Genomic DNA, 225,256 nt, shown 5'->3' on the forward strand with positions numbered 1-225,256 from the left:
AGCAGGGCCGCGCACTCGGCCTCCAGCACACCGCCGACGACCTCCGCGCGGTGACTGAGCCGCCGGTCGCGGACGACGTCCCACAGCGACCCCACGGCGCCGGTCTTGGGCTCCCAGGCGCCGAAGACGAGCTTCGCGACCCTGGCCATCACCAGCGCCCCCGCGCACATCGTGCACGGCTCCAGCGTCACGGCGAGCGTGCAGCCTTCGAGCCGCCAGCCGTCGCCGTAGATCTTGGACGCGGCTCGCAGCGCGAGGATCTCCGCGTGCGCCGTCGGGTCCCCGAGTTCTTCGCGGGCGTTGCGCGCGGAAGCGAGCGGGGTCCCGTCCGGTGCCAGGACGACGGCGCCGATCGGCACGTCGTCGCCCGCGCCCCGCGCCGCGTCGATCGCCGCCTGGACGGCGGCGATGTCGGCGGCGGCGGCGGAGGGGCTCAGATCTCGTCCAGGATCTTGGCGAACTCGGCGGCGAATCCGCACCGCTGCGCGACCATCTGGAGTTGTTCGTCCGGATAGAGGTCGACCTCGCCGACGATCACCTCGAGTTCGGCCCCCGGGAGGCCGAGATCGGTGAGGATCTCCAGGTCGCCTTCGGGCCAGACGGCGTCGTCGTCCTCGTCCGGCGGGTCGACTCTCAGCACGTCGAGGACGTCGGCGGCGATGTCGTAGTCGAGCGCCGCCGCGGCGTCGGACAGCAGCAGCGAGGGGCCCCGGGGACTCGGCCGGACGATCACGAAGAACTCGTCGTCGATCGCCAGCAGCCCGAAAGCGGCACCCGTCGAACGCAGTTTGCCGAGCTCGGTGATCGCAGCGTCGAGTTCGGCGAGCGCCCCTGGATCAAGAGAGCTGCACCGCCACCGACCGTCCTCCCGCACCACGGCCACCGCGAACCCCGTGATCGGCTCTTGCACCGCCATGCGCACACCGTATTCCGCCCGCATTCGGAACGCACGCACGGTGCGCCCGAAGCGCCGCATGCGCCACTATCGAGACATGACCGGACCCACCGACCTGCCCACCCTCCCCGATGCGCGCTTCGCCGGTTTGCTGGCCGAAGCCCGCGCCCTCCAGACGAAAACCGTAGAACTCCGGCGAGAGATCCATCGGAATCCGGAGATCGGCCTCCACCTGCCGAAAACCCAGGCCTCGATCAAAGCGGCCCTCAAAGGCCTCCCACTGGAGATCACCGAGGGCAAATCGACCACATCGCTGACCGCCGTCCTCAGGGGCGGGAAGCAGGGCCCGGCGATCTTGCTCCGCGGCGACATGGACGCGCTGCCGCTCCACGAGGACACCGGCCTCGACTTCTCCTCCGACGACGACGGCGCGATGCACGCCTGCGGGCACGACACCCACGTCGCGATGCTGGCGTCGGCGGCGCGGCTGCTCAGCGGGCACGCCGACGAGCTGGCCGGGTCGATCGTGTTCATGTTCCAGCCCGGCGAGGAAGGCGAGCACGGCGCGCGCCACATGATCCACGAGGGCGTGCTCGACGCCGCGGGCGAACGCGTCGAAAAGGCGTTCGGCCTGCACATCTTCACCCAGGTGGCGTCCGGCATCGTGCAGACGCGGCCGGGGCCGATCATGGCGTCGGCGAACAGCTTCCACGTGAAGGTCACCGGCCGGGGCGGCCACGGCTCGGCACCGCATCAGGCCATCGACCCGGTGCCCGCCGCCGCGGCGATGGTCGGCGCGCTGCAGACGATGGTGACCCGCAAGGTGAGCGTGTTCGAGCCCGCGGTGGTCTCGGTCACCCGCATCGAGACGGGGACGACGACGAACATCATCCCGGAGACGGCGTTCCTGGAGGGCACGATCCGCACGCTGTCCGAGCGGACACTGGCGTTCGTGCGCGAGGAACTGCCGAAGGTGTGCGAGGCGATCGGCGCCGCGCACGGCGTCCGGGTGAGCGCCGAAGTCGTCTCCGGCTATCCGGTCACGGTCAACGATCCGCGGATCGCGGCCCGGGTGCTGGAGCTGGCGGCCGAGGTGCTCGGTGCCGGGAAAGCCGAGCCGATGGAGAACCCGGTGATGGGCGCGGAGGACTTCTCCTATGTCCTGCAACGCGTTCCGGGTGCTTTCGCGTTCCTCGGCGCCTGCCCGCCCGACGCCGACCTGGCCACGGTGGAGGCGAACCACTCGAACCGGGTGGTCTTCGACGAGGACGCGATGGCGAACGGCGTCGCGATGTACGCCGCCTTCGCCTTGGACGCACTGCGGTAGCCATTACACAACAGTGTTGATTTAATGGCGGCCATGAGCGATGACATCCTGGCCGTCCTGGCCGCGCAGGAGGAGCGCCTGATCTTCCGCCGGTTCGACAACGAGACCGCGCTGGAGCTGGGCGCCCACATGCTCGCGGCGGCACGGGACCGCGCCCTTCCGGTGACGGTCTCCGTGCGCCGCGGCGGACAGCGGCTGTTCCACGCGGCGCTGCCGGGCACTTCGGCCGACAACGACGCGTGGATCGACCGCAAGAGCCGCGTCGTCGACCGCTACGGGCACAGCTCGTTCCTCGTCGGCGAGCAGTTCCGCGCCAAGGGCACGACGTTCGAGGACGACTCCCGCCTCGACCCGGACCTGTACGCCGCACACGGCGGCGTGTTCCCGGTGATCGTCGACGGCGTGGGTCCCGTGGGCACGGTGGGCGTCTCGGGACTGCCCCAGGCCGATGACCACGCGTTCGTCGTGGAACAACTCGAAGTCTTCCTCGCCGCGCTGTCCTAAGTAGACGTCGCGCTTCGATTGAGGCGCAAGGTGAGGAAGGCGGCATTGGGCGAAAGGGTCACGTAGTCGACCTCGTACTCGCCGAGCGTCTTCGGCCGTGGGTCGACCGCGTCCATCGTGAACGACACCCTCGGGCCGGTCGACGGTTTGGCGTAGGAAACCGTCACGATCGCGCGCCCGGCGGACACGCACAGGGCATCCGGCGCACACCGTTCGTCCCGCACCGCGAGGTAGCCGAGGTAGAGGTCTTCGTCCGGGAGCACGGCCCAGGCGCCGAGGCGGACCGTGAACGAGTCACCCAGCGCCGGCGGGCCGCACGAAGCGTTCAGGAACACGACCACCAAGCCGAACAGGACCAGTTTTGCCGGGGTGCCCCAGAGCCATCGTCTTCGCATGCGGAGAAGACGTGCGGAACATGCCTGCCGGTTGCACCCGCGACCTACCCCAAGTACTGGGCACGCGTGTCGTCCCGGTCGCAAACAACCGGACCGGGGCGTCCCAACCTTCAGGACGCACGACCCATCAGCCGCATCATGTTACCGAGGGGACGTCACATCATATATCAGATCGGACATGCCAACCGACGTCGTGACACCGAACGGGAACACCGGCGAGTTCTACGCACTGGACGGGGCCGAGGCGCCACAGTGCTTCGAAGTGACGGTCGAGACCGTGGCCGGGCGGGCGAGGGTGATCGATCTCGCTGAAGCTGTTCCGTTCGTTGCGGGAAGGAGACTTCCGTGCGGCGATGGCCGTCTGGAAACACGTCCGGCCCTTCGAAGAGGCGCGGGCGGCAACGCCGACAACGTGAGCGTGGTGAAGGAAGCGTTGGCACGGCTGGGTTTGTGCCGTAAATGGGGCCTGCGCCAAGAATTTTCTGGCCGTATGCGCGCCCGCCGGGGGTGGGCGCGCATACGGCGACAGGTCAGAGGTCGTGGCCATCGACGATCGCGGCTTGGCCCTTATGGGCGCCTCGGGGCGCGCCGTGCGGCGCGGCGGGCGGCTGCTCACCGGTCAAAGCCGGCGGGACCATGAACGCGAGGGAAACGATGTCTGGCCGGTGCTCCTGTCCCCGGTCGAACCTCGCGACCGGACGGAACCGGGGGAAGTTTCCCTCGATGTCCTCGACTGTACGCCATCTCGTGCTGTTCAGGTGAATTGCTTCCGCCCGGCGGACGTGGGACGCTGGAAGAAGACCACGGAGCGTCCGTGGCGTGTTGTGGTACCAGTGCCCTCTCTTGGCCGAACCGGACCTCTTCGGTGTTTCGAACCCGTTGCTGGATTGCCCACTTTCACGAGACCAGAACGGTGTGATCTTTCATGACCTCCACACAGACGAGGCAGGGCAGCGACTTCGCTGAACTGTCCAAATTGGTCATTGACGCGGGGCTGCTCAAACGCAGGCGTGCGTACTACGCGGCGAAGATCTCTCTGAACCTGCTCGCCTTCGCGGGCGGCTGGGTGGCGTTCGCCCACCTCGGGGACTCCTGGTGGCAGCTGTTCCTCGCCGCCTTCTTCGCGATGATGTTCACCCAGCTCTCCTTCATCGGCCACGACGCCGGGCACAAGCAGATCTTCCGCGGCCGCAAGGCGAACGACGTCACCGGATTCGTCCACGGTGGACTGACCGGGCTCAGCTACGGCTGGTGGATCGGGACGCACACCCGCCATCACGCCAACCCCAACCACGAGGACGAAGACCCGGACGTCAACCTCGCCGCCCTGATCTTCACCAAGGCCCAGGGCACCGAACGGCGCGGCTTCCTGCGCTGGATGGCGAAGTACCAGGCGTTCCTGTTCTTCCCTCTGCTGTTGCTGGAAGGCCTGAATCTGCACGTGTCCAGCGTGACGGCGATCTTCCAGCGCGGCTTCAAGCGGCGGAAACTCGAATCCGTGCTGATGCTCGCCCACATCGCCGCGTACCTGACCGCGGTGTTCGTGGTGCTCTCGCCCGGTGTCGGCTTCGTCTTCATCGCCGTGCACCAGTGCCTTTGGGGCGTGTACATGGGTTGCTCGTTCGCCCCGAACCACAAGGGCATGCCCACGTTGTCGGCCGGGCACAAGCTCGACTTCCTGCGCAAGCAAGTCCTCACCTCGCGTAACGTGCGCGGCGGGCCGGTCGTGGACTTCGCCCTCGGCGGGCTCAACTACCAGATCGAGCATCACCTGTTCCCGAGCATGGCGCGGCCGAACCTCAAGCACGCGCAGGTGATCGTGCGGGAGTTCTGCGCGAAGCACGGCATCGACTACGCGCAGTGCGGCTGGGCGGCGTCCTACGGCTACGTCCTCAGACATCTGCACGAAGTCGGGGCCCCGCTGCGTGCTCAAGCGACGGTGGGTGCGCGATGACCGCCCCCCGCTCCCTCGGCGACGTCGCCGAACCAGCCGCCGACGACCGCTGCCCGAACTGCCCGCATCCGCTGTCGGCGCACGACGCGATCGCCCGGCGGTTCTGCACCGCGACCGCGGCCGGCGGGTTCAGCCGCGGTTGCACCTGCGCCACGAAACCCGAAACAACCGAATAGAGGATCGCCATGAACGCCGATACCGTCCCCGTCTCCCGCTACGAGATGCGGGTCGACACCGTGAAGAAGATCGTCAACGAACACACCGACCTCACCAACGAGGCGGCGTTCTCCCTCGCCGTGCACATGGTGCGGGCGCTCGACACCGTCCCGGAGCCCGTCCGCTAGGAGCGTGACCGCGGTTACCCGTGCGTTAACAACACGTCAGCGAGACCGCTGAAGGCGTCAGGGAGATGTTGGCGGGGCGGCCGGGCCGGGCCGATCGGAGTTGTGCTGGCGGAGCACTGACCGATCGACGCGGAGGTAACCGTGACGCTCAGCGAGCTCTTGCCCAGCCTCGGCTGCGAGGCCGCCGACCACCTCGAGCCGGGGGTTTGGCCGCGGAGCACCCGGCTCGGTCCTGGCGGAGAACTGCTGTTCGCCGGTGCGCCGGTGTCCCACCTCGCCGCGAGGTTCGGGACACCGGCGTATCTGCTCGACGAGGACGAAGTCCGGCAGAACGCCCGCGCCTACCGCCGGGCCATGCCCGACGCCGAAGTGGCGTACGCGAGCAAGGCGCTGTGCACCCGCGCGGTCCTGCGCTGGGTCGCCGAGGAAGGGCTTTCCCTCGACACCTGCTCGGCGGGCGAGATCGCCGTGGCACGGTCGGTCGGCTTCCCCGCCGAGCGGATCCTGCTGCACGGCAACGCGAAGACCCCCGAAGACCTCAAAGCCGCGTTGTCCTACGGCGTCCGCCGGATCGTGGTCGACTCGCTCGACGAGATCGAGCAGCTCGGCGCGCTCGCCACCGGCGCGCAGCAGGTGCTGATCCGGGTGACGCCGGATGTCGCCGCCGGAACGCACGCGGCCATCACCACCGGCACCGAAGGCCAGAAGTTCGGGTTCTCGCTGCGTGAAGAGGTCCGTGACAACCTCGACCGGGCAGTCTCCGCCGTGCTCGCGCAACCGGGGCTCCGCCTCGCCGGGCTGCATTGCCACATCGGCTCGCAAGTGTCCCGTGTGGACTTCTACGAACTGGCCGCCCGCAAGATGGTCGGCGTACTCGTCCGGCTCCGCGAGACCCACGGCATCACCCTGCGGGAACTGGACCTCGGCGGCGGGCACGCCGTCCGTTACCTGCCGGGTGACACCGGTTTCGACATCGACGGCTATGTGCGCCGCCTGCGGGTCGCCCTCGCCTACGAATGCACGTCGCACGGCTTCCCGTCGCCGAAACTGACGATCGAGCCGGGCCGCGCGATCGTCGGACCGGCCGGGATCACCGTGTACCGGGTCTGCGCGGTGAAACGCGGCTCGCGCACCTTCGTCGCCGTCGACGGCGGGATGAGCGACAACGCGCGGCCCGCGCTCTACGGGGCGGCGTACACCGCGCGCCTGATCGGCAGGCGCAGCCGCGCGGCCCGGCGGCCGATGACGGTGGTCGGACGGCACTGCGAATCGGGCGACGTCCTCGCCGACGGGCCGGCGCTCCCCGACGACGTCCACCCCGGCGATCTGCTCGCCGTCCCCTGCACCGGCGCCTATCACCACTCGCTCGCCTCGAATTACAACCTCGTCGGCAGGCCGCCGATCGTCGGCGTCTCAGGTGGTACCGCGACCTTGCTCGTCCGGCGGGAAACCGAGGAAGACCTGCTGAAACGCGACCTCGGCTGACCCGCTGTCCGAAAAACCCGGCAGTCCGCCTGTCGTACGACAGAATCCTGCGCACGTGGCCGCCGGGAAAGAGAATCGCGACAAACAACTTAACGGCGGTAGCATTCTGGACATTGATCGATACGCTGCGCGACAAGAATCGCATGCCGAAACAAAGGGAGGGACGGCATGGGTGACGAACCACGCGCGCAGATGGAGCAGCGCACACCTAGAGGTCTGGACAACACCGATCGCACTTTGATCGCCCTGCTACAAGTCGACGGGCGGGCTTCGTTCACGGCGCTGGCCAAGGCCGTCGGCCTGTCGGAAGGGGCCGTGCGGCAACGCGTCCAGCGGCTGCTGCGGGACGAGACGATGCAGATCGTCGCGGTCACGGATCCGACCAACGTCGGCCTCGGCCGTCAGGCGATGGTCGGAATCAAGGTCCAGGGCGATCCGCGTTCGGTCTCGGATCAGCTGTCAGGGCTGCCGGACGTCCATTACGTCGTACTCACCGCGGGCACCTACGACCTTCTGGCCGAGGTCGCCTGCCGGGACGACGAACACCTCTTGAGTGTGCTGAACGATGACATCCGGCCCATACCGGGGGTCATCAGCACAGAAACCTTGGTGTATCTGAAACTCGCAAAACAGACATACGCCTGGGGCAACCTGACGCGGTGAACCCGCGGCTTGAGTGCAATGAAGGGGCCTTTCATCGCGAATTTCGCGATGAAAGGCCCCTTCATTGCACCGGCGGAAGGCTAGACGCAGCGCAGATACGCGTCCGGAGTCCGCCGCCGGGTGTCGAGCCCGCGAAGGACCTTCGGCAGTGGCTCGCTGTACAAAACCCCGAGCCGCTGCGTCGCCCTTGTCAGCGCGACATACAGTTCCGCCTCACCACTCGGGCCCTCCGCCAGGATTCGCTGCGGTTCCACCACCAGGACGGCGTCGTACTCCAGCCCTTTGGCCGCGGACGGCGCGATCGCGCCCGGCACCCCCGGCGGCCCGATGACGACCGACGTCCCCTCACGTGACGATTCCTCGCGGACGAACTCCGCGACGGCGTCCTCCATGTCCACTTCGGACAGTCGGCGGGCCCACGGCCGTACACCGCAGGACCGCACCGACTCCGGCGCCACGACGTCCGGCGCGAAACTCGCCAGCAGCGAAGCCGCCACCGCCATGATCTCCGACGGCGTCCGGTAGTTGACGGTCAGTTTCCGGTACACCCACCGGTCGGCGACGTACCGGGAGAGCATCGCGTCCCACGACCGCGCACCGGACGGCGAACGGCGCTGCGCGAGATCCCCGACCACGGTGAAGGATCGGCTGGGGCACCGCCGCATCAGCACCCTCCAGTCCATTTCGGACAGTTCTTGCGCCTCGTCGACCACGACGTGGCCATAGGTCCATTCCCGGTCGGCGGCCGCGCGTTCGGCCAGGTCCCGGTCGTCGCGTTTCGCGAACCGCTCCGCCAGGTCCTCCGCCTTCAGCACGTCCGTCGGCCGGAGCGCGAACTCGTAGTCGTCGTGGTCTTCTTCGACCTCGATGAGTTCCAGCACGCGCTCGGCGTATTCCTGCTGTTCCAGCCGCCGCCGTTCCTCCGCCCGCCGCTCGGCGGTGTCGTCCCAGCCGAGCAGTTCGACGGCTTCGTCCAGCAACGGCACGTCGGACACCGTCCACGCGGCCGCGTCCTCGCGGTGCAGCGCCGGATCGGCCCCGGCCGCCCGCAGCCGCTCCGGCGAGGCGTAGAGGTCGGCGAGCAGCCGCTGCGGCGTCAAGACCGGCCACAGGCGGTCCAGCACCGCACCGAGCCCCACGCTGCCTTCCAGGTCACGCCGGATGTTCTTCAGCATCTCCGGACGGGTGTGCTTGTCGTCCTTCGGCAGCCAGCCGTCGCCGATCCGGTCGACCGCGCGCTCGGTGAGGGCGGTGATCACCTCACGTTCGAAGACGGCCTTCGCCTCGTTGTGCAGCAGGCCGCTGTCACGGGCCACCTCGCGCGCGGCCGCCGCGACCTCGGCGTCGAACGGCACGGTGACGTCGTCGAGTTCGATCGGCTCCGGCTCGGACGGCAGTTCCTGCCGGTCCGTCACCGCCGCCGCGAGCACGTCCAGGATCCCCAGCGAGCCCTTGAGCCGCTGGACCCGCGGCGGATCCTCGCGTTCGGCGCGCAGGCCCGCGACGAGGCTCCCCGGCGTCGCGAAGACGGCACTGGTCTCCCCGAGCGACGGCAGGACGCGGCCGATGTGGTCGAGGAAGCCGCTGCTCGGCCCGACCACGAGTACGCCACGGCGTTCCATCCGCTCCCGTTTCGTGTACAGCAGGTACGCCACCCGGTGCAGCGCCACCGCCGTCTTGCCGGTGCCGGGTCCGCCCTCCACGACCACGACACCGGCGTGGTCCAGCCGGATGATCTCGTCCTGCTCGGCCTGGATCGTCGCGACGATGTCCCGCATCCCCTCGCCGCGCGGCGCGTTGACCGCGGCCAGCAGCGCGACGTCGCCTCGTTCCCCCGCCGTTTTCGGACGGCCGAAGACCTCGTCGGTGAAGTCGAGGACCCGGCGGCCGAGAGTGCGGAACTGACGGCGCCGCGACATTCCCTCCGGCGACGCGCCCGTCGCGCAGTAAAACGCGCGTGACGCCGGCGCCCGCCAATCCAGCAGCAAGGGTTCGTAGTCGTTCTCGTCGTCGAAAAGGCCGACCCTGCCGACGTACACCCGCTCTCCCGAAAGGGCGTCCAAACGGCCGAAACAAAGGCCCTCGTCGGCGATCTTCAGCCGCGCCATCTCGCGGGCTTTCGTGCCGACGGAGACTTCGCGATCCGAAAGCACGAACCCTTCTCCCCGCAGCGCACCGGCGTACGCCTTGCCCACCCGCGTGCGTTCGTCGTCCAGCCGCCCGTAGAGCGACGCGATGTAGTCCCGTTCGGTTCGCAATTCCTCGTCGTACCCCTGATTTGACAAGTGTCCCTCACAGCGTTTAGACTACTGACAAGTTCGGCGTGCGAATCAGTGAATCTAATTCGAGCGCCGATTTTTTATTGTCCACCCGTTGTCAAGAGGAACCCCGGTTTTCGCCGGGAACGACGGTGCGCGATAATGGGGACGAACATCCACCATTACCGCGCACTGCCTGAAACTCAGCCGAGCATGAACTCGCGGGGTTCCAGCGCCCTTCCCACCACCCGGACGTCGCCGAGCCAGCCGTGGAACGCCTGCTCGACGATCGAGTCGTAGGCGTAGGCGCCGATCAGCCAAGACCCACCGGGATTCGCGATCCCCGCGGCCGCCGTCTTCGGATTACGCAATACCGGGCAGCCGTCGACGTAGAGCGTCGTCCGCCTGCCGTCGTTGACCGCGGCGACGTGGATCCACTCCCGCAACGCCAGTTCGTGCCCCCAGCAGGTGGAGATCCCGTTCTGGTTCACCGGGAACACCGCCCACTGGAACGCCGCACCGTCCGAAAGGGACAGTGTCGCGGCGGGCTCATCGGGATCGTCGCCGGTCTTGCCTGCCTTGCCGCCGGAGCCCTGCCTGCCGAAAAGCGCGGCCCAGGAATGCTTGCCGTCCTTGAAATCCTCGGGCAGCTTCACAAACGCCTCGACGGTGTAACCGCGTGAGAACGTCTCCGCGTTCATCGGCGCGGAGTCCGCCGTGCGCAGATACGCCCCGCGAGCCGGTTTCTTACCGCCGTCGAACCGGAGGCTCGACCTCGACGGCTGCCGCCCGGAGAACTCCCCGGAGTAGCGCAGCGCTTCGGCCGGGCTGCCGGGCAGGGTCACCCGGACCAGGTCGTTCCCCCGGCCGGACAGGTCTCGGACGCCGGAGACCGGTGCGCCGTCCCGCCCTTCGAACCGCCAATACGCGACGGTCCCGCGGATCAGCTGCCGTTCGGCCGGCCGCGCGGGCGGGACCGGGACCGGCGCGAAGCCGGCGAACCGGCGCTCGAAGTCGATCTCCATGCTGAAGTAGTCCACCGGGCCGGTGCGTTCGATCTCCTGGCGTTGCAACTCGTTCAGCCGCGGCGCCTGATCGGCCAGCCACGGCGAGACCGTGCGGACGTCGATCACGTTCCGCGCCAGGTCGAACCGGTAGAGCCGGATCATCGCGCTGCCGCCGTAGTAGCGGTCCTGGTAGTTGGTGATGTGCAGGTGGACGTCGTTGCCCGCCTTGTTCCGCTTCACCGCGCGGCCCGGCGGCCAGTAGTGCCCGTTGAGGGTCAGGAAGATCTGATCGTTCCCGGCGATCAGCTCGTCCCACACCTTCTGCCCGAACTCCGAGAGCTGCGCCTGCCCGGCCTCGTCGGACCAGACCAGTTCGTGGATGGTCAGGATCGCCGGGAGCCGCGGGTTCCGCGCGAGTATCGACCGCGCCCACTCCAGCCCGCCCGCCGACGGCCGCCAGTCGAGCGCCAGCAGCAGCCACTCGCGGCCGCCCGCGCGGAACACGTGGTGGCTGTTGTAGCCGTCCGCGCTCGCACCGCGGAAGGTCCGTGAACCCCGTTGCCGCCGCGGGCCGAACGCGTCGAGGTACGGCGTGCGGCCGCGCTGGTCGTCGGTCGAGGACTCGATGTCGTGGTTGCCTGCCAGCGTGCTGTACGGGAACCGGCGCCGGTCGAGGTGCTGGAACGACCGGCTGATCTGGTCGAACTCGCCCGGCTGCCCGTTCTCGGTGAGGTCGCCGAGATGGGCCAGGAAGACGATGTTCTCGTCGCCACCGGTGACGTACCGCAGCGTGGCGTCCAGTGGCGCCGGGTCGCCGCGGTCGGCGTCGAAGAGGTACTGGGTGTCGGGCAGGACCGCGAGGGTGAAGCGGCCGTCTTCGGCGTCCGGGCCGTGGTGGCCGAAGGTCGCCGACGCGGCCGGGGCGCCGAGCGTCGGCAATGCGGAGACCGCCGCACCGGCGCCGAGCAGCCCGGCACCGCGCAGGAAGGTCCGTCTGGAGGAGTCGTTCACGGCCGCAACCTACGGTCGCGGAGGCAACGCGTCCCGAACCGCGGATGAACACTTGCCCCGCTCGGTAGCTTCGTCAGGTCGCGAAAGAAGGCGGCGGGCTCGTCACCGGCAGCGGCTTCCGGCGGCAGCCGATGGTCTATCGCGTGGAACGCACGCCGGACGGATACCGCGTGCCCGACCGGGAACTCGCGAAGGACGGCTCCGGCTACTCGCCTTCGGTCAAGGCGATGTTCTCGTGGGCCGGCGCCCGCCGGGTGATCCACGGCGCGAGCCCGGACGGCCCGGAAACCGGGTCACCCGCCGCGTTCGGCCTGCCGCGAGGCACACCCGGCCGCACCTGGCGCTAGTCGCCGTCCTCGCGGCCGATCCGCCGCGGCACGACGAACCACATGACCACGAACAGCACCGCGGTCACCACGCCGAGTAATGCCATCGAAACCGGGCCGAAGACGACCTTGGCGATGAGCGCGACCGTCGTGGTGATCGCGGCCGCGAGGCAGCCGAGTCCGATGAGGACGGACCGGTTGCCGACGGTGAGGATCCGCTCACGGTTTCCGGTGCGGAACAACAACCTGTGCCACGCGGCGGGCGCCGTCAGCAGCACCGTCGAGCACACCGTGAGCAGAACCGCCGTCAGGTGCACGGCTTTCTCGAATCCGCTCGCCTCGTGGAACTCGTCGGTGAACACCACCGTCAGCAGGAATCCGAAGAGGATCTGGACACCGGCCTGCGCGACCCGCAGCTCCTGGAGGAGCTCACTGACGTTGCGGGTCAGGCGTTCGTTCTTCGTCTCTCCGGTGTGCTCGACCATGCGGCGGCTCCAAGACCATCGGTTGACGCCTGACCTTTTCATGCCAGCCGAGCGAGGTCACCGCGACGACCACGACGGCGAGGCCCAGCCACTGCGTTCCGGACAAATGCGCGTTCAGGAACGATACGCCGATAACGGCGGCGGTGACCGGAAAAGCCAGCTCCGCCAGCGTCGCCCTGGCGGCCGGGGTCGACCGGAGGCCAAGGTAGTACAGGCTCAACGCCAGCAAACCCGGTACCAGCGCGAGAAGTCCGAGTCCGAGCGCGTTGTCCCAGCCGACCGCGAATCCGCCGCCCTGTACCGCCACGATGCCCGCCGCGACCGGGAGCCCGACCGTGAAACGCAGTGTGGTGACCTCTTTCGGCGCCAGTTCGGTGGAGAGCAACCGGCCGAGCACGGTGCCCGCCGCCCACAACGCGGCCGCGCCGATCGCCAGCAGCGCCGCCTTCGCCGCGGCGAGCTGGATGTTCAGCGGATCCTTGAACGCCAGCAGCCAGGCACCCAGCAGGGCGGGGATCGCGAAGAACGCGTATCCCGGGCGGACTCGTTCCTTGAGAACGAAGTACGCCGCGAGGACGGCGAACACCGGCTGAAGCTTCTGGAGCACCAACGGTGTCACCGGATCGCCCAGTTTGAAGGCGGCGGTGAACATCGCCGTCGCCAGCGCGGACGAGCCACCGCCGATGGCGAGCACCGCCAGCCATTCCCGCGGACCGCACCGCCGCAGCGCGCGGAAGGCGCCGGGAACGAGAGGGCTCAGCACGAGCACCACGAGCAGGTGCTCCCAGAAGACGACGGTGGCCGCCGGGAGTGCCTCGGCGAGCGGGAGCCGCAGAAGGCCGTCGGTGCCCCAGAGCGCCGCGGCGACCGCGACGAGCCAGGTGCGATCCGGAGGGGTGGTGTTCACTTGACCTGCCATCCATGCCCCGCCAGCGCCCTCATGGACGTTATGGCCGGCGCTTATAGTTCCATTGGTTTGAAATTGCTACACCCGTTCGAGTGGTGGTGCTGGCGGGTCCGACTTGGATCAGGCTAGGCAGAGGACATGCGCCCCGTCCCCGTACTCGCCCTCGTCCTGTCCACCGCCGCCTTGGCCCTCACTTCCGGCGCCGGGCCGGCCACCGCCTCGCCCGAGTCCCGGGTCCACGTCATCACCGCCAAGAGCGGTCTCACGAGCTACAAACCCGAGCTGGCCCCGCCCGGTTCCCGCGCGCACGTCTTCGGGCTGACCTCGAAGGCCTTCGGCACCTCGACCGCGGTCCTCGTGACCGGCCTGTTGCCCAACCGTGGATACGGCGCCCACGCGCACACGAAACCGTGCGGTGCCACCGGAGATCTCGCCGGTCCGCACTACCAGAACATCGAAGACCCGGTGAAGCCGTCGGTGGATCCGGCCTACGCCAACCCCCGCAACGAGATCTGGCTGGACCTCACCACCGACGCCACCGGCCGCGGCGCCGCCGTGTCCAAAGTGGACTGGACGTTCACCACGCGGCGGGCGGGTTCGATCGTGATCCACGAACACCACACCCACACCGACCCCGGCCACGCCGGGACCGCGGGTGCCAGGATCGCCTGTGTGACCGTCGATTTCTAGAAGCCCCAGGTGCGTTCCGGCCGGATCCTGATCCGGACGTTGTACTCCTTGTCGAACTTCGGGACGTCGTAGTCGATCGCCGGGTAATGCTCTTCGTACTTGGCGAGGAAACCCGGCTGCTCCGAGGCGAGACCGTCCGGCAGGATCTCGGCCTTGCCGCCGATCACCAGGACCGAGCCGCCGTACTCGTCACTGTTGAAGTGAACGCTGACTTCGGGGTTCGCTTCGAGGTGCCGGGTCTTGGCGGTGTCCGGACGGCTGAAGACGATGAGGTCTTCACCGTCGAGCACGAACCACACCGGGCGGGGAGAAGGCCTGCCCTTCGGGCTGATCGTGGTCAGCCAGGCGACCTTGTCCTTCGCGCGTACGGCAAGCCGCGGGTCGGGTTGATAGCTCATGAACCGAGCAACCACGACCCGCGGCCTTTTCTTCCGGTCTTGGTCAGCGAGACGCGACGAGCTTGGCGTAGCGCGTCCCCGCGCCGAGCAGGACCAGCCCGGCGAGGAGGAAGGCGGCGACCCTGGCCAGGCCGTCGAGCGCGGCGAGGTCGAACAGGACCAGCTTCAGCACCGCCGCGCCGACCAGCACCAGGCCGATCACCCGCAGGCCGACCACCGAGATGCCGCGGATGAGCAGCACGAGGGCGGCGACCGTCCAGGACACCGTGATCACCACGTGGCCGACCAGGAAGCCCGAGCGGCCGGGGACGGCCAGCAGCGACGCGCACAGCACCAGCGCGCCCGCGCCGTAGAGCGCGCAGACGCCGGCGAAGAGCCACGGCACCACGTTCTCCGACGCCGCCTTGAACAGCCCGAGCCGGTGCGCGACCCACGGAAGCGTGATCGAGACGGCCAGGATCGCGACGGCCACCAGCAGGGCGGCGGCGAGGTCGGCGTCCGGGCGGTTCCTGATCAGGAAGAAGAGCGTCGGCGGAACGTCGAAGGCCAGCGCGATGATCCCGCCGATGACGGCGAAGCCCAGCCCGCCGAAGAGCGCCACGTGCTTCTTCGTCCACAACGCGACCAGCGCCAGCAGGACTCCTTCGCCGATCAGGATCGCCGAGCGAGCGGAGCCGTCGAAGAGGGTCATCGTCGTCTGAAGGGCCGCGAGAAGACCGGCGGCACCCGCGAGGTCACCCGTCCAGCCGTTGAGCCACTGACCGGCCGCCCACACCCCGAGCAGCACCAGCGCGACCGCCGCGGTGACGAGCACGGCCTGCGTCTTCGGCAGGAACAACGCGGCGAGCAACGACGGCGCCGGTGCGACGGCGAGCAAGGCGAGCGCGGCGGCGTCACCGGGCCGTTTGATGGTGACGATCAGGGCGAGCGTGACTCCGACGGCGCCCGCGGCCAGCGCGGCGGCGGTGTTGGCGGTGCTGCCGCCGAGGCCGGTGAACGCCGTGCTGAAGACCGACGCGACCAGCGGCGGAATCCCCGCGGCGACCGCGACCGACGGCCACGACTGGCGCAACTGCACCGGCGTCGACGCCACCTGGACCACCAGCAGGAACGCGACCAGCTCGGGGGTGAACCCCTGCGTGATCAGCGGCGCGCAGACCACACAGCCGAGCACGACGGCCGTCGCGAGCAGCGACGACTTCCATCGCACGGCCAGCAGCAACCCGCCGACCGCGATCAGGAGTCCGATCGCGAGGCCGGCGTAGGCCGGGAGGTACTCGTACATCGTCGTCGCGGCGATGGCGTCGAGGTACAGCGTCCCGATCCCCGTCGCGGCGAGCGCGAACGCGCCCGTGCGGCCGGCCGGGGTGCGGTGCAGGCGCAGGCCGAGCCCGGCCAGCGTCAGGCCGAGGACGGCGCCGCCGATCACCCGCGGCAACGGGCCGAACCAGCCGCGCTGGATGGCGAGCACGAGGAACAGCACGATGCCGAGGAGCGTGACCGCGCCGCCGACCCAGGCCAGCAGCCTGCTGCCCGCGCCTTCCTTGCTCAGCTTCTCGGCCAGCGTCACCTTCGGGACGGGCTGGTACGGGCGGTAGGGCTGCTGCGGCGGGTGGGGGTGCTGGTGCGGCTGCTGGTAGTGCTGGCGGTATTGCTGCTGGTACTGCTGCCATTGCTGCTGGGCCTGGGCCCGCGCTTGGGCTTGGGCGTACGTGGCTTGCTGGTAGTGGGCGTGCTGCGGGTACGGCTGCTGCGGAACCTGCGGCTGGGGCTGTTGCTGCTGGGGCTGCGGCTGCTCGGGCCGCGGCTGTTGCGGTGCGGCAGGTTGCTCTTGAGGTGCCTGCTCAGACGCCTCTTCGCGCGTCGGCTCCGCTCCGGACTGGACGGTCCGAAGCTCCGTACCGACCCGCGCGAGGCGGGCCCCAAGGTCGTCGATCTCCCCGGCGAGCCTGAGGAGCACATCCCCATCGGTGGTCATGGCGAACAGCATGGATCCTGGAGGCCGCTCCCGGATCCGTAGCACTACTCAATCGTGATGACGATGTGGTCGCGACCTGCGAAATCATCGGTCGCCGACGGCCGCGGTTTCTCACGGGCGTGGCCGTCGCCAGCCGTTTGACCTACATCGACGGGACCCGTCTCAAGGGGACGATGTCTCGGACCGTGATCGCTCCTCGTGGTGAATCGGTCTGACCATCCTGTAGATCGGCGTTACGAGGCCGGGCTCTTGGCCGCGTAGACGCGGAGCGCCCGCAGAAGATCCAGATACCGGAAGCCCGGCCAGTTGACGTCGCAGAAGTACAGCTGCGCCCCCTTCGCCTGCCAGAGGAGGAATCCGGAAAGGCGGACTTCGCCGCTGGTCCGGATGATCAGGTCCGGCTCCGGACTGCCCGCCGTGTAGAGATGGGCGGAAAGTGATTCCGCGGAAACGGTTTCCGCGATCTCCACAAGGGACTTGCCGTCCGCCGCTCCTTCGAGCACGAGGTCTCGGACGGCATCGACGATCTCCTCGCGGCTTCCATACCCGATGGCGAGGGTCAGCTCAGGCCCCGTCGCGCCGCGAGTGTCCTCTTCGGCCTGCTTCAACACTTCGGCTGTGGACGACGGCAGCATGTCCAAGCGCCCCACGGGAGCGATCCGCCAATTCGCGCCCGGAGCGGTCAGCCGCTCGCGGACGACGTCCTCGATCACCTGCATCAAGAAGGTCATCTCCGGCGACGCCCGCTTTGTCAGGTTGTCGACCGAGGCGAGGTACACCGTCACGTGTCCGATACCGAGGCCTTCGCACCACGTCATCAGCCGGGCGATGTGCTGGGCACCGTGCCGATGGCCTTCGCGGACGTCCTCGAAGCCCATCTGGCGAGCCCAGCGGCGGTTGCCGTCGATGATCACGCCGACATGCCGGGGCAGCGGGCCGCGGAGGAGGCGGGCGCGGAGTCTCCGCGTGTAGAGGTCGTTGATCCTGGCGCGGACGCTCATGGCACCGAAGCTACCGAAATCGCAGCCTTTCCGTTGCGCGCCAGCAAGAGTCGGGAGATCTTCACGGTCACCCAGTCCGCACCCGGAGCTGTCCCGGCAACCGTGAGCAAGTCGGTCCAGCCCTCGTCGGCGGGCAACGACGCCGGGGTCTATTTTCGTCCGAAGAATTCGAGTGGGGAAATTCAACCTCCACTTCGCGAGCAAGTACATCTACCCGCTCGGCCGGGCTCTGACGGTCGAAGGCCGGGCAGCCAAGCTCGCCGAATGGCAAACCGACTCGCTTCCAGCCATGTTCGCGGGCAAACAGCGGAAGGACGGGTCTTCCGGGTCGACGTGATCGACGCCGGTGCCACGATTCGCGGCAAGGTCATCGTCTGGAACAAGGAGGCGACCCACCGACGAGTGACAGACACCACAGGCGACAATGGAGGACGTGACAGCCACCCTGAGCAAGCCCAGCCTGAAGATCGGCCCCTACGAGGTCGATCCCCCGGTCGTGCTCGCTCCCATGGCGGGCATCACCAACGTCGCCTTCCGGCAGCTGTGCCAGGAGTACGGCGCGGGCATCTACGTCTGCGAAATGATCACGGCCCGCGCGGTGGTCGAACGCCATCCCGGCACCCTGCACATGATGACCTTCGGCGAGAACGAAAAGCCCAGGTCCATGCAGCTTTACGGCGTCGACCCCAAGACGATGGCCGAAGCCGTCCGCATCATCACCGGTGAGGGGCTCGCCGACCATATCGACAGCAACTTCGGCTGCCCCGTGGCGAAGGTGACGCGTAAGGGTGGCGGCGCGGCGTTGCCGTTCAAGCGCAAGTTGTTCGCCGACATCGTGCGTGAGTCGGCGAAGGCGGCGGCCGAGGCGGGGGTGCCGTTCACGGTCAAGTTCCGCGTGGGCATCGACGACGACCACCTGACCTACCTCGACGCCGGGCGCATCGCCGAGGCCGAGGGCGCGGCGGCGGTCAGCCTGCACGCGCGCACGGCCGCGCAGCGTTACTCCGGCCAGGCCGACTGGACGAAGATCGCGGCGCTCAAAGAAGCCGTCACCAGCATCCCGGTTCTCGGCAACGGCGACATCTTCTCCGCCGAGGACGCGCTCCGCATGGTCGACCAGACCGGCTGCGACGGCGTCGTGGTCGGACGCGGCTGCTTGGGCAGGCCGTGGCTGTTCGGCGAGCTGGAAGCCGCCTTCGCCGGGCGTCCCCAGCCCACTCCGCCGAATCTCGGCGAGGTCGCGAAGGTGTTGCGCCGTCACACGGAACTGCTTGTCGAACACGACGGTCACGACAAGGCCATGCGCGACATCCGCAAGCACATGGCCTGGTATTTCCTGGGTTTCCCGGTCGGCTCCGAGCTGCGGCGCGGCTTCGCGATGCTTTCCAGCATGGATCAGCTCGACGACCTCATCGCCCGGCTCGACCACGAAGCCCCGTTCCCCAGCGCGGCCACCGGTCCACGCGGGCGGCAAGGTTCGCCGGGCAAGGTCACGTTGCCGCACGGCTGGCTCGACGACCCGGACGACGACTGCGTCCCCGAGGGCGAGGACATGCACTCCGGGGGCTAGCGGCTCGCGACCGGTCGGCTGGGTGCGGTGGCGCCTGGCCTTCCGGTGTCACCGTGTGCTGCCCCGGGCGTGAGCGAACCCCGCTCACCTGCTCACGACACGAACTCCCGACTCCGAGGCTGAGCGCGCCCGGTCCCCGTAAAGTCTGCGGCGTGATCGAGCAGCTGACCATCCCCACCGACGCCGGTACCTTCGACGCCATCGCGGCCGGCCCCGAAGACGGCCGCCCCGTCCTGCTGCTGCACGGGTTTCCCGAGGCCGCGGTGGAATGGGAGCACCAGGTCGCGACACTCGGTGTGCTCGGCTATCGCGCGGTGGCACCGGATCAGCGTGGCTATTCGCCGGGCGTCCGGCCGGAACAGGCGTACGAGTACAGCGCCGACTATCTCGTCGGCGACGTCATCGCGATCGCGGATCGCCTGGGGTGGAACGAATTCGACCTCGTCGGGCATGACTGGGGCGGCGCGGTGGCGTGGTGGGCCGCCGACACGCATCCCGGCAGGCTCCGCAGCCTCGCCGTGGTTTCGACGCCGCATCCGGCGGCGCTCGCGGAGGCCATGAAGAACGACGAGGACCAGCATCTCCGGTCGGGGTACATGACCGAATGGCGGCAGACCCGCGTCACCGAACGGCGGATGCTCGAGAACAACGCCGACGCGCTGCGCCGCATCTTCGACTGGAAGGTGCCGCCGAGCAAGGTCGACGAATACGTCCGGCGGCTGTCCGAACCGGGCGCGCTGACGGCGGCGCTCAACTGGTACCGCGCCGGCCGCACCGGCGGGAAGATCGGGCCGATCGAGGTTCCGACGCTCTACATCTGGAGCACCGAGGACGCCGCCTTCGGGTCGACGGCCGCGCTCGACACCGCGAACCGGGTCACCGGCCCGTACCGCTTCGAGATGATCGAGGACGCCTCCCACTGGGTGGTGGAAGAGGCGCCCGAGGCCGTCACTTCTTTGCTAGTGGAGCACCTTTCGTCCCACTAACAGGGGTAACTCTGGTCGCGGTACCGGTTACCGTGAGCCTGCTGGTTCAGTGGGTCCGGTGAACAACACGACCGAGCTGGACACCGAACGCATCGTCTACGTGACCGAGGACGGCGTGCCGACCGGCGAAACCGCGCCCAAACTGGCCGCCCACCACGAGAACACCCGGCTGCACCTGGCGTTCTCCTGCTATCTGTTGCGCCGCGGCGATCAGGCCCTGCTGATCAGCAGCCGCGCCGCGACGAAGAAGGTGTGGCCCCGGGTCTGGACCAACAGTGTCTGCGGGCACCCCGCACCGGGTGAACCGATCGAGGAGGCCGTCCGGCGCCGCGCCGCCTTCGAGCTCGGACTGCCCCGGCTGGACGGACTCCGGTGCGTCCTGCCGGCGTACCGCTACCGGACGCCACCGTTCGAGGGCGTGGTCGAGAACGAGTTCTGCCCGGTCTTCGTCGCCTGGGTCGACGATGATCCGAAACCGCATCCGGACGAGGTCGGCGACTGGCGCTGGGTGAGCTGGAATGATTACGCACGGTTGCTGAACGACGATGTGGCCAACGTGAGTTACTGGGCTAAAGATCAGTTTTCGCAGCTCAAAGACTTAGAGCCGTTTTCGGCCTTACAAAACGGCACTTCGGTGCGTGACAATGGCGTCTAGCCGTCGTCCACTTGAGCGATATTCGCTTCGGACCGTACCGATACCTCAAGACCTGCCTCCTATCCGACGAAAACCAATTCGTGGCGGAGGTGAGCGTGGCAGCCGACGACGAGGCCGCGCTCCCACCGGGCGTGCCGGGTACCGATCTGCTCAGCCTGCACGAATCGATTGCCGGAGTGCTCGCCACCCAGGGTGACTGGCGACGTGCCTACCACCACCTCAAATCCGCCTTCGACCTCGCCCGCGCCGGCAGCCTGCGGGACACCCTGACGTCGAGCTACAACCGCCGCTACCTCGACCAGTGGCTGCACGGCCCCGCCGTCGAACACCGCGGCCCGCCCGGGATCGCGATCGCGCTGGTCGACCTCGACCTGTTCAAGAAGGTCAACGACACTTTCGGGCATCTGGTCGGCGATCGGGTGCTGCGCGAAGTCGCCGATCTGCTCCAGCAAGGACTTCCGCCCGAGGCGTTCTGCGCCCGCTACGGCGGCGAGGAGTTCGCGCTCGTCATCCCGGACGTCGACGCCGCCCGCGCGGTGCGCATCGCCGACACCGCCCGCATCCGGGTGGCCCGCCATCCGTGGCGGCGGATCCGGCAGGGACTCTCGGTGACGATCAGCGTGGGACTCGCGCACGAGAGCCGCGCGGAACCGGATCACGCGGCGGAACCGGAACGGCAGTTGCGCCGTGCCGACGCTTTGTTGTATATGGCGAAACGGGCGGGCCGGAACAAAGTGGCCTATCGGGATAAGGAATCGTCGCGGACGATTCCCCGTTCGATGAACTCCGCGGACGCCACGGACGCCTAGCCACTCACTCGGTTAAGGCTCGCACTCTGCGTAACAGATTCCCCCTGTTTTAACGCAGCTTTAACCAGAACCGCTCACCCGATCGCATGGACCGTTCGGCGCTGATCGGTACCTTGGGTGAAGAAAATTCGGGGATGGTTGTCGTCACGAACCCGAGGTGTCCGTACGATAACGAAAGAGCTTCGAGCCAGTCGTGAAAGGAGACCGAGTGCCCGACGAGCACCACAACCCGGGGACCGGTCGCCACAGCCACGCGGACAGGAGCGCCGGCGAGCGCGGCCGCGGGAGCCGACGCCGTTCGATGGACACCCACGGCGGGATCAGTGTTTCCGACGTCGTCGCACGTCACACAGGTGAACGCCCGATCTTCGACCCCGCCGACGAGGCACCCGCGCCGCGCCGCCTACGGCAGGAAGAGCCGACGCCGGAGCCTTCAAGACCCGAGCCTTCGAGACCCGAGCCTTCAAAGCCCGAGCCTCCGAGACCCGGGTCGCACGCGGCACGGGCGGAACCGCCCGCACCTCGTCGTCCCCGTCCGGCCGCCCCGGCCGGAAACCCGCCGCCCGCGTCTCGCGCGGCCCTACCTGCCACGCCGCAGGCGCCGACGCGGCAGCCGCAGCCCACCGAACCCCCGCGTCCGCCTCGTACGCGTCAGCCGCGCCGTGCCGCGCCGAGCCCTGAAGCGCCGACGCAGCGCCGCCCGCCGGTGGTGAACCCGGGCGCGCAGCAGCAGCCGGCGGTCCCGGCCCCGCCGCGGCGTCCTCGTCGCCCCGTGCAGCGACCGGCACCGCAGGCGCCGGCGCAGTCGGCCTCCCCGCAGCTGTCACCAGGTGTCCCGCCGAGGTCCGAGATGGACCGGCTCACGATGACCGACGAGCTCGAGGCGATCGACGACGCGACGATCATCAAGCGCAGGATCGACCACACGCTCGCCCGGTTCTCCGCCGCGCACGACGAACTCGAAGCCGAAGAGGCCAAGAAGCGCGAGCGCCGCGAACGGCTCGCCTCCCGTCCCGCCGCGCTGCTGGAGCAGACCCGCACGGCCCTGCAACGGGTGGTCACGACCAACGACGCCGAGCCTGCCGAAGCGGCGGCCGCCGAGCAGTCGTCGCCGCAGACCCGGCTGCAGGAGAAGAAGGAACGCAAGACCAGGCAGACGGCCAAGGCGGGCCGGATCACGGCCGCCGTGGTCGCCGCGCTCGTGTTCCTCTCCCTCGGCTCCGCGTGGGGCGCGCAGACCTGGTTCGACGCGAAGTTCAACAACGTCGCCTCGCTCGACGAAGACTCGGCCGACATCCAGGACGCCGCCGGCCAGACCGGCGACGAGAACTTCCTGATGGTCGGTTCCGACAGCCGTGACGGCGCTGCCGCCGAGGACGGCGTCGGCGACACGGAGGGCACTCCGGGTGCCCGCTCGGACACGGTCATGATCGCGCACGTCCCGGCCGACCGGCAGCGCGTCGTGATGGTGTCGTTCCCGCGCGACCTCGAGATCAACCGCCCCGAATGCAAGCGCTGGGACCCGGCCACGTCGTCGTACACGGAAGAGACCTCGCCCGCGAAGAAGATCACGAAACTGAACACCGCCTACGCGGTCGGTGGCCCGCAGTGCGTCACGAAGGTGATCCAGCAGATCACCGGCATGAAGATGAACCACTTCGTCGGCATCGACTTCAACGGCTTCAAGTCCATGGTCGACGCCGTGCAAGGCGTCACCGTGTACAACGAGAAGCCCGTCGACGACACCACGCTCGGCATGATCATCCCGCAGGCGGGCGAGGTCCGGATCTCCGGCGACCAGGCGCTCAACTACGTCCGGGCGCGGCACGTCAAGGGCGACCCGACGTCGGACTACGGCCGGATCAAACGACAGCAGGCGTTTCTCGGCGCGCTGCTGAAGACGGTGATGTCCAAGGAAGTCATCCTGGACACCGGCAAGCTGAGCGGCTTCATCGACGCGTTCGCCAAGGCCACTTTCGGCGAGAACCTCGGCATCAAGCAGATGATGACGCTGGCGAAATCGATGCGCGGGATGGACTCGAGCAAGGTCAAGTTCCTCACCGTGCCCACCACCGAAGAGGCGAACAACCGCGGCAACGAGGTGCTGTTGCAGAGCAAGTCGAAGGCCGTCTTCGACGCGCTGATCAACAACACTCCACTGGAGGAGAAGGCCCCGGTACCCCCTCCGAACAGCGAGGGGCCCGCTCCGACGAGTGCCGCCAAGTCCGGCGGCGCCAAGAAGAGCAGCAGCTCAGGCTGAAGATCCGCAGAAGGATCATTCGTTAGTCCGGGTTCACGTCAGGTTCACTCTGGGATGCGGCTTTTGGTCCCTCTTGCCCGTAGGGTTGGGCCATGCGTGAGGCTTACCATGTCGAACTCGAACAGCTCGCCGAGAACCTAGCGAGCATGTCGCTCCAGGTCGCCGACGCGATGGAGCGGGCGACCCGGGCGTTGCTCGAGGTCGATCTCGGACTCGCCGAGCAGGTGATCAGCGACGACGCGAAGGTCGACGACGCGCGCGCCGAATGCGAGGAGCAGGCGTACGCGCTGCTGGCTTTGCAGGCACCCGTCGCGACCGACCTTCGGACCGTCCTCGCCGCGATCCACGCGGCGGAGAGTCTGGAGCGGATGGGCGATCTGGCCCTGCACGTGGCGAAGGCCGCGCGGCGCCGTCACCCCGAACCGGTTCTCCCCGACGCCGTGCGGGGCGACTTCGCCAAGATGGGCGAGGTGGCCGTCAAGCTGGCCCGGCAGGCCGAGCAGGTCATCAAGTCCAAGGACGTCCAGGCCGCCCGCACGATCGAGTCGGACGACGACGAGGTCGACGAGATCCACAAGCACCTGTTCACGGTCATCATGGACCGGAACTGGGACCACGGCGTCGCCGCGGCCGTGGACGTCACCCTGCTGGGCCGCTTCTACGAGCGCTTCGCCGACCACGCCGTCTCGGTCGCGCGCCGGATGATCTTCGTGGTGACCGGCAAGATGCCCGGCTACGGCCCGGACGAACTTTCCTAGTCCGAAGGGGACATTCCCCGCACAAGACGCAGCGAAGGGGCCCTTCACCGCATGTCACGCGGTGAAGGGCCCCTTCCGCTCTCCGGACGCGGACGACCGCGAGCCCTGGGTCGCGCTGCCGACTACACCCCCCCTGACCTCGACCGCGTTTCGTCCTCTAGTTGCGGTAGTTCGCACCACGAACCACCGCAACTAGAGGACGAAACGCGGGCCGTAGCCAACCCCGTTCAGGACCACCCGCAAGTACGTGAAGGCCCCCTTCATTGCGCTAGACGCAATGAAGGGGGCCTTCACGTACTTTGCCGAAGACTCAGCCGAAGCGGCCCGAGATGTAGTCCTCGGTCGCCTTCTCGTCCGGGTTCGAGAAGATCTTCTCAGTGTCGTTCAGCTCCACCAGGCGACCCGGCTGGCCGACGCCCGCCAGGTTGAAGAACGCGGTCTGGTCCGAGACCCGCGCCGCCTGCTGCATGTTGTGCGTCACGATGACGATCGTGTACTCCTTCTTGAGCTCACCGATCAGGTCCTCGATGGCCAGCGTCGAGATCGGGTCGAGCGCGGAGCAGGGTTCGTCCATCAGCAGCACGTCCGGCCGCACGGCGATCGCCCGCGCGATGCAGAGCCGCTGCTGTTGACCACCGGAGAGGCCGCCGCCCGGCCTGTTCAGCCGGTCCTTGACCTCGTTCCACAGGTTGGCACCGCGCAGCGCGCGCTCGGCGATCTCGTCGAGCTGCTTCTTGCCCTTGGTGCCGCCCAGGCGCAGCCCTGCCACGACGTTGTCGCGGATGGACATCGTCGGGAACGGGTTCGGCCGCTGGAAGACCATGCCGATCGTGCGGCGGACCTGCACCGGGTCGACTCCGGTGCCGTAGATGTCCTCGCCGTCGAGCAGCACCTCACCCTCGACGCGGGCGCCGGGGATGACCTCGTGCATGCGGTTCAGCGTGCGCAGCACCGTCGACTTGCCGCAGCCCGACGGGCCGATGAACGCGGTGACGTTCCGCGGCGGCACCGAGAGGGTGACGCCGTCCACGGCGTGGAATTTGCCGTAGTAGATGTCCACGTCTTTGACGTCGATTCGTTTGGCCATCTCAAACAGCTCACTTCTTCTTCGGGGCGACAAGACGGGCAAAGAGCATGGCGAGGAGGTTCACGACCGCGATGATCAGCACCAGGGTGAGCGCGGCACCCCAGATCCGGTCGAACGCGACGGTGCCCTCGTCGAACGGGTTGCTGACCCGTTCGTTGTTCATCAGAAGCGGCAAGGCGGCCTGCTCGCCACCGAAGATGTCCCAGTTCACGTAAGCGGAGTACCCGACGAGGACCAGCAGCGGCGCGGTCTCGCCCATGACCCGGGCGAGCGCCATCATGATGCCGCCGATGATGCCGGACAGCGCGGTCGGCAGGACGATCTTCATGATCGTCTTCCACTTCGGCACGCCGAGCGCGTAGGAGGCCTCACGCAGGTCGTCCGGGACGATCCGCAGCATCTCCTCCGAAGACCGCACGACCACCGGGATCATCAGCAGCACCAGGGCGAGCGACACGGCGAAACCGCTGCGCGGCAGGCCGAACGTCGTGATCCACAGCGCGTAGATGAACAGCGCCGCGACGATCGAAGGGACACCGGAGAGGATGTCCACCATGAACGTCGTGATCTTCGCGAGTTTGCCGCGGCCGTACTCGACAAGGTAGATCGCGACGAGCATGCCGATCGGGACCGCGATGATCGCGCAGACCAGGCCCTGCAGCACCGAACCGATGACCGCGTGCAGCACGCCGCCGCCGACCTCGTCCGACAGCACCGAGCCGAAGTCCTCGGTCCACCAGTTGCTGTACGGGATTCGCTTGACGCCGTTGATGACGACCGTGGCGAGCAGCCACACCAGCGGCACGACGGCGATCAGGAACGACAGCCAGATCAGGACCGTCGCGAGGCCGTTCTTGGTCTTCCTCGCGAGACTGACCTGCTGGAAGGCGGGGGTGGTGGCGGGGGTCTTCTCGAGCGTGGTGGACATGCTCAGTCCCCCTTCTTGGCGATGATGGTCCGCGCGGCGAAGTTGACGATGAACGTCAGCAGGAACAGCACCAGGCCCGCCGCGATGTACGCGCCCGCCGAGATCTCGTTGTTGAGCTCCGCGTAGTCCGCCGCGATCTTCGAGGCGAACGTGGCGCCGCCGTCGAAGAGACTGAAGGTGAACTCGCGGCCCACAGCGCCGGTCAGGATGATCGCGAGCGCGATCGTCTCGCCGAGCGCGCGGCCGAGGCCGAGCATCGAAGCGCCGATGTAGCCCGCCTTGCCGAACGGCAGGACCGTGGTGCGAATGACCTCCCAGCGGGTGGCGCCCAGCGCCAGCGCGCCTTCGATATGCGGGGTCGGGGTCCGCTCGAAAACCTCACGCGACAGCGAGGTGATGATCGGCAGGATCATCACGGCGAGCACGATGCCCGCGGTGAAGATCGTGCCGCGCATGTCCGGCGAGACGTTGCCCGCCGCGAAGATCGGGATCCACGAGAAGGTGTCGTTGACCCACTGGGAGAAGGGCTCGATCGTCGGCGCGAAGACCATCAGGCCCCAGAGGCCATAGATGATCGACGGGACGGCGGCGAGCAGGTCGATCACGTAGGCGAAGGGCCGCGCGAGCCGCTTCGGCGCGTATTGCGTCAGGAAGAGGGCGATGCCGAGCGAGATCGGCATCGCGATGATCAGCGCCAGCAACGCGCTGTAGACCGTGACCAGCAGCAGGCCCATGATGCCGAACTTCATGTCGTTCGGTTCGGTCTGCCAGGTCTGGCTGGTCAGGAAGTTCACGTTGTCGGCCCGGAGCGCCGGAATGGCCTGCACCAGCAGGAACAGCCCGATCAGGCCGATCAGCGAGACGACGAAGACGCCGGCTCCGGTGGTCAGGAACTGGAAGATGCGGTCACCGGGTCGCACCGTCCTGGAATTGGGGCTCGCGAGTTGCACCGAGGACTTCTCGGGCGGTGACGCGGCAGGTTGCTCCGAAATCGGGTCCTCCGTGAAGGTCTCGCGGACGCCAGAACGCCCACCGGGGTCGCCGGTGGGCGTTCTGGGCGAAGATGAATCGCTCATCGACTACTTCTGTCCAGCCTGTCTTTACTGATCAACCTGAGGTTGGCAACAGGGTCAGGCGATGGCCTTGACAGCGGTCAGGACCTTGTCCTGGAGGCTCTGCGGGATCGGCACGTAGCCCTTGTCCGAAAGCGGCTTCTGACCGTCGGTGGCGGCGACGTTCAGGAAGGCCTTGACGGCCTTGGCGACCTCAGCGTCGGCGTACTTGGAGCAGACGATCTCGTAGGTGGCGAGGATGACCGGGTAGGCGCCCGCGACGTTGCTGGAGTAGATCGACTCCAGGTCCAGCGCGAGGTCGTTGGAGCCTTCCTTCTTGAACTTCGCCGCGTCGAGGGACTTGGCGACGTTCGCCGCGGTGAGTTCGACACCGCCGGAGCCGCTGTCGATCAGGGCGGCGTTGAGGCCGTCCTTCGCGAAGGAGGACTCGACGTAGGTGATGGCGCCGTCGGTGGCCTTGACCGCGCTGGCCACACCGTTGGACTTCTCGGCACCGTTACCGACGCCACCGTTGAACTTCTTGCCGTCGCCCTGGGTCCAAGCGCCCTTCGAGGCCGCCTTCAGGTACTTCTGGAAGTTGTCGGTGGTGCCCGACTCGTCGGTGCGGGAGATGACCTGGATCGGCTTGTCCGGCAGGTTGACGCTCTCGTTGCCCTTGAGCGCCTTGATGGCCGGGTCGTTCCACTTGGTGATGCCGCCGTTAAAGATCTTGGCGGTGACCTCGGGGGTCAGGGTCAGCTTGTCGACACCGGAGACCTTGTAGGCGATGGCGACCGGGCCGATGACGAGCGGCAGGTTCCACGCGTCGGAGGCGCAGCGGGCCTTGGCCTTGTCTGCCTCTTCGCCGCTCTTGAGGGGCGAGTCCGAACCGGCGAAGTCGACCTGGTTCGCGTTGAACTGCTTGATGCCGGCGCCGGAACCGCTGGGGTTGTAGTTCACCTTCTGACCGGCGCACTTGGCGGCGTACTGCTGCACGAAGATGTCGATCGCGGTCTTCTGCGCGGACGACCCCTCTGCCGAAAGCGGGTTCTTGCCGCCGCAAACGACGTCGGCCGCGCCACTGGGAGCGGCGGCGGCACCCGTGCTGGCGGGCTTGGACGCCGGGTCGGATCCACAGGCGCCGAGCACGAGGGCGGCGCTAGCCACGATGCCGATCGCGCCCGCGGGCCGCATGATCTTCACTGCATTTCCTCCACTGGGAGACATTCGCCGGATCGGCGGAACGGGAACGTTCCTACCGGACCCGGACACTAGGCACTGACAGTGGACAGGTGGCCGTCAAAGGGTGAACGAAAGGTGAACAAGGCGGCCGATGTGAGCAGTGCGACTACTCCAAAAGTGGTCCGTGTCTCGCCTGTGACCTGCGCGTTTGCTCTCCGTGACCGGTCAAGTGCCAGCCGTGGGAACACGATTACCGTGCGTATTGAACATCGACCTCGTATCGGGTGAAGCCGAGCTTCGCATAAACCGCGAGTGCCGGGGCGTTGTCGCCCTCGACGTACAAGATCACCTGGCCGAGTCCGCGGTCGCGGAGATACCGCAGCCCGGCGAGCGTGAGCGCCTTCCCGAGGCCGCCGCCCTGCGCGTCCGGATCGATGCCGATGACGTAGACCTCGCCCGCCGGCTCGCCGCCGAACCGGCCGGGAACCGCCTCGTGGACCTTCGTCCAGTGGAAGCCGACGACCTCGCCATCCTGTTCGGCGAGGAAGAAGCCTTCGGGGTCGAACCAGGCTTCCTTCTCGGTCGCGCGGACCTCGTCGGCGGTCAGGGCGCCCTGCTCTGGGTGCCAGTCGAAGGCACGCGCGTTGACGCGGACCATCGCTTCCTCGTCCTGGCCGGGAACGAAGGTGCGCAGCGTGATCCCTTCGCGCGTCACGGGTTCCGGCCAGTCCGCCGTCTCCACGTCGGCGTGGAGGATCAGCAGTTCGCGAGCGCGCTCGAAGCCTTCGGTCCCGGCGATGTGGACGGCGGCGGGGTGATCGCCGTGCGCCCAGACCCGCAGCGGTTTCCCGGCGACGTGGTCGACCAGCGCCTTGGTGAGCGCCCTGCCGTGACCGGCACGGCGGTGCGCGGGGTGGACGAACAGTTCGGCGACCTGGTTGCCGTGCGAGTCGCCCTCGGTGTCCAGGTGCGCGTACGCGACCAACTCGCCGTCGGCGTGCCCCAGGAGGTGTTGCCCACCGGGGAAACCGGTGTCCAGGGGATCGCCGTCGGCCTCGCGCACGGCGAGCAGGAAGTCGCGGATCTCTTCCGTTTCCGGTTCATCGGTCCACCGCAGATCGAGCATGAAACCGACAGTACTAGGGAACCCTGTTCCCGCCCGGACGTCTTGTCAGGCAGGAGAGGAAGGGATTCAGTGCGCGGAAAGCTCGCTCGGCTCGTAGACGCTCGCGTCCAGGGCGATGGCCTGCTGTTGTTTCGCCGCGGCACCCTTGGCAGGCCGCTCGAACTTGTAGCCGACGTTGCGCACGGTCCCGATCATCTGCTCGTGCTCCGGCCCCAGCTTCGCGCGCAGCCGCCGCACGTGGACGTCGACCGTGCGCGTGCCACCGAAGAAGTCGTAACCCCAGACCTCCTGCAGCAGCTGGGCGCGGGTGAACACCCGGCCGGCGTGCTGCGCGAGGTACTTGAGGAGTTCGAACTCCTTGTAGGTGAGTTCGAGAGTGCGCTTGCGGAGCTTCGCGGTGTACGTCGCTTCGTCGATCACCAGCTCGCCGACGCGGAGTTCGGCGTCCACCTGCGAGGTGGCGCCGTCGCGGGTGGTGACCAGCCGCAGCCGGGCGTCGACCTCGGCGGGACCGGCCGTCGGGAGCAGGATGTCGTCGGTGCGCCATTCCGCGCTGACCGCGACCAGCCCGCCTTCGCCGACGACGGCGATGATCGGCGTGGAGGCTTCGTCCTCACCGGCGCCCTTGAGCAGGCGGCAAAGGCTCTTCGCGGAGGCGAGATCGCTGCGGGCGTCGAGGACGATGACATCGCGGTGGCCGGCGTCGAGGAGCGCGGTCACTTCCGGAGCACGGACGCGTACGGTGTGGGGCAGCAGATCCAGGGCGGGCAACACCGTGGTGGCGTCTGCTTCCGCGGTCAGTACCAGAAGGTCCAGGCTCATCGCCGCACCGCCTTCACTCGTAGTGGCTACAGCCGGTGCTTAGTGAGAATAGCGGGTGAACAGCCGGACACCTACCCCGTGCTGGATCGATCACACCTGGCCAAAGAGGGATACGAAGGAGATTCGACGCGATGGTGAGCAGGCCCGTGGCGCACGACGGACGACCGTCCCCCGGCCGGTCCGTCAAGCGAGGAAAGCGGCGTGGCCGAGGCTGGCTCATCGCCCTCGCGGTACTGCTGGTGCTCCTGGTCGGAGCCGACTTCGGGGCGGCGGCGTACGCAGAGCACACGATCTCCCAGAAGGCCCGCGAACAGCTGGCGCTGAAGAACGATCCGGCGGTCACAGTGCACGGTTTCCCGTTCCTGACCCAGGCTCTGTCCGGTGACTACAGTCACATCACCGTCAACGCCCAGGGCGTCGCCGTCCCGCCGCGGTTGAGCGATGTGGACTTCAACGCGGACATGAGCGACGTCACGGCGCCGCTTTCGGACCTGATGAACGGCAACACGAAGGCGATCACCATCGCGACACTCAAGGGCGAGGTGACCATCAAGGCCTCCGACATCGCGAAGCAGGCGCCGCTGGACAAGATCGAGAACCTGAAGATCGAACCGGTCACCGAGGACTACGTCCGCAACGGCGAAAATGGCCAGGGCGAGACGACACCGCCGACCACCAACGCGCAGGGCGAGCCGATCGACAGCTCCAGCGCGGGAATCCGGCTGTCCGGCAACGTGCAGATCGCCGGTCAGAAGGTGGAGATCTTCTGTTTCGCGATGATCGAACTGAACGGCCAGAAGATCAGCATCGAGCCGAAGCGCCTCCAGTTCGGGAATGACAAGGAGACCACCATCGTTCCCCAGGCGGTGCAGGACGCGTTGCTGCCGAACTTCAACGCGACCATCGACACCGGCGCGATGCCGTTTTCGGTGACCCCGACGTCGGTGCGCGTGAGCAGTGGCTCGGTGACCATCAAGGGCGAAGGCAAGAACGTCGCCTTCAGCGGAGCGAAGCCGCAGGGCTGATTCGACGCGGGGTGATCTCGGATGACCGGGGTGTGGGTGCTGCTGGGCGTTCTGGCGCTCGGCGGGGTGGCGGGCGCGCTTTTGCGGGCGCGTGACGGCCGAGTGCGTGCGGCGAAGTCCGGCACATCCACCCTCCCCGGCCGCGTCTCGGACGCGCTCGCCCCCGACGGCGTCACCCTGGTCCAGATCTCCACCACGTTCTGCGCGCCGTGCCGCCACACGCGCGCCATCCTGTCTGCTCTCGCGGAGAAGACCGACGGGCTCACCCACGTCGACCTGGACGTCACCGAGACCCCGGAAGTCGCCCAGGCACTTTCCGTCTTGCGGACTCCGACGACGCTGGCCTTGACACCGGACGGCCGGGAGGTTTTCCGCGTCGGCGGCGTTCCCCGAGGTCAGGAGCTCCTCGACGCCCTGAAACCCCACCTGGCGAACGCCTGATCCCGAGTTTTGGGAAGCGTCCCAAGGTGTGAACACGGTTCCCAACCTGAGGGAGCTCTGCGTACCCTCGTGCCCGTGAACAGGCTGCCCCGAACCTTGCTGACCCAGCGCCGCGCAGTGGATCTGTGCCGCGTTCGCAGCAGCCTGTGTCCGGCTCGCTGATCGCGCCTCAGCCGCCCGCGCGCCCGTCGGGCACGCACCTCTTTCCCTCTCGTTCGCAGGAGGACCCATGTCCGCAGGACCGGCCGTCGACCCCCGCGGTCCGCGGTTCGCCGCCATCCTGACGACGATCGTGCTCGCGGTCGTGCTCATCACCCAGTGGTGGCCACTGCTCGCGGCGCAGGCGGTGGTGTTCGCGATCGGCGCCTTCATCGGCTTGAAGCCGGCGCCGTACTCCCTGGTCTACCGCTACCTGGTCGCGCCGCGCCTCGGCCCGACGACCGAACGGGAAGACGCCGCGCCACTGCGGTTCGCGCAGGCCGTCGGCTTCGTGTTCGCCGTCGCAGGCACCGTCGGCTTCGCCGCCGGTCTGACCGCGCTCGGCTTCGTCGCGACGGCGTTCGCGCTGTTCGCGGCCTTCCTCAACGCGGCGTTCAACTTCTGTCTCGGTTGCGAGATGTACCTGCTCATCAAGCGTTTCAGTCCCAGCCCGCGCGCGTCCTAACCACCAGAAAGAGAGTCAGCTCCATGAGCCGTGAAGACGTCCTGGTCACCACCCAGTGGGCCGAGGAGAACCTGGACACCCCGGGTGTCGTGTTCATCGAGGTCGACGAGGACACGACCGCGTACGACAACGGACACATCCGCGGTGCGGTGAAGTTCGACTGGCGCAAGGACCTCCAGGACGGGGTCCGCCGCGACTTCGTCGACAAGGCGGGCTTCGAGAAGCTCCTGTCGGAGAAGGGGATCTCGAACGACGACCGCGTCGTTCTCTACGGCGGCAACAACAACTGGTTCGCCGCGTACGCGTACTGGTACTTCAAGCTCTACGGCCACGAGAACGTGCAGCTGCTCGACGGCGGCCGCAAGAAGTGGGAACTCGACGGGCGCGAGCTGAACTCGGACGAGGTCAAGCGCGAGACCACCACGTACCAGGCCAAGGAGCAGGACCTCTCGATCCGCGCGTTCCGCGACGAGGTCGTGCAGGCCATCGGCGGCAGCAACTTCGTCGACGTGCGCTCGCCCGACGAGTTCTCCGGCAAGCTGCTCGCCCCGGCGCACCTTCCGCAGGAGCAGTCGCAGGTCCCCGGCCACATCCCCGGCGCGCTGAACGTCCCGTGGGCGAAGGTCGCCAACGAGGACGGCACTTTCAAGACCGAGGAAGAGATCAAGGAGCTGTACTCCGACGAGGGCCTCGACGAGTCGAAGTCCACGATCGCGTACTGCCGGATCGGTGAGCGCTCGTCCATCGCGTGGTTCGCGCTGCACGAGCTCCTCGGCTACGACGCGGTGAAGAACTACGACGGTTCATGGACGGAATACGGCTCGCTCGTCGGCGTGCCGGTCGAGTTGGGAGCCAAGTGATGGCGGTGGACGACAGCTGCGGCGCGCCGGTCCAGGAGGCCACGCCCGCCGATTACGACACTCGCGGCCAGGTCGTGCTGGCGGGCAAGGTGACCGGCGCGGACGGGCCCGTCGGCGGCGCCTTCGTGCGGTTGCTGGACGGCGGCGGCGACTTCACCGGCGAGGTCGTCTCGTCGGCCGACGGCGACTTCCGCTTCTACGCGGCTCCCGGCGACTGGACGGTGCGCGCGCTGCACAAGAGCGGTAACGGTGAAGCCTCCGTCACCGCTCAGGGTCCCGGCGTACACCAGCTCCAGGTCTCCGTCGCCTGACGTTTCGCGCGTGAAGGCCCCCTTCCCTCGGCTGAGCCGAGGGAAGGGGGCCTTCACGCGCATGGGGGCACCTGTGGGCACGGCCACGCACCCTGTGCGAGGCCGTCCGGGCAGGTAGCGACTAAAGTGCGTGGCGTGGAGATCCTGTTTACGACCCTGCTGGTGCTCGCCGGCGTCGCGATCACCTGGTTCGCCGTGTATGTCGTCTACCGGCTTTACGCGGACCAGCGCTGACCCATGACGGCGAGTGGCGACGAGGCCATCCAGGCCGCGGAGAAGCGCGCGGAAAGCACGCGCGAACGTAACCTCCCCCAGTTCGACGACATGCCCGTCCCGGGCGACACGGCGAACCTGCGCGAGGGCCCGAATCTCAATGACGCCTGCCTGGCGCTCTTGCCGCTGGTCGGGGTCTGGCGTGGCGAAGGCGAGGTCGATTACCCGACCATCGAGGGCCCGCGCCGGTTCGGCATGCAGCTGACCATTGCGCACGACGGCCGTCCCTTCCTCACGCACGAGGCCCGCGCCTGGCTGCTCGACGAGGACGGCAACGTCATCCGTCCGGCGGCACGCGAGTCCGGGTTCTGGCGCCCGCAGGCCGACGACACGATCGAACTGCTGCTGGCCCACAACACCGGCATCATCGAGCTTTTCTACGGCAAGCCGCGCGGGAAGGCCTCGGTCCCGGCCTGGGAACTGGGCACCGACGCCGTCGTCCGCTCTTCGACCGCGAAGGACGTCACGGCGTCCCAGCGGCTTTACGGCATCGTCAACGGCGAACTCGGTTACGTCGAGGAGCGCGCCATGATGGGCCAGGAACTCCAGCCGCACACGTCGGCGCTGCTGCGTCGCGTGGTGGGCTGACCTTTCCGGTGCGGTGGCGTGCCTACGGCGAGCACGCCGCCCTGCTCGACTGTGCTTCCCTGACCCAGGCGATCGCGGCGCATGCCGCGGTTTCGTCCGCGCGACCGTCCGGGATCGCCGAACTCGTCCCCGGCGCCAGGAGCCTGCTCGTGGTGGAAACCCCCGGCTCGGGCGCTCTCGCCGCCGTCCGTGACCTCCTGTCCGGCGCCGATCTCGAACATCCGCCCGACGGCGAACCCCGCGAGATCACCCTGGACGTCACCTACGACGGCGAAGATCTCGAACTCGTCGCCCAGGACGCCGGAGTGTCCCTTGAGGACGTCGTGCGGCTGCACACCGATGCCGTCTACACCGTGGCGTTCACCGGGTTCGCGCCCGGTTTCGGCTATCTGACAGGACTTCCCGGGCCACTCCGGCAGCCGCGGTTGCCGAGCCCGCGTACTCGCGTGCCGCCGGGTTCGGTCGGGATCGCGGGCGAGTTCACCGGGGTGTACCCGCGGGTCTCTCCCGGTGGCTGGCGGCTGATCGGCCACACCCGGGCCGTCCTGTTCGATCCGCGTGCCGACCCGCCCGCGTTGCTGGCGCCCGGCGACCGGGTGCGGTTCCGGAGCGCCGGATGAGGGCTCTCGAAGTGGTGGAGACCGGCCCGCTCGCACTGGTCCAGGACCTCGGCAGGCCGGGGTACGCGCATCTCGGCGTCCCGCCATCCGGCGCGCTGGACGTCCCGGCGCTGACACTGGCCAACCGGCTCGCCGGCAACGACGAAGCCGCCGCGGGCATCGAGTGCCTGTTCGGTGGACTGCGGTTGCGCGCGAAGACGTCCTGCACGATCGCGGTGACCGGCCCCGCGGTCGCCGTCGAGGTCGACGGGCACGCCGTCGGCTCGCACGCGCCGGTGTGGCTGGCTGAGGGCCAGGTCGTGGCGATCGGCGCGCCCATCAACGGATTGCGGTGCTACCTGGCGGTTTCCGGCGGAATCGCGGCCGACGCCGAACTCGGCAGCCGGTCGCGGGACGTCCTCTCGGAGATCGGGCCCGCGCCACTGCGCGCGGGCGACGTCCTCCCACTCGGCACGCCGCCCGGCGTGGCCCGCGGCGCCGATGTCGTGCTGCCCACCGTGGCGCCGTCGGAGCTGGTCGTGCCGGTCGGGCCCGGGCCGCGGGCGCACTGGTTCGAGGGCCTGGAAGCCGGGCTCGCGAAGACGTGGACGGTGACGGCGGAATCCAACCGCGTCGGCCTCCGGCTCGACGGAACTCCTTTGGCGCGCGAAGGCGACTACGCCGAAAAGGAACTCCCGAGCGAAGGCCTGCTGATCGGTGCCATCCAAGTCCCGCCGAACGGGCTGCCGGTCGTGTTCTTGGCGGATCATCCAACTACCGGTGGTTATCCGGTAGCGGCCGTGGTGAGACAGGCGTCACTCCCGGCGCTCGCACAGGCCCGTCCCGGAACCCTTCTCCGCTTTCACTCGTCCACGAGGGTGTGGAAAAGGTAACGGTCGACGGTGGCACAGGTGTCATCGACACGAATTCGGTCCCCACCCAGCCAGAACTGCCCCAGTCGCTGCGGATCGCGCTCGCCACGGGGCAGATGCGACGGCCGCTCGGCGACACGCTGCGCCCGCTCCTCGATCTCTTCGCCGACGGCAGATACCAGGTCACCGGCCCGGAACGGCTGACGGAAGACCGCTATCTGACCCCGAGCGCCGACTGGCCGCCCGCCGACGTATCCCGGGTCGGCTACTACCGGACGGCGATCAAGAGCGGGCACCGGCCGGTCGCGGTGGTGCTGGAAACCGCCGACGCGGCGGTGATCCTCGACGGGCACCACAAGATCGCGGCCTACCGCGAAGAGGCGATCCTGCCGCACCTGCTGATCATCAGCCCGCTCAGCTGATCGCGTATTCGCTCTCGTAGGCGGCGGCCAGTTCGGCGTGGATCGCGCTGGAGTCGCTCAGCGCGACGCCGTCGAGCGTGTGCACCCTGGTCAGCTTGCGGACCGACGACGCGAGGAACAGTCCCTCGCCCTCGCCGAGATCCTTGACCTGGAGCGGCTCGACCTTGATCGACCAGCCCGCCCGCTCGGCGCCGCGGAACAGCGCCGCCTGCGTCGTCCCCGGCAGGATGCCGATGCTCGCCGGCGGCGTGTAGAGCGTCTTGTCCTTCGCGAGGACGACGGTCGAAGTCGGCCCTTCGAAGACCGAACCGTTGGCGGCGGTGAAAATCACATCGCTCGCGCCGCGGCGGCCCGCTTCCCGCAGCGCGGCCATGTTGACGCCGTACGAAATCGACTTCGCGCCCAGCAGCAGCCACGGGGCGCGCTCGGCGAGTTCGGGCTCGATCCCCCGTTCGAGGGTGATCGCCGCGACGCCTTCGACACGGGCGCGGAGGACCTTCTCGTCGATCTCCACGCCGAGTGCGAACCCGAACGGTTTCGCTTCCGGATCGCCGTCGATTCCCCTGGTGTACACCAGTTTCAGGGCGATCTCGGAGCTGGCGGTCCAGTTGTCGATGACGGTCCGCGCGGCGCGCTCCCAAGCCGCGAGGTCCGGCGCCGGCAGGTCGAGCATGGCGGCGGAACGGGCCAGCCGCTCGAGGTGCGGGCGAAGCTCGCGAGGTCGCCCGTCGACGACGAGGATCGTCTCGAACACGCCGTCGCCGCGAAGCAGTCCCAGATCGTCTACTCGCAGGTGGGCGGCTTCGGGGTCGGCCAGGGTCCCGTCGAGGAAGGCAAGCACGCGCATACGGACACGGTACTCACTACCATGGGTTTCATGCCCTACCGCTCCCCCCTGCTCGACCTTCCCGGACCGATCGCGGCACCCGACGGGCATCCTGAAGAGGGTGTCCCGTGGCATTGGGGAGACCCCTTCGCCGAGCAACGGACGGCGACGCGCGGCGCGGTCGTGATCGACCGTTCGCACCGCGAGATCCTGGCCGTGACCGGGGAAGAACGGTTGTCCTGGCTGCATTTGGTGATCTCGCAGCACGTCACCGGGCTCGCCGAAGGCACCGGCACCGAGGCGCTCGTCCTGGACACCCACGGCCGCGTGGACACCCACATGGTCGTCGCGCACGCGGACGGAACGGTGTGGCTGGACAGCGACCGGGGCGCGGTGGCGACCAGCGCGTTTCCGTCCGGCGGCAAACAGACGCTGCGCGAGTACCTCGAAGCGATGAAGTTCTGGTCCAAAGTGGACATCCGAGATGTCTCCGGCGAACTGGCGCTGCTGACCGTCCTCGGCCCCGACGCGGATCGCGTACTGGCCGCTGTCGACGTCTCCTTGAGTTCGGACCCGTATTCGGTCGTGTCACTCCCCGGTGGCGGTTTCGCGCGGCGGATGCCGTGGCCGGGACGGAACAGCGTCGATCTCGCCGTGCCCCGCGCCGAACTCGCCGACTGGTGGCGCCGCCTGACCGACGCCGGTGCCCGGCCGGCGGGCAGCTGGGCGTTCGACGCGCTGCGCGTCGAGTCGCTGCGGCCGCGGCTGGGCCTCGACACCGACGAGCGCACGATCCCGCACGAGGTGAACTGGGTCGACTCCGCCGCTCACGTGGCGAAGGGCTGCTACCGCGGGCAAGAGACCGTCGCGAAGGTCCACAACGTCGGGCGGCCGCCGCGGTACATGGCGCTGCTGCACCTGGACGGTTCGCCGGAGATCACGCCGGAAACCGGCGATCCGGTGGTCCTCGGGGAGCGGACCGTCGGACGCGTCGGCAGTGTCGTGCAGCACCACGAACTGGGACCGATCGCACTGGCGCTGGTCAAACGCTCGACGCAACCGGGTGCCGAACTGCTGGTGGGGGCGGAGGATCGCGTCGTGCAGGCGGCCATCGACCCGGACTCCGTTCCGGCTGAGGCTCCGGCTCCCGGCCGGGAGGCCGCTCAGCGACTGCGGGGCTGACAGCTTCTGGGCTTTCGTGCTTCTGGGCTTGGTGGTGCGTGCCGTGAAGGCCTTGTTGCGGGACTCTGGGTCCCCAAAGTTCCCCTCCTCCGGCCCTGGACCACCACTTTCGTCCCAGCAGCACCACCGGCCCCAACGAGAGCGCGTGAAGGCCCCCTTACCTCGGCTCAGCGAAGGAAACTCGACCTTCGCGCACGTTCCAGGTACATGAAGGTCCCCTTCACTGCGCCTAGCGCAGTGAAGGGGGCCTTCATGTACCTGAGACCTTCAGCCCCAGGGGCTGAAGGGGGAGCGCCCTTCGCCTCACCCCAGTTATCCACAACTCTGCCCACCTGTGGACAACTCCGCCGACCAGCACTTTTCCACCCCCACCCCCGGTAAACTGGACCAGGGGCCGCCCCCGGGACGGGTGGGGGGCGCTCTGGAGGTGACCGAAAGAGCAAGGGAGGTAGTCGCGAGGGGCGAGGATCCTTGTGGTATCGCGCCCCGCGGAACATTTCGCCCGGCGCGCGTTAAGCTAGCCCGGTGATCGAAGTCCGGCCCGGTGGTCGCCGTCGTATCGACCGCGTGCTCGGCCCTGGGTATCTCAGCGACCTCGGCGAGCTGCCCCTTTCCGTGCTGCGCGAGCGCCGTGACGAGGCGGCGCAGGAGGAGACCGACCTGTCGTATCTGCGGCGGTTGCTGCACGCGCGGATCGACATCGTCCGGGCCGAGCAGGAGCGCCGGAGTTCGGGCGGCGAGAGCAGTGTGGTCGAGCGGCTGGCCGCGATACTGGCGGACAACGCGATCGGCCCGGCCACGGGTTCGGGCAGGCATCAGCGGCTGGAGCCGTCCCGTGCGGGCGAGCACCGGCGGTTCGCCGAAGCGCTCATCGGCGACACGGACCTTTCCGACGTCAGCACCCTCTCGGACGAGAAGCTCGTCAACGCCCTCGACAGGTACGCCGACGAAGAGGTCTCCGTCTCCTCATACCGCCGTGAGGTGCAGGGCGTGATGGACACGATCAACGCCGAGATCGCGACCCGCTACCGCAAGGGCACAGCCTCGGTCGACGATCTTCTCGACACCGAACGTGGCGGCTCCGAGTGACGAATCCCGTCTTGGTCGAGGTCGTCCGGTCCGGTTTCGTGGAGAGCACGCACCGGGGCGCGCTGGTGATCACCGCCCCGGACGGTTCGGTGCGGTTCTCCGCGGGGGACGTCGAGCGGCCGGTCTATCCGCGCTCGTCCAACAAGCCACTCCAGGCCGTCGGGATGCTGCGCGCCGGCCTGACGATCGGCGACGAGGACCTCGCGCTGGGCTGCGGGTCGCACAACGGCGAGGCCGGTCACGTCGAGGGCGCTTTGGCGCTGCTCTCCCGCGTGGGGCTGACCGAGGACGCGCTGGCCTGCCCGCCCGCGTTCCCGCTGCACGAGCCGAGCATGCTCGCCGTGGCCGCGGCGGGGAAACGCCGCGCCGCCATGAACTGCTCCGGCAAGCACGCCGCGATGCTCACGACCTGCGTCCAGCTCGGCTGGCCGACCGAGGACTACGCGGCCGTGACCCATCCGCTGCAGAAGATCGTCCAGGCGACCGTCGCCGACCTCACCAGCGAGCCGATCGAAACGGTCGGCGTCGACGGCTGCGGTGCCCCGCTGTTCGCGTTCTCCCTCACCGGGCTCGCCCGGTCCTTCGGCAGGCTGGTCACCGCGATGGGCGGGCCGGAACGCCGGGTCGCGGACGCCGTCCGCGCGCATCCGTGGCAGGTCGCGGGCACCGGCCGTGAGGACACCGTCCTGATGAAGGGCGTCGAGGGCCTGCTCTCGAAGGGCGGCGCCGAGGGAGTGCACGCGTTCGCCCTCCCCGACGGCACCGCGCTGGCACTGAAGATCGACGACGGCGCCGCGCGGGCACGGCTCCCACTGCTGCTCGCGACCCTGCGCCACCTCGGCATCGACCCGGACGGCGAGGCGGAGCGGCTGACCGAATCGGCCGTTCTGGGTGGTGGGAAACCGGTCGGCGAACTGCGTGTCGCCGCCGGTCTCTTCGGCTAGAGGCCTCGGATTTGCGGAGGCGGGCCGCTGACCTGGCTGGGTGAGTGAACAGCGGATGCCGCGGCCCGGCTGCGGAAATCCGAAAGCGCGCTTCGAGAGACATCGGCTAGTTCGCGCGTTCCCGAGCGGCCAGGTCGCCCCAGAAGTCCCGCAGGTCGGCGAACAGTTCGGCCAGTTCGTCGACGTTGCCGGTGCGGAGCGCGTCAAGGATGTCGTGCACCTCTTCGGCGGTCGTGTCGGCTTGAAGGATCGAGTCGGCGAAGAGCTGCACGAGGCCGCCGTAGTCGAGCTCGACCGCCGAGCCGGGGTGGAAGCTGTCGAGCCAGCGTCGCGTCTCGAGCAGGACTCGGCCGGGCGCTGAGTCACCGAAGGTCGCTTCGAGCAGGTCGCCGACCTCGCGGGCGCGATGCCGCGCATCGGCGATGGAGACCCGCCACGACACTTCACGCTCGGGGTCGTCGCGGCCCTTGCCCAGTTTGACCCGGCGCATCCCGGGATCGAACAGCACGAACCACGGGAGCGGGACGGTCCACGTCGTCGAGAGCGTGTGCGACGCCGACGCGGTCAGATCGCCGATGGCGGACTTCGCCCGCGCGCGGATCATGTCGAGTGAAGCGCCGCCCGCGCCGAGCACCGCGTTCTTCAGCGCCGGATGCGCGTCGCCGAGGAAGGTCACCAGCGCCGCGGCCGAGCGGGCGCGGATCTCCATCGGGCAGAGCAGCGGCCCCGGACCGGCGTCACCGTGCTCACCCTCCGGCACGTCTTCGGGGTCGAGGACGAGGACATCGGTGACGAGGCTGGGCGCGGCCCGGCCGTCCGCGAGTTCGGCGGGCAACAGCCGCCCGGCATGCTGTGACTTGAGCCACAGTGACTGCTCGCGCTCGCCCGCGGCCGAACGATCGAGCCGGGCGGCTTCGACGGCCTCCAGCAGGCGTTCGTCCGGTGGATCGCCCAGCGCGAGCAAGGGCTCATAGACGCGGAGATAGGCCGCGAACGGACGGGGCACACGAGCATCGTGACACGCCGACCTGCGACTATCGCCACCGACCGGCCGGTAACCGGCGTCCGGTGAACACTGTCGCCACCGGCACACCGTGCCACGTCGCATCCAACCCCCCGGACACGGTACGGTGTCAGCAGGAAATAATTGTCGAGACGATGCGGGGCCGCCGATTCCCCCGGCCGCCCCGCCCCTGTGCGAGGGGGTCGAGCCATGGGGCGCGGCCGGGCTAAGGCCAAGCAGACGAAGGTGGCGCGCGAGCTCAAGTACAGCTCGCACGAAACCGACTTCGATGCTTTGCAGCGCGAGCTGTCCAGTAGTTCTTCGGATTACGGGCACGAGGACGACAAGCGGGAAGACGACGACCCGTACGACGGGTACGACGAATACCGCCGCTGAGCGACGCGTGACACGCGAGGGTGGCTCGGGGCTTTGCCCCGGGTACCACCCTCGCGTGTCGCGTGCTGCCCAAAATAGGGAAGAGGTGCCATGTCCGACATAACGCGGGTCGGTGTCATCGGAGCCGGGCTCATGGGCTCCGGCATCGCCGAGGTGCACGCACGTGCCGGACTCGACGTGATCATCACCGAGGTGAACCAGCCCGCGCTGGACTCGGGGCGGGCACGGATCGAGAAGTCGCTGCAACGCGGCGTCAAGAGCGGGAAGCTCTCGCAGGAAGACGCCGACGCGGCACTCGGACGGCTCCGCTTCACCACCGAGATCGGCGAGTTCGCCGACCGCGACCTCGTCATCGAGGCCATTTTGGAACAGGAGCAGGCCAAGATCGAGGTGTTCCGGTCGCTGGACAAGATCGTCGAGCGCGAGGACGCGGTGTTCGCGTCCAACACCTCGTCCATCCCGATCATGAAGCTCGGGATGGCGACCGACCGCCCGCAGCAGGTGGTCGGCATCCACTTCTTCAACCCGGTCCCGGTGCTGCCGCTCGTCGAGCTGGTGCCTTCGCTGCTGACCAGCGACGACACCGCCCGCCGCGCGGAGGAGCACGCGACGACCGCGTTGCACAAGACGGTGATCCGGTCGCAGGACCGCGCCGGGTTCATCGTGAACTCGCTGCTCGTGCCGTATCTGCTTTCGGCGATCCGGATGATCGAGTCGGGCTTCGCGTCGGCGGAGGACATCGACCGCGGCATGGAGCTGGGCACCGCGCATCCGATGGGCCCGCTGCGGCTGTCGGACCTGATCGGCCTGGACACCATCAAGGCTATCGCGGACTCGATGTACGCCGAGTTCAAGGAACCGTTGTACTCCTCGCCGCCGCTGCTGCTGCGCATGGTCGACGCCGGCCTGCTCGGCAAGAAGACCGGCCGCGGGTTCTACAGCTACTCCTGAGCCGCAACTTTCGCAGCGGCGGGCGACCACTTCTTCGGCTGTCCGTGCAACCGGTGTCCCCGGTTGCATGGACGGCATGACCAAGCACACGCGTCGCAAGGCAATCACTGTCGCCGGGTTGACCGGCCTCACCGGAATCGCCGCCGCGGGTCCGGCGGCCGCGGGTGAACGCCGCGGCGTGCCGACGTTCGTGTTCGCCGCGGGCGCGAACGGCGTCTCCGGCGTCCCGAACGAACTGGTCCTGCGCGGATACCGCTGCGTCGGCGTCGACCTGCCGGGCCAGCGGCCGGCAGACGCCCAGTTCAGGCGTTCGTATCAGGCGCCGCAGGACCTCGCGGCTTTCGCGACCGAACCGTCGCCGCTGGCGGGGGTGACCGTGGCCGACCACATCGCCGCGACCGTGGAAACCGTCCGCCGGGCGGCCGCGCTCGGCCCGGTCGTGCTCGTCGGTGCCAGCATCGGCGGCGCGGCGATCAGCCTGGTCGCGAACCAGGTGCCGCGGTTGATCGACCTGCTGGTCTACGACACCGCGTTCTGCTGCGGCACACTGCCCACTCCTGGTCACTACTTGCGGACCGACGAGGGTAAGACGACGCAGGTCATGGCGTTGCTGGAGTTCATGGTGGCCGACCCGGCGGTGGTCGGGGCGTTCCGCTCGAACTGGCGTATCGCCGACCCGGTGCGCCTGGCGAAGGCGAAAGAGGCCTTCATGAGCGACAGCACCGATGCCGAGTTCCACGCCTTCCTGAACTCGATGATGCCGGACGAGCTACCCGGGAAGAGCGACGTCGATTCCCGCGGTGACCTGCGCACTTGGGGGTGCGTCCCGCGTGTGTACGTGCGGCACCTGCGGGACAACATCATCCCGCCCGCGTTGCAGGACCGGATGATCCGGGAGGCCGACGAGCGCACCCCGCGCAACCGGTTCCGGGTCTTCGACCTCGACACCGCGCACGTGCCGACCTCAGCCAAGCTGGGCGAACTTCTGGACATCTACGACCGGGTCGCCCGGTCGCTGTGAACGCAACTCCGCGACGGACTTGCACACCTTGAACGCAACTCGATGGTGCGTACAGCTTGCGTGGTGGCACACCTAGACTCGGGGCCGTGGGACAAGGACAACTGCGTGCGGGTCTGGTCGGTGCCGGTCCGTGGGCGAAGACGGTGCACGCGCCGGGCCTCGCCGATCACCCGGGTACGACGTTGAGCGCGGTCTGGGCCAGGCGTCCCGAAGCCGCCGCGGAGCTGGCCGAAGCGCATGGCGCCGAGGCTGTCGGCAGCTTCGAAGAGTTGCTCGACCAGGTGGACGCGGTCGCGTTCGCCGTGCCGCCCGCCGTGCAGGCGGAGCTGGCGGTCAAGGCGGCGGAGGCGGGCAAGCACGTCATCCTGGAGAAGCCGATCGCCGCGGATCTCGACGGCGCGCGAAGGCTCGCGGACGCGGTCGGCGCCGCCGGCGTGGTCAGCCTCGTGGTCCTGATCCTGCGGTACTCGCCGATGACCCGGGACTGGCTCGACGGAATCAAGGAAGCGGGTGGCTGGCGCGGCGGCGGCGCGCGCTGGCTTTCCGGCGCGCTGCTCGGCGGGCAGTACCAGGATTCGGCGTGGCGGCACGACTCCGGCGCGCTCGCCGACATCGGCCCGCACGCCTTCGATCTGCTGGACGCGGCGCTCGGTGAGATCACCGACGTGCTCGCCGCGCACCGGAGCGATGACGATCTGTGGCAGTGCCTGTTCGCCCACGCGGGTGGCGCGACCAGTACGGCGACCCTGTCGCTGCGGCTGCCGATCCAGCCGACGGTCGTCGAAGTGGCCGTTTACGGCGAGCACGGCTATCGCACGTTAGGGCGGAAACCGGGTTCCGCCGGTGAGTCGTACACCGCGCTTCTGGACGATTTCGCCGCGATGGCCGCGAGCGGGACGACCTCGCACCCGTGTGACGTGGGTCGCGGACTGCACCTGCAGAAACTGATCGAACGCGCACGGGAGCTCGCCGGACACGGCAAGTAGTACACAGGTCAATCATCAGGCTTTTCCTTGTGGGATAACGCCTTCTTCCTGCGACTTCGCAACCATCCACAGGTTTGTCCACAGGCTCCACTGTGGACGGCCGCTCCTCCAAGCCAAGCACGGGGAAGCCCTTTCCGCTACCGGAAAGATCACCTCTTGGCGCTACTCGAGCATCGCGCACTCGCCGGTAAATCGCTTGACCGCCGTGCGAAGGTGATCGCGAAAGCACCACTTTGCCTGGAAAGAGGGATGCCTCATGCCTGACGCCTTCAGCGCCGTCGGCACGAGCTAGCCGGCGCACACGCCAACTCCACCACGCACGCGGGTCCTCCCGTGCGTCTCTCTTTCCTGCCCGAAAGGCATGACAACCAGTGCTTTCCGACACGATCAGGGCGCTACAGTCCTACATCCGCGTCACCGCGGCGAAATTCCGTGAAACCGAGCGGATCGGGCCCTTCCTGGCCACGTACTACCTCGAGGCCGACAGCCCCTTTCTCAACTACGCGATCCCCGACGACGGCGCCGTCCCCACTTCGGACGACGTCACCCGGCTCACCGAGGCGTTCCGCATGCGCGGACTCGTGCCGCGCCTGGAGTTCCTGACGGAAGCGGTTCCGGCCGCCGAGGCCGTGCTCGTCAAGGGCGGGTACACGCTGGAGCGGCGGGTCCCGCTGATGATCTGCACTCCGGAGCAGCTCGTCAAGCAGCCGAAACCGGCCGGGATCACGCTGGTGGATCCGAAAACGGCCGATGAGCTGCGGAAGATGATCCGGGCGCAGAACCTCGCCTTCGGGGAGGCCGATCCCGATCAGCACCTCGAACCGTCGCCGGATCAGTTGAGCGGCGAGACCCTGTCGGTGATGGCCGTCGCCGAAACCGGTGAGGTCGTCGGCGGCGGGGTCGCGACCGCGATCCTGGACGGCGCGACCGAGATCGCGGGCATCGGGGTGATCGAGGGGTACCGGAGCCGCGGGATCGCGGCGGCGATGACGGCGCACTTGACCCGAGTTGCCCATTCACGGGGCGGGTATTCGGTGTTCCTGACGCCGGGCGCCGGACAGGCGGAGCGCGTCTACGGCCGGGTCGGTTTCAGGACCTCGGCCGAGTGCGTGCACCTGTCAGTCCCGGTCAGCGGAGCAGGGATCCACATCGACGGATGACCACTCGCGTGAACCCGTCCGTCCGGCGTTGATCGCGGGAACTCAGTCGTCCGAGTAGCCGCCGCGGCGGGTTCGTTTGACCTCGCCGCGGCGTTTCTTCGAGGCCAGGCGGCGTTCCTTCGAACCCCGTGAGGGTTTGGTGGGACGCCGCTTGGCGGCCGGGGGCGCCGACGCGTCCACCAGCAGCATGACCAGCCGCGCCCGCGCGGCTTCCCGGTTCATCAGCTGGGAGCGGTGTTCGGACGCGGTGATCGTGACGACGCCGTCGACGAGGCGCGACGAAAGCCGGTCCAGCATGCGGGCCCGGAGGTGTTCCGGGATCGCAGCCGAACCGGCCACGTCGAAGGAGAGTTCGACTCGCGAGTCCGTGGTGTTCACGCCCTGCCCACCCGGACCCGACGACCGGGAGAACCGTTCGCTCAATTCGGCACCCGGGATCACGAACCGGGTGCCGACCACCACGTCATCAGCCACGAGCCCAGTGTTCCACCTGAGCCAAGAGATTTATCAGAAGCGCGGGTGGTCACCGGAAAGCACGGCGCGCGGGCCGTCCGGGTCTTCCGCGGGCTGCACGTCGCCGAGGATCCACGCCGGCACGTGCCGCGCGGTCAGCATCGCCAGCGCCCGGTCGACGTCGTCGGCGCCGACGATCGCGACCATGCCGACGCCCATGTTGAACGTCTTCTCCAGTTCGGCGCGCTCGACCTTGCCGCGGTGCCCGATCAGGGCGAACACCGGCGCGGGCGTCCAGGTGCCGCGTTCGAGCTTCGCGACCAGGCCGCGCGGCATGACCCGGGCGAGGTTCTGCTCCAGCCCGCCACCCGTGACGTGCGCGAACGTGCGGACATCGGCTTCGGCCACCAGCGCGAGGCAGTCCTTCGCGTAGATCCTGGTCGGCTCCAGCATCTCCTCGCCCAGCGAGCGGCCGAACTCCTCGACGTGCCCGTCGAGCGGCATGCGCGCGATCTCCAGCAGTACGTGCCTGGCGAGCGAGTAACCGTTGGAGTGCAGGCCGGACGAGCCGAGCGCGAGGACGACGTCACCGGGGCGGACCCGCTCCGGGCCGAGCACCTTCGAAGCTTCGACGACGCCGATACCGGTACCCGAAAGGTCGTAGTCGTGCTCGCCCATCAGACCGGGGTGCTCCGCGGTCTCGCCGCCGAGCAGCGCGCAGCCCGCCTGGACACATCCCTCGGCGATGCCGCCGACCAGCGCCGCGATCTTCTCCGGCACGACCTTGCCGACGGCGATGTAGTCCTGCATGAACAGCGGCTCGGCACCGGTGACGACCAGGTCGTCGACGACCATCGCGACCAGGTCGATGCCGACGGTGTCGTGCTTGTCGAGTGCCTGGGCGACGGCGATCTTGGTGCCGACCCCGTCGGTCGACGAGGCCAGTACCGGCTCTTTCCACTTGTCCAGCTTCAGGGAGAACAGCCCGGCGAAACCGCCGACCCCGCCCATCACCTCGGGCCTGGTGGCCCTCTCGGCGTGCGGTTTGAGCAGCTCAACGGCTTTGTCACCGGCGTCGATACTGACCCCGGCGGCGGCGTACGTGGCGCTCGTGGACTCGCTCACGGAAGCGGACTCCAACTCTGGAAGAAAGGACTAGGGACGCCGGATGGCGTCTTCAGCACCGTACCCGGCAGGGCTGACGGGCTTCGCCGCGCCATTGACCGAGTCCAGGCTCTCCAGCAGGTGCTTCCCGATCAGCGCGTCCTCGGGCAACGCGATCGGGTACTCGCCGGAGAAGCACGCGGTGCACAGTCGCGACTTCGGCTGCTCCGAGGCCGCGACCAGCCCGTCGAGGGAGATGTAGCCCAAAGTGTCCGCGCCGATGGAGCGGCGGATGCCGTCGAGGTCGACGCCGTTGGCCACCAGTTCGGCGCGGGAAGCGAAGTCGATCCCGTAGAAACACGGCCAGCGGACGGGCGGTGAGGCGATCCGGACGTGCACCTCGAGCGCGCCGGCTTCCCGCAGCATGCGGACCAGCGCGCGCTGGGTGTTGCCGCGGACGATGGAGTCGTCGACCACGACGAGCCGCTTGCCGCGGATGACGTCGCGCAGCGGGTTCAGCTTCAGCCGGATGCCCAGCTGGCGGATGGTCTGCGACGGCTGGATGAAGGTGCGGCCGACGTAGGCGTTCTTCACCAGGCCGGTGCCGTAGGGAATGCCGGAGCCCTGCGCGTAGCCGATGGCGGCCGGGGTGCCGGATTCGGGCACCGGCATGACCAGGTCGGCGTCGGCCGGATGCTCGCCTGCAAGCTTGCGGCCGATCTCGACGCGGGTGGCGTGCACGCTGCGGCCGGCGATCGAGGTGTCGGGGCGCGCGAGGTACACGTACTCGAAGACACAGCCCTTGGGCTCGGGTGTCGCGAACCGCGAGGAGCGCAGGCCTTCGGCGTCGATGGCGATCAGCTCACCGGGCTCGACCTCGCGGACGAACGACGCGCCGCAGATGTCCAGCGCGGCCGTCTCGCTCGCGACCACCCAGCCGCGTTCGAGCCTGCCCAGCACCAGCGGGCGCACGCCGTGCGCGTCGCGGGCGGCGTACAGGGTGGACTCGTCGGCGAAGACCAGGCAGAAAGCGCCCTTGAGGGTGGGCAGCAGTTCCATCGCGGCGGCTTCGATGCCCTTGTCGGCGGCGTTGGCCGCGAGCAGCCCGCACACCAGGTCGGAGTCGCTGGACGAACCGGTCAGGCCCGCGTGCGGTTTGAGCCCGGCTTCGACCGTGCGATCCCGCAGTTCCGCGGTGTTGACCAGGTTTCCGTTGTGCGCGAAGGACAGGCCACTGCCGGTGGCGGTGGTGCGGAAGATCGGCTGCGCGTTCTCCCAGATGGTCGCGCCGGTGGTCGAGTAGCGGCAGTGCCCGACGGCGATATGTCCCTGCAGCGACTGCAGGACCTGCTCGTCGAAAACCTGACTGACCAGGCCGAGATCCTTGAAGACGACGATCTGCGAACCGTCGGAGACCGAGATGCCGGCCGCTTCCTGGCCGCGGTGCTGAAGTGCGTAGAGCCCGTAGTAGGTCAGCTTCGCGACCTCTTCTCCGGGCGCCCAGACACCGAAGACGCCGCATTCTTCGCGGGGTTCCGGATCGGGCTGGTCGGTCACGGGCTGTCCGGCGACGGACGGGTCGGAAACCACCGAGGTGCTCCCAGGGGAGAAGAGGGCAGGCCACCACCAGTGTAAACGGTGAGCCAGAGATCAACGCGCCGCGCGACGTGGTACTGGACACGCTTTGTGCGGTGACGGTGAGTGAACCCGCGTCCACGATCGACGTCGGCGAGTCCACACAAGACGGAGAGGGCGGCCGGGGTGGCTTCACGCCTGCGCAGAACGGTCGTTCAATGACCGTGAGTGACGGGCGGGTGTCAAGGCCCATCACTCACGACCCCCGACCAGCCGACCGCTCCCCCTCGACAGAGGCGGTCGACTGTGCATGGGATGTCGGACTCAGCCGGCCGCTGTCAACCGGCGGCCAGCCACTTGGACGTGCCGCCGCGGCCAGGGACCCAGCAGCCGTTGGCCGCGGTCTCCGGAAGGAACAGTGTGCCGGGCGTTCGTTCGTCCGGGAGCGCGAGCAAGTCCGTCAGTACTGTCGCGGCGTCGCCGGTGGTCCGCCACAGCCACACCTCGGGCTCGAGGATGTCTTCCTCGGTACCGGGCATGCGGGTCGCCACGACGTCGTCCTCGGCGTTGAGCCGGACCACGTCGACCACGTTGTCGTGGACTCGCACGCCGACCACGGCTGTGACCTCGCCGTTCGCGTCGCACGGGTGCACGAACTGGTACCCGCGGTGGATCAGCTCTTGCAGGCCGCTTTCGATGCCGGTGATTTCCGCGGTGATGGTGTCACCCGAGAACGTCATCGAATTCGCCGTCCTTGGCACCCGCGAGGAACGCGGCCATTTCGGCCTGGGTGTAGATCAGGGCGGGACCGGTCGGGAAGCGCGAGTTGCGCATCGCGATCTCGCCGGACGCGAGCGGCGCCACTTCAACGCAGTTGCCGATCGCGTTGCTGTAGCTCGCTTTGCGCCAGTGCGCCCCGGTAAGACGATCGGCCGGGATGCCGTTGTCGAACTGTTCAGCCATGGTCCCCACCTTCCCCGACTCAAGACTTCGGGCGATGCATCTGCATGTGCATTTGCCTGTGATCCCAAAGTTAGCACGTGTGACTGCAACGGTAAATGCACGTGCAGAAGTTTTTGCAGAATTCGCGTGCGGTGAGGACTTAAGTCCCCAACCATCCCGCCAACGTGTGAGGACCGGCTCCCCCAAAAGGAGGGCCAGCTACCGGTCGTGAACGGGTTTTCGCGCGCACGCAAGAAAACCCAGGCCGTCACCGGGACGGCGGAGAACACCACAACGGTGAGTGGCTCAGATTTCCGCGCGGCGCTTCAGGAGCATCTGACGGCTGCGGTCCGGCGTCTCCGCGTCGACCGCGAGCATGTCCAGCGCCCGGCTGTACCGCTCGATCTCGTCGCGCTTGTCGATGTAGTGCGCGCCGGTCAAGTATTCGGTGTAGGCGATGTTCGGCAATTCCTCTTCCGCGAACCTGAGCAGCGAGAACGCGCTGTCGGCCGAGTACCCGCTCCGGTCGAACGGGAGGATCTGGACCGAGATGTTCGGCTGCAGGATCATCTCCAGCAGGTAGTCGATCTGGCCTTTCAGGATCTCGCGGTCGCCGATCGGACGGTGGAGCACCGACTCGTCGAGCACCAGCCACAACCGCGGCGCGTCCGGCCTGGACAGCATCTTCTGCCGCCGCATCCGCAGCGCGACCCGGCGATCGACCTGCTCATTGACCATGTCCTTGCGGCCGTGGCTCATGATGGCCCGCGCGTAGGCCTCGGTCTGCAACAGGCCCGTGACGTACAGCGGCTCCCAGACCTGGATCCGGGCCGCGGCCTCTTCGAGTCCGACGAGGTCGTTGAACCAGCTCGGCATCAGGTCGCCGTAGCGGCGCCACCAACCCGGCTCGTTCGACTCCTTGACCATGTCGAGGAACTGCTGCCGCTCGCCCGGGTCGGTCATCCCGTACATGGTCAGCAGATCGGCGACGTCACGTTCCTTGAAGCCGACGCGGCCGAGTTCGAGACGGCTGATCTTCGACTCGGAACCGCGGATGCTGTAGCCGGCCTCCTGGCGCGTGATCCCCGCGTCTTCGCGCATCCGCCGGAGCTGTGAGCCGAGGATCATCCGTCGCGCGGTGGGACCCAGGGACTGCTCACCGCCAGGCGGGGTGACCGCGTTCATCGACCGGGGACCTTTCGTACGACGACACTCACAGGGGAACAAGCCGATTACTGAAAGTACACGTTTGGGCCTCGACACGACAGGGACGGCTCGGTTTACCGGTCGCGTACGTGGTTCTACTCTACGTAGAGCCCGAGACTTCCGACACAGTTTTGTGAGGTTCAAGATGCCCGATGCCCCGCCCCGGACGGAACGAGTGCCCGTGGGTGTCGACCCGACGCGGGCCAGCATCGCCCGGGTGTACGACGCCTTCCTTCTCGGCAAGGACAACTACGAGATCGACAGGGAGGTGCTGCGCAAGGTCCAGCAGGCGGCCCCCGAGGCGCAGGACCTGGCGACCGAGAACCGCGGCTTCCTGATCCGCGCGTGCCGGTTCCTCGCCAGTCAGACGGGCATCACCCAGTTCCTCGACCTCGGCTCCGGCCTCCCGACGGCCGAGAACACGCACCAGGTCGTGCAGCGGATCAACCCGGAGATCAAGGTCGTCTACGTCGACAACGACCCGGTCGTGCTCGCGCACGGGCGGGCCCTGCTCGAAGAGAACGAGAACACGCACTTCGTCTCGGACGACATCTTCGAGCCGGAGCGGATCATCGGGAACCCGGACATCCGGCGGCACATCGACTTCACCCAGCCGATCGCGTTGCTGCAGCTCGGGACGCTGCACCACTACAACGGGCCGCACGAAGCGCCGGCCCAGATCATGAAGAAGTACATCGACGCGCTGCCTCCGGGTTCGTACGTGGCGATCTCGCACTTCTCCGACCCGCAGGACGAGCTGTCCGAGATCGCCCGCAAGATGGAGGACTTCTTCATCCACAGCCCGATGGGCTCGGGCACCTTCCGCACGAAGGCCGAGATCGAGGAGCTGTTCCACGACCTCGAACTGGTCGAGCCCGGCGTCCGGCTGTGCGCCGACTGGTGGCCGGACGGCCCGCGCATCAAGGAGCTGAACACGGCTCAGCGGACGATCTCCGGCGGGATCGGCCGAAAGAAGTAAGCCTCAGCGCCGCCATGAAAGGCCCCTTCATCGCAAAATCCGCGATGAAGGGGCCTTTCATGGCACCCGCGGGCCCAGGGTTCAGAGGCGCACCAGTGGCAGCCAGCGGGCCAGATCGGCCCTGCTCCCGGAGGCGGTGACCCGCCCCGACTCGACGGCGTCGGCCCAGCCGAGCTGCCCGGTCGCCAGTTCCAGCCACGTGCGCGGATCCGTTTCGACGACGTTCGGCGGCGTCCCGCGCGTGTGCCGCAATCCTTCGACGCACTGCACCGCCGCGAACGGCGGCACCCGCACTTCCACACTCTTCCCCGGGGCGTCCGCGGCCAGTGTCCGCAGGCTCAGCCGCACCGCCGCGGCCAGCTCCGGGCGGGCCGGATCCGGTCCGGATCCGCTCAACCAGGGGGAGATCGCCGTGATCGCGGCACGTAACTCAGCGGGGTCGACCGAACGCGAAGAGGCCATGGGAGAACAGTAGAGTGAGCGCGAACAAACCTTCAGGCACCCGGAACGTGGGGATGGCGATGGCGCAGCGGGACGAGGCGGATCGGTTGGCGTCGAGCCCGGCGGGCAAGCTGAAACCGGGGAAGCCGAAGATCACCGAAGAGATGCGCGCCAACGCCAGGGCCAACCCGAACAGCTGGTTGTACGTCATCGACGAGGCCTTCGATCCCGACGGCCCGGTGCCGTCCTGGGCGGTCGTCGGCGCGTACCCGGTGAACGGCGCGGGTGAGATCGTCGAGGACTTCCACCCCAACGACCGGTATCGCCCCTCGCCCAAGGCGCTCGGCTTCCCGGAACCGCGCAACGAACTCGAGCAGCTGCTCCAGCTGGTGCGGACGAACCACCGCCCGGCCGCCGACCTGCCGCGGGTCTTCCTCGACTCGACACTGTTCATCTACGCCCTTTCGCCCTTTCAGCGCACGGTCATCGGTTTCCACAACACCGACGGCCGGGTGCTCGTGCCCGCCTACACGGCCAAGGCGCTGGTCCCGCGCGAATGGCCGCACGCCCGTGCGGTGGCAGGCCGGGACATGGTCCCGTTGCTCGCGGGGCATCCGGTGACCATCAATCCGCACGACCGGCTCACCGCCATCGTCGGATCGGAGCACCTCGACAAAGCCCTTTCGGACGAGCGTCGTTAGGGCGCGGTTAACCCACTCGGTCCATTTTATTCAGGAAAAAAGCAACTCTTTCGGGTGATGTTCGAGTCGCTGATTCCCTTTTTCCAGGGGATCGTGGCGATGTGATGAGTCGCAGAGTGTGTTCGAAAGGCTGGGGGGCCGTCCTCGCGGCGGGGGTCTTGCTGCTCACGCAGACCCCCGCCGTGACACAAGAAGCCAGACCCCGATACGACGGGGCCGAGGAGCATTACGCGGGCTCGCAGATCGCGTTGCACGAAGGTGTCGTGGAGGCCCTCGGGCCGCTGTACGGCGGCGAGGCGCAGACCCTTGGCCACGATGTCAGCGGACATCAGGGCGATGTCGACTGGCCGGGCGCGGCCAGGACCGGTGCGAAGTTCGTCTACGTGAAGGCGACCGAGGGCACCGGTTTCGTCAATCCGCGGTTTCCCCAGCAGTACAACGGTTCCCACGGCGTCGGCCTGATCCGCGGTGCGTACCACTTCGCGCGCCCCGACATCTCGGACGGCGCCGCCCAGGCCCACTACTTCGTCGACCACGGGGGCGGCTGGTCCGGTGACGGCAAGACGCTGCCGGGCGCGCTCGACGTCGAGTACAACCCGTACGGGGAAACCTGTTACGGCAAGACGACCGGGCAGATGATCGCATGGATGGCGTCGTTCGCCGAGACCTATCTGCGGCGGACCGGGCGGCATCCGGCGATTTACACGTCGACGAGCTGGTGGAAGCGCTGCACCGGTAACAGCGACGCGTTCTGGCAGAACCCGTTGTGGGTCGCGCGCTACAACACGGAGATCGGCGAGCTGCCCGCGAGCTGGAAGGCCCAGACCATCTGGCAGTTCTCGAACAAGGGCAGCCTGCCCGGCGACCAGAACTGGTTCGACGGCACGTTCGATCGGGTGCGCGCGCTGGCCGCCGGCTGAGCGCCACCCGAGTGGACGTTACAAGATCACATAACCACGCCTATTTGGAAATGAAAATCACCCACGAGTAGTACCAATTTCACGGAAGTTAGTGACAAACCCGGCACCCGTCGTCAACAATCGTGCCCGGACGGCTACCACCTGCAAGGTTCCCGTCCTCAGCGAGGGTTATCCGTGAAGGGATTGTCGTGATGCGCACTTCCCGAAGAATCGCCATCGCCGTCGGCTCCGCGCTGCTCCTGCTCGGCAGCGCGGTCCAGGCGTCGGCCGCCCCGTCCCCCGAGATCATGTCCATCGAACAGGATCTCCAGCAGAACGACCACACGATCGGATCGCAGATCCGGCGCGTGGAAGGCGACACCTCCACGCATGAGTCGAAGGCCAAGGCCGCGCGGCCGCAGCCCGAGGCCGGGGTGCTCGCGACCGTCGCGGGCATGGACGTGGCCAGCTACCAGAAGAACGTCGACTGGGCCTACTGGTGGGGTCAGGGCAAGCGCTTCGTGTGGGCGAAGGCCACCGAAGGCACGAGCTACAAGAACCCGTACTTCGCCCAGCAGTACAACGGTTCCTACAGCCAGGGCTTCATCCGCGGCGCGTACCACTTCGCCCTGCCGAACGTTTCCGGCGGCGCGGCGCAGGCGGACTTCTTCATCAACAACGGCGGCGGCTGGTCCAAGGACGGCAAGACCCTGCCGGGCGCGCTGGACATGGAGTACAACCCGTACGGCGCCACCTGCTACGGCCTGAGTCAGTCGGCGATGGGTGCCTGGATCCGGGCGTTCCACGACCGCTACCAAGCACGCACCGGCCGCTGGCCCGTCATCTACACCTCGACGAGCTGGTGGAGCACCTGCGTCGGCACGTCGCAGAACTTCGGTGGCACCGTCCCGCTGTGGATCGCGCGCTACGCGTCGACGGTGGGGGCGCTTCCGTACGGCTGGGGCTTCTACACCGTGTGGCAGTACACCTCCAGCCCGCTCGACCAGAACACCTTCAACGGCGCATACGACCGCTTGCAGGCACTGGCCAACGGCTGAGCTGCGCATTTCGTGAACAAGCGGCTCCCGGCCTCGCCGGGAGCCGCTTTCACGCGCCGCCTTCAACGCACGGTACCTTCCCCCTGAAACCCCTGGCACGGGCGGATCCGGAACCAGCGCCGACCGTCGGCCGTCTGATCTCCAGCCTCAGGCCCCAGCACGGAAGGCGAGACCGATGACCTACCCACCCCAGCCAGGCCAGCCCTATGGCCAAGATCCCCAGGGGCAGCAGCCCGGCGGCTATCCGCAGCAGGGTGGCTGGGACCAGACCCAGCAGTACGGTCAGCCTCAGCAGCCGCAGGGCTGGGACCAGACCCAGCAGTATCAGCAGCAGCCCCAGCAGGGCTGGGACCAGACGCAGCAGTACCCGCAGCAGCAAGGGGCCTGGGATCCGAACGCGCAACAGCAGGGCTGGGACCCGAACAACCCGGGCTACCCGCAGGGGTACGGCGGCCCGCCCGCGCCGCCGCCGAAGAGCAAGACCGGCCTGATCATCGGGATCGTGATCGGCGTGGTCGTGCTGATCGCGTTCGGTGTCACCGGTTTCGTCGCGCCGGGCTTCCTGCTCAGCAAGGACGAAGGCGGCAACACGGCCGCGCCGCCGGCGTCGTCGTCCAGCGAGGCCCCGACTTCCGCGCCGAAGAGCAGCCCGAAGTCGAGCGCGCCCAAGAGCAGCCCCAAGAGCACCGAAAGCGGTGGCACGGGCTCCGAAGGCAACCCGAAGGGCGTTCAAAACCTCAAGGACTTCCTGGCCAAGGTGAGCGCCGGTGACAAGGCGGGCGCGCTATCGCTGGTCTGCGCGGACATGAAGGCGACCATGGGCGACTCGATCGACATCATGGCCCCGGCGCCTTCGCAGCTGCAGGTCACCTCGACCGCCGGTATCGGTGACGGGTTCATCACCGGTGACATCGAGGGCACGGTCAAGGGCAAGAAGGTGAGCGGATCGGGGATCTCCTCGGACGACAACCCGGACAAGTCCTTCTGCGTCCGCAACTTCTTCGTATTCTGAGCAGATGAAGCGGTTGCTCCGCTCTCCACTGCTCTGGACGTTCATCGTCTCGCTCCTGCTGCTGGTCGCCGTCGGCGGCTGGTTGCTGACCGATCCGGCGACCAGCCGCAGCGAGGCACTGAAGACCGGCGGCATCGCCGGTGGCGCCATCGTCGCGCTCTACGCGTTGTGGCTCAACGACCGGCGGCGCCAGGTCGAGGAGCGGCGGCAGGAAACCGAACGGCAGCGGCAGGAACTCGAACTGCGGCGGGCCGACCAGGACCGGGACCGGATCTCGGACGAGCGGTTCGCGAAGGCCGTCGAGCTGCTCGGGCACGACGCCGACCAGGTGCGGGTCGGCGCCCTGCACGCGCTGGCCGGGCTGGCCCGCGGCCGGGCGGTCTACACGCAGACCGTGCTGGACATCCTGTGCTCGTACCTGCGGCGGCCGTTCGACCATCCGCGGTACGAAGGCGAGGCGAAACGTCCGGAGAACAAGCTGCCCAAACCCGGTGACGCGGAGCAGGAGCGGGAACTCCAGGTGCGGCAGACCGCACAGCGGCTCATCGGGGAACTGCTCCCGGCCGCGGATTCCGAGGGCACGCCGGGCTACGACCTCGACCTGACCGGGGCGGTGCTCGAGTACTTCGACCTTTCGGAACGGAAGATCGGCAAGCTCCTGCTGCGCTACGGGGGTTTGTACAGCAGCACCAACCTGTCGGGCTGCGTGTTCCTCGGGCCGGTGTACCTGACCGGCGCGGGAACGGCGGACAAGAAGAAGATCGGCTTCTTCCGGTGCGATGAAGCCAAGTTCGAGCACCGGGCGTGGTTCAGCGGGGTGCAGTTCAGTGAAGACGCCGAGTTCCGCGGCACGGTGTTCGCGGGAGAGACGTCCTTCAAGGACAGCGTCTTCGCGAAGACAGCGGAATTCGGCGATGCCGAGTTCCGGAAGACGCTGGATCTGCGCCGTGCCCGGTTCGAGGGCTTCAGTGACCTGAGGTTCCGCACGACACCGGACTCGGTGTCGCTCTACAACACGACGGTGGAACCGGCCAAGGATCACGAACTCCCGGCGGGCTGGGTCGTCGAGACCTTGTCCGACGGCCGTGCCCGGCTCACGGTGACGGACGGATGAGGCGCCTGCTCAGGTCGCCGCTGCTGTGGACGTTGCTGTCCTCGATCGCGGTGCTGGTCGGGGTCACCGCCTGGCTGCTCACGGATCGCGCGACGAGCCGCGGTGACGCGCTCAAGACCGGTGCCCTCGCCGGCGGGGCGATCGCCGCGCTCTACGGGCTCTGGCTCAACGACCGGCGGAGACGGACCGAGGAGGACCGGCACGAGATCGAGCGCAGCCGGATCTCGGACGAGCGCTTCGCCAAGTCGATCGAACTGCTGGGCAACGAGGCCGACCAGGTGCGGGTCGGGGCGATGCATTCGCTCGCGGGGCTGGCCAGGACGCGGCCGGAGTACCGGCAGACGGTGCTCGACGTGCTGTGCGCCTACCTGCGGCGGCCGTTCGCCCATCCCGCGTTCACCCCGGGCAACCCTTGGAACGACACCGAACGCGAGGCCGAGGCCGAACGGGAACGGCTGGTCCGGCGCGCGGCCGAACGGCTGATCCGCGACATCCTTCCCCACGCCGGGACCACCGGTCCGACCTTCGGGCTCAACCTCAGCGACGCGCGGATCGACAAGCTGGAACTGACGGCGAGGCGGGTCGGCTGGTTCGGCGCGGATCGCAGTGAGGTGCTGCATCACCTCGTCTTCGAGAACGCCGAACTCTCCGGGAAGTTCTCGCTCAACCATGCGACGATCCACGGCGAGCTCAGGCTCACCGGAGCGGCCTTCAAACGACGGGTGCAGATGGACGGCCTGACCGTCGAGAAGCCGGTCGACTTCAGCGTGGCCACCTTCGCGGAGCCACCGTTGCTGGAGGGCGCCAAGCTCGCGCCCGGTACGACTCTGCCGAGCTGAAGGACGGTTGAACCGCCCTGAGGGCGACTGGCCGGTGGCCGTGTCGCGAAAGCCACTTTCAGGACATCAGACGTCCCGAAAGTGGCTTTCGCGACACCCGGGATGGCTCTGGCCCTCGTGCGCTCGCTCATGTCTGCCTGCCCCACCGCAAGTAGAGGACTACTTGCGGTGGGGCACGACATCTTCAGTCGAACAGCGCCGGAAGCGTGCGCTCCCAAGGCTCCCGAAGCTCGTCCAAGGTGAACTCGGTGATGTCCTGGAGTTCGAGCGAGCCCGATTCCGGGTCCACCACACCGGTCTTGCGCCACGGCAGGCCGCGCGCGGTGAGCATCTCGGTGAACCGCAGTTCCTCGGTACGCGGCACGGCGACCAGCACCCGGCCCGCGGATTCGGAGAACAACTGCACGAACGGGTCCTGCTCCGCGTCGAGGAAGACACGGGCACCGCACTGTCCGATGAGGACAGTCTCGACGAGGGTCTGGATCAGGCCGCCGTCGGAGATGTCGTGCGCGGCGGAGATCATGCCGTCGCGGGAACCGGCGATGAGGATGTCGGCGAGCAGCTTCTCGCGCGCCAGATCCACACGCGGCGGACGGCCGCCGAGGTGGCCGTGCAGTTCGCGCGCCCACGCGGAACCGTCCAGCTCGTCGTGGGTCTCGCCCAGCAGCAGCAGGGTTTCCCCGGCCTCCGCGCCGATGCCTGTCGGGATGCGGCGGGTGACGTCGTCGATCACGCCGAGCACGCCGACCACCGGGGTCGGCAGGATGGCGACGTCACCGGTCTGGTTGAAGAAGCTGACGTTGCCGCCGGTGACCGGGATGCCTAGTTCGACACAGCCATCGGCGAGACCGTGCACGGCCTGCTCGAACTGCCACATCACGCCGGGGTCGGTCGGCGCGCCGAAGTTCAGGCAGTCCGAAACCGCGACCGGCTTCGCGCCACTGGTGGCGACGTTGCGGTACGCCTCGGCCAGCGCGAGCTTCGCGCCCTCGTACGGGTCGAGGAAGACGAACTTGCTGTTGCAGTCGGTGGAAACGGCGACGCCGCGGCCGGTCGACTCGTCGATCCGGATGACACCGGAGTCCGACGGCTGCGCGAGCACGGTGTTGCCGCGCACGTAGCGGTCGTACTGGGAGGTCACCCATTCCTTCGACGCCTGGTTCGGCGACGAGATCAGCTTGAGGATGTCGGCACGCAGTTCGTCCGAAGTGGACGGTCGCGGCAGCTTCGCCGAGGTGTCGGCCTGCAAAGCGTCCTGTGGGGACGGACGCTGAATGGGACGGTCGTACACCGGGCCCTGGTGCGCCACGGTGTGCGCCGGGACGTCGACGACGACCTCGTCGTTCCAGGTGATGACCAGGTGCTCGCCGTCGGTGACCTCGCCGATGTCGGTGGCGATGACGTCCCACTTCTCGCAGACCTTCATGAACGCCTCGACGTTCTCCGGCGAGACGACCGCGCACATGCGCTCCTGCGACTCGCTGGACAGCACCTCCGCCGGGGTCATCCCGGTGGCGCGCAAGGGAACCCGGTCGAGGTAGATGTGCATACCGCCGTCACCGGCCGCCGCCAGCTCCGACGTCGCGCAGGAAAGCCCGGCGCCGCCGAGGTCCTGGATGCCGACGACGAGCTTCTGGGCGAACAGTTCGAGACAGCACTCGATGAGCACTTTCTCGGTGAAGGGGTCGCCGACCTGGACACTGGGCAACTTCTTGCGGCCGCCCGAGGATTCGTCGCCGGAGAAGGTGTCACTCGCGAGCACGGACACGCCACCGATGCCGTCGAGGCCGGTGCGCGCGCCGAACAGGATGATCTTGTTGCCCTTGCCGGAGGCGAAGGCAAGGTGGAGGTCCTCGACGCGCATCGCGCCGACACACAGCGCGTTGACCAGCGGGTTGCCCGAGTAGCTCGGGTCGAACACCAGCTCGCCGCCGATGTTCGGCAGGCCGAGGCAGTTGCCGTAGCCGCCGACGCCGGCGACCACACCGGGCAGTACGCGGCGGGTGTCGGGGGCGTCGGCCGGGCCGAACCGCAGCGCGTCGGCCACGGCCAGCGGGCGCGCGCCCATCGCCATGATGTCGCGCACGATGCCGCCGACGCCGGTCGCGGCGCCCTGGTACGGCTCCACGTAGGACGGGTGGTTGTGGCTCTCGACCTTGAAAGTGACCGCCCAGCCCTCGCCGATGTCGACGACGCCGGCGTTCTCGCCGATGCCGGCGAGCATCTTCTCCTTCATCTCGGGAGTGGCGGTCTCACCGAAGTAGCGCAGGTGCTTCTTCGAGGACTTGTACGAGCAGTGCTCGCTCCACATCACCGAGTACATCGCCAGTTCGGCGTCGGTCGGACGGCGGCCGAGGATCTCCCGGATCCGGGCGTACTCGTCGTCGGCGAGGCCGAGTTCGACGTACGGCTGGGTCTGTCCGGGGGTCGCTTCGGCAAGTGCGGTGGTGTCGACTGGGATGTCAACGGTGCTGGTCACGGTGTCCACATCAGGGTTCGCCACGGCCCTAAGAGTAGGTGAGCGCCGAGGGCGGCTCGCGGTCGCCCACGGATAAATCGGTCGCGCCGAGGGCGGTGATCCGCTTACCGTCGGCAATCGTGCTTTCCGCCACATATCCCCTTCCGCGACTGAGGCTGCCCGCCAAGCCGACCGCCTGGCGCTACCTGGTCGCGATGATGCTCGCGCGGCCGGGACTGCTCGCCGTCTCGGCGATCAGCGGTGCGCTCTGGTCGCTGCCGATCGCCTTGCTGCCGGTCGCGATCGGCCGGGGCATCGACGCGATCGGCAGCGGTGACGGCGACTCGGTCTGGCTGTGGGGTCTCGCGGCGGCCGGGCTCGGCATCGCGCAGACGCTGGCGGGCACGGTGCAGCACTTCGCGTCCTACGGCTGCTGGATCCACGGCGCCGGGGTGACGCAGCGCCTGACCACCGAGCACGCCGCGAAGCTGGGCGCGAACCTGCGGGACACGACCACCACCGGTGACGTGGTCTCGATCACCACCAGCGACATCAACCCGATCGGTGACTCCTTCGAGGTACTCGGCCGGGCCTTCGGTTCACTGATCGCGTTCATCGTGTGCGCGACGGCGCTGCTGACGACGTCCCCACTGCTCGGCGTGGTCGCGCTGGTGGGCGTGCCGTTGGCGGTGGTGGGCATCGGCCCGCTGCTGAAGCCGCTGGAGAAGCGCCAGACGAAGCAGCGCGAGGAGAAGACCGACGTCAACGCGCTGGCCGCGGACATCGTGTCCGGCCTGCGGATCCTTCGCGGTGTCGGCGGCGAGAAGCAGTTCCTCGACCGTTTCCGCCGATCCAGCCAGCGAGTGCGGGCGGCCGGTGTGCAGGTCGGGCGCAGCGAGGCGTGGCTTGCCGCGGCGGAGGTCGCGCTGCCGGGCCTGGTCACGGTGGTCATCACCTGGCTGGGGGCGCAACTGGCGCTCAACGGCGCCATCGGCGTCGGCGAGCTGATCACGTTCTACGGCGTCTCGGTGTTCCTGGTGATCCCGGTGACGACGGCGACCGAGTTCGCGGGCGTGCTGAGCGCCGCGCTGGTTTCGGCGCGGAAGGTGTGCAAACTGCTGTCCACCGAACGCACGCTCGCCGAACCGGAGACCCCGCTGCCGCTGCCGGAAGGCCCGCTGGACCTGTACGACGAGACGTCCGGGATCAGGGCCGAGGCCGGGAAGCTGACCGTGATCGACGTCGGAGCCGATGCCGAGGCGGTGGCTTCACGGATGGCGCGGTTCACCGATCCGAGTGAACCTGCCCTCGTCGGCGGGGTCCCGGTGGACCAGGTCGCCCTCGGCGAACTGCGGCGACGGGTGGTTTTCGCGCACAACCAGGACATCTGGTTCTCCGGGGTGCTGCGCGAGCAGGTCGCCCCCGCGGAGCCTGGCGACGTCGAGATCACCGAAGCGCTGTACGCGGCGGACGCCGAAGACATCGTGGACGCGCTGCCCAACGGCGTCGACGAAGTGATCGGCGAACGCGGACGTGAGGTTTCCGGCGGTCAGCGGCAGCGGCTGAACCTGGCCCGCGCGCTGGCGACCGACGCCGACGTCCTGCTGCTCGACGAGCCGACCTCGGCCGTCGACGCGCACACCGAAGCTCGCATAACCGAACGCGTCGCGAAGCTGCGGCGCGGCAAGACCACCGTCGTGTTCAGCCAGAGTCCACTGTGGACTCACGTGGCCGACGAGGTCGTGAGTACGAAAGTGCCCGCATGAAGAAGCTGCCGCTGGCAGACAAACGAGACGTCCGACGATGGATCAAGGAGACCGCGCGGGACAACAAACGCGAGTTCTCCGTGATGCTCGGCCTGTTCTGCGTCGCGACCGCGATCGGGCTGGCCGGGCCGCAACTGCTGGGCGCGCTGGTGGACGAGGTGTCCGGAGGCACGACCACCACCACGATCACCTGGCTCGCGATCGCGTTCGTGGTCGTGCTGGGCGCGCAGGCGTGGTTCAAGGGACTGGCGCGGCTGCGCGCGCGGGTGTTCGGCGAGCGGATCCTGGCGCATAACCGCGAGGAGTTCGTCAGCAACGCGCTGGACCTGCCGCTCGGCACGGTCGAGGCGGCGGGCACCGGTGACCTGCTCAGCCGCGCGACCACCGACGTCAGCCGGATCGACCACGCGGTGCGGCACGGCGCGCCGGAGATCCTGATCGCCGCGGTCACCGTGGTGTTCACCGTGGTGGCGATGGTGATCACGTCGCCGTTCCTGGCGCTCGGCCTGCTGGTCGCGCTGCCGCTGCTGGTGCCGGTGAACATCTGGTACCAGCGGCGGGTGCCGGACGTGATGCGGCGGATGCTGGACCGGTGGTCCGAACTCCAGTCGGCCACGCACGAGACCGCGGAGGGCGCGCGGACCGCCGAGGCGCTGAACCTGACCGGCCGCCGCGTGCGTGCCGGGCACGACGGCCTCGACGAGGCGATGCTGGGCGAACGCAAGATCCGGGCGTTGCAGATGTGGTGGATCCCGTCGCTGGAGATCAGCTACGTGCTGCCGGTGCCGGTGATGCTCGGGCTGGGCCTGCTCGCCTACTCGAACGGCTGGGAAGGGCTCGGCACGATCACCGCGATGCTGCTGTACTCGCAGGTCATGACCGGTCCGCTGAACGAGGCACTGTTCTGGCTCGCGGACATGCAGGTCGCCGGGGCTTCGCTGCGGCGGCTGCTGGGTGTCCGGCCCTCCGACTCCGAGGCTTCGGTTTCGGATGCTCCGCGCGGTCAGGACATCGAGGTCCGCGACGTGCGCTTCGGCTACAACGCGGACCGCGAGGTACTGCACGGGATCGACCTGCTCGTGCCGCGCGGCGAGCGGCTGGCGATCGTCGGGCCGTCGGGCGCCGGCAAGTCGACCCTGGGCAGGCTGCTGGCCGGGATGTCGGCGCCGACCTCGGGTTCGGTGCGGATCGGCGGGGCCGAGGTGTCGTCGCTGCCGGACGACGTCCTGCGCGGTGAGGTCCTGCTGCTGACCCAGGAGCACCACGTGTTCGCGGGAACGCTGCGGGACAACCTGACGCTGCCCGCCGGGGACTGGTCCGACGACCGGCTGCTGGCCGCGCTGGCCTCGGTCGGCGCTTCGGAGTGGGTGGCCGCGCTGCCGGACGGGCTCGACACCAAGGTCGGCGCGGGCGCGACGGCGGTCCCGGCGGCGATGGCGCAGCAGCTGGCGCTGGCCCGAGTGGTGCTGGCCGACCCGCACACGCTGGTGCTGGACGAAGCGACGTCACTGCTGGACACGGGTTCGGCGCGGGAACTGGAGCGGTCTTTGAGCGCGGTGCTCGAAGGGCGCACGGTGATCGCGATCGCCCACCGGCTGCACACCGCGGCCGCGGCGGACCGGGTCGCCGTCATCGAGGGCGGCCGGGTGACCGAACTGGGCTCGCACTCGGAGCTTCTTGCGGCGGGTGGGCCTTATGCGGCTCTGGTGGCGGCGGCGTCCTGAAGTGTTATGAACGGTCCGTTCATAACAGGATTTGTTATGAACGGACCGTTTATAACACGCGCTCAAGCGGAAACGAGGGCGTCCACGGCGCTGTAGAACATGCCGAGACCGTCATCGGAAGGCCCGGTGAGGGCGTCGATGGCGTGCTCCGGATGCGGCATGAGCCCGACCACGCGGCCGTTCTCGCTGCGGATTCCGGCGATGTCGTTGCGCGAGCCGTTCGGGTTGCCGCCGACATAGCGGAACACCACGCGACCCTCACCCTCCAGCTCGTCGAGGGTGGCCTGTTCGGCGACGAAGCAGCCGTCGATGTTCTTCATCGGGATGAGGATCTCGGCGTCTTTCTCGTACCGGGTGGTCCACGCGGTGTCGTTGTTCTCGACGCGCAGCCACTGGTCACGGCAGATGAAGTGCAGGCCCGCGTTGCGGATCATCGCGCCCGGCAGCAGCCCGGCCTCGCACAGGATCTGGAAGCCGTTGCAGATGCCCAGCACCGGCATGCCCTTGTGGGCGGCCTCGATCACCGACGACATCACCGGCGCGAAGCGGGCGATGACGCCGGCGCGCAGGTAGTCGCCGTAGGAGAAGCCACCGGGGACGACGACGGCGTCGACGCCCTTGAGGTCCTCGTCGGCGTGCCACAGCGGCACGGCTTCGGCGTCGGCGTAGCGGGCCGCGCGGGCCGCGTCGCCGTCGTCCAGTGTGCCGGGGAAGGTGATGACCCCGATCCGGGCGCTCACGCGTCGACCCGCTTGATGGTCCACTGCTCGATCACCGGGTTCGCGAGGAAGCCCTCGGCGATCTTCTCGAGCGTCGCATCGTCGACGGAGTCGTCGACCTCGATCTCGAAGTGCTTGCCCTGGCGGATCTCACCGATCCCGGTGAAGCCGAGACGACCGGCCGCGCCGAGCGCGGCCTGCCCCTGCGGGTCGAGGATTTCGGGCTTGGGCATGACGTCGACAACGACTCGGGCCACGGCAGGCTGCTCCTTATTCACGCAGGTCGTGGGTACCGCCCGAGCCTACTTCACTACGGTTGACGCATGACCTACGGGCAGTACGCGCCGCCGAGGAAGCCGAAGACCTGGCTCTGGATCATGCTGACGCTGGTCTTCGTCCTGATCGCGGGCGGTGTCGCGTTCACCGGCTTCGTGACGCCGGGGTTCTTCAAGACGGAACCCGACACGACCTCCCGTGCGACACCGGAGCAGCTGAGCCAGTCGTTCGTGAACGGCGTCGTTGAAAACCGCGTGAGTCAGCTCTGGTGCGACATCCGGTCGAAGCGGTCGTACAGCTTCGAGCAGACCATGGGCGTCTCCGCGGGCGCACAGCTCAGCACGCCCGCGCACCAGCGTGCGGAACAGGAGTACTCGGCCGCGTTCACCGCCGCGGGAGTGACCGTCGGGATCGCGATGATCCCCGGCGAGGGCGGCTGGTGCGTGCGCGACGCCAAGGTCGGCGGCGAGCCCGAGCCACTGCCGGGCATCGACACGAAGCCCGCGCCCCGGCCCGCCGTGAAGACCGGCGAGGAGGCGGGGACCAGGTTCGTCGACGCGATCAACGCGCGCGACATCCCGGCCGCGTTGTCCGTGCTGTGCGGGGAAGTGCCCGCCACGACCCGCGACGGCGTGCAACAGATCATCCACGACGAGGCGAGGTACACCGTCGAGAAGACCGACGTGCTGACCACCGCCGAGCAGACGATCCTGCATCTCTCCGGTCTCGTGGACGGCGTGCGGAACCCAGGGCGGGTCGAGACCGAGGACGGCGCCGAAGGCGGCCCCTGCGTGGCCTCTTTTTCACCCGACTCCGACTGAGCTCGCCCCGGTCCTTCGACTGGGGGATGCTCGGAGCGCCGCGCTGGGCCAAGATGGGCCCATTGGCGGAGCGTCAACACCGGGTGAGCAGCAGCAGGAGGCACCGTGGCCGATCAGGACTCCTTCGACTACGTCATCGTCGGCGCGGGCAGCGCGGGATGCGTGCTGGCGAACCGGCTGAGCGAGGATCCGTCAGCACGGGTCCTCCTGCTCGAAGCGGGCGGCGAGGACGACGCCGACGAGATCCACATCCCGGCCGCGTTCCCCGGGCTGTTCAAGACGAAGTTCGACTGGAACTACGAGACGGTCGAGCAGAAGCACACCGGCCAGTCCCTGTACTGGCCGCGCGGGAAGACGCTCGGCGGGTGTTCGTCGATCAACGCGATGATCTACATCCGCGGCAACCGCGCGGACTACGACGGCTGGCGTGACGGGCACGGTGCCGAGGGCTGGGGTTTCGACGACGTCCTGCCGTATTTCAAACGGGCGGAAGGAAACCAGCGGCTCGGCGGGCCACTGCACGGCATCGACGGGCCGCTGAACGTCGAGGACCGCCGTTTCACCCACGAGCTTTCCGAGGCCTGGGTGGATTCCGCGGTCGCATGGGGCCTCAAGCGCACCGACGACTTCAACGGCGAGTCACAGGACGGCGCCGGCGTCTACCAGGTGACGTGCAAGAAGGGGCGCCGCTGGTCGACCGCCGACGCGTACCTGCGGCCCGCGCTGACGCGCCCGAACCTCACCGTGCGGACGAACGCCCAGGCGAAACGCGTCGTCTTCGAAGGCACCCGCGCGGTCGGCGTGTCCTATTTGGACAAAGGCGCCGAGACGACGGTTCGTGCGTCCACCGAGGTCCTGCTCAGCGGTGGCGCGGTGAACTCACCGCAGCTGTTGATGCTTTCCGGTGTCGGCCCGGCGGAACACCTGCGAGAGCACGGGATCGACGTCGTGGCCGGTCTTCCCGGCGTCGGCGACAACCTGCACGACCACCCGGCCTGCGGGATCATCTGGTCGACCCGCGGCACCACCGACCTGGTGGACGCCGCGACGCCGGGCGGCCTGGTGCGCTACCAGCTCACCAAACGCGGCCCGCTGGCCTCGAACATCGGCGAGGCGGGCGCGTTCTTCCCCGCCGCGGACGGTGTTTCCCCGCCGGACATGCAGATCCACGTCGCACCGACGTTGTTCTACGACAACGGGATGCGCGAGCCGACGGTGCCTGGCTTCACGTCGGCGGCGACGCTCGTGGATGTCGCGAGCCGGGGCCGTCTGCGGCTGAAGTCGGGGAATCCCTTGTGGAAGCCCGAGATCGACCCGGCCTACTACGCCGAGCCCGTGGACATGGAGAAGATGCTTGCGGGCCTGCGTGCCCTGGTCGAGATCGGGAAGTCCGGGCCGCTGGCACGCTATCTGGACAAGCCGTTCCTGCCGGAGCGCCACGACCTGACCGACACCGAACTGGCCGATTACGTGCGCGAGAAGACGCAGACGCTGTACCACCCCGTGGGGACCTGTTCGATGGGGACGGGCGAGAACGCCGTCGTCGACCCGTCGCTGAAGGTGCGCGGAGTGGAGGGGCTGCGGGTGGTGGACGCGTCGGTGATGCCGGTGGTGCCGCGCGGGAACACGAACGCGCCGACGATCATGGTCGCGGAGAAGGCCGCGGACCTCATCCGGGGCGCGTGACGTTCCCTTTCACGCCCTCGCGCGTGTTATGAACGGACCGTTCATAACAGATTTTGTTATAAACGGTCCGTTCATAACACGCCGGGTTGACCGATCAGCGTTTTCCGTGCAGGACGGTGATCAGCTTCGCCACCAGGGCGTCGGTCTTTTCCTTGCGAGAGAACGAGGTCAGCACGATCGGCGCGGTGAAACGCTGGCGCGCGACGGCCTTCGGCCTGGCGAACTCGCGCAGGCCCTCCGGGCCGTGGATCCGGCCGAAGCCCGAGTCGCCGACGCCGCCGAAGGGCAGCGAAGCGATACCGGCGAAGGAGAGCGGCGCGTTGATCGACGTCATGCCGGTGCGCAGGCGGGCGGCGAGTTCGAGGCCACGCGACTTCGAGAACACCGTCGAGCCGAGGCCGTACTTGGTGTCGTTGGCCTTGTCGACGGCCTCGTCCATGTCGCGGACCTTGGCGATCGTGACGGTCGGGCCGAACGTCTCCTCCTTGACCGCCGAGGAGTCCTCCGGCACGTCGACGAGCACCGTCGGCTGCACGTAGCGGTCGCCGACCGCGTCGACACCGCCGACCAGCGCCTTGCCGCCGCGTTCGAGGGCGTCCGCGATGTGCCGCTTGATCACCGCGAGCTGTGAAGGCATGGTCACCGGGCCGTACTGGGCCTCAGCGTCCGAGCCGGCCCGCACGTCCTTCGCCTTTGCGACGACCTTCGCGACGAACTCGTCGTGCACGCGCTCGTGGACGTACACGCGCTCGACGCCGATGCAGGTCTGGCCCGAGTTGGAGAACGCTCCCCACACGGTCGCGTCGGCGGCGGCCTCGAGGTCGGCGTCCGCGTCGACCAGGACCGCGTCCTTGCCGCCCGCCTCGATGATCACCGGCGTCAGCGTTTCGGCGGCCGCGGCCATGATCTTCTTGCCCGTTCCGGTCGACCCGGTGAAGGCGATCTTGTCCACGTTGGCGCCGACGAGCGACGCGCCGGTCTCACCGAAACCGGTGATCAACTGGAGCACGGGCCACTCCGGGACGACCTCGTCGAAGGCGTCGACCAGCCATTTCCCCACGCCCGGCGTGTACTCGCTCGGCTTGAAGACGACGGTGTTGCCCGCGGCGAGCGCGTAGGCGATGGAGCCGAGCGGGGTGAACACGGGGTAGTTCCACGGGCCGATCACGCCGACGACGCCGAGCGGCTGGTACTCGACCGTGGCCGCCTGGTTCGACATCATCAGCCCGGCCGCGCGACGCTGCTTGCCGAGGATCTTGCGCGCGTTCTTGCCTGCCCACGCGATGTGCTCGATGGCGAGAACGCTCTCCAGCTGCGCGTCGGCGATCGGCTTGCCGGTCTCGTCGCGCACCACCTGGCACAGCTGCGGCAGCCGCCGGGTGATGACGCCCTTCCAGCGGCGCAGGCGCTCCGCGCGACCGTCGAAGCCGAGCGCGGCCCACCATTCGGCGGCGTCCCTCGCGCGGGCGACAGCGGCGCGGACGTCGTCGGTGGTGTGCACCGGGTAGGTACCGACGACCTCGTCGGTCGCCGGGCTGAGGGAATCGAAGGTCTCCCCCACGCTGTGGGCGGTCGGCTTCGGCTGGACTGCGGTCATCGACTTCTCCCGTGTCTCGGCTCAAAGCCCAGGCTACGACGTTACTGACGGCGTGCCAATAGCTCGCCTGGGGTGTCGTACCAGCATTACACAGGAGACAAGGGCGGCAAGGACACCGAGGAGCGGGCACAGCCACACCGGCAGCGCCCCGATCGCCAGCGAGCCCAGTCCGAACCCCGACGCCTGCACGGTGAAAGCCAGCGAGAACCCCTCGGCCCGGCGGCGTTCCGGGAGCAGTTTCTGCAGGTTGACCGACGAAACGGCCATCAGCGGACCGGTGCAGAGCCCGATCAGCGCGACCCCGCCGAGCAGCCCGGCCCAGCCGAGACCCAGCGACACCACGATCCCGCCGAGCACGAAACCGGCCAGGAACAGCCGCGGATCACCGACCTTCCCCCGCGCCGCGTACAGGGCGCTCCCGGTGATGCTGGCGGCGCACAGCGCGACGATGACGATCGCCGTCGCCGAATCGGGGGCCCCGAGGCGCTGCACGAGCGGCAGCAGTCCGACCTCGATGGTCGACAGCAGCAGACCGACGGTGAACAACCCCATCAGCCAGGGGACGCAAGCGGCGACCGGGATGGACTGGCGCTCGCCAGTCCTTTGTGGACCGGGAGCGGCGGCACGCTTCGGAACCAGCAGGGCCGCGAGCAGGGCGACGGTGGCCATCGCGAGGACGGGGACGGCCGGGCCGGACGTCGCCAGGAGCGCCACCAGCAGCGGTCCGCCGACGATGACGCCTTCGAGGATCATCGCGTCGACCGAAACGGCACGGGGCAGTTCCTCCTCGGTCACCGTTCCGGCGAGCAGCGTCCGGAAGCCGCCGTTCAGGCCGCCCGCGACCAGGCCGGGCGGGATCGCCAGCGCGAGCAGGACCAGGTCCGGAGCACCGGCGGAAGCGACCGCGGCCAGCACGAACAAGCCGAGAGCGACCAGCAGGAGCATCCCGACGAGGCCGCGTGCTGGGCCGACGCGGTCGAGCAGCCGTCCGGTCGGCACGGCGCCGACCATTTCGGCGCCGACGAACACGGCCATCATGACGCCGCCGAGCCGGTACGAACCGGTCGTCGCGGTGGTCAGCACGGTGAAGGCCAGCGGCGCCATCGTGGCGGGCAGCCGGTTCAGCTGTACCCCCACCGACCAGCGCCAATACCCGGAATTGCGGAGCAAGGTCATGCCAGGAGACCCTGCCGAACACATCCTCGCGAGGACCATTGATTAGCGTATAGCCTAATCTGATGATCGAGCTGGTCCTGACCGCCGAGAGCGCCAACCGCGTTCGCTTCGGCATCTCCCCGCTCGACGAGACCATGGGCGCGATGCAGACCCTGCTCGGCCGCCGTGGGCATCCGAGCCATCTGCCGTGGCTGCGCGAGGCCGCCGCGAAGCTGCCGCACCTGCCCATCACGGACTTCGCCAAGGTGATGAGCGCGCGGCACTACATCACCGACTTCCTCAGCCCGCCGCCGAGCGGACCGGAGACCACCGCGGCCGCCCAGCTCGCCGAAATCCGCCGGACACCACCGGGCCAGGTCGCTCATGAACTGTCCAAAGTAGACGCTGACCTGAGCGGACTTCCCGAAGACCCCGCCGAGGCAAGGGATCTGCTCGCCGACCAGATGGGCATCGCCTGGACCGAACTGGTCGAGCCGCATTGGCCGCGGATGCGCCGCTTCCTCGTCGCCGACATCGAGGAGCGCTCGCGACGCCTTGCCGACGGCGGCATCGCGTTGGTACTGGAGGACATTCACCCACGAGTGCGGCTCGTCGGCGACGTCCTGGTGATCGAGATGAAGGAACGCGGCCGGGTCCACCTCGATCGCCGCGGTCTGCTGCTGATCCCCGGCGTCTTCGCGTGGCCTTCGGTCGGGGTGATCACGATGGAACCTTGGCAACCGTCGCTGCTCTACCCGGCCCGCGGTGTCGCCGAGCTCTGGTCGGATCCCGCACGCCCGTCCGGCGCGCTCGCCGGGGTGCTCGGACGCACGAAGGCGACCCTGCTCACGACGCTCAACGAACCCGCGAGCACCACCGAACTGGCGCGCAGGCTGGGCTTCTCGGCGCCGACGATCTCCGCGCATTTGACCGCGATGCGCGCGGCGGGCCTGCTCGAAACCCGGCGACGCGGCCGCGAAGTGCGCTATCTGCGCACCGAACTTGGCGACGCTCTGCTCCGGGCATAGGCTGGAAATGACCTACCGCGAAGGAGAACCCCGATGCGTATCGTCCACTTTGGACACGCTTGCACCCTTCTGGAGACCGAGGGCGCGCGAATCCTGATCGACCCCGGCGCCTTCTCGGTGGGTTTCGAAGGTGAGCGGGAGCTGGACGCCATCTTGATCACCCACCAGCATTTCGACCACCTCGACGCGGACAGGCTGCCCGCGCTGCTGGAGGCGAACCCCGGCGCGCGGCTGATCGTCGACCCGGGCTCCGCCGAGGCCGTGCGGAACATCGGCGCCGAGTTCCGGATCGCGAATCCCGGCGACGCCTTCGACGTCGGCTCCAGCGGCGTCAACGTCGTCGGCGGCGAGCACGCGATCATCCACGAGGAGATCCCCGCGATCCCCAACGTCGGCTACATCGTCGACCACGGCGCGTTCTACCACCCTGGCGACTCGTTCTTCGTGCCGGAGCAGAAGATCGACGTCCTCGGCCTGCCCACCGGCGCTCCGTGGCTCAAGGCCGGCGAAGCCGTCGACTACCTGCGTGCGGTCTCGCCGCGCCTCGCCGTCCCGATCCACGAAGCCGTCCTCGCGCGGCCGCAGATGCACTACGGCCTGTTCGCCAACCTCGCCCCGGAAGGCACCGAGGTCAAGGTCTTGAACGTCGGCGAACCCGTTGAATTGTGATCAGCCAGGCGAAGCCTGTCAGTTGAGGGCGGCGGTGGGGCGGGGTCCGGGTTTGATGGGAGTCCGCAGCGAGCCGTAGGTGGTCCCGAAGGCGCGGTTCTCCAGCGAGACGTCGACAGCGTCGAGGAACGCCTGCCGCAGCCCCGGCCGGGCGAGGTCCGCGGCGTCGATGCCGAGCCGCACGAGCCCGCCGCGGCGCGCGGCCCTGGCGGCGGCCAGCACCAGCGCGAAGCACCGGACGGTCTCCGTCCGCTGCGACGGCCCGCTGAACTCCTGGACCCGCGCACGCCGGACCTGGCCGGTCACCAGGTCCCGCACCGAGACCAGGTCCGCGCACAGGGTGAACCCGTGCTCGCGCAGGGCCTGCACGGTGCCCTCCGACGCGATCCAGCGCGGTGGCGCGAAGCCGTCGACGGCCATGCCGGTGGTGTCGAGCGCCGCCTTCGCCGCGATCAGCCGCAGCCGCGCCTCGTGCGCGGGCAGCGTCGCGAATTCGGCGCGTTTGCCCAGGTAGACGGCGCGGTGGGTGGGGGTGATCCGATGGTCGTATCCGTGGAGGAGGACGGAATCGCCGCGAGCGCGGCGTGTCCGTACCCACTCGGTCACCGGGCCCTCGCCGGTGCGAGCGGCGTAGAGCACGGACAACGGGACCTTGCGCCGGTCCAGCTCGGCCGCGAGGTCGGCACAGCGGTGCAACGTCCGGGTGGTCACGCCGGACAGGGAAACCAGCAAACGTGCGTCCACACCGCCCAGTGGGCCAGACCGGCCTTGCGCCGGACTGACGACGGAGTGAACGCCGCTGGTCAGGCGGGCCAATCCTCCAGCGAACAGCCGGTGATGCGTTCGTACGCGTCGATGTACCTCGCCCTGGTGGCGGCGACGATCTCGTCGGGCAGCGGTGGCGGCTCCGGTCTCTCGAGCCGGTGCCAGCCCGACAACGGACCGGTGAGCCAGTCTCGCAGCGGCTGCTTGTCGAACGACGGCCGCGGGCTGCCTGCCGGGTAACCGCTCGCCGGCCAGTAGCGGGACGAATCCGGGGTGAGGACCTCGTCGGCGAGGACGAGGTTCCCGCCGGAGTCGACGCCGAATTCGAGTTTGGTGTCCGCGAGCAGCAGACCGCGTTCGGCGGCGAGCTCCGCGCCGCGGCGATACACCGCCAGCGTCGCCTCGCGGACCTCCTCGGCCCGCTTCCGCCCGAGCTGCCCGACGACGTCGGAGAAGTCGATGTTCTCGTCGTGCGAACCGCGATCGGCCTTGGTGGCGGGGGTGAAGATGGGTTCGGGGAGCCGGGAGGACTCGGTCAGGCCGGGAGGAAGTTCGACCCCGCAGACCGTGCCGCGAGCGCGATAATCGGCTAGGCCGGTGCCGGTGAGATAACCGCGGGCGACGGCTTCGAGCGGCAGCATCGCCAGCCGCCGCACCAGCAGCGCCCGGCCGCGGACCTCGGCGGGGATGCGTTCGTCGTCGTAGGAGACCAGATGGTTGGGGAGGACATCGGAGAGCCGGGAGAACCAGAACACGCTCATCGCGGTGAGCACCCGCCCCTTGTCGGGGATGGGCGTGGTGAAGATGACGTCGTAGGCGGAGATCCGGTCCGAAGTGACGAGCAGCAGATGCTCGTCATCGACGGCGTAAAGCTCACGGACCTTGCCGGCGGCGATCTTCGGGTATTCGAGCGTCGTCACGGCTGCACCCTAGCGATCAAGGATGATGGCTGATCATGCCGATCCACTGCGTCTCGTTCACGACCGACTACGGACTGTGCGACGGTTTCGTGGCCGCTTGCCACGGGGTGATCGCCCGGATCGCGCCGTCCGTCCGGCTGATCGACGTGAGCCACGGGATCCCTCCGCAGCAGGTCAGGACCGGCGCCGAGGTCTTGGCGCAGACCGTGCCGTACCTGCCGGAGGGCGTCCATCTCGCCGTCGTGGACCCTGGCGTCGGCACGTCGCGGCGGGGCGTCGTGGTGGTCACCGAACGCGGAATCCTCGTCGGCCCGGACAACGGACTCCTCATTCCAGCCGCCGAAACACTCAGCGGGGTGATAGCCGCGTACGAACTCGTGGCCCCGGAATACCGCCTTCCGGTGACGTCTTCGACGTTCCACGGTCGCGACGTGTTCGCCCCGGCGGCGGCGCATCTCGCGCTCGGCGTCCCACCGGAGAGTTTCGGACCGCGCGTCGAAAACCTCGTGCGGCTGCCGGAGCCGTTCGTCGCGGTGTTCCCCGGCAAGCTGGTGGCCGAGGTGCTCACGGTCGACCATTTCGGCAACGTCCAGCTCGCCGCGAGCCCGGCCGACCTCGAACTGGCCGGACTGTCCGGCACGGTCTCGGTCAGCAGTGAGCACGTGCTGGTGAAGGCTTTGGTCGGCGACACCTTCGGCACCGTGCCGCCGGGGAAGAACGTGCTCTACACCGATTCCGCGGGGCGGCTCGCCGTCGCGGTGAACGGCGGCTCCGCCGCGTCGGTGCTCGGGCTCGGACCCGCCATGGAGTGCACGATCACCTCGTCGCCGACGGCCAGCTGACCCGGCCCGGTCACCGCCATCTTGATCCCGAACGAGACACCGCCCTCGGGCTCGCGGCGGTAGTCCGCGAGCGACCGGATCGGCTCCGGACCGGCCTTCTCGCCGGTCTCCTGATCGACCATCGGCACCGTGCAGCGGACGCAGACCTTGGCGTAACCCAGCCCCACGCCGCCGACGGTGAGCGAACGGACGTCGTCCTCCCGGTGCGCCTGGAGCCAGCCCGCGACGACGACGTTGGGCCGGAACCGGTCCATCGGCACGGCCTCGGCGCCCCGCGACGCGATGCGCTCGTTCAGACCATCCAAAGAGGACTCGGACGTCAGCAGGATCGCGTGCGCGTCGGCGAAGGCGGCGGTGCCGGGGATCTCGCCGTCGGTGACGCGCTCGTGCTCCGGCGCGAGCCCGATAAACACCGAGGGCAGTCCGAGGACATCGGAGAACCACTCGGCGGCCTCGGCACCCTGGTGGACGCCCTTGCCCTGCCAGGTGAACGTCGACGCCGGATGCCGCGGCCCGTCCGGGACCGTCTCGACCAGCAGGTCTTCGACGCCGGGAGCGGAGAGCCGCAGGCGGGCGCCCTCGTCGAGCACCTCGGACCGGATCGAGGCCATCACCGGATGCTTCCGCTGGCTGCGGAACCCGCCGTCGGCCGACACGACCATCCAGGCACGGTCGAACCTGAGGCCGGCCGGGGTGACGTCGGCCGTTTCGACCGACGTCCCCGCGCAGCCCTTGACCGGGTAATAGACCAGCTTCGCGACTCTCGCCATAGCCGCAGATTAGCGAGTTGAGGAGCAAGTAGAGGTGGCGTGTCGCGAAAGCCACTTTCGCGACGCCTGGTGTCCCGAAAGTGGCTTTCGCGACACGTTTGCCCCATCCCTCTCTAACCCGAATCGCCACTCACGACCCCAACGCACACCGCCCGGCTCAGAGCACTTGGGAGAGGAACCGCTGCAACCGCTCGCTCTGCGGAGCGTCGAAGATCGCCTCCGGAGCGTCATGTTCGACGATCTTCCCGTCGTCCATGAACGCGACCTCGTCCGCGACGCCGCGCGCGAAGCCCATCTCGTGCGTGACCACGAGCAGCGTCAGCCCGCGTTCGGCGAGGCCCGCCATCAGGGTGAGGACCCCCTTGACCAGTTCCGGGTCGAGCGCGCTGGTGGCCTCGTCGAACAGCATGACCTCGGGTTCCATCGCGAGTGCCCGCGCGATCGCCACCCGCTGCTGCTGCCCGCCCGAGAGCGCGCTCGGCCGGTACGGCGCCTTGTCGGCGAGGCCGACCTCGGCGAGGCGGGCGTGCGCGATTTCGGCCGCCTCCTCCTTGCGGAGCTTCCGCACGCTGCGCAGCGGCAGCGTGATGTTGTCCAGCACACTGCGGTGGCCGAACAGGTTGAAGTGCTGGAACACCATCCCGACCCGCTGGCGCAGCGCGTCCGGGTCGGCGGAGATGACGCTCTCGCCACCCAGCAGCAGGTCGCCCGAGTCGGGCTCCTGCAAGCGGTTCACACAACGCAGCAGCGTCGACTTGCCGGAGCCGGACGGCCCGATGATGCAGGTCGTACGGCCCTTCTCGACCTTGAGGTCGACGCCCTTGAGCACTTCGAGGGTGCCGAAGGAGACATGGATGTCGCGGAGTTCGACACTCGACGAACGCACGGCTGCGGTCATGACATCGGCACCTTTCCGGCGTTCAGGAGTTCCAGGTCGCCACCGTCCTCGTCAGCGCGGACCTTCCTGCCGGTGCGCAGCTTCTTGTCGATGTAGTTGACCAGGTGGGTCAGCGGCACGGTGATCACGAGATAGACGAACCCGGCCGCGACCAGCGGTGACAGGTTCCCGGTGTTGGCCGCGAGGTCCTGCCCGATGCGGAACAGGTCGCGCTGCTCGGCGAGGAAACCGAGGAAGTACACCAGGCTGGAGTCCTTGATCAGCGCGATGAACTGGTTCACCAGCGCGGGCAGTACGCGCCGCACGCCCTGCGGGATGACGACGAGCGCCATCGCCTTGGGGTAGCTCATGCCCAGCGCGCGGCTGGCCTCCATCTGTCCTTTTTCGACACTCTGGATGCCGGCGCGGAAGATCTCGCCGATATAGGCGGCCGCGATCAGGCTGAGCGCCAGAATGCCCAGCGGGTAGGTGTTCCTCGCCATCGACGGGATGAGGATCCCGCCGCCCTGCCCGATCACCAGGATGGTCAGGATCGCGGGCAGCCCGCGGAAGATGTCGGTGTACACCCTGGCGGGCCAGCGCAGCCACGCCTTGGTGGACAGGCCCATCGTGGCCAGCAGCATGCCGAGCACGGTGCCGATCAGCGCCGAGAACACCGACATGATCAGCGTGTTCAGCAGCCCGGTCTCGAGCAGGTCCGGGAATACTTCCCAGATGTAGTCCCAGTTCAGGAAGGTGGTGAAGAAGTCGTTCACGTTATCGCTGCCCGGCCTTGAAGTCGGCGGGCACCGGCGCGTTCGGTTCGAACCGCTGGTGCACCTTTTCCCAGGTCCCGTCGGCGATGACCGCCTTGAGCCCCTCGTTGATCTTACCCGCGAGTTCGGTGTTGCCCTTCTTCACCGCGAACCCGTGCGGGATGGTCGTGGCGATCGCCTTGACCACCTTCAGTTTCGCGTCCGGGTTCTTCGCCGCGTAGTCCTCGGCGGTCGCCTGGTCGAAGATCGCGCCGTCGATGGCGCCGGACTTCAGCGCGGCCAGGGTGGCGGCGTCCTGCGGGAACTTCACGGCCTGCGCGGCAGGCGCGTTCGACGCCAGCCAGCTGTCCGACACGGTCCCCTGGACGACGCCGATCCGCTTGCCCGCCAGGGAGTTCTCGTCGGTGATGCCGACGCCTTCGCGGGTCTCGATGCCGAGCGACTGGTAGTTGTACGGCGCCGAGAAGTCGACGGTCTTCCGGCGTTCGTCGGTCTGGGAGATCCCCGAGCTGCCGATGTCGAACTTGCCGGTGGCGACCTGGCCGAGCAGTGCCGAGAACTCCGTGGAGACGAACTCGAGTTTCAGGTTCTGGTGTGCGGCGATGGCCTTCAGCAACTCGTTGTCGAACCCGGTGAACACGCCGTTTTCCTGATAGGCGTTGGGTTTCGAGTCGCTGAGGGTACCGACGCGCAAGGTGCGCGCCCCGGCGTCCTCACCGCCGCCGCACGCCGCCAGCACCGCCAGGAGAGCAGCGCTGACGGCGGCGGCGAATGACTTCTTCATCGTGATCCTCACGCCTTGAACTGGTCCGGCACCGGAGCCGTCGGCAGGAACTTCTCGTGCAGCTTGACCCAGGTGCCGTCGGCGATGACCTGCTTCAGGCCGTCGTTGATCTTGGTGAGCAGCTCGGCGTTGCCCTTCTTCACCGCGAAACCGTGGGGCACGTCGGTGGTGAAGGACTTCACGACCTTGAGCTTCGTGTCGGTGCTGTCCTTGACGTTCGTCTCCGCGATCGCCTGGTCGAGGACGTAGGCGTCGACGGCGCCACTCTTGAGCGCGGCCAGCGCCGGGGCGTAACCCGGGAACCGCACGGCCTGCGCGTCGGGAACGGTCGAGGTGAGCCACTTGTCGCCGACGGTCGCCTGGATGACCGCGACCCGCTTGCCCGACAACGCCTTCTCCTCGGTGATCGGCGAGCCGTCCTTGGTCTGGATGCTCATCACTTCGAAGTTGTACGGGCTGGAGAAGTCGACGTTCTTCTTGCGCTCGTCGGTCTGCGCGATGGCCGACGAGCCGATGTCGAACTGGTTGTTCGCGACCTGGCCCAGCAGCGACGAGAAGTCGGTCGAGGCGAACTCGAGCTTCAGATTCTGGTGCGCGGCGATGGCCTTCAGCAGTTCGTTGTCGAAGCCGGTGTAGTTGCCGTTCTCGACGTAGATGTTCGGCGGCGCGTCGCTCAGGGTGCCGACGCGGAGGGTCTTGTCGGCGGCGGCGTCCCCGCCACCGCAGGCGGCGAGGACGGCGACGAGACCCGCGGCGATCGTCGCGATCAGGGTTTTCTTCATGGTTTTCAGACCCCCGGGTTCTGGACGGGCAGGCCGGGGCCGCCCTGCTCGAGTTCCTTCGGCAGCGGCTCGTTCTTGAAGAACTGAGCGTGCAGGCGGGCGACGGTGCCGTCCGCCACGGCCTTCGCGAGGCCGTCGTTGAGCTTCTTCAGCAGGTCCTTGTTGTCCTTGCGGACGGCGAACGCGGACGGCGTGTCCTTGGTCTCGACGGTGTAGCCGAAATCCAGCGGCACGTCCGGGTTCTGATCGAGGTACTTGTGCCCGATGTCCTTCGGCACGACCCAGCCGTCGAGACCGCCGGCCTTCAGCTGGGCGAAACCGGCGTTGTAGTCGGGGAAGCGGACGACGTTGGCGCCGGGGACCTTGCCGGTGGCGAAATCGTCCTGCACCGACGCCTGCACGACACCGAGCCGCTTGCCGCTGAAGGAGGCGACGTCCTTGAGGCTCGCGCCCTTCTTGGTGACGATCGTGGTGAACCCGGTGGAGTAGCCGTTGCTGAACGCGACGGTCTTCTTGCGGGCCTCGGTGGTGGAGATCGTGGAGCTGCCGATGTCGAACTTGGTGGTGGCGACGGCGGCCAGCAGACCGGCGAACTCGGTGCCGACGAACTCGACCTCGAAGCCCTCGCGCTTCGCGATGTCGCGGAGCAGCTCGTTGTCGTAACCGGTGAAGTTGCCGTTCTCCAGGTAGATGGACGGCGGCGCGTCGGTCAGGGTGCCGACGCGCAGCTTCTGGCCGGTCGCGGCGGTGTCACCGGACCCGCAGGCCGCGAGGGCGAGGGTGGCCGCTCCCGCCGTGACGAGGGCGACGATTTTAGACAGCGTGGATCTCATCGCTTCTTCCGTGGGTTTCGGCGCCAAGGCGCGATACAAGCACGCCAGGCCGCCTCATGGGCGGCCTGGCGCTCCGGGTTCAGCGATCGAGATTAGGCATTTCACCCGATCGAGTAACTTCGTCTCAGTATTTGATATCGCGCGACCGGGAGCACCCTGCCAGGGCGCCCCTCGTGGACCTGCAGGTCACGGAGGCTTAAGGGCGCCCTGCCATCGTGATCCCGGGGCCTGGCGGCCCAAACGCGCGACTTCAAGGGATCGAGAGACCTTGGTCACCGGAGACCGTGGTCACCGAGGCTCTGGTCACCACGGGGCGGACCCGCTGGTCAGAGAATCGGAGCGGGCGAATACGCCGCGGCCTCCGGGAAGCGCTCCAGAACCGCCTCGACGCGCGACGCGATCGCGGCCACCTGACGCGGTGCCACACCGGTGAACGAGATCCGGTCGGCGAGGAGTTTGTCCAGCTCACCGCGGTCGAGCGGGATGCGCTCGTCGGCGGCGAGCCGGTCGAGGAGGTCGTTCTCCGCCAGCCCCTGCTCCCGCATCGCGAGCGCGACGCCGACGGCGTTCTCCTTGATCGCCTCGTGAGCGGTTTCACGCCCGACCCCCGCGCGGACCGAGGCCATGAGCACCTTGGTGGTCGCGAGGAACGGCAAATAGCGATCGAGCTCACGCGAAATGACCGCCGGGAAGGCCCCGAACTCGGCCAGCACCGTGAGGAAGGTCTCCAGCAGGCCGTCGAGTGCGAAGAACGCGTCGGGCAGCGCGACACGGCGGACGACCGAGTCGGAGACGTCGCCTTCGTTCCACTGGTCGCCGGCGAGTTCGCCGATCATCGACAGGTAGCCGCGCAGCACAACGGCGAGCCCGTTGACCCGCTCGCACGAACGCGTGTTCATCTTGTGCGGCATGGCCGACGAGCCGACCTGGCCGGGTTTGAAGCCCTCGGTGACCAGCTCGTGGCCCGCCATCAGGCGGATCGTCTTCGCCAGACTCGACGGCGCCGCGGCCAGCTGGACCACGGCGGACAGCACGTCGAAGTCGAGCGACCGCGGGTACACCTGGCCGACGCTGGTGAACACCCGCTCGAAGCCGAGGTGGGCCGCGACCCGCGACTCCAGTTCGTCCAAAGTGGACTCGTCGCCGAGCAGGTCGAGCATGTCCTGCGCGGTGCCGACCGGGCCCTTGATGCCGCGCAGCGGATAGCGGCCGATCAGCTCATCGAGCCGTTCGAAGGCGACGAGCAGTTCGTCGGCGGCGGTGGCGAACCGCTTGCCCAGCGTCGTCGCCTGCGCGGCGACGTTGTGCGAGCGGCCCGCCATCACCGTGTCGGAGTGTTCGACCGCGATCGCGGCGAGCCGGGCCAGCACCGCGCCGACGCGGCCGCGGACCAGTTCCAGCGAGCGCCGCACCTGCAGCTGCTCGACGTTCTCGGTGAGGTCGCGGGACGTCATGCCCTTGTGCACGTGCTCGTGCCCGGCGAGCGCGTTGAACTCCTCGATTCGGGCCTTCACGTCATGACGGGTGACCCGCTCGCGGGCGGCGATCGAGTCGAGATCGACCTGCTCCAGCACCCGCTCGTAGTCCGCGACGACCCCTTCGGGAACCGCGACGCCGAGGTCGGCCTGCGCCCGGAGCACGGCGAGCCAGAGCTCGCGCTCCAGCACTACCTTGCGTTCCGGGGACCACAGTTCGACCAGCTCAGGCGAGGCGTAGCGGCCGGCGAGCACGTTGGGGATGCGGGGCTTGTCCGTCACGCGGCCAGCCTAACCGGCCGGGATCGCCCTCCCCGCAAGTCGTCCTCTAGTTGCGGTAGTTGGCGACACGAACTACCGCAACTAGAGGACGAATTGCGGGAGGGGCCTCAGGTGAGGGCGGCCTGAAGCATCCGGGCGGCGGCGGCCCGGGGCTCCGGGTCGACCTCGATCAGCGCGTTGACCACCGCGCCGTCGACCAGGGCGACCAGTCGCTCCAGTTCGGTGGCGTCCACCGGGGTGCCGGAGCGCGCGAAGATCTCGTGGAGCAGTTCGTACAGCTGCGCGGACAGCGTCCGCATCAGGGGCCGAAGATACGGACGGCGGCCTGTCCCCACGAGACGTTCGTAGCGCAGGAGGACCGCTTCGGCGTCAGCCTCGCGATCGGGGCGAAGCGAGCCGAGGAGCATGTCCAGCACCAGGTCGACGGTGGCCTCGACACCACGGTTACGGGTCGCCAGCTCGTCGAGACGGCGCCGCCCGGTCTCCAGCTCCAGTTTCGCGTGATGTTCCACGGCGGCGGTGACGAGCTCTTCGAGCGAGTCGAAGTAATACGTCGTCGAGGCCAGCGGCAATCCCGCGCGTTCGGCCACCGCACGATGACGCACGGCGTCGAAACCGCCCTCGGCCAGCAGCGACGCGGCGGCCTCGATGAGCTCGGCGCGCCGTCGCTCACCCTTCGGCGTTGTCGCTGCGGCTGTCATGACGGGTCATTTTGCCAGGCGCGCTCAGTAGCGGGCCGCGAGCACACCGGCGAACCGGTCGACGTCGGAATCGGGGAACGCGGGCCTGCCCGAGCCGTCACCGAGACTGACCACGACCACCAGCGATCCCTTGGCCGTGGTCCGCCGCGCGCTGGCCGCGCCGGTGGGCGTCACCGGGACGGACGAACCCACCGGGAAGACCGCGGCGGAAACCGTGCCGCCCGGCACCTGGAACCCCGCGGACCTGGCTCCCGTCGTACAGATGTCGCCGGGCGTCGACTTGGCGACATCCACGGGGACCGGGAGCTCGCCAGCGAGGGCGGTGGCGAGCTCCCGATCCACCTGGTCGCACCCGAAGGTGCCTTCGGCCGTCATCTGGCCGGTCTTCTCTGGACCGCCGCCCCCCTGCTGAGGCGGCGGGTTCGAGAAGTTCGAGGACTCCCCGCTGTCCAGAGGACGTGCGGAGGCCGCCCCGGGTTGCCCCGCGGAAGCGGCCTCGTTGTCGGATTTGGCCGAGCCGCCCATGTCGGTTCCGCCGAGCACGCCGAACATGCCCACTCCGGCGAGGACCAAAACCAGTGCACTACAGGCCACGGCGATACCGTTGCGACGCCGTGCGGTGGCGCGGTGGGAGGCGCGGACGACGTCGGCGGTGTCGAAGCTCGGCGACGGCGTGTCACCGGGGGCGTCACGGAACAACGCCTTCAGGTCATTCTCGTCCATCCCGTGCCACCTCCTCCTTCTCCATGACCTGCCTGAGGTTCGTCAGCCCGCGCGCTGTCTGGCTTTTCACGTTTCCTTCGCTACAGCCGAGCGCCTTCGCCGCCGCGCCGACGTCCAGCCCCTCGAAGAACCGCAGCACCAGCACAGCCCGCTGTTTCGGGGGCACTTCGCGCAACGCGGTCAGCAGGTCTTCCCTGGTGACGACCTGTTCGCCGAGGTCGAAGCCGTCCTGCGGCGGTTCGGGCAGCTCTTCGGTCTGCCACTCCCGCCGCCACGGCCGCCTCGACTCGTCGATGGCCGCCCTGACCAGCGTCTTCCGCAGGTAGGCGTCGGTCGCCGCCCGTTCCCTGATCTTCTTCCACCTCCGGTGCAGCGCGACGAACGCCGTCTGCGCGAGGTCGTCCGCGCGATGCCAGTCACCGCAAAGCATGTACGCGGTCCTGCGCACGGAGTCCCGCTTCGCGGCGAAGTACTCCGCGAACTCTTGTTCGTCGCGCTGGTTCACGCGGTTGTTGTCTCCGCTCTTGCCTCGTCGGTGGGTAGGACGGAACCGGGGGCGTCCACGGTTGCATGAGCGGGCGCGGCGGACCAGCCGGGGAGGAGGTTCGTGGCGGGCCGGACGATGTGATGTGATCGTACCGTGACCTCGACGATCGATTTCCGCTCCGACACCGTGACCCGGCCGGACGACGTCATGCGCCAGGCCATGGCGAAAGCCGAGGTCGGCGACAACGTCCTCGACGGCGATCCCACCGTCGGCGCACTGGAACAGCGCGCCGCGAAACTTCTCGGCATGCCCGCCGCGCTCTGGACGCCGACCGGGACCATGGCGAACCTGATCGCGCTGAGCCTCCACCTCCAGCGCGGCGACCGGTTCCTCGCGCCGCGCGGCGCGCACGTGATCACCGACGAACTCGGTTCCGCCGCCTGGCTCGCCGGCGGCATGCCGGAACCGCTGGAGCACGACGCCGGACCCGGACGCCCGAAACCGGAAACCCTTTCGGCCGCGATCGGCCTCCCGCGCGGGCCGTACTACGCGCTGCGCACCCCGCTGCTGTGCCTGGAGAACACGCACAACACGGCAGGCGGCGCGATCACCCCGCCCGAAGAACACGCCCAGCTGGTCGCGGTGGCGAAAGAGGCGGGACTGACCGTGCACCTCGACGGCGCCCGGATCTGGCACGCGGCGGTCGCGCTGGGCATCCCGCCCGCGGCCCTCACCGTCGGCGTCGACACCGTTTCGGCCTGCTTCTCCAAGGGCCTCGGCGCGCCCGTCGGCTCGGTCGTGGCGGGCAGCCCGGAGTTCGTCGAGGAGGCACGGCGGATGCGCCAGATGCTCGGCGGCGGTGTCCGCCAGGCAGGCGTGCTGGCCGCGGCCTGCCTGGTCGCGCTGGACCGCGTCGGCGATCTGGCCGAGACCCACGAGAACGCGACCCGGCTCGCGGCCGGGTTCGCCGAGCACGGCTGGGAGGTCAACACCCCCGAGACCAACATCGTGCAGGTCACCGCGCCCGACCTCGTCGGCAGGCTGGCGTGGCTGGCGCGGCTGGGGATCCGGACGCTGCCCAGCTCGGGCCGGATCCGGTTCGTGGTGCACCGCGACCTGTCGGCGGCCGACATCGAAGAAACCCTTCACCGCGTCAAGACCGGGGGCTGAACATGAACTGGATCGTCTTCGACTACGGCGACGTCATCAGCGAGCACACCGACGCGCTGCCGGCCCTCGCCAAGGCCTTCGACCTCGAACTCGCCGACTTCGAGCCGCACTACTGGGCCGAGCGGGTCCGCTACGACTCGGGCGGCTCGGACCTCGAGTACTGGCAGAGCATCGGCCGCGCGCTGGACGTTCCCGTCGACAAGGCGTTCGCCGAGGAACTGACCCGCGTCGACGTCACCGGCTGGACGCATCTGGAACCGGCGGTGATCGAGCTGCTGGAGGGCCTGCACGAGGCGGGCGCCGCGCTCGCGCTGCTTTCCAACGCGTCGTCGACCTTCGGACGCTGGGTCCGCGAGCAGGAATGGGCGCGCCTGTTCCGCGTGAAGCTCTTTTCCGGCGATCTCGGCTGCCTGAAACCCGACGCGAAGATCTACCGGATCCTGCTCGGCGAACTCGGCGCCGAACCGGCCGACTGCCTGTTCTTCGATGACCGTCAGTCCAATGTGGACGGTGCACGGGCGGTGGGGATGAAGGCGGAACGCTGGCTCGGCGTGGAAACCGCGACAGCGGCACTCGGCTGAACGGGCGGAGAAAGTCACCCTTGTCGTTCGTCCGCTTACGCGCGGTGAATCGGATGTCCTAAGCTGGATTCGTCCCGAAGCGAGTTGTCCACGGTAGGTGCCCATGCCAGGTCAAGACGACCGGCGTCCGTTCGTGCCCGTCGATTTCGACCGGCCGAGTATGGCGCGGGTCTTCGACGCGCTCATGGGCGGCCAGGACAACTACGCGGCCGACAGGGTGGTGCTGCGCCAGATCCTGGACCTCGCGCCGGAAGCACAGGTCATGGCCAAGGAAGTCCGGCACTGGCTGGTCCGGACGGTGCGTTACCTGACCGACCGGGAGCGCATCGACCAGTTCCTCGACCTCGGCTCCGGCTTCCCGACCGTGGACAACACCCACCAGGTCGCGCAGCGGTACAACCCCGAGGCTCGGGTCGTCTACGTCGACCATGATCCGGTGGTGCAGGCGCACGGCCGCGCACTGCTCGCGGCGAACGACTTCGCGCATATGGCGGGTGCCGACCTGACCGAACCGGCCGAGGTCGTCGAGGAACTCGCGCGCACCCACCGGCTGGACTTCGACCGGCCCGTCGGGCTGATCCTGTGCGCGATCATCCACCACGTCCAGGACCTCGACGAGGCGCGGGAAATCGTCCGCACCTATGTCGACGCGCTGGCCCCCGGCTCGTTCGTCGCGCTGCTGCACCAGCACAATCCGGCCGACGGGTCCGAAGCGGCCGACGTCGCGACGTCACTCGAGAAACGTTTCAACGGCACTGGGCTCGACACCCTGTACCGCACACGCGAGGAGATCGAGTCACTCATCAAGGGACTCGACCTCCTCGAACCCGGCCTGACCTATCCGCATCTTTGGTGGCCGGACGGCCCGCGCTTCGCCCCGCTTTCGCCCGTGAACTTCACGTCACTCGGTGGGGTGGCGCGTAAGCCTTAGCCCTCAGCGAAGCTGCTTCGGGGCGCGCTTGCCCTTGATGGCGCCATACGCGGCCGTGCCGAGGAAGACGGCACCGCCGATGACGGCGATCCAAAAGACGGCCTTCACGAGGAAGCCGAGCACGGACCCGAGCACCATGAAGGCCACCCAAGCCAGGATCAGCCCGCCGACGATCTTCCAGAACATGGCATCCTCCGATTGCCTCACCGGGCCCGAGCGGGCCTGGTGAGTCCAGGTTGTCAGGCTGAGCTCGTAATTGCCTTCGTTCTGCCTAACGTTCAGGGTGAATTCCGGGTTCCCCCTGAGCTGTCAGCCAGTCGCCCAGCCGCCGGACCCCCTCGTCGATGTCCTCACGCGAACCGGCGAAGGAGAACCGCACGAACTTGCCGCCGTCGACCGGGTCGAAGTCGATACCGGGCGCGATCGCGACACCGGTGTCGGCCAGGAGGCGCTGGCACCAGCTAAGGCTGTCGTTCGTGTACGCGGAGACGTCGGCGTAGGCATAGAAGGCGCCTTCGGCCGGCGCGAGCTTGTCGATGCCGATGCCGTTGAGACCGGCGAAGAGCGCGTCGCGGTTGGCGCGGTAGCGCTCGACGTGGCTGTCGGCCTCCGCGTACGACTCCTGGGTGAACGCGGCGATCGCGGCGTACTGGGAGACCGCGGGCGGGCAGATGGTGAAGTTACCGGTCAGGACGTCGATCGCGCGGTGCAGCCGCTGGGGCGCGAGCATCCAGCCGAGCCGCCAGCCGGTCATGGCGAAGTACTTGGAGAACGAGCCGAGCACGAGTGCCTCGCTCCCGTACTGCCAGGCGCAGTCGAGTCCGGCGCCGTAGGAGATCCCGTGGTAGATCTCGTCGCTGATCAACTGCACGCCGCGTGACGCGCACCAGCCGCTGATCGCGGCGAGTTCACCCGGTGGCAGGACGGTGCCGGTGGGATTGCCAGGGCTCGCCACGATGAGTCCCTTGACCGGCCCCAGTTCGTCGAGCAGTGCGACGGTCGGCTGAAAGTTCGTCTCGGGTCCGGTGGCGAACTCGACGACCTCGCAGCCGAGCACCTTCAACAGGTTGCGGTAGGCCGGATAGCCCGGTCGTGCCATCGCGACGCGGTCGCCGGCTTCGAAGGCGCTGAGGAAGGACAGCAGGAAGCCTCCGGATGAACCGGTCGTCATGATGACGTCCTGCGGGCTCACGTCGACGGAGTACGTACGTTCGTAGTGGGCCGCCACGGCTTCGCGCAGTTCGGGGATGCCGAGTTGCACGGTGTAGCCGAGGTACTGCTCCTTCAGCGCCCGTTGCGCCGCTTCGAGCACCGGCTGGGGCGCCGGCGCGGACGGCTGACCGGCGACCAGCGCGATCAGGTCGCCGTGGCTGCGCTGCCGTGCCTGCGCGGCCGAAAGGACGTCCATGACGTGGAACGGCGGGACGTCGGAACGTGCGGCGGGGCCAGGGAAGGACATGGGGTGAGGCTAACTCGCCTTCGCCAGCAGAACCGCGTAGCCGTCGAGGAGACGTTGAAGGCCGAATTCGAAGAGCGTGTCGAGGTCGTAGTCGAACGGGGCACGCGAGACGACGCCGGCGAAGTTCGGAAAACGGCCTTCGGAGACCAGGTCCCAGAGGATCGGCTCGTTCTCGGCGAGCCAGGCGTCGGCCGTGACCGCCGTGCCGGATTCGTTCTCCGCCTCGGCCTCGAAGTTGAGGGCGATACCGCGGACGTGGTTGAAGATCGTGATGTGCGCGTACATGATCGTCGACGCCGGGAGGCCGTGGCCGTCAAGGGCGCGGGTGGCCCAGTCGGCATGGCGCAGCAGGTTCGGCAGCGGCTGCGGGCGAGTGATCGAGAGCGCCTGCGCGAGCCAGGGGTGCCGCCGGAACAAGGCCCACTGGGCTCTGGCCATCAGCTCCAGCTGTGCCCGCCAGCCGGATGGCGGTTCGGGCGGGAAGCGGATTTCGCCGAGCGCGACGTCCGCCATCTCGAGAATGAGCTCTTCTTTCGCGGTGACATGGCGATAAAGCGCCATCGTCGCCACGCCGAGACCGGACGCGACGCGGCGCATGGACAGCGCGCGGATGCCCTCGGCGTCGGCGATCCGGATCGCGGCCTTCACCACCCGCTCGCGTGACAGCTCCGCCTCGGTCCTCGGCGCGACTTTCCGGGCGCGGCCCGCGACGACCGTTCCGGCGCCGGGTTTGGCGACGACCAGGCCCTCCCGTTTGAGGGTGGCGAGCACCTTCGTCGCGGTCGCCATCGCGACCCCCCATTCCGCGATGATCCGGCGCGTCGACGGGACCTTGTCCCCTTCGCGCAGCTCACCGGCGACGATCCGGCGGCGGATCTCGGCGGCGATCCGCAGATAGGGCGGATCGGTCATGGTCGACTCCCTGCCCTAGTGCGCTTTGCCGTCGTTTCCGGCCTGATACGGCTGACCGCACTAGTACGCCTCGAATTTTCTGCCGCTTTTCCTGGGGTTCCCGTGGATCGGTCATACGTTGTACGCAGTGCTTCAAAACAGCGTACACAGGGGAGTTCACATGCAGAAGGTGCTGGTCTCGGGCGCGGGGATCGCCGGGACGACGCTGGCCTACTGGCTGCGGCGGCACGGGTTCGCGCCGACCGTCGTCGAGCGGGCGACGACACCACGCGTCGGCGGGCACGCCGTCGACATCCGCGGCACGGCGCTCGGCGTCGTCGAGCGGATGGGGGTACTCGGGCGCCTTCGGGATCTCCGGACGGACATGCGAGGGATGTCGTTCGTGAACGGGGCCGGGAAGACCCTGGTGAAGGTCACCGACCACACGCTGACCGGAGGGCTCACCGAGAGCGAAGACGTCGAAATCCTGCGGGACGACCTCACGGACACGCTGGCGTCGGTGGCTCAGGAGGGCGTCGAGTACGTCTACGGCGACTGGATCACCGGGATCACGCAGCGGGCCGACGGTGTCCGGGTCACCTTCGCCAACGGCGAAGCACGGGACTTCGCCCTCGTGATCGGCGCGGACGGGCAGCACTCGGCCGTGCGCTCGCTGGTTTTCGGGGCCGAGAAACAGTTTTCGCATCACCTGGACACCTACCTGGCGGTGTTCACCGTGCCGAACTTCCTCGGCCTGGACCGCTGGCAGACCTTCCACCTGACGCCGGGGAAACTGGCCGGTCTCTACAGCGCGCGGCAGAACACGGAGGCCAGGGCGATGCTCGGCTTCCAGTCACCGGAACTCGATTTCGACCGCCATGACCTCGAGCAGCAACGGAAAGTCATCGCCGACCGATTCCTCGGCCAGGGCTGGGAAGTGCCGCGGCTAATCCGGGAAATGGAGACGAGCGAGCTGTACTTCGACTCGATGACCCAGATTCGGATGGACCGGTTCACCGATGGCCGGGTCGCGCTCGTCGGAGACGCCGGATACGGCCCTTCACCACTTTCGGGACAGGGCACCAGCTTGGCGCTCGTCGGGGCTTACGTGCTGGCCGGTTCGCTCGCCGTCCATCAGGATCACCGCGCGGCTTTTTCCTCTTACGAAGGGGAAATCCGGTCTTTCGTGCTTCAGAACCAGAAGCTGGCTTCGCTGAATCAGCGGAAGCAGACCCGGTTCGCGCAGTGGAAGCAGATCCAGTCGATGCGGGTGCTGCCTTGTCTGCCGTTCCGCTCGCGGGTGATGAAGGCGGCGATGCGGCCGTTGACCGACGCTTCGAACGCGTTGGTGCTGAAGGATTACTGACGGACGCCGCGAGGCTACTTCTTCGGCCGAGCATGTTCCAGGTTCGTGAAGACATCCTTGAGGGACCAGGTCCCTCAAGGAGGCCTTCACGAACTTCGGCGCTAGTAGCCCTGGTACCCGCCACCACCGGCCATGGACTTCAGGCCAGGGTGCCCCTCGAACCCGCCGTACCGCGAGAACGTGTACCGCACGCCCGCGATGATGTTGTCGATCGGGTTGTAGATGTCGTCGTGCCCAGGAAGCTTGTGCGCGTTGAAGGTCGGGTCGATGCACTGCATCAGCCCCTTGGACGGGGTGCCCTTCGCCGCGTTGGAATCCCAGTTGTTGATGGCGTTGGGATTCCCGCCGGACTCCTTCTCGATGATCGTCCAGATCTTGTTGATGTCCGCCTCGGTCACCGGGATACCGGCCGCTTGCAGGATCTTGATGGCTTCCTGGATCCACTGCTGGACGTTGCCCGGCGGCGTCGTCGACGGCGGACCACCACTCGGCCCGAGGCCGCCGCCCCCACCGCCACCGCCGCCTCCTCCACCGCCGCCACCACCGCCGGTGTGGAGACCGCCGGTGCGCTTGGGGACGGAGCCGTCCTTGCCGGGCATCGGGACCTTGGAGTAACCGCCGCCCTCCACGTCCTTCTTCATCAAGTCTTGGGACTTTTTGATCAGTCCATCCGCCTGGGTCAGCAGTCCGCCGATGGATTCGACGGCTCCGCTCGCCGTCTTCAGGTTGGCGGCGTTGGCCGCCGTGATGATCTGGTCGGCGCTCGGATTCGGCGGCTGCACCTTTTTGTCCGGATTCGCGGCGTCAGCGGCCTGCTGACGAGCGGCCGCGACCTTCGGGGTCTCCGTGTCGATGCACTTCTGGATCGTGTCGTGCGCCGTCTTGTTGGCGTCCTCGATCTTGCCCTTGATATCGCTCAGCTGGACCTGGAGTTCGCCCAGGTCCTTGCTGATCTCTTCCAGATGTCCTTTGACGCGATCCCCGGCAGAGGTGATCTGCTTCACGTAGTCGAAAAAGGCGTCAGCCGCGGGCCCTTTCCAGACGCCACCGTTCAACGCGTCGGTCGATGATTTCAGCGAAGCGCTGTGGTCACCGGCCTGTGTCGCGGCCGCGTGGAATTGATCCGCGGCCTTCTGAATGGCTTCCGGCTTGATGCCTTCGACCTGCTTCGCTTTCTCGGTGACCTGCGGCCAGTTCGGCGGGAAATCAATATCGCCCATAACGCCCCCAAGGAATCAGGCCCCCCAGGGCCGTCTTACGCGTGCTCACTGCTTGCCGTGCTCGTGCAGCTTGAGATTGTCGACGTGCACGGCTTCGGTCTCCTGGATCAGCCCGGCGGCCTTGCGCAGCACGAAGGCGGTCGCCTCCATCAGCTTCCCCGCGGAATCGAACTCGTTGTGCACGCCGTCCTTGAACGAGCCGACGGCGCCGTGGACGTCACCCGAACCGCCCATCGTGCCGAACGGGCTTTCCTTCTCGTCGTCGACGCCGGTGACCTGCTTCTTGGACTTCTCGAACTCGTCCTTGAGCTTCTCCACCTGACCGGCGGCGATCCCCATCGACTCCGGGTCGTACACAGGCACGGTTCGTCATCCCCTTCAGCGCAACACGGAAAACTTGTGTCCGTCCGATCAGACGCTCCGACGATCAGGACGGTTCCCGCGCATACTGTAAGACCTCGACAGCGGGCCGTGTGCGCTTCCACGCCGACTTCCACCCCGCCGATGTCGACTTCGCGAAAAGGCCGAATCGGGGCGAACCTCATCAAGCCGGGCGTGCCTCAGAAGTCGGAGACTTCCCGGATCCGCGTCGCCAGCAGCTGGTTGTCCGCCGGGGTGATGGTCGCCCAGTCCCGCCCGTCCCGGTTCCGCGCCACCTGGAACAGGTACCGCCCCGCGTCCGTGTCGTAGAAGGCGACCACGCTGTCCGCGCGGCGAGGGCGGCCGTCGCGGCCCGCGCGTTCGACGCCGAACTGGCCGCGGGCCTCCTGGCCGAGCAGCATGCCCGCCACTTCCTGGGCCTGCCAAAGGGGAACGTCCAGGTCTTCCAGCGCGGTGACCATCGCTTTCGCGTCGCCGCGGGCGGCGGCGTCGGCGTCGCGGAGGAGGTCGTGCGGGATGCTGATCGACTGGCCGACGCCGGGGCCGAGATCGCCCGCGACCGAGACGGCGGCCTCGGCGAGGGAGCTTTCGCGGGCGGGGATCAGCCACAGCTGGCCTGAGTCGATGACGCCGAGCAACGCCTGGTTGCCGACGCTGACGGCCTGGCCCTTGATCTCGCGGTCGGTCCACACCCAGACGTCGATCGCGACCCGGGGATGCGCGAACAGGTTCAGCATGTCGACCAGCTCGCCCGACGCCTGATGCCCCCGCGCGAGGCCTCGCTCGCGCAGGGACTCCCAGGCCTCTTCGATCAGTGCCGCCCGCTCCGTATGGGTCGTTCCGGGGCTCGGCACATCGAGTGCGGCATGGCGGCGGGGCAGCCGTTCGGCTTCCCACAGCATTTCGAACTCGAGTGCGGACAGCACCAGGCTGCCGTTGTCGTTCGGCACAGGTTCAGCGCGTTTCGGAATTGCCGTGGTCACCGATGACGTCGGGCGACACCATGCGCTCGTCGGTGAACAAATCCTTGTCGTCGACGCCGTAGCGGCGGATGTGCTCCGCGTCCTCTTCGACGTCCTGGGTGGCCGCGCGCTCCATGAACTTCGACTCGGCCTTCGGCTGCTTCGCGCCGATCTTCTCCGAGCGCCGCATGACCTCCTCTTCGGGAAGTTCGCCGATCGGCAGCTGACGGGTCGGCTTCACGCCACCGCCTTCCTGACGGGGACGGCGGTCACGTTCCTTGTCACCGCTCAGCGCACCGCCCGCGACACCGGCGCCGAGTGCGGCGGCACCGGCTCCAAGATCGCCGGCGGCCGGGCCGGTGATCTTCGGGACGGCCGGGAAGCCGCGGCCGGACTCGTTTCCGGCGGCCAGCGGCGCCTGCGGCCCGGTGCCGACCGTGCGCCCCTTGCCGAGAGCTTGGTCGCCTCCAGCCTGTCCACCGCCGACGCCACTGAAGACGCCGGGGCCCGAGCTGGAGCCGGGGCCCTTGCCCAGAGCGCCGTCGACACCCGGGCCGGTGCCGAACGACTTGCCGACCGGCTGCGCCGACGTGGTGCTGTTGCTCGGCGGCAGGCTCCCGGTGGACTGGCCGGGCGGGACGTTCGCGGAGCCCGGCGGCAGGTTCGGCGCACCCGGCGGGACGAACGGCGGGGAGCCGGGCGAGCCGGTGATCGGGTACGACGGCCTGCCCTGTTCGGGCCGCGGAGCGGGCCGGTTCGGCGTCACCCAGCCGCTGCCTGGTGCGGGCACCGGCCGCGAGGTGCCGGACGGCGTGGTCTGGGCGGAAGCCGCGGGAACCGTGGCACCGCCGTGAGGCGCCGAGGAGCTGGTCTTCCGGGCCGGAGCGCCACCGCCGAGGGCGACACCGTAAGCGGGAGTGGGCGCGTCGTAGGACGGCGACTTCGGGTTGCTGACGGGCTGCACGACCGGCGGCACGTACTTCGACTCGACGGCGGCCGACGCGGGGCGCACGCTGCCGTCCGGGGTCAGGTCGGTGGCCGTGCCCGCGAGGTCGAGCGTGCCGGAACCGCCGCCTGTACCGGCCGCGGTCGTGTTCTGGGTCAGGTTCATCGCCTGCGGGTCGGCGAGCGTGTCGGTCGTCAGCAGGTTCTCGCCGCTCGTCTTGGCGTAGTCGTTCAACGCCTCCTGCGCCTGCGCCCGCGCGTTGTTCGCGGCGCCGACGCTCTTGGCGTGGTCGGTCTCGAACCCGATGAGGCTCAGCACGACGTCGCCGAGGGTCAACCCGCCCGCGCCTTTCCTGACCACTTCCGGGTCGGGGAGCTTGTGCAGCGTCCGGTTGAAGGCCTCACCCTGCGCGAAGATCATCTCCGCGGAGTGCGAGACCTTCGAGTTCGCGTCCTGGGAGAAGCCCGCCTGCTCGGTGAACACCTCGCCGGCGGCGCCACCCGCCTCGCTCTGCCATTCCACGCCGAGCCTGCCCAGCTCGTCACGCAGCGTCTTGTCGGTGTCGGCGAGCGCGGACGCGACGGACTTCAGCGCGTCGACGGCGGTGCCGATGCTGCCGGTGCCGTCGCCGCTGCGGAAGCGTTCGATTTCGGTCGCGATCCCGGTGTCGGTGTAGCCCTCGAACCGAAGATCGCGGAGCCTGCCCGCGAGGTCGGAAACGTTCACGGCGCCCTCCCTAATTGCGTGCTTTCAAGGTCTGCAAAGCCAGATCGGCCGTCTGCGCGGACATCTCGCACAGCTGCGGCCTGGTGAACGCGCCGGCGGTGACGGTGATGGCCCGCACCGCCAGTGTCTGCCCTCGTGCGACACCGACGAGCGTTTCGCAATCACTCGGCGTCCCGGCGTCGCGGTAGTTGGTGACGGCGGGAAACCCGCCGACCGCTTTCGGTTCGGTCGTCATGCTGTTCTTGCGGCGCTTACCGGTGAGCCACTCGTCCACGTCCGCGGTGATCGTGCGGACGTGGAAGGTGTGGAAGGGCTCCACGGCGTCCGCGTCCAGGACACAGGTCGGGCCGTCGATCGGTTCCGCGGCCGCGCGCGGTTTGCTGTTGATCTTGAGCTGGTCGAGCTGCGGAGTGGTGACCAGGGCACACGGATCGACACCCTGAAGACTCAGTTCGGCGGGCCTGGCAGGCAGCGCGGACGCCTTGGCGCCCTGCGTGGCCGAAGCCAGCGCCGGTTCGTCGGGAAACGCCTGTCCGCCCGTGTCCGTGGCACATCCGGCCAGCGCGAGGGTGAGCACTCCGCCGGATACCAGCACACGCGGCCTACGCCCGGTGTACACCACGGTCCCCGAACGCGGCCGCCTTGTCGGCGTCGCTGGTCTTGTACTCCTTGGCCGCCGTGCGGAGTTGCCCGACCAGTCCCCGCAGCCCGGCGATGTACGCCTTGACCTGCGCGGCATACGACGTGTCGCCGTCGGCCACCAGCTCGTTCCAGACGCTGGTCGCGTGCACGCTCACGGTGTCGTTGGCCGGAGTGTCGATCCGCAGCTGGTCGAGCCGCGTCAGGAGCTTGTCCTGCAGCGCGTCGACCTGCTGCTCGACGATCTTCGCCACTTCGAGCAGCTTCGACGGATCGACCCGGATATCGGCCACCGACGGCGGAAACGGGACCGCCGACGCGAGGTCCCCGACCTTGCTCGATGCTGACATTCCCCACCCCTTAGAAGTACGCACGGTGACCGTTCGCCCTGCCGAGGCTACCAACGCCGATGTATCGGTTGCCTGAGTTTGCAGGAAATACCGGGTTTGACGCACTGGGCACCGGGACGGTTCCGTCCGGATTCACGGGACAGGGGTGGCGATCTCTCCCTTGGCGGCGAGCAGGGCGATGTCGGTGCGGTGGTGCGAGCCGGCCAGATGGACCTTCTCGACCGTCGCGTAGGCGTCCTTGCGGGCGGCCTTCAGGTTCTTGCCGGTGCCGACGACCGACAGCACGCGGCCGCCGGAGGAGACCACGGCGCCGTCGTCACGGCGGCGGGTCCCGGCGTGGAGCACGCCTTCGATCTCGCCACCGGTGATGACGTCACCGGTCCTCGGCTTGCCGGGGTAGCCGTCCGCGGCGAGCACGACGGTGACCGCCGCGCCCGAATCCCAGTCCAGCGGCGGCAGGTCGGCGAGCTTGCCGGTCGCCGTCGCGTGCAGGACCTGGCCCAGCGGGCTGCGCAGCAGCGCCAGGACGACCTGGGTCTCCGGGTCACCGAAGCGGCAGTTGAACTCGATGACCTGCGGGCCTTCGGAGGTCAGCGCGAGACCTGCGTAGAGCAGGCCGGAGAAGGTGGCGCCGCGGTTGTCGAGTTCGTCGACAACGGGCTGGACGATGCGGGCGACGACGTCGTCGACCAGGTTTTTCGGTGCCCACGGCAGCGGCGCGTACGCACCCATGCCGCCGGTGTTCGGGCCCGCGTCGCCGTCGCCGACCCGCTTGAAGTCCTGCGCGGGCAGCATCGGGACGACCGTGCGGCCGTCGACGAAGCAGAAGAGAGAGGCCTCCGGTCCGTCCAAAAAGGACTCCAGGAGCACCGGGTGGCCGCCGTCGAGCAGCATCAGGGCGTGCTTGCGCGCGACGTCGACGTCCGTGGTGACCACGACGCCCTTGCCCGCGGCGAGGCCGTCGTCCTTGACCACCCAGGTGGGGCCGAAGCGGCCGAGCGCGGCGTCGAGGCGGGCCGGGTTGTCGACCACCTCGCAGTGCGCCGTCGGCACCTTCGCGGCCGCCATGACGTCCTTCGCGAACGCCTTCGAACCCTCGATCCGGGCCGCGGACGCGGATGGGCCGAAGCAGGCGATGCCCACCTTGCGGACCGCGTCGGCGACACCTGCCACCAGCGGGACCTCGGGACCGACCACCACCAGGTCCGCCTGCCACTGCTTGGCCAGGGCGGAGACCGATTCGGGGTCGGCCGCGTCGACGCCGAGCTGCTCGGCCACCGAGGAGGTGCCGGCGTTGCCCGGGGCACAGGCCAGCGCGGTGACGGAAGGGTCTTCCGCGACCGCGAGGACAAGTGCATGCTCACGGGCGCCGGACCCGATTACCAGTACGCGCACGACGCACAGGGTAACCGGGCCGGAGACGCCCTGTCGGCGGAGCCACGTGAAACCCGCCCCGGCCGGAGGCCCCGCTATCGTGGCGATGCGGCACCATAGCTTCTGACCTGCGAAAACACAACTTGTCCCCGCGACGCGATCGCGGTCGCGGGGCACGATCACCACAGCCACGAAGACGTCGCCGTCCTCGTGCGGGTGGTTCCATCCGGCGTTCACCCGGCGGTCAGCACCCAGCCGGTCCGTCTTCGCCGGCCGGACGCCTCCTGCGTCAAGGGTGGCGCGGTACCCGCGTTCGAGTCGAAAGAGGTTACCCACCATGCGAAAGCGCCTGGGCGTGCTCGCCCTGTCCGGTCTCGCCGTCCTCAGTGTCACAGGACTGGCCGGCGCCGCCGAGACGGGTGCCCAAGAGGTGTCGGCACAGGCCAGGGGTCACGATGGGCCGGTGATCGTCGGACACCGCGGTGCCCCCGGCTACCGCCCGGAGCACACGCTCGCGTCGTATGAGCTCGCCTACCGTCAGGGCGTCGACTGGGTCGACGTCGACCTGGTGCCCACGAAGGACGGCCAGCTGGTCGCCCGGCACGAGAACGAGATCGGCGGGACCACCGACGTCGCGAAGCACCCCGAGTTCGCGAACCGGAAGACGACCAAGGTCATCGACGGCGCGTCGTTCACCGGGTGGTTCACCGAGGACTTCACGCTCGCCGAGCTGAAGACCCTGCGCGCGACCGAGCGGATCCCGCAGCTGCGGCCGAACAACAGGCTCTACGACGGCCGCTACCCGATCGCCACCTACCAGGAGGTGCTCGACCTGACGCGCCGGCTGGGCCGCGAACTGCGCCGTGAGCTGGGGACCTACCCGGAGATCAAGCACTCGACCTACTTCTCCTCGATCAAGAACCCGACCGAGCCGAAGCTGGTCGAGGTGCTCAAGCGCAACGGGCTCAACCACCCAAAGGCGCCGGTGATCATCCAGTCGTTCGAGGTGTCGAACCTGATCGCGCTTTCGCGGCAGGTGCGGGTGCCGCTGTTGCAGCTGACCTCGGCGACCGGCGCTCCGGCCGACTTCGTCGCGAAGGGCGACCCGCGGACGTACGCCGACCTCGTCACGCCGGTGGGCCTGAAGGAGATCTCGAAGTACGCGGACTACCTGGGTCCGGAGAAGGCACAGGTCATCCCGGTGGTGAACGGTGCGCTGGGGCAGCCGACGAAGCTGGTCGCCGACGCGCACAAGGCCGGGCTGAAGGTCGGGCCGTACACGTTCCGCAACGAGAACAACTTCCTCCCGCAGAACCTGCGCTCGTCGGCGAACCTCGCCGAGTGGGGCAACGCGTTCGCCGAGCAGGAGGCGTTCCTCAAAGCGGGTGTCGACGGGTACTTCGCCGACCACCCGGACACCGCGCTGGAGGCCGTGAAGGCGTTCCGGGGGCGCTGAGTCTCGCTTCGCGCGTGTTATGAACGGACCTTTCATAACAGATTTTGTTATGAAAGGTCCGTTCATAACATCGGGTAGTTCTTGACGGAACCTTGACATGCGCAGGTCGGCGGGCCTAATTTCGGCGGATCTCAATGGTCTGTCCGCATACCTTTTAAGTGGGTGCCCGATGGATGTCTCGGCCAAGCAGGCCGCCGAACCCGCCGACGAAGACAGTGCCCGGCTCCACCAACTCGGTTACGCGCAGGAACTCCGGCGCACGATGTCGACCTTCTCCAACTTCGCCGTCTCCTTCACGATCATCTCGATCCTCTCCGGCTGCCTGACCCTCTACGGGTTCGGCATGAAGACCGGCGGTCCCGCCGCGATGATCTGGGGCTGGCCGCTGGTGGGCCTGTTCGTCATCCTCGTCGGGCTGGGCATGGCCGAGGTCTGCTCCAGTTATCCGACCGCGGGCGGGCTCTACTACTGGGCGGCGAAGCTCGCCCCGCGCAACGGCGCGGCCTGGGCGTGGTTCACCGGCTGGTTCAACCTCATCGGGCAGATCGCGGTCACCGCGGGCATCGACTTCGGCGCGGCCCTGTTCCTCAACGCCTTCCTCGACCTGCAATTCGGCTTCGAGGCGACGCCGGGCCACACGATCCTGCTGCTGGCGATCATCCTGGTGGTCCACGGCTTGCTGAACACCTTCGGCGTGAAGATCGTGGCGCTGCTGAACACCGTCAGCGTGTGGTGGCATCTCGCGGGTGTGCTGGTCATCGTCGGGGTGCTGATCATCGTGCCCGAGAAGCATCAGGACGCGTCCTTCGTCTTCAGCGAGTTCGTGAACAACACCGGCTGGGCTTCACCGGTCTACGTCTTCTTACTGGGCCTGCTGCTCGCGCAGTACACACTCACCGGATACGACGCCTCGGCCCATATGACCGAGGAGACCAAGAACGCGGCGAAGGCCGGGCCGCGCGGGATCATCAACTCCATCCTGGTGTCCCTGGTCGCCGGGTGGGTCCTGCTGATCGGCCTCACCTTCGCCATCCAGGACTACGAGGGTGCCGCCGGCTCCGAGACCGGGGTGCCGCCCGCGCAGATCTTCATCGACGCGACCGGCGCGACGACCGGCAAGTTCCTGCTGCTGATCTGCATCGGCGCGCAGCTGTTCTGCGGCATGGCTTCGGTGACGGCGAACTCGCGGATGATCTACGCGTTCGCCCGTGACGGCGCGATCCCGGGGTCGAAGTTCTGGCACCGCATCAACAAGCGCACCCAGACGCCGACCAACGCGGTGTGGCTGGCCGCGGGTGGCGCGCTCCTGCTCGCTCTGCCGTACCTGTGGAGCGTGACCGCCTACGCGGCGGTGACCTCGATCGCCACCGTCGGGCTCTATGTCGCTTACGTGATCCCGGTGTTCCTGCGGGTACGCAAGGGCGACGACTTCGAGCCCGGACCGTGGACCCTCGGCAAGTGGGCCAAGCCGATCGGCATCGTCGCGACGGTGTGGGTGTGCTTCATCTTCGTGCTGTTCATGCTCCCGCAGGGCTCGCCGATCACCATCGACAGTTTCAACTACACGCCGATCGCCTTCCTCGTCGTACTCGGTGGTGCGGCGGTGTGGTGGTTCGTATCGGCCCGCAAGTGGTTCACCGGCCCGAAGGTGCAGGGTTCGGAAGAGGAACTCGCCGCCGTGGAAAAGGAACTCAAGGAGCTGGGGTAGCGGCGGCCTCCCGGGCGCGGCCGACACGGACTCCGGTCACGGCGGCCGCGCCCAGCGCACCGACCGCGGCGAAGGCGTAGAAGCCCCACGGGTACGCGATCCCGGCGGTCAGCAGCGCGCCGCCGAGGATCGGGCCGCAGATCGCGCCGACCCGGCCGATCCCCGCCGCCCAACCGATTCCGGTGGCGCGTTGCCAATCCGGGTACGTCTTGCCGATGTAGGCGTACACGAGGACCTGCGCGCTGAAGACGAATCCGCCGGTGAGGAACACGGCCACGTACAGCCCGGCCGCGGGCAGTTTCACGCTCAGCAGGGCCAGGAACACCGCCGCCCCGAGGAACCAGAAGATCACCGCCGGCCGCACGCCGACCTTGTCCGCCACCCGGCCCGCGACGAGCAGGCCGACGACACCGCCGAGGTTCAGCGTGAGCAGCAGTCCGAGCGCCGCGCCGAGCGGATACCCGGCCTGGCGCATGATCTCCGGCAGCCAGGTGTTGAGCCCGTAGACCAGCAGCAGTCCCATGAACGACGTCACCCAGAACGCGATGGTGGCACGCAGGAGGCCGCCGCGGAACAGCCCGCCGACGACGTCCGCCGCCGACTTGTCCTGTGTCTCCCGCACCCGCTCGAAGGACTCGGATTCGGGCAGGTACTTGATCATCAACGGGATCAGGACGAGCGCGGGCAGCGCGCCCGCGACGAACATCGCGCGCCAGCCGAGCGGCTGGATCAGCCAGATGCCCAACAGCGCCGTGAGCACCGCGCCGACGTGGTAGCCGGTCATCACCGTGGTGGTCGCGCTGCCACCCTTTCCCTTGCGGGCGTACTCGGTGACCAGCGCGATCGCGGTCGGGAGACAGCCGCCAAGGCCGAGCCCGGCGAGGAAACGGAACAACCCGAAGAAGAACGCCGAGGGCGCGATCGCGCACAACGCGGTGCACACCGAGAAGGCGGCGACCGCGATGATCAGCGCCTTCCGGCGGCCGATGACGTCGGTGATCGTGCCGATCGCCATCGCGCCGATCATCATGCCGATCAGGCCGAACGTCGAGATCACCGACGCGGTGCCGGGTGTCAGCCCCCAGACGTGGTCACGGAGCAGCGCGGGCAGCACCGTGCCCAGGACGACCAGGTCGAATCCGTCGAGCAGCACCGCCGCCCAGGCGAGCGGTACCACCCACGAACGGGCCGTGGCAGGGGACATGGGAACCTCCAGCTATGTTCGCTATGCGCACGAGTATGCACAATCCGAACGCTGTGAGCAAGGCCACGGGTCCCCGGACTGGCTAGCGCTTCACGAGATCTCCCAAGACGCGCCAGGTGCGGAGCCGCTCTTCGGAGTTCCGGATGCCGCTCTGGGTCGCCACGACCTCGGTCGCCCCCGCGTCGAAGTACCGGCGGATTTCGGCGGCGACGGTCTCTTCGTCCCCGGCGATCACCAGCTCCCCGGCGGAATCCACGCCCTGGGCGTCGAAGATCGCGCGGTAGGAGGGGATGTCGCGGAAGAACGCGTACTGCCGGTCGACGAGGGCGCGGACGGCGTCCGGCTCGTCGGTCACGACCACCGGCACCATCGCGATGATCCGCAGCGCCGGGCGACCGGTGGCGGCCTTGGAGATCTCCGGGACGATCAGGTTCGACAGCGCCGTCGGCCCGGCGAGGAACGGGATCGTGCCGTCGGCGAGTTCACCGGTGACGCGCAGTGCCTGCCGTCCCATCGCGGCGACGATCAGCGGGATGTCCGAGGATCCGGCGACCTTCACCGAGGCCGCGAAACCCTTGGCGTGCGCGCTGACCGTCTCGCCATCGAAGTCGATTTCGCCGCCGTCGAACACCTGCCGGAGGATCGTCAGGTGCTCGCGCAGGTGCTTGACCGGCGGCGGGTATTCGATGCCGTACGCCGGTTCGAGCCAGTTCTTCGCGCCGGTTCCGAGGCCGAGGACGAACCGGCCCCCGGTGGCGGCCTGCGCCGTCTGCGCGAGACCGGTGATCAGCAGCGGATGCCGCGGGTAGATCGGGACGACGCCGGTCCCGACGGTGATCCCCGGTACGGCGCGGCCCGCGAGGGCGGCGACGGTGATGGCGTCGTGCTCCATCTGCTGGGAGAACCAGGCCGACGTCAGTCCCGCTTCGGCGGCCTGACCGGTCTGCGTGATGAGTTCGTCGACGATGTTGACGGTGTTCGCGGTGTCCCCGGACGGGAGTGCCACTCCGATGGTCATGTCCAACGCCAACCACGGTGCCGAAAGGATATTTCACCGTTCACGGACTGGGATCACGCGCGCGGTTTCCCGCGGGTGCCGCGTCGCGAAAGCCACTTTCGGGACATCTGATGTCCTGAAAGTGGCTTTCGCGACACCCGGGACCCGTCAGACGAACTCGTGTCGCACGATCGTCTGTTCCCGTCCCGGGCCGACACCGATCGCCGAGATCCGGGCGCCCGAAAGCTCCTCGAGCCGCTCGACGTACGCCCGCGCGTTCGCCGGAAGCTCCTGGAAGGTGCGGCAGCCGGAGATGTCCTCGAACCAGCCCGGCAGCTCTTCGTAGATCGGCAGCGCGTGGTGCACGTCGGTCTGCGTCATCGGCATGTCGTAGGTGCGGAAGCCGTCGACCTCGTAGCCGACGCACACCGGCACCTTCTCCAGCCCGGACAGCACGTCCAGTTTGGTGAGGAAGTAGTCGGTGATGCCGTTGACCCGCACCGCGTAGCGCGCGATGACCGCGTCGAACCAGCCGGTGCGCCGCGAGCGGCCGGTGGTGACGCCGAACTCGCCGCCCTGTTTGCGCAGGTACTCGCCGGACTCGTCGTCCAGCTCGGTCGGGAACGGACCGGAGCCGACGCGGGTCGTGTAGGCCTTGAGGATGCCCAGCACGGTGGTGATCTTGCCGGGGCCGATACCCGAACCCGCGCTCGCGCCGCCGGACGTCGGGTTCGACGACGTCACGAACGGATAGGTGCCGTGGTCGACGTCGAGCAGGGTGCCCTGCGAGCCTTCAAGCAGCACGGTCTCGCCGCGTTCGAGGGCCTGGTTGAGCTGGAGGCGGGTGTCGGCGATGCGGTGCGCGAACTTCTCGCCCGCGGCCAGCACCTCGTCGGCGACCTGGTCGGCGTCGAGGGCCTTGCGGTTGTAGACCTTGACCAGCACCTGGTTCTTGAACTCCAGTGCCGACTCGACCTTCTGCCGGAAGATCTTCTCGTCGAGCAGGTCCTGCACGCGGACGCCGACGCGGGCGATCTTGTCCTGGTAGCAGGGGCCGATGCCGCGGCCGGTGGTGCCGATCTTGCGGCTGCCGAGGTAACGCTCGGTGACCTTATCGATCTCCACGTGGTACGGCATGATCAAATGCGCGTCGGCGGAGATCAGCAATTTGCTGGTGTCGACGTCGCGTTCCTCCAGCCCGGCGAGCTCTTCGAGCAGCACGCCCGGGTCGATCACGACGCCGTTGCCGATGACGTTGGTGACGCCCGGCGTGAGGATCCCGGACGGGATCAGGTGGAGGGCGAAGTTCTGCCCGTCGGGAAGGACTACGGTGTGGCCCGCGTTGTTACCGCCTTGGTAACGCACGATCCACTGGACGCGGTCGCCGAGCAGGTCGGTGGCCTTGCCCTTGCCCTCGTCCCCCCATTGGGCCCCGATCAGCACGATGGCCGGCATGTGACACTCCAGGTGTTCGGCGACTGGTGGTTTGGCGCTGGTAAATGCCGGTGCATGAGCGTAACGGAGGGCCTTCGGGTGCGCGGAATAGTGGTGGTCTGTCCGGAGGGCGAGCCCACTCTCCCGGAGATCGACGACGTCGAAATGGTGCGCGTCCCGAGCCGTCCCGGCAAGGCGGATATCGACCCCTTGCTGGGGGAACACGATCATCTGGTGGTCGCGGGCACCGACGCGGATCTGGCGGCCGTCGCGCTTCGACTGTTGCGAAAAGAACAGCTCACCGGCGTGTCGCTCGGGTTCGTGCCGTCTTCGCCGGACTCCGACGTCGCCCGTATCTGGAGCCTGCCGACCCAGCCGCTGCGTGCGCTCGCGCTCGCGCTGCGTGGCGAGGTGGACCCGGTGCCGCTGATCCGCGACGACACCGGCGGCGTGCTCGTCGGCCGCGGCGTGGTCGGCATGGTGCGCGGGGTGGCCTACTGCGACGAGCACACCGTCCTGCGCGGGCCCGCGCGCTCGATCGAGGTCGAACCGGACGCGAGCGGGCCGGGACTGATGGTCCGGGTGACCAAGGGGACGCTGTTCAAGCGGCCTTCGACGCAGTACGCGCGGGCGTTCCAGCTCGGCTGCATCCCGACCCGGCCGAGCAGCGACGGCGTCGTTCATCCGCGCGCGATGAGCCGGTGGACCTGGTACCGGCACACCGAGGACCTCCGACTGGTCCGGGGGCTGGTGTAACCCGTTCGGCCCAGAACCATCCGCTGGACTTTCCGGATCTTTTCGGCGGACGTACCCCCGGATCCCGCCTGCTCGTGACACCCTCTGTTCACGAATGGCCTCCCACGGCGTCACCCGATGGTGTTGCCTGACTCATATCCGTGTCGCAAGGTGACTTGGTCCCCACACCTGACACGGAGGCAGCAATATGCCAACTGCGCTTGCCGTTCGTCGCTCATTCACTGTTCTCGCCGTCTCGGCGATCGTCTCGGCGGGCGTCGTCGGCGTCGCCGAAGCGACACCCCCGGGCATTCCGTCGACCGCGACCGCCAAGTCGCAGCTCGCCTCGCTGACCGTCCAGCCGGACGGTTCGTCGACCGGGTACAGCCGCGACAAGTTCCCGCACTGGTCCGACCAGGGCAACAGCTGCAACACACGCGAGGTCGTGCTGAAGCGGGACGGCACGAACGTGCGGCAGGACAGCAGTTGCGCCGCCGTCTCCGGCAGCTGGTTCAGCCCGTACGACGGCGCCACCTGGACCGCGGCGTCCGATGTGGACATCGACCACGTCGTCCCGCTGGCCGCCGCGTGGCGCACCGGGGCGTCTTCGTGGACCACCTCGCAGCGGCAGGCTTTCGCGAACGACCTCAGCGTGCCGCAGCTGATCGCCGTCACCGACAACGTCAACCAGGAGAAGGGTGACAAGTCGCCGGACGCCTGGAAGCCGCCGACCGTCGGCTACTGGTGCACCTACGCGAAGATGTGGACCACGGTGAAGGCCAAGTACAAGCTCACCGTCAAGTCGGCCGAGAAGACCGCGCTGTCGGACATGCTCAACCGCTGCTGACCTGATCCCGCGTGAAGGCCCCCTTCCCTCGGCCATGGTTTTGAGTGACCAGCCGAGGGAAGGGGGCCTTCACGCGCATCCAGGGCTGTCAAGCGGAATCGTGCGGGGTTTCGTTGGGTGGGAGCCGGGCTCAGTATGTGGGCGGGCCTCAAGGTCGTGATTAGCGTGAATCGGGTCAGCGTAAGCAAAAGCGCGTCCGTTCCCCGCTGGAGGCCACCCGGTGCCCCGTACCGCCGCCACATCCCTTCTGGCCTTGTCCGTCCTCGTGCTCACCGCCTGTTCCTCCGCGGGCGGCACGACGGACGCCGACGCCGGACCGCCCAAACCCGGGGGCACCCTGCGCCTCGGGATCTCGTCGGGCCCCGACTGCGTCGACCCGCAACAGGTCGGCACCAACGCCTCGCTCAACGTCGGCCGTCAACTGGTCGACTCGCTGACCGATCAGGACCCGTTCACCGGTGAGATCAAGCCGTGGCTGGCCGAGAAATGGGAGAGCAACGCGGATTCGACCGCGTTCACCTTTCACTTGCGCGGCGGCGCGACCTTCTCCGACGGCAGCCCCGTCGACGCCGCCGCGGTCAAGACGAGCTTCGACGGGATCAAGGCGCTCGGCGCGAAAGCCCAGCTCGGTTCCGGCTATCTGGCCGTCTACAAAGCGACGACGGTCATCGATCCGAAGACGGTGAAGGTCGAGTTCTCCGTTCCCAGCGCCCAGTTCCTGCAAGCCAGCTCGACGATGTCGCTCGGTGTCCTCGCGCCTGCCGCGTACCGGAAGACGGCGGACCAGCGGTGCCAGGGTGACGGCCTGATCGGTTCGGGCCCGTTCGTCTTCGAAAGCCTGAAGCAGAACCAGGAAATCGTCCTCGCCAAGCGCAAGGGCTACAATTGGGGCTCGTCGCTGTTCAAGCACCAGGGCGAGGCGTACCTCGACAAGATCGCGTACAAGATCGTGCCGGAGCCCGGCGTCCGCACCGGCAGTCTCGCTTCCGGGCAGCTCGACGCCATCACCGATGTCCAGCCCGTCGACGAGCCGCAGTTCACCGGCAACGGTTTCACCGAACCCGTCCGCCCGAACCCCGGCATCGTGTTCAACCTGCACGCCAACGTCACCAAGGGCGTGCTCACCGACGAGAAGGTCCGCCAGGCGGTGGTCAAAGGCATCGACCGGCCCGAGGTCACGAACACCGTGCTGACCCCGAACTACAAGCCCGCCACCAGCGTCCTCGGCTCGGCGACGCCGTTCTACACCGACCTTTCCCCGCTCCTCGCCTACGATCCGGCCGGGGCGACGGCGCTGCTGCAAAGCGCGGGCTGGACGCCCGGTCCCGATGGGATCCGCGTCAAGAACGGCCAGCGACTGACCGCGAAGGTCGTCTTCTCCCTGGTGTTCAACCAGAACAAGAGCGTCCTCGAACTCGTACAGCAGCAGCTGCGCAAGATCGGTTTCGATCTCCGGATCGAGCAGCGCACCATCGCCGACACCGTGCAGGTCACCCAGAGCGGCGACTACGAGTACCTCTGGTACAACACCACGCGCGCGGATCCCGACATCCTGCGGAACCTGTTCTCCACCAAGGCGAACAACCGCAGCAAGCTCTCCGCCGTAAACCCGGTGGACGGACCGCTGGACGCGCAGTCGTCCACTGTGGACCCGGCGAAGCGGAGGCCCGCGGCCGAGCAGGCACAGCGCGCGATCATCGAAAACGGGTACTCGGCACCGGTGTTCGAGCTGACCCAGGTGCTGGCGCACGGGCCGAACGCGCACGGCGTCGGCTTCGAGGCGTCGTCCCGGTTGCAGCTGTTCGACGCCTGGGTCTCCGGCTCGTGACGCGGTATCTGCTCCGGCGGGTCCTCCAGGCCGTCTTCGTCCTGTGGGCCGCGTTCACCCTGTCCTTCGTGATCCTCTACCTCCTGCCGGGTGACGCGGTCAGCGCGAAGCTCGGCGGGGGTGAGGCCGGGATTTCGTTGACGCCGGAGCAGCTGGCCGCGGCGAAGGCGGAGTACGGCCTCGACGATTCGTTGCCGGTGCAGTACGGGAAACGGCTGGTCGCCGCGCTTCAAGGCGACTTCGGCCGCTCGGTCGCCACCGGGGACGACGCGACGAACATGGTGGTCTCGGCGCTGCCACCGACGCTCGCGGTCACCGGATTCGCGCTGGTGCTCGCGATCCTGTTCGGCGGCGGCGTCGCGATCGCCGGGACCTGCACCCGGCATCGCTGGCTGGGCAACGCCTTGCTCGCGCTGCCGCCGCTGGGGATCTCACTGCCGCCGTTCTGGGTTGGGCTGCTGCTCATCCAATTCTTCTCGTTCCAGTTCAGGTTGCTGCCCGCGCTGGGGTCGAACGGCTTCGAGTCGCTGATCCTGCCCGCGATCACCCTCGCCATCCCGACCGGCGCGATCATCGGGCAGGTGCTGGCGAAGAGCCTCCGCACCCAACTGGCCGAGCCGTACGCCGAGATCGCGTTGGCGAAGGGAGCGAGCCGGTCGAGAGTCCACTTCGGACATCTCCTGCGCAACGCGGCGGTCCCCACGCTGACCATCGCCGGGGTGGTCGCGGGAAACCTGATCGCGGGTTCGGTGATCACCGAGACGGTGTTCTCCCGCGACGGCCTCGGGCGCGTGACGTCTTCGGCGGTCACCGCGCAGGACATCCCGGTGGTACAGGCGGTGATCGTGCTGGCGGCGCTGGTGTTCGTCGTCATCAACCTCGCCGTCGACCTCGTCTATCCGCTGCTGGACCCGCGGATCCGACACCGGGAGACGGCCGATGCCTGACGTTCTCACCCGCACCCGGCGGCGGCCAGGGCTGGTGGTCGCGGTCGCGATCCTCGCCTTCGCCCTGCTCGCCGCGCTCGTCCCGGACCTGTTCACCGGACAGGACCCGCTCGCCGGCGTCCCCGCCGAGAAGATGCGGGGCCCGTCGCTCGCGCACCTCTTCGGCACCGACGAGACCGGACGCGACATCTTCGCGCGGGTGGTGCACGGCGCCGCGCTTTCGTTGCAGGCGACCGTGCTCGCCGTCCTCGTCGCGCTCGTGACCGGTTCCGCGCTCGGCCTGCTCGCCGGCTTCCGGGGCGGTGCCCTCGATTCGGCGATCATGCGCTGCGTCGACGTCCTGCTGGCCATCCCGTCCATCCTGCTTTCCCTCGCGCTGGTCACCGCGCTCGGCTTCGGCACGACCAACATCGCGATCGCGGTCGGCGTCGCGAATCTCGCGCAGTTCGCCAGGCTGATGCGCGCCGAAGTGCTGCGTGTCCGCAGCGGCGTGTTCGTCGAGGCGGCCCGCGCGGGCGGTGTGCGGTGGACCGGGGTGCTCGGACGGCACGTGCTGCCCAACGCGCTGGGGCCGGTCCTCGCGCTGGCGACGCTCACTCTCGGCACGGCGGTGCTGGAGGTGTCCGCGCTGAGCTTCCTCGGCTACGGCGCCACTCCGCCGACACCGGAGTGGGGCTCGCTCGTGGCGGGCGGGCGCGGCTTCCTGGCCACCGCGTGGTGGATGACGACCTTCCCCGGGCTGACCGTGGCGGCCGTGGTGCTGTCCGCGAACCGGCTGTCCAGAGCGATCGAAGGAGACGTGCGGTGAGCGAACTGCTGACCATCCGTGATCTCGCGGTTTCCTATCGGGACATACCCGCTGTCGACGGCGTGCACCTGAAAGTCCACAAAGGACAGATTGTCGCGGTGGTCGGCGAGTCCGGTTCCGGCAAGAGCACGACGGCGCACGCGGCGATCGGCCTGCTGCCGCGGGGCGGCCGGATCGAACGCGGCGAGATCACCTTCGACGGCCGGGACCTCACGAAGCTCTCCGACCGCGCTTGGCGATCCGTGCGCGGCCGCGAGATCGCCCTGGTCCCCCAGGATCCGACGGTCTCGCTCAACCCGGTGCACCGGATCGGTGATCAGGTCGCCGAAGTCCTGCTCATCCACGGTCTGGCGGACAGGCGCGGCGCGGGCGCCGAGGCGGTGAAACTGTTGCGCAAGGCCGGGATCAGCGATCCGGAGGCACGTGCGCGGCAGTATCCGCACGAGCTTTCCGGTGGACTCCGCCAGCGAGCGCTGATCGCCGCCGCGCTGGCCGGACGGCCGAAACTCATCATCGCCGACGAGCCGACCAGCGCGCTCGACGTCACCGTGCAGCGGCAGATCCTCGACCACCTCGAAGAACTCGCCGCGGAAGCGGGCACCGCCATCCTGCTGATCACCCACGATCTCGGGGTCGCCTCCGATCGGGCGTCAAGGATCATCGTGCTGTCGCGGGGAAAGGTGGTCGAGGAAGGCACGACCGGGGAGATCCTTTCGGCCCCGGCGCAGAAGTACACCCGTGACCTGCTCGCCGCCGCGCCCAGCCTGTCCGGCGCTCCCTCGCGGGAGCCGAAGCAGCCGTCGTCCGACGTCCTGGTTTCGGTCCGCGACCTTGGCAAGACCTTCGGCGCGGTCCGGGCCGTCGACGGTGTTTCGTTCGACATCGCCCGCGGGCGGACGCTCGCGCTGGTCGGCGAATCCGGCTCGGGCAAATCGACGACGGCACGGATGATCCTGCGCCTGGAAACCCCGACCGACGGTGCCGTCGAGTTCGACGGGCAGGACATAACATCCCTACGCGGTGAGGAACTGCGTCTGCTGCGGCGCCGGTTCCAGCTGGTGTACCAGAACCCGTACGCGTCGCTGAACCCGAAGTTCAGCATCGAGGACGTCATCTCCGAGCCACTGCGGGCTTTCGGTGTCGGCACCAAGGCGGAACGTCGGGCGCGGGCGGCGGAACTGGTCGATCAGGTCGCGCTGCCGTCCTCGGTGCTGAAACGCAAACCCGCCGAACTGTCGGGCGGGCAGCGGCAACGGGCGGCCATCGCGCGGGCGTTGGCCCTGCGCCCGGAGCTGATCGTCGCCGACGAACCCGTGTCCGCGCTGGACGTTTCGGTGCAGGCGCAGATCCTGCGGCTGCTCGCCGACCTCCAGGACGAACTCGGGCTGACCTACCTGTTCATCTCGCACGACCTCGCCGTGGTCCGCCAGATCGCGGACAACGTCGGCGTGCTGCGGGGCGGCGAACTGGTCGAACTCGGCCCCGCCCAAGACGTCCTGGAACGGCCGAGCGCGGAATACACCAGGGAACTGCTCGCCGCCATCCCCGGCCGGAAACCCTTGGAGACACGGTGAAATTCGGACTCTTCTCACTCATCGCGAACCATCCCGACCCGGTGACCGGGGTGTCGCCGAGCCAGTACGAACGTCTCCGCCGAGTGGTCGACGAGGCGATTTTCGCCGAAGAACTCGGATTCGACGCGTACGGTGTCGGCGAACGGCACGGCGAGCCGTTTCTCTCTTCGGCGCCGCCGGTGATCCTGGCCGCGATCGCCGAACGCACCGAACGCGTCCGGCTGCTGACCACGCTGACCGTGATCAGCGTGCTGGACCCGGTCCGGGTCGCCGAGGACTACGCGACGCTGGACCAGCTTTCCGGCGGGCGGCTGGAACTCATGATCGGGAAGGGCAACGATCCCCGGCATTTCCCGCTGTTCGGGCTCGAAGAGGAACGGCAATGGGAGTACCAGGCCGAGAAGTTCGCCCTGCTGCGTCGCCTCTTCCTGGAGGAGGGCGTGACCTGGGAGGGTGAATTCCGCGCGCCGCTGACGGACGTCACGACGCAGCCTCGGCCGTTCCACCCGCGGCCGAGGATCTGGCACGGGAGCGCGTCGAGCACCGAATCGACCGAGCTGGCGGCGAAGTTCGGTGATCCGCTGTTCACCGCGAACGGCTTCCATCCCCAGCAGAAGTACGCCGACCTGATCGACCACTACCGGCGGCGATGGGTGGACCACGGCCACGACCCGGCGGACGCGCTCGTCGGCTCGGGCGCGGGCGGACTGTATGTCGCCAAGACGTCGCAGGCGGCGCTGGACGGCTACCGGCCGTACTTCGAGGCGCTGATGAAGACACCCGCGTACCAGCACAACAAGTCGGAGTTCACCACACTGGAGGACAAGGTCGCCAACGGTTCCGCGCTGGTCGGGAGCCCGGAACAGGTGATCGACAAGATCGGCGACTACCACGCGTCCTTCGGGCACGAGGTCCAGGCTGTCTCGGTCGACGGGCTGACCTCCGGGGAGGCGCGGGATGTCCTGGAACTCTTCGCCGCCGACGTCATCCCGATCGTGCGGAAAGAGCTGCCCTCCCGGGTGTGGGATTTCAGGTGACACTGGGACGGAGGTGACCGCCCCCGCCGGCTCGTGAAGCCGGGCACCGGGTGACGTGTCGAACCACCGCTCAAGAGGCTTGACCTCTCACCTCGTCAGCCTCAAGATCTCACGCGCGACGATGTCGTTCTGCCGGAAGGAAATCGCGTTGGTCCGCGGCCGGGTGAACGCTCCGGCGGATCGCGCGGAGGTGTGCGGGCCGAGCGCGAACCGGCGCGGATGCGGGCGGCCGTCGCCGTCGAGCATCCGGCCGTCGGAGACGCGGGTGTGGATACGGCCGGCGAGCAGTCTGTCACCGGTGACCGTGTCGAGTACCGCTTCCTCACCGAGCGCGCCGCTGTCGCGCAACTGTCGCAAAAGGACATCGGAAGCGCGGGCGATACTCGGCTCGGGCAACCGCGCCTCGACGAGCGTTCGCGCCTCGGTCTCACCGGGGAAGCTGGCGCCGGACGCGACGAACACCCGGCGTTCCTCGTCTGCCGAAACGCGCATTTCGGCGCCGAGGAAGGAAACGAGTCCGGCTTCCTGGAGCGCGAGGAGTTCTTCGAGCCGTCGCGGAGGCGGCCCACTGGCGAAGTACGAGAAGAAGCCGAGGAACCATCCGTCCAAATCAGACAGTTGAGACGCCGCGTCGAGCCGCCCCGTCTGCACCAGCGCGGGAAGCTGGCCCATCACGGACAGCAGCGCCATGAACGCGCCCAGATCCGCGCTGTACTCGGCGTCCGCACGGCGGCCCAAGTCCGCTTCGACGTACTCGCGCAGTTCCTTGCCGTACTCCTCGGCGGTGCCGAACACCGCGCCCGCCATCGGCCGGTCGAGCCGGTCCAGGTCGAGCCGATCGTCCGGGGCCGGTACCGCCCGCGCCACCAGTGCGCCGAGTTCACCGGGCGCGGCGTCCGCGAAGGCATCGGCGAAGACGGCGAAGTCCATGCGCACGCGTTCGGGATGGGCGGTGAACAGTTCGCTGTAGTAGGCCCAGGCGAGTTCCTTCGAGATCAGCGGCCAGACGTCGCGACGGAAGTCGATCCGGCCCGGCACGGCACAGAGCTTTTCGATGGCGTACGCGTCGAAGAACCTGGGCAGTCGCAATGGCTTCCCGCGCAACCGGTAGCCGATCTTCGCGTGATACGGCACTCCGCGACGCGAACCGATGTGCAACACGGGCTCGGCGCCGCTGGGGTGGTATTTCAGCCCGCCGCACGCTTGTTCTTCGAAGCGGCCGCCGCGGCCTTCGGTCAGCAGCAGCATCAGATCGACGAACGCGAGGCCGAATCCCCGCACCAGCACGGTTTCCCCGGGCTCGATCGCCGAATAGTCGACGTCGGCGGTGTACCCGGCCGGGTAGTAGGCGAGGTCGTGGCGGGCGGCGAAGTCCGCGAGGCTAGCTTCCCGCTCGTCCGGTTCCGCGTCGAGATGGCCGACGGTGAACAGGACCGCGTCCACTTTCAGCGGTTCCGCGCGGTCCTCCAGCCAGAGTGACTGCGGCTCGCCGTCTTCGAGCCGGACCGCGCGGGTCCGGTGTTCGACGACCTCGATCCCGGCCGGGAGCCCGGCCAGCACTTCGCGGTGGAACCACGCGAGGTACGCGCTCTGCAACCGTCGCGTGGGGAAGTGATCGCTTTGCAGTGCCTCGAGTTCGGCACGCAGACTGTCATCGATCTCGGCGTCGAGCGTGCCCGCGCGGACCTGCCGCGCCCACTCGATCAGCGAAGGCCCTTGGCGGATCGGACCGTCGATCTTCACCGTGTCGTCGGTGAAAACCGTGACGTCCTCCGGCATGGAATTCATCCGCAGAAGCGGTGATTGCCCGTATCGCCAGACGCGTCCCGCCCCGGCGGGAAAGGGATCGACGAGGTGCACGACGAGCCGCCGCTCGCCGAGCAGTTCGGCGGCGTTCGCACCGAGTCGTTCGAGCACGCCCACCCCACGCGGGCCGGCGCCCACCACCGCCAGCACGTAGGGAAGGTCCGCGGTACTCACGAAACCGAAGCTACGCCGCGATTCCGGGCCGCGTGCGGGTTCTCACGGAGCGGAACTCGTTGCCACGCCGGGGAACCGCGCGTAGTCGTCGGGTGGGGGAACACGGACGAGAGGGACGGACGATGCCGGTCGAATTCCTGGGTATCGGAGGCACCAACGACGGCTCGGAGACGCGAACGAGGTCCAGCGGCGTCTTCGACAAGGACTACACGCTGCGTCTCGCGCGGGCACACGAGGAGTTCGGCTGGGATCGGGTGCTGTTCGCGTACGGTTCCAGCGGGCCGGACCCGGCGCAAGCGGCGGCCTACGTCGCGGCGAAGCTCGACAGGCTCCAAATCCTGCTGGCGCACCGGCCGAACGTTTCGTATCCGACCTTCGCGGCGAAGACGTTCGCCACACTGGACCAGCTTTCGGACGGGAAGCTCACCGTTCACTTCATCACCGGCGGCAGCGACCACGAGCAACAGCGCGAAGGCGACTATCTCACCAAGGACGAGCGCTACTCACGCACCCGCGAGTACATCCAGATCGTGAAGCAGGCATGGACGTCCGAGGAGCCCTTCGACCACGAAGGCGAGCACTACCGCTTCGCTGACTTCGTCCTCGACGTCCGTCCTGTGCAGCAGCCACGTCCTGGCGTCTCCTTCGGTGGCTCGTCTCCGGCGGCATACGCGGCGGGTGGGGCCGAAGCGGACATCTTCTGCCTGTGGGGTGAGCCTCTCGCGCAGACCGCCGAGCAGATCGAGTCCGTCAAGGCCGCGGCGAAGGCCGCCGGGCGGACCGACGTCCCGAGGATCCAGGTCGCGTTCCGCCCGATCATCGCGCCGACCGAGGAACTCGCCTGGGAGAAGGCGTATCGCACGGTCGACGCGATCAAGACGCGCACCACCGGAGGCCGGCGGCTGACCCGGCGGCATTCGCTCACGAACCCGGAGAACACCGGCTCGCAGCGGCTCCTCGCGGTCGCCGCCGAGGGCGAGCGGTTCGACCGGGCACTGTGGACGCCCACCGCGACCGCGACCGGCGGCGCCGGGAACTCCACCGCGCTGGTCGGCACGCCCGAAACCGTCGCGCAGGCTCTCCTCGACTACTACGACCTCGGCGTGGACATCCTCTCGGCGCGCGGGTACGACATGCTCGGCGACACGATCGACTTCGGCCGTCACGTCATCCCGATCGTGCGCGAAGAGGTCGCCAAGCGCGACGCGGCGAAGGCGACTTCGGCCCGGGAGGTACTCGCGGTCGACGGCTGATCATCCATTCGGCCTAGGGCGTCAGCGCGCTACGGCGGTCGCTCAGCGGAGTCGAAACGCGTTCGGCCACGCCTCCGCACACCGGCAGCGCGGGGCCCTCGCGGCTCGTCGTCGCGCGGCCGGAATCCGAAGCCGAGCACGGCGGCCACAGTGAATTCTCCCGGGAACGAGGCCGAGAAAGCCTGTAATCGCTGGTCTGGACCTTGATACCGGTCACTGGGATATCGACGGCTTCCGGCTGCTCTTCCGGGAAAAAGATCTCTGCCCCAGAAACCCGGCGAAAGAACCTAGCCAATCACCAACAGTCAGGAGACACTTACGTGAACGAATGACGCTTCGTGACGAGCTCGTGACCGCGTTACTCTCGGTCACGAGTTTGTCGCGTAATAAGGACCCTATTGGGGGCAACATGGCTTCGGCCGGACGGGTCACCTACCGCGAGGTGTTCGGCGTAGCCGAGTTCCGTTCTCTCTGGTTCGCCGAGCTGTTCTCGATCTTCGGTGACCAGCTCGCCAGAGTCGCTCTCTCGGTCCTCGTCTTCTCCGAAACCCGCTCCGCGACCCTGACCGGTCTCACGTACGCGCTGACCTTCGCTCCTTCGCTGCTCGGCGGCATCTTCCTCACCGGCTTCGCGGATCGCTTCCCCCGCCGGGCCGTGATGGTGACCGTGGACCTGCTGCGGGCCGCGCTGATCGCGCTGGTCGCCGTCCCGGTACTGCCGTTTTGGGTCCTGTGTGTCCTCGTCGGCGCCGTCTCGCTGCTGAACCCGCCGTTCAAGGCCGCCCAGCTGGCCCTGCTGCCGCAGATCCTCGAAGGCGACCGGTTCGTCGTCGGCATGGCGATCCGCAGCATGACCGTCCAATCGGCGCAGCTGGCCGGATTCGCCGGTGGCGGGCTCCTGCTGACCGCGCTCGAACCCCATATCGCCCTCGCGCTGGACGCGGTCACCTTCCTGATCTCGGCGCTGTTCGTCCGCTTGGGACTGGCCGCCCGCCCGGCCGCGGCGACGGGCGAGAAGCGCAAATCGTTCTTCGAGTCGATCGGCTCGGGCGGGAAGATCGTCTTCGCCAGCTCGGGGCTGCGCGCGTTGCTGCTGTTCACCTGGCTGATGGGCCTGCTGCCGGTGTACGAGGGCATCGCGGCGCCCTACGTCGCCTCGTCGGGCGGCGGCCCCGAAGTCATCGGCCTGTTGCTGGCCGCCGACCCGATCGGCAGTGTGATCGGCGCGTTCATCTACTCGCGCTGGGTGCCTGCGCACGCCAGACCGAAACTGATCGGACCGCTTTCGGCCCTGACGGCGGTTCCGCTGCTGTTCTGCTTCCTGCAACCCGGTCCGCTGTCGTCGATCGTGTTGTTCGTCTTCTGCGGCGCCTTCGGCACGGCGGCGCTCATGCAGGCGACGGCGTCACTGACGCTGGCCGTGCCGGACGAGAGCCGGGCGCAGGTGATGGGACTGTCGAACACCGGCCTGACCACGACGATGGGCGTGAGCCCGCTGATCGGCGGCATCCTGGCGGATCAGGTGGGTCCTCAGTCGACGGTCGGCATCTTCGGGCTCGCGGGCTTGGTGCTGACGATCCCGCTCGCGCTGAGCTGGTGGCGGAACCTCAACGATGATCCGGAACGGTGGCAGGAAAAAGATGCCGCACGCGTAGAACATTGAGGTGTTCCACGCGTCGGCCCGATCGCGCTGTATGGCACGCGCCCCAGTTCACTGATCCCTACTGGCCATCGCCGGCACCTTTCCCTCGACCTCTCAGAGAAAAATACACACCTAGGGAGCTTGTCGACAGCCCGCAACTCGGTGGAAGCTGTCGGTAAGTAGGGGGTTTCGGAGAATCACGCAATAGTCAGGGGGAAAGATGATCACATCGGAGGAACGCGCTGGACATCGTTCGGCTCTCACGGTAAAGACATGGGAGCTGTGGAAGAGGCCGAAACACTGGATCGTTTACACCGGACTGTCCGTGGTGACGATGCTGGCACTGACGGGGGTCTTCGCCGCATCCATCGCCATCACGTCTTCGCAGGTCCTGCTCTGTTCTCTGCTCGCCGGACTCGCCATCACGCACTCCGAGGCGACCCGCCGGATCGAGCGGCAGCGGCGCAGTATGAGCGTCACCCCGCACATCAACATGACTTCCGTCTGGGTCCTCCCAGGAGCGATCCTCCTGCCGCCACAACTGACCACGCTTCTCGTTGTCGTGATCTATTTCCACCTTGGATACCGCAGTTGGGCAGGCCTTCGCATGGTCAACCCTCACCGGACTGTGGCGAACGCCACATCGTTGGTGTTGACCGCGTTCGCCGCCTGGGGCGCCGTCCAGCTGGTCGGGGCCGACCCGCTGTCGGTGACTTCCCTCTGCGTGGCGAGCGTGGTCCTTTTCCTGATGGACGCCGTATTCACCGGGACCGGCCTCTATTTCGCGGCCCCGAAGAAGGCCTCGATCCGGACGCTGCTCGGCTCGTGGGACGACAACATCCTCGAAGCGTCGACGGTCTGCATCGGCGCGCTGGTGCTCGCCGTGCTGCCCCACCAGCCGGTGCTCGTGCTGCTCGTCTTCCTGCCGCTGTACCTGTTGCAGCGTTCGGTGCTGATCAAGCAGCTCGAAGAACTCGCCACCACCGACCAGAAGACCCAGTTGCTCAACGCCACCACCTGGCAGCTGGGCGCCGTCCGTGAGGTCGCCCGCGCCGAACGCGACAACGGCCAGTTCGGCGCGCTGATGATCGACCTCGACCACTTCAAGACCATCAACGACACCTACGGCCACCTGGCGGGCGACGACGTGCTCAAGGGTGTCGCGGCGCTGGTCAAGGCCGAAACCCGGGCGCAGGACCTCGCGGGCCGCTTCGGCGGTGAGGAGTTCGTCGTACTCCTGACCTCGTCTTCGAAGCAGGAATCCGTCGCGGTCGCCGAGCGCATCCGGCAGCGGATCAGCGAGATGGTCATCAAGACCCAGGACAACGCGGGCAACCACGTCGTCATCGAGCAGCGGACGGCGTCGGTCGGCGTCGCGACGTTCCCGCTCGACGGCCGGACGATCGACGAGGTCATGGCCTCGGCCGACGCGTCCGTCTACGCGGCGAAACGCAACGGGCGCAACCGCGTCGTGTCCTCACCGGACCTGGCGGCGGTCGCCGAAGAGGCCGGAAAGTCGCTGGAGGCCGTCGCGGCTTAACGCAACCGTTCCATCACGTCGGCGGCCACGGTCCGAAGCCGGACCACGCCGCCGACGGTGAATTCGGTGAGCAGGTCGATGAGCGCGTCCGCGTCGGGCGGCTCGCCGTCCCAGCTCGCCTGGACGAGTGCTTCGGTCATCGCGAAGAACAACGTGACCAGCGCCTTGTCCGCCCGACCCGAGTCGACACCGTGGCGTGCCCAGCGCTGACGGCTCGCCTCGGTGTAGACCTCCGCGAGCCGCTCCCGCAGCCGCGTGAGGGCCGGATCTCCCCTGCGCTCCGCCTCCCGCAGCACCGGGAACGCGTCCGGGTTCGCCGCGACAAAGGCGAACATGTTGGCGTAGTTGCCGCGGGCCCAAGACCGGAGTTCGGGCTGCGAAAGGTCCAGGGCGGGCGCGCCGATCGCCTCGAAGGCCCGTTCCTCGATATCCGCCACGACCTGCGCGAACAGTATCGTGCGGTCGCCGAATTGTTCATAGACGGCTTGGCGGGACACCCCCGCGCGCCGGGCGATCTGCTCGATCGTCGCGGCCTGCGCGCCATGCGCGGCGAAGACACCGGCCGCCGAAGCCAGCACCCGGGCGCGTTGCTCATCGAGCGGGAGCTTGCGCGGTCTCCCTCTCGGCGCCGGACTTGACATTGTGCGCCACCTCACCGACTCTTTTCCGACATCCCTGTCGGAAAATGTTTGTGCTCAACGAGGAGCAAGCATGCGTCCAGGATCCCGGCGCGGTGTGTCCGCTGCCGTCTCAGCGGCCATCATCGCGGCCCTGCTGACCTTCGGGGCACAGCAGGCCATCGCCGCCCCGTCCTTCTACGACCCACCGTCGCCACTGCCCGCGGGTGCTCCCGGCGACATCATCCGGCACGAACCGTCCACGTTCTACGTCGATCCCGTGAAACTCATCAAGGCCGACGCGGACGTCCAGCGGATCATGTACCGCAGCACCGACACCCACGGCAGGCCCAACGCCGTGACCGGCACCGTCCTCACGCCGAAGAAGGCGTGGAACGGGCCCGGCGAGCGGCCGGTCATCGGCTACGCGGCCGGGACGCAGGGCGTCGGCGACCAGTGCGCGCCGTCGAAGGCGCTCTCCGCGGGCATGGAGTACGAAGGGCCCTTCATCGCCGGGTTACTGCTTCGCGGCTACGGCATCGTCGTCACCGACTACGAAGGCCTCGGCACTCCCGGCGTCCACACGTACGTCAACCGCGTCGCCGAGGGCAACGCCGTCCTCGACTCGATCCGCGCGGCGCAGCGCCTGCCCGAAGCGAACCTGCCGGACAGCGGCCCGGTCGCGACCGCGGGCTACTCGCAGGGCGGTGGGGCGTCGGCGTCGGCCGCCGAACTCCAGCCGTCGTACGCGCCCGAACTCGAACTGAAGGGCTCGTACGCGGGCGCGGTCCCGGCGAACCTGGCCGAGGTCGGCAAGAACATCGACGGGCACTACGCCTTCGGTTTCCTCGGCTTCACGCTGGTCAGCATGGACGCGGCGTATCCGGAACTGAAGATCCCGGCCCTGCTCAACGCGAAGGGCGTCGAGGCGTTCGAGAAGGTCAAGCAGGAGTGCACAGTGGACGCGATCTTCGCGCACGCGTTCACCCAGTCGAAGAACCTGACCAAGGACGGCAGGCCACTGACCGCGTACCTCGGCGAGGAGCCGTTCAAGACGCGGGTCGACCAACAGCTCATCGGGGCGCGGAAACCGGGCGCGCCGACGCTGGTCGTCCACAGTGCACTCGACGACATCGTGCCCTACGCGCAAGGCCGGACCATGGCGCGCTCGTGGTGCGCGAAGGGCGCGAAGGTGCAGTTCTCGACTTCGGTGGTCCCGACGCACGTCGGCGGGGCGATCCGGGCTTTCCCGGAGGCTTTCGCGTGGCTTGAAGGTCGCTTCGCGGGGCTGCCCGCCTTCGGCAACTGCGGCCTGTTCTAGGGCGCAGTTGTTATAAACGGTCCGTTCATAACAGATCTTGTTATGAACGGACCGTTCATAACACCTGGCTCACTTGAGACCGGTCGCCTCCGCGGCGGCGGGGTCCGAGTCGCTGAGGAAGGTCCGGCAGCGGTCGTACTCCTCGGTCTCGCCGATCTTGCCGGCGGCCTTGCCGAGGACGGCGAGGGAACGCAGGAAGCCCTGGTTGGGACGGTGTGCCCACGGCACCGGCCCGTGTCCCTTCCAGCCCGCGCGGCGGAGCTGGTCGAGGCCGCGGTGGTAACCGGTGCGGGCGTACGCGTAGGCGGCGACGGTCTCGCCCGCGTCGAACGCCTTCTCGGCGAGCGAAGCCCAGGCCTCGCTGTAGTCGGGGTGCTCGGCGGCGACGGCGGCCGGGTCGCTCCCGGCGTCCAGCGCCGCCTGCGCGGCGGTGTGCTCGGGAAGGTGCGTCGGCTGGGGGCCGAGGAGGTTCGTCATGCGCCCATTGTGCCGACACGTCTCCCCAAGGGCGCTCTGCGCCCGACTTCACATCACACGACCAGCGACACTGTGACTAGAAGAACAGGCTCCCGAGAACGCCCGCCCCGGCCAGCACCAGAGCGGTGACGAGGATCGCCGCGACAAGTCGTTTCGGCATCATGGCGGCACACTTTGCCCTGTTTCGCACGCCGTCCGCAAATCCGCCACCCCTACGGGTGAACCCCGATTTTCGACCCCAAATGCCCGTCCCGTGATCTGGAGCAGGGAAGATGTCGGGCATGACAAAGGCGACAGAAGTGACCGGGGACCTCTCGCCGGGTGTCATTCCCCGCAGTCCGATCGCGAAGACGAAGCTGTTCTTCAAGCTGCACTGGCATCGCGGCGCGCCAGGACAGGCGACGCCGGACTGGGTACTGAACTTCTGCTACGGCATGTGGCTCGCCGCGTTCGCCTTCAAACTGGTGGGCTCGTCCTGGGACATGTCGTGGCATTTCATGTGGCTCCGGGACGATCTGGCCCCGCCGCACCTGATCAACACCGTCGGCACGGTGATCATCATGGTGCTCGTCGCGATCCACAGCTACACCGGGATGGGCGCCGATCGACGCTCGCTGCGGCTGATGCAGATCGGGCTCGTGGTGTTCCTGATCGCGGCGCCGCTGGACGTCATCAACCACCGCGTCAACGGTCTCGACCTGACCGCGTGGAGCCCGTCGCACATGATGCTCTACATCGGCACGGGCATCATGCAGGCAGGCGTGATCATGGGCTGGCTGAAGTACGCCAAGCCCGGCCGGACGCGCACCGGTGTCCTGATCGGACTGTGGACGTTCTTCCTGGAGAACACCTTCTTCCCGAACGGTCAGCAGGAGTACGGCATCCTCGGCCTGCGCGCCTGGGAGCGCGGCACGCCCGAGGCGGAGCCCGAACTGCTGAACTTCGCCGCGAACCAGATCGGGCATCCGGTCGACCGGGTGGCGGTCGAGTACTTCACGATGCCGATCGACGACTGGGTCTACCCGCTTTGGGGCATCGGCGTGATGGCGCTGATCTTCGCGCTGGCGCGGCACACGACCGGCTTCCGCTGGGCGGGCACCACGGTCGCGGCCGCCTATCTCGGCTACCGACTGGTGATGTGGCCGCTGCTGCTGGGGATGGGCTTCCCGATCTCGGTCGTGCCGTTCTACCTGCTCGCCGTCGGGCTCGCGGTCGACCTGGCGTTCCGCATCGGCCGGGGGCATCCGCTGCTGACCGCGGGTGTCGGCGCGCTGCTGGTGACGGCGTTCGGCTACGGGATGCTGTGGGTGCAGTCGCAGTTCCGACCGTGGATCCTCGGCGACGCGCATACGGAGTCGGCGCCGCCGGTGGCCTACTGGACGGCCGCGGTCTGCCTGGTCGGGGTCGGCGTGCTGTGGACCGCCGCCGGGCCGGGGACGCGGGCGGTGAACTCGTGGCTGGAGAAGCGCCGCGAGAAGACGGCGCTCCCGGCCGCCTGAGGCTCCAAGTACGTGAAGGCCCCCTTCACTGCGTCTAGCGCAGTGAAGGGGGCCTTCACGTACTTCCGCATTCAGAGGACTAAACGCGTACGGTCAGGAGAGCTTGTTGCCCGCCGAACCCAGCGACTGGGCGGCCTCGACGATGCGAGCGGCCATGCCCGCCTCGGCGGCCTTGAGGTAGCTACGCGGGTCGTAGACCTTCTTGTTGCCGACCTCGCCGTCGATCTTCAGGACGCCGTCGTAGTTCTTGAAGAAGTGCTCCGCGATCGGACGGGTGAAGGCGTACTGCGTGTCCGTGTCGACGTTCATCTTCACGACGCCGTAGGACACCGCCTCGCGGATCTCCTCCGGCAGCGAGCCGGAACCGCCGTGGAAGACCAGCTCGAACGGCTTCGAACCGGCGGGGAGGCCGAGCTTCTTCGACGCCGCCTCCTGGCCGCCCTTGAGCACGTCCGGGCGCAGCTTCACGTTGCCGGGCTTGTAGACGCCGTGCACGTTGCCGAAGGTCGCGGCCAGCAGGTAGCGGCCGTTCTCGCCGGAGCCGAGCGCGTCGATCGTCTTCAGGAAGTCGCCCTCGGCGGTGTACAGCTTCTCGTTGATCTCGGCTTCGACGCCGTCTTCCTCGCCACCGACGACGCCGATCTCGACCTCGAGGATGATGTTCGCGGCCGCGGCCTTGGCGAGCAGTTCCTGCGCGATCTCGAGGTTCTCGTCGAGATCGATCGCGGAGCCGTCCCACATGTGGCTCTGGAACAGCGGGTTCTGGCCGTTCTTGACCCGCTCGGCCGAGATCTCGATCAGCGGGCGGACGAAGCCGTCGAGCTTGTCCTTCGGGCAGTGGTCGGTGTGCAGCGCGACGTTGACGTCGTACTTGGCGGCGACGACCTGGGCGAACTCGGCCAGCGCGACCGAACCGGTCACCATGTCCTTGACCTTCTGGCCGGACGCGAACTCCGCGCCGCCGGTGGAGAACTGGATGATCCCGTCGCTCTCCGCCTCGGCGAACCCGCGGATCGCGGCGTTCAGGGTCTCCGACGAGGTCACGTTGATGGCCGGGTAGGCGAATTCGTTCGCCTTCGCCCGGTCGAGCATCTCCGCGTAGACCTCGGGGGTGGCGATGGGCATCGTTTACTCCTCCTCGAAGCAGGCTGGTGCACCTCTCGGCCGCATCGTACGAGGTCGGCCGGGAGGTGCCTACAGCCGTCGTATCAGAGAAGGACGCCGGCGAGCGCCCGGTAGACCGGAAGCGGGTCGGAGTTCAGTACCTGGATGTTCACGTGGTCCGCCCCGGCTTCGAGATGCGCGGTGACGCCGCGAGCGACGGTCTCGGCGTCCCCGTGGACGGCCAGCGCGTCGACCAGCTTGTCGCTTCCCTCACCTGCCAGGTCCTCGTCGGTGAAACCGAGGTTGCGCAGGGAGTTCGTGTAGTTGACCAGGCCGAGGTAGAACGACACGGACTTCCGCCCGATCTCACGGGCCTTCGCCGGATCGGTCTCGAGGACGACCTTCTGCTCGGGCGCGAGCAGCGGCCCCTCGCCGAGGATCTCGCGCGCCTGACGTGTGTGCTCGGGCGTCATCAGGTACGGGTGGGCGCCCGCGGTGCGGTCTCCTGCGAGTTTGATCACCTTCGGGCCGAGAGCGGCCAGCACGCGGTCATCGACGGGCACTCCGGCGGCATCGAGGGCGTCGAGGTACTCGACCAGCGCGGCATACGGCTTCTTGAACTCCGCGGTGTGCTCGCGGTGCCCGGCGCCGACGCCGAGCAGGAAGCGATCCGGGTGCTTCGCGGCGATGCGCTGGTAGGACTGGGCGACCGTGGCCGCGTCGTCCTTCCAGATGTTGACGATGCCGGTGGCCACCTTGATCGACTTCGTCGCGTCGAGCAGTTCCTCCGCCTTCGCGAGGTCACCCGACGGTGAACCGCCGATCCAGATGGTGCCGTAGCCGAGTTCTTCCACTTCGCGTGCGAGCTCAGGGGTGAGCACGCCTTCGAGCTGCCAGATGCCGATCCTGCCGAGTTCGAGTCCCATGATCCGAGCTAACACCAACCTCCGCCGATGTCTTCCCTTAAGTTCGAGGCATGGCGAAACTCGGCGACACCGACCTCGACGTCCGGGGGATCAACCTCGGGGGGAACGTCTTCGGCTGGACCGCGGACGAGCAGCAGTCCTTCGCCGTCCTCGACGCCTACACGGCGGCGGGCGGCAACTTCATCGACAGCGCCGACCTGTACTCCAAGGGCGGTTCCGAGACGATCATCGGCAACTGGCTGACCAAGCGGGGCAGCCGCGACGATGTCGTCATCGCGACCAAGACCGGTATGTGGGACGAGCGGAAAGGCCTGTCGGCGGCCAACATCGCGGCGGCCGCCGAAGACTCGCTGCGTCGGCTCCAGACCGACCACATCGACCTCTACTACGCGCACATCGACGATCCGGAGACGCCGATCGAAGAGACGCTGCGGGCCTTCGACGCACTCGTGCGCGCGGGCAAGGTCCGCTACATCGCGGCATCGAACTACACCGCGGACCGGCTCTCCGAGGCACTGTCCATTTCGGACCGCGAGGGGTTGGCTAAGTACGCCGTCCTGCAACCGCACTACAACCTCGTCGAGCGCGACTACGAAACCGAACTGGCGCCGACGGTCGAGCGCGAAGGACTGACCATCCTGCCGTATTTCGCGCTGGCCAAGGGTTTCCTTGCCGGGAAGTACCGCTCGAAGGACACCATCGGCGACAGTCCGCGCGCCGCCCGCGCTTTGTCCTATTTGGACGAACGTGGCCGGCGTGTCCTCGCCGCGCTGGACGCGATCGCGGCCGACCGTGGCGTCGCGGTCGCGGCGGTCTCACTGGCGTGGCTGTTCGCGCAGCCGACCGTCACCGCGCCCATCGCGAGTGCCCGCTCGGTCGAGCAGCTGAACGACCTCCTGCCCGCGGCCGACCTCGCTCTCACCGCCGAGGAGATCGACACCCTCACCTCCGCGTCGCGCTGAACACCCCCGCGTTTCGTCCTCTAGTTGCGGTAGTTCGCACCGCCAACTACCGCAACTAGAGGACGAAACGCGGACTTACTTGCGGGTAGCTTACTTCGGGTAGGTTGGGGTACCGTCCGAAAAGCCGAAGGGCTCGGACGAGGAGGCAACGTGGCCAAGAACAGCGTGAACGGCAAGGTCGTCCTGATCACCGGCGCCGCGAGGGGCATCGGCGCGGGACTCGCCGAACGCCTGGCCGCGCAGGGCGCGAAGGTCGCCTTGGTCGGCATCGAAGCCAAGGAACAGCAGGCGGTCGCCGACAAGATCGGCGCGACCGCCCACGCCTGGGAAGCCGACGTCACCAGCTGGGACGACCTGGAGCGGGCCACCGCGGGCGTCGTCGAGCACTTCGGCGGGATCGACATCGTCATCGCGAACGCCGGCATCGCGACCTCCGGTTTCGTCCGGTCGGTGGATCCGGCCGCCTTCGAAAAGGTCATCGAGGTCGACCTCCTCGGCGTCTGGCGCACCTTCCGCGTCACGATCCCGCACGTCATCGAGCGCAAGGGCTACCTGCTCGCGATCTCCTCGCTGGCCGCGATCACCCACGCGCCCGGCATGGCCAACTACGCCGCCGCGAAGGCAGGCGTCGAGGCGTTCTCCAACAGCCTTCGCGCCGAAGTCGGCCACCTCGGCGTGAAGGTCGGCGTCGCGCACCCCACCTGGATCCGCACCGACCTCGTCGAGAGCGCCGACAAGCATCCGGTCTTCGGCAAGCTCCGCACCGGGATGCCCGGCCTGCTCGGCAAGACCTACCCGCTGTCCGTCGCCCTCGACCTCCTCCAGGCCGGGGTCAACAAACGAGCCCGCACCATCCATGTCCCGCGCTGGGTCGGCGGACTCAAGCTGATCCGCGCGTTCCTGCCGCCGATCATCGAGATCGGCGCGAAGAGCCGGATCAAGAAGGCGGACGCGGCCGCCCTCGTGGACATCGAGCAGCGTGGCGCGTACGAATCTTCGATAACCGGTCAGGCAGGCCGGGCCGCCACACGGAAGGGCTGACCGTATGTCCCGTCGCGACCAGATCCGCATGTCACCTGACGAACTCGCCGCGTACCTCGACGAGCAGAAGGTCATCAACGTCGCGACGATCGGCCCGAACGGCCGCCCGCATCTGGCGCCCCTCTGGTACTACCCGCACGAGTCCGGCGTCGCGACTTGGACGTATGGCACGTCCCAGAAGGCGAAGAACCTGGAGCGCGACCCGCGCGCCACCGTGCTCATCGAGGACGGCGAAAGCTACGACAAGCTCCGTGGGGTCTCGCTCGAAGCCGACGTCGAGGTCATCACCGACACGGCCGTGGTCACCCAAATGGGTATCCAGCTCATGCAGCGCTACGCGGGCGCGAAGCCCGGAGACCCGGTGCCCGACGAGCTCTCCGGGTTCATCGGCAAGCAGGCCCCGAAGCGGATCGGGCTGATCTTCCGGCCGACCAAGATCGTGAGCTGGGATCACTCGAAGCTCGGCGGGACATACTGACGGGTAAGTCGTACTAGAAAGTAACTGTTACTTCCGGTAACGTCATCTGCGCAAGAAAGCCTCGACGTGGAGGGCACAGATGACCGAGCGATTCAAGGTCGTGATCGTCGGCACCGGATTCGCCGGGCTCGGCCAGGCCATCCAGCTCGAAAAAGCCGGGATCCGGGACTACGTGATCCTGGAGAAAGCGGACGAAGTCGGCGGTACGTGGCGTGACAACTCGTACCCCGGCTGCGCCTGCGACGTGCAGTCTCACATGTACTCGTTCTCCTACGAGCAGAACCCGGACTGGTCGCGGTCGTTCTCGCCCGCCCCGGAGATCTTCCAGTACCTCAAGGACGTCACCGACAAGTACCGGCTGCGGGACAAGATCCGGTTCGGCGTCGAACTCACCGGCGCCGACTGGGACGAGACCACGCGCCGCTGGCACGTCCACACCAAGGCGGGCCGGACGATCGAGACCCAGTTCGTCGTCTCCGGCGTCGGCGGCCTGCACATCCCGCAGGTCCCCAAGCTCCCCGGGATCGAGAACTTCAAGGGCCAGACCTGGCATTCCGCGCAGTGGAACCACGAATACGAGCTGCGTGGCAAGAAGGTCGCCGTGGTCGGCACCGGCGCCAGCGCGATCCAGTTCGTGCCGGAGATCGCCCCCGAGGTCGCCGGACTGACGCTGTTCCAGCGCACGCCGCCGTGGATCATGCCGAAGCCGGACCACGCCATGCCCGGCTGGGCCAAGACCGCGTTCCGCCGGATCCCCGGCGTGCAACGGCTCTACCGCAACGCGCTCTACTGGTTCCTCGAAGCGCGGGCGATCGGCTTCAACGGCCACCCCGCGATGATGAAGGCCGGCCAGGTGATCGCGAAGCGCCACATCGGCAAGGGCGTCAAAGATCCCGCGCTGCGCGAGAAGGTCACCCCGGACTACACCATGGGCTGCAAACGGGTGCTGATCTCCAACGACTATTACCCGGCGATCGCCCGGTCCAATGTGGACGTCAACACCGACGGCGTGCGCGAGGTCAAGGCGCACAGCGTCGTCGACGGGAACGGCGTCGAGCACGAGGTCGACGCGATCATCTACGGCACCGGTTTCAAGGTCACGGATGCCTTGGAATACCTGGACATCACCGGGATCGACGGCCGCGACCTCGCCAAGGAATGGGCCACCGAGGGGATGCGCACGCACAAGGGGATCAGCGTCTCCGGTTTCCCCAACCTGTTCTTCCTCCTCGGCCCGAACACCGCGCTGGGCCACAACTCCGTGGTCTTCATGATCGAATCGCAGTCGCGCTACGTCGTCGACGCGATCAAGCTCGCCGACTCCCGCGGCGCCGCGGCGCTCGACGTCCGCGCCGGTGTGCAGGAGAAGTTCCAGCGCGAGATCCAGGACAAACTCGTCAAGGGTGTGTGGACCCAGGGCGGCTGCAAGAGCTGGTATCTCGACGCGAAGGGCGTCAACCGGACGATCTGGCCGGGCTTCACCTGGCGTTATTGGCTCGAAACCCGCAAAGTCGACCCGAGCGACTACGAACTCAGCGGAAGGTCGTCGTGACGGACCACGAGCAGATCGTCCTGCACGCTCGCGACGTCGAGTTCGACTGGGCGTCGCTGCCGACGCACTGGATCCCCGGCGAACCGCAGGCGACGCACACGATCAACGTGCTGCATCTGGCCTTGCCGGAGGGTGAGCGCTGGTTCGTCGAGGTGTTCAAGCAGGCCGTGCCGCTGATCCGTGACGAACGGCTCAAGGAGGACGTCCTCGGCTTCATCGGCCAGGAGGCCATGCACGCCGAGGCGCACGACGGCGCGGCCGAACACCTCGAAGCGGCGGGCGTCCACGTGCGGCCGTACATCGCGCAGATGGAGTGGATGTTCCGCCGCTTGCTCGGCGATCGTCCGCTGTCCGCCGAACGGCGGGAAGAATGGCTGATCGAACGGCTCGCCGTCATCGCCGCGATCGAGCACTACACCGCGTTCCTCGGGCAGTGGATCCTCGACGCCAAGGAACTCGACGCCGCGAACGCGGACCCGACGATGCTGGATCTCCTGCGCTGGCACGGCGCCGAAGAGGTCGAGCACCGCTCTGTCGCTTTCGACCTGTTCATGCATCTCGACGGCCGATACGGGCGTCGCGTGCGCAGCATGCTCGTGGTGACGCCGGTGCTCGCGTGGGTCTTCTTGCGCGGCACCAGGTTCCTCATGAAGAACGATCCGACCCGGCCGGGCAGGACAAGTTTCAAGACATATCTGCGAGTGGCGAAGCTCGGGCTTCTGCCGTCCGGCCAGCAGTTGCTGCGCGAGATCCGGCCGTACTTCCGGAAGTCCTATCACCCCACCGAAACCGGGAATACCGACCAAGCCGTCGCCTACCTCGCGAGTTCCCCGGCCGCGCTGGCGGCCGACGAACCACGATGACGCGTCCGCTGCGGCTCGACGGCAGCGGGCGGACCGACCGCGTGATGGCGTCGCTGACCGGTGTCGTCGCGGTGTATCGCAGGCTCAGCGGGGTGAGCGGACGCCGCCGTCCCCCGGTGCGCGCCGTCGACCGTGATCTCCCGCTGATCGTCGACGACGTCCGCGTCGAGGCCGAAGGCGTGGTCAGCCTGCGCCTGGTACGCGAAAACGGTGAACCGTTGCCACGATGGCGGCCCGGCGCGCACGTCGACCTCTCACCGCGGCCGGGGCTGGTCCGGCAGTACTCCCTGTGCGGCGACCCGGACGACCGCTCGGCCTATCGCGTCGGCGTCCGGCTGCTCGGCGAGGGATCGACGGCGGTGCACGCCTTGAAGAAGAACGCGCGGATCACGGTGCGCGGCCCGCGCAACGCGTTCCCGTTCGTCGCGAGCCAGGCTTACCTGTTCGTCGCGGGCGGTATCGGAATCACGCCGATCCTGCCGATGGTGCGGCAAGCGGCCGCGTCCGGCGCGGACTGGCGGCTGGTCTACACCGGTCGCGACCGGGCTTCGATGCCGTTCCTGGAGGAATTGTCCGAATTCGAGGACCGCGTCTGGGTGCGCCCGGACACTGAGTACGGCATCCCCGCATCGGGCGCGGAACTGCTCGAAGGGGCAGAAAAGAGTGCCCCGATTTACTGCTGCGGCCCGATTCCGATGATCGTCGGGGTCCGGACGGACGCGGCGCTGCGGACTTCCGGGCCGGTGTTCTTCGAGCGGTTCTCGACGCCGCCGATCGTCGGCGAACAGCCGTTCCGGGTCACTTTGGCCCGCAGCGGCCGGACGTTGGACGTGCCCGCCGACCGGACGGCGCTCGACGTCCTGCGCGAAACCGTGCCCGGTATCGCCTATTCGTGCCGCCAAGGGTTCTGCGGAACCTGCGAACTGCCGACGGTGACCGGCGACCGCGTCCGGATCTGCGTCGAACGCGAGCCGGTCACCCTCGATCTCTGAGCTGTCAGGATTCCTTCGGCAGCCAGGCGCCGATCACCGGCTTGAACTCGCGGACGGTGCGCTCCGCGACGACGCCTTCCAGGTGGTACGGGTCCTGGTCGATGATCTCGGTCAGCGCCGTCTCGTCGGCCGCCTGGTAGAGCGAGATGCCGCCGGAACCGTCGCCCAGCGGACCGCCGAGCGCGACAACGCCCTGGTCGGCGAGGTCGGAGAGGAATTTCCGGTGCCGCGGCCGCACCTCCTCCAGCTTCTCCCGCACGTACGTGATCTCCACCAGGAACCAGGCCATCGACATCTCCAAGGTCGGTACAACAGGGCTGCGGCAGACGCTACCCAGCTTCTCAGGAACCGATCAGGCAGAGGTCTCGCCCAACCCGATACGCTGATCGCGCCACGCACAGGTTGTGCTTCAAAGGGGTAAATGAACAGGTAGGGGTACATGCTCGAGGGCAACGCGGAACGCAGTGTCGAGGTGACCCTCGGCCGGCTGCGCACCATGGACGGACCGGTCACGCCACCGCCGCCTGCGGCGCCGCTGACCCTTGAGGATCTCTATCGCCAGCATCGGATGCGGCTGGTCCGGTTGGCCATCCTGCTCGTGGACGAACCGGCGACGGCCGAGGACGTCGTCCAGGAGGCGTTCACCGGGCTCCACCGCAACTGGGGGAAACTGCGGGACGCCGCCGCGGCCGTCGGCTACCTGCGCACCGCGGTGGTCAACGGATCACGCAGTGTGCTGCGCCGCCGCAAGACCGCTCGTGAGTACGTCGCGCCGCACGCCGTCAACGCGCGTTCGGCCGAAAGTCTCGCCATGCTGTCGAGTGAACATCAGGCCGTGGTGAGCGCTTTGTCCAAACTGCCGCCCCGTCAGCGCGAAGTTCTGGTCCTCCGTTACTACGGTGGGCTGAGTGAGGCCGAGATTTCCGAGGCCGCCGGTATTTCGAAAGGTACCGTGAAGTCAACCGCCAGCCGGGCGCTGGAGGCACTGCAGAAAGCGATGCAGTCGCCGAACTGACACCCGGCTTTAATCTCGACCGCTGGGTTGTGCCGCCATGCTTGGTCCAGACCAATATATGCTGGGGGGCGTGAGAGGCGCCGGAGATTTCGTGATCGTGGGCGGCCGGGTCGTCGCCCCGGACCGTGTACTAGACGACGGCTGGCTGGCTATCGCCGGCGGCAAGATCGTCCAAGTCGGTTCCGGGACACCCCCGGACATCGACCGCGTCCCTGTGGACGGGTGCCTGGTGGTGCCCGGCTTCATCGACACCCACTGCCATGGCGGTGGGGGCGGGTCGTTCTCCAGCGGGAATCCCGAGGAGCTGCTTCGCGCGGTGCGCGCGCATCGGCGACACGGGACCACGACCATGCTCGGCAGCCTCGTCTCGGACCCCATTCCGGTGCTCAGGGACCAGATCGCGGCCCTGCGAGAGCTGGTCCAAGAGGGTGAACTTGCCGGAATTCACCTTGAAGGACCCTTCATCTCGAAGGCGCGCTGCGGGGCGCACGACCCGGCGACCCTGATCGAGCCGGACACGGCGACCGTCAACGCGTTGCTCGGCGCGGGTCGCGGCGACATCCGGATGGTCACTCTCGCCCCCGAACTGCACGGCGGGATCAAAGCGGTGCGGCAACTGGCCGAATCGGGCGCCATCGCCGCGATCGGGCACACCGACGGCGTCGAGGACCAGATCATCCCCGCCATCGACGCGGGCGCCTCCGTCGCGACGCACCTCTTCAACGCCATGCGGCCCCTTCACCACCGCGAGCCGGGCCCGATCGGCGCCCTCCTCGACGACGAGCGCGTCACCGTCGAACTGATCTGCGACCTCGTCCACGTGCACCCGACGGTGCTGCGGCTGGCCGCGCACCACGCCGGCAAGGGCCGGACGGTGCTCATCACCGACGCCATGTCGGCCACCGACGCCGCCGACGGCAGCTACATCCTCGGCCGCCTCGAGGTCGACGTCCGCGACGGTGTCGCCACGCTGGCCGGGAACGGCTCGCTGGCCGGCAGCACGCTGACCATGGACGCGGCCTTCCGCAACCTGGTGCGTGGCGCGGGTATCGACCTGCTCGACGCCGTCCGCGCGACCTCCGGCCGACCGGCCGAACTGCTCGGCATCGCCGACCGGACCGGGTCGCTGCGCGCCGGGCTCGCGGCCGACGTCGTCGTGCTCGACCGCGACCTGCGACCGGCCAAGGTGCTGCGCCAGGGCGAGTGGGTCAAGGACGAGGCTGCGGCTACATTGAGCGCCACGGCCCCACTGAGCGGTGCGGTCGAAGGCGGTGTGTCGGTCAGCGACGGGTAAACGGCGAAGGGAGTCGGATGAGCGAGCCCAAGGACCCGGAGAAGCTCTTAGCCGACGCCTTGCGCGCTCAAGCCGTCTTCGCCCCTTCGACGGAACGGATCACCGAGGCTTCCGCCGAGAACCCGGTCAAACCGGACACCGAGAGTGATCCTGAGCCGTCCACGGGAGAACACGAGCTGCCGCTGCAGTACGGGCTGCTTTCCGGTGCCGGGGCCGACTCGCTCGAACGGGAACGCGTCGCACTGGAGGACGCGGAAACGGCCAGGCTGGCGGAGCGTCCGACGCCCCCTCCGCTGCCTTCGCCCGCCAGCGCGCCGCTACCCGCGTATTGGGTGTTGCTGCTGGCTGCGCTGCTGGGGCTGGCCGCCGGTTCGGTGGTCGGGCTGCTCACCCTGATCTGAGCCGCGCCTCTCCGCCGGAACAGGACAGCGCCCAAGGCACTCAGCGTCACCCTGTACCGTTTTGGTGTGATCCTGGCGCAGAACAACGTGACGACGATGAGCCTCCTGCCGGAGTGGCTGGACCCGATGCACCTGCTGAGCGGGCTGACCGTCCCGGTCATCACCGTGCTCTGCCTGATCATCTTCATCGAAAGCAGCGTCTTCCCGGTGCTGCCCGGTGACTCGCTGCTGTTCACCGCGGGCCTGCTCATCGCGAGCGGCTCGATCGAAGCGCCGCTGTGGCTGGTGTGCGTCCTGGTCACCGTCGCGGCGCTGCTCGGCAACCTGCTCGGCTACGGCCTCGGCTGGAAGATCGGGCCCTGGCTGTTCCGCAAACCCGACTCGAAGTTCTTCAACAAGAAGTACGTCGACCAGACACACGCCTTCCTGGAGAAGCACGGGCCGAAGGCGGTCGTGCTGGCGCGGTTCGTGCCGTTCGTGCGGACGTTCATCACCTGGATCGCGGGCATCGGCAAGATGGACCCGAAGAAGTACTTCACCTACACCGTCATCGGCGGCATCCTGTGGGCCGCCGGGATCACCGCGCTCGGCCACCTGCTCGGCGACATCCCGTTCATCCGCGACAACATCGACGCGATCTTCATCCTGATCGTGCTGATCTCCGTGGTGCCGATCGTGCTCGAGTACCTGAAGTCCCGCCGCGAGAAGAAGCACGCGGCCGTGGACATGGACGCGACGCAGCAGATCCCGCGCGTGCGCGACTGATCCTCTTCCCGTGAGATGAACGGGGCTTTCCTGGCGAATTTCGCCAGGAAAGCCCCGTTATCCCATTCAGAGGGAGAACATCGAGCCCGGGTTGAACAGGTTCCCCGGGTCGAGGGCCTGTTTGATCTGGCGGTGGACGCGAAGGCCGACATCACCGATCTCCCTGGCGAGCCACTCGCGCTTGATCCGGCCGATACCGTGCTCGCCGGTGACCGTCCCGCCCAGCGACAGGCTGACCTCCAGAATCGCGTCGAAAGCCTTCTTCGCGCGGGCGAACTCCTCTTCGGAGTCCGGCGAGTAGACGATCGTCGGGTGCATGTTGCCGTCACCGGCGTGGCCGACCACGGCGATCCGCAGCCCCACCTCTTCACTGATCCGCTCGCAGCCCGCGATCAGTTCGGCGATGCGGGTGCGCGGCACGCAGACGTCGTCGGTCAACCAGACGCCGTACAGTTCGAGCGCGGTGAGCACGACCCGCCGCGCCTGCAGCAACATCTTGCCCTCTTCGAGATCCTCGGTGGCGTAGGCCAGATCCGCGCCACAGTCGACGCAGATCTGTTCCAGTGCCGCGAGTTCCCGCCGCGCGACCTCGCCTCCGGCGTCGGATTGCCCGAGCAGCAAGGCTTTGCAGTCCGCGCTGGTGCCGAGGTCGGTCTTGAGATAGGCCTCGGCGGCCTTGATGGACGTCGCGTCCATGATCTCCAGCAGCGACGGCACCAGTCCTTCGCGCACGACTCGCGCGACGGCCTCGCCGGCGGCCTCCGTGCTGTTGAAGGCGGCGACGAGGGTGGAAGGCAGCTGGGGCAACGGTTTCAGCGCGACGGTCGCTTGGGTGATCACGCCGAGCGTGCCCTCACTGCCGACGAAGAGCCGCGCGAGGTCGTAGCCCGCGACGCCCTTCACCGTGCGGCGCCCGGTCTTCAGGAGTGATCCGTCGGCGAGCACGACTTCCAGCCCCAGCACGGAATCCGTGGTGACGCCGTACTTCACGCAGCACAGTCCACCGGCGTTGGTGGACAGGTTGCCGCCGAGGGTGCACCAGTCGTAGCTGGAGGGGTCCGGCGGATAGAACAGGCCGTGTTTCTCCACCTCGTCGCGGAAATCGAGGTTCACCACGCCAGGCTGCACGACGGCGAGGCGGTTGCCCTCGTCGATCTCGACGATCTGGTCGAGTTTGGTCAGCACCAGCACGACACAACCGTCGATCGCGTTCGCGGCGCCGGACAGACCACTGCCGGCGCCGCGGGGCACGATCGGCACTTCGAACTCCGCGCAGGCCTTGACCACGGCCTGCACACCCTCCACGTCGGACGGAAGCACCACCGCGAGGGGTTTGCCCGCCGCGGCGAGCGGCATCATGTCGCGCGAGTAGGCGTCCGTGACATCGGCGTCGGTGAGCACCGCGGCCTTGCCGAGATGCTCGCGGAGACGGGTGACCAAGGCGTCGTTGCTCATGCCTTCATCGTAGGCTCGATTAGATCCGCACTGCGGAACTTTTCTTCCGATTAAGCAGAATGTAGGCCTGAACACCTGTATAGACGAGCACGACCACGCCCGCCCATGCGGTGACATGCACACCCTGCGTGAAAGCCTCGCGAGCCGACTCCAGCAGCGCCTGCCCCTCGGCGGGGGCGAGCTGCTGCGCGGTGGCGACGGCGCCGCCGAGCGTGTCCCGCGCGGCCTCGGCCGTGCCCTCCGGCAGGCCGGACCGGTAGACCGCGGTCGCGACACTGCCCAGGATGGCGGTGCCTAGGGCGCCGCCCAGCTCGAACCCGGTCTCGGAGATCGCCGACGCGGCCCCCGCCCGCTCGGCCGGAGCGGCCGAGACGACCAGGTCGTTCGTGAGCGTCTCCGACAGGGCGACACCGCCCCCGAGCAGAGTGAACGACACCACGACGAAGGCGAGCCCGCCGCCGGACGAGACCTGCGTCAACGCCAGGAACCCGACAGCCGCGACCAGGAGACCGGCACTGACCAGCACGGAAACCCGGATCCGCTTCGCGAGCCATGCCGCGAGCAGCGCGCCGGCGATACCGGCGGCCGTCGCCGGGAGCATCCACAGCGCGGCGACGACCGGGGTCAGCCCGAGCACCAGCTGCAGGTACTGCGGCACCAGGAACAGCAGGCCGACCATGGCGAACACGCCGAGCATGTTCGTCACGACGGAGCCGCTGAAGGCGCGGTTCGAAAACAGCTTCAGGTCGAGCATCGGCTCGTCGAGGCGGTTCTGCCTGCGGACGAACAACACCCCGAGCGCGAGACCGATCAGGATGCTGATCGCGGCCTCCCACGTGAACCCGTGTTCGGCGATCAGCTTGATGCCGTAGACCACCGGCAGCATCGCGGCCAGTGACAGCAGCGCCGACAACGGGTCGAAGCGGCCCGGCTTCGGGTCACGCGCCTCCGGCAGCAGGAACGGCCCGACGACGAGCAGGATCAGCATCACCGGGACGTTGATGAGGAACACCGAACCCCACCAGAAGTGCTCCAGCAGCCAGCCGCCGAGCACCGGCCCGAGTGCCATCCCGCCGGAGAACCCGGCGCTCCACATCGCGATCGCGGTCCGGCGCTGCTTGGGGTCGAGGAAGATGCTGCGGATCAGCGACAGCGTCGACGGCATGAGTGTCGCGCCGCCGACGCCGAGCAGGGCCCTGGCGATGATCAGCATGAACGCGCTGGTCGAGAAGGCCGCGAGCACCGACGCCGCACCGAACGCCGCGGCACCCATGAGCAGCAGCTTGCGGCGTCCGATGCGGTCGCCGAGCGTGCCCATCAGGACCAGCAGGCCCGCCAGCATGAACGAGTAGATGTCGACGATCCACAACTGCTCCGCACCGGTCGGCGCCAGGTCCTCGGACAGGAACGGCAGCGCGAACCCGAGCACCGTCATGTCCACGCTGATCAGCAGCACCGGAAGCACCAGTACCGCCAACGCCCACCACTGCTTGCGCCCCGCCATGGCGCACTCTCCTCACTTAGGTAAACCGTCTGGACGGTACAGTTACCGCCCTGGTCGAAGGTAAACCGTCCAGACGGTATAGTCAACTGATATGGCGAAGCCCTCAGCGAAGGAACGGATCCTCGACTCGTACGAGGAGATCCTCATCGAACAGGGGCCCGGCGGCATCACGCTGGAAGCCGTCGCCGCGCACGCAGGAGTGTCGAAGGGCGGGCTGCTCTACCACTTCGGCTCGAAGGAAGCCCTGGTCGACGGCCTGGTGGAGCGTCTCGCCACCTTGTCGGACGAGGACATCGAGCACGCCCGAAAGGCACCCGAAGGTGTCGTTTCCTGGTACCTGCGCACCGCGATCACCGACGTCACCCAGCGCAAGCCACTGCATCGCACGACCATGGCGACGATCCGGATCATGCTCAGTGAGCCGCGGGTCTCCGAGGCCGTGCGGAGCTACAACCAGCGGGTCCACGACCTGATCAGCGAGCACGTCGGCGACCCGCTGACCGCCGAACTGGTCATCCTGGTGGGCGACGGCCTCTACCTGCGGGCGGCACTCGGCCGGGACGATCCGAGCCCCCTCCTCGACCGGATCGACGAAATCAAGGCCCGCATCCAGCGCTGACCCCCGCCGCGTTTCGTCCTCTAGTTGCGGTCCTTGCGCGCGCAAGGACCGCAACTAGAGGACGAAACGCGGCGGTCTACATCTGGATGCCGTACACGCGCTCGATCGGGATGGTCAGCAGCACGCGCTGGTCGGCGACCATGGCGTCCCGGAACTCGTCCCAGTCCGGATGCTCGCCCCGCGCCCGGCGGTAGTGGTCCACCAGCGCGTCGACCGTGGCGTCGTCCCGCGAGACCGCCGTCGGGGTCAGGACGGCCAGGCCTTCGACGACGACATAGCCGTTGCCGCTTTCGGTCGACACGTGGAAGGTCGCCCGCGGGTCGCGCCGGAGGTTCTTCGTCTTGGCGCGCGGCGCGGTGATCGAGATCAGGATCGCGCCGGCGTCGGCGTCGTAGAGGTAGTTGACGGTCGACATCTGGGGCCTGCCGTCACGCTTGATGGTGGCGAGGGTGCCGAAGTTGCGGTCGGCGAGGATCGCGTAGAGCGCGGAGTCGGTCATGACCCCATCAAAGCGCGAGCGGCCCAGGCGCGCTAAAAGCGCAGCTCAGCGCCCCAAGACGGGCGAACCGGACAAACATGCACGAATAAATGTGCTTGCATGCGGCAACTAAAGTGTTGTCCGACACACCAGATCACTTTCTCCTTGCGAGACTCCTCGGAGAGGAACATCCTTGCTCTAGGCAACTAGTTGCAGTGACCAAGCAACCGGCGAGAGAGACCCTCATGACACCCACGACACCCGGCACCAGGTCGAAGTCCGACCTCGATCTGGCCGACACCCTCGGGCACGAGCTCGTGCGGCTCGTCCGCCTGGTCAACCGGGCGAAGTCCCAGGTGTCCAAGCAGGGGCCGGACGGCATCGAGCGGGCCGCGTACGCGATCCTCTTCTGCCTCATCCACGTCGGGCCCCAGCGGACCAGCAAACTCGCCGAGTTCCTGCACTCCGAGATCTCGACCATCAGCAGGCAGTCGAGTTCTCTCGTCCAGCACGGGCTGGTCGAGCGCCTGGCCGACCCCGAAGACGGCCGCGCCTGCCTGCTCGCACCGACCGCCGAAGGACATCGGGTGTTCGAGGAGAACCGGAAGCAGCGGAATCAGTGGCTCGCCGAGGTTCTCGGCGATTGGTCCGACGAGGACCGGGAAACCCTCAACTCGCTGTTCCACCGGCTGAACGACGACATCGAAAAAACATCTCCACAGTTCGCCGACCCCGCGTCGGCGTCGAAGGCCAAGGGGGCCTGAAGTGAGTACCACCGTAGAAAGTCCACCAGCCGTCCATGAAGACGGTCCCCGGCTCAGTCACCGTCAGATCGTCACGATCCTGATCGGCCTGATGTCGGGCATGTTCCTGGCGGCGCTCGACCAGACGATCGTGGGTACCTCGATCGTCCGGATCGCGAACGACCTCAACGGGTTCGACCTCCAGGCCTGGATCACCACGGCCTACCTGATCACCTCGACGATCGTCACGCCGATCTACGGCAAGCTGTCCGACATCTACGGGCGCAAACCGTTCTACATCGCGGCGATTTCGATCTTCCTGATCGGTTCGATCGCCTCGGCGTTCGCGACCTCGATGTACGAGCTGGCCGCGTTCCGCGCGATCCAGGGCCTCGGCGCCGGCGGTCTGATGTCGCTGGCGATGACGATCATGGGCGACATCGTGCCGCCGCGGGAACGTGCCCGCTACCAGGGCTACTTCCTCGCCGTGTTCGGTATCTCCACCGTGCTCGGCCCGGTGCTCGGCGGGTTCTTCGCCGACTTCGACAAGCTCGGCAGCGTCTTCGGCTACGACATCGCGGGCTGGCGCTGGGTGTTCCTGATCAACGTGCCGATCGCGATCGTCGCGCTGTTCGTCGTCGCCCGCGTGCTCAACGTGCCGCACCAGCGCCACGACCACAAGATCGACTGGTGGGGCGGGCTCGCGCTCGTCGTCGCCGTGGTGCCGTTCCTGATCGTCGCCGAGCAGGGCAACAAGTGGGGCTGGGGCTCGCAGAACGCGATCATCTGCTACGTCATCGGCACCATCGGCGTGGTGGCCTTCATCTTCATCGAGAAGCTGATGAAGGACGCGGCACTGATCCCGCTGCGGCTCTTCAAGAACTCGACCTTCACGGTCGCGATCGTCGGCGGCGTCATCGTCGGCGTGGCGATGTTCGGCGCGATCATGATGATCCCGCAGTACATGCAGGTGGTGCTGGAGTTCTCGCCGACGGAGTCGGGTCTGCTGATGATCCCGCTGATGGCGGGCATCATGAGCGGTTCGATCATCTCGGGCCAGATCACCAGCAAGACCGGTCGCTACAAGGTGTTCCCGGTGGTCGGCACGCTGCTGATCGCGGCGGGCTCGTTCTTCTTCGCGCAGGTCGAGTACAACAGCGCGCTGTGGCATCCGCTGGTCGCGGCCGCGATCATCGGTCTCGGCCTCGGTGCCTGCATGCAGACGCTGATCATCGCGGTGCAGAACGCGGGCCCGCGCAGCGACATGGGCGTCTCGACCGCTTCGGCGACGTTCTTCCGGCAGATCGGTGGTACCGCGGGGGTCGCGGTGTTCCTGACGATCCTGTTCAACGTTCTGCCGGGCAACATCACCAAGGCGTTCGGCGGCAACGCGCCCACCGGAGAAGGTGCGGCGGCGCTGGGCGACATCCAGTCGAACACGAGCGGTATCGCGAGCCTGCCCGAGGCCATCAAGACCCCGGTGCTGATCGGCTTCACCGAGTCGATCACGACGGTGTTCTACGTGGCGGGCGCGGTCGCGCTGCTGGCGACGCTGGTGCTGATGTTCATGAAGGAGATCCCGCTGCTCGGCGGCTCCGCTCCTTCGGCCGCTTCGGCTCTCGAAGGCGGCGAGGCTCTCCTCGAAGAAGAGGAGCCCGCGCCTGTCGAAACGGCCTCCGAGAAGACGGTCGTGACAGCGCCCGTCGAGCCCGGCAAGCACGCGCTGACCAACGGCAACGGGGTCTACCGGGCGGGATCCGCGCAGATCAGCGGGCACGTCCGCCGGGACGACGCGACGAACGTCGCGGGTGCGGCGCTGACCCTGATCGACCACAACGGCAATCAGGTGGCCAGGACGCACACGAGCGAGAACGGCGTCTACTCGTTCGCCGGCATCGTGGGCGGCCGCTACACGATCGTCGCCAGCGGTCGCTGGTTCCGGCCGGTCGCGGCGACGCTGACCGCCACCGGCGCCGGGGTGCTGCGCCACGACGTCGAACTGGTCAGCACGATCCTGCTGAGCGGGGTCGCCCGCACCGACGGCGACCGGGTGGTGCCGGACGCGCGGATCACCGTGCTCGACTCTTCGGGCGGCGTCGCCGCCGTGGCGAGGACCGACGCGGAGGGCAACTACACGGTCAGCGACCTGCCCGCCGGGACGTACACGGTGATCGCCAGCGGCTACCCGCCCGCCACCAGCCGGGTGGAGCTCCTGGGCGGTGACCAGGCCGAACACGACGTCCGGCTGAGCTACGACCAGGCACTCGACGAACTCGTCGAACACTAGGGGTGAGTGTTATGAACGGACCTTTCATAACAAATCCTGTTATGAAAGGTCCGTTCATAACAGCTGTGGGGGGCGTGACCGGGACTTTCGGACACCCCGATCCCCTGGTTCGGCCGCGTGCGGTTCTCCGAGGACACGTAGGCTCGCGTCGTGAGTGAGGTGTACACCGAGGCCGCGGGCATCGGCGTGAGCTGGCTCGACACCGCCGGACCGGTGCTCGTCTGGGTGATCGTGCTCAGCTTCATCTTCGTGGAGTGCGCGCTGATCATCGGGCTGTTCCTGCCCGGCGACTCCCTGCTGTTCGCGGCCGGAGTCGTCCTCGCGCAGCACGGTTCCGACCTGAACGCCTGGCTGCTCTCGGCCGCCGCACTGCTCGTCGCGATCCTCGGCAACCAGGTGGGCTATTACATCGGCCGGTCGACGGGCACGAAACTGATCGCCCGGCGCGGCGGCAAGGTTCTGAACAAGCACAATCTCGAACGCGCCAGGGCGTTCCTGGACCGGCGGGGTTTCTTCGCCATCGTCGCCGCGCGCTGGATCCCGTGGATCCGCACGCTGGCGCCGCTCATCGCGGGAACCGCGCGGATGGATCCGCGCCGGTTCGCCCTCGCGACCGCGCTCGGCGGGCTGCTCTGGGTGCCGACGCTGGTGCTGCTCGGCTACTACGGCGCCGGTCTGCTGGACCAGCTTCCGTGGGTGAAGACGGCGGCCCTGTGGATCAGCATCGCGTTCTTCGTGGTGGGCACGGCCTACGGCGTGATCCGCTACCGCCAGGAGATGCGGCGCCCCGCCGACGAGGTCGAAGACCGCGCGACCACTTAGGCCGCGTCCGCCTGTGCCGTCAGGGGCCGCCCGGGCGCGAAGACCGCGAACATGACTTGCCGGACACGGCCTACGCGTCCGCCCAGATCTCCAGCTGGATGCCGTCCGGGTCACGGAACACGATGACCGAGGAGCCCGCCAGCGTGCGCGATCCCGTCGAAGGCGTGTAAACGACGCCGTACTCCGAGAGCCGCGCTTCCCATTCGGCCAGCTCAGACCGCGAAGAGACCTTGAACGCCACGTGGTCCAGACCGGTCCGCCGTTCGTCGAACCGCGGTCGTTCGGTGTCCTGATGTTCGACGAGCACCACCGCGAAACCCTCGCTCGGCGAGCGCAACACGACCTTCCGCAGCCCCGTTTCGGGGTCTTCGCGACGCGTGAACTCCTCGAGTTCGAGCACTCGGGCGTACCAGGGCACGCTCCGGTCCACGTCGGTCACGGTGAGTGCCAGGTGGTGCACAGACATGAGCTTGGACATCGGGGATGACCGTCCTGATCAAGAGCTTGGGGGCGCCCCCAGGGTGACACAGGGGTCTCCGGCGGCGAGGTGATCCGCCGACTTCCCACATGAATTGTGATATCCGCCGGGAAACAGTGTTAAAAAGTGGCTGAACCGCACGCGGACCCGATATCCGCTCGTGACCGGTCCGTGGCCCCGGCTGTCAACGCCCTCCGCCGACGGTCAGCACCGTCCCGGTGATGTACGACGCGGCCGGGGAAAGCAGCCACAGCACGGCTTCCGCGACTTCGCCGGGTTCTCCCGCCCGTCCCATCGGGATGGCCGGGGCGATCCGGTCGAGGCGATCGGGCATTCCCGCCGCCGCGTGCAGTCCGGTGTGGATCATGCCGGGCGCGACCGCGTTGACCCGGATGGATTCTTTCGCTACTTCTTGCGCGACACCGTAAGTCATCGTTTCGACCGCGGCCTTGGTTCCCGCGTAATGCACCCATTCGCCGGGTGATCCGGTGCGCGCGGCAGTGGAGGAAACCGTCACGATCGCGCCGCCCGCGCCGCCGTACCGGGTGGACATCCGGCGGATGCCCTCGCGGACGCACAGGAAGACACCCGTGATGTTGACGTCCACCACGCGCCGGACGACGTCCACCTCGTACTCGTCCAAGCGGCCGGGGGTGTTGCCGGTGATGGCCGCGTTCGCGACCACCCCGGCGAGCGGGCCGAGTTCGACGGCCGCGTCGAACAGCGCCACCACGTCGTCTTCGGACGCGACATCCCCGCGATGGGTGATCGCCTGGACGCCGTGTTTCCGGACGCGCGAAGCGACGGCTTCGGCCGCTTCGGCGTCGCCCGCGAAGTTGACGACGACGTCGTGACCGCGCGCGGCGGCGAGTTCGCAGACCGCCGCGCCGATGCCCTTGCTGCCGCCCGTGACGATGAGAACACCTGTCATATGGCGAAGTTAACCAGCGGGAGGTTCTCCAGGACCAGATCCGCCCGGCCGCTGGTGGACGCGATCAGATCGGCGTTGCGCTGGTCGGAGCCGAGCGCGCGACGGCGGGCGTCGACCAGCGAACGGCCGTAGCGGCGGTGCCTCGACACGAGCCGCTCGATGCGCTCGGGTTCGTCCGGCGCGAGGAACCACGACTCGGCGAGGATCGGCTTCACGCCGCTCCACGGGTCGTCCTGCATGAGCAGGTAGTTGCCTTCGGTGATGACCAGCGGGACGTCCGGGGTGACCGCGACGGCACCGGCGATCGGCTCCTCGATCTCCCGGCGAAACTCGGGCGCGTAGACCGTCTCGCGGCCTTCGGCGAGCCTTCGCAGCAGGTGCACGTACCCGGCGGCGTCGAAGGTGTCCGGCGCGCCCTTGCGCTCCGCGCGGCCGAGGCGCTGCAACTCCACTTGCGCGAGGTGGAAGCCGTCCATCCCGACCACGGCCGCCCTCGTGCCCAGCGCCTTCGCCAACCCCCAGGCCAGCGTCGTCTTGCCGGACGCGGGGGCGCCGACGATGCCGAGCACGCTGCGCTGTCCCGGCTTCGCCAGCGTCTGAGCCCTGCTCAACAGGTCCTCGAACACCGGAGGCATGGCTGTCATGACAGTCCTTTCTTCGCGACCGCGGCCGTCCACGACCTCGGTCCTTCATGCCGCACCCGTTCGGCGGCCACCTCGTTGGCGAACTCGATCCAGCCGGGGACGTCCCCCGCGCCCCTGGCGACCGCGTACGCGAAGGCTCCGTGCCAGACGTCGCCCGCCCCTAGCGTGTCACGCGCCCGGGTGACGGGAACGGGGATCTCACCGGAGCCGTCCGCCGCCGACCAGCGGACCGGCTCGGGGCCCGCCGTCGTGATCACGACCGGGACGCCGTATTCGCGCGGGTCGTCCCCGCGGTACAGCGACGAGCACGCGGCGATGTCGACCAGCGGCAGGAGTTCTTCGAAGACCGGCTTCCAGCTCCCCGCGTCCAGCACCACCGGCACCTTCCGCTCCCTTGCCCAGCGCGCGACCTCCAGTGCGACCTCCGGATGGTGCCCGTCGAGGAGCACACACCCCGGCAATTCGTCCTCTAGTTGCGGTAGTTGCGTGTGCAAGGACCGCAACGAGAGGACGAATCGCGGAGAGGCGTGAGCGTTGCGCGAGACGACGGTGCGCTCGCCGTCGGACTCGCGCACGACGATGGCGCTGATCGCGGGCGGATCGGGCAGTTCGGGATCGAGATCGACGAGGTCGACGCCGTGCGCCTCCAGGTCGGCGCGGGCGAGTGCCGCCAGCGGATGCGCACCGGCGACCGTCAGGAGCGTCGCCCCGGCACCGAGCGAGGCCACGGTCACCGCCGCGTTCGTCGCCGGCCCACCGGCGGCGACGTCCATCGACAGCGAACGCACCTTCTCACCCGGCGCCGGGAACTCGGCGACGCGCTGGACCTGGTCGACGGTGCACAGTCCCGCCAGCAGCACCCTCACTACAAGCCCGTGTGGACGGCTGAAGCGACCTCTTCGACTTCGCCGTTCTCGCCGAGCTTCAGCGCACCCGTGAGCAGGCCGACGACCTGGTTCATCGTGTGTGTCTTCGGCGAGACGACCGCGACGCGTTTGCCGAGGCGGTGCACGTGGATGCGGTCGGCGATGTCGAACACATGCGGCATGTTGTGGCTGATCAGCACCACCGGCAGGCCGCGTTCGCGGATCCGGTTGATCAGGTCGAGGACCTTGCCGGATTCGGCGACGCCGAGCGCGGCGGTGGGCTCGTCCATGATCACCGCCTTGGTGCCGAACGCGGCCGCCCGCGCGACCGCGACCCCTTGGCGCTGCCCGCCGGAGAGTGTCTCCACCGGCTGGGTGATGGACTTGATGTTGATGCCGAGTTCGTCCAGGATCCGCTGCGCGTCGGCTCGCATGGTCGCGGTGTCCAGCTTCCTGAACAGCTGTCCGAAGAGGTCCTTCCGCCGCTTTTCCCGGCCGAGGAACATGTTCGACGCGATGTCGAGCGCGGGCGCGACGGCGAGATCCTGATACACCGTCTCGATTCCGTAGTGGCGAGCGTCCAAAGGGGACTTGAAGTGGACAGTCTCACCGTCCACTTTGATCTCCCCGGCGTCCGGGATCACCGCTCCGGAAAGGGCTTTGATGAGGCTCGACTTACCGGCGCCGTTGTCGCCGACCACGGCGAGGACCTCACCGGGGAACAGTTCGAAGTCGGCGCCGTCGATGGCGGTCACCCGGCCGTAGCGTTTGACGAGTCCCTGAGCGGACAACGTCGGCGTCTTCATGACTGCTGCCTCCTCGCGAAACGGTCGACGCAGACGGCGCCGATCAGCAGGGCACCGGTGGCGACGTCCTGGTAGAGCGCGTCCACCCCGAGCTGGGTCAATCCGGACCGCAGGACCGCGACGACCAGCGCGCCCATCATCGTGCCGAGCACCGAACCCCGGCCGCCGAACAGGCTCGCGCCGCCGAGCACCACCGCGGTGATGGAGTCGAGGTTGCCGAGCTGGAAGGCGTTCGGATCGGCGTTCGGCACGCGGCCGAGCGCCTGCCAGGCCGCGATCCCGACGATCACCCCGGCGACGATGTACACCGAAAGGATCGTGCGGTTGACCTTGATCCCCGACAGCCGGGCGGATTCCGGTGCGTTGCCGACCGCGTAGACGTGCTTGCCCCACGGAGTTCGCGTGAGCGCGTACCAAAGTCCCAGGTACATCAGCAAAGCCAGCGTCATGCCGTAGGTGATCGGGATGCCGCCGAACAGGTAGCGGCGAGTGCCGAGCCATTTGAGGAGTGCGTCGGCGACCGGGACGGCCTGGCCGCTCGCGAACAGTTTCGCGGCCGCGGTGAGCACCGTCAGCAGGCCGAGCGTGACGATGAACGGCGGCAGTTTGATCCGGGTGACCAGTGAACCGGTGACCATCCCGATCACCACCGTCGCCACGATTCCCAGCAGCAGCGCCCAGATCCCGGACACGCCGCCGACCACGAGCTTCGCCATGATCAGCGTCGCGAGCACCATCGCGGCCGCGTTGGCCAGGTCGATCCCCGCGGTCAGGATGATCAGCGTCTGCCCGAGGGCGAGCGTGCCGACCACCAGTGACTGTTGCACCACGAGGGAAAGGTTGTCGAGATCGAGGAAGGTGTCCGTCGAGAGGGAGAACACCACGATCGCGACGAGCAGGGCCAGCGTCGGCCCGACGGCCGGTGCGCGCAGGAAGAACTCACCGATCGTCGGCCGCTCGTTGCCCTTGAGGGTCGAGGTGGTCATTTCGTCCCCCAGCAGTTCTCGAGGCCCCACTTGGTGTCCTGGCTTTCCACGCCGGGGATCGGCTTGTCCGTGATCACCGCGGAACCGGTGTTGACGAACCCGCTCGGTTTCTCGCCGGTCTTGGCGTACTCGACGGCGGCGAGGACGCCCTGCTCGGCCATCTTCTTGGGGAACTGCATGACCGTGGCGGCGTACTGGCCGTCGCGCACGTTCTTGACGCCTTCGCAGCCGCCGTCGATCGAGCCCATCACGATCTGGTTCACCAGGCCGCGGGCCTGGAGCGCGGCGTAGGTGCCGCGGCCCATCGGCTCGTTCATCGTGTAGACGGCGTTGATGTCAGTGGTGCGCTGCAACAGGTTCTCCACGCCCTGCTGAGCCAGGCTCTGGTCGCCGTTGGCAGGCGTCTTGCCCTTGATCTCCGGCGAGGCGTCGGTCAGCCCGATGCCCTTCAGGAAACCGGTGTGCCGCTGAGTGTCCACAGTGGATCCGGCGGTGCCGTCCACCATGAACAGCTTCGGCTGCTTGCCGGCGAGCACGGCCTTGACGTACGCGCCCTGCTGACGTCCGGCCTCGAAGTTGTCCGTGGCGAAGGTGGCGTCGACGGCGGTGTCGGGCTCGGTCGCGGTGTCGAGCGCGATGACCAGCACCCCGGCCTTGCGGGCGCGGTCGATGGCGTCGAGCACGCCGGTCGAGGAACTCGGCGTGATCAGGATGGTGTTCGCACCCTGCTGCATGAGGTTCTCGATGGCCCGGACCTGGCCGTCGTTGTCCCCGTCGAACTGGCCGGCGAGCGCGCTGAACTCGGCGCCGTTCGCTTCGGCGGCGGCCTTGGCCGCCGCTCTCAGTTCGACGAAGTAGGGATTGGTGTCGGTCTTGGTGACCAGGCCGACCTTGGCCTTGCCACCGCCGCCCGCGTCCGAACCGCCACCCCAGTGGCGTTCGACGGTGCACCCGGCCGAGGTCACCGCGAGCGCGGCGGCCATGGCGAGCGCTGAGAGACTGCGCTGTCTCATGGGGGATGCCCTCCGATTCAAGGCTGTCCGTGATGGACCGGAAGGTAGACAGGGTTATGCTCACTCGCAAGCGTTTGCGCAAACGCTTGCCCCAGACTCTCTCGACAGAGCACTCACGAGGATTGGTAATGCCGCCGTCTCGCTCGTCCCGGCCCACCCAACGCGACATCGCCGAGCTGGCGGGAGTCTCGATCACCACGGTTTCCCACGTGGTCAACGGGACGCGAGCGGTGGCGGAGGAGACCAAACTGGCCGTCCTCCGCGCGATCGAGCAGACCGGCTACACCGGCGACGCCATCGCCCGCTCGCTGGTCACCGGCGGGACGAGGTCGATCGGCGTCGCGATCTCCCTGATCGCGAACCCGTACTTCGCCGTCTTGATCCAGGCGATCGAACGCGAGGCCGCGCTGGCGGGATACACGGTCTTGCTCGCGGACACGCACGACACCGTCGACACCGAACGTGAGACCGTGCGGACCCTGCGCTCCCGCCGGGTCGACGGACTGCTGATCACGCCGTCGCCGGGCGACGGTTCGGTGATCGGCGAACTCGTCTCCCTGGACGTCCCGACCGTGCTCATCGACCGGCTCTCCACCCGCATCGACGTCGATCAGGTCGGCGCCGAGAACATCCAGTCGACGTCCGCGCTGACGGCGCATCTGGCGTCGCTCGGGCATCAGCGGATCGGCATGATCAGCGGCACGGCCGGGCTGAGCACCAGCGAAGAGCGGATCCTCGGTTATCGCTTGGGACTCGGCCGTTCGGGTTTGACCTGGTCAGAGGACCTGGTCGCCTGCGGGCAGTCCTCACAGGCGGGCGGGGCCCTCGCGTTGAGCACGCTGCTCGCGCTGCCCCAGCCGCCGACGGCGCTGGTGGTCGCCAACGACACCATGATGGTCGGAGTGCTGCACGAGCTGCGGCGCCGGGGCCTGCGCGCCGGGATCGACCTGCCGGTGGTGGTCTACGACGACGTCGAGTGGGCCGATCTGGTCGAGCCGCCGCTGACCACGATGGCGCAGCCGATCGAGGAGATAGGCACACAGGCGGTACGCCTCCTGCTGGCCAGGATCAACGATCCCGCGCGCAAGGCCCAGACGATGCGGATTCCGCCTACGCTCCGCCATCGGGCGTCCTGCGGATGCGCGCTCGTTCACTCACATTGATGATTGTTGGCAGACTTTCCGCTCTCGCGGCCGAGCCAAGCGCCGTCAGCCGTTACCTTCATTCAAGCTCGGATGAAGGCGTGGACCGATGACCGCATTGTCCCCGGCGTTGCCCCTGTGGGAGGACACCCCTGTCACCCACCGGTTCGGGGTGGCCATGGCGATGCACGCGAACCCGTATTCGGGTGAACTCATCCGCGCCATCCGCCGCGCCGGGCGCCGTCACGGTTGCGAAATCACCCTCGCCGACACCGGGGACAGCGTCGCCGAAGAGGCCGCGGTCATCCGCGCGCTGCGGGCGGACCGCGTCGATGGCGTCCTGCTCGTGCCGGCGGCGGGCGACGACGCGGTGATCAACGGACTGGTCCGGATGGGCGTGCCGACCGTGCTCGTCGACCGGATGGCCGGCCGCAACGACGTCGACCAGGTCGGCTCCGAGAACATCCAGGCCGTGTGCGCGCTCGTGCGGCACCTCGCCGGGCTGCGGCACCGCAAGATCGGCTTCATCGCCGGCGAAGAGGACATGACCATCTACGAGGAGCGGGCGCTGGGTTACCGGCTCGGCCTCGGGCGGAGCGGCATCCGGTGGACGTCGCAGCTGGTCGCGGGCGGGCAGTCGACCCCGGGTGGAGCGGCCGCCGCGACGGCGAAGCTGCTCGACAGCTGGCCTTCGCCGACCGCGCTCGTGGTGGCGAGCGAGGCGATGATGATCGGCGTCCAGTACGAGGCGCACCGTCTCGGCATCCGGGTCGGGCGCGACCTCGCGATCGTCGGTTACGGCGACATGGAGTGGGCGGGGCGGGTGAACCCGGCGGTGACCACGATGGCGCAGCCGATCGAGGAGATCGGGCGCAAGGCCGTCGAACTCCTGCTGGCCCGGATCACCGACCCGGAGCGACGACCCGAATCCGTACGGCTCGCGCCGCGCTTCATACACCGTCAGTCGTGCGGCTGCTGAGTCACAACTCGCTGGTCAGAACGCCGCCGCCGGGTGAAGATGGCGGAATGACCGAGCTGTGGACCGTGCACACCGCCGACCTCGACGCCGCCGTGCTGGAAGCGGCACGCGCCCTGCTCGACGACGCCTTCGACGGCGACTTCAGCGAAGACGACTGGGAAAACGCCCTCGGCGGGATGCATACGCTGATCTGGGAGGGCGGCGAACTGATCGGGCACGCGTCACTGGTCCAGCGGCGGCTCGTGCACGACGGGCGGGCCCTGCGGACGGGTTACGTCGAAGCGGTCGCCGTCCGGTCGGACCACCGGCGGCGTGGTCACGGCGCCGCGATGATGGACGCGCTGGAGCGGGTCCTGCGGAAGGCGTACGCCCTCGGGGCCCTTTCGGCGTCCGACGAGGCCCTGGAGTTCTACGCCTCGCGCGGCTGGCTGCTGTGGCGTGGGTCTTCGTCGGCCATGACACCTTCGGGTATCGAGGCGACGAAGGAGGACGACGGGTCGATCCACGTGCTGCCGGTTGGGGTGACCCTCGACCTGGACGGGGAGATCACCGCCGATTGGCGCTCCGGCGACGTCTGGTGACCCGCAAGTAGTCCTCTACTTGCGGCTTGCCCCCACTTGCGCTCGGTCACCCCACACGAGCGCACGCAACTAGAGGACTACTTGCGTGCGGTCAGGTCAGGGTGGCGGCGGCCTCCAGGAGCATCCACGCGCTGATCTGTACGGACAGGTCACGCTCAGGCGCGTCGGGAGCCAGGGGCAGCGAAGGCGCCGGAGTCGCCCAGTCGGCGCTGAAGAGCGGCCCGTGTGGCGTCTCGGTGGCGCCTGCCCAGCAGGCGTCAGCCGACCGGATGACCAGATCGCGCGCCACCCCGCTCGGCAACAGCGGCGCCGCGAGCGCCAGATACCGCGCCAGGATCCCGGCGAACAGGCCGCCGTCACCGTCGCCTTGCCCCCGGATCACGCCGTCCGGCGCGACGTGTTCCGCGACCGCGTGGATCGTGTGCTCCACTCTGTCCACTTCGGACAGTTCGAGGCAGGCGCCGAGATAGACCCCTTGGCAGTACGTGAAAACATGCTTGACCAGCTCGCCTGAGTCGACGCGCAGGCCGTCCCACACCAGTCCGGTCTCCGGATCGACGAGCCGTTCGGTCATCCACTCGGCCAGGCCTTCCGCGTGCTGCGTCGAGCCTTCGCGGGCGTGGAAGATCGCGGCCGGGCCGTTCGCGGGCGCGTTCTTGAACTTGTCGCCGACGCGCCACCAGATCCCGCCGCCCGCGTCGTCGGTCCAGCCTTCGCGCAGCCGTGAACTGATCGCTTCGAGGCCGCCGCGCACGTCCAGCCCGAGGTGCCCCACGCGTTGCAGCGCGAGGCCGAGCCAGGCGATGTCGTCGTAGTAGTCGTTGATCCACTTGCCGAAGTTGCGCAACCGCACGGACAGCACGAACCTGTCGATCAGCTTCAGCCGATCCGGTGAGGGATCCCGCAGTTGCGCGTCGACGAGGGTGTCCAGCAGATGCGCCTGCCACCAGTAGTTCCAGTGCCAGTGGACCCGCTGCCCCGCCGAGGGCGGCCAGCCGCTGCGGCCGAGCACGGTCCCGGGCAGTCCCCATACCCGGCGCAGATGCCGGTCGCGGACCGCGTGCTCGGCGGCCGCGGCCCGGTCGGCGAGAGCGGTCATCGCGTCATCATCCCTTGCCCGGTGACATACCGCTCAGTATGTTGAGGAGGTCCCCGAACCCGCGAGGTGCTTCATGACCACGGCGCACGTGACCTGCCCGCTCTGCGAAGCGACCTGCGGCCTGGAGGTGACGATCGACGAGAAGAACCTGATCACCCGGGTGCGGGGTGACCGCGAGGACGTCTTCTCGCAGGGGTACATCTGCCCGAAGGGCGCCTCGCTCGGCGCACTGCACCACGACCCGGACAGGCTCACCGCACCGCTGGTGAAACGCGACGGCGAGTTCGTCGAGGTCACCTGGGACGAGGCGTTCACGGAGATCGACAACCGGCTGCGGCCGATCATCGACGAGTACGGCAAGGACGCCGTCGCGGTGTACTCGGGCAACCCGACGGTGCACAACGCGGCGCTGGTGCTCTACGGCCGCGTGTTCTTCAAAGCCTTGGGCACCAAGAACTTCTACACCGCGACCACGGTCGACCAGATGCCGAAACACTTCTCGTCCGGCTACCTGTTCGGCGACCCGCAGACCATCCCCGTCGCCGATCTCGACCGTACTGAGCACCTGCTCATCCTTGGCGCCAATCCGTTGGTGTCCAACGGAAGCCTGATGACCGCGGCCGACGTCCGCGGCAGGCTGCGCGGGATCCAGAAGCGCGGCGGCAGGATCGTCGTCCTCGATCCGCGCCGCACGCGGACCGCGCAGCTCGCCGATGAGCACCACGCGATCCGGCCCGGCACCGACGCGTTGTTCCTGTTCGCGCTGGTCAACGTCCTGTTCGCGGAGCACCGCGTCAATCCCGGTGAGCACGTGAACGGTGTCGAGGAGGTCCGTGCGCTCGCGGAGCCGTTCACTCCGGAGGCGGTCGCGCCCGCGACCGGGATCGACGCGGCCGAGATCCGCCGCATCGCGCTCGACCTGGCGGACGCCGGACGCGCCGCGGTGTACGGCCGGATGGGGACCACGACCCAGTCATACGGCACCATCGCCAGCTGGCTGGTCGACGTCGCCAACACGCTCACCGGCAACCTCGACCGCGAGGGCGGCGTGATGTTCCCGCTGCCCGCCGCGTGGAAGCCGCGACGGTCGTCACCGTTCACCAGCGGCCGCTGGACGAGCCGGGTGCGCGGGTATCCCGAGGTGCTCGGCGAACTGCCGGTGGCCACGCTCGCGGACGAGATCGAGACGCCCGGCAAGGGCCAGATCCGGGCACTGGTGACCATCAGCGGCAACCCGGCGCTGAGCACGCCCAACTCCGCGCGGCTCACGGAAGCGTTGCGGCAGCTGGACTTCATGGTCTCGCTCGACGTCTATCTCAACGAGACCACCCGGCACGCCGACGTCATCCTGCCCGGACCGTCACCGCTGGAGCGGCCGCACTACGACGTCGCGCTGTACACGCTCGCCGTGCGCAACGTCGCGAACTGGACGCCTGCGACCCTCGACACGGACCTGCCGCAGGAGTGGGTGACCCTGCTGCGGATGGCCGGGATCGCCGCAGGCCAGGGCCCGGACGTCGACGTCGCCGCCTTCGACACGATGGTCGCGGGCGAGACCGCGCGGCGCACCGGCGTCGAACTGTCACTCGCCGAAGGCCGCACGGGACCGGCGCGGATGATCGACCTGATGCTGCGCGGCGGACCGTACGGGCTGAAACTCGCCGACCTCGAAGCCGCGCCGCACGGCATCGACCTCGGCGCGCTGAAGCCACGGCTGCCGGAGGTGCTCACCACCGCGAGCGGGAAGGTCGAACTGGCGCCGGACGCGATCACGAAGGACGTCCCGCGGCTGCGCGCGGAACTGGACAAGGCGCCAGACGGCGGTCTGCTGCTGATCGGACGGCGGCATCTGAGCTCGAACAACTCCTGGATGCACAACCTGACGCCGCTGGTCCGCGGCGGGAACCGGTGCACCGTCCAGGTTCACCCGGACGACGCGTCCCGGCTCGGGCTGACCGACGGCGGGCTCGCGTCGGTGACGTCGCGGGCGGGGAAGCTCGAAGCGCCGGTCGAGGTCACGGACGACGTCCGGCCCGGCGTGGTGAGCATGCCGCACGGCTGGGGGCACGACGTCGACGGCATGCGCACGAAGGTCGCGACGGCGCACGCCGGGGTCAACTCGAATCTGGTCGCCGACGAGACCCTGCTCGACGTCCCCTCCGGGAACGCCGTCCTGAACGGGATCCCGGTGGAGGTCGCCCCGGTCTAGCCCGCGTTTCGTCCTCTAGTTGCGGTAGTTGCGCGTGCAAGGACCGCAACTGGAGGACGAAACGCGGGGGTCACCAGGCGGTGGTGAGGTCGGCGTGTTGCCGGACCCAGGCGTGCATGACGATCCCGGCGGCGACGCCGGCGTTGATCGAGCGCGTGGTGCCGAACTGGGCGATCGAGACGACCAGCGACGCGGTCTTCTGCGCCTCGGACGAAAGACCGGGGCCTTCCTGCCCGAACAGCAGGACGCACTCGCGGGGCAGTTCCGCGGTCTCGACGGGCTGTGAACCGGGGGTGTTGTCGACGGCGACCACGGCGAGCCCCTCCGCGGCGGCGAAGGTCAGCAACCCGTCGACGTCCTCGTGGTGGAGAAGGTGCTGGTAGCGGTCGGTCACCATGGCGCCGCGCCGGTTCCAGCGCCGCCGCCCGACGATGTGCACGGCGGCCGCGGCGAACGCGTTCGCCGTCCGGACGACGGTGCCGATGTTGTGATCGTGCTGGAAGTTCTCGATCGCCACGTGGAACGGGTGCCGACGGGCGTCCACATCGGACACGATGGCCTCGCGCCGCCAGTAGCGGTACGGGTCCACGACGTTGCGGCGGTCACCTCCCGCCAGCAGCTCGGGGTCGTACCGCTCGTCCGCGGGCCACTCGCCCTCCCACGGACCGACGCCGACCTCTTCCCGCGCCACCCATTCGGTGGGGCCGGCTTCTTCCTCAGTCACTCGGTGATTGTCACTCAGCCCATGCTGACGCGGTGCGCCGGTGCGTCCCCGTCGTGGTGGCGGTGCCGCCAGCGCTGGACCGTGCCGACGTAGGAGACGATCACCGTCGCCATCGCGATCACGACGACGAGCGGCAGCATCGAGCGCGGGAACACCGTGTCGTAGAGGTAGTAGGCGTTGAAGCCGCCGGGCAGGTCGCCGAGGCCCTGCTGATGGCGGAAGTAGTTCTCGGCCGCTGTCAGCGGGCAGGGCCAGGGAAAGACGTTGACGAGAACACCCCATGCGGCGAAGAACACATGCGCGAAGATCACCTTCGGCCACCGCCACGCGAGAAAACCACCGAATCCGATGAACAGCAGCGCCAAAATATGTACCGCGACCGTCATGTTCGCCAGGAAACCCGCCACGTCAAGCCCCCTTCCACACCCCTACCAGCGACGCTACCCCTTTCGCCTTGAGAAACACTCACGAAAAAACGGGGCATCCTCCGTTCGTACGGAGGATGCCCCGTTCGGGACGCTTTACTCAGGACAGACCGAGATCGTCCTTGTTCAGAATGTAACGGTATTCGAGGCCTTCCTTCTCGATGGCCTCGCGCGCTCCGGTGTCCCTGTCGACGACGGTCGCGACGCCGACCACGTTCGCCCCCGCGTCGCGCAGCGCCTTGACGGCGGTGAGCACGCTGCCCCCGGTGGTCGAGGTGTCCTCCACGGCGAGCACCCGCTGCCCCAGCACCTCGACGCCTTCGATCTGGCGCTGCATGCCGTGCGCCTTGGCGCCCTTGCGGACGACGAACGCGTCGAGCACGACACCGTCGGTGGCCGCGGAGTGCAGCATGGACAGCGCCACCGGGTCCGCGCCGAGGGTCAGGCCGCCCGCGGCGACGTAGTCCCAGTCGTGCGTGAGCTGCCGGAGCAGCTTCCCGATGAGCGGTGCGGCCGCGTGATGCAGCGTCGCCCGCCGGAGATCGATGTAGTAGTCGGCTTCCTTGCCCGAAGACAAGGTCACCTTGCCGTGCACGACGGCCAGTTCGCCGACCAACCTGGCCAGTTCGAGTTTTGCCGCTTGATCAACCCCGGGGTACGCCACGGCCGAGAGTCTTACACACGGCTCGTGGCGCACGACCGGGGTGTTTCCCGCACCGCGCTCAGTCACTGCCCGACGTCACGGCGTCCACGGCCTGGCCGCGGGTCGCCGCCCAGGCCGGGACCAGGGTCGCCGCCAGCGCGAGCGCCGCGGCGATCCCGACGATGGTGAGGTAGATCAGCGGAGAGCCCATCGGCAGCAGCGAATCGGTCGCCACCAGGCAGAACGGGACGATCGCGCCCGCCGAGACGACGGTGCCGAGCACGATCCCGATCAGCGCGACGAGCCCGCCTTCGAAACCCGCCATCCGCAGCACCTGCGCCCGGGTGGAGCCGGTGAGCCGCTGGAGACCGAACTCACGGCGCCGCCGCACGGTGGCCATCACCAGCGTGTTGGCCACCGAGATCACCGTGTAGGCGATGATCATCCCGACCAGCAGGTAGTTCACCCAAGCGCCGACGGCCTGGTCCGCGGCGTGCGCCGCCACGAGCGCGTCCCGGTCGCCGACGGACACCGGTTGCCCGGCCGTCGCCTCGCGGAGCCGTTCGGTCAGCGCGGCTGGATCGACGTCCGGAGTGGCGCGGACGAGGATCTGCCCGGCGAGCCCGGCGGTGGTGTGCGGCGCCAGGAGGTCGGCCGGGAGCAGCAGGCTTTCGAAACCGGGGCGCTGGCTGGTCACCGCGACGACCTTGACGTCGACAGCGGCGCCGTCGCCGAGCCTCAGGCTCAGCGTGTCGCCGATGCCGCGAGAGAAGTCCTTCGCGAAGACGTCGGGCAGTGCGACACTCCGGCCGGTCAGTGCCTTGAGGTCGCCCTGGGTCACCGCGGTGTCAGTGGTCGCTCCGGCACCCGACGCGGTGAGGCCGATCGCCGGCCGTCCCTCGTCGGAGTCGTCGTACGGCGTCTCGAGGAACACGGTGCTGGTGACGTACTCGGACGCTCCCGCGACCCCGGGCACGTTCTGGATCCGCTGGACCAGCTCCGGGGACAGCCCACCGGCGGCCGAGCCGATCACGGCGTCGGCGCGGACGTCCTCGGTGAACGCCTGGTTCGCCAGTTCCTGCTGGGTGGTCTGGAGGTAGATGTTCGCGGTCGCGATCCCGACGGCGAGCATGATCGGGGTGACCGCACCGGCGGCCCGGACGATCCCGGCGCGGGTGTTGAGCACCGCGAGGCGGCCGTCGATCCCGCCGAGCAGGCGCATCGGCCACTGCAGGACCGCCGTCATCACCTTCGCGACACCGGGTGTGATCATCGCGACGCCGAGCGCCCAGAGGATCACCGCGGGCCCGGCGGTGCTGGCCGCGATCGGGCCGGTCATCACCGCGACGGTCACGATGGCGAGCGCGGTGCCACCACCGAAGCAGAGCACGGCGAACACGACCCTCGTCGGCGTCAGCCAGCGGCGGGTGACCGCGGCCTCGGCGAGTGCCTCGGTCGGCCGGATCTTCCCGGCACGACGCCCGGCGAAGAAGGCGGCGATGAACACCGCGAGCATCGCGGCGCCCGCGCCGACCACGGCGGGCAGCCAGCCCTGGTAGAACCGCAGAACCCCGGGCACCACACCGTTTTCGACCAGTTGCCCGAAGAGCCATTCACCGAGGAACGGGCCGAGGACGGCGGCGAGCGCGGTGGCGAGCAGGCCGACGGCCAGCGCTTCGCCGAGCACCATGCGCCGGAGCTGGCGCGGGGTCGTGCCGATCGCCCGCATCAACGCGAGTTCCCGCGACCGCTGCTGGGTGGACAGGCTCAGCGTGCTGGCGACGACGAACATCGCGACCATCACCGAAAGCCCGCCGGACACCGCGGCGATGACGATCAGGTTGGCCCCGCTCGAATCGGCCTCGGGAAACTCCGCGACACCGCGATCGATGCCACTCAGGACGGTCGTCCCGGCCGCGGCTTCGGCGACGCTCGCCCGCACCGCTTCGACGTCGGCGCCAGGTTCGGTGAAGACGCCGATGACGTCGGCTTTGCCCGGATAGCCGGAGAGCCTGGCGGCGTCGGCGGCGAAGAAGAACACGGCGGCCCGCGTGATCGAACGCGGAGCACCGGCCACCCCCGAAACACGGAAGCTTTCGGTCTTGCCGCGCGCGGCGATCTCGACGCTGTCGCCGGGCTTCATCCCCGACGTCGACTCGACGACGATCTCGCCCGCGGCGGGCGCGGCACCCGCGGCCAGCGTGTACGGGGTCAGCGCGGCGGAATCCCAAGCGTGGCCCAGTGCGGGTTTCCCACTCGACGCGAGCGGGAAGCTCACTTCACCGACGACGTCCGAGACACCGGGCACGGAACGGATCCGGGAGATCAGGCCGTCGTCGAGCCGGACCCGCTCGGGGAGCCGTGCGCTCTCGGACTTTTGCTTGTCGTCGGGGTCGAGGGAGGCCGGGTCCGTTTTGGGCATCTCGAAGATCTGCGCACCGGTGACGAGGATCGGCGCGGCCGCGAGGCGCTGGGGTTCGGCGTTGCCGCGGATACCGGTCTCCATGAGGCCACCGCAGGAGGCGACGATCAGCGCGCCGAAGAAGACGGCGATGAAGGTGCCGATGAAGCCGCCCTTGCGCAGGCGCAGGGTTCGGAAGGCGAGTCGCAGCATCACGCACCCGCCCGCGCCGGGCTGCCCCAGGCACCCAGGTGGATCATGCGCTCGGCGACGACGTCCGCGGTCGGCGCGTGCAGTTCGTCCGCGATGCGGCCGTCGGCGAGAAAGATGACGCGGTCGGCGTACGAGGCGGCCATCGGGTCGTGGGTCACCATGATCACCGTCTGGCCGGTGCTGCGGACCGAATCACGCAGCAGCCCCAGGACTTCGGCGGCGGTGCGGGTGTCGAGCGCGCCGGTCGGCTCATCGGCGAAGACCACCGCCGGCCGGGTGACCAGTGCCCGCGCGATCGCGACGCGCTGCGCCTGCCCGCCGGAGAGTTCGCCGGGAAGATGCTTACGGCGCCCCGAAAGCCCGACGCGGGTGAGCATCTCCTCGACGACGCGGCGGTCCGGTTTGGCACCGGCGAGCTGCTGCGGCAGCGTGACGTTCTGCTCGACGGTCAGCGCCGGAAGCAGGTTGAAGGCCTGGAAGATGAAGCCGACCCGGTCGCGGCGCAGCTTCGTCAGCTTCGTCTCGCTCATCCCGGCCAGCTCCTGCCCGTCGAGCACGACGGACCCCGACGTCGGCCGGTCCAGCCCGGCCGCGCAGTGCAGGAAAGTACTCTTGCCCGAGCCCGAAGGGCCCATCACGGCGGTGAAGCCGCCGCGCGGGAACGCCAGCGTCACCCCGTCCAGGGCGATGACGCCCTTGCCGTACTCCTTGCGGACGCCGTCGAGCCGGACCGCGTCACCGTTCCACCCAGTGTTCATGGGGAAAACCCTAGGAATCCCAGGTCGGAAGCACCCTGGGGCGAACGTGCGTTTCCGGGGTAGGGCGCGCCCTACCTCACCTGCTCAGCGAGCCGCCCCGGTCTTGGCGTCCACGTTGACTTCGTGCTCGATCCCCTTGCCGTCACGCAGCGCGACCTCCCAGACGAGGGCGCCGTCGGTGGCGCGGTCGATCTCCATCTCGTCGAGTTCACCCGGCTGACGCTGCTGCGCGGTTTGCAAGGCCTTGACCGCGTTGACACCGGCCTGTTCGACCTTCGCCAAGTCGTCACTCGGTTTGGCCGCCGGCTGGTCGCCGAGGATCTGCCCGCCGTCCCGGCTCACGCGTACTTTGTGTTCCTGCCCGCGTGACGCGACCTTGATCTCCCACCCGTCGTTCGAGGGCTCCACGTCGAAGACCCGCCCGTCGGGCACGGCGCGCGCGGCCGCTTCGATCGCCTTCACCGGCTGCGCGCTTTCCGTGCCCGGGACCGGTGCCGTCGGGCCCGCCGGCTGCTCGGTGGAACACGCGGCCAAGGCCAGCGACAGCACCCCGGCCGCGACAAGACGTGATGACCTCATGATCGACGGATACCCGCCCGGCACGGGCCCGAATCGTCAACCGGCCGGACGGCACCGTGGGGTGATGGTCTCGCCCGGTATCCGCCCCCGATGCCTGACCGCGTCCCCACTGTGGACTTCGGTGCGTTGGACGATCCGAAATCCACCCGGTCCCTCAGGTGCGGCCCTTGCCGCCGAACCCGCCGCCGAGCTTGCGCAGCACCGCCCTCGGCAGCAGGCCGCCGACCGCCACGATCGCCTTGTACCGCAGGCTCGGCACCGAGATCACCTTGCCACGGCGCAGATCCGCGAGCGCCTCGTCCACCACCTGCTCGACGCGGAGCCAGAACGCCTTGGGGCCGGGCTTGTCCAGGCCCGCCCGTTCGTGGAACTCCGTGAGGGTGAAACCGGGGCACAGCGCCATCATGCGGACGTTCTCCGGGAGCGAGGCCGCGATGCCCTCGGTGAACGACGTGACCCAGTTCTTGCCGGCCGTGTACGTGGAACCGCGTCCGCTGAAGAAACCGGCGACCGAGCTGACGTTGATGATCGCGCCTTCGCCGCGTTCGATCATGCCCGGCAGCGCGGCGCGGGTCAGCCGGAGGACCGCGGTGACGTTGACGTCGAGCTGACGCTGCAACGCGTCCGGCGGAATGGTCCAGAAGTCGCCGTTGAGCCCGAAACCCGCGTTGTTCACCAGGAGATCCACCGGTTCGTCGGCCAGCCGGGCCTCGACCGGCCCTCGTCCGTCCACTTCGGACAGATCGGCCGGCAGGACGACGACGTCGACGCCGTGCGCCTCGACCAGCTCCGCGGCGAAGCCCTCCAGCCTGTCGACGTCACGGGCGACGAGCACGAGGTCGTACGCCTCGGCGGCGAGCCTGCGCGCGAACTGCGCGCCGATGCCGGCGGTGGCGCCGGTGATCAGGGCGGTTTGAGTCATATCGGAAACCTACTCGCCGGTCGGGCCCGGAGAGGCTCCTTCCGCGGCATCGACCTCGAACTCACGTCTCCGAAGGAAGAACCGGAGCCGGACAAACGGGCGTAAATGTCACCCACCGCGGGGACTTGACGTGCATTCGGCAAAGCCGGGAAGTATCGTCCCGGCCCATGGGGAAGCACAGCAGGCGCAAGCCGAGCTATCTGCCCAAGGTCGCGGCCGGTGCCGCGCCACTGGCGTTGCTGTTCGCCGGCCCGGCCACCTCACTCGCCGCGCCGACCGACCCGGCGATCCCGCTGCCGCTCGACCACAAGCGCGAAGGCACCCTTGACCGCGGAGTCGGTGCCACCAGCGAAGGAGACAACACCGTCCTTAGCGGCTTCCTGAACAGCACCGGACAAAACGTCTACAGCAAGGACCTCGGCGGCCCGAAGGTCGTCGCGGACGTCCGCCGGTCGGCGAGCGAGACCGTCGAGACGCGCGACGGCGTCACGGTCCGCGGGGACAAGGTCGGTGCGCTCGCCGCGTCGAAGACCACCGAGGCTCTCACGCAGGGCCAGCGGAACACGGTGCGGCTCGACCCCTACGGCGCTGCCGTCGCCGGGAACGAGACCGAACTCGAGCGGAGCGGAACGCGGCTGACCGAGGCCGCCCTCGACCCGCGCACCGGCACACCCATCCTCGTCACCGAGGACGGACGTGGGATCGGCGCGTCCGAGGGGACCTATCACGCCATCCGCCCGCTACCCGGGGTAGGCGTGATCAACGAGACCGATCAGCACGCCGGCGGTGAACTCGGCCGGGCCCTGCGGCTCGACGGTGACTTTTCCGGTGATCTCGGCGGAGCACTGGAGGCAGGCCGGTCTTCCGGGCACGCTCTCGATCTCGGCGACTTCGCCGCCGTCGGGACGACGTCCGCGCAGCACGGTGACGGCCGCTTCAGAGGTGTTTTGCCCTCGGACGTCGATTCCGGTACCGGCTTCGGCCAGGAACACGTCCTCGGCGGCACTGCCGGTCCGGCGACCGGGTTGGCCGCCACCGAGCAGGACGCGAGTCTGGCGCAGCACGGCCCCGCGCTCACCGGGTCCGGTGCGAACAAGATCAGCGGCGACCTCGGCGTCGGTCACGTGGCGTCCGCGCACGGCACCACGACGACGTCACCGCGTGGGGTCCTGCCCACCGGCGATCCCGCACAGGCCGGGCAGCTCACGCAATCCGGCACGCTCGATCTGACGGTGCTCGGTCAGCCGGCGCACACCGGCGTCATCGCCGGCGCGCTCCCACTGGAACTCAAGCAGTTCTGACCACTAAGCCTGCGGCTCGACGTCATCGGCGGCTTCGGCCTCCCAGTGCCGACCGGGGGTCGGCGCGTTGTTGTACTCCTCGTCGAACGGGTCCACGATGTCGGCGATCTCGCCGAGGTCGCGCAGCAGCCGCTCTAGCCGCGACGGCCCGGCGTTCGGGGCGACACTCGCGAGCACCCACTCGTTCTCCAGCCACGCCACGCCGACGTCGCCGCCGAGCGAGTCGGCCGCGTCGACGAGTTCCTGCGTGATCACCTTGCGGGCGCCCTCGGAGTCGTCCGCGAAGGCGTAGCGCTGGCCGATCGGGCCGAGCATCTCGGGCATGCCCTGGCGCTGGAACGGCACGCTGGACAGCCACATCTCCAGCGGTGTCTCGTGCACGCGGTTGCAGCGCACGGCGACGACGACCGCCGGGATCTGGCCCTCGGTCTCGATGTCGAAGATGAAGACGGGACGCCGCCCGTCGGAGGTGAAGGTGGATCCGGCCACGACGTTGACCGCCACCTGCGCGCCGAAGTACCCGATGGCGCCGCCGGACCATTGCCGCGGCAACCGCTCGTCCTCCTCGGCGAACTGCCAGCCGCGCAGCTCGGCCCAGCGCATTCGCTCGCGATTGCGCGAGCCTTCCTTCGCCCGGTCGGCCGCGAGCAGCCCCAGCCCCGCCACCAAGGCGACGGCGGCGATGACGAACCAGATCCACGCCGGAATACCCACGACGGTCAGGGTATCCCCCCGCGCTCACCGGACGTGATCGCCGGGCGCCGTGTCGCGCCACCCCTTTCGGTGCCGTACCCCTGAATACGTGCCGAAACGTCGACAAATCGCTGTATCGCCAACGGTTCGCGCAAGTCCGTGAAGGCCTCCTTGAGGGACTTGAATCCACACAGTGGCGCGCAGCGTCTCCGTTGAGGGTGGCGGCGGGGGCATGGATGGACCCTCAAGGAGGCCTTCACGGACCGCTGGGCTCAGTCCACCCGGGTGACCGTCAGGGCGTCCGACGCCTCCTGGGCGGGGATGTCCACCCGCACCGTGTCACCGTCCCGGATCTCACCGGCCAGCAACTGTTTCGCCAGCTTGTCGCCGATCGCCGACTGCACCAGCCGCCGCAGCGGCCGCGCGCCGTAGATCGGGTCGAAGCCGTTCAGCGCGAGCCACTCGCGCGCCCCGGCGGTGACCTCCAGCGTCAGGCGACGCCGAGAGAGCCGCGAGGCGAGCCGCTCGATCTGGATGTCCACAATGGACGTCAGCTCGTCGGTGCCGAGCGCGTGGAAGACCACGATGTCGTCCAGCCGGTTCAGGAACTCCGGTTTGAACTGCCGCTGCACCACCGCCATCACCGCGTCGTTGCGCTGGCGCTCGTCGAGCGCCGGGTCGGCGATGGCCTGCGAGCCGAGGTTCGAGGTCAGCACCAGGATCGTGTTGCGGAAGTCCACCGTGCGGCCCTGGCCGTCGGTGAGCCGTCCGTCGTCGAGCACCTGCAAGAGCACGTCGAACACGTCCGGGTGCGCCTTCTCGACCTCGTCCAGCAGCACCACCGAATACGGCCGCCTGCGCACGGACTCGGTCAGCTGCCCGCCCTGGTCGTAGCCGACGTATCCCGGCGGCGCCCCGACCAGGCGCGCCACCGAATGCTTCTCGGCGTACTCGCTCATGTCGATCCGCAGCATCGCGCGCTCGTCGTCGAACAGGAACTCGGCCAGCGCCTTCGCCAGCTCGGTCTTGCCGACGCCGGTCGGGCCGAGGAAAAGGAACGAACCGGTCGGCCGGTCGGGGTCCGCGACGCCCGCCCTGGTGCGGCGCACCGCGTCCGCGACGACCTGCACGGCCTCCTTCTGCCCGACGACCCGCTTGCCGAGCTCGTCCTCCATCCGGAGGAGCTTGCCCGTCTCGCCCTCCAGCAGCCGTCCAGCCGGGATGCCGGTCCACGCGCTGACCACGTCGGCGACGTCGTCCGCGCCGACCTCTTCCTTGAGCATGACGTTCTGCTGGCTGACCTCGCTCTCCGCGGTCGCGGCCTCGAACTCCTTCTCCAGCGCGGGAATCCGGCCGTAGCGGAGTTCGGCGGCCTTGCCGAGGTCGCCGTCGCGTTCGGCGCGTTCGGACTCGCCGCGCAGCTGCTCCAGCCGCCCCTTGAGGTCGCGGACGCGTTCGATCGAGCCCTTCTCGTTCTGCCAGCGCGCGGTCAGCGCCGTCAGCGTCTCCCGCTTCTCGGCCAGCTCGGAGCGCAGCACGGCGAGCCGGTCCTTCGAGGCAGCGTCGTCCTCTTTGGACAGCGCCATCTCTTCGATCTCCATCCGCCGCACGGCGCGCTCGACCTCGTCGATCTCGACCGGCCGCGAGTCGATCTCCATGCGGAGCTTCGAAGCGGCCTCGTCGACCAGGTCGATCGCCTTGTCCGGCAGGAACCGGGCGGTGATGTAGCGGTCGGACAGCGTCGCGGCGGCGACCAGGGCGGCGTCGGTGATGCGCACCCCGTGGTGCACCTCGTACCGCTCCTTGAGCCCGCGCAGGATACCGATCGTGTCCTCTGTGGACGGTTCGCCGACCAGCACCTGCTGGAAGCGCCGTTCCAGCGCGGCGTCCTTCTCGATGTGCTGGCGGTACTCGTCGAGCGTGGTCGCGCCGACCATCCGCAGCTCGCCGCGGGCGAGCATCGGCTTGATCATGTTGCCCGCGTCCATCGCGCCCTCGCCGGTCGCGCCGGCGCCGACGATGGTGTGCAGCTCGTCGATGAAGGTGACGACCTCGCCCGCGGAGTCGGTGATCTCCTTGAGCACGGCCTTGAGCCGCTCCTCGAACTCGCCGCGGAACTTGGCGCCCGCGACCATCGAACCGAGGTCCAGCGCCACGACGCGCTTGCCGCGCAGCGACTCCGGCACGTCACCGGCGATGATGCGCTGGGCGAGCCCCTCGACGATGGCGGTCTTGCCGACGCCGGGTTCACCGATCAGCACGGGATTGTTCTTGGTGCGGCGCGAGAGCACCTGCACCACGCGGCGGATCTCGGTGTCCCGGCCGATCACCGGGTCCAGCTCGCCGGCGCGGGCCCGTTCGGTCAGGTCGACGCCGTATTTCTCCAGCGCCTTGAACGTGCTCTCGGGGTCGGCGCTGGTGATCCGCGCGGAGCCGCGCACCTTGGCGAACGCTTCGCGCAGCGCGTCCGGGGTGGCGCCGTGCCGCTTGAGCAGGTCGGCCACCGGGCCGCCTTCGGTGGCGAGGCCGACGAGAAGGTGCTCCGTCGAGACGTACTCGTCGCCGAGTTCGGTCGCGAGCTTCTGGGCGTGCGTCAGCGCCTTGACCGCGTTCGCGTCGAACTGGGGGCTCGACACGGTGGCGCCGGTCGCCGACGGCAGCGCCGCGATCAGCGGCTCCAGCTCCTTGTGCACCTGCGCTGGGTCGGCCCCGACCGCGGTCAGCAGCGGTGCGGTGAGCCCCTCACCCTGCGCCAGCAGGGCGCCAAGCAGATGCGCGGCCGCGACGTGCGGATTGCCCGCCATCGTGGCCGCCTGTGCCGCCGACGAAATCGCCTGCTGGGTCTTCGTGGTCGGGTTGAAAGCGTCCATCCCTCACCTCGTACTAGGTCCTGCGGTGCTCTTGTCGACAGGTACAACGTCAGGAAAGTTGAGTCTGTTCCGCTCAACTCTGAATTCCTCCGCCACCACCCGGCGAGACCGCCTCCGCGGGCAGGCGAGGGCCCACCCGGCCGAGGCCGACGACGGCGGCGCAGGCGCACGCGGCCACGAGCACCCACGGGATCCAGACTGCCACGGAGAACAGTCCGACGACGGCCGGAGCGATCATCGCGGCGAGGGTGAACGCGTATTGGAAGGCCGCCAGATAGCGGCCGCGTGCCTCCGGCGGCGCCGCCGCTTCGGCGAGCGCCCCGGATCGCGGGCCGAACGCGAGATCGCCCGCGGCCAGCACGAGGGTCGCTCCGAGCAGGTAGATCGGCTGAAGGACCTTCGGTATGAACACCACCGCGAGGCACGCCAGGCACCACACGACGAACAACGCCGAGCCCGCCCGCATCGCGGCGATCCGGGTCAGCTTCCGGGTGAGCCGCAGCCCGACGACACCACCCAGACTGGTGACGACGGTGAGCAGCGCGATGATCGCGCCAGGAAGCCAGCCAGGGCCCTGCAGCGCGTTGAAGACGTACACCGGCATCCCGATGAGGAAGAAGTCCATCGTGAGCGCGAAAAGCCCGCTGAACACGATCAGCGCGAGGTACGGGCGGTTTCGCCAGACCCGCGCGGGCCCCGAGAGCCGTCGCGCGTGCCGCGGGAGCGGCGGCATCAGCGTCGCGAGGACGGCCGCGGCGACGACGAACGTGAAGACGTCGACGATGACGGCGACGTAGAGGCCCTCGCGTCCGATCCACACCAGCAGACCGGCCGCCGCCAGCGCGCCGAGACCGAAGCCCGCGGAGCGGACCATCGCGGCCTCGGCGAAAGGCCGGTCCTTCGGGCCTTTGCCCGCGACGTCGGCGATAAGCGAGAACTGCGAACTGTAGAACAGCTGCTGTCCGGCCGCGAGCATCACCGACGCGCCGACGACGCCGGCGAAACCGCCTGCCAGCAGGAACGCGCCCGCCCCGGTGGCCTGGAGGAGGTGGGAGCAGATCATCACCGTCCGCGGGCCGAACAGATCGACGAGACGCCCGGCGAACGCGGGAACGAGCAGACCGGCGAACGCACCGAGAGTGACCGCCAGCCCCGCCTGGGCGAGGGGGAGACCCACCACACGGATGACGAAGACCAGGCCCAACGGGAGGAAGAGTCCCGAGCCGAAGTTGTCGACACCCAAGGCGACCAGCAACGCGACCCGGCTCCGCACCACTTCGACGCTACCGGCGTGACAGCGCCGCGAAAGGTCCGTTCAGTCAAGACCGGCGGGTAGGAACGGCCAACGTCAAACGTCGCACGTGCGCACGGACAGGACCGCGCGGACGTCGTCGTTCATCTCGGCGAGGCGCTTGGTCAACTCGAGGACCTTCTCTTCGTCCCAGTCACCGAGCGCACGCTCCATGAACGCCAGATAGCCCGCCCGGCGGCGGCTCAGTTCCCCGTGTCCTTGCTCGGAGATGCTGATGATCGACGCGCGGCCGTCCTCGGGCGCGGGGCGGCGGTCGACCATCCCCGCCGCGGACAGCTGGGAGATTTGACGGCTCACGACCGAAAGGTCCACAAAGCGTCGCTTGGCCAGTTCGGAGGGACGCGCTTCGCCGTGCTTCGCCAGGTCGGACAACAGCATCGCGGCGGCCGGATGCAGACCGCGGTCGTCCTGCCAGGCCTGCATGATCCACGCGTGCTGCAACTGGGAAGCGGCCTTCAACTCACGCATCAATTCGACCCTGGCGTCGTCGGCGGAGCTCATCGTTGCCTCCCAGCTACTTGTACAATACAACTTTATTCGGCGACACTTGCGTAAGGCAACTATTTACCTCGTGAGATCGCCCACTGCCACCCGGCGTCGAGTACACCCGTCCGGAGCAACGATGCGGGCAAAAGGGCTCTCGGCCGCTAGTCTCGCGGGCGAGCCGGAACCAGCCGACCGGCCGACAGCCACTGACCGGAGAGGTGAATGATCCGTGAATTCTTCTCCAGTGGTCCCCCGTACGTGAACCGCCGGAATCCCCTTCCGGCATGCACTTCCCGATCAGTGAATCCGCGCCCGTGACAGCCGACGCGGTCAGCCCCCTCCCGCGGTCCTCCGCGCCACGGGAAGCCCCGCCCGCGGTCACCGCGATGGTGCGGCTCATCCGCGGCACCTGGGCGAAGTCGGAACCCTTCATCCCGGAGATCTCCCAGTTCTTCTACGGGATGCTGTTCACCCTCGCGCCTGCCACCCGGGACTTCTTCCCGATCAACATGGAGGTCCAGCGCGGCAGGCTGGTGCGCGCGCTGGTCCACATCGTGCAGATGGTCGACCGGCCGGACGACCTCGTGCCGTTCCTGACCCAGCTCGGCCGCGACCACCGCAAGTTCGGCGTCATCCCCCGGCACTACGAGGCCGTCGGCACCGCACTGCTCGCCTCGCTCAAGAACCACCTCGGTCCCGACTGGACACCGGAGGTCGAACGGGCGTGGGCGGAGGCGTTCACCATCGTCGCCCGCGCGATGCAGGAGGCCGCCGCGGCCGACGTCAACCCGGCGTCGTGGTCGGCGACCGTGCTCGAACACCGGCGGCTCACCTGGGATCTCGCCCTTGTCCGCGTCCAGCCCGAATTCCCGGTGCCGTACCAGCCAGGTCAGTACATGAGCGTCGAGGTTCCGCAGCGGCCGAGGCTCTGGCGCTACCTGTCCCCGGCGAACGCCCCGCGCGAGGACGGCGGCATCGAGTTCCACGTGCGCGCCGTCGACGGCGGCTGGGTGTCCCGGGCCATCGTGAGCCACACGCAGGCGGGCGACGTCTGGCGGCTGGGGCCGCCGCTCGGCAGGCTTTCGGTCGACCGGGCCGACGCCCGGCCGGTCCTGATGATCGCCGGCGGAACCGGCATCGCGCCGCTGCGCGCCATTCTGGACGACCTCGCGCAGTGGGGCGAGAACCCCGAGGTCCAGCTGTTCTACGGTGGACCGTCGCGTGAGGACCTGTACGACCTCGACGAGTTGCGCGCACTCGCCGCCACGAACCCCTGGCTCATCGTGACCCCGGTGGTCGAGCGCGGCGAAGAGGCCCCCGGCTGCGTACAGGGCACGCTCGCGGAAGCCGTTACCCAGTACGGATCCTGGCCGGGACACCGCGTCCTCGTATCCGGCTCGCCCACGATGATCCGGGCGACGGTGTCCAGGATGCTGGTCGCGGGCAGCGCCCTCGACCAGATCGCGTACGACCCCTTCACCATCGACTAGACCGCGCGAACGCGACTCCACAATGGAGATCAGCAAAAGGGCGCATACCGTTACGTAACCGGCTGATCGCGGAAAGAACGCCACCCGATCGGCGGATCATGTTTCGCCGCGGACTGGCGAAAAACCTCTGTTGGGCAACGGAAAACGTCCACGCATGATCACCTTCACTTAGTGCCAGGCGGGGTTGACGGCGTGTATATCGTTTGGTCCGTTCGAGCGGGAAACATCCATTCACGGATCCTTTTCCGGCGTTCGGGCATACAGTCGAGAATCCTCAGGGGAACAGGAGCACCATCACGACGTCGGGTCTGGAGAATATGCCCGATCAAACAGGAGAACATCATTCACCCATGACTGCCGAAACAGTGAAATACGAACCTCGACCGAGTTCGTCTAGATCTTCACCGGTTCTCATCCCACCGCTGGTCGAAGCACCCGAGGCGGACAAGACAGTCCAGATGGCGAAACTCATCCGGGAGAGTTTCGCCGCCGTCGAAACGAAGGCCGAGGAGCTGTCCCGGTACTTCTACGGGGTGCTCTTCTCCATTTCACCGGACGCCAGGGAATTGTTCCCGATCACCATGGCCACCCAGCGAAATCGTTTGCTGCGCGCACTCGTCTATGTCGTGCAGATGGTGGACAGGTCCGATGAACTGACCACCTTCCTCGGCCAACTCGGCCGGGACCACCGGAAGTTCGACGTCCTCGGCCGTCATTACGACGCGGTCGGCGTCGCGTTGATCGCCGCGCTGAAACGTTTCTTGAAGGATGACTGGACACCCGAGGCGGAAGACGCCTGGATCACCGCGTACGGCGTCATTTCGAAGTGCATGCGCGAGGCCGCGGGCAAGGAGATCGGTCCCGCGTGGTGGAAGGCGACCGTGGTCGAACACCGTCGCGCGTCCCGGGACGTCGCCGTCATCAGGGTGCGCACCGAACAGCCGCTCCCGTACCGGGCAGGTGGCTACGTCAGCGTCGAAGTCCCGCAACGGCCCCGGATGTGGCGGTACTTCTCCCCGGCGACCGCGCCGCACGACGACGGGACGATGGAGTTCCACGTGCGCGCCGTGCGCGGCGGCTGGGTCTCGCGTGCGATCGTGCACCACACCCGGGTCGGCGACGTCTGGCGCCTCGGCCCCTCACTCGGCGCGCTTTCGGTGCACCACACGGAAAGCCGTCCGCTGCTGATGGTCGGCGGGGGCACCGGGATCGCGCCGCTGCTCGCCCTGCTCGACGACATGTCGCGCTGGAAGCGCAACCCGCCGGTGCACCTGTTCTTCGGCGGCCGCGAACCGGAAGACCTCTACGCACTCGACGATCTTCGCGGGCTGACCGTCACCTGCCCTTGGCTGACGGTGACCCCGGTGACCGAGGAAGGCACCATCACCGGCGGCGACCGCGGCACGCTGGCCATGGCGGTCACGCAGCGCGGCGGCTGGAAGGATCGCGACGTGTACGTCGCCGGGTCTCCGGCGATGATCCGCGCGACGATCGCGAAACTGCTCGCCGCGGGCACGGACCTGGCGAGGATCAAGTACGACCCCTTCACCCTGGATTGACCGGGTGATGCGTTCGTATTAGGCCATTCGGCTGTTCTACCTGGGCTCTCCGCAGCAGTAGGTCGGTGAATCATTGACCGCGGTCACCGTCGGATTTATGGTCTAGACCACATTGCTCCCCCTCGCGGGAACACCGTCGTTCCACCCCAGGAGCCGGCATGACCGTCAAACGCAAACTCGTGGCAGCCGCCGCCGGTGCGATCCTCGCCCCGATCGCCATCGTGGCCATCCCGCAGGTGGCCAGCGCGCACGGCTACGTGCTGACCCCGCCCAGCCGCCAGGCGAACTGCGCCCAGGGCAAGGTTTCCGGCTGCGGCAGCATCGTTTACGAACCGCAGAGTGTCGAGGGCTCCAAGGGGCTCCGCAGCTGCAACGGCGGCCTCCCCGGGTTCGCGCAGCTCAACGACGAATCGAAGCCGTGGCCCGCCGCCTCGGTCGGCAACAGCGTGACCTTCAACTGGAAGTTCACCGCCTACCACCGGACCACGAACTACGAGTACTACATCGGCGGCACCAAGATCGCCGACATCAGCGGGAACAACTCCGCGCCGAAGGACCCGACGTCCCACACGGTGAGCTTGAACGGCTTCAGCGGCCGCCAGAAGGTGCTCGCCATCTGGAACATCGCGGACACGCCGATGGCCTTCTACAGCTGCGTCGACCTGCAGATCGGTGGCGGCAATCCGCCCACCACCAGCAACCCGCCGACCACGAGCAACCCGCCGACGACGTCGAACCCCCCGACCAGCACCAGCAACCCGCCCGCGGGTGGCACCTGGGCGGCCGGGACGGCGTACACGGTCGGCAGCACGGTCACCTACGGCGGTGCGAGCTACCGGTGCCAGCTGGCGCATACGGCGACCCAGGGCTGGGAGCCGCCGAACACACCGGCTCTGTGGTCCCGGCAGTGAAAGGGACTCGCCAGTGAAGCTCGGCCTGATACTCGTCGCCGGTCTCGTGGCCCTCGCGGGCTGCGGGGCCGGTGATGGCTCACCCACCACCGCCGGCGCCCCGATCTCCCCGGTCCCCCAGTCTGCGACGGGCGCCCCGGCGTCCGCGGAGTACAACGACGCCGACGTGATGTTCCTGCAGATGATGATCGCCCACAACAGTCAGGGCCTGGAGATCGTCAAGCTGGTGCACGCCAAGCAGGCACAGAAACAGGAGCTCAAGGACCTCGCGGCCGCCATCGAGGCCACCCAGCAGACCGAGAGTGCCGACATGCGGAACTGGCTGAAGTCCTGGGGCAAACCCGAGACGGGCTCGATGGATCCGCACGCGCACCATCACCACGGTGGCGACGGGCTCACGGACAAGGGCCTGCTCGAAGCGCTGTCCAAAAAGGACGGCAAGGACTTCACCCTCGACTTCGCCGACATCTTCGTCGCGCACCAGCACAACGGGGTCGCGCTGGCGAGGACCGAACTAAAGGACGGCAAGAACCCGGAGTCGAAGGCGCTGGCCCAGCGGGTCATGGACTCGCGCACCGGCGAGGTCCATCAGATCCGGACCCTGGTCCCCGCCTGACGACCGCGTTTAGTCCTCTGGTTGCGATCTTCGCATCTAGAGGACTAAACGCGTCCCGCCCGCCCGCCTGACGTTGTGGGTTCGCTGTCACCGGCGATGACGCGTTCCCAGAGCCGGAACTCGCGTGCTTGAACGGCGATCACGCATGACTGGGCGGCGATCACGCGTGACTGAAGCCGGAACACGTGTGTTCCGGGGTCGAGCACGCGAGTTACGAACGCAACTAGAGGACTACTTGCGTTTTTTGGGTTTCCAGACGACCAGCGCGGTCTGCTGCCGCAGGGGCACGAGGTCCTTGCGGTAGGAGGCGTGCACGGCCGCGGCAGTCTGTTCGGCGGAGACGTACGCGGCCGTGAGCTCCTCGGTCAGTTCGGCGATCCGCGCGCGGAGGGCGTCGACCTGGTTCTCCAGCTCGATGATCCGCTTGATGCCGGCGAGGTTGACACCGTCCTCTTGGGACAGTCGCTGCACTTCGCGCAGCAACGCGATGTCCCGCATGGAGTAACGGCGTCCACCACCGGAGGTCCGGCCCGGCGACACGAGACCCTGGCGGTCGTAGGATCGCAGGGTCTGCGCGTGCAGGCCGGAGAGCTGCGCCGCCACCGAAATGACGAACACCGGGGTGTCCTCGTCCGCACCGTCGTGCGGCAGCCCGCCGAACATGGTGCTCACCTGCCTTCGAGAAGTTCGGTGATCTCCGGTCGCGGGTCGTGCTCGGACATGGCCTCCGCGTAGGCCTCCAAGGCCTCGCGGGCCTTGTCGTCCAATTTGGACGGAATGGCGGCCTGCAGGGTGACCAGCAGATCACCCTGAGCGCCATCCCTCTTCGCGATTCCCTTGCCGCGCACGCGAAGCACGCGACCACCGGCCGTGCCCTGCGGCACCTTCAGCGAGACCTTGCCCTCCAGCGTCGGCACGGTGATCGTGCCGCCGAGGGCCAGTTCCGCGAAGGACACCGGCACGGTGATCGTCAGGTCGAGGTTCTGGCGCCCGAACACCGGATGCGGCGCGACGTGCACGCGGACGAACAGATCGCCCGGTTGCGCGCCGCCGCGGCCCGGTTCGCCCTGGCCCGCCAACCGGATCCGCTGGTCGTCGGCCACGCCCGGCGGGATCCGCACGGTCAGCGTGCGGGTGCGGGTGCTGACGCCCTCGCCCGCGCATTCCGGGCAGGGGTCGTCGATGATCGTGCCGCGGCCGCGGCAATCGCGGCACGGCTCGGAGAACGCGAACGCGCCCTGGCTCCGGCTGACCAGCCCGCTGCCCTGACAGGTGGAACACGTCCTCGGGGAAGTCCCCGGCTTCGCGCCGTTCCCGCCGCAGGTGGAACAGGTCGCCGGGCTCGACAGCCGCAGCGGCAGCGTCGCGCCCTTGACCGCCTCGGTGAAGTCGATCCGGACGTCGGTCTCCACGTCCGCGCCGCGCTGCGGCCGGTTCGCGGTGGCACCGGCGGCGCCGCCACGACGGCCGAAGAGGCCGCCGAGGATGTCACCGAGCCCGCCGAAACCGGCCTGCTGCTGACCACCCGCCTGACCGAAGATGTCGCCGACGTCGAACCCGCCGCCACCGGCGCCGCCGCCCGGGAAGCCGAAGCCACCAGGGCCGCCGGAGCCGAAGAGGCGCCGGGCCTCGTCGTACTCCTTGCGCTTGGACGAGTCGGAGAGGACGCCATACGCCTCCGAGACCGCCTTGAACTTCTTCTCCGCCTCCGCGTTGCCCGCGTTGGCGTCGGGGTGGTTCTCCTTGGCCAGCTTGCGATAGGCCTTCTTGATCTCGTCCGCGGTGGCGTCGGAGGAGACGCCCAGCTCACGGTAGAAGTCCTTACCGATCCATTCCCGTGCACTCACCGAACGTCTCCTCCTTTCACGCCGAATCGCCGATCAGCGGTCGTTCTCATCGAAGAGCTCGCCCTCGATGGGCAGCTCGCCGCCCACGGGCGGGTCCACCGGGGCGTTCCGCGGCTCCGGTGCGGGAGCCGCGCCCGGCTCGTGGTCGGTGACCCCGACCAGCGCCGCGCGCAGCACACGGTCACCGAAGCGGTAACCGCGGCGCATGACCGTGGTGACCGTCGGGCCCGCGACGTCCGGCGAGGTGCTGTGCTGGACGGCCTCGTGCACGCTGGGGTCGAAGGCTTCGCCCTCGGCGCCGAACGGCTCGAGACCCGACCGCTGCAAACTCCCGACCAGCTTCTCACCGACCGCCTTGAAGGCACCGGTCAGATCGCCGTGCTGCTCCGCTCGCTCGAGGTCGTCGAGCAGCGGGAGCAGGTCACCGACGACCGCCGCTTTCGCGCCGGAGACGACCTGTTCGCGGTCGCGGTCCACACGCTTGCGGTAGTTGGCGTACTCCGCCTGGAGACGCTGGAGGTCCGCCGTGCGTTCCGCCAGCTCCTTCTCCAGACCGGTGGCCACCGACACCGAATCGCCCACAATGGTCTCCCCGAGGCCGGGGCCCGCGTGTGCCGCGGGCTCCGGCGCTTCGGTTACTACGGGCTCTTCGACAGGCGCGGCGTGCTTCGGGCCGTCCTGGGGTTCGGCTGCCGGGCCGGCAGGCCGGACCTCACCGGTCAGCGGGTCGATCCGCCGCCGATCCCGCACGACCACCGGTTCCTCCGGGCCCCGGCCCTCGGTTTCGTCGTAGCGTCCCGTCACTTCTTGTCCTTCTCGTCCTCTTCGACGATCTCGGCGTCGACGACGTCGTCGGCCTTGGCCTGCGAGCCGGTACCGCCGGCGGCACCCGTCGCGCCTTCACCGGCGGCGGCGTCATCGGCGGCGTTGCCCGCGGCGTTGGCGTAAAGCGCGGTGCCCAGCTCCTGCGAAGCGGTGTTCAGCTTCTCGATGGACTCGCGGATCTTCGCCGAGTCGGTGCCCTTGAGCGCCTCGTTGGCCTCGTCGATCGCGGACTTCACCTTGCCCTTGAGTTCCTCGGGCAGCTTGTCCTCGTTGTCCTTGACGAACTTCTCCGTCTGGTAGACGAGGGTCTCCGCCTGGTTGCGGGTCTCCGCCTCCTCGCGGCGCTGCTTGTCCTCTTCGGCGTGCGCCTCGGCGTCCTTGACCATGCGCTCGATGTCGTCCTTCGGCAGCGCGGAGCCACCGGTGATCGTCATCGACTGCTCCTTGTTCGTGCCGAGGTCCTTCGCGAGGACGTGCACGATGCCGTTGGCGTCGATGTCGAAGGTGACCTCGATCTGCGGCACGCCACGCGGCGCGGGCGGGAGACCGGTCAGCTCGAACATGCCGAGCTTCTTGTTGTGCGCGGCGATCTCGCGCTCACCCTGGAACACCTGGATCTGCACCGACGGCTGGTTGTCGTCCGCGGTGGAGAAGATCTCCGAACGCTTGGTCGGGATCGTGGTGTTGCGCTCGATGAGCTTGGTGAACACGCCGCCCTTGGTCTCGATGCCCAGCGAAAGCGGGGTCACGTCGAGCAGCAGGACGTCCTTGACCTCGCCCTTGAGCACACCGGCCTGGAGCGCGGCGCCGACGGCGACGACCTCGTCCGGGTTCACGCCCTTGTTGGGCTCGCGGCCGCCGGTCAGCTCCTTGACCAGGTCCGACACGGCGGGCATGCGGGTGGAACCACCCACGAGCACGACGTGGTCGATGTCGCCGACGGCGACACCCGCGTCACGGATGACGTTGTTGAACGGCTTGCGGGTGCGCTCCAGCAGATCCGAAGTGATCTTCTGGAACTCGGCGCGGGAAAGCTGCTCGTCGAGGAACAGCGGGTTCTTGTCCGAGTCCACGGTGATGTACGGCAGGTTGATGCCCGCGGAGTTCGAGCTGGACAGCTCGATCTTCGCCTTCTCGGCCGCCTCACGGATGCGCTGGAGCGCCATCTTGTCCTTGGTGAGGTCGATGCCGTTGGAGGCCTTGAACTTGTCGACCAGCCAGGTGACGATGCGCTCGTCCCAGTCGTCACCGCCGAGGTGGTTGTCACCGGAGGTCGCGCGGACCTCGACGACGCCCTCGCCGATCTCCAGGAGCGAGACGTCGAACGTGCCGCCACCGAGGTCGAAGACCAGGATGGTCTGTTCCTTCTCGCCCTTGTCGAGGCCGTACGCCAGCGCCGCCGCGGTGGGCTCGTTGACGATGCGGAGCACGTTCAGGCCGGCGATCTGGCCCGCTTCCTTGGTGGCCTGCCGCTGCGCGTCCTCGAAGTAGGCGGGGACGGTGATGACCGCGTCGGTGATGGTCTCGCCCAGGTACGCCTCGGCGTCGCGCTTGAGCTTCATCAGCACCCGGGCGCTGATCTCCTGCGAGGTGTAGGCCTTGCCGTCGATCTCGGTCTTCCAGTCGGTGCCGACGTGCCGCTTGACCGACCGGATGGTCCGGTCGACGTTCGTCACGGCCTGGTTCTTGGCAGGCTGACCGGTCAGCACTTCGCCGTTCTTGGCGAAGGCGACGATGGACGGGGTGGTGCGTGAACCTTCCGAGTTGGCGATGACCGTCGGCTCGCCGCCCTCAAGGACAGCGACGACCGAGTTGGTCGTGCCGAGGTCGATGCCGACCGCTCGCGCCATGGTGTGTTCCTCCTGCTAGTTCGTGACCTGCGGGTTCACTCCCACCTTGAGTGGGTGTCACGCAAGTTCTATCGGGATGATGCGGCTTCCGTCAAGCCGGACTTGAGTCGCCTGCACTCAACCTTGTATCCGGGTCAACGAGCGACCCCGGCGTCTTGTTCCCGGCCTACCGGCAGATCTTGCCCGGAGCGGGTGTGACCCCGCTCACCAGGTATTTCACCTCTTCGGTACGCACGCAGGCCGAGTTGAGCAGCCCGGTGTGCCCGTAACCGGCGTCGACCAGCAACGTCGAGTCCTCGATGTTCCGCGCGAGCCCCTTCGCCCACACCAGCGGTGTCGCCGGATCGTGTTCGCCGCCGACCACGAGGATCGGCGCCGCGCCCCGCACCTTCTGCGGCCGCGGCGGGTACGCCGGAGTGACGGGCCAGCCCGCGCAGCCGCTCGTGATGTCCCAGAACTCCGAATACCGCCAGCTGTGCGGCGCGAGGGTCTTCACCAGTCCCTGCATCACCCTCGCCTCGGCGTAGGAAGTGAAGGCCGGTCCGAAGTCGTGGCAACCGATCGCGCGGTAGGCACCGTACGTCGGGTCCAGCTGGGCGTACGGCGCCAGCGCGGACGCGTCCGGCTTCTCCGCCGTCGCGGCGGCGATCCCCTGTGCCACGCCCGGCCAGAACTCCGGCAGGATCAGCCCGCCGTAGACGCCCGCCGCCATTTCCTCGGCGGTCACGTTACGCCCGAGTTCCTTCGCCGGGACGCCGCCTGGCGTCGCCATGAGCGCGTCGTAGGCGGCGAGAGCGTCTTTGCCGCGAAGCGCGCACTCGTCCGACGTCGTGCACCACTGGGCGAAGTCCTTGAGCGCGCTTTCGGTCGCGACGGCCTCGTCGAGGATCGCCTTCCGCGTCGGCAGCGAGTGGTCGATGGCACCGTCGAGCACCATGGTGCGGACGCGCTTCGGGTACTTCTCCGCGTACACGGCGCCGAGTTCGGAGCCGTAGGAGACGCCGAGCCAGTTGACCTTCGGCTCGCCGAGGGCGGCCCGGATCGCCTCGACGTCGTCCGCGGCGTTCCACGTGTCCACTTTGGACAGCGCCGGTCCGGTCCTGTCGAGACAGTCCTGACCCGAAGCGCGGTTGTGCTCAATGAACCGGTCGTACTCCGCGCGATTCCGCGGGAAGCGGCCGATCGACGGGTCGTGCAGTGTGGGCCCGCAGGTCACCGCCGGGGTACTGGCCCCGACGCCGCGCGGGTCGAAGCCGATGACGTCGAACCGTTGTCGCACTTCGGCCATTTCCGGCTTGTCCAGCGCGAAACCGCGGCCGCCGTACTCGAGCACGGTGACACCGGAGCCACCCGGCCCGCCGGGGTTCGTCAGCAGCGAGCCGACGCGGCGCGCGGAATCGGTCGCGGGCAGTTTCGCCAGCGCGATCGTGAAGGGACCGCCCACCCGGAGGCTCGCGCATTCCAGGGTCGGCGCGTACTCGGTCGCGCACGGTTTCCAGTCGATCCGGGGCGCGGCGGAGGCAGGTGGTGTGGAAAGCGGGAGGAGCGCCAGCGCGGTGACGGCGGCGAGTGCCTTCGTCTTCATGCGGCCTTCACCGTGACCGAACCGGTGCCGGACTTGAGGTCCAGGACGTTCGCCGACGCCTGATCCTGCCGGACCCCGGTGGTCTCGACCTTGCCGGTCTCCGACTTCGCGCGGACCTGGTAGGCACCATCCGGGACGACGATCGTGACCTGTCCGACCTGGGCGTCCGCGGTGACCGCGCCGGGTTTGGCGAGCCCGACTTCGATGTCGCCGGTACCGGTGCTCAGCCGCACCGGGCCCGACGAACTCCGGACCTTGATGTCGCCGACTTCCCCGCGCAGGTCGACCGAGGCCGCGCGGGCGAGGGTGATCTCGCCGGTGCCGATCGCGCCGGAGATCGCCAGCTCACGCGGGACCACGACCTCGTAGTCCACGCCACACTGGCTACAACCACCGAGGACCAGCGTGCCGTTCTCGACGCTGTGCGTCTTGCCGGGATTCCGGCCGGTGTAAGTCACTTCGCGGCGCAGCGAGACCGGTGCGCCGTCCTCGACCCGGAGCGTGACGCCGCCGACCGGGACGTCGACCCGGATCGCGGTGATCTGTTCGGTGACGGGCGTGCCGTCGCTCAGCGTCTGGCGGCTTTTAGTGGTGCAGCCGACGATCCCGAAGGCGGTCAGCGCGCCGAGTGCGAGCGCGCCGAGGACGCGCTTCTCCTTGTTCCCCATGAGAAAGTGTTTCCCCCGATGAATTCCGTCAGGCCGCGTTGACCTTGACGCTTCCGCTGTCGGTGTTGAGATCGAGCTTGTGCTGGGCCGAACCGGACTGGTTAACGTCGATGTCGCGGCTGCCGCTGCCGGTGGTGCCGGTGACGTTGTACTCGCCGGAGGGCACGGTGACCTCGATCGAACCGCTGTCGCTCCTGGCCGTGATGTTCGCGGCCTTGACCAGTTCCAGTTCGATGCGGCCGCTGTCGGCCTGCGCCTTCACGTTCCCGCCGAGCCGCTCGCCCTTGATCGCGCCGGAACTCGCGTGGATGTCGACGTCCTGCCCGATGTTCTTCAGTTCGACGCGACCGGAGTCGGCCCTGACCTTCACGGTGCCGGGGACGTCGCGCACCTCGACCTGGCCGGAGTCGACCGAGATGTCCACAGTGGACACACCGGCGAGTTCCACCGCGCCGGAGTCGACCCGTCCGGTGACCGGGACCCCCGTCGGGACGGTGACGTCGTAGTCGACCTCGCAGTTGTCGCCGCATCCGGCGAGGACGAGGGTGTCGCCGTCCACCCGGTAGGCGTCGCCCGGCTTGTTCCAGCGGTAAGAGAACTCCTGGTGGACCTTCGCCGGGCCGCTGCCCGTGCGGATCTTGACGGCGCCCTCGTCGTTTTCGATCCGGACGCTCTTGATCGACTGGGTCAGCTCGGAGGTCGCCGCCGCGTCGGACGGCCACCACCAGCCGAGGCCGGTGAGGACACCGACGCCGATCAAGGCGATGCCTCCGATAGCGAGGAGTGGGCGCGCCATGGTGTTGAGTCCCTCCAGAGCAGGTTTTCGTGTGTCTCGACGCTAAGGGCACCGCGCCGGGATGGACATAGGGGTAACCCCCGGATTCGTCCCTGATCCCGCGCCGGGGTTCTCGGGGTCCTAACCTGGCTTCGTCATCGGTTCCACGATCAGGAGGACGCATGCCGCAGGCACCCGATCCGTACGACTTCCTGCCCGATCTGCCTGCCTTCACCTTGAGCAGCACCGACATCGAGGAAGGCGGCTTCCTGCCGACACCCCAGCTTTCCGGGATCTTCGGCGCGGGCGGCGAGGATCGTTCCCCGCAGCTGTCCTGGGAGGGCTTCCCCGCCGAGACCAAGAGCTTCGCCGTGACCTGCTACGACCCGGACGCCCCCACCGCGAGCGGGTTCTGGCACTGGGCGGTGTTCGACATCCCCGCTTCGGTGAACGCGCTGGCGGCGAACGCGGGCGACGAGGCGGGCTCCGGCCTGCCGGAGGGCGCTGTCACCCTGAAGGGGGACGGCGGCGTGAAGCAGTTCCTCGGGGCCGCCCCGCCTCCCGGGCACGGGCCGCATCGGTACATCTTCGCGGTGCACGCTGTCGACGTCGAAAAGCTGGACGTCGGCGAAGACGCTACGCCGGCTCTGCTCGGCTTCAACCTCTTCAGCCACGCGATCGCGCGGGCTTCTCTTACCGCCCTGCACGAAAACAAGAGCTGAGGCGGCTTTCTCCCAAGTACGTGATGGCTCCCTTCCTCGCGTCTAGCGCAAGGAAGGGGGCCATCACGTACTCGGCTAGCTCTGCCCGCTGGGCCGGGACCGCTCCATGTACTGCCCCTCCGGCGGATCCCCGAAGCCGAACGGCCGGTACAGCTCGTGCGCGTCGGCGGTGTGCAGCATCCACCGGAACTCCGCGCCCGGCCCGTTGTCGATCATCTCCCGGACCAGCTCCTTGCCGAGTCCCGCGCCGCGCGCCTCCTCGAGGACGAAGACGTCCGCCAGGTAGGCGCTGCCGATGGTGTCCGAAAACGCCCGCGCGAAGCCGACCAAGCGGCCTGTCGTGGCCTCGTACGCACCGACGACGCGCCATGCGTTCTCGAAGACCTTCTCGATCATCTCGCGGTCCCGCCACTTGCCCCAGTAGACGCTGGTGGACAGGCATTTCCACACCACGTCGAGGTCCACCCGAGCCGGGTCGTCATCCAGTTCGTAAGCGCCGACAGTCCTCATGATCCGAAGCTACCCGGCAGGTCAACGAGGTTTCAGCAGGTAATCCACCACCGGCCGCAACTCGTCCGCGGAGGGCGGCTCGTCGTCGATGAGGCCCTGGATCAGCAGGCCGTCGATACCGGCGAGGAACACCCGGAAGGCGACCTCGTCATCGTGCCGGACCATCGAGGTCAGCACGTCCAGCCAGCGCCGCGCGGCCGGCCGCAGTTCGGGCTTCCGCGCGGCCAGCAGGTACAGCTCGTATTCCGCCATCGTCCGCCCGCGTCGCGGCCCCAGCGCCTCGGCGAGCAGTCCGGCGACCTCTTCCGCGCCGCGGCTGCCGCGCGAGCGGGCCCTGTCGATCATCCAGTAGACCTCGGTCGCCATATCCCTCGCGCACGAGATGAGGGTCGCGATCAGCAGGTCGTCGAGGCTGGAGAAGTGATACGTCGTCGACGCGGTGGGCACGCCCGCCTCGGTGGCGACCGTCCGATGGGTGACACCGGCGACGCCGTCCCGTTCGATCACCCGCAGTGCGGCCGCGATGATCTCCTCGCGCCGCTTCTCGCCCCTGGCCTTCCGGCCGTCGACCTGGATCTTCACTTAGTGCGCGCCCCCTGCCTCGATCAACACGACACCGCCGACCACCAGCACCAGCCCGGCGATCACGGCGAAGTTGACCGGCTCCTTGAAGAACACGATGCCGACGGCCGCCACCAGCGCGACACCCGCCGCGGCCCAGATGGCGTAGGCGACGCTCACCGGCACGCCCGCCTTGAGAACGTACGCGAGCGCGACGAACGCGAAGGCGTATCCGGCCACCACGAGGATCGACGGGCCCAGCTTGCTGAAGCCCTCGGAAAGCTTCAACGAGACCGTGGCGGTCACCTCGGCGGCGATGGCGAAAGCGAGGAGAAAGTACGCACCCATGTCACAAAAACTACCTGGACGATCGTCTTAAAACAAAGAGAGGCGTACACCACATCGGTGGGACTTGGGCGCGGTCAGTGGGTTACCCATCAGTAAGAAGCATTAGTCTGCCACCACCACCACAGCTTCACTCGGACGAAAGGCACCCGACGATGGGCGCTGTACAGCTGACGCTCGGCGGGATCTCAGTCTTGCTCGGCGTCGTCGCCTGGGGAATGTTCTTCGCGACCATCGCCCGCTTCGTGCGGGTGATCCGCCTCGGCCAGCCCGACGCGACCCGCAACGGCCCGTTCGTGCCGCGAATGAAGACCCTGATCAAGGAATTCGCCGCGCACACCCGGATGAACAAGATCCGCAGCGTCGGGGCCGCCCACTGGCTGGTCATGTGGGGCTTCCTGCTCGGGTCGCTCGCCCTGTTCGAGGCGTACGGCGAAGTCTTCGTCCCCACGTGGGGCTGGCCCATCCTGGACGACTGGTCGCTGTTCCAGCTGCTCATGGAGATCCTCGGGGTCGGCACCATCGTCGGTGCCCTGGTGCTGATCGGGATCCGGCAGAAGAACCACCCGCGTCGCGCCGACCGGCAGTCCCGCTTCCAGGGCTCCAACTTCAAGTGGGCGTACTTCATCGAAGCCGTCGTGCTCATCGAGGGCATCGGCATCATCGGCGTCCGCGCCGCGAAGTCCGCGATGAACGTCCACGAGACCCCGGTCTGGGCCGCGTTCGTCTCGCACCCGATCGGTGAGCTGCTGCCCGCCAGCCCGAACCTGGTCTCGGTATTCGCCTTCGTCAAGCTGATGAGCGCCACGATCTGGCTGATCGTCATCGCGCGCACGATGACCATGGGCATCGCCTGGCACCGGTTCAGCGCCTTCTTCAACATCTACTTCAAGCGCGAGGCCGACGGCGGCGTCGCGCTCGGCGCGCTCAAGCCGATGATGAGCAACGGCAAGGTGCTCGACCTCGAAGAGGCGGACCCGGACGAGGACACGTTCGGCGTCGGCAAGGTCGAGGACTTCAGCTGGAAGGGCTGGCTGGACTTCTCCACCTGTACCGAATGCGGCCGCTGTCAGTCGCAGTGTCCCGCGTGGAACACCGGCAAGCCGCTTTCGCCGAAGCTGCTCATCACGCAGCTTCGCGACCACGCCTACGCGAAGGCGCCGTACCTGCTCGCGGGCGGCAAGCGCGACATGGCGGGCGACGAGGTCGGGCTGTCCGGGGACAACATGTACGCCGGTATCGACGTCCTCGCGATCGCTGAATCGCAGAAGGCGCTCATCGGCGACGACGGCGGCATCATCGACCCCGAGGTGCTGTGGTCCTGCACCTCCTGCGGCGCTTGCGTCGAGCAGTGCCCGGTGGACATCGAGCACGTCGACCACATCATCGACATGCGCCGCTACCAGGTGATGATCGAGTCCGCGTTCCCCAGCGAGCTCAACGGGATGTTCAAGAACCTGGAGAACAAGGGCAACCCGTGGGGCCAGAACGCCAAGGACCGGCTCGCCTGGACCGAGGACCTGGACTTCGAGGTGCCGGTGTTCGACGGCGACCTCGGCGACACCGAGTACCTCTTCTGGGTCGGCTGTGCCGGGGCGTTCGAGGACCGCGCGAAGAAGACCACGCGGGCCGTCGCGGAACTGCTGCACATCGCGGGCGTGAAGTACACCGTGCTCGGCTCGGAGGAATCCTGCACCGGTGACCCGGCCCGCCGCGCGGGCAACGAGTTCCTGTTCCAGATGCTGGCGCAGCAGAACGTCGAGATCCTGAACTCGGTGTTCGAGGGCCGCGAACGCAAGGCGCGCAAGGTGGTCGTCACCTGTGCCCACTGTTTCAACACCCTCGCGAACGAGTATCCGGAACTGGGCGGCCAGTTCGACGTCGTGCACCACACGCAGTTGCTCAACCGCCTGGTACGGGAGAAGCACCTGACGCCGGTGGCCCCGGTCGCCGAGGACGTCACCTATCACGACCCGTGCTACCTGGGCCGCCACAACAAGGTCTACGACGCTCCTCGTGAGCTCGTCAGCGCTTCGGGCGCGCAGTTGCGGGAGATGCCGCGGCACGGCGACCGGTCGATGTGCTGTGGCGCCGGTGGCGCGCGCATGTGGATGGAAGAGAAGATCGGCAAGCGGATCAACGTCGAACGCGTGGACGAGGCGCTCGGCACCGCGCCGTCCAAGATCGCGACCGGCTGCCCGTTCTGCCGCGTGATGCTGACCGACGGTGTCACCGCGCGCCAGAGCGACGGACAGGCGAGCGAGAAGGTCGAAGTCGTCGACGTCGCGCAGTTGCTCTTGACCGCGGTCAAGCGGAAGCCGGAACCGCACCTGGTCCCGGCGGGCGCACCGTCGCTGGACGCCGTCTCAGATGCCGAACTCGACGGCGAGGCGGATGTGCCTACCAGCGAAACGGCCACCGGGACACCGCTTCCCGAGGAAGACAAGTAGAACATCGAGGCCGGAGGGGACATTCTCTCGCACATAATGCGAGAGAATGTTCTCTCGTGTTTTATCCGGTCCAGACCATTCCGTTCCCTTACCCGTTCGGCGGTACACGGCGGCGATAAGCTGGCGTTTCCTCGTTGCCGTTGTCGTTCACGAGGTTGCTTTAGGCGGCACAGGCAGAAGGTCCAAAAAAGGGGCGAGGAAATCAATGGGCAACCGTCACGAACTCCGTCCGGGCAAGGAACACCGCCTCGCGATGCCGGGGTCGTCGACGGGTCGCCCGATGACTCGCCTGCCGTCGGCCGCGGCACTCGCCCGGATGGCTCAGGAAGCGACCATCCCCAGCATCCCGGCCGCCCGGCGACCGCCGCGGCAGGAACGGCAGCGCACGCGCGTCCGCCCGTACGTCCGCACGGGCGGACGCACGCAGGCCAAGCGGAACTTCGCGATCGAAGCGATGATTTCCGTCCGGAACGACGCGCCGTGGAGCGCGCCGGGATTCAGCGTGGAATTCCATTCGGTCCGATCACTGTGCCGCCGTCCGACTTCCGTCGCCGAAGTCGCCGCGTCATTAAGCGTTCCACTCGGCGTTGCAAAGGTCCTTTTGGGTGACATGGCCGAACTCGGTTTGGTTACCGTTCATGAAACGCAGGCTGAATTCGACGGTCATCCGGCACTCGCCTTGATGGAGCGTGTCCTCCAGGGTTTGCGTCGCCTGTGAGATCGGCGCACTCGCACTACGCTCCGCAAGGTGAGTGAAGAACCCAGCGGTGAAAGCACCCTGACCGTAGTGCTGGCGGGCGGGGTCAACCTCGCCATCGCGGTACTGAAGCTGATCGCCGGGATCATCACCGGCTCCGGCGCGATGCTCTCGGAAGCCGCGCACTCGATGGCCGACACGATCACCGAGGTCCTCCTGCTGACCGCGCTGAAACGCTCGGACCGGCCGGCCGACCGCGTTCATCCCTTCGGCTACGGCAAGGAGCGGTACTTCTGGTCGCTGCTCGCGGCGGTGTCGATCTTCGCCTCCGGCGCGATGTTCGCGCTGTACGAGGGCTTCTCGACGGTGTTCGGCGAGGCGACCGACCAGACCGATCCGATCGTCGGCTACGTCGTCCTCGCGATCGCCTTCGTCCTCGAGTCCGTGTCGTGGCTTCAGGCCGTACGGCAAGTGCGGCGCGACGCCGCCGAAGCGGGCAAGAAAGTGTCGGTCTACCTGCGGACGATCGACGACCCGGCGCCGAAGACCGTCCTGTTCGAGGACTCGGCGGCGCTGATCGGCCTGCTGCTCGCGTTCGCCGGGATCGGGCTGCACCAGCTCACCGGCTCGCACGTCTGGGACGGCGCGGCGTCGATCGCTATCGGGGTGCTGCTGGCGCTCGTCGCCTACGTGCTCGGTCGCACCAACCGCGGCCTGCTGATCGGCAGGCAGGCTGATCCGAAGCTGGTGCGCGGGATCCGGGACCACCTGGCCGGCACGCCCGAGATCGAGGCCGTCGTCGATCTCCAGACCATGCTGATGGGCACCGACCAGGTGCTCGTCTGCGCGCGGGTCGACTTCGACGACACACTGGGCGCGGCGGACGTCGAACGCGCCTGTGTCCGGCTGGCGACCGAACTGACCCGGTCGTTCGGGGATGTCACCGAGGTGTTCATCGAACCGGTCCCGCGGACGGATGCCGAGCTGCGCGCGGCGGTTCTGGCCCGCTACGGCGACATCGCCGAACGCTGGAACAAGGGTCAGTAGCCGAAGTTCTGCGTCCAGTACATGCCCTTGGTGTTGACGCCGACGCCGATCTTCTTCAGCTTGCAGTTGAGGATGTTCGCGCGGTGGCCCTCGGAGTTCATCCAGGCATCCATCACCTTGGCGGCGTTCGACTGCCCCTTGGCGATGTTCTCCGCGCCGGGCTTGTCGTAGCCGGCGGCCCGGATGCGCTGGTCGAACGTGGTGCCTTCCGGCGTGGTGTGCGAGAAGTAGTTCCTGGCGGACATGTCGTTGCTGTGGCCCTGCGCGGCGGCGGCGAGACGCGACTCGTCGCTCACCGGCGAGCAGCCCGCGTCGGCCCGCTCGGAGTTGACGAGGTCGATGACCTGATCGGCGAGTGAGCTGTCCTGCGAGCGAGGCGGGTCCGCAGCCTTGCTGGGGGTGGGCTTCGGGGCCTCGGAAGGCTGGGCGGGCGGCTCGGCCGCGGCGGAGGACGAGCTGGGCGGGGCGGAGGACGACGTGGGGGCCGCCGAAGACGACGTCGGAGCGGGCGAGCCGGACGCGGGCTCGCCCGCCGCGGGAACGGACGTCTGACCGAAGTGGGCGGGCGGCTTCGCGAGTGCGTCGCCGGGCCTGCCCTTGGTGTCGGGGACGCTCAACGACAGGTTGCTCAGCGCCGTTCCCTGGAAACGGTCGGTCACCATCAGGTAGCTCGCGCTGGCGATCACCCCACCCAGCAGAAAGCTGAGCGTGACAAGAAGTAGCCGGTTTCTGGCTCTTTTGGGGGGCACGAGGCCGAAAACTATCACGAACCGGTTACGGCAATACCCCCGAAAGTAGTAATACCGGTCAGCGGTTGCGCTCAGTGATCATTTCGGTCGACTCGTGCGTGATGATCGCGGCATGGGAGGAAGCGGATTCACAGGCCCCGCGAACCGACTTCAGCAGGTGATCCCACAGCGGCGCGGCACCGGTCATCGTCGCCGCGTCGATCTCGATGAGCACCTTCCACCGGTCTTCGGGATGCGACTTCCGTGCGAAGATCCCTTGCCCTGGAGTTCGAGATCGTGCGCGCGACGCGGGAGGTCTACCGGCCGTGGGCGACCCACGCGACCTCAACGGCGGCGCCCCGCCGAAGGAGGATCCGAACGCCTTCATGTGGCAGCACCGGATCGACTGGGAAGCCCCCGTGGGCCAACGCGCTACCTCCAGGTGTCGACGCGGTGGAAGTTCTTGTACGCGCGGCTGGGGGTCGGCCCGCGCTGCCCCTGGTAGCGCGACCCTGCTTCGTTCGAGCCGTACGGGAACTCCGCGGCGCTGGACAGGCGGAAGATGCAGAGCTGGCCGATCTTCATCCCCGGCCAGAGCGTGATCGGCAGGTTCGCCACGTTCGACAGTTCGAGGGTGATGTGGCCGGAGAAGCCGGGGTCGATGAAGCCCGCGGTGGAGTGGGTGAGCAGGCCGAGGCGGCCGAGGGAAGACTTACCCTCCAGACGGCCCGCGAGGTCGTCAGCGAGTGTGACGGTCTCGTAAGTGGAGCCGAGCACGAACTCACCGGGGTGGAGGACGAAGGGGTCTTCGCCCTCCTTCTCGACCAGCGACGTCAGCTCGTCCTGCTGGAGCTGCGGGTCGATATGCGTGTACTTGCTGTTGTCGAACACGCGGAAGAAGCGGTCGAGGCGCACGTCGATGCTCGACGGCTGGACCATCGTCGGGTCGAACGGGTCGACGCCGAGACGGCGGGCGTCGAGCTCTTTACGGAGGTCACGGTCGCTGAGGAGCACGCGATCAGCGTAGTCAAGCGGCCTTCATGTGCCTGCCGTAGGTGGGGTCGAGCCGGAAGACCTTGGTGACCTGCCGGAGATAATGGCGTCGCCCGGCGGCCCCGATCCGCTCCTGGAGCGCCGTCGCCCCCGGCACCAGCCGCCGGACCGTCTCGGCGGCGAAGTTGACGCCCGCCACCGCGACCACGGCGGCCTGCGCGATCGGATCGTCGGGCAGGTCCAGGAAGTCGGCGTTGGTCTTGCCGAGCAGGAGCCGGCTGATCGACCCGTGCGCCGCGACCGACACGTGCGACAGGACCTTGCCGACCGCGCCCCGGCCCTCGCCGATCCCGGCGTGGGACTTCATGAGCGCCGCGGCGAGCCGCTTGGAATCGTCGTCGGGGATGAATTCGGTGGTGGCGAGCAGCCACAGCAGCCGCCAGGCGTCGTCCTCGCCGGCGGGCAGGAGTTCCTCATCGACGCCCATCAGCCAGCCGACGTACCGCCACAGGTGCAGGATGTCGGCGCGCTCGCGGGCGCTGTAGCGGAGCCCGAGCAGCTGCGTGCCGAAGACGTAGACGAGGGAGAAGAGCAGGAGCGTGCCCGCGGTCTGGACCTGGTTGACCGGCCGGTCCCAAGCGGCGTAATCCCAGTCCTCGCGGCGATTCATGGCCGCGCGGACATGCGCGTGCACCACCCGCACCCGCAACGCGGACTGGTACCCGCGCCCACCGAGCACCAGCGCGCCCGGCGTCGTCACGTGGATCCACCACGTCGCCGTCTCGACGAGGCGCCGCGCCGCCTTGTACTCGATCTCACCGGTGCCGACGAGCGACTTCGTGGCGCGCGACGCGAGATAACCGCCCATCAGGGAGACGTCACCCAGCGGAAAGAGACCGAGCAACCCGGCACGCGTGATCGCCCGCGCTCCGCGGTCCAGGCGATCCTGGTCGACCCAGTACGGCGTCGCCTCGACGTCACGGAAGAAGGCTTCGAGATCCTCCGGCGGACCCTCGACACTGTCGATACCTTGCCGCAGCGCCTGTTCGAACGTCTTGTGACCGCCGCTTCGGAGGTACGGCACCAACACGTCCGCGGCCGGATCCTCCCGCTGCGCGAACTTCCGCAGCCGGGCCACCTGACGCTCGTCGCCCCTGATGTCGCCCTCGATGAACAGCCTCGACGCGACCCGGAACCCGCCTTGGCGGAACAGTTCGGGGTCGGGCAGCCTCTCGTCCATCCGGCTCACCTCCGATGTAGACAACAAGTGTTGTCACTTTCGGCGGCGACGTCAAGGGAGGGTGGGGCTTGGCAGGGAGAGATCCGGACCATGTATGCTGGCCGAGCACTGCGGATGTAGTTCAATGGTAGAACATCAGCTTCCCAAGCTGAATACGCGGGTTCGATTCCCGTCATCCGCTCTCATGTGAAAGCCCCAGGTCAGTGGATGTCCACTTTGGATCTGGGGCTTTCGCTTTGTCCGGCCGATCTTCCGGCTGGGCCATTAACGGGCCATTATCCGACGGGTACCGGCTGGCCACTCAGGCCGTCGTCATCGTCATCCGCGTTGCCCGTCCGGTGCTGGTCGACGAGCTTCGACAGCCGATCAGCGATCCGTTCGTCAGCGTCGCTGGTCGCCCGCTGATAGATGAGCGCCGCCCGCATGTCGTCATGCCCCATCCGCGCCATGAGGTCTTTGGTCGACGTGCCCGCCTTCGACGCCCAGATGTTCCCCGCGTGCCGGAGATCATGGAAGTGCAGGCCCTTGAGACCCATCTTCGCCACGACGTCCGTCCACTTCGTCCGCTGACTGAAGTTCGGCCGACGCACCGGGTTACCGGCACGCTCACCGGTGAAGAGAAGCGCGTCTTGCTCGGGCTTGACCCACGTCTCCAGGTGACGCAGAAGGTCAGGCCGGACCGCCGCCGGAATGATCAGCGTCCGGACACCCGCCCTCGACTTGGGCGGCCCGACGATGAGCCCGCGACCGGGAACCTCGACCATCGCGCGCGACACCCGGACCCAGCCCGCGTCTTCGGCGACGTCGCACCGGCGCAGTGCGGTCACCTCACCCCATCGCAGCGAGCCGAACGCGGCGAGGAGCACCAGGGCACGGAAACGCTCCGGCATCCGGCTGGCCAGGTCGAACACTTGGGCCACGGTGATCACCGGCCGTTCGTCCGGATTCTCGCGATCGGCCCCACGGACTCGGCACGGATTGCGCGGCAAGATCTTGTCCTCATCCACCGCCGTGTTCAGGATCGCCCGCAGCAGCCGGTACGCCTTGGCCGTCACCGACTCCGAGACACCAGCCGCCAGCCGATCCGCGCGCCACTGACGAATGACCGCCGTCGACAGCTTTCCCAACTCGACTCCGCCGAGGTCCGGCGCAATGTGCTTACGCAGCAACCATTTGTACAGCTCGACCGTTCGCGGACGAAGCCCAGGCCGTTGGGTGATCCACTGGTCCGCGTAGTCGCCGAGCTTGCGCTTTGCCCGCTCTGGGTCGATCCACTCGCCTTGTGTGACCTGCGTTTCCGTCAACGACAGCCAGCGTTCAGCAGCCCGCTTCGTGTCGAAGGTGTCAGGCGCTGGCCGCATGATTCCGTCAGGTCCGGGATAGCGAGCCTGCCACCGCTTGGACGGAAGTTGCCGAACAGTCCCGAAACCACGATGCCCACGCTTGTTCGCCATCTCAGGCCGCCCTTCCCAGGTCACGGCGGACCGAGGCGCGCGTGATCGGCTCCACCCGCCCGGCCTGCATGAAGCTCTCCAGATCCGTGAGAGCGAGACGGACATGAACCCCCGCCTTGTGAAAGGCGATGCGCCGTTCGGCGATCAGTCGACGTACGAACCGGACGCCGGTATTGAGGTAGGCAGCCGCTTCTTCGACCGTCAGATACCTGGCTTCCATGTGTTCCCTCCCCAGTTCCTAAGCAGCCACACCCTGAGTTGCCGAAAGATCCGGCGGACCCTGCGCGGCGAGTAGCGCCCTGTCGTACTCGGCTTTCCAGGCGATCCGTTCAGAGATCGCGTGCATCACCAGGTGATCCCGAGGTGGCACATTCGCGTCGCTGGAGTCAACGGCCGGACACAAACCTCGTGCTTCTCAGCGGTCGCCTTGACCACGTCGGAGGCGAGAGGTTCCCGCATCCGAGCGGCCCGGGTTTTGGCCGGCGTGGTCACCGCGGCTTCCTTGGTGCACGTCACGCGGCCACCTCCCCAGCCGTGCTCCACTGCCGCAGCACAAACACCGGCATCTCCTGCCGCATGCCCGCAGGCAGATCCGGGAACGTGGCTTCGTCGAACTGGACACCGCCGTAGACCGTGACCGGGATGCCACAGGGAGCCCGACCCTGGATTTCCAGGTGCACGCTTCCGCCGTGGGGCACCCGCCAGATCGCGGCGGTCACGTTCTCCAGGGAATCCGCCCAGGCGACAAGGCTCCGTGCCACGTCCGTCAGACCATCGGTATCGAGCTGGACAGACACCGGGTCCGGGCCGAACCCGACCCGCACGGACGCGACCGGCGGAAAGGCGTAGGAGTCGAGGTGATCGCTGATCGCATCGAAGTACACCAGAACGCGGTTCACGCCGCCACCTCCTCTCCACCTCGACGGACAGGAAGGTCGATCACGTGGGCACCGCCGTTGGTCACGTAGTTCTCCAAGGCTTTGACCGTCTCGTCCGGGACCCAGCCCGCGCGGACCCGCAGCGGTTCGCAAATGCCCTCACCCCAGATGTAGCCGACGCCCGCAGCCGACTCTTCGATGCGGTTCGCCCACGCACCCCGTTCGTAAGCGCCGTCGCCGAGAACCATCCCGACGTGAGTCTTCGAGGTGACGCGCAGGCACACCCGACGTGGGAACAGCTCCCGAACCGGAACCGTGTCCTTCGTCGGCTCCTGCACATATCCGCGCACCGTGTAGCCCAACGCCCGGCCCTGCGTGGTCAGGATCGCTACTCGTTCGACGATGGCTTCGCGGGTCTTGCGATCGGTGTACTTGGTCAGGGCCCCATCTCATCGAACTCCAGCACCTCCAACGGGTTTTCCTTGGAGATCGGAACCTCACGAGTCAATCCGGCAAACTCGCGCTTGCGGGTCTCAAGGCCGTCGAGCAGGTCGTCCAGGACCTCGATCGCGTCCTTCCCCGCAACCCCGTAGCGGGCGAAGATCCCGCGTCCGTAGGCGAGTTCCATCCCCTTCGGGTCGATCCCCGAGACACGCACCGTCCCGGCCCGGATCGCCGACGCCGCCGACACGAGCGGGCACCACATGACCGAGTTCTTTCCGGCTCCGGTGGCCCCGGCGACGAGCATGTGCGCGCCCGGACCGGTCAGCGGCAGCCGCCAGTCCTTCCCGTACTCGGTCCGTCCGGCGAACACCCGCCGCAGATCCACGCCGTCGACGGCCGCCAGGTCGGGCAGCTCCGCACAGTCCACCGAAGCCTTAAGGAGGTCACGACGCTGGAAATCCAGCAAGACGACGTTGGGTTCCAGCTCTCGCACCTGGCACCGCGTGACCTTACGAGCGACCGCCAACGCTCGGGCGGCATCGTCGAAGTCTTCCGGCTTCTGTCCCGGTACGAGCCGGACGCGGACCTCATCCCAGGATGGCCCCGACTTCACCCCCAGCACCTTCGGCACCTGCATCGCAGCACTACCCGCCGCAGCATGAGAAACCGCCTTGCGACGGCGGCCGACGAGGTTGACCGTGACTTCGACGGGCACGGTGCCGTCGGAGATAGAGAGGCCGCAGGCGTGCAGCCAGCCGGGCAGTTTCGGGCGTAGGTGAACCAGCGCAGCCACCACGCCCGCAGGAACCGGCCACAGCACCGGTCGAACGACACCACGTCGAGCAGCCGCCACCCCACCAGCACCACGCCGACCGAACCCGTCGTGATGGCCAGCGACGGCCAGCCGAGCCACTGCCACCAGGCCACCGCAGCGAGCACGCCGCGGCTGGTCCGCCAGTGTTGGAATACCTGCTTTCCCAGCCACCCCAACAATTTCACGGCCGACCACAGGGCGATGAAGACGACCATAGCGGCGGCGAGGACTTCCGCGATCGTGGCCAGGGCGCGGCCGAGCTTGTGCAGCAGCCACACCACCACACCCAGCATCCCGCCGCCGACGAGGAAAAGACCGATCCCGTTCGCGTTCATCGGCGACCACCGCCGGTCAGGTCCAGCGGCAGCATTCCCCGGCAGGGAGCACATTCTGTCTCGCCGGGCAGCAGCTTCGCGAACCGCTTACAGACCGTGCAGCGCGTTCGGGTGACCCCGTCTAGCGGACGCTTGTTGCCATCGTTTAGCGTTGTCATTGTTCACTTCCAGAGGTTGTGGACAGCGCAGAACCGGCGAGGTTCCTAGGCCAGTTACCGGTTCTGCGCCTTACGGGACTTGCACAGCGCGTGAGGACGTGTTTGTACGCCGCACGTCCCCACGCGCGTTTTTCGCTCTGTCATTCAGTTTCTAGCTGGCTTGCGACTTGCCCTTTTGGATCTGTGCGGCCACCTCCTCGGCCTTCCGCTCCTCGTAGCCCACCCAGTAACGAAGTTCGTGGTGATGCCCTCGGTCCACATCGGACACGGCGCGGTACATGCGCGCGTTGGCCTGGTGGAACTTCAGCCACGTCTCCAGGTTCGACCCCGGCTTCGGGCGACGAGCGGCAGCGACCGCGTGCGCGTCCCGGAGCGTTTGTGGCTCATTCCGGCCGGGTGTCGTCATCGCGCACCGCCTGGTGCTTGGTGAGGAAGACGGCCAGTTCGTCCGCGCTGTCGCGGATTTGGCGAAGGAGCCGGATGAACTCCGGCCACTCGGCCGGGTCGGACGGCGGCAGGATCGCCAGGCTGTCCGGGTCCAGATAGATCACCAGAGCGGGGTTCGCCGAACCATTGCCCTGCATCCCCGCGACCGCCCGCCGCCCCGGCTTCCACATCGCGTTGAACGCCACGGACCTGCCCTTCCTCGCTGTAGGCGCGCATTTCCCAGGACCGCGCGTTCTCCTCGAACCCCTCGGCAGCCGCCGACACCGCAGCCAGCACCCACCACGGCAACTGGCCCTGAGTCGCCAGCTCCCGCCACGCAGACGCCACCGCCAAGGAAGCGACGGCCATGTCATGCGCCGCCAAGGCATCCCCACCTTGTGCGGTCCGTTGCGTCATCGCGCTGTAGTGGCGATACGCCGTCTCCCAGCTCTGGACCAGGTGCGGTGGAACCACGGCCACGCCCTGACTGCCAGGCACCCGGCCCGTCATCACGCCGCCTTGGGCGTGGACTCGGCAGTGTTGGAGGCACGGCCCGACTTGGATGCGGCAGCCTTGAAACCGGTCGCGCGGAATACGTAGGACTGGTACTTGAACTCGCCCTGACCAGCCACCTTCGGCTCAGCCGTCAGGCCCTCCAGCTCAATCGGCCGCATACCCGGCAGCACCTCCGACGTGGTCGGCACTGGCTGCACATCGGCCAGGAACGTGACGTCGTAAGACGCGCGCTTGGAGTTGGTCTCGCTCGGGTCGGTGACCGTGGCCTTCCACTGCCGCTTGCCCGTCACTTCGTCGACCCGCTGACGAACAGGTCGGCCTGCGGAGCGGTCTTCCCGCGACTGGTACTCGTTGTCCGGCGCGACCTCTCCGACCATCACCAGCCCCAGCGGGAACGCGGCATCAAAGTCGATCTCGAAACGGTGTCCCTTGGCGATCGCCATGTCGTCTGTCTCCTGTCGTCTCTGGAGCCCTACCGGGCTTGCACCTGTTAGAGGTAGTTCTATTAAGCGCTTCGCTGCACCAGTTGTCAATAGAACTATCTCTATCGGGCTCCGTAGGCCATGATGGGGTGATACCGCTAGCGTTATCGACCGACGAAGGAGGACCAGGTGGGCACTGGCTACCGCGAGCTGGCCGCGATCCTGCGAGACGCGATCCAGCGGGGCGACTACGCCCCGGACACCACGCTGCCCAAACAAGACGAGCTTGCCGACGAGTACGACGTCAACGTCAACACTGTCCGCAAGGCCGTCGGAGTCCTCGAAGCCGAAGGGCTGGTCACGCCGATCAGGCGACGCGGGACTGTCGTCCGAGCCCGGCCGCCCATGAAGCGCTTAGGCAAGGACCGGTACGCGAAGAGCAAGTGGAAGTACGGCGACACCGTCGCCTTCGTCGCAGACCGCGAAGCTTCCGGCCGCGACTGGAAACCGACTGACCAGACACAGACCGTCGCCAAGGTCGAAGCTGACCGAGAAGTCGCGGATGCCCTCGGCGTCATGGTCGGATCACCGGTCTATGAGCGGGCACGACTGGTCACGGACGCGGGCCAGCCCACCCACATGCTGACGAGCTACTACCGGCCCGCCGACGTCGAAGGCACCCCTATCGTCGACCCGACCCCCGGTCCAGCGGGACGAGGTGGCGGGTTCCTGGTCCTCACCTTGCAAGGTCTTGAGCCGGACACCATGACCGAGACCTTCTACGCCAGGATGCCGACGCCCGACGAGGCGGAGCAGCTCGAACTCCCCGCAGGCGAACCCGTCATGGTGCTTCAACGACGCACGTACACAGGTGACGGCCGCGTAGTCGAGTTCGCGCGTGGCGTGCATGCCGCGAGCCGTTTCTCCTGGACCTACACTTTCAAAATCCCCGACTGATCCTGGAGACCCAGATGCCCGAGCGTTCGACCACCCTGCCGGACGACCTCCGCGCCGACGTCCAGACGCTCTGGGACTACCACGACATGCACCACGAACTCCGGCCCTCCGACGTCGGGATCGGACTCGGTAGTCACGATCTCGGGGTCGCGACCTTCACCGCGGAACTGTTCCACGCTGGAATGTTCCCGCTCATCGTCTTCACCGGGGCCAATGCGCCGACGACTGTCGAGCGGTTTCCGCGCGGCGAGGCGGTGCACTACCGCGAACATGCGCTTGAGCTGGGCGTGCCGGATGACGCCATCCTGGTCGAGCCCGAGGCGCGGAACACCGGTGACAACATCACGCTCACTCGCACGCTTCTGGAATCTCGCGGCATCGAGGTGGGATCGGTCATTCTCATCTCTCGGCCGTACCAGCAGCGACGCGCCTACGCGACCTGCAAGAAGCTCTGGCCCGAGGTCGACGTCATCTGCGCTTCGCGGCCACTCCCGCTGGATGAGTACATCGAGAGCATCGGCGACGTGGACAGGGTCATCAACATGCTGGTCGGCGACACCCAGCGCATCACTGTCTACGCCGGACGCGGCTTCGCTATCCACCAAGAGGTCGCAAAGGATGTTATTGACTCGTACGAGCACCTGATCCAAGAAGGTTTCACAAAGCGCCTCATCTGACGTCAGATCGCCGACGCGCGACTATCATCTACCCCAAGTAACGATCTGCCACCAGCGGAGTTCATATGACCGAGCCGACCGGACTTGACCTACTCGGCAACGCGTACTCGTTTATCAACGAGTCTCTTCGCTGCGCCCAAGGGGCGACAGAAGACCCGGCGCGTTGGAAATTTGCCGTCGTACACGCCACCCAGGCACTCGAACTCTTTTTCAAGGAGCGCCTTCGTCGCGTCCATCCACTATTTGTTTATTCTAATGTAGACAAGCCTCGCCACACCGTGTCCCTCGAACTGGCCATGGAGCGACTAGCAAGTTGTGGCGTGCAGATCGAAGCCGATGAACTAAAACAATTACGTGAAGCTCGCGACTTCAGGAATGCAATCGTTCACTTCGATATCAATGTGACGAACGAACAGCTAAAAGCTGCATATATCGTCCTTCTTGAATTTGCGCATTCCTTTCTTGCCAACGAACTTGAAGATGAAATTCACGCCCACACTGAACGGGACTTGTGGGCGACCGAAGCGGCCTTAATGAGTGAATTTCAGCGCGAGTTCGTGCCCTATAACGGCATGACCATTATCCGAAGGTTTCCACTCGAAATTATTTAATCTCAAATACCAAAAGCACTCAAAATCGACGAGAAATCTTGGGCGGGAATTCCCTATGGTGACGCCGAGAACGTTGAGCGGGTCAAATCAGGCTGGTCTAGTGCAGACCTTCCCGATAGTTTCGAGTTCCCATGCCATGACTGCGCAGCCGCCAACGGTCAATATCACGCCCGCGGCTGCGACACCGAGATCTGCCCCCGATGCAAAGGGCAACTTTTGAGCTGCGACTGCGACTGGCAGGAACCGCTATGGTTCTTTACTGACGACTTCGGCCCACTAACTCAAGAAAGAGAGCCAGCAAAAGTCAACGATATTCGTTCGAACTCGTCCCTGAACGAGCCGGCGCCTGGGTGACCGTTGCCAACGCGACGCGGGCCTGAACCTCGTGACAACACGGTAACCAGCAAAGCGAAGCAAGTTGAAGGACGCAGAATGGGCCGTGCCCGCACAGCTTCTCTCTGTTCACGAAGTGGCCTTCTAGTTGTTCCACCGGCAATGGAATTCCGCTACAATTCACCCAACCAAGCCGGAGCCCGACAGGTGGAGATAAAGGATGACTGAAGCTTCGTCTAGCGTTGAGTTAATTCCGATCAAGAGCCAGACGAGAACCATCCAAACCTGCTTCCAACACTGTCTATATGAAGTTCCGAACTTCCAGCGTCCATATAGCTGGTCGTCTGACCAGCTAGAAGACTTTTGGAACGACGTCGTACTTGCACAAGGCGACTTCTTCTTCGGATCCACCGTTACGTGGGTGAGCGAGAAAAGAGATCTCTTTAATGACACCTACTCTATCATTGATGGCCAGCAACGCCTAACCACGAGCGCGATTGCACTGTCAGTCGTTCGAGATTCTTTTCTCAAAATTTCCGAAAAAGCCGCCGCTATCGGCGATTCCGAGACGAGCGAGGCGGCAAAGAAGCAAGAGAACGCCACGCAGAAGTATCTGATTTCCGCAGATGATGACGACAATTTATACCCAGTAATTAAGCGTCCAGAGGAGATGTTCTACGAAGTTATTCAGAATCCGAGCGCAATCCCGTCTAACGCAAAATGGAATCGCAGCGCCGAACGCATCGGCGAGGCTAGGGAATTTTTCGAAGATCGCGTGACTCACGCATTAATTGAGCTCTCCTCGGGCGATCAGATCGAGCTATTAAAGTCCATTCGAGGTAACCTGCTTAAGGCTCGCGTTATCCAGGTCGAATTGACTTCAGAAGAAGATGGCTTTCTCATCTTCGAGACCCTCAATACTCGTGGCACAGATCTGCGTATATCTGATCTCGTTAAGAACCTGTTGATCAGGCGCAGTGCATCAAACCCTCCCGACCGAAAAGCGATTGCCGATAGATGGGATCGTCTCGTCGATAAGGTTCAGGACGGCCGCATCAGCATAGATGTCGTCGATCGATTTATCTGGCAATCGTGGAACTCGCGGCGCACTGCGGTAAAAGAGCCGGAGTTATTCAAAGCAATCAGCAGTCGACTTGGTTCTGAGTCCTGTAAGCATATTTCATACCTAGAAGAACTCGAAATGGACACTGCGACATACGAGTGGCTAGAGTATGAAGATGTACAGGTTCAGCCTAAGGTAAAGGGCGTACGCAACGCCCTTTCGGTACCCGACTTCGTCGATAGCGTTCGCGCGTTGGCCATATTTAACGTCTCGGTAGCAAATTCGACCGTGCTGGCCATCGCACGAAAATATCAAGAGACTCAGCTTGTGAAGGAATCTCAACTTATTGAGGTTATGCGCCTTGTAGAGAATTTTCACTTTCAGTTTACAGCTTTGACAAACAGTGGATCGACAGGCGGCACGCGAGGTCGCTACAACCGATTTGCCGTACGCCTTGAAGCTGCGACAACTAAAGCACAAGTCTCCGAGGCAATCGCAGATCTTAGGACGCGGTTGCGTGCCAGTCTGCCTTCGCGTGAACGCGCCAAAGCAACTTTTCAGAAACTTTTCTACGCTCCTTCTCTCCAGCTGAACCAGGCGCAAAAGATTCGTGCTCGTAAGATATTTATTGCTTACGTCCTCATGGCTTTCGCGAAAGCTGAGAGGTTGGTACCCGCAGGACAGAACCTCGCATCTTGGTCGATCGAGCATATCAAGCCACAGGCCATGGGCACAAACGACAGTCAAGATCTTGTTTACTCGATTGGCAATTTGACATTGTTAACCAGTGAGTTCAACAATTCATTAGGGGATTCCGGCTTGCCGAAGAAAGTAGAGGCACTACAAAAGTCCCACGTGTATTTAGACTCCGAATTGCTGTCGTGGACGGAAGGCGAAGCGCAGTTTCCTTCTGACGAGCAGATAAGCAAACGCTCAGCTCAGCTAGCCACAGAAGCGCTTGACCGAGTCTGGAGCCTCTAGGCAAAGCGCTGGCTTGATTTCAGCGCCACCTCATTGTCGTCCGGAGCCCAACTCTCTGCGTGATACTGTTTCTTGCCGAACTTGGCTCTATAAGATCAAGAGCGGCCCGCAAGCGTGCCGCCGCCGAGGACCGCTCGGCCTCCGCTCCGCTCTGGCCGGCGGCCTCGGCGCGACGTGTTGTGACCTGGCTCCGAGCCCAGATCGAGCCGCATCTTCGCGACGACTGCATCAAGTGCCTGTATGAAGGCGTCGGCCTCTACACCATCTGTTCGCCCGTCCGCCCGCGCGTCTTGATTAGGAGTCAACGCCTCAACCGCCTGCGCAGCCGCTGAAACCACGTCAAGTGGGGCCAGGAACCGAATCTGCCCGTACACCATCGCGGCCGAGTCACCGAGCTCACGTACGTCATTGGTCAACTGCGCAACTGTCTTCGTCGCTCCGGCCTGTCCGAACCTAGTCTTCGCTTGACGGTGTTTGCTCGCTGCGTCACCGAGTTCGTCGACGACCCTCCGGTAGGCGGCAACCACTCGATAGAACTCTGCGTAGACGCCTGACCGACGCTCCCGAGCACGTTCGATGCGCATCTCCTCTGCCCTCCTGTGCTCGCGCCAGGCGGCGACTCCCACCGTTACAAGGACGCCTAGGAGACCAACCGCGGCTACAACCAAGGTTCCCCACCAGGGAGTAGGTCCAGTCATCGTGCTCCGCTCTTGAGTTAGACGTCGCTCCGCTCGGGAGAGTAGGAGAGCTCGATCGGGCGGCCACGGCAGCACGCCCAATGCTGTATGGATCGTGACGTCGTTAGGCAAGCCGTAGCGCCCGACAACCAGTGCCTGCGCCGCAGCGCGCCGCCGACGCCTCGTCGAGCAAGAATGCTTCGTCGCCCGGACGGCCGCTGAAGTCGACGCCGCTGATCTCTAGCGTCGAACCCATGGACGCCACACCGTACGAATGGACACCGCACGGACTGCCCCGCTACCGTTCGCGAGATGCTCCGGCCTTTCTGTGCACGGAGACTCAACTACGCGGACTCGGGTTGGTGCCGGGGAGCTCGCCCTGTGCGTACGTCGACTCGCAGTACGGCCCAGCCGCCTTGTATCTGGTCACCGAGGCGAGGCTTTCTCAGCCCGAGAAGTGGCCGCTGAACCACCCAGAAGCCGGATCGTGACAACGGCCGGTAGCACCGGGTCAAGGCGGGAAGGCGTGCCTTGACCCGGCACCACCGTCCGCGTGCTGGCTTCGTATCGGGGTGGCGGGTGAGGACTGGGTGGGGGCAGCTCATGCCATTAGCGTGCCATTCAGGCCGGTCAACCAAGGTCAACGCCAGGCATCGCGGGAGACGAGCGTCCGCAGGTCAGGGCCACTTTCCAGCATGATCACCCTGGTTCCCAAGCTGAATACGCGGGTTCGATTCCCGTCATCCGCTCTCCCGCGAAAGCCCCAGGTCAGTGGATGTCCACTTAGGACATGGGGCTTTCGCTTTGACTCGGACTCCCCGATGACCGAGACCCTGCCGGATGATCTCCGCGCCGACGTCCAAACGCTCAGGGACTAACCACGACATGCGTCACGAACTCCGGCCCGCCGACGTCGGCATCGGGCTCGGCAGCCACGACCTCGGCGTCGCGACCCCGCACCGCGGAACTGTTCCACGCCGGGATGTTCCCACTCATCGTCTTCACCAGCGCCAACATCGCGCTCACTCGGAGGCTGCTGGCGTCTCGCGGCCTCAATGTTGCTTCGGTCGTTCTCATCTCGCGGCCGTATCAGCAGCGACGGGCGTATGCGACTTGCAGGAAGCTCTGGCCCGAGGTCGACATCATCTGTGCTTCGCGGCCGCTTTCGCTGGACGAGTACATCGAGAGCATCGGCGATGTGGACCGGGTCATCAACATGCTTGTCAGGGATACCCAACTTATTACTGTCCATGCCGAACGCGGTTTCGCGATTCACCAAGAGATCCCTGACAATGTGACAGAATCCTATGAGCGTCTTGTCCGAGCCGATCGACTGCGGGGACCCCTCCCCTTAACCCGCCGTTACCTTCCGCAGCGTGCGAAGAATGTCGAGCGACAGCACCGCGTCTGCCTTGCTGACCGTTCTGGCGGGGGCGCTGCTCCTCCCGCTGTTGATGGTCGGCGCGATCTTCCTCCTCATCGGCCTGAACACGGGCAGCGCGCCGGGGCCGTACACCGTCGTTTTCGCCAGGCCGGGCGACGAATGCGGGGCGACCGGGCACTACCTCGACGCGTCCACCGGCGAGCCGCTGAGGTGCATGGGGCCTGGACTGCTCCGGATGTCCTCGATCGAGTTTCCCGGTTTTTCCCCTGAGCAGAACAACGAGGTGCGCCGCTGGATGAGCACGTTGGTGGAGGACGGCGAGCTGAGCGTCTTCGACCATCGTGCGATCCAGGGCAGGATCGAGGGGATCGCGGCCGAATTGCCGCCGGGAACGCGTGTCGAGCGGGAGTCCGGCACGACGGAGATCTGGATCGGCGCGGGCTTGACGGGCGCCGGGCTGCTCTTGGGTTCCGGCTTCGCCTGGCGGTGGTTCCAGAACTACCGGAACGGTTTCCCTCACTAGCCACACAGCGGCGAAATGTCCAAATTGATCCGCAAAGCGGCGTCGGTGAAATACCGCTCGTCATTGTCCATCGACGTGTAGACATCATCGACCCGCGTTAAGTGGTGGTCGCCGCTGCCGACGGCCAGGATGTGGCCACCGGCGGTACATCCGGTCTGAACGGTGCAGACGATCTCCTACTCGGCCCTCCGAACTCCTCGGGTCGCGAAAGTTCGTCGCACGGACGACGCGGTTGTTACGGTGCCGATCATGGAGATCCGGCAGTTCACCGAAGACGACTGGCCGCGGGTGTGGCCCATCGTGCGCGAGGTCGTGCGGGCGGCGGACACGTACACCTACGATCCCGGCCTGAGCGAGGAAGACGCTCGCGAGACCTGGGTCGAGACGCCGCCGGGCCTGACGGTGGTCGCGGTCGAGGACGGCCGGGTGCTCGGCACGGCCAAGACGGGGCCGAACCGCGACGGACCCGGGTCGCATGTCTCGACGGCCAGCTTCATGGTGGACAAAGATCTTCGCGGCAAGGGTGTCGGCAGCGCGTTGTGCGCGTATGTCCTGGATTGGGCCAAGGCACAGGGGTTCGCGGGGATGCAGTTCAACGCGGTCGCCGAGTCGAACGTGGCCGGGATCCGGGTCTACGAACGGCTCGGGTTCGAGATCGTCGGGACGGTGCCGGGCGCGTTCGAGCACCCGGCGCTGGGGCGCGTCGGGTTGCACGTCATGTACTGCGACTTCGGCTGAGGGTCAGCCTTCGACGAGTTCCCACGGGGCATCGGCGCTGGGGCGGTCGTACACCTGGCCGGGCGCGGCGCTCAGCACCAGCGCGACGTCCGGGTACAGCGTGACGGCGTGCTCCATCTCGAGGGCTTCGACCTCGAAGTCCTCGTTCTCCGGCACCTGGAAGCCGACGAGCAGCCAGGTGCCGTCCGCCTCGCGGACGACCTGGCGCACGGCGCGGGCCGGGGCGGCGGGATCGGTGGCGATCTCGGCGAGTTCGGTGCTCACCTGGACCTCTTCCAGCGGCGAGCCGGGATGCGTCCACGCCGCGAGGCGGGCGGCGCGCACCAGGAGATCCTCGTCGTCGTCATCCGAATCGGCGACCGAGCTCAGCAGCCACGTACGGCGCTCCGGGTCCCAGTCGGCGGCCATGCCGGTGGGGAGGCCGGCGAGCGCGGCGATTTCGGGGATGAGGTCCACCGCTTCCCGCAGGGGCAGCGCGCCGAACGCGTCGCGGTTGAGTTCCATGTCCTCGGAGAACTCGTTGCCGTCGCTGATGAACCAGTCACCGTCGTCGTCCAGCACGACGAACGCGAGGTTCGACGGGTCCTCCACGAGCGACCGGGAGATGATGACCGGCGACTCCGGATCCTGGCGCAACGGCCAGTTCTCGCTCGACATGCTGGGCTCCCAACGGGGTTGTCCGGCTGTGGGGCACCATCCCACCATCTCCTGCGTTCCCGCCGCGCACCGGACCGGCCGAAGCGTCACTCGCTGAGGTCGTACTCGTCGACGTCCAGCGCCGCGGCGGCTTCGGTGAGAAACGCGATCACGGCAGGCGAGAGATGCCAGCCGAATTCCTCGCCTCCGTCCCGGTGATGGAAGTAGCGCACCACCTGAAGCACCGCGCTCACCCCCTCGTCCGCCAGGGTCCGGATTCCCGGGCGGACCGGGGCGAGCCTGCCGATCACGCTCTCGATCTGGTCGTCGACCGGTTCCGAACCCCGATGCGTCACCTTCCAGGCGTGCATCCGCGGCAACCGGTGTTCGGCGGACCGCGAACCCAGTACCAGGACCTCGTCGGGCTGCATACCGAGCCGCGCGGTGATCTCCGCGGCGGACACGGTTTCGCTCTTCAAAGCGAAGTAGCAGTACTGGTGGACCTTCATAGGCCAGGGACCCTAGCTTTCGGGCAAGCTGACCAGGTGAAACGTGATCAATCGCTTATCGAACGTCTCACCCGGGAGCGCAACGCCTGGTTGTGCACACTTCGCGCGGACGGTTCACCGCACGTCACGCCGGTGTGGTTCGTCTATCTGGGCGACGTCTTCTGGGTCAGTAGCGGCGACCGGAACGTGAAGGTGCGCAACGTCGCCGAAGACCCGCGCGTCAGCCTCGCGCTCGAAGACGGCGACGCCCCCGTGGTCGCCGAAGGCCTTGCCCGTGTCCATCGCGAAGCTCTGCGCGAAGACGTTCTCGCGGCGCTGGCGGCGAAGTACGACGGCTGGGCGGCAGGCGAGGAAGTCGAGCCGTTCGGGGCCAGAGTGCTGCTGGAAATCCCCGTAAAGCGGTGGCTGCTCCAGGGTATCGCCCAATAGTCTTGAAAGTCCGATACCGATCTTGGGATGGACGATGCTGACCGGTGAACTGATCCGCTTACGGCCGCTGGAGCCCGAGGACGCCGACACGCTGTGGCGCTGGCACAACGACCCGGAGGTCGTGCGCTGGTTGACGTCGGATCACCCGGAATCGCTCGCCCAGATCCGCGAGCGCTTCGCCAGGCGGGAGCCCAACAGCTACGCACGGGTGAGCTTCGCGATCGAGAGCCTCGCCGTCGGCACTCTGATCGGCACCTGCACCCTGCGCGACGCCACACCGGAACAGGGGCGTGCGGAACTCGACATCTACCTCGGCGAGAAGGATCACTGGGGCGGCGGCTACGGCACCGACGCCATGCGCACGCTTTGCCGCTACGGCTTCGAAAAGATGCGGCTGCACATGATCGCGCTGTGGGTCGTGGTCGACAACGAGGCCGCGATCCACATCTACCAGAAGCTCGGGTTCCAGGTGGACGGCAGGCACCGGCAGGCGTTCCGCGGCCAGAACGGCGAGTGGCACGACAAGTACCTGATGAGCCTGCTCGAAGGGGAACTCCGCTAGTCGTCCAAACCTCTCGTGAGCCTGGCGGGCGCCTTCAACCGCCAGGCTTCCTCGATGAGCTCACGCAGCTGCGCCTTCTCGACTTTTTCCAGGTCGACGAGGATCGCGCCGTAGCCGTCGTAATGCGGCGTGGTGAAGTACGCGGGGTCACCGGAGGCCAGCAGGGCCTCCTTCTCCGCGTGCTCGCACAGCAGCATCAGCCCGCCCTCGGCCTCGGTGCGCAGCCGGGCGAAGTTCTTGCCCGCGACCTTCAGCGACGGTGTGTGGTACGAAGTGGACTCCTCCACCTCCGGCAGCCTGCCCGCCAGGTCCACGACTTCTTCCCAGGTCGTCATGGCGGACATTGTGCACTGGGTCACTGACAAATCCACGCCGAAGATGTCACCTGGGCTACGGGAGGACGGTGATCCGATCCGCGGCGGGCGGGGCGATGCCCGGGTGTGCCGCGAAGTACGCGATCAGCGCGTCCAGGTCCACCGGACCACCCGAAAGATCGGTCCCCTTGGTGAATTCGGTGAAGCCGTCCCCGCCGGCGGCGAGGAAGTTGTTCACCGACACGCGGTACGACGCCGCCGGGTCGATCGGCGTGCCGCCGAGCGTCAGGTTCGAGATGCGCGAACCGGCGGGCGCGGTCGCCGAATAGGAGTACTTCAGCGACTTCGAGATCTGCAGGATCCGCACGACGCCGTTCGCCTGCCACTGCTGCTCGAGCACGTTCTTCAGGTTCGCCCCGGTGAGCGTGATCGTCTGCATGATGTTCGCGAACGGCTGCACGGCGAACGCCTCGCCGTAGGTCACGACACCGTCGCCCTCACCATTCGGCGAAGATGCGTAGCTGAAGTCCGTGCGGATGCCGCCCGGGTTCGTCATGGCGATCTGCGCGCCATTCGACCGCGTGGCCTCGAGCTGGGCGTCCGCGATGACGTCGCCGAGCGGCGACTCACCGGAGGCCGCGCCCTCGTCGACCAGGTCGGCGGTGATGGTGCCGACGGCCTTGTTCGCGATCGGCGCGGCCTTGGTCTTGGCCTCTTCGATCAGGTCCTGCACGGTGCGGTCCGGCTTGACGTCGCGAGTCACGATCTCGTTGTGCGCCTTGGTCTCGCCACGCACGACGTCGCGGGTCCGGCGGTCGATCTTCAGGTCGACGACCGACAGCAGACGACCGAACGAAGCACCCTGGATCACCGGGCGGGGCTTGCCCTCGGGGTCGTTGATCACGCAGTTGTACTGCTGGTGGCTGTGCCCGGTGAAGATCGCGTCCACTTCGGACGTCACCTGCCGCGCGATCGCGGTCGCGGCGCCCGGCTTGACCTTGCACTCGTCCGGACCGGCGGTCTCGGAGTTGTCGCCCTGGTGCAGCAGCACGACCTGCGCCTTGACGCCGAACAGGTCGAGCAGCTTCGCGGTGCGGTCGATCGCCTGGACCTCTTCGCCGAACTTCAGGCCCTTGATCGCCTCCGGGGTGACGACCTGCGGCAGGTCCTTCAGCGTCGCGCCGATGACACCGATCGGGACACCGCCGGAGAATTCGATGCTGAACGGCAGCAACGCCGGGAGGCCGTTCTCGTGGTACACGTTGGCGCCGAGGAACGGGAAATTCGCGCCCTTGAAGGACTTCCGGAACTGGCAGCCGTCGGCCGGGTGGCAACCGCCGTTCTGGACGCGGCGGAGTTCCTTGAGTCCTTCGTCGAATTCGTGGTTGCCCACCACGGAAGCCTCGACACCGAGCAGGTTCAGCAGTTCGACGGTCGGCTCGTCGTGGAACAACGCCGAGATCACCGGCGACGCGCCGATGCTGTCACCGGCCGAAAGCACGACCGTATTGCGCGCTTCGCCGCGAAGCCGCTTCAGGTGCGTCGCGAGGTAGGCAGCGCCACCGGCGTTGACCGTCGCGCCACCGGGCAAGGTGACGCGGCCGCTCGAACCGGACGGCGGTTCGAGGTTTCCGTGCAGGTCGTTGAACGTGACGATCCGGACATCGGTGGTGGCAGGCGCGGCGGACGCGGGCACGGCGACGGTGACCAACGCGGCACCGACGACCAAGGCCAGCCGGGCGGTGAACTTCGTTCTTGGGCGCACGGCGGAGGAGTTTGCCTGGCGAACCTGACCTGCACCAGAGGAAAAATCAGGACGATAGGCAAACGTCACATGTCGCGTGAACCGTTCAGCAGCAGTTTCGTCACCAGCTCGGGTTCGTCGTTCATCGGCACGTGCCCGCAGCCGGGAAGGATCAGCAGTTCGCCTTCGGCGCGATCCGCCGCAACTCGGCGACCTTCGGGCGGGGAGGATGCGATGGGGTGCGGACTCGCCGAAACCGGGCAGATCGACGGTGATGACGTCTCGGTGCGAACGCGAGGCCAGGCTATTTACTGCTACCGGCGGTAATAGGTAAATACGGCAACACGTAGCAAAAGCGTTCACGCCGCCGGGTGACGTCGTTCGGCATCGGCTCCAGTTCACCCGTCGCGACGAACCCCAGCCGCAGATACAGCCGTCGCGCCCGGTCGTTGTCCTCCGCGACATGCAGCCATACCTCGCGCGCGCCGTCGGCCTCGGCGGCTGACCGCAGTTCACCCATCAGCTTCGTGCCGAGCCCTCGTCCGCGTGCCTCGGGCGCGACCCACATCGAGTAGAGGATCCAGCCGTCGTCGCGTGCCCGTCCGGCGACGAGGCCGACCGGGCGGCCGTCGTCGAACGCGGCGAACCAGGCGTCCTCGGCCAGCCTCGCGAGCCACTCTTCGTCGGACTGCGCCCGTTCCGCCGCGGCGATCGAGCCGTAGTTCTCGGGGGTGTCCGTCAGGGCACGCAGGCGGATCCCACGGAAAACGTCGAGGTCTCCGGCGGCCAGCCGTCGCACGAGCAGCATCCGGGCAGAATCCCACGGCCGGCGCCGGGGCGGGGAGCGAGTATTCGCCGATCGGCCAAGATCGGGGTCGGCCACTCGGCCGATTCGGCCCCGTCCGCCGCGGCCCTTCGACCGAAGTGGCGGGACCGCCGGGATCCCTAACGTCGGTGTCATGACGAACGCACAGGTCACCGCTTTGCAGTACGGCTTGATCGGCTTCTTCGCGCTTTGGGCGACGGTGCTGATCCCGCAGCTGATCCTCCTGCACGCGCGGCACGGCCAGGTGCGCCTTCGTCCCGTCCTGACGATGGCCGCCGTGCTGCTCTACGGCACCATGACGCTCGCGGTGACCTTCCTGCCGCTGCCAGGGCCCGGCGTCAACCGGCTGAGCCAGACCGTGCAGCTGACCCCGTTCCAGTGGATCACCGACATCCACACCGAACTGCTCAAGCACGGACTCCCGATGGCCGACTGGTTCACCACCCAGACCTTCCAGCAGGCCACCATGAACGTGCTGCTGTTCGTCCCGCTCGGTTTCTTCGCCAGGACGCTCTGGAGGCGCGGCTTCGTCGGCACGACGCTGATCGGTCTCGCCGCTTCACTGCTGATCGAGAGCACACAGCTGACCGCGAACTTCGGCACCGCGCCCTACGTCTACCGGATCTTCGACGTCGACGACCTGCTCAACAACACCGGTGGCGCGATGCTCGGCTGGATCGCCGGAGCCCTGCTGCTCAGCCTCGTGCGGAAGCCCGTTCCGTCAATGGTCGAGGTGCAGCCGTTGCGCCGCGAGCGGGTCGACCTCGCCCAGGCTCGCTAGTCTCGCCCGCCGTCGTTGGGCCGCGCGCCGCGCGGCCCGCCGGTCTTCCGCGACCACCAGCACGGTAGCCACCACGAAGATCAACGCGACCAGGCCGAGGATGAGCGAGAGCTGCAAAACGCCTCCTCGAATACGGCCTTGTGTGCGAGATCACAAACAGTACGCAGGTCGTGGTGACTTGGCCACCCCTTGCGACGAAAGTGGGTGTCGCGGATCACGGGGCCCGGCACCGAGAGCCCAGGCCACGCGGGCTGGGTAGGTGTCGCGAAAGCCACTTTCGGGACACCTGATGTCCTGAAAGTGGCTTTCGCGACACCTGAAGCCGACACAAGGCGAGCGGAGCACCTCACGCCCGCCGCATTTAGTCCTCTAAATGCGGTGGTCGTGAACGCCCCTGCTCCATACCCGTCAGCGTGCCGGAAACTGGCCAGGTGAGGACACGACCGACCAAGGACGAACTGGCCGCCGCGTACGGCAAGACCATCGACGACGTCATCGCGCCGGATCTCGACGTGCTGTTCTGCGGAATCAACCCCGGCCTCTACTCCGGCGCCCTCGGCCTGCACTTCGCCAGACCGGGGAACCGGTTCTGGCCCGCCCTGCATCGCGGCGGCTTCACCCCGCGCCTGCTCGATCCGAGCGAGCAGGACGAACTCCTCGGCTACGGACTCGGCATCACGAACGTCGTCGCGCGGACGACGGCGCGGGCCGACGAACTGACGAAGGACGAATTCCTCGAAGGTGGGCGCCTTCTCACGGCGAGGGTCGCCGAATACCGGCCACGGTGGCTCGCCGTGGTCGGGATCACGGCCTTCCGGACCGCGTTCGGCCTGCCGAAGGCGAAAGTCGGCCCGCAGGACGGCGCAATCGGTGGCGCGCGGGTCTGGGTACTGCCGAATCCGAGCGGGTTGAACGCGCACTGGACGCCTCCGGCGCTCGGGGACGAGTTCGGTCGCCTCCGGGCCGGAGTCCACTCTGAGTAGTGAATGTGTCAAGAACTCCCCTGGACGCGCTCATTCGAGCAAGAGATCCACAACCTGCTGGTACGCAGAGTTTGCCGCGACGATGCGATACATCTATGAGGGGGATACCGCGTCACGTCCACCGGCCTACTGACTCGTAATAGTTACGAGGTGTTATTTCCGTCCGGTCCCGCAGGGGGACCGGTTGACGAGGGTGACCACGCCGGGGGGCGGTGGTCGCCGAAAGGACTCCAGGTCCTCGTCCGGGAATGACGGGCAGGAAAACGGAGGGGTCCGTGATGCGAGGCATCGAACCGAACCGAGCACAGGCGGGGAGGCCTGGCGGACTGTCACCAGGCGGCCGGGGCCTCGGCGTGGCCGCCGTCGATCCGATCCCGATCTTCTGCGAGGGCCTGAGTTCGCTGGTCCACCGCACGCCGGGGTTGCAGTGGCTCGGGCACGCGGGGAGCCATCACGCCGCGCTCCAGTTGTGCGAGCAGCTCAAACCGGACGTCATCGTGCTGGATTCGGCGCTCGATCCGAACTGCCACCTGTCCCGGCTGCTCAGCGGCGGCGACCCGGCGCTGGTCATCGTCACGCTGGTCAGGGACACCAACCGCACACAGCAGTACCTCGCCGCGGCGATCGCGGCAGGCGTGCACGCGATCGTGCCGCGGGCGACCGACGGACGGCATCTGACCGAGGCGATCCGGCGCGCGCACAGCGACCGCCGCTACATCGACCCGACGCTGGCGGCGCTGACGGCGCGGCCGAAGCGCCAGCCCGTGCTCCCGAAGGCGGGCGAACCGCCCAAGCCCGCGACCGCGCGCGGCCTGATGCCGCTGTCCCGGCGCGAGTACCAGGTCCTGCAACTGGTTGCCGAGGGGCTGGAGAACTCAGGAATCGCGAAGATCCTGTTCCTGTCCGTGGAAACCGTGCGGACCCACGTCAAGAGCATCCTGCGCAAGCTTTCCGCCCGCGACCGGACACACGCGGTCACCATCGCGTTCCGATCGGGCATCCTGGTGGCGAACCCCGACGACGCGCACAGCCCGCCGGACGCCGCTCCGGCGCCTTCGATCGCGCCGTCACCCCGCTGAACCCCCCGTATCGCTGATTTACACATCACAACAGTGGCCATGCACTTGCCGTCGGTTACCCACAGGTAATATCCTGAAGTTACCGGCGAGTAGGGGATGTGTGCCCGGCCGGGGAGCCGAACACATTGGAGTGACGAAATGGGCCACTACAAGAGCAACGTCCGAGACCTGGAGTTCAACCTCTTCGAGGTCCTCGGCGTGCAGGACCGCCTCGGCAAGGGCGTCCTCGCGGAATCCGACGAGGAGACCGCCCGCGGCGTGCTGACCGAGCTGAACAAGCTCGCTTCCGGTCCCCTCGCCGACTCGTACGCCGACGCGGACCGCAACCCGCCGGTGTACGACCCGAAGACCTTCTCGGTGAAGATCCCCGAGTCGTTCAAAAAGAGCTACCAGGCGCTGATGGACGGCGAATGGTGGCGGCTGGGCCTGCCGAACGAACTGGGCGGCTTCGGCCTGCCCCCGACCGTGCAGTGGGCCGCCGCCGAGCTGATCCTCGGCGCCAACGCGCCGCTGTTCATGTACATGGCGGGCCCGAGCTTCGCCGGGATCGTCGACAAGAACGGCACCGAAGAGCAGAAGCGCTGGGCGCAGGTCATGATCGACCGCGGCTGGGGCGCGACGATGGTGCTCACCGAGCCCGACGCCGGTTCCGACGTCGGCGCCGGCCGCGCCAAGGCCGTCAAGCAGGAGGACGGCTCCTGGCACATCGACGGCGTGAAGCGGTTCATCACCTCGGCCGAGAACGACATGGTCGAAAACATCATGCACCTGGTGCTGGCCCGCCCCGAGGGCCCTGGCATCGAGACCAAGGCGGGCACCAAGGGCCTGTCGCTGTTCCTCGTGCCCAAGTTCCACTTCGACGGCGAGACCGGTGAGCTGGGCGAGCGCAACGGCGCCTTCGTCACAGGAGTCGAGCACAAGATGGGCATCAAGGCCTCCACCACCTGCGAGCTGACCTTCGGCCAGCACGGCACCCCCGCCAAGGGCTGGCTGCTCGGCGAGGTGCACGACGGCATCGCGCAGATGTTCCAGGTCATCGAGTACGCCCGCATGATGGTCGGCACCAAGGCCATCGCGACGCTGTCGACCGGTTACCTCAACGCGCTCGAGTACGCCAAGGAGCGCGTCCAGGGTGCCGACCTGCCGAACATGCTGAACAAGGCGGCGCCGCGCGTCACGATCACCCACCACCCGGACGTCCGCCGCTCGCTGATGTTGCAGAAGGCGTACGCCGAGGGCCTGCGTGCGGTGTACCTCTACACGGCGTCGTTCCAGGACCAGGTGTGGACCGGTGAGGGCGACGAGGCGTCGCAGAAGGTGGCGCACGGCGTCAACGACCTGCTGCTGCCGATCGTCAAGGGGGTCGGCTCGGAGCGCGCGACCGAGCAGCTCGTTCAGTCGCTGCAGACCTTCGGTGGGTCGGGCTTCCTTCAGGACTACCCGATCGAGCAGTACATCCGGGACGCGAAGATCGACTCGCTGTACGAAGGCACCACGGCCATCCAGTCGCTGGACTTCTTCTTCCGCAAGATCGTCCGCGACAAGGGCGCTTCGCTGGCCTACGTCGCCGGGGAGATCACGAAGACCATCGAGTCGGAGATCGGCAACGGGCGGCTCAAGAACGAGCGCGGTCTGCTCAAGCAGGCGCTCGAAGACACCCAGGGCATGCTCGGCTCGCTGATCGGCTACCTGACCTCGTCGCAGGAAGACCCGCAGAACATCAACAAGGTCGGCCAGCACACGGTCCGCCTGCTGATGTCGGTCGGCGACCTGCTCATCGGCTGGCAGCTCATCAAGCACGCCGAGGTCGCCATCGGCAAGCTTGACGCGGGCGCGTCGGCGAAGGACGCCCCGTTCTACGAAGGCAAGATCGCCGTGGCGTCGTTCTTCGCGAAGAGCGTGCTGCCGGAGCTGACCTCGCGCCGGGCGATCGTCGAGGCCGCGGACAACGCCCTCATGGAGCTCTCCGAAGCCGCGTTTTAAACGATTTCGTGACGAAAGGCCCTCTCCTTCGCGGAGAGGGCCTTTCTGGTTTCGAGCGGGTTTTCGGCGGGCATCTCCGTGCTGAGTCCGCCTCCCGGCGGAGACCTCGGCAAAGGAGTCTCAATGACAGTCACCGGCATCATCACGGCGATCGTGGTCGGTTTGATCCTCGGGGTGCTCGGCAGGTTCTTCGCCCCCGGCAAACAGTCCATCCCGATCTGGCTGACCATCGCCGTCGGCATCGTCGCCGCCTTCATCGGCACGGCGATCGCCCGCGGACTCGGTTACGCGGACACGAACGGCTTCGACTGGCTCGAACTCATCACCCAGATAGTCATCGCCGGTATCGGGGTCACGCTGGCCGCGAACCTTTACGGACGCCGGGGTGTCACCCGGTAGGGGGTCTTGAGGCGCGACGAGGCGCTTTTACTGTCACGGTGGGTTCAACTCGATTCTCCAGCGAAGGAGGAACCATGTTGGGTGGCCTTTGGGGCATCATCACCACGATCGTGGTCGGCCTGATCCTCGGCGTCATCGGCCGAATGCTGGCGTCCGGCGATCAGAAGATCCCGATGTGGCTGACGATCCTGGTCGGCATCATCGCCGCTTTCATCGGCAACTGGCTGGCAGGCGTGTTCGGCGTCCGCGACACCGCGGGCATCGACTGGATCCGGCACGCCTTCCAGGTCGGCGCGGCCGTCGTCGGCGTCATCGCCGCGGCCGCCATCTACGCGAAGGTCAAGGGCGGCGGGCACCGGGCCGTGACCTGACCGGGCTACGGTCGGCCCCTGTGACCACTCGACTCGAACTCAGTGGCCAGGGGCTGACCTCCCTGACCGGCGTCTCCCTCCCGGACTCACTCGAGTACCTGGACCTGTACGACAACCGGCTGACGTCCGTTCCCGGCGAGCTGTGGTCCTTGTCCGGCCTCCGGGTGCTGAATCTGGCCGCCAACCGGCTGACCTCCGTCTCGCCCGCGATCGGTGCCCTGCGGCAGCTGCACACCCTCGACCTGGGGCACAACGAGCTTTCGGCCCTGCCGGACGAGATCGGCGAGCTTCCCGGGTTGACGGAATACCTTTACCTGAGCGACAACCGGCTGACCGAGTTCCCCGCCGCGCTGTGTTCGCTCGGACGGCTGAAATACCTGGGGTGTACGGACAATCGCATCTCCACCTTGCCGGATGATCTCTCCGGGCTGACCTCTCTGCGTGAGCTTCGCTTGTACGGCAACGGGTTGACCGCGCTGCCGGAGTCACTGGGGACGCTTTCCCCGTTGCGGGAACTGCATCTGCGGCGCAACCGGCTGACGTCGTTGCCGGACTCCATCGGTGAGCTGAGCGAGCTGCGCCAGCTGGACCTGCGCGAGAACCGGCTCACCACCCTGCCGGCTTCCATCGCCCGATTGTCCAAATTGGACAAACTGGATCTGCGATGGAACAAGGAGTTGCGGGAGCCTTCGTGGCTCGCGGACTTCGAGGCCCTCGGCTGCATGGTGCTGCGGTGAAGCTCAGGCGCAGATGATCGTGGCCCGCGGAGAATAGGTCGCGTTGCGGGTTTCCCGGCGGACCTCCGTGCCGGTGACGACGTCGATGAGCACGCGGGTGTCCGAGGTGCTGAACCCGGCGGAACCGGGATCCGCCACACAGCCAGGACCCGAGCCCACCTGCACGGGCTGGGCGACATAGGAGTGCCGTTCGCCGCCGACGCTCTGGACCGAAAAGCGTTTCGTGCCCCAGATCCGCACGGTCACCGAACCGTTGGCGGGGACGACCTGGATCGCGATACCGGTCGGGGCGTCGTTGACGATCTGCATCTCGACCGGCGAACCGTCGTTGTCGATCACCTTGACGTCCCGCGCGACCGGGTAGCGGTCGAGGTGGTGATCGTGCTCCAGATGCCCGCCATCGGCCAGTCCCGCCAGGTACGCGGCGTTGTAGAGCGTCGTCGCGAGCTGCGAGACGCCGCCACCGACCACGACCGGGCCGGTGCCGTCCTCGCTCACCGGGGCGGGCACGTAGCCCGCGTCCGCCGTCCGCGCTCCCGACCGGGCGCCGAGGCTGAACGTCTCGTTCGGCTTCACGATGGTGCCGGAAACGCGGGTGGCCAACGCCTGCACGTTGGTCATCGCGGGCCCGCCGAGGCCCGACGTGGTGAACTCGCCGATGATCTCTTTGATGCCGAGGACGTTCGCCGCGTCGGTGCTGACGGCCGGGCTGCTGGCGTCGTAGACCGCTTTCAGCTCCCGTTCTTCGCTCTTCGCGAGCACCGAGGTCAGCGCGGAGAACGTGAGCTCCCAGTTGACCTTCCGCGCGTCCTTCGACGGCTGGACGGCAGGCCTGTCGCCGACGAAGACGATCTGCGCGTCCGCCCCGTCGGTCTCGGTCGGTTTGAGCTGTGGTTGCGCTGCCGCCCGCAGTTTGCCCTGGTCGATCCGGACCTCGAGGTTGCCGTCTTCGCGCGCGGCGAACTGGAAGGAGCCCGCGATCGCGTCCGGTTTCAGCGTCGCGTCCTTGCCCTCGCCACGGATCAGGAGCGGCTTCGCCACCGCGGGCACGACGATCTTGCCCAGCGCCGCGTGCACTCCCGGCGAAGTCGCCTTCACCGGTGCGACGTTCACCTTCAGCTCGACGCCACCGTCGCTCAGCCAGCCATCGGTGACCGCGGTGACCGACGCCTTGACGTCGGTGAGCGTCTGACCGGCGCGCGGCTCCACCGCGACCGGGAGGACCCCGCCGTCGCTGTCCTCGACGGGTTTGAAGGTGATGTCGCCTTCGACCGGCGGTCGGTTCAGCTTCGCGGCGGCGAGGTCGGAGACGGCCTTTTCGAGCTTCGGCGCGTCTGTCCAGGTGACGACACCGACCTCACGGCTGGTGAAGAACGACATGACCCGCGTGTACGGGCTCAGTGGCTGGTGACCGGCGCGGCCCAGCGTCTGCGGCCAGTCAAGGCCGAGACCGGACGACGTGGGGTACAGCACCGTGCGGACGTCGCCGGCGCGGACCCGCACCGGCTCGATCAGCCTCGGCTCCAGCTCGCGGCGAAGCTTCGATTCGGCTTCCTTGTGCGTGAGGCCGCCGACGTCGATCCCCGCGACGGTGACACCGCGCGGGACGTCCCCGGCGCTGGCGATCAGGTCCACCGCGTACGTGAGCACGAACAGGCCCATGAGCACGCCGGCGAGCATGAAGGCCTTGCCGAGGCCCTTGCGGAACTTCGACGCGGGCGTCGACGGCGGAGGCACCACCCTGTCGCCCTCGAAAAGCTCGCCCACGAGGTCTTCGTCGGTCTCCGTGGCGGGAAGGAGATCGTCGGTGAACAGGTCGGTGCCCGGTTCGCCGTGCTCATCGCGCGCCAACTCTCACCACCCCTCCCGCGACCGGAGTTACAGGTACAACCCCGTGCCGTGTTCGGACCGCTCGGTCGCCACGGCGTGGATGTCCCGCTCCCGCATCACCAGGTGCCCCTCGCCCTGGATTTCGACCTCGTGCTGGTCGTCCGGGTTGAACAGCACGCGGTCGCCGGTCTTGACGTTCCGCACACTGTTGCCCACGCCCAGTACATCACCCCAAGCGAGCCGCCGCGCGACCTGCGCGGTGGCGGGGATGACGATGCCGCCGGAACTCCGGCGCTCGCCCTCCTCGGGGGACAGCTTCACGAGCACCCTGTCCTGCAACATCTGAATCTGGAGTTTCGGCCCGTCTGACACGAGTACGACTCTACTTACCCGGATCCCCGGCCATGACCAGGCTCAGCGTGCTTTCTCCACCCTTTTCGAACCGGACGGGCACTCCCCAGTCCTGCCGGGTGATGCGGCAGGCGGGGTGTTCCCTGCCGCTGTCATCACTGTCACAGCTGGCGGCCTGCGCGACGACCTGCAAGACGCCTTCGGTGACTCCCTCGGCGAAGCGGAGCTTGCGGAACAGGTCCGTGCCCACTCCCGCGCCGTCGGCGAGCAGTTCCGGTGGCGACGCGCTGATCTCCAGCCGCGTCGAGGGGCCGTAGCGATCATCGAGCTTCTCGCCGGGCGGTGGGGCGAAGACGACGGAGAACTCCAGTTCCCCTGGCGCCAGCACGGTCGGCGGACGTCGGACCGCGTGCGCGTCCCCGGCCACGGCCGTCTCGTCGAGCGGCACCGGCCCGATCCGGTTCCCCGCCGACTCGACGACGAGCAGTTCGCCGTCGTGCACCAGCAGGCCGGACGGCTCCGCGAGGCCGGTCGCGAGCGTGGTCACCCGGCGGGTGAGCGGGTCGTAGCGGCGGATGGCGCCGTTGTAGGTGTCGGCGATCGCGATGGTGTCGCCGGGCAGCACGGCGAGGCCGAGCGGATGCTGGAGAAGCGCCTGGTCCGCGGGGCCGTCGACGTGGCCGAAGGAGAACAGGTCGATGCCGACCGCGGTGTGCACGGTGAACGTCTCGCCCTCGGGCTGGATCCAGCGCAACGCCGACGTCTCGGGGTCCGCGAGCCACAGCCGCTGCCCGTCGGGCGTGAGACCGGACGTCTGCGCGAAGAACGCTTCGTGGACGTCGCCGTCTCGCAAGCCCTCGACAGTCGTACCGGCGAAGCGACGGATGCTGCCCGAGACCGGCTCGAACACGCTCAGCGTGTGGTTGCCCGCCATGGCGACCACGACCCCGCCCGCGGGGCCCCACCAGGCGACGTCCCAGGGGCTGGTGAGGTCGACCTCGAGCGCCTTGCCGGTGTCGACGCCGTCGCGCCATTGGCGGCCGGTGCCGGCGACCGTGCTGACCTCGCCGGTGATCAGGTCGATCCCGCGCAACCGGTGACCGGCCGTGTCGGCGACGACGGCGTGGTAGCCCGCGCGCTCCGCGACCTCGTACGGCAACAGCGTGATCCCGGACGGCTCGGTGAAGGTCGCCAGGTCGAACGGCCCGTCCTGCGCGCCGCGGGTGCCGCTGCCGAAGCGGCGGATGATCGTCTCGCCGTCGGACGCGAACTCGACGATGGAGTGGTTGCCGGTGTCCGCGACCAGGATCCGGCCCTCGGCGGTGGTGACGGCCTTGCTCGGGAACCGCAGCTCGGCGCGCTGTTCCTCGGCCGGGACGTACGGGCTGCCACCGCGGCGCAGTGTGCCCTTGGCCTCGTGGGTCGCGACGAGGTCGGCGATCACCCGGCGCAGCGCCTCGGCATGCCCTTCACCGGCGGCGACGTGCACGACGTAGCCCTCGGGGTCGATGACGACCAGCGTCGGCCACGCCTTGACCGCGTACTGCGACCAGGTGGTCATCCGCGGATCGTTGAGCACCGGATGGTGCACCTCGTAGCGCCGCACCGCCGCCTCGATCGCGGCCGCCTCACCCTCGTGCAGGAACTTGGGCGAATGCACGCCGATGGTCACCAGGACGTCGGAGAACTCGGCCTCCAGCGGGCGCAGCTCGTCCAGCACGTGCAGGCAGTTGACGCAGCCGCTGGTCCAGAAGTCCAGCAGGACGACGCGGCCGCGCAGCCCGGCGAGGGTGATCGGCTCGCCGCCGGTGTTGAGCCAGACGTCGCCTGCCAGCTCGGGCGCCCGCACACGGGACTGCGTTCGTGGGGAAGTCACGCCATGAGTGAACTACACGGGGAGCCGCTCTGTTCCGAGGTCCAGGCGTTGAGAGGGCGAGCTCACCCCAGGGGAGGAGCCTCCTGTGGGTGATGAGGGAGCCCGGCTCGGGACGCGCCGTCACCGGCAATCCATGTCTCAGTTCGGCTTAGTTCACTTCGTGTTCACCTGCTGCCCGGAAACAGGACAGCTTTCCGGGTCACCGTGGCGTCAGCGACGATCCGGGGAGCGGGCCATGGTGGCGAACTTGAGTCTCATAGGTCTCTTGACCGCGATCGTGCTGACCTTGGGCCGGGCGCTGATCCTGACGATCGCGCTTCGCGGGACTCGTCCATCCGAACGGGCCGAGATCATCCGCGCGCTCAATGCGCCGCGACTGGGCGTGCACGGAAAAGAGAAGGCGCCCTCACGTCCTGCGACTTAGGCTCGAACACATGTCCACAGTTGAGCCCGCCTTCACCCCAGAGGAGGCACACGACCTCCAGGCGAGCTTGGCCGAACCCGTGCGTCCCGGGTTGAGCGAGGCCGAGCTCGACGACGTCGAAGCACGTTTCGGCTTCCGGTTCGCCGCCGATCACCGCACCTTCCTCTCCGCCGGGGTGCCGATCGGCGACCGCTGGCCGGACTGGCGCTGCGGCAACCCCGAACAGCTGCGCAAACGGCTGGACTGGCCGGTCGACGGGGTGCTCTACGACATCGAGCACAACGGTTTCTGGCTGCCGGACTGGGGAATGCGCCCGATCGACCTCGCCGACGCCCTTTCGCGGGCACGCTCGTATCTGGCGGAGGTTCCGCAGCTCGTACCGGTGTGCGGGCACCGGTATCTGCCGGGGATAGCCGGGAGCGCGGGGTATCCGGTGCTGTCGGTGTACCAGACCGACATCGTTTACTACGGCTACGACCTGCGGGGATACCTGCGGCACGACTTCGGCGACCAGCCGCTGGGCCCGCCGCCACCGGGCGGGCCGCGACAGGTGGAGTTCTGGTCGCGCTTCGTGGATTAGCCGGCGGGGGGCGCGAAGCCTTCGGGCGGTGCGCCCTCGACGAACAGCATCCGCAGTTGAGCCTTGCCCTCCCGGATCCGCCGGGCGCGCCGGTATTCGGGGGAGTCGTACCACTGCCGGACCCGGTCCATGTCGGGGAACTCGATGACCACGAGGCGCTGCGAGTCCCAGGTTCCCTCCACCGGTTCGGGCGTGGGGCCCGCGACCAGGTAGCGGCCTCCGTGATCGAGGATCGACCGCTGGGCGACGGGGGCATAGGCCCAGCCCGCCTCCTCTTCGACCACTCCGACATCGACGACGACATAGGCGGGCATGCGACCTCCGGACACAGTGTGTAGTAATGACACACTGTATCCTGCCGACGTGAGCGAGAGGGACGACGTGACGCCGCGCCGCCGGGACCGGCAGCGCGCGGAGACCAGCCGCGAGATCACCGCGATCGCGCGGCGGCAGATGGCCGACGCTGGGCCAGGAGCGATCACATTGCGCGGCATCGCCCGTGAGATGGGGATGACCGCTCGCGCCATCTACAGCTACTTCGCCACCAAGGACGACTTGATCACGGCACTGATCAGCGGAATCGGCGGGTCGCTCGCCGACGCCCTGGAAACCGCCACCGACGCCGTGCCCGAGACCGACCCCGGCGGCAGACTGGTGGCCTGGGGCCAGGGCCTGCGGGAATGGGCACTGGCCCACCCCGAGGACTTCAGGCTGTTCTACGGGCGCCCCATCCCCGGCTACCGGCCACCCGAGGCGGGCCCGGTGGACCGGACCGACCATCGCGTGTGTCACCTGCTGACCTCGCTGGTGGCCGCCGTGTGGCGCGACGGCCGCCCCGGGGAGGGCGCTTGGTCGGACCTGAATCCCGAGTACGTCGCGAAGATCCGGGAAGACCTTCCGGACGTGTCTCCGGCCGCGGCCGTGCTGGCGCTACGCGTGTGGGGCCGGATGCACGGCTTGGTGGCGCTGGAGATCGACGGCCATGTCCGGTCCGTCGCGCGCGACCCGGCCGCGTTGCATCACGCCGAGATGCTCGACCTGGTCGGCTCGCTTCGGCGTTAAGACTTCTCGGCGGCGGCCTTCAGCCGGGCCAGTGTCGCGGCGATGTTCGCCCGGTTGGCGTCGTCCCGCTTCCAGACACCGGTGAACAGCGACGTCGGGCCGCGGAGCCAGCCCGGCCGCCGGTCCCACGTGCTCTCGACGGCAACGCACCCGGCGCCGGCGGACTCGATGTCGTACTGCCAGCGCGCCACGGGAAGCCCGGCGAAGGTGGTCACCTCGAACGCGAACCGCCGGCCTTCGTCGGCGTCGGTGATCGTCGACAGGGTGCTCCAGCGACGGACCCCGCGCCGGTTGCGGCCGCGGAACTTCGCGCCGACGGCGACGGTCTTCGCGTCACCGACCCAGCTGTGCCCCTCGTACTCCTCGGCCATCCCCGCGAGCGCGCCCGGGTCGCTGACCAGGGCGTACACCTTCTCGGGCGGGGCGGCGATCGCGATCTCGCCGGTGGCGCTGGGCTCGGTCATGGCATACCTCCGTACTGATGGTATGTGAAATACCCTCAGTTGTCACGGCGGAGCATGCGGCTGATACCGGCCGCGACCGTCGTCGCCAGCACCCAGCCCGACGCGGTGAACCCGGCCGCGACCCAGTTGTCCATACCGTGCATGTACCAGCGCGACTTGTTGCCGAAGTCGACGATCGGGACCAGGAGGTCGATCGTGTACAGCACCGGATTCCATTGCAGCCCGGTGTCGTCCTGGTTGACCAGGCACCGCGGCCCGCTCACGGTGAGATTGGGTTTGGTGACGCAGTCGTCGACCCCGAGCCCGAACCACAGGCTCCCGAGCACGAGCAACGTCAGCAGCCAGCCGAGCGCACGCACCGGGCGGAAGCCGTAACCGACCATCGACCGCTGCAACCAGCTCCACACGTGCACACCGGGCCCGAAGAACTTGAAGCCCTTCGCCAGCGCCACATACCGGAACTGCTGCTTTTTCAGCAGCACCGTGGAGGCGTGCTCTTCGTTACCGGACGCGCGCAGCGTCGCCGCCAGCTGGTCGTAGGGCCCTGGCCGGTAACCGTCCATCGCCTTACGCAGCAACACGATCCGATGGTCGATCGCCCGGTCGTCGTCGAGCGCGATGTCCTCTTGCAGTGCGTCGTAACGGAAATCCTCCAGCTCGATCCCCGCCGTCGACGCCCAGAACGCCTCGTTGTCGCCCAGGGTCCCGCAATGCGCGCGCCGCAGCACGATCCGGCCGTCCGGCGGCGACGCGGGCGTGAGCAGGAACTCGTCGGCGGAGACATCGCTGCCGTCGAGCGCGATCCCGTGCTGTGGCAGGGAACCGAGCCGGGCGCCACGGAAATCGACGCGCCGCGCGACCTGGGCGCCGTCGAGGTTGACCCCGCCCTGCGCGACGAACGGGCGTTCCTTGTTCTCGGTGAGGACGAGGTCGCGGCCGATCCGCGCGGTACGGACGTCCAGCGAGTAACTGGTGTTCGTCCGCGCGCCGGGCTCGGTCAGGCTGGTGCCGAAGAGGTTCACGCTGCCGCCGACCTCGGCACCCTGTAACCGCAGCGTTCCCTGGACGGTCGCGTCGGTGAGCTGGAAGTTGCCCGCGATCTTCGCGCGCCGCGCGGAAAAGACGTCTCGCCGGGGATGCAGGAACATCGAGTTCCAGGCGAGCACGTTCCCGCCGACGGTGATGTCGGCCATCCGCAACTGCCCCGACGGCACCCGCAGGCTCGTCGCCTCGATGTCGCCGCCGATCGTCGTCCCGTCGAGGTGGATCGCGCGGTCGTAGTAGGGAATGCTCTGCCCGCGCACGACCTGGACCTCGGCGCCCGCCAGCCGGAGCGAACCGCCGATCCGCGCGTTGACCATCCGCAACGTCCCGGTGGCCTGCAAACCGTCGCTCAGCTCGAGGTTCCCGTTGACCGTCAACCGATCCGCGACCAGCGCCGGCCGCGGATCGATGTACGGGTCGTTCGACTTCCAGGCGTCCACCACGATCGGCCCGGACTGGTTCACCGAGAGCCTGGCCTCCCGCATGATGATGTCACTGTCCACAGTGGCGCTCGGCAGGAACATGATCCCACTGGCGGAGAAGCGTTTCCGCTGCGCGGCGGGCCCGTAGTTGTCCACCTCGCACAGCAGGCTGCCGCCGATGTGGATCCCGTTCCCGTTGAGCGCGAAGCCGTCCCGGTTGTTCAGCGTCGCACCGGAGAAGTTGACGTTACCGCCCGCCCGCATACCCGGGATGCGGACTTCTCCGTTGGCCACCAGCCGATACGCGAGCAGCGCGCCGACGATGTTGACCCGGTCGGCCTGGATCGCCTTGCCCCGCGGATGGGAGATCACCGTGCGGGTCAGCACGACCGAGCCCTCGATGACCGCGTCGGTGAGGTTGACCGCCGCGTTCGGCATCCCGCGCTCGCGATCGTCGCCGCGCTGCACCGTGGTCTCCTCGATCTCGTGCTCGCCGTCGACCTGCACGACACTGCGGATCAGGCGGACGTCGTTGCGGGTACGGAGGTTCCGCGCCTTGAGCCCGGGCAGCCAGCACTTGCGGAACACGAGCCCGAGCAGATGCGCCTCGCGGACGTCCGGCGGATGCTCGAAACGGCACCGTTCGAACCGGAACAGATACTTGATGTCGGCGGCGCGTAGATCGAGCGTCCCGGTGATGTAGGCGTCCTCGACCTGCACGATCGGCGCGTTCGTCGCCTGACGGCGCCACCGGAGCAGACCGGTCGACCCCGGCTTCATCAACTCGGACGCCGAGACCTCGTACCGCCTGTCGGGATTCGGATCGAACGGGTCGAGCGGCGGAAGGGCCGCATCCCCGTTCGCCTCCCCTTCCCCCGGATCGCGCGGCCCGTTGGTGCGCCGAAAGCCCGGCATCGTCTCGCTTCCCTCCCCCGTCGTTCCCCGGCCACCAGCGAAGCCGATCAACCAGGGGATCCGCAAGTGGCCCCCGGCAGTGGACCGGAACCTGTCACGGGATTGCGACGGCAGAACGGCCACCGGGGTTCCGGCACTCTGCTGTCGATCATCATCACTGGCACAGCCGTGCTGAGCGGCTGCGGCAGTGAATCACCAGGCCAGGCCGCGCCACCGATACTTACGACGCCGTCAGCGCGCCTGCCTCGGGCGGCGCACCGGTCGTGCCGAAACCCATCGAAAAACGGCATCGGTCGAGAAAATCCGTGCAGCGCTGTGCCGATAGCGGCAATCGAAGAGATCGGCGGCAAGGGCGAGTGCTCACGTACTGTGATCTATCAGAGGGGCTGAGCTGCAGTTGGCTGTTTCTCGAAGCCCCCAGCACAGTCGGTGCAGGACTGCTCGTCGGCAACAAACATGGCCTAAGTACGTTAGACGCGCAGAACGCGCCCGGCGGCCTCACCACGTTCCGACCTGTGGATCCTGTCAGCGGGCACCCGCGGTCATCTATGCCAACGGCAGCGAAGGCAGGGGAACCTGCACCGTCATACCGCACGTGTCGTCCGGAAATCCCATGGTCTCCGACCCTTGGGGGATGGCGGCCAAGGTCGCGGCGGCGGCGATCAAGAACTTCAAGAGGTCGTGATCGAGCGAAACCGTCTATCAGGACAAAGTAGGCCGGTCCCACAACTTTCGGCGGTGATCTTCCACGAAGGGGCTGATCGGCGGTTTACCTGCTGCTATCGTCACCGGTTGGAGTCAGAAGTGAACTACGGGTAGGTCGCGCCCCATCGCGGCCCGTGCGGGGAGGCACGTCATGACAGGACCGGGAAGCGGCCCTCAGGGGGTCTACGACCAGATCAACGGGCCGGCGCCGCAGGCACCGCCACCGGGCTCGGGGATGATTCCGGGCGCCGCCGCGGCGCCGCCGTCATCCCCACCGCCTAACTACGGTGAACTGGGTAGCGGCCAGGCGAAGGCCGACTTCGCGTCGGCTTCGGCGAACGGTGGCTGGGAGTTCGACCCGGAAGCCATGGACAACGTCATCAAGCGGCTCCAGGAATGCATCGAACGCGACTTCAGCCGTGCACGCGCCGAAGCCAGCAACCTCACCGGTATCGACGCCATGGGCGCCGAGATCGCGAGTGACGGCTATGTCGCCATGGCGAACGCGTCCGGTGCGGCCTACCAGACCTTTCTCAACGGAGCCGCCGCCTATGCGCAGGCATATATGCAAACCCTGATAGACATCAAGACGGCTTATCAGAATCAAGATCAGGCCGCACTCGACGCGATCCGCTCCCTTGGAAAGGCACTTTGAATGCGTTCTCGGTCCGTGGCCACCCTCGCCGCCGTTGTCTCAGCCGTCGCCGTAGTCGCCGGGTGCGGCAGCGAGACCCCGGGTACGCCCACTCCGAGCCCGACAGCGTCTTCTGCCGCAGCGTCCGGCCTTCCGAGGGCGGGCGCCCCGAAGGTGGGAACCCCGTTGAAGACGACGGCCATCGAAACAAACGCGTGTGAAGCCGCGTCCGAATCGGAGATCAACAGCACCGGCGTGACTTTGAAGACGGCCGAACCGCAGGAGATCGCAGGAGGCAAAGGTTGCCTGTGGATCTTCGCGAACACCTCCGGGACGGTGACCGGAAACCTCAATGCCAACGAGCCCGACGGGCTCAGCCATCTTTACGCGCTCAAAGCACAGGGCAGCGGAGTGACGACATTTCAGCCAGTGGCCGACATCGCCGGCTACCCGGCGGTCGTTTACGCCAATGGTGGCGAGGGCGCAGGTGTCTGCAACCTGGCGATCGGCGTACGCGACGACATGATGTACGTCCTGACCACACAACTCTTCAAGGGCAGCCCCAAGTACAACGACGCTTGCGGGCTCCTCACGAAAATCGGCGAGTTCGCTGTCCAGCACCTGAAGGCGGCCCAATGACCTACAGCGGCTGGGAGATCTTCACCAAGCTCAACGCCAACCCCAACACGACCAAGCGACTCGACGCAGCTCAGGTGTCGTCCCACAAGCTGCTGGTGATCCACGAAGACATCAGCAAGGCCATGGGAGAAAGTCAGACGGCGTTGAGTTCCTTCTGGAAGGGCAAGGCCGCCGACAGCGGCGCGGCAGGTCTCGCCCCGCTCATCGCGACCTCCAAGATCGCGGGCGAGAACATGGATCGCGCCCGCCAGTCGATGTTCGACCAGAACGCCTCCTTCCATTACACGCGCGGCAATGTCCGCCCGGTGGAGAAGGAACGCGCCGGGGACAGCGGGCCCGAAGACGTCTTGTCCATCGGCGCCAGCGACGACGAAATCGCCGCCGCGAAGTTCGACGCGGACACCAAGCACAACGTCGAGATCTACGAGCCGTACTACCAGAGCACCCAGCCGCGGCAGTTGACGCTCGCGCCCGCCTATCCGGCCGCGCACGATCCGAACGTTTCCGCCGGGCCGATCACGCCGGATCCCGTCGATCCCGGGCAGACCAAGGTCAGCGGGTTCAGTGGAGGGCATGGCGAGCCCGGAAGGCATGGCGGCCCCGGCGGGTACACCGGCGGACCGAGTTCGTACAGCGCGCCCCCGGGGGCCGAGGGGTACCAGGCGCCGAGGCCGCCGCAGATCCCGCAGCCGCCGAGAGTGCCGCAGATGCCGCAACCTCCGAGGTCGATGCCGTCTCCGCGACCGAACGACCAGACCGACCTGTCCAGGACGGACCGCGGGTTGGAAGTGCGTCCAGGCGATCACCGTCCGCCCGGCTTCGGGCCCGGTGGCGGCGGTCCTGGTGGCCCAGGCGGTGGCGGCGGCGGATTCGGCCCGGGTTCAGGTGGGTTCGGCGGCGGTTTCGGGCCGGGTGGATCGACCGGCGCGCCGGGGAACATGGGGCCCGGTCGCGGAGTCGGGGCCGGAATGCCCGGTGAAGGCGCGATGCGTGGCCCGGCCGGAACGCCCGCGGGTGGTCCGGCGGCGGGCAGGCCCGGCGCTCCCGGAATGGGCGGCATGGGTGCCGGCGCTGGTAAAGGTGGCAAGGGCGCCGAGGACGAGGAGCACCAGCACAAGATCATGCTGCAGGAAGAGGACGGCGACTCCATCTTCGGCGGTTACGACGGTGACAAGCCGGTTCCGCCGGTGATCGGCGCATAACCGTGCTCCGGAAACCCGTCGAACTGACGCTCCAGACCTACGAAACCCTGCTGGACCAGCATAATCTCGGCGACATCCACCCGACGCTCGTCCGCGGCGCGCAGTGGTACCTGCCCGACGAACGCCGTGAGCTGGCCGCCACCGCGCAGTCCGAATTGGACAGACAGGGTCTGTCGCGGCGCGGCCGGATCGACGACGAGTTCCTCGACACGTTGCGTTTCCTGCAGCGGCCGGCGGTCGAGTACTACTCGTGGGTGAAGTCGGAGGGGCGTGAACGGACTGTTCGCGCCGCGGGCAGCGGCCGGGAAGCGGTCACCGTCGTCCTGGTCGACAAGGTCGTCTACCTGACGCCGACCCGGCCGGACACACTCGCGCAGGACTTCACCGGGCTGCTTCCCGAGGCTCCGCCCGCGCGCACGCCGTCCTTGAACTGCGCGGAAGCCGATCTGCAGATCCTGATGAAGGGCGAAATGCTGACCGGCACCGGCCCGAGCATCCGTGACGCGAAGAAGATCCTCCAGTGGATCCGGTCGCCACACTCGTTCTTCGGAAGGCTGTACGTCGCCATCCGTGACGGCGGCGGCAACCGGAAACGCGTGGAGAAACCACCGGGCTGGATGGACACCGAACAGGGCCGCGTCGTGTTCGGCCCGGACACCAAAGGCTGGGTGAGCCTCATGGGCGCCGGGCCACACGAAATCGCCGCCAAGGTCGTTCAGCTCCAGGCGCAGCTCCAGGGCCGCTAGGCCTGGTGGTTCGGGTTCAGGACCCGCGAAAGGAATGTCTTCGTGCGTTCCTCTTGCGGGTCGCCGATCACCTGGGCCGGCGCGCCCTGTTCGACGACGACGCCGCCGTCCATGAACAACACGGTGTCGGCCACCTCACGGGCGAACTGCATCTCGTGGGTGACGACGAGCATCGTCATGCCCTCCTGCGCGAGCTGCCGCATGACCGCGAGGACGTCGCCA

Annotated in this window: 230 protein-coding genes, 1 tRNA gene and 2 pseudogenes (2 of these 233 running past the window's edge); 116 read left to right on the plus strand and 117 right to left on the minus strand. The window is 67.9% G+C overall.

Translation table 11 applies throughout. The annotated features are described in order from the left end of the window. Both BS329_RS05475 and BS329_RS05480 read right to left on the minus strand, forming a co-directional pair. Nucleotides 1–410: the 5' portion of a nucleoside deaminase gene (locus tag BS329_RS05475; protein WP_076156886.1), read on the minus strand. It extends 43 nt beyond the left edge of the window; the window shows 410 of its 453 coding nt (coding positions 1–410); it begins with the start codon at nt 408–410; the stop codon falls past the left edge of the window. A 23-nt stretch (nt 411–433) separates the two neighbouring features. Continuing rightward, nucleotides 434–916 (minus strand): tRNA adenosine deaminase-associated protein, encoded by a 483-nt coding sequence (locus BS329_RS05480; RefSeq protein ID WP_207898780.1) that lies wholly within the window; start codon nt 914–916, stop codon nt 434–436. Nucleotides 917–992: 76 nt separating this feature from the next. Between BS329_RS05480 and BS329_RS05485 the strand changes: the two genes are divergently transcribed. Both BS329_RS05485 and BS329_RS05490 read left to right on the plus strand, forming a co-directional pair. Next, nucleotides 993–2,222 (plus strand): M20 metallopeptidase family protein, encoded by a 1,230-nt coding sequence (locus BS329_RS05485; RefSeq protein WP_076156888.1) that lies wholly within the window; start codon nt 993–995, stop codon nt 2,220–2,222. Between the two features lie 33 nt (nt 2,223–2,255). Beyond that, nucleotides 2,256–2,726, plus strand: a complete 471-nt coding sequence (locus tag BS329_RS05490) for a heme-degrading domain-containing protein (RefSeq protein WP_076156152.1) — start codon at nt 2,256–2,258, stop codon at nt 2,724–2,726. Here BS329_RS05490 and BS329_RS05495 read toward each other — a convergent pair. Further along, entirely contained in the window at nt 2,723–3,121 is a 399-nt protein-coding gene (locus BS329_RS05495) for a hypothetical protein (RefSeq protein WP_076156154.1), read from the minus strand. The genes BS329_RS05490 and BS329_RS05495 overlap by 4 nt on opposite strands. 925 nt (nt 3,122–4,046) lie before the next feature. Here BS329_RS05495 and BS329_RS05505 point away from each other — a divergent pair. The 5 genes from BS329_RS05505 to BS329_RS05520 all read left to right on the plus strand — a co-directional run bounded on the left by BS329_RS05505 (nt 4,047) and on the right by BS329_RS05520 (nt 7,567). Then, the gene (locus BS329_RS05505; RefSeq protein ID WP_076156155.1) at nt 4,047–5,075 is read left to right on the plus strand and encodes a fatty acid desaturase family protein; all 1,029 of its coding nucleotides are present in this window, start codon (nt 4,047–4,049) and stop codon (nt 5,073–5,075) included. After that, nucleotides 5,072–5,251, plus strand: a complete 180-nt coding sequence (locus BS329_RS05510; RefSeq protein WP_076156156.1) for an RGCVC family protein — start codon at nt 5,072–5,074, stop codon at nt 5,249–5,251. The genes BS329_RS05505 and BS329_RS05510 overlap by 4 nt, the downstream gene beginning before the upstream one ends. Before the next feature lie 9 nt (nt 5,252–5,260). After that, entirely contained in the window at nt 5,261–5,419 is a 159-nt protein-coding gene (locus tag BS329_RS43780; RefSeq protein ID WP_167479986.1) for a DUF6307 family protein, read from the plus strand. Between the two features lie 141 nt (nt 5,420–5,560). Continuing rightward, a complete protein-coding gene (gene lysA / locus BS329_RS05515; protein ID WP_076156157.1) occupies nt 5,561–6,904 on the plus strand; it encodes a diaminopimelate decarboxylase in 1,344 nt (447 codons plus the stop codon). 168 nt (nt 6,905–7,072) lie between these two features. Further along, nucleotides 7,073–7,567, plus strand: coding sequence for an Lrp/AsnC family transcriptional regulator (locus BS329_RS05520; protein ID WP_076156159.1), 495 nt, complete (start codon nt 7,073–7,075; stop codon nt 7,565–7,567). An 80-nt stretch (nt 7,568–7,647) separates the two neighbouring features. Here BS329_RS05520 and helR read toward each other — a convergent pair whose 3' ends face one another. Both helR and BS329_RS05530 read right to left on the minus strand, forming a co-directional pair. Then, the gene (gene helR, locus BS329_RS05525; protein ID WP_279628128.1) at nt 7,648–9,852 is read right to left on the minus strand and encodes an RNA polymerase recycling motor ATPase HelR; all 2,205 of its coding nucleotides are present in this window, start codon (nt 9,850–9,852) and stop codon (nt 7,648–7,650) included. Nucleotides 9,853–10,028: 176 nt separating this feature from the next. Then, complete coding sequence (locus BS329_RS05530; protein ID WP_076156162.1) at nt 10,029–11,843, minus strand: LamG-like jellyroll fold domain-containing protein; 1,815 nt, start codon at nt 11,841–11,843, stop codon at nt 10,029–10,031. A gap of 143 nt (nt 11,844–11,986) precedes the next feature. Here BS329_RS05530 and BS329_RS05535 point away from each other — a divergent pair, with 143 nt between their 5' ends. Then, entirely contained in the window at nt 11,987–12,190 is a 204-nt protein-coding gene (locus BS329_RS05535; RefSeq protein WP_244197038.1) for a hypothetical protein, read from the plus strand. Here BS329_RS05535 and BS329_RS05540 read toward each other — a convergent pair. Continuing rightward, nucleotides 12,187–12,654, minus strand: coding sequence for a DUF6328 family protein (locus tag BS329_RS05540; protein ID WP_076156164.1), 468 nt, complete (start codon nt 12,652–12,654; stop codon nt 12,187–12,189). The genes BS329_RS05535 and BS329_RS05540 overlap by 4 nt on opposite strands. Then, nucleotides 12,599–13,561, minus strand: coding sequence for a DMT family transporter (locus BS329_RS05545; RefSeq protein ID WP_076156165.1), 963 nt, complete (start codon nt 13,559–13,561; stop codon nt 12,599–12,601). Before BS329_RS05545 ends, BS329_RS05540 begins: the two co-directional genes overlap by 56 nt. Before the next feature lie 138 nt (nt 13,562–13,699). On the opposite strand from BS329_RS05545, the gene BS329_RS05550 reads away from it, so the two are divergent. Then, the gene (locus BS329_RS05550; RefSeq protein ID WP_076156167.1) at nt 13,700–14,251 is read left to right on the plus strand and encodes a superoxide dismutase family protein; all 552 of its coding nucleotides are present in this window, start codon (nt 13,700–13,702) and stop codon (nt 14,249–14,251) included. Here the strand turns inward: BS329_RS05550 and BS329_RS05555 are convergent. From BS329_RS05555 to uppS, 3 genes are all read right to left on the minus strand, one after another. Further along, on the minus strand, nt 14,248–14,649 hold the full coding sequence (locus BS329_RS05555) for a TIGR03667 family PPOX class F420-dependent oxidoreductase (RefSeq protein WP_076156168.1): 402 nt from the start codon (nt 14,647–14,649) through the stop codon (nt 14,248–14,250). The genes BS329_RS05550 and BS329_RS05555 overlap by 4 nt on opposite strands. Nucleotides 14,650–14,692: 43 nt before the next feature. Further along, nucleotides 14,693–16,639, minus strand: coding sequence for a DUF2339 domain-containing protein (locus BS329_RS05560; protein WP_076156170.1), 1,947 nt, complete (start codon nt 16,637–16,639; stop codon nt 14,693–14,695). Between the two features lie 221 nt (nt 16,640–16,860). Further along, nucleotides 16,861–17,628, minus strand: coding sequence for a polyprenyl diphosphate synthase (gene uppS / locus BS329_RS05565; RefSeq protein WP_076156171.1), 768 nt, complete (start codon nt 17,626–17,628; stop codon nt 16,861–16,863). 172 nt (nt 17,629–17,800) lie between these two features. Here uppS and BS329_RS43275 point away from each other — a divergent pair, with 172 nt between their 5' ends. From BS329_RS43275 to phoU, 7 genes are all read left to right on the plus strand, one after another. After that, the gene (locus tag BS329_RS43275; RefSeq protein WP_158075753.1) at nt 17,801–17,965 is read left to right on the plus strand and encodes a hypothetical protein; all 165 of its coding nucleotides are present in this window, start codon (nt 17,801–17,803) and stop codon (nt 17,963–17,965) included. 87 nt (nt 17,966–18,052) lie between these two features. Next, nucleotides 18,053–19,198 (plus strand): tRNA dihydrouridine synthase DusB, encoded by a 1,146-nt coding sequence (gene dusB, locus BS329_RS05570; RefSeq protein ID WP_076156173.1) that lies wholly within the window; start codon nt 18,053–18,055, stop codon nt 19,196–19,198. A 152-nt stretch (nt 19,199–19,350) separates the two neighbouring features. Next, nucleotides 19,351–20,184: an alpha/beta fold hydrolase gene (locus tag BS329_RS05575; protein ID WP_076156174.1), complete on the plus strand. Its 834-nt coding sequence runs from the start codon at nt 19,351–19,353 to the stop codon at nt 20,182–20,184. A 58-nt stretch (nt 20,185–20,242) separates the two neighbouring features. Beyond that, nucleotides 20,243–20,839, plus strand: a complete 597-nt coding sequence (gene idi, locus BS329_RS05580) for an isopentenyl-diphosphate Delta-isomerase (RefSeq protein ID WP_076156891.1) — start codon at nt 20,243–20,245, stop codon at nt 20,837–20,839. Between the two features lie 80 nt (nt 20,840–20,919). Next, nucleotides 20,920–21,648 (plus strand): GGDEF domain-containing protein, encoded by a 729-nt coding sequence (locus BS329_RS05585; RefSeq protein WP_076156176.1) that lies wholly within the window; start codon nt 20,920–20,922, stop codon nt 21,646–21,648. Between the two features lie 850 nt (nt 21,649–22,498). After that, nucleotides 22,499–23,908 carry an LCP family protein gene (locus tag BS329_RS05590; RefSeq protein ID WP_076156177.1) on the plus strand — a complete coding sequence of 470 codons (1,410 nt, stop codon included), beginning with the start codon at nt 22,499–22,501 and terminating at the stop codon, nt 23,906–23,908. Between the two features lie 92 nt (nt 23,909–24,000). Further along, complete coding sequence (gene phoU, locus BS329_RS05595; protein WP_076156179.1) at nt 24,001–24,666, plus strand: phosphate signaling complex protein PhoU; 666 nt, start codon at nt 24,001–24,003, stop codon at nt 24,664–24,666. Between the two features lie 310 nt (nt 24,667–24,976). On the opposite strand, the gene pstB is transcribed toward phoU, so the two are convergent. The 6 genes from pstB to BS329_RS05625 form a co-directional block, all read right to left on the minus strand. After that, the gene (gene pstB / locus BS329_RS05600; protein ID WP_076156180.1) at nt 24,977–25,753 is read right to left on the minus strand and encodes a phosphate ABC transporter ATP-binding protein PstB; all 777 of its coding nucleotides are present in this window, start codon (nt 25,751–25,753) and stop codon (nt 24,977–24,979) included. A 10-nt stretch (nt 25,754–25,763) separates the two neighbouring features. After that, nucleotides 25,764–26,681 (minus strand): phosphate ABC transporter permease PstA, encoded by a 918-nt coding sequence (gene pstA, locus BS329_RS05605; RefSeq protein ID WP_076156182.1) that lies wholly within the window; start codon nt 26,679–26,681, stop codon nt 25,764–25,766. A 2-nt stretch (nt 26,682–26,683) separates the two neighbouring features. Then, a complete protein-coding gene (gene pstC / locus BS329_RS05610) occupies nt 26,684–27,601 on the minus strand; it encodes a phosphate ABC transporter permease subunit PstC (RefSeq protein WP_076156894.1) in 918 nt (305 codons plus the stop codon). Nucleotides 27,602–27,811: 210 nt separating this feature from the next. Next, entirely contained in the window at nt 27,812–28,936 is a 1,125-nt protein-coding gene (gene pstS, locus BS329_RS05615; protein ID WP_076156183.1) for a phosphate ABC transporter substrate-binding protein PstS, read from the minus strand. 229 nt (nt 28,937–29,165) lie between these two features. Further along, complete coding sequence (gene mshD / locus BS329_RS05620) at nt 29,166–30,041, minus strand: mycothiol synthase (RefSeq protein WP_076156185.1); 876 nt, start codon at nt 30,039–30,041, stop codon at nt 29,166–29,168. 66 nt (nt 30,042–30,107) lie between these two features. After that, complete coding sequence (locus tag BS329_RS05625) at nt 30,108–30,863, minus strand: response regulator transcription factor (protein ID WP_076156186.1); 756 nt, start codon at nt 30,861–30,863, stop codon at nt 30,108–30,110. A gap of 131 nt (nt 30,864–30,994) precedes the next feature. Here BS329_RS05625 and BS329_RS05630 point away from each other — a divergent pair, with 131 nt between their 5' ends. The 9 genes from BS329_RS05630 (at nt 30,995) to BS329_RS05670 (ending at nt 36,918) form a co-directional block, all read left to right on the plus strand. Next, a complete protein-coding gene (locus BS329_RS05630) occupies nt 30,995–31,888 on the plus strand; it encodes an LmeA family phospholipid-binding protein (RefSeq protein ID WP_084749393.1) in 894 nt (297 codons plus the stop codon). A gap of 21 nt (nt 31,889–31,909) precedes the next feature. Continuing rightward, nucleotides 31,910–32,329: a TlpA family protein disulfide reductase gene (locus BS329_RS05635; RefSeq protein ID WP_076156187.1), complete on the plus strand. Its 420-nt coding sequence runs from the start codon at nt 31,910–31,912 to the stop codon at nt 32,327–32,329. Between the two features lie 229 nt (nt 32,330–32,558). Next, nucleotides 32,559–32,993, plus strand: a complete 435-nt coding sequence (locus BS329_RS05640) for a DUF4395 domain-containing protein (RefSeq protein WP_076156188.1) — start codon at nt 32,559–32,561, stop codon at nt 32,991–32,993. Between the two features lie 23 nt (nt 32,994–33,016). Beyond that, nucleotides 33,017–33,853 (plus strand): sulfurtransferase, encoded by an 837-nt coding sequence (locus tag BS329_RS05645; RefSeq protein WP_076156189.1) that lies wholly within the window; start codon nt 33,017–33,019, stop codon nt 33,851–33,853. After that, nucleotides 33,853–34,164: a DUF1416 domain-containing protein gene (locus BS329_RS05650; RefSeq protein ID WP_076156191.1), complete on the plus strand. Its 312-nt coding sequence runs from the start codon at nt 33,853–33,855 to the stop codon at nt 34,162–34,164. Before BS329_RS05645 ends, BS329_RS05650 begins: the two co-directional genes overlap by 1 nt. A 237-nt stretch (nt 34,165–34,401) precedes the next feature. After that, entirely contained in the window at nt 34,402–35,025 is a 624-nt protein-coding gene (locus tag BS329_RS05655) for a heme-binding beta-barrel domain-containing protein (RefSeq protein ID WP_076156192.1), read from the plus strand. 8 nt (nt 35,026–35,033) lie between these two features. Then, nucleotides 35,034–35,645 carry a 5-oxoprolinase subunit PxpB gene (pxpB, locus tag BS329_RS05660; protein ID WP_076156194.1) on the plus strand — a complete coding sequence of 204 codons (612 nt, stop codon included), beginning with the start codon at nt 35,034–35,036 and terminating at the stop codon, nt 35,643–35,645. Beyond that, nucleotides 35,642–36,517 (plus strand): 5-oxoprolinase subunit C family protein, encoded by an 876-nt coding sequence (locus tag BS329_RS05665; RefSeq protein WP_076156196.1) that lies wholly within the window; start codon nt 35,642–35,644, stop codon nt 36,515–36,517. Before pxpB ends, BS329_RS05665 begins: the two co-directional genes overlap by 4 nt. Continuing rightward, the gene (locus BS329_RS05670; protein ID WP_076156197.1) at nt 36,505–36,918 is read left to right on the plus strand and encodes a hypothetical protein; all 414 of its coding nucleotides are present in this window, start codon (nt 36,505–36,507) and stop codon (nt 36,916–36,918) included. Before BS329_RS05665 ends, BS329_RS05670 begins: the two co-directional genes overlap by 13 nt. On the opposite strand, the gene BS329_RS05675 is transcribed toward BS329_RS05670, so the two are convergent. Further along, a complete protein-coding gene (locus tag BS329_RS05675) occupies nt 36,911–37,765 on the minus strand; it encodes an aminodeoxychorismate lyase (protein ID WP_076156199.1) in 855 nt (284 codons plus the stop codon). The genes BS329_RS05670 and BS329_RS05675 overlap by 8 nt on opposite strands. 30 nt (nt 37,766–37,795) lie before the next feature. Between BS329_RS05675 and ygfZ the strand changes: the two genes are divergently transcribed. The 3 genes from ygfZ (at nt 37,796) to BS329_RS05690 (ending at nt 40,959) form a co-directional block, all read left to right on the plus strand. After that, nucleotides 37,796–38,926, plus strand: coding sequence for a CAF17-like 4Fe-4S cluster assembly/insertion protein YgfZ (gene ygfZ, locus BS329_RS05680; protein ID WP_076156900.1), 1,131 nt, complete (start codon nt 37,796–37,798; stop codon nt 38,924–38,926). Nucleotides 38,927–39,451: 525 nt separating this feature from the next. After that, nucleotides 39,452–40,015 carry an RsiG family protein gene (locus BS329_RS05685; RefSeq protein ID WP_076156201.1) on the plus strand — a complete coding sequence of 188 codons (564 nt, stop codon included), beginning with the start codon at nt 39,452–39,454 and terminating at the stop codon, nt 40,013–40,015. Next, nucleotides 40,012–40,959, plus strand: a complete 948-nt coding sequence (locus BS329_RS05690; RefSeq protein WP_076156203.1) for an asparaginase — start codon at nt 40,012–40,014, stop codon at nt 40,957–40,959. The genes BS329_RS05685 and BS329_RS05690 overlap by 4 nt, the downstream gene beginning before the upstream one ends. Nucleotides 40,960–41,065: 106 nt before the next feature. On the opposite strand, the gene BS329_RS05695 is transcribed toward BS329_RS05690, so the two are convergent. Beyond that, nucleotides 41,066–41,965, minus strand: a complete 900-nt coding sequence (locus BS329_RS05695) for a DUF8083 family protein (RefSeq protein ID WP_076156204.1) — start codon at nt 41,963–41,965, stop codon at nt 41,066–41,068. Between the two features lie 207 nt (nt 41,966–42,172). Between BS329_RS05695 and BS329_RS05700 the strand changes: the two genes are divergently transcribed. The 5 genes from BS329_RS05700 (at nt 42,173) to BS329_RS05720 (ending at nt 46,476) form a co-directional block, all read left to right on the plus strand. Beyond that, nucleotides 42,173–42,358 carry a DUF3073 domain-containing protein gene (locus BS329_RS05700; RefSeq protein ID WP_076156206.1) on the plus strand — a complete coding sequence of 62 codons (186 nt, stop codon included), beginning with the start codon at nt 42,173–42,175 and terminating at the stop codon, nt 42,356–42,358. Nucleotides 42,359–42,448: 90 nt separating this feature from the next. Continuing rightward, complete coding sequence (locus BS329_RS05705; RefSeq protein ID WP_076156208.1) at nt 42,449–43,309, plus strand: 3-hydroxybutyryl-CoA dehydrogenase; 861 nt, start codon at nt 42,449–42,451, stop codon at nt 43,307–43,309. Nucleotides 43,310–43,385: 76 nt separating this feature from the next. Then, nucleotides 43,386–44,330, plus strand: coding sequence for an alpha/beta fold hydrolase (locus tag BS329_RS05710; RefSeq protein ID WP_076156903.1), 945 nt, complete (start codon nt 43,386–43,388; stop codon nt 44,328–44,330). Nucleotides 44,331–44,416: 86 nt separating this feature from the next. Beyond that, on the plus strand, nt 44,417–45,316 hold the full coding sequence (locus BS329_RS05715) for a Gfo/Idh/MocA family protein (protein ID WP_076156209.1): 900 nt from the start codon (nt 44,417–44,419) through the stop codon (nt 45,314–45,316). Between the two features lie 371 nt (nt 45,317–45,687). Then, nucleotides 45,688–46,476 (plus strand): GNAT family N-acetyltransferase, encoded by a 789-nt coding sequence (locus BS329_RS05720; protein ID WP_084749395.1) that lies wholly within the window; start codon nt 45,688–45,690, stop codon nt 46,474–46,476. A gap of 42 nt (nt 46,477–46,518) precedes the next feature. On the opposite strand, the gene arfB is transcribed toward BS329_RS05720, so the two are convergent. The 6 genes from arfB to BS329_RS05750 form a co-directional block, all read right to left on the minus strand. Further along, on the minus strand, nt 46,519–46,950 hold the full coding sequence (gene arfB / locus BS329_RS05725; protein ID WP_244197039.1) for an alternative ribosome rescue aminoacyl-tRNA hydrolase ArfB: 432 nt from the start codon (nt 46,948–46,950) through the stop codon (nt 46,519–46,521). Nucleotides 46,951–46,983: 33 nt separating this feature from the next. After that, nucleotides 46,984–48,054 (minus strand): phosphoribosylformylglycinamidine cyclo-ligase, encoded by a 1,071-nt coding sequence (gene purM / locus BS329_RS05730; protein ID WP_076156912.1) that lies wholly within the window; start codon nt 48,052–48,054, stop codon nt 46,984–46,986. Between the two features lie 30 nt (nt 48,055–48,084). Next, on the minus strand, nt 48,085–49,623 hold the full coding sequence (purF, locus tag BS329_RS05735; RefSeq protein WP_076156211.1) for an amidophosphoribosyltransferase: 1,539 nt from the start codon (nt 49,621–49,623) through the stop codon (nt 48,085–48,087). Nucleotides 49,624–49,946: 323 nt separating this feature from the next. After that, nucleotides 49,947–50,348, minus strand: coding sequence for a hypothetical protein (locus BS329_RS05740; RefSeq protein ID WP_076156212.1), 402 nt, complete (start codon nt 50,346–50,348; stop codon nt 49,947–49,949). After that, nucleotides 50,332–50,571 carry a DUF397 domain-containing protein gene (locus BS329_RS05745; RefSeq protein WP_037320466.1) on the minus strand — a complete coding sequence of 80 codons (240 nt, stop codon included), beginning with the start codon at nt 50,569–50,571 and terminating at the stop codon, nt 50,332–50,334. The genes BS329_RS05740 and BS329_RS05745 overlap by 17 nt, the downstream gene beginning before the upstream one ends. Before the next feature lie 285 nt (nt 50,572–50,856). After that, a complete protein-coding gene (locus tag BS329_RS05750; protein WP_076156214.1) occupies nt 50,857–51,735 on the minus strand; it encodes a helix-turn-helix domain-containing protein in 879 nt (292 codons plus the stop codon). A gap of 202 nt (nt 51,736–51,937) precedes the next feature. Here BS329_RS05750 and BS329_RS05755 point away from each other — a divergent pair, with 202 nt between their 5' ends. Then, nucleotides 51,938–52,735 (plus strand): SAM-dependent methyltransferase, encoded by a 798-nt coding sequence (locus BS329_RS05755; protein WP_076156215.1) that lies wholly within the window; start codon nt 51,938–51,940, stop codon nt 52,733–52,735. An 81-nt stretch (nt 52,736–52,816) separates the two neighbouring features. Here BS329_RS05755 and BS329_RS05760 read toward each other — a convergent pair whose 3' ends face one another. After that, entirely contained in the window at nt 52,817–53,197 is a 381-nt protein-coding gene (locus BS329_RS05760; protein ID WP_076156217.1) for a sterol carrier family protein, read from the minus strand. A 53-nt stretch (nt 53,198–53,250) separates the two neighbouring features. Here BS329_RS05760 and BS329_RS05765 point away from each other — a divergent pair, with 53 nt between their 5' ends. The 6 genes from BS329_RS05765 (at nt 53,251) to BS329_RS05790 (ending at nt 58,799) form a co-directional block, all read left to right on the plus strand. Continuing rightward, nucleotides 53,251–53,877 (plus strand): type VII secretion system-associated protein, encoded by a 627-nt coding sequence (locus tag BS329_RS05765; protein WP_076156915.1) that lies wholly within the window; start codon nt 53,251–53,253, stop codon nt 53,875–53,877. 104 nt (nt 53,878–53,981) lie between these two features. Next, the gene (locus BS329_RS05770) at nt 53,982–54,797 is read left to right on the plus strand and encodes a lysozyme (RefSeq protein ID WP_076156218.1); all 816 of its coding nucleotides are present in this window, start codon (nt 53,982–53,984) and stop codon (nt 54,795–54,797) included. 191 nt (nt 54,798–54,988) lie between these two features. Beyond that, entirely contained in the window at nt 54,989–55,834 is an 846-nt protein-coding gene (locus BS329_RS05775) for a lysozyme (protein ID WP_076156220.1), read from the plus strand. A gap of 175 nt (nt 55,835–56,009) precedes the next feature. Further along, nucleotides 56,010–56,846, plus strand: coding sequence for a Twin-arginine translocation protein TatA (locus tag BS329_RS05780; RefSeq protein WP_076156221.1), 837 nt, complete (start codon nt 56,010–56,012; stop codon nt 56,844–56,846). Between the two features lie 4 nt (nt 56,847–56,850). Next, entirely contained in the window at nt 56,851–57,960 is a 1,110-nt protein-coding gene (locus BS329_RS05785) for a pentapeptide repeat-containing protein (protein WP_076156223.1), read from the plus strand. Next, a complete protein-coding gene (locus tag BS329_RS05790; RefSeq protein WP_076156225.1) occupies nt 57,957–58,799 on the plus strand; it encodes a hypothetical protein in 843 nt (280 codons plus the stop codon). The genes BS329_RS05785 and BS329_RS05790 overlap by 4 nt, the downstream gene beginning before the upstream one ends. Before the next feature lie 184 nt (nt 58,800–58,983). On the opposite strand, the gene purL is transcribed toward BS329_RS05790, so the two are convergent. Continuing rightward, nucleotides 58,984–61,278: a phosphoribosylformylglycinamidine synthase subunit PurL gene (gene purL, locus BS329_RS05795; RefSeq protein WP_143252911.1), complete on the minus strand. Its 2,295-nt coding sequence runs from the start codon at nt 61,276–61,278 to the stop codon at nt 58,984–58,986. A 119-nt stretch (nt 61,279–61,397) separates the two neighbouring features. Between purL and BS329_RS05800 the strand changes: the two genes are divergently transcribed. Further along, the gene (locus BS329_RS05800; protein WP_076156228.1) at nt 61,398–63,023 is read left to right on the plus strand and encodes an ABC transporter ATP-binding protein; all 1,626 of its coding nucleotides are present in this window, start codon (nt 61,398–61,400) and stop codon (nt 63,021–63,023) included. Further along, on the plus strand, nt 63,020–64,747 hold the full coding sequence (locus BS329_RS05805) for an ABC transporter ATP-binding protein (RefSeq protein WP_076156229.1): 1,728 nt from the start codon (nt 63,020–63,022) through the stop codon (nt 64,745–64,747). Before BS329_RS05800 ends, BS329_RS05805 begins: the two co-directional genes overlap by 4 nt. Before the next feature lie 62 nt (nt 64,748–64,809). Here BS329_RS05805 and purQ read toward each other — a convergent pair whose 3' ends face one another. Continuing rightward, the gene (purQ, locus tag BS329_RS05810) at nt 64,810–65,487 is read right to left on the minus strand and encodes a phosphoribosylformylglycinamidine synthase subunit PurQ (protein ID WP_076156231.1); all 678 of its coding nucleotides are present in this window, start codon (nt 65,485–65,487) and stop codon (nt 64,810–64,812) included. After that, the gene (gene purS / locus BS329_RS05815) at nt 65,484–65,723 is read right to left on the minus strand and encodes a phosphoribosylformylglycinamidine synthase subunit PurS (RefSeq protein WP_076156233.1); all 240 of its coding nucleotides are present in this window, start codon (nt 65,721–65,723) and stop codon (nt 65,484–65,486) included. The genes purQ and purS overlap by 4 nt, the downstream gene beginning before the upstream one ends. Nucleotides 65,724–65,789: 66 nt before the next feature. Between purS and BS329_RS05820 the strand changes: the two genes are divergently transcribed. Both BS329_RS05820 and BS329_RS05825 read left to right on the plus strand, forming a co-directional pair. Then, nucleotides 65,790–66,563, plus strand: coding sequence for a hypothetical protein (locus BS329_RS05820; RefSeq protein ID WP_076156234.1), 774 nt, complete (start codon nt 65,790–65,792; stop codon nt 66,561–66,563). A 105-nt stretch (nt 66,564–66,668) separates the two neighbouring features. Beyond that, on the plus strand, nt 66,669–68,249 hold the full coding sequence (locus tag BS329_RS05825) for a GMC family oxidoreductase (RefSeq protein WP_076156236.1): 1,581 nt from the start codon (nt 66,669–66,671) through the stop codon (nt 68,247–68,249). A gap of 94 nt (nt 68,250–68,343) precedes the next feature. Here the strand turns inward: BS329_RS05825 and BS329_RS05830 are convergent, their stop codons facing one another. Further along, on the minus strand, nt 68,344–69,846 hold the full coding sequence (locus BS329_RS05830; RefSeq protein ID WP_076156237.1) for an aldehyde dehydrogenase family protein: 1,503 nt from the start codon (nt 69,844–69,846) through the stop codon (nt 68,344–68,346). Nucleotides 69,847–69,879: 33 nt separating this feature from the next. Then, nucleotides 69,880–71,022 (minus strand): MFS transporter, encoded by a 1,143-nt coding sequence (locus BS329_RS05835; RefSeq protein ID WP_076156239.1) that lies wholly within the window; start codon nt 71,020–71,022, stop codon nt 69,880–69,882. A 62-nt stretch (nt 71,023–71,084) separates the two neighbouring features. Between BS329_RS05835 and BS329_RS05840 the strand changes: the two genes are divergently transcribed. Then, on the plus strand, nt 71,085–72,029 hold the full coding sequence (locus tag BS329_RS05840) for an ArsR/SmtB family transcription factor (RefSeq protein ID WP_076156241.1): 945 nt from the start codon (nt 71,085–71,087) through the stop codon (nt 72,027–72,029). 33 nt (nt 72,030–72,062) lie between these two features. After that, nucleotides 72,063–72,698 carry an MBL fold metallo-hydrolase gene (locus BS329_RS05845; RefSeq protein ID WP_076156242.1) on the plus strand — a complete coding sequence of 212 codons (636 nt, stop codon included), beginning with the start codon at nt 72,063–72,065 and terminating at the stop codon, nt 72,696–72,698. Nucleotides 72,699–72,716: 18 nt separating this feature from the next. On the opposite strand, the gene BS329_RS05850 is transcribed toward BS329_RS05845, so the two are convergent. Next, nucleotides 72,717–73,442, minus strand: a complete 726-nt coding sequence (locus BS329_RS05850) for a DUF2334 domain-containing protein (protein WP_208619152.1) — start codon at nt 73,440–73,442, stop codon at nt 72,717–72,719. A 59-nt stretch (nt 73,443–73,501) separates the two neighbouring features. Further along, complete coding sequence (locus BS329_RS05855) at nt 73,502–74,383, minus strand: phosphoribosylaminoimidazolesuccinocarboxamide synthase (RefSeq protein ID WP_076156244.1); 882 nt, start codon at nt 74,381–74,383, stop codon at nt 73,502–73,504. 35 nt (nt 74,384–74,418) lie between these two features. On the opposite strand from BS329_RS05855, the gene BS329_RS05860 reads away from it, so the two are divergent. Continuing rightward, a complete protein-coding gene (locus tag BS329_RS05860) occupies nt 74,419–75,225 on the plus strand; it encodes an SAM hydrolase/SAM-dependent halogenase family protein (RefSeq protein ID WP_076156245.1) in 807 nt (268 codons plus the stop codon). Here BS329_RS05860 and BS329_RS05865 read toward each other — a convergent pair. The 10 genes from BS329_RS05865 to BS329_RS05910 all read right to left on the minus strand — a co-directional run bounded on the left by BS329_RS05865 (nt 75,108) and on the right by BS329_RS05910 (nt 83,733). Then, on the minus strand, nt 75,108–75,995 hold the full coding sequence (locus BS329_RS05865; protein ID WP_076156247.1) for an MOSC domain-containing protein: 888 nt from the start codon (nt 75,993–75,995) through the stop codon (nt 75,108–75,110). The genes BS329_RS05860 and BS329_RS05865 overlap by 118 nt on opposite strands. Before the next feature lie 157 nt (nt 75,996–76,152). Then, nucleotides 76,153–76,893: an amino acid ABC transporter ATP-binding protein gene (locus BS329_RS05870; RefSeq protein ID WP_076156249.1), complete on the minus strand. Its 741-nt coding sequence runs from the start codon at nt 76,891–76,893 to the stop codon at nt 76,153–76,155. Further along, a complete protein-coding gene (locus BS329_RS05875; protein WP_076156251.1) occupies nt 76,890–77,648 on the minus strand; it encodes an amino acid ABC transporter permease in 759 nt (252 codons plus the stop codon). The genes BS329_RS05870 and BS329_RS05875 overlap by 4 nt, the downstream gene beginning before the upstream one ends. Nucleotide 77,649: 1 nt before the next feature. Continuing rightward, nucleotides 77,650–78,432: an ABC transporter substrate-binding protein gene (locus BS329_RS05880; RefSeq protein ID WP_076156924.1), complete on the minus strand. Its 783-nt coding sequence runs from the start codon at nt 78,430–78,432 to the stop codon at nt 77,650–77,652. Between the two features lie 8 nt (nt 78,433–78,440). After that, the gene (locus BS329_RS05885; protein WP_076156253.1) at nt 78,441–79,214 is read right to left on the minus strand and encodes an ABC transporter substrate-binding protein; all 774 of its coding nucleotides are present in this window, start codon (nt 79,212–79,214) and stop codon (nt 78,441–78,443) included. A 5-nt stretch (nt 79,215–79,219) separates the two neighbouring features. Further along, entirely contained in the window at nt 79,220–80,047 is an 828-nt protein-coding gene (locus BS329_RS05890) for a substrate-binding periplasmic protein (protein WP_084749399.1), read from the minus strand. A 326-nt stretch (nt 80,048–80,373) separates the two neighbouring features. After that, nucleotides 80,374–81,804 carry an adenylosuccinate lyase gene (gene purB / locus BS329_RS05895; protein ID WP_076156254.1) on the minus strand — a complete coding sequence of 477 codons (1,431 nt, stop codon included), beginning with the start codon at nt 81,802–81,804 and terminating at the stop codon, nt 80,374–80,376. Nucleotides 81,805–81,911: 107 nt separating this feature from the next. After that, complete coding sequence (locus BS329_RS05900; RefSeq protein ID WP_076156256.1) at nt 81,912–82,505, minus strand: TetR/AcrR family transcriptional regulator; 594 nt, start codon at nt 82,503–82,505, stop codon at nt 81,912–81,914. Nucleotides 82,506–82,529: 24 nt separating this feature from the next. After that, nucleotides 82,530–83,228, minus strand: a complete 699-nt coding sequence (locus BS329_RS05905) for a hypothetical protein (RefSeq protein WP_076156258.1) — start codon at nt 83,226–83,228, stop codon at nt 82,530–82,532. Then, on the minus strand, nt 83,215–83,733 hold the full coding sequence (locus tag BS329_RS05910; RefSeq protein ID WP_076156259.1) for a SigE family RNA polymerase sigma factor: 519 nt from the start codon (nt 83,731–83,733) through the stop codon (nt 83,215–83,217). The genes BS329_RS05905 and BS329_RS05910 overlap by 14 nt, the downstream gene beginning before the upstream one ends. Before the next feature lie 135 nt (nt 83,734–83,868). Here BS329_RS05910 and BS329_RS05915 point away from each other — a divergent pair, with 135 nt between their 5' ends. From BS329_RS05915 to BS329_RS05925, 3 genes are all read left to right on the plus strand, one after another. Continuing rightward, nucleotides 83,869–84,885, plus strand: a complete 1,017-nt coding sequence (locus BS329_RS05915) for a threonine aldolase family protein (RefSeq protein WP_076156261.1) — start codon at nt 83,869–83,871, stop codon at nt 84,883–84,885. 2 nt (nt 84,886–84,887) lie between these two features. Next, nucleotides 84,888–85,466, plus strand: coding sequence for an HAD family hydrolase (locus tag BS329_RS05920; RefSeq protein ID WP_076156263.1), 579 nt, complete (start codon nt 84,888–84,890; stop codon nt 85,464–85,466). 103 nt (nt 85,467–85,569) lie between these two features. Next, on the plus strand, nt 85,570–86,397 hold the full coding sequence (locus BS329_RS05925; RefSeq protein ID WP_076156264.1) for an SAM-dependent methyltransferase: 828 nt from the start codon (nt 85,570–85,572) through the stop codon (nt 86,395–86,397). 3 nt (nt 86,398–86,400) lie between these two features. Here the strand turns inward: BS329_RS05925 and BS329_RS05930 are convergent, their stop codons facing one another. The 3 genes from BS329_RS05930 to BS329_RS05940 all read right to left on the minus strand — a co-directional run bounded on the left by BS329_RS05930 (nt 86,401) and on the right by BS329_RS05940 (nt 88,768). Continuing rightward, a complete protein-coding gene (locus BS329_RS05930; protein WP_076156266.1) occupies nt 86,401–86,583 on the minus strand; it encodes a hypothetical protein in 183 nt (60 codons plus the stop codon). A gap of 85 nt (nt 86,584–86,668) precedes the next feature. Beyond that, nucleotides 86,669–87,856 carry a pyridoxal phosphate-dependent aminotransferase gene (locus BS329_RS05935; RefSeq protein WP_076156268.1) on the minus strand — a complete coding sequence of 396 codons (1,188 nt, stop codon included), beginning with the start codon at nt 87,854–87,856 and terminating at the stop codon, nt 86,669–86,671. Between the two features lie 9 nt (nt 87,857–87,865). Then, nucleotides 87,866–88,768 carry a TetR/AcrR family transcriptional regulator C-terminal domain-containing protein gene (locus BS329_RS05940; RefSeq protein ID WP_076156270.1) on the minus strand — a complete coding sequence of 301 codons (903 nt, stop codon included), beginning with the start codon at nt 88,766–88,768 and terminating at the stop codon, nt 87,866–87,868. Between the two features lie 160 nt (nt 88,769–88,928). Here BS329_RS05940 and BS329_RS05945 point away from each other — a divergent pair, with 160 nt between their 5' ends. Then, entirely contained in the window at nt 88,929–90,113 is a 1,185-nt protein-coding gene (locus tag BS329_RS05945) for an FAD-dependent monooxygenase (protein WP_076156271.1), read from the plus strand. A 101-nt stretch (nt 90,114–90,214) separates the two neighbouring features. On the opposite strand, the gene BS329_RS05950 is transcribed toward BS329_RS05945, so the two are convergent. The 7 genes from BS329_RS05950 to purD form a co-directional block, all read right to left on the minus strand. After that, a complete protein-coding gene (locus BS329_RS05950) occupies nt 90,215–91,333 on the minus strand; it encodes a transglycosylase SLT domain-containing protein (protein WP_076156273.1) in 1,119 nt (372 codons plus the stop codon). Between the two features lie 45 nt (nt 91,334–91,378). Next, entirely contained in the window at nt 91,379–91,696 is a 318-nt protein-coding gene (locus BS329_RS05955) for a hypothetical protein (protein ID WP_076156274.1), read from the minus strand. Nucleotides 91,697–91,893: 197 nt separating this feature from the next. Then, nucleotides 91,894–92,664: an ESX secretion-associated protein EspG gene (locus BS329_RS05960; RefSeq protein ID WP_076156276.1), complete on the minus strand. Its 771-nt coding sequence runs from the start codon at nt 92,662–92,664 to the stop codon at nt 91,894–91,896. Nucleotides 92,665–92,668: 4 nt separating this feature from the next. Then, nucleotides 92,669–94,348 (minus strand): PPE domain-containing protein, encoded by a 1,680-nt coding sequence (locus BS329_RS05965; RefSeq protein ID WP_076156277.1) that lies wholly within the window; start codon nt 94,346–94,348, stop codon nt 92,669–92,671. Nucleotides 94,349–94,358: 10 nt separating this feature from the next. Next, entirely contained in the window at nt 94,359–94,943 is a 585-nt protein-coding gene (locus tag BS329_RS05970; protein WP_076156279.1) for a DUF3558 domain-containing protein, read from the minus strand. A 7-nt stretch (nt 94,944–94,950) separates the two neighbouring features. Then, nucleotides 94,951–95,337, minus strand: a complete 387-nt coding sequence (locus BS329_RS05975; RefSeq protein WP_076156280.1) for a hypothetical protein — start codon at nt 95,335–95,337, stop codon at nt 94,951–94,953. Nucleotides 95,338–95,469: 132 nt separating this feature from the next. Then, nucleotides 95,470–96,732, minus strand: a complete 1,263-nt coding sequence (purD, locus tag BS329_RS05980) for a phosphoribosylamine--glycine ligase (protein WP_076156927.1) — start codon at nt 96,730–96,732, stop codon at nt 95,470–95,472. 316 nt (nt 96,733–97,048) lie between these two features. On the opposite strand from purD, the gene BS329_RS05985 reads away from it, so the two are divergent. Then, the gene (locus BS329_RS05985) at nt 97,049–98,167 is read left to right on the plus strand and encodes a glycerophosphodiester phosphodiesterase (protein ID WP_076156282.1); all 1,119 of its coding nucleotides are present in this window, start codon (nt 97,049–97,051) and stop codon (nt 98,165–98,167) included. Between the two features lie 169 nt (nt 98,168–98,336). Further along, nucleotides 98,337–99,875 carry an amino acid permease gene (locus tag BS329_RS05990; protein WP_076156283.1) on the plus strand — a complete coding sequence of 513 codons (1,539 nt, stop codon included), beginning with the start codon at nt 98,337–98,339 and terminating at the stop codon, nt 99,873–99,875. Here BS329_RS05990 and BS329_RS05995 read toward each other — a convergent pair. The 3 genes from BS329_RS05995 to BS329_RS06005 all read right to left on the minus strand — a co-directional run bounded on the left by BS329_RS05995 (nt 99,859) and on the right by BS329_RS06005 (nt 103,531). Continuing rightward, the gene (locus tag BS329_RS05995) at nt 99,859–101,079 is read right to left on the minus strand and encodes an MFS transporter (RefSeq protein WP_076156285.1); all 1,221 of its coding nucleotides are present in this window, start codon (nt 101,077–101,079) and stop codon (nt 99,859–99,861) included. The genes BS329_RS05990 and BS329_RS05995 overlap by 17 nt on opposite strands. A gap of 82 nt (nt 101,080–101,161) precedes the next feature. Next, complete coding sequence (locus BS329_RS06000; protein WP_076156286.1) at nt 101,162–102,097, minus strand: TIGR03564 family F420-dependent LLM class oxidoreductase; 936 nt, start codon at nt 102,095–102,097, stop codon at nt 101,162–101,164. A gap of 147 nt (nt 102,098–102,244) precedes the next feature. After that, nucleotides 102,245–103,531: an adenylosuccinate synthase gene (locus BS329_RS06005; RefSeq protein WP_076156288.1), complete on the minus strand. Its 1,287-nt coding sequence runs from the start codon at nt 103,529–103,531 to the stop codon at nt 102,245–102,247. 54 nt (nt 103,532–103,585) lie between these two features. Here BS329_RS06005 and BS329_RS06010 point away from each other — a divergent pair, with 54 nt between their 5' ends. The 7 genes from BS329_RS06010 to BS329_RS06040 all read left to right on the plus strand — a co-directional run bounded on the left by BS329_RS06010 (nt 103,586) and on the right by BS329_RS06040 (nt 111,286). After that, nucleotides 103,586–104,266 (plus strand): hypothetical protein, encoded by a 681-nt coding sequence (locus tag BS329_RS06010; protein WP_244197040.1) that lies wholly within the window; start codon nt 103,586–103,588, stop codon nt 104,264–104,266. Nucleotides 104,267–104,453: 187 nt separating this feature from the next. Then, nucleotides 104,454–105,092 carry an HNH endonuclease family protein gene (locus tag BS329_RS06015; RefSeq protein ID WP_076156290.1) on the plus strand — a complete coding sequence of 213 codons (639 nt, stop codon included), beginning with the start codon at nt 104,454–104,456 and terminating at the stop codon, nt 105,090–105,092. 220 nt (nt 105,093–105,312) lie between these two features. Further along, the gene (locus BS329_RS06020; RefSeq protein WP_076156291.1) at nt 105,313–106,920 is read left to right on the plus strand and encodes an ABC transporter substrate-binding protein; all 1,608 of its coding nucleotides are present in this window, start codon (nt 105,313–105,315) and stop codon (nt 106,918–106,920) included. Next, complete coding sequence (locus tag BS329_RS06025; RefSeq protein ID WP_076156292.1) at nt 106,917–107,867, plus strand: ABC transporter permease; 951 nt, start codon at nt 106,917–106,919, stop codon at nt 107,865–107,867. Before BS329_RS06020 ends, BS329_RS06025 begins: the two co-directional genes overlap by 4 nt. Continuing rightward, on the plus strand, nt 107,860–108,675 hold the full coding sequence (locus tag BS329_RS06030) for an ABC transporter permease (protein ID WP_076156293.1): 816 nt from the start codon (nt 107,860–107,862) through the stop codon (nt 108,673–108,675). The genes BS329_RS06025 and BS329_RS06030 overlap by 8 nt, the downstream gene beginning before the upstream one ends. After that, entirely contained in the window at nt 108,672–110,249 is a 1,578-nt protein-coding gene (locus tag BS329_RS06035) for a dipeptide ABC transporter ATP-binding protein (RefSeq protein ID WP_076156295.1), read from the plus strand. The genes BS329_RS06030 and BS329_RS06035 overlap by 4 nt, the downstream gene beginning before the upstream one ends. Then, nucleotides 110,246–111,286, plus strand: a complete 1,041-nt coding sequence (locus BS329_RS06040) for an LLM class flavin-dependent oxidoreductase (protein ID WP_076156297.1) — start codon at nt 110,246–110,248, stop codon at nt 111,284–111,286. The genes BS329_RS06035 and BS329_RS06040 overlap by 4 nt, the downstream gene beginning before the upstream one ends. Nucleotides 111,287–111,373: 87 nt before the next feature. Here BS329_RS06040 and BS329_RS06045 read toward each other — a convergent pair whose 3' ends face one another. Further along, nucleotides 111,374–113,266, minus strand: coding sequence for an FAD/NAD(P)-binding protein (locus BS329_RS06045; RefSeq protein ID WP_076156298.1), 1,893 nt, complete (start codon nt 113,264–113,266; stop codon nt 111,374–111,376). A gap of 122 nt (nt 113,267–113,388) precedes the next feature. Here BS329_RS06045 and BS329_RS06050 point away from each other — a divergent pair, with 122 nt between their 5' ends. The 3 genes from BS329_RS06050 to BS329_RS06060 all read left to right on the plus strand — a co-directional run bounded on the left by BS329_RS06050 (nt 113,389) and on the right by BS329_RS06060 (nt 117,701). Beyond that, the gene (locus tag BS329_RS06050; RefSeq protein WP_076156300.1) at nt 113,389–114,519 is read left to right on the plus strand and encodes an LLM class flavin-dependent oxidoreductase; all 1,131 of its coding nucleotides are present in this window, start codon (nt 113,389–113,391) and stop codon (nt 114,517–114,519) included. Between the two features lie 409 nt (nt 114,520–114,928). Beyond that, a complete protein-coding gene (locus BS329_RS06055; RefSeq protein ID WP_076156301.1) occupies nt 114,929–116,182 on the plus strand; it encodes an MFS transporter in 1,254 nt (417 codons plus the stop codon). 199 nt (nt 116,183–116,381) lie between these two features. Next, nucleotides 116,382–117,701 (plus strand): GGDEF domain-containing protein, encoded by a 1,320-nt coding sequence (locus BS329_RS06060; RefSeq protein ID WP_084749402.1) that lies wholly within the window; start codon nt 116,382–116,384, stop codon nt 117,699–117,701. Here the strand turns inward: BS329_RS06060 and BS329_RS06065 are convergent. After that, a complete protein-coding gene (locus tag BS329_RS06065) occupies nt 117,698–118,279 on the minus strand; it encodes a TetR/AcrR family transcriptional regulator (RefSeq protein ID WP_084749405.1) in 582 nt (193 codons plus the stop codon). The genes BS329_RS06060 and BS329_RS06065 overlap by 4 nt on opposite strands. A gap of 133 nt (nt 118,280–118,412) precedes the next feature. Between BS329_RS06065 and BS329_RS06070 the strand changes: the two genes are divergently transcribed. Beyond that, nucleotides 118,413–119,639, plus strand: a complete 1,227-nt coding sequence (locus BS329_RS06070; protein ID WP_076156304.1) for a lipase family protein — start codon at nt 118,413–118,415, stop codon at nt 119,637–119,639. Between the two features lie 69 nt (nt 119,640–119,708). Here BS329_RS06070 and BS329_RS06075 read toward each other — a convergent pair whose 3' ends face one another. Further along, nucleotides 119,709–120,116, minus strand: a complete 408-nt coding sequence (locus BS329_RS06075; protein ID WP_076156306.1) for a DUF3151 domain-containing protein — start codon at nt 120,114–120,116, stop codon at nt 119,709–119,711. Between the two features lie 281 nt (nt 120,117–120,397). On the opposite strand from BS329_RS06075, the gene BS329_RS06080 reads away from it, so the two are divergent. Then, nucleotides 120,398–121,615, plus strand: a complete 1,218-nt coding sequence (locus BS329_RS06080; RefSeq protein WP_076156308.1) for a hypothetical protein — start codon at nt 120,398–120,400, stop codon at nt 121,613–121,615. A 93-nt stretch (nt 121,616–121,708) separates the two neighbouring features. Here BS329_RS06080 and fbaA read toward each other — a convergent pair whose 3' ends face one another. Beyond that, nucleotides 121,709–122,740 carry a class II fructose-bisphosphate aldolase gene (gene fbaA, locus BS329_RS06085; protein WP_076156309.1) on the minus strand — a complete coding sequence of 344 codons (1,032 nt, stop codon included), beginning with the start codon at nt 122,738–122,740 and terminating at the stop codon, nt 121,709–121,711. 83 nt (nt 122,741–122,823) lie between these two features. Beyond that, nucleotides 122,824–123,645, minus strand: a complete 822-nt coding sequence (locus BS329_RS06090; RefSeq protein ID WP_076156311.1) for an LLM class F420-dependent oxidoreductase — start codon at nt 123,643–123,645, stop codon at nt 122,824–122,826. A 50-nt stretch (nt 123,646–123,695) separates the two neighbouring features. Between BS329_RS06090 and BS329_RS06095 the strand changes: the two genes are divergently transcribed. The 6 genes from BS329_RS06095 (at nt 123,696) to BS329_RS06120 (ending at nt 129,533) form a co-directional block, all read left to right on the plus strand. Beyond that, nucleotides 123,696–124,607: an aldo/keto reductase gene (locus BS329_RS06095; protein ID WP_076156313.1), complete on the plus strand. Its 912-nt coding sequence runs from the start codon at nt 123,696–123,698 to the stop codon at nt 124,605–124,607. Nucleotides 124,608–124,757: 150 nt separating this feature from the next. Beyond that, the gene (locus BS329_RS06100; protein ID WP_076156315.1) at nt 124,758–125,648 is read left to right on the plus strand and encodes an SDR family oxidoreductase; all 891 of its coding nucleotides are present in this window, start codon (nt 124,758–124,760) and stop codon (nt 125,646–125,648) included. A 4-nt stretch (nt 125,649–125,652) separates the two neighbouring features. Beyond that, a complete protein-coding gene (locus tag BS329_RS06105) occupies nt 125,653–126,126 on the plus strand; it encodes a pyridoxamine 5'-phosphate oxidase family protein (protein WP_076156318.1) in 474 nt (157 codons plus the stop codon). A gap of 79 nt (nt 126,127–126,205) precedes the next feature. Next, a complete protein-coding gene (locus BS329_RS06110; RefSeq protein ID WP_076156321.1) occupies nt 126,206–127,678 on the plus strand; it encodes a flavin-containing monooxygenase in 1,473 nt (490 codons plus the stop codon). After that, nucleotides 127,675–128,541, plus strand: a complete 867-nt coding sequence (locus tag BS329_RS06115; protein WP_076156323.1) for a metal-dependent hydrolase — start codon at nt 127,675–127,677, stop codon at nt 128,539–128,541. Before BS329_RS06110 ends, BS329_RS06115 begins: the two co-directional genes overlap by 4 nt. Then, a complete protein-coding gene (locus BS329_RS06120) occupies nt 128,538–129,533 on the plus strand; it encodes a PDR/VanB family oxidoreductase (RefSeq protein WP_076156326.1) in 996 nt (331 codons plus the stop codon). Before BS329_RS06115 ends, BS329_RS06120 begins: the two co-directional genes overlap by 4 nt. 4 nt (nt 129,534–129,537) lie before the next feature. Here BS329_RS06120 and BS329_RS06125 read toward each other — a convergent pair whose 3' ends face one another. Beyond that, nucleotides 129,538–129,822: a YciI family protein gene (locus BS329_RS06125; protein ID WP_076156328.1), complete on the minus strand. Its 285-nt coding sequence runs from the start codon at nt 129,820–129,822 to the stop codon at nt 129,538–129,540. Between the two features lie 150 nt (nt 129,823–129,972). On the opposite strand from BS329_RS06125, the gene BS329_RS06130 reads away from it, so the two are divergent. The 4 genes from BS329_RS06130 to BS329_RS06145 all read left to right on the plus strand — a co-directional run bounded on the left by BS329_RS06130 (nt 129,973) and on the right by BS329_RS06145 (nt 133,008). Beyond that, nucleotides 129,973–130,548, plus strand: a complete 576-nt coding sequence (locus tag BS329_RS06130; RefSeq protein WP_076156331.1) for a SigE family RNA polymerase sigma factor — start codon at nt 129,973–129,975, stop codon at nt 130,546–130,548. Between the two features lie 91 nt (nt 130,549–130,639). Continuing rightward, nucleotides 130,640–131,842 carry an N-acetylglucosamine-6-phosphate deacetylase gene (nagA, locus tag BS329_RS06135; protein WP_076156334.1) on the plus strand — a complete coding sequence of 401 codons (1,203 nt, stop codon included), beginning with the start codon at nt 130,640–130,642 and terminating at the stop codon, nt 131,840–131,842. Nucleotides 131,843–131,859: 17 nt separating this feature from the next. Continuing rightward, entirely contained in the window at nt 131,860–132,243 is a 384-nt protein-coding gene (locus tag BS329_RS06140; RefSeq protein WP_076156336.1) for a hypothetical protein, read from the plus strand. A gap of 66 nt (nt 132,244–132,309) precedes the next feature. Beyond that, a complete protein-coding gene (locus BS329_RS06145) occupies nt 132,310–133,008 on the plus strand; it encodes a DedA family protein (protein WP_076156338.1) in 699 nt (232 codons plus the stop codon). 66 nt (nt 133,009–133,074) lie between these two features. Here the strand turns inward: BS329_RS06145 and BS329_RS06150 are convergent, their stop codons facing one another. Next, on the minus strand, nt 133,075–134,463 hold the full coding sequence (locus BS329_RS06150) for an FAD-binding oxidoreductase (protein WP_076156341.1): 1,389 nt from the start codon (nt 134,461–134,463) through the stop codon (nt 133,075–133,077). Nucleotides 134,464–134,482: 19 nt separating this feature from the next. Then, the gene (locus tag BS329_RS06155) at nt 134,483–135,967 is read right to left on the minus strand and encodes an MFS transporter (RefSeq protein ID WP_076156343.1); all 1,485 of its coding nucleotides are present in this window, start codon (nt 135,965–135,967) and stop codon (nt 134,483–134,485) included. A gap of 91 nt (nt 135,968–136,058) precedes the next feature. On the opposite strand from BS329_RS06155, the gene BS329_RS06160 reads away from it, so the two are divergent. Next, nucleotides 136,059–136,586 (plus strand): TetR/AcrR family transcriptional regulator, encoded by a 528-nt coding sequence (locus BS329_RS06160; RefSeq protein ID WP_076156346.1) that lies wholly within the window; start codon nt 136,059–136,061, stop codon nt 136,584–136,586. Between the two features lie 76 nt (nt 136,587–136,662). Here BS329_RS06160 and BS329_RS06165 read toward each other — a convergent pair whose 3' ends face one another. After that, on the minus strand, nt 136,663–137,085 hold the full coding sequence (locus tag BS329_RS06165; RefSeq protein WP_076156349.1) for a PPOX class F420-dependent oxidoreductase: 423 nt from the start codon (nt 137,083–137,085) through the stop codon (nt 136,663–136,665). Nucleotides 137,086–137,309: 224 nt separating this feature from the next. Between BS329_RS06165 and BS329_RS06170 the strand changes: the two genes are divergently transcribed. The 3 genes from BS329_RS06170 (at nt 137,310) to BS329_RS06180 (ending at nt 140,916) form a co-directional block, all read left to right on the plus strand. Further along, the gene (locus tag BS329_RS06170; protein ID WP_076156352.1) at nt 137,310–137,828 is read left to right on the plus strand and encodes a MarR family winged helix-turn-helix transcriptional regulator; all 519 of its coding nucleotides are present in this window, start codon (nt 137,310–137,312) and stop codon (nt 137,826–137,828) included. Between the two features lies 1 nt (nt 137,829). Beyond that, the gene (locus tag BS329_RS06175) at nt 137,830–140,094 is read left to right on the plus strand and encodes an MFS transporter (protein WP_076156355.1); all 2,265 of its coding nucleotides are present in this window, start codon (nt 137,830–137,832) and stop codon (nt 140,092–140,094) included. 150 nt (nt 140,095–140,244) lie between these two features. Further along, complete coding sequence (locus tag BS329_RS06180; protein WP_076156358.1) at nt 140,245–140,916, plus strand: DedA family protein; 672 nt, start codon at nt 140,245–140,247, stop codon at nt 140,914–140,916. A 70-nt stretch (nt 140,917–140,986) separates the two neighbouring features. On the opposite strand, the gene BS329_RS06185 is transcribed toward BS329_RS06180, so the two are convergent. From BS329_RS06185 to BS329_RS06215, 7 genes are all read right to left on the minus strand, one after another. Continuing rightward, on the minus strand, nt 140,987–141,394 hold the full coding sequence (locus tag BS329_RS06185; RefSeq protein ID WP_076156360.1) for a VOC family protein: 408 nt from the start codon (nt 141,392–141,394) through the stop codon (nt 140,987–140,989). Nucleotides 141,395–141,578: 184 nt separating this feature from the next. Further along, a complete protein-coding gene (locus BS329_RS06190) occupies nt 141,579–142,325 on the minus strand; it encodes an SDR family oxidoreductase (protein WP_076156362.1) in 747 nt (248 codons plus the stop codon). Next, a complete protein-coding gene (locus tag BS329_RS06195) occupies nt 142,322–142,969 on the minus strand; it encodes a nucleoside/nucleotide kinase family protein (protein WP_076156365.1) in 648 nt (215 codons plus the stop codon). The genes BS329_RS06190 and BS329_RS06195 overlap by 4 nt, the downstream gene beginning before the upstream one ends. Continuing rightward, the gene (locus BS329_RS06200) at nt 142,966–143,829 is read right to left on the minus strand and encodes a PfkB family carbohydrate kinase (protein ID WP_084749440.1); all 864 of its coding nucleotides are present in this window, start codon (nt 143,827–143,829) and stop codon (nt 142,966–142,968) included. The genes BS329_RS06195 and BS329_RS06200 overlap by 4 nt, the downstream gene beginning before the upstream one ends. Before the next feature lie 5 nt (nt 143,830–143,834). Beyond that, nucleotides 143,835–144,641, minus strand: coding sequence for an ATP-binding cassette domain-containing protein (locus tag BS329_RS06205; protein ID WP_076156370.1), 807 nt, complete (start codon nt 144,639–144,641; stop codon nt 143,835–143,837). After that, nucleotides 144,638–145,627, minus strand: a complete 990-nt coding sequence (locus BS329_RS06210) for an ABC transporter permease (RefSeq protein ID WP_076156373.1) — start codon at nt 145,625–145,627, stop codon at nt 144,638–144,640. Before BS329_RS06210 ends, BS329_RS06205 begins: the two co-directional genes overlap by 4 nt. Beyond that, nucleotides 145,624–146,640, minus strand: coding sequence for a substrate-binding domain-containing protein (locus BS329_RS06215; RefSeq protein ID WP_076156375.1), 1,017 nt, complete (start codon nt 146,638–146,640; stop codon nt 145,624–145,626). The genes BS329_RS06210 and BS329_RS06215 overlap by 4 nt, the downstream gene beginning before the upstream one ends. Nucleotides 146,641–146,768: 128 nt before the next feature. Here BS329_RS06215 and BS329_RS06220 point away from each other — a divergent pair, with 128 nt between their 5' ends. The 3 genes from BS329_RS06220 (at nt 146,769) to BS329_RS06230 (ending at nt 149,342) form a co-directional block, all read left to right on the plus strand. After that, nucleotides 146,769–147,803, plus strand: coding sequence for a LacI family DNA-binding transcriptional regulator (locus BS329_RS06220; protein WP_076156377.1), 1,035 nt, complete (start codon nt 146,769–146,771; stop codon nt 147,801–147,803). 88 nt (nt 147,804–147,891) lie between these two features. Beyond that, nucleotides 147,892–148,761, plus strand: coding sequence for a LacI family DNA-binding transcriptional regulator (locus BS329_RS06225; RefSeq protein WP_076156379.1), 870 nt, complete (start codon nt 147,892–147,894; stop codon nt 148,759–148,761). Between the two features lie 47 nt (nt 148,762–148,808). Then, on the plus strand, nt 148,809–149,342 hold the full coding sequence (locus BS329_RS06230; protein WP_076156381.1) for a GNAT family N-acetyltransferase: 534 nt from the start codon (nt 148,809–148,811) through the stop codon (nt 149,340–149,342). Nucleotides 149,343–149,433: 91 nt separating this feature from the next. On the opposite strand, the gene BS329_RS06235 is transcribed toward BS329_RS06230, so the two are convergent. After that, on the minus strand, nt 149,434–150,441 hold the full coding sequence (locus tag BS329_RS06235; protein WP_076156383.1) for a glycoside hydrolase family 76 protein: 1,008 nt from the start codon (nt 150,439–150,441) through the stop codon (nt 149,434–149,436). A 73-nt stretch (nt 150,442–150,514) separates the two neighbouring features. On the opposite strand from BS329_RS06235, the gene BS329_RS06240 reads away from it, so the two are divergent. Next, on the plus strand, nt 150,515–152,650 hold the full coding sequence (locus BS329_RS06240; protein ID WP_076156386.1) for a molybdopterin oxidoreductase family protein: 2,136 nt from the start codon (nt 150,515–150,517) through the stop codon (nt 152,648–152,650). Nucleotides 152,651–152,720: 70 nt separating this feature from the next. Here BS329_RS06240 and BS329_RS06245 read toward each other — a convergent pair whose 3' ends face one another. From BS329_RS06245 to BS329_RS06275, 7 genes are all read right to left on the minus strand, one after another. After that, on the minus strand, nt 152,721–153,374 hold the full coding sequence (locus BS329_RS06245) for a TrmH family RNA methyltransferase (protein ID WP_076156388.1): 654 nt from the start codon (nt 153,372–153,374) through the stop codon (nt 152,721–152,723). 14 nt (nt 153,375–153,388) lie between these two features. After that, nucleotides 153,389–153,781, minus strand: a complete 393-nt coding sequence (locus BS329_RS06250; RefSeq protein ID WP_076156391.1) for a DUF2784 domain-containing protein — start codon at nt 153,779–153,781, stop codon at nt 153,389–153,391. Nucleotides 153,782–153,899: 118 nt separating this feature from the next. After that, on the minus strand, nt 153,900–154,463 hold the full coding sequence (gene pyrE, locus BS329_RS06255) for an orotate phosphoribosyltransferase (RefSeq protein WP_076156393.1): 564 nt from the start codon (nt 154,461–154,463) through the stop codon (nt 153,900–153,902). A 58-nt stretch (nt 154,464–154,521) separates the two neighbouring features. Beyond that, nucleotides 154,522–157,056: an ABC transporter permease gene (locus tag BS329_RS06260; protein WP_076156395.1), complete on the minus strand. Its 2,535-nt coding sequence runs from the start codon at nt 157,054–157,056 to the stop codon at nt 154,522–154,524. Further along, a complete protein-coding gene (locus BS329_RS06265; protein ID WP_076156398.1) occupies nt 157,056–157,814 on the minus strand; it encodes an ABC transporter ATP-binding protein in 759 nt (252 codons plus the stop codon). Before BS329_RS06265 ends, BS329_RS06260 begins: the two co-directional genes overlap by 1 nt. Before the next feature lie 84 nt (nt 157,815–157,898). Beyond that, nucleotides 157,899–158,393, minus strand: a complete 495-nt coding sequence (locus BS329_RS06270; RefSeq protein ID WP_084749442.1) for a PepSY domain-containing protein — start codon at nt 158,391–158,393, stop codon at nt 157,899–157,901. A gap of 154 nt (nt 158,394–158,547) precedes the next feature. After that, nucleotides 158,548–159,315, minus strand: coding sequence for an SDR family NAD(P)-dependent oxidoreductase (locus tag BS329_RS06275; protein WP_076156401.1), 768 nt, complete (start codon nt 159,313–159,315; stop codon nt 158,548–158,550). Nucleotides 159,316–159,482: 167 nt separating this feature from the next. Between BS329_RS06275 and BS329_RS06280 the strand changes: the two genes are divergently transcribed. After that, a complete protein-coding gene (locus BS329_RS06280) occupies nt 159,483–160,616 on the plus strand; it encodes a hypothetical protein (protein ID WP_076156403.1) in 1,134 nt (377 codons plus the stop codon). A 3-nt stretch (nt 160,617–160,619) separates the two neighbouring features. On the opposite strand, the gene BS329_RS06285 is transcribed toward BS329_RS06280, so the two are convergent. The 4 genes from BS329_RS06285 to BS329_RS06300 all read right to left on the minus strand — a co-directional run bounded on the left by BS329_RS06285 (nt 160,620) and on the right by BS329_RS06300 (nt 165,992). Beyond that, nucleotides 160,620–161,330, minus strand: coding sequence for a type III secretion system chaperone family protein (locus BS329_RS06285; RefSeq protein WP_076156406.1), 711 nt, complete (start codon nt 161,328–161,330; stop codon nt 160,620–160,622). Nucleotides 161,331–161,581: 251 nt separating this feature from the next. Then, entirely contained in the window at nt 161,582–164,179 is a 2,598-nt protein-coding gene (clpB, locus tag BS329_RS06290; RefSeq protein WP_076156409.1) for an ATP-dependent chaperone ClpB, read from the minus strand. A 73-nt stretch (nt 164,180–164,252) separates the two neighbouring features. Continuing rightward, the gene (locus tag BS329_RS06295; protein WP_143252869.1) at nt 164,253–165,452 is read right to left on the minus strand and encodes an MFS transporter; all 1,200 of its coding nucleotides are present in this window, start codon (nt 165,450–165,452) and stop codon (nt 164,253–164,255) included. A 75-nt stretch (nt 165,453–165,527) separates the two neighbouring features. Continuing rightward, the gene (locus BS329_RS06300; protein ID WP_076156414.1) at nt 165,528–165,992 is read right to left on the minus strand and encodes a MarR family winged helix-turn-helix transcriptional regulator; all 465 of its coding nucleotides are present in this window, start codon (nt 165,990–165,992) and stop codon (nt 165,528–165,530) included. A gap of 269 nt (nt 165,993–166,261) precedes the next feature. Here BS329_RS06300 and BS329_RS06305 point away from each other — a divergent pair, with 269 nt between their 5' ends. The 4 genes from BS329_RS06305 to BS329_RS06320 all read left to right on the plus strand — a co-directional run bounded on the left by BS329_RS06305 (nt 166,262) and on the right by BS329_RS06320 (nt 170,553). Continuing rightward, nucleotides 166,262–167,467 carry a globin domain-containing protein gene (locus BS329_RS06305; RefSeq protein ID WP_208619153.1) on the plus strand — a complete coding sequence of 402 codons (1,206 nt, stop codon included), beginning with the start codon at nt 166,262–166,264 and terminating at the stop codon, nt 167,465–167,467. A 458-nt stretch (nt 167,468–167,925) separates the two neighbouring features. Further along, entirely contained in the window at nt 167,926–169,026 is a 1,101-nt protein-coding gene (locus BS329_RS06310) for an FAD-binding oxidoreductase (RefSeq protein WP_076156416.1), read from the plus strand. Nucleotides 169,027–169,184: 158 nt separating this feature from the next. After that, on the plus strand, nt 169,185–169,937 hold the full coding sequence (locus BS329_RS06315) for a lytic polysaccharide monooxygenase (RefSeq protein ID WP_076156419.1): 753 nt from the start codon (nt 169,185–169,187) through the stop codon (nt 169,935–169,937). Between the two features lie 13 nt (nt 169,938–169,950). Further along, on the plus strand, nt 169,951–170,553 hold the full coding sequence (locus BS329_RS06320; RefSeq protein ID WP_076156422.1) for a DUF305 domain-containing protein: 603 nt from the start codon (nt 169,951–169,953) through the stop codon (nt 170,551–170,553). Nucleotides 170,554–170,784: 231 nt separating this feature from the next. On the opposite strand, the gene BS329_RS06325 is transcribed toward BS329_RS06320, so the two are convergent. The 7 genes from BS329_RS06325 to BS329_RS06355 form a co-directional block, all read right to left on the minus strand. Beyond that, nucleotides 170,785–171,216, minus strand: coding sequence for a heat shock protein transcriptional repressor HspR (locus BS329_RS06325; protein ID WP_076156942.1), 432 nt, complete (start codon nt 171,214–171,216; stop codon nt 170,785–170,787). 5 nt (nt 171,217–171,221) lie between these two features. After that, the gene (gene dnaJ, locus BS329_RS06330) at nt 171,222–172,400 is read right to left on the minus strand and encodes a molecular chaperone DnaJ (RefSeq protein ID WP_076156425.1); all 1,179 of its coding nucleotides are present in this window, start codon (nt 172,398–172,400) and stop codon (nt 171,222–171,224) included. Between the two features lie 33 nt (nt 172,401–172,433). Further along, nucleotides 172,434–173,204, minus strand: a complete 771-nt coding sequence (gene grpE / locus BS329_RS06335; protein WP_076156428.1) for a nucleotide exchange factor GrpE — start codon at nt 173,202–173,204, stop codon at nt 172,434–172,436. Next, the gene (gene dnaK / locus BS329_RS06340; RefSeq protein ID WP_076156431.1) at nt 173,201–175,075 is read right to left on the minus strand and encodes a molecular chaperone DnaK; all 1,875 of its coding nucleotides are present in this window, start codon (nt 175,073–175,075) and stop codon (nt 173,201–173,203) included. Before dnaK ends, grpE begins: the two co-directional genes overlap by 4 nt. Nucleotides 175,076–175,241: 166 nt before the next feature. Beyond that, nucleotides 175,242–176,660, minus strand: a complete 1,419-nt coding sequence (locus tag BS329_RS06345) for an alpha/beta hydrolase (protein WP_076156433.1) — start codon at nt 176,658–176,660, stop codon at nt 175,242–175,244. After that, entirely contained in the window at nt 176,657–177,328 is a 672-nt protein-coding gene (locus BS329_RS06350; RefSeq protein ID WP_076156436.1) for a DUF4097 family beta strand repeat-containing protein, read from the minus strand. Before BS329_RS06350 ends, BS329_RS06345 begins: the two co-directional genes overlap by 4 nt. 28 nt (nt 177,329–177,356) lie before the next feature. After that, entirely contained in the window at nt 177,357–178,124 is a 768-nt protein-coding gene (locus tag BS329_RS06355) for a DUF4097 family beta strand repeat-containing protein (RefSeq protein WP_076156439.1), read from the minus strand. Between the two features lie 161 nt (nt 178,125–178,285). Between BS329_RS06355 and BS329_RS06360 the strand changes: the two genes are divergently transcribed. Next, nucleotides 178,286–178,825 carry a YbhB/YbcL family Raf kinase inhibitor-like protein gene (locus BS329_RS06360; RefSeq protein WP_076156442.1) on the plus strand — a complete coding sequence of 180 codons (540 nt, stop codon included), beginning with the start codon at nt 178,286–178,288 and terminating at the stop codon, nt 178,823–178,825. Nucleotides 178,826–178,900: 75 nt separating this feature from the next. Here BS329_RS06360 and BS329_RS06365 read toward each other — a convergent pair whose 3' ends face one another. From BS329_RS06365 to BS329_RS06375, 3 genes are read right to left on the minus strand one after another with little or no spacing between them, the layout of a single operon-like run. Beyond that, nucleotides 178,901–179,335 (minus strand): GNAT family N-acetyltransferase, encoded by a 435-nt coding sequence (locus tag BS329_RS06365; RefSeq protein WP_076156445.1) that lies wholly within the window; start codon nt 179,333–179,335, stop codon nt 178,901–178,903. 21 nt (nt 179,336–179,356) lie between these two features. Beyond that, nucleotides 179,357–179,917: a TetR/AcrR family transcriptional regulator gene (locus BS329_RS06370; protein WP_020632424.1), complete on the minus strand. Its 561-nt coding sequence runs from the start codon at nt 179,915–179,917 to the stop codon at nt 179,357–179,359. Continuing rightward, nucleotides 179,918–180,244 (minus strand): DMT family transporter, encoded by a 327-nt coding sequence (locus BS329_RS06375; protein WP_076156448.1) that lies wholly within the window; start codon nt 180,242–180,244, stop codon nt 179,918–179,920. A gap of 152 nt (nt 180,245–180,396) precedes the next feature. On the opposite strand from BS329_RS06375, the gene BS329_RS06380 reads away from it, so the two are divergent. The 3 genes from BS329_RS06380 to BS329_RS06390 all read left to right on the plus strand — a co-directional run bounded on the left by BS329_RS06380 (nt 180,397) and on the right by BS329_RS06390 (nt 184,435). After that, nucleotides 180,397–182,691, plus strand: a complete 2,295-nt coding sequence (locus BS329_RS06380) for a (Fe-S)-binding protein (RefSeq protein WP_076156451.1) — start codon at nt 180,397–180,399, stop codon at nt 182,689–182,691. Between the two features lie 205 nt (nt 182,692–182,896). Next, nucleotides 182,897–183,409, plus strand: a complete 513-nt coding sequence (locus tag BS329_RS06385; protein WP_076156454.1) for a DUF742 domain-containing protein — start codon at nt 182,897–182,899, stop codon at nt 183,407–183,409. 30 nt (nt 183,410–183,439) lie between these two features. Continuing rightward, on the plus strand, nt 183,440–184,435 hold the full coding sequence (locus BS329_RS06390) for a cation diffusion facilitator family transporter (RefSeq protein ID WP_076156457.1): 996 nt from the start codon (nt 183,440–183,442) through the stop codon (nt 184,433–184,435). Here BS329_RS06390 and BS329_RS06395 read toward each other — a convergent pair. The 4 genes from BS329_RS06395 to BS329_RS06410 all read right to left on the minus strand — a co-directional run bounded on the left by BS329_RS06395 (nt 184,429) and on the right by BS329_RS06410 (nt 187,396). Further along, entirely contained in the window at nt 184,429–185,121 is a 693-nt protein-coding gene (locus BS329_RS06395; protein ID WP_143252872.1) for a CAP domain-containing protein, read from the minus strand. The two genes, BS329_RS06390 and BS329_RS06395, sit on opposite strands and share 7 nt — an antisense overlap. Before the next feature lie 121 nt (nt 185,122–185,242). After that, nucleotides 185,243–185,398: a hypothetical protein gene (locus BS329_RS44090; protein ID WP_208619154.1), complete on the minus strand. Its 156-nt coding sequence runs from the start codon at nt 185,396–185,398 to the stop codon at nt 185,243–185,245. A 197-nt stretch (nt 185,399–185,595) separates the two neighbouring features. Beyond that, nucleotides 185,596–186,177 (minus strand): dCTP deaminase, encoded by a 582-nt coding sequence (gene dcd / locus BS329_RS06405; RefSeq protein WP_076156460.1) that lies wholly within the window; start codon nt 186,175–186,177, stop codon nt 185,596–185,598. A gap of 13 nt (nt 186,178–186,190) precedes the next feature. Next, nucleotides 186,191–187,396, minus strand: a complete 1,206-nt coding sequence (locus BS329_RS06410) for an oxygenase MpaB family protein (RefSeq protein WP_076156463.1) — start codon at nt 187,394–187,396, stop codon at nt 186,191–186,193. A gap of 110 nt (nt 187,397–187,506) precedes the next feature. Between BS329_RS06410 and BS329_RS06415 the strand changes: the two genes are divergently transcribed. Beyond that, nucleotides 187,507–187,577, plus strand: a tRNA-Gly gene (locus BS329_RS06415). A 94-nt stretch (nt 187,578–187,671) separates the two neighbouring features. On the opposite strand, the gene BS329_RS06420 is transcribed toward BS329_RS06415, so the two are convergent. The 7 genes and pseudogenes from BS329_RS06420 to BS329_RS06450 form a co-directional block, all read right to left on the minus strand. Further along, complete coding sequence (locus tag BS329_RS06420) at nt 187,672–188,850, minus strand: tyrosine-type recombinase/integrase (protein ID WP_084749410.1); 1,179 nt, start codon at nt 188,848–188,850, stop codon at nt 187,672–187,674. Nucleotide 188,851: 1 nt separating this feature from the next. Then, nucleotides 188,852–189,070, minus strand: coding sequence for an excisionase family DNA-binding protein (locus BS329_RS06425; protein ID WP_076156466.1), 219 nt, complete (start codon nt 189,068–189,070; stop codon nt 188,852–188,854). Between the two features lie 292 nt (nt 189,071–189,362). Further along, complete coding sequence (locus BS329_RS06430) at nt 189,363–189,749, minus strand: hypothetical protein (protein ID WP_076156469.1); 387 nt, start codon at nt 189,747–189,749, stop codon at nt 189,363–189,365. Beyond that, nucleotides 189,746–191,321, minus strand: a pseudogene (locus tag BS329_RS06435) (FtsK/SpoIIIE domain-containing protein). Before BS329_RS06435 ends, BS329_RS06430 begins: the two are co-directional and overlap by 4 nt. 309 nt (nt 191,322–191,630) lie before the next feature. After that, nucleotides 191,631–191,885, minus strand: coding sequence for an AMED_5909 family protein (locus BS329_RS06440; protein WP_076156471.1), 255 nt, complete (start codon nt 191,883–191,885; stop codon nt 191,631–191,633). Beyond that, the gene (locus BS329_RS06445; protein WP_076156474.1) at nt 191,863–192,111 is read right to left on the minus strand and encodes a hypothetical protein; all 249 of its coding nucleotides are present in this window, start codon (nt 192,109–192,111) and stop codon (nt 191,863–191,865) included. Before BS329_RS06445 ends, BS329_RS06440 begins: the two co-directional genes overlap by 23 nt. Nucleotides 192,112–192,414: 303 nt before the next feature. Beyond that, nucleotides 192,415–192,864 carry a hypothetical protein gene (locus tag BS329_RS06450; protein ID WP_076156477.1) on the minus strand — a complete coding sequence of 150 codons (450 nt, stop codon included), beginning with the start codon at nt 192,862–192,864 and terminating at the stop codon, nt 192,415–192,417. Between the two features lie 168 nt (nt 192,865–193,032). Between BS329_RS06450 and BS329_RS06455 the strand changes: the two genes are divergently transcribed. The 7 genes and pseudogenes from BS329_RS06455 to BS329_RS06480 all read left to right on the plus strand — a co-directional run bounded on the left by BS329_RS06455 (nt 193,033) and on the right by BS329_RS06480 (nt 200,787). Beyond that, nucleotides 193,033–193,800 (plus strand): GntR family transcriptional regulator, encoded by a 768-nt coding sequence (locus BS329_RS06455; RefSeq protein WP_076156480.1) that lies wholly within the window; start codon nt 193,033–193,035, stop codon nt 193,798–193,800. Nucleotides 193,801–193,814: 14 nt separating this feature from the next. Further along, a complete protein-coding gene (locus BS329_RS06460) occupies nt 193,815–194,477 on the plus strand; it encodes a YdcF family protein (RefSeq protein ID WP_076156483.1) in 663 nt (220 codons plus the stop codon). 65 nt (nt 194,478–194,542) lie between these two features. Beyond that, a complete protein-coding gene (locus tag BS329_RS42370; RefSeq protein WP_143252874.1) occupies nt 194,543–195,088 on the plus strand; it encodes a hypothetical protein in 546 nt (181 codons plus the stop codon). 553 nt (nt 195,089–195,641) lie between these two features. Next, on the plus strand, nt 195,642–197,465 hold the full coding sequence (locus tag BS329_RS06465) for a DUF262 domain-containing protein (protein WP_076156486.1): 1,824 nt from the start codon (nt 195,642–195,644) through the stop codon (nt 197,463–197,465). A 1,498-nt stretch (nt 197,466–198,963) separates the two neighbouring features. Then, nucleotides 198,964–199,469: pseudogene (locus BS329_RS44390) on the plus strand (YdcF family protein); the annotation flags it as partial. 58 nt (nt 199,470–199,527) lie between these two features. After that, nucleotides 199,528–200,049 carry a hypothetical protein gene (locus BS329_RS06475; RefSeq protein ID WP_244197043.1) on the plus strand — a complete coding sequence of 174 codons (522 nt, stop codon included), beginning with the start codon at nt 199,528–199,530 and terminating at the stop codon, nt 200,047–200,049. Nucleotides 200,050–200,298: 249 nt separating this feature from the next. Then, nucleotides 200,299–200,787, plus strand: coding sequence for a GNAT family N-acetyltransferase (locus BS329_RS06480; RefSeq protein WP_076156953.1), 489 nt, complete (start codon nt 200,299–200,301; stop codon nt 200,785–200,787). Nucleotides 200,788–200,790: 3 nt separating this feature from the next. Here the strand turns inward: BS329_RS06480 and BS329_RS06485 are convergent, their stop codons facing one another. Together BS329_RS06485 and BS329_RS06490 are read right to left on the minus strand one after the other, a co-directional pair. Beyond that, nucleotides 200,791–201,444, minus strand: a complete 654-nt coding sequence (locus tag BS329_RS06485) for a hypothetical protein (RefSeq protein ID WP_076156492.1) — start codon at nt 201,442–201,444, stop codon at nt 200,791–200,793. 86 nt (nt 201,445–201,530) lie between these two features. Continuing rightward, a complete protein-coding gene (locus tag BS329_RS06490; RefSeq protein ID WP_076156495.1) occupies nt 201,531–201,932 on the minus strand; it encodes a DUF4279 domain-containing protein in 402 nt (133 codons plus the stop codon). A gap of 36 nt (nt 201,933–201,968) precedes the next feature. Here BS329_RS06490 and BS329_RS06495 point away from each other — a divergent pair, with 36 nt between their 5' ends. Together BS329_RS06495 and BS329_RS06500 are read left to right on the plus strand one after the other, a co-directional pair. Next, on the plus strand, nt 201,969–202,361 hold the full coding sequence (locus tag BS329_RS06495) for a TIGR03618 family F420-dependent PPOX class oxidoreductase (RefSeq protein WP_076156497.1): 393 nt from the start codon (nt 201,969–201,971) through the stop codon (nt 202,359–202,361). Nucleotides 202,362–202,395: 34 nt separating this feature from the next. Continuing rightward, nucleotides 202,396–202,923, plus strand: a complete 528-nt coding sequence (locus BS329_RS06500; protein WP_076156500.1) for a GNAT family N-acetyltransferase — start codon at nt 202,396–202,398, stop codon at nt 202,921–202,923. Here the strand turns inward: BS329_RS06500 and BS329_RS06505 are convergent. The 3 genes from BS329_RS06505 to BS329_RS06515 form a co-directional block, all read right to left on the minus strand. Next, nucleotides 202,920–203,258, minus strand: a complete 339-nt coding sequence (locus BS329_RS06505) for an MmcQ/YjbR family DNA-binding protein (protein ID WP_076156956.1) — start codon at nt 203,256–203,258, stop codon at nt 202,920–202,922. The genes BS329_RS06500 and BS329_RS06505 overlap by 4 nt on opposite strands. A gap of 55 nt (nt 203,259–203,313) precedes the next feature. Then, nucleotides 203,314–204,972: a bifunctional metallophosphatase/5'-nucleotidase gene (locus BS329_RS06510; RefSeq protein WP_076156959.1), complete on the minus strand. Its 1,659-nt coding sequence runs from the start codon at nt 204,970–204,972 to the stop codon at nt 203,314–203,316. A 313-nt stretch (nt 204,973–205,285) separates the two neighbouring features. Then, nucleotides 205,286–205,789: a GNAT family N-acetyltransferase gene (locus BS329_RS06515; protein WP_076156503.1), complete on the minus strand. Its 504-nt coding sequence runs from the start codon at nt 205,787–205,789 to the stop codon at nt 205,286–205,288. A gap of 151 nt (nt 205,790–205,940) precedes the next feature. Between BS329_RS06515 and BS329_RS06520 the strand changes: the two genes are divergently transcribed. Continuing rightward, nucleotides 205,941–206,588, plus strand: a complete 648-nt coding sequence (locus BS329_RS06520) for a VanZ family protein (RefSeq protein WP_076156505.1) — start codon at nt 205,941–205,943, stop codon at nt 206,586–206,588. Here BS329_RS06520 and BS329_RS43795 read toward each other — a convergent pair. Next, complete coding sequence (locus tag BS329_RS43795; RefSeq protein WP_167479987.1) at nt 206,529–206,705, minus strand: hypothetical protein; 177 nt, start codon at nt 206,703–206,705, stop codon at nt 206,529–206,531. The genes BS329_RS06520 and BS329_RS43795 overlap by 60 nt on opposite strands. 314 nt (nt 206,706–207,019) lie before the next feature. Here BS329_RS43795 and mug point away from each other — a divergent pair, with 314 nt between their 5' ends. The 6 genes from mug to BS329_RS06550 all read left to right on the plus strand — a co-directional run bounded on the left by mug (nt 207,020) and on the right by BS329_RS06550 (nt 212,140). Further along, nucleotides 207,020–207,571 carry a G/U mismatch-specific DNA glycosylase gene (gene mug / locus BS329_RS06525; protein ID WP_076156508.1) on the plus strand — a complete coding sequence of 184 codons (552 nt, stop codon included), beginning with the start codon at nt 207,020–207,022 and terminating at the stop codon, nt 207,569–207,571. Nucleotides 207,572–207,849: 278 nt separating this feature from the next. Next, entirely contained in the window at nt 207,850–208,650 is an 801-nt protein-coding gene (locus BS329_RS06530; protein ID WP_076156511.1) for a response regulator transcription factor, read from the plus strand. A 138-nt stretch (nt 208,651–208,788) separates the two neighbouring features. After that, nucleotides 208,789–210,633: an acyl-CoA dehydrogenase gene (locus BS329_RS06535; RefSeq protein WP_076156514.1), complete on the plus strand. Its 1,845-nt coding sequence runs from the start codon at nt 208,789–208,791 to the stop codon at nt 210,631–210,633. Nucleotides 210,634–210,756: 123 nt separating this feature from the next. Next, entirely contained in the window at nt 210,757–211,032 is a 276-nt protein-coding gene (locus BS329_RS06540; protein ID WP_076156517.1) for a GlsB/YeaQ/YmgE family stress response membrane protein, read from the plus strand. 74 nt (nt 211,033–211,106) lie between these two features. Next, nucleotides 211,107–211,403, plus strand: a complete 297-nt coding sequence (locus BS329_RS06545) for a GlsB/YeaQ/YmgE family stress response membrane protein (RefSeq protein WP_076156520.1) — start codon at nt 211,107–211,109, stop codon at nt 211,401–211,403. A gap of 20 nt (nt 211,404–211,423) precedes the next feature. Continuing rightward, nucleotides 211,424–212,140 carry a leucine-rich repeat domain-containing protein gene (locus BS329_RS06550; protein ID WP_076156523.1) on the plus strand — a complete coding sequence of 239 codons (717 nt, stop codon included), beginning with the start codon at nt 211,424–211,426 and terminating at the stop codon, nt 212,138–212,140. Nucleotides 212,141–212,143: 3 nt separating this feature from the next. On the opposite strand, the gene BS329_RS06555 is transcribed toward BS329_RS06550, so the two are convergent. The 3 genes from BS329_RS06555 to BS329_RS06565 are packed head-to-tail and all read right to left on the minus strand — an operon-like array spanning nt 212,144 to nt 216,170. Next, complete coding sequence (locus BS329_RS06555; protein WP_076156525.1) at nt 212,144–213,991, minus strand: VanW family protein; 1,848 nt, start codon at nt 213,989–213,991, stop codon at nt 212,144–212,146. Between the two features lie 27 nt (nt 213,992–214,018). Continuing rightward, nucleotides 214,019–214,312, minus strand: a complete 294-nt coding sequence (locus BS329_RS06560; RefSeq protein ID WP_076156528.1) for a GroES family chaperonin — start codon at nt 214,310–214,312, stop codon at nt 214,019–214,021. 40 nt (nt 214,313–214,352) lie between these two features. Then, a complete protein-coding gene (locus BS329_RS06565) occupies nt 214,353–216,170 on the minus strand; it encodes an NHL domain-containing thioredoxin family protein (protein WP_076156530.1) in 1,818 nt (605 codons plus the stop codon). Between the two features lie 292 nt (nt 216,171–216,462). Here BS329_RS06565 and BS329_RS43285 point away from each other — a divergent pair, with 292 nt between their 5' ends. Together BS329_RS43285 and BS329_RS06570 are read left to right on the plus strand one after the other, a co-directional pair. Beyond that, nucleotides 216,463–216,621 carry a hypothetical protein gene (locus BS329_RS43285; protein WP_158075755.1) on the plus strand — a complete coding sequence of 53 codons (159 nt, stop codon included), beginning with the start codon at nt 216,463–216,465 and terminating at the stop codon, nt 216,619–216,621. A 10-nt stretch (nt 216,622–216,631) separates the two neighbouring features. Next, a complete protein-coding gene (locus tag BS329_RS06570) occupies nt 216,632–217,201 on the plus strand; it encodes a hypothetical protein (protein ID WP_076156533.1) in 570 nt (189 codons plus the stop codon). Here the strand turns inward: BS329_RS06570 and BS329_RS06575 are convergent. Beyond that, on the minus strand, nt 217,198–217,515 hold the full coding sequence (locus BS329_RS06575; protein ID WP_076156535.1) for a DUF1330 domain-containing protein: 318 nt from the start codon (nt 217,513–217,515) through the stop codon (nt 217,198–217,200). The two genes, BS329_RS06570 and BS329_RS06575, sit on opposite strands and share 4 nt — an antisense overlap. Nucleotides 217,516–217,564: 49 nt before the next feature. Between BS329_RS06575 and BS329_RS06580 the strand changes: the two genes are divergently transcribed. Continuing rightward, nucleotides 217,565–218,263 carry a TetR/AcrR family transcriptional regulator gene (locus BS329_RS06580; RefSeq protein WP_244197044.1) on the plus strand — a complete coding sequence of 233 codons (699 nt, stop codon included), beginning with the start codon at nt 217,565–217,567 and terminating at the stop codon, nt 218,261–218,263. On the opposite strand, the gene BS329_RS06585 is transcribed toward BS329_RS06580, so the two are convergent. Next, complete coding sequence (locus BS329_RS06585) at nt 218,260–218,727, minus strand: SRPBCC family protein (protein WP_076156538.1); 468 nt, start codon at nt 218,725–218,727, stop codon at nt 218,260–218,262. The two genes, BS329_RS06580 and BS329_RS06585, sit on opposite strands and share 4 nt — an antisense overlap. Before the next feature lie 35 nt (nt 218,728–218,762). After that, on the minus strand, nt 218,763–221,108 hold the full coding sequence (locus BS329_RS06590; protein WP_076156541.1) for an oxidoreductase: 2,346 nt from the start codon (nt 221,106–221,108) through the stop codon (nt 218,763–218,765). Nucleotides 221,109–221,964: 856 nt separating this feature from the next. Between BS329_RS06590 and BS329_RS06600 the strand changes: the two genes are divergently transcribed. The 4 genes from BS329_RS06600 to BS329_RS06615 are packed head-to-tail and all read left to right on the plus strand — an operon-like array spanning nt 221,965 to nt 225,034. Further along, nucleotides 221,965–222,468, plus strand: coding sequence for a PE domain-containing protein (locus BS329_RS06600; protein ID WP_076156543.1), 504 nt, complete (start codon nt 221,965–221,967; stop codon nt 222,466–222,468). Further along, nucleotides 222,469–223,086, plus strand: a complete 618-nt coding sequence (locus tag BS329_RS06605) for a DUF3558 domain-containing protein (protein WP_076156546.1) — start codon at nt 222,469–222,471, stop codon at nt 223,084–223,086. It begins immediately after the preceding gene. Next, nucleotides 223,083–224,288 (plus strand): hypothetical protein, encoded by a 1,206-nt coding sequence (locus tag BS329_RS06610; RefSeq protein ID WP_076156549.1) that lies wholly within the window; start codon nt 223,083–223,085, stop codon nt 224,286–224,288. The genes BS329_RS06605 and BS329_RS06610 overlap by 4 nt, the downstream gene beginning before the upstream one ends. Before the next feature lie 2 nt (nt 224,289–224,290). Further along, a complete protein-coding gene (locus BS329_RS06615) occupies nt 224,291–225,034 on the plus strand; it encodes an ESX secretion-associated protein EspG (RefSeq protein WP_076156551.1) in 744 nt (247 codons plus the stop codon). Here BS329_RS06615 and BS329_RS06620 read toward each other — a convergent pair. Next, nucleotides 225,031–225,256: the end of an amino acid ABC transporter ATP-binding protein gene (locus tag BS329_RS06620; RefSeq protein ID WP_076156554.1), read on the minus strand. The gene runs 530 nt beyond the window's last position; 226 of the gene's 756 nt are visible here — the last part of the coding sequence; the start codon falls outside the window, past its right edge; its stop codon occupies nt 225,031–225,033. The two genes, BS329_RS06615 and BS329_RS06620, sit on opposite strands and share 4 nt — an antisense overlap.

It is taken from the genome of Amycolatopsis coloradensis (assembly GCF_001953865.1).
Taxonomy (GTDB): Bacteria; Actinomycetota; Actinomycetes; order Mycobacteriales; family Pseudonocardiaceae; genus Amycolatopsis; species Amycolatopsis coloradensis.

Coding starts and splice junctions, on each gene's coding strand:
- BS329_RS05480 (WP_207898780.1), bottom strand. CDS start 916: ATGGCGGTGCAAGAGCCGATCACGGGGTTCGCGGTGGCCGTGGTGCGG.
- BS329_RS05485 (WP_076156888.1), top strand. CDS start 993: ATGACCGGACCCACCGACCTGCCCACCCTCCCCGATGCGCGCTTCGCC.
- BS329_RS05490 (WP_076156152.1), top strand. CDS start 2,256: ATGAGCGATGACATCCTGGCCGTCCTGGCCGCGCAGGAGGAGCGCCTG.
- BS329_RS05495 (WP_076156154.1), bottom strand. CDS start 3,121: ATGCGAAGACGATGGCTCTGGGGCACCCCGGCAAAACTGGTCCTGTTC.
- BS329_RS05505 (WP_076156155.1), top strand. CDS start 4,047: ATGACCTCCACACAGACGAGGCAGGGCAGCGACTTCGCTGAACTGTCC.
- BS329_RS05510 (WP_076156156.1), top strand. CDS start 5,072: ATGACCGCCCCCCGCTCCCTCGGCGACGTCGCCGAACCAGCCGCCGAC.
- BS329_RS43780 (WP_167479986.1), top strand. CDS start 5,261: ATGAACGCCGATACCGTCCCCGTCTCCCGCTACGAGATGCGGGTCGAC.
- BS329_RS05520 (WP_076156159.1), top strand. CDS start 7,073: ATGGGTGACGAACCACGCGCGCAGATGGAGCAGCGCACACCTAGAGGT.
- BS329_RS05540 (WP_076156164.1), bottom strand. CDS start 12,654: ATGGTCGAGCACACCGGAGAGACGAAGAACGAACGCCTGACCCGCAAC.
- BS329_RS05550 (WP_076156167.1), top strand. CDS start 13,700: ATGCGCCCCGTCCCCGTACTCGCCCTCGTCCTGTCCACCGCCGCCTTG.
- BS329_RS05555 (WP_076156168.1), bottom strand. CDS start 14,649: ATGAGCTATCAACCCGACCCGCGGCTTGCCGTACGCGCGAAGGACAAG.
- BS329_RS05560 (WP_076156170.1), bottom strand. CDS start 16,639: ATGCTGTTCGCCATGACCACCGATGGGGATGTGCTCCTCAGGCTCGCC.
- uppS (WP_076156171.1), bottom strand. CDS start 17,628: ATGAGCGTCCGCGCCAGGATCAACGACCTCTACACGCGGAGACTCCGC.
- dusB (WP_076156173.1), top strand. CDS start 18,053: ATGGAGGACGTGACAGCCACCCTGAGCAAGCCCAGCCTGAAGATCGGC.
- BS329_RS05590 (WP_076156177.1), top strand. CDS start 22,499: ATGGACCGGCTCACGATGACCGACGAGCTCGAGGCGATCGACGACGCG.
- phoU (WP_076156179.1), top strand. CDS start 24,001: ATGCGTGAGGCTTACCATGTCGAACTCGAACAGCTCGCCGAGAACCTA.
- pstB (WP_076156180.1), bottom strand. CDS start 25,753: ATGGCCAAACGAATCGACGTCAAAGACGTGGACATCTACTACGGCAAA.
- pstA (WP_076156182.1), bottom strand. CDS start 26,681: ATGTCCACCACGCTCGAGAAGACCCCCGCCACCACCCCCGCCTTCCAG.
- mshD (WP_076156185.1), bottom strand. CDS start 30,041: ATGCTCGATCTGCGGTGGACCGATGAACCGGAAACGGAAGAGATCCGC.
- BS329_RS05625 (WP_076156186.1), bottom strand. CDS start 30,863: ATGAGCCTGGACCTTCTGGTACTGACCGCGGAAGCAGACGCCACCACG.
- BS329_RS05630 (WP_084749393.1), top strand. CDS start 30,995: ATGGTGAGCAGGCCCGTGGCGCACGACGGACGACCGTCCCCCGGCCGG.
- BS329_RS05635 (WP_076156187.1), top strand. CDS start 31,910: ATGACCGGGGTGTGGGTGCTGCTGGGCGTTCTGGCGCTCGGCGGGGTG.
- BS329_RS05640 (WP_076156188.1), top strand. CDS start 32,559: ATGTCCGCAGGACCGGCCGTCGACCCCCGCGGTCCGCGGTTCGCCGCC.
- BS329_RS05645 (WP_076156189.1), top strand. CDS start 33,017: ATGAGCCGTGAAGACGTCCTGGTCACCACCCAGTGGGCCGAGGAGAAC.
- BS329_RS05650 (WP_076156191.1), top strand. CDS start 33,853: ATGGCGGTGGACGACAGCTGCGGCGCGCCGGTCCAGGAGGCCACGCCC.
- BS329_RS05655 (WP_076156192.1), top strand. CDS start 34,402: ATGACGGCGAGTGGCGACGAGGCCATCCAGGCCGCGGAGAAGCGCGCG.
- BS329_RS05665 (WP_076156196.1), top strand. CDS start 35,642: ATGAGGGCTCTCGAAGTGGTGGAGACCGGCCCGCTCGCACTGGTCCAG.
- BS329_RS05675 (WP_076156199.1), bottom strand. CDS start 37,765: ATGCGCGTGCTTGCCTTCCTCGACGGGACCCTGGCCGACCCCGAAGCC.
- ygfZ (WP_076156900.1), top strand. CDS start 37,796: ATGCCCTACCGCTCCCCCCTGCTCGACCTTCCCGGACCGATCGCGGCA.
- BS329_RS05700 (WP_076156206.1), top strand. CDS start 42,173: ATGGGGCGCGGCCGGGCTAAGGCCAAGCAGACGAAGGTGGCGCGCGAG.
- BS329_RS05705 (WP_076156208.1), top strand. CDS start 42,449: ATGTCCGACATAACGCGGGTCGGTGTCATCGGAGCCGGGCTCATGGGC.
- BS329_RS05710 (WP_076156903.1), top strand. CDS start 43,386: ATGACCAAGCACACGCGTCGCAAGGCAATCACTGTCGCCGGGTTGACC.
- BS329_RS05740 (WP_076156212.1), bottom strand. CDS start 50,348: ATGACGTTCTCGGGTGACACCATCACCGCGGAAATCACCGGCATCGAA.
- BS329_RS05745 (WP_037320466.1), bottom strand. CDS start 50,571: ATGGCTGAACAGTTCGACAACGGCATCCCGGCCGATCGTCTTACCGGG.
- BS329_RS05750 (WP_076156214.1), bottom strand. CDS start 51,735: ATGAACGCGGTCACCCCGCCTGGCGGTGAGCAGTCCCTGGGTCCCACC.
- BS329_RS05760 (WP_076156217.1), bottom strand. CDS start 53,197: ATGGCCTCTTCGCGTTCGGTCGACCCCGCTGAGTTACGTGCCGCGATC.
- BS329_RS05765 (WP_076156915.1), top strand. CDS start 53,251: ATGGCGATGGCGCAGCGGGACGAGGCGGATCGGTTGGCGTCGAGCCCG.
- BS329_RS05770 (WP_076156218.1), top strand. CDS start 53,982: ATGAGTCGCAGAGTGTGTTCGAAAGGCTGGGGGGCCGTCCTCGCGGCG.
- BS329_RS05775 (WP_076156220.1), top strand. CDS start 54,989: ATGCGCACTTCCCGAAGAATCGCCATCGCCGTCGGCTCCGCGCTGCTC.
- BS329_RS05780 (WP_076156221.1), top strand. CDS start 56,010: ATGACCTACCCACCCCAGCCAGGCCAGCCCTATGGCCAAGATCCCCAG.
- BS329_RS05785 (WP_076156223.1), top strand. CDS start 56,851: ATGAAGCGGTTGCTCCGCTCTCCACTGCTCTGGACGTTCATCGTCTCG.
- BS329_RS05790 (WP_076156225.1), top strand. CDS start 57,957: ATGAGGCGCCTGCTCAGGTCGCCGCTGCTGTGGACGTTGCTGTCCTCG.
- BS329_RS05805 (WP_076156229.1), top strand. CDS start 63,020: ATGAAGAAGCTGCCGCTGGCAGACAAACGAGACGTCCGACGATGGATC.
- BS329_RS05820 (WP_076156234.1), top strand. CDS start 65,790: ATGACCTACGGGCAGTACGCGCCGCCGAGGAAGCCGAAGACCTGGCTC.
- BS329_RS05830 (WP_076156237.1), bottom strand. CDS start 69,846: ATGACCGCAGTCCAGCCGAAGCCGACCGCCCACAGCGTGGGGGAGACC.
- BS329_RS05835 (WP_076156239.1), bottom strand. CDS start 71,022: ATGACCTTGCTCCGCAATTCCGGGTATTGGCGCTGGTCGGTGGGGGTA.
- BS329_RS05840 (WP_076156241.1), top strand. CDS start 71,085: ATGATCGAGCTGGTCCTGACCGCCGAGAGCGCCAACCGCGTTCGCTTC.
- BS329_RS05845 (WP_076156242.1), top strand. CDS start 72,063: ATGCGTATCGTCCACTTTGGACACGCTTGCACCCTTCTGGAGACCGAG.
- BS329_RS05860 (WP_076156245.1), top strand. CDS start 74,419: ATGCCGATCCACTGCGTCTCGTTCACGACCGACTACGGACTGTGCGAC.
- BS329_RS05865 (WP_076156247.1), bottom strand. CDS start 75,995: ATGGCGAGAGTCGCGAAGCTGGTCTATTACCCGGTCAAGGGCTGCGCG.
- BS329_RS05870 (WP_076156249.1), bottom strand. CDS start 76,893: ATGACCGCAGCCGTGCGTTCGTCGAGTGTCGAACTCCGCGACATCCAT.
- BS329_RS05880 (WP_076156924.1), bottom strand. CDS start 78,432: ATGAAGAAGTCATTCGCCGCCGCCGTCAGCGCTGCTCTCCTGGCGGTG.
- BS329_RS05885 (WP_076156253.1), bottom strand. CDS start 79,214: ATGAAGAAAACCCTGATCGCGACGATCGCCGCGGGTCTCGTCGCCGTC.
- BS329_RS05890 (WP_084749399.1), bottom strand. CDS start 80,047: ATGAGATCCACGCTGTCTAAAATCGTCGCCCTCGTCACGGCGGGAGCG.
- BS329_RS05900 (WP_076156256.1), bottom strand. CDS start 82,505: ATGACAGCCGCAGCGACAACGCCGAAGGGTGAGCGACGGCGCGCCGAG.
- BS329_RS05905 (WP_076156258.1), bottom strand. CDS start 83,228: ATGGACGAGAATGACCTGAAGGCGTTGTTCCGTGACGCCCCCGGTGAC.
- BS329_RS05920 (WP_076156263.1), top strand. CDS start 84,888: ATGAACTGGATCGTCTTCGACTACGGCGACGTCATCAGCGAGCACACC.
- BS329_RS05925 (WP_076156264.1), top strand. CDS start 85,570: ATGCCAGGTCAAGACGACCGGCGTCCGTTCGTGCCCGTCGATTTCGAC.
- BS329_RS05930 (WP_076156266.1), bottom strand. CDS start 86,583: ATGTTCTGGAAGATCGTCGGCGGGCTGATCCTGGCTTGGGTGGCCTTC.
- BS329_RS05935 (WP_076156268.1), bottom strand. CDS start 87,856: ATGTCCTTCCCTGGCCCCGCCGCACGTTCCGACGTCCCGCCGTTCCAC.
- BS329_RS05940 (WP_076156270.1), bottom strand. CDS start 88,768: ATGACCGATCCGCCCTATCTGCGGATCGCCGCCGAGATCCGCCGCCGG.
- BS329_RS05945 (WP_076156271.1), top strand. CDS start 88,929: ATGCAGAAGGTGCTGGTCTCGGGCGCGGGGATCGCCGGGACGACGCTG.
- BS329_RS05950 (WP_076156273.1), bottom strand. CDS start 91,333: ATGGGCGATATTGATTTCCCGCCGAACTGGCCGCAGGTCACCGAGAAA.
- BS329_RS05975 (WP_076156280.1), bottom strand. CDS start 95,337: ATGTCAGCATCGAGCAAGGTCGGGGACCTCGCGTCGGCGGTCCCGTTT.
- BS329_RS05985 (WP_076156282.1), top strand. CDS start 97,049: ATGCGAAAGCGCCTGGGCGTGCTCGCCCTGTCCGGTCTCGCCGTCCTC.
- BS329_RS05990 (WP_076156283.1), top strand. CDS start 98,337: ATGGATGTCTCGGCCAAGCAGGCCGCCGAACCCGCCGACGAAGACAGT.
- BS329_RS05995 (WP_076156285.1), bottom strand. CDS start 101,079: ATGTCCCCTGCCACGGCCCGTTCGTGGGTGGTACCGCTCGCCTGGGCG.
- BS329_RS06000 (WP_076156286.1), bottom strand. CDS start 102,097: ATGACCATCGGAGTGGCACTCCCGTCCGGGGACACCGCGAACACCGTC.
- BS329_RS06005 (WP_076156288.1), bottom strand. CDS start 103,531: ATGCCGGCCATCGTGCTGATCGGGGCCCAATGGGGGGACGAGGGCAAG.
- BS329_RS06010 (WP_244197040.1), top strand. CDS start 103,586: ATGAGCGTAACGGAGGGCCTTCGGGTGCGCGGAATAGTGGTGGTCTGT.
- BS329_RS06015 (WP_076156290.1), top strand. CDS start 104,454: ATGCCAACTGCGCTTGCCGTTCGTCGCTCATTCACTGTTCTCGCCGTC.
- BS329_RS06030 (WP_076156293.1), top strand. CDS start 107,860: ATGCCTGACGTTCTCACCCGCACCCGGCGGCGGCCAGGGCTGGTGGTC.
- BS329_RS06050 (WP_076156300.1), top strand. CDS start 113,389: ATGCCGGTCGAATTCCTGGGTATCGGAGGCACCAACGACGGCTCGGAG.
- BS329_RS06055 (WP_076156301.1), top strand. CDS start 114,929: ATGGCTTCGGCCGGACGGGTCACCTACCGCGAGGTGTTCGGCGTAGCC.
- BS329_RS06060 (WP_084749402.1), top strand. CDS start 116,382: ATGATCACATCGGAGGAACGCGCTGGACATCGTTCGGCTCTCACGGTA.
- BS329_RS06070 (WP_076156304.1), top strand. CDS start 118,413: ATGCGTCCAGGATCCCGGCGCGGTGTGTCCGCTGCCGTCTCAGCGGCC.
- BS329_RS06075 (WP_076156306.1), bottom strand. CDS start 120,116: ATGACGAACCTCCTCGGCCCCCAGCCGACGCACCTTCCCGAGCACACC.
- BS329_RS06080 (WP_076156308.1), top strand. CDS start 120,398: ATGACAAAGGCGACAGAAGTGACCGGGGACCTCTCGCCGGGTGTCATT.
- fbaA (WP_076156309.1), bottom strand. CDS start 122,740: ATGCCCATCGCCACCCCCGAGGTCTACGCGGAGATGCTCGACCGGGCG.
- BS329_RS06090 (WP_076156311.1), bottom strand. CDS start 123,645: ATGGGACTCGAACTCGGCAGGATCGGCATCTGGCAGCTCGAAGGCGTG.
- BS329_RS06095 (WP_076156313.1), top strand. CDS start 123,696: ATGGCGAAACTCGGCGACACCGACCTCGACGTCCGGGGGATCAACCTC.
- BS329_RS06105 (WP_076156318.1), top strand. CDS start 125,653: ATGTCCCGTCGCGACCAGATCCGCATGTCACCTGACGAACTCGCCGCG.
- BS329_RS06110 (WP_076156321.1), top strand. CDS start 126,206: ATGACCGAGCGATTCAAGGTCGTGATCGTCGGCACCGGATTCGCCGGG.
- BS329_RS06120 (WP_076156326.1), top strand. CDS start 128,538: ATGACGCGTCCGCTGCGGCTCGACGGCAGCGGGCGGACCGACCGCGTG.
- BS329_RS06125 (WP_076156328.1), bottom strand. CDS start 129,822: ATGGCCTGGTTCCTGGTGGAGATCACGTACGTGCGGGAGAAGCTGGAG.
- BS329_RS06130 (WP_076156331.1), top strand. CDS start 129,973: ATGCTCGAGGGCAACGCGGAACGCAGTGTCGAGGTGACCCTCGGCCGG.
- BS329_RS06140 (WP_076156336.1), top strand. CDS start 131,860: ATGAGCGAGCCCAAGGACCCGGAGAAGCTCTTAGCCGACGCCTTGCGC.
- BS329_RS06150 (WP_076156341.1), bottom strand. CDS start 134,463: ATGAGCAACGACGCCTTGGTCACCCGTCTCCGCGAGCATCTCGGCAAG.
- BS329_RS06155 (WP_076156343.1), bottom strand. CDS start 135,967: ATGGCGGGGCGCAAGCAGTGGTGGGCGTTGGCGGTACTGGTGCTTCCG.
- BS329_RS06160 (WP_076156346.1), top strand. CDS start 136,059: ATGGCGAAGCCCTCAGCGAAGGAACGGATCCTCGACTCGTACGAGGAG.
- BS329_RS06165 (WP_076156349.1), bottom strand. CDS start 137,085: ATGACCGACTCCGCGCTCTACGCGATCCTCGCCGACCGCAACTTCGGC.
- BS329_RS06170 (WP_076156352.1), top strand. CDS start 137,310: ATGACACCCACGACACCCGGCACCAGGTCGAAGTCCGACCTCGATCTG.
- BS329_RS06185 (WP_076156360.1), bottom strand. CDS start 141,394: ATGTCCAAGCTCATGTCTGTGCACCACCTGGCACTCACCGTGACCGAC.
- BS329_RS06190 (WP_076156362.1), bottom strand. CDS start 142,325: ATGACAGGTGTTCTCATCGTCACGGGCGGCAGCAAGGGCATCGGCGCG.
- BS329_RS06195 (WP_076156365.1), bottom strand. CDS start 142,969: ATGACAGCCATGCCTCCGGTGTTCGAGGACCTGTTGAGCAGGGCTCAG.
- BS329_RS06205 (WP_076156370.1), bottom strand. CDS start 144,641: ATGAAGACGCCGACGTTGTCCGCTCAGGGACTCGTCAAACGCTACGGC.
- BS329_RS06210 (WP_076156373.1), bottom strand. CDS start 145,627: ATGACCACCTCGACCCTCAAGGGCAACGAGCGGCCGACGATCGGTGAG.
- BS329_RS06215 (WP_076156375.1), bottom strand. CDS start 146,640: ATGAGACAGCGCAGTCTCTCAGCGCTCGCCATGGCCGCCGCGCTCGCG.
- BS329_RS06220 (WP_076156377.1), top strand. CDS start 146,769: ATGCCGCCGTCTCGCTCGTCCCGGCCCACCCAACGCGACATCGCCGAG.
- BS329_RS06225 (WP_076156379.1), top strand. CDS start 147,892: ATGACCGCATTGTCCCCGGCGTTGCCCCTGTGGGAGGACACCCCTGTC.
- BS329_RS06230 (WP_076156381.1), top strand. CDS start 148,809: ATGACCGAGCTGTGGACCGTGCACACCGCCGACCTCGACGCCGCCGTG.
- BS329_RS06235 (WP_076156383.1), bottom strand. CDS start 150,441: ATGACCGCTCTCGCCGACCGGGCCGCGGCCGCCGAGCACGCGGTCCGC.
- BS329_RS06240 (WP_076156386.1), top strand. CDS start 150,515: ATGACCACGGCGCACGTGACCTGCCCGCTCTGCGAAGCGACCTGCGGC.
- BS329_RS06260 (WP_076156395.1), bottom strand. CDS start 157,056: ATGCTGCGACTCGCCTTCCGAACCCTGCGCCTGCGCAAGGGCGGCTTC.
- BS329_RS06265 (WP_076156398.1), bottom strand. CDS start 157,814: ATGAACACTGGGTGGAACGGTGACGCGGTCCGGCTCGACGGCGTCCGC.
- BS329_RS06270 (WP_084749442.1), bottom strand. CDS start 158,393: ATGAGGTCATCACGTCTTGTCGCGGCCGGGGTGCTGTCGCTGGCCTTG.
- BS329_RS06275 (WP_076156401.1), bottom strand. CDS start 159,315: ATGACTCAAACCGCCCTGATCACCGGCGCCACCGCCGGCATCGGCGCG.
- BS329_RS06280 (WP_076156403.1), top strand. CDS start 159,483: ATGGGGAAGCACAGCAGGCGCAAGCCGAGCTATCTGCCCAAGGTCGCG.
- clpB (WP_076156409.1), bottom strand. CDS start 164,179: ATGGACGCTTTCAACCCGACCACGAAGACCCAGCAGGCGATTTCGTCG.
- BS329_RS06300 (WP_076156414.1), bottom strand. CDS start 165,992: ATGAGCTCCGCCGACGACGCCAGGGTCGAATTGATGCGTGAGTTGAAG.
- BS329_RS06305 (WP_208619153.1), top strand. CDS start 166,262: ATGCACTTCCCGATCAGTGAATCCGCGCCCGTGACAGCCGACGCGGTC.
- BS329_RS06310 (WP_076156416.1), top strand. CDS start 167,926: ATGGCGAAACTCATCCGGGAGAGTTTCGCCGCCGTCGAAACGAAGGCC.
- BS329_RS06315 (WP_076156419.1), top strand. CDS start 169,185: ATGACCGTCAAACGCAAACTCGTGGCAGCCGCCGCCGGTGCGATCCTC.
- BS329_RS06325 (WP_076156942.1), bottom strand. CDS start 171,216: ATGTTCGGCGGGCTGCCGCACGACGGTGCGGACGAGGACACCCCGGTG.
- dnaK (WP_076156431.1), bottom strand. CDS start 175,075: ATGGCGCGAGCGGTCGGCATCGACCTCGGCACGACCAACTCGGTCGTC.
- BS329_RS06345 (WP_076156433.1), bottom strand. CDS start 176,660: ATGAAGACGAAGGCACTCGCCGCCGTCACCGCGCTGGCGCTCCTCCCG.
- BS329_RS06350 (WP_076156436.1), bottom strand. CDS start 177,328: ATGGGGAACAAGGAGAAGCGCGTCCTCGGCGCGCTCGCACTCGGCGCG.
- BS329_RS06355 (WP_076156439.1), bottom strand. CDS start 178,124: ATGGCGCGCCCACTCCTCGCTATCGGAGGCATCGCCTTGATCGGCGTC.
- BS329_RS06360 (WP_076156442.1), top strand. CDS start 178,286: ATGCCGCAGGCACCCGATCCGTACGACTTCCTGCCCGATCTGCCTGCC.
- BS329_RS06365 (WP_076156445.1), bottom strand. CDS start 179,335: ATGAGGACTGTCGGCGCTTACGAACTGGATGACGACCCGGCTCGGGTG.
- BS329_RS06375 (WP_076156448.1), bottom strand. CDS start 180,244: ATGGGTGCGTACTTTCTCCTCGCTTTCGCCATCGCCGCCGAGGTGACC.
- BS329_RS06380 (WP_076156451.1), top strand. CDS start 180,397: ATGGGCGCTGTACAGCTGACGCTCGGCGGGATCTCAGTCTTGCTCGGC.
- BS329_RS06385 (WP_076156454.1), top strand. CDS start 182,897: ATGGGCAACCGTCACGAACTCCGTCCGGGCAAGGAACACCGCCTCGCG.
- BS329_RS06410 (WP_076156463.1), bottom strand. CDS start 187,396: ATGGACGAGAGGCTGCCCGACCCCGAACTGTTCCGCCAAGGCGGGTTC.
- BS329_RS06420 (WP_084749410.1), bottom strand. CDS start 188,850: ATGGCGAACAAGCGTGGGCATCGTGGTTTCGGGACTGTTCGGCAACTT.
- BS329_RS06425 (WP_076156466.1), bottom strand. CDS start 189,070: ATGGAAGCCAGGTATCTGACGGTCGAAGAAGCGGCTGCCTACCTCAAT.
- BS329_RS06440 (WP_076156471.1), bottom strand. CDS start 191,885: ATGACGACACCCGGCCGGAATGAGCCACAAACGCTCCGGGACGCGCAC.
- BS329_RS06450 (WP_076156477.1), bottom strand. CDS start 192,864: ATGGCGATCGCCAAGGGACACCGTTTCGAGATCGACTTTGATGCCGCG.
- BS329_RS06460 (WP_076156483.1), top strand. CDS start 193,815: ATGCCCGAGCGTTCGACCACCCTGCCGGACGACCTCCGCGCCGACGTC.
- BS329_RS42370 (WP_143252874.1), top strand. CDS start 194,543: ATGACCGAGCCGACCGGACTTGACCTACTCGGCAACGCGTACTCGTTT.
- BS329_RS06465 (WP_076156486.1), top strand. CDS start 195,642: ATGACTGAAGCTTCGTCTAGCGTTGAGTTAATTCCGATCAAGAGCCAG.
- BS329_RS06475 (WP_244197043.1), top strand. CDS start 199,528: ATGTCGAGCGACAGCACCGCGTCTGCCTTGCTGACCGTTCTGGCGGGG.
- BS329_RS06480 (WP_076156953.1), top strand. CDS start 200,299: ATGGAGATCCGGCAGTTCACCGAAGACGACTGGCCGCGGGTGTGGCCC.
- BS329_RS06485 (WP_076156492.1), bottom strand. CDS start 201,444: ATGTCGAGCGAGAACTGGCCGTTGCGCCAGGATCCGGAGTCGCCGGTC.
- BS329_RS06490 (WP_076156495.1), bottom strand. CDS start 201,932: ATGAAGGTCCACCAGTACTGCTACTTCGCTTTGAAGAGCGAAACCGTG.
- BS329_RS06500 (WP_076156500.1), top strand. CDS start 202,396: ATGCTGACCGGTGAACTGATCCGCTTACGGCCGCTGGAGCCCGAGGAC.
- BS329_RS06505 (WP_076156956.1), bottom strand. CDS start 203,258: ATGACGACCTGGGAAGAAGTCGTGGACCTGGCGGGCAGGCTGCCGGAG.
- BS329_RS06515 (WP_076156503.1), bottom strand. CDS start 205,789: ATGCTGCTCGTGCGACGGCTGGCCGCCGGAGACCTCGACGTTTTCCGT.
- BS329_RS06520 (WP_076156505.1), top strand. CDS start 205,941: ATGACGAACGCACAGGTCACCGCTTTGCAGTACGGCTTGATCGGCTTC.
- BS329_RS06530 (WP_076156511.1), top strand. CDS start 207,850: ATGCGAGGCATCGAACCGAACCGAGCACAGGCGGGGAGGCCTGGCGGA.
- BS329_RS06535 (WP_076156514.1), top strand. CDS start 208,789: ATGGGCCACTACAAGAGCAACGTCCGAGACCTGGAGTTCAACCTCTTC.
- BS329_RS06540 (WP_076156517.1), top strand. CDS start 210,757: ATGACAGTCACCGGCATCATCACGGCGATCGTGGTCGGTTTGATCCTC.
- BS329_RS06545 (WP_076156520.1), top strand. CDS start 211,107: ATGTTGGGTGGCCTTTGGGGCATCATCACCACGATCGTGGTCGGCCTG.
- BS329_RS06560 (WP_076156528.1), bottom strand. CDS start 214,312: ATGTTGCAGGACAGGGTGCTCGTGAAGCTGTCCCCCGAGGAGGGCGAG.
- BS329_RS06570 (WP_076156533.1), top strand. CDS start 216,632: ATGTCCACAGTTGAGCCCGCCTTCACCCCAGAGGAGGCACACGACCTC.
- BS329_RS06575 (WP_076156535.1), bottom strand. CDS start 217,515: ATGCCCGCCTATGTCGTCGTCGATGTCGGAGTGGTCGAAGAGGAGGCG.
- BS329_RS06585 (WP_076156538.1), bottom strand. CDS start 218,727: ATGACCGAGCCCAGCGCCACCGGCGAGATCGCGATCGCCGCCCCGCCC.
- BS329_RS06590 (WP_076156541.1), bottom strand. CDS start 221,108: ATGCCGGGCTTTCGGCGCACCAACGGGCCGCGCGATCCGGGGGAAGGG.
- BS329_RS06600 (WP_076156543.1), top strand. CDS start 221,965: ATGACAGGACCGGGAAGCGGCCCTCAGGGGGTCTACGACCAGATCAAC.
- BS329_RS06605 (WP_076156546.1), top strand. CDS start 222,469: ATGCGTTCTCGGTCCGTGGCCACCCTCGCCGCCGTTGTCTCAGCCGTC.
- BS329_RS06610 (WP_076156549.1), top strand. CDS start 223,083: ATGACCTACAGCGGCTGGGAGATCTTCACCAAGCTCAACGCCAACCCC.